This is a genomic window from Sphingobium sp. B11D3B (assembly GCF_025961735.1).
In the GTDB taxonomy this organism is placed as follows: domain Bacteria; phylum Pseudomonadota; class Alphaproteobacteria; order Sphingomonadales; family Sphingomonadaceae; genus Sphingobium.
Genome location: NZ_JAOQOF010000001.1, coordinates 2,853,141 through 3,082,934, shown reverse-complemented (window position 1 = coordinate 3,082,934; position 229,794 = coordinate 2,853,141). Strand labels below are relative to the sequence as shown.

Here is a 229,794-nt window from a genome sequence, read left to right as displayed (position 1 = left end):
CTCGATTTCCAGATTGACCGGCTGGCCCGGTGCGAGCTGGCCGAAGGTCGTCACCGACCAAGTGTGCGGAATGATGTTGAGGCCGAAGGTCGAACCCTCCGGACCGTCTTCCACGGAATTCACGGTCAGCGATACGCCATCGACCGTGATCGACCCCTTGGCCGCGACATAGGGGGCAAGATCGGCCGGAAGCCGCACGGTGACCCGGTGCGAATCACCTTCGGCTGTGATGTCTGCGACTTCGCCGATGCCATCGACATGACCCGTGACGATGTGCCCGCCCAGCTCGTCCCCGAGCTTGAGCGCGCGCTCCAGATTGAGCAACCGCCCTTCTGCCCAGGCGCCCTGCGCGGTGCGCGAGACGGTCTCGGCAGACAGATCGACCGCGAACCAGTCGGCGCCCTTGTCCACCACGGTGAGGCACACGCCGGAACAGGCGATGGAAGCGCCGATATCCACGCCCTCCATGTCGTAATGGCAGCCGATGACCAGACGCAGGTCGCCGCGCTGCTGCGCGCTCTGGATGGTGCCGATGTCGGTGATGATGCCGGTAAACATGCCTGCTGCTCTATGCGGGCCGCACGCGTTCGTAAACCTCCAGCCGGTCTGGCGCGAAATCGCGCGCGTCGACCAGCCGCCAGCGACCGTGGGCCTCGGCCAGACGATTGAGCCCGATGTCGCCCAGCGCCGCCTTGCCGCGCCCGATGAGGATCGGCGCGCGGTAGAGTAGAAGCCGTTCCACCAGATCGGCCGCGAGAAAGGCGCCAGCCGTTTGCGCGCCGCCCTCGACCATCAGATGATCGCCGGGAAGGCCCGCGATTTGAGCCGGCGTCTGGATCGCAAGCCAACCATCTGGCGCCGCACCGCTATGACTTAGGAGGACCCGTATGGGCGAGCGCGACTCCAGCCCCGGTAAGCGCACGTCCAGCCGGGGCTGATCCTGCATGAGCGTGCCGCGCCCAACCAGGATCAGCTCGTGTCGTGCCCGCTCCAGATGGGTATGCGCCCGCGCCGCCGGGCCGGTAATCCACTGGCTCGTCCCGTCTTCCAGCGCAATGCAGCCATCGAGCGAAGTGGCGAGCTTGAGCGTAACGTGAGGTCGCCCCGCCCGCTGGCGCTTGAAGAAGCCAGCCATCGCTTCGCGCGCTCCGGGCGCTAGTTCTGGCAGAGTATCGACGATCAGCCCCGCGTCCCGCAAGCGCGCGATGCCGCGACCGTTGGTCCGTGGATCGGGATCGCCTGCCGCCACGACGACGCGGCGCACGCCGGCCTCCACCAGCAGATCCGAACAGCAAGGGCCGCGCGCGGATTGGTGCGCGCAGGGCTCCAGGCTGACATAGGCCGTGCTGCCCCGCGCCGATGCCCCGGCCATGGCCAGTGCCATCGCCTCGGCATGGGGGCGGCCGCCGGGCTGCGTCCAGCCTCGCCCGACGACGCGGCCTGCGGCATCGAGCATTATGCATCCGACATTGGGATTGGGCGCGGTGCGACCGCGTGAGCGGTGGGACAAGGCGATGGCTGCCATCAGCCAGGCGCTGTCGCCAGGAAGAGTCAGGGCGTTGCCGTCGCGGTATTGCCCGCTACGCCACCTTCCTTGGCCAGAGCCGCAGCGAGCTTCTGCTGCAGCTCCTTTTCCTTCGCGTCGAACAGTTCTTCGCGCTCGCGCTTGGTGCGCGCGGCATCCTCGCGCCAGTCGATGCCGAGACTATCGGCGAGGCGCTGAAACTCGCCCTGCTTGCTCTCAAGCGCCACCCGATACCGTGCGAAATCCTCGATCTGGCGCTGGATGATCGCACTGTCCGGCCGGTTAGCTTCCCAATTCTCGATGTAGATGATCTGCCGTTCCTGCTCCGGCTTGCGCGAGTCGATCGCGAACCCCCAGAGCAGAACGCCAGTCAGCGTCACCGAGAGCGCAAGAATGCTCCAGCGGTGCGGGCGATCGGGTGCGAACATCTCGCGCAGATCGGACGCAGCACTCCGTGGAGAAACCGGGCGGGGAAAAATGGCCATGGCGCCTACATAGGGAGGCACCATGGCCTTGAAAAGCAGCGCGTCATCGTGACGCCCCGCTTAACGCTCCAGTTCGAAGCGCAAGGTGAGCACCTGCTCGGACGCGACCGGCACGCCATCCCGCGTCGCCGGGCGGAAGCGCCAGGCCCGCAGCGCGTGGCGCTGGGCCGCCTCGAAGAAGGCCGGATCGCTCGCACGCACCTGCTCGACCGCGGTCACCCGTCCACGCTCGTCGATGCTGACTCGCACCGTGACGCTGCCCTCGCGCCCTTCGCGCTGCATGGCGGGGGGATAAGGCGGGCGAAACCGGTCAGCAAACCGCGCATCGGGCTGAGCGGGGACGATGACTGGCGCAGCGGGCGGCGTGACGATGGTCTTGCCGGCATCCAGGTCAGGCAAAGGCGGGTAGGGCTTCGTCGTCAAATCGGTCATGGTGCCGAGGTTGATTTGCGGATCGACTCTCACCGGGTCGCGTGGCGTATCGAGCGGGCGAGTCGGCTGAGTCTCCACTTTCGCGTCCGGCTCCGGTGTGACGGGCGGCGGCAACGGAGCGGTCGGCACGAACCGCACATCAATGGGAGGGGTCGGTGCGGGCCTCAGATAATGTGTGGCCGGCAAGGCGATCAACAGCCCGATGAGCCCGCCATTAAAGACAATAGCCGCTGCCAGCGCGCCCGGTGACCGCCGGGTCGCATAGCCGCTCTGGGGTGCATAGGATGATTGAGACGACACAAGGGACATGACACCTCTCCTGATTTTATTTGTGATGTTATACTATCACTACAAAGAGGTCACGCGAAGCGGTTTTTATCGGGCGTCAGAGTGCGCATGGATCGGCCGGGAGTGGGCTCAGCGGCGCCGACGATCGCTCAGCTGCTGGCGGCAGCACGCAGTCGCGCGAGCGCGCGGTCCTGCCCGATCAGCGGCAGCAGCGCGGCCATGTCAGGGCCGTGATCCACGCCGGTCAGGGCGAGGCGCAACGGCAGAAACAGCGCCTTCCCCTTGCGCCCACTGCTCTGCTTGAGGGCGCTCGTCAGCGTGCGCCAGGGGTCGGCGGCGAAGTCGATATCCCCTGCCACCTCGGCAGCCTGGGCGAGGAAGGCGCGGTCTTCAGCATCAAGATCGGGCTGTGCGATGTCGCCGGCAAGCACCGCAACCCAATCCGCTGCCCCCGCCACCGTCTCGAGATTGGGTTGCACGACCGGCCACGCGGCAGCGTCGATTTGCGCCGGGAGGCGATCGGCGACCGCCTCATAGGGCAGCATGTGGACGATCTTGGCGTTGAGGCCGAGCAGCTCTTCATCCGAGAAGCGGGCGGGCGCTCGCCCGAAATGCGCGAAATCGAAGCGCTCGATCAGCGGGGCCATGTCGATGACCGGCTCCACCGGGTCGCTGGTGCCGAGCCGGGCCAGCAGCGCGCTGATGGTGATCGCCTCGACCCCCGCTTCCCGCAGATCGCCGACGCCGACCGCGCCGAGTCGCTTGGAGAGCTTGCCTTCCGCACCGGTGAGCAGGGCCATATGGGCAAACTGCGGCAGCGATGCGCCGAGGGCTACAAACATCTGCAACTGCGTCGCCGTGTTGGAGACATGATCCTCGCCACGCAACACATGGGTGACGCCCATGTCGATATCGTCGATCACCGAGGGCAGCATATAGAGCCAGCTCCCGTCCGCCCGGCGAATCACCGGGTCGGAGAGCAGTTTGGGGTCGAAATGCTGGTCGCCCCGGATCAGGTCGACCCATTCGATCGGCGCATCATGATCCAGCTTGAACCGCCAGTGCGGCTGCTCGCCGGCCGCCTGCTTCGCCGCAATCTCGTCCGCGCTTAGCGCCAGCGCCGCGCGATCATAGACCGGGGGCAGACCGCGCCCGAGCAGGATCTTGCGCCGCAAGTCCAGCTCCTGCGCCGACTCAAAGCAGGGATAGACCCGCCCGGCGGCCCGCAGCGCCGCAAACTTCTCCTCATAGAGGTCGAACCGCGCGGACTGGCGCACCTCACCGTCCATGGCGAGGCCGAGCCAGGCGAGATCGGCCCGGATGCCCTCGACAAAACGCTCCTCGCTGCGCGCGGTATCGGTGTCATCGATGCGAAGCAGGCACTGCCCGCCCATCTTGCGCGCCCACAGCCAGTTATGCAGCGCCGCGCGGATGTTGCCAACATGCAGATGGCCGGTCGGCGACGGCGCGAAACGGGTGATGACAGTCATGGTTCAGGCGGTCCGGAAAGCATTGGTGATGGGATAACGCCGGTCGCGACCGAAATTGCGGCCACCCAGTTTCACGCCCGGCGGCGCCTGACGACGCTTATATTCGGCCACGTAAAGCAGCCGCTCGATGCGGGCGACGGTCGCGCGATCGAAACCCATGGCAGCAAGCTGATCGACCGACTTTTCCTGTTCGACCAGGCCGTAGAGAATGGGGTCCAGCACCTCATAAGGCGGCAGGCTGTCCGAATCCTTCTGGTCCTCGCGCAATTCGGCGGTGGGCGGCTTGGTGATAACCCGTTCCGGCATTACCGGCCCGTCCGGCCCTAGGCCCGGCGCCGGCTTCTCCGCATTGCGCCAGCGCGAGAGATCGAACACGGTCGTTTTATAGGCATCCTTGAGCACTGAATAGCCGCCCGCCATGTCGCCATAAATGGTGGCATAGCCCACGCTCATTTCGCTCTTGTTGCCGGTGGTGAGCAGCATGTGGCCGAACTTGTTGGAGAGCGCCATCAGCGTCACGCCGCGGATGCGCGACTGGATGTTTTCCTCGGTCAGATCCGCGGTCCGCCCGGTGAACACATCCGCCAGCATGGCTTCGAACGCGCCGACGGCGGGAGAAATCGGGATGGTATCGAGCCGGCAGCCGAGCAACCGTGCGCATTCCGCCGCATCGTCCAGACTTTCCTGGCCGGTGAAGCGCGACGGCATCATCACGCACCAGACGCGATCCGCCCCCAGCGCATCCACCGCCACGGCAGCCGAAAGCGCGCTGTCGATCCCGCCGGAAAGGCCCAGCACGACGCCTGGGAAGCGGTTGCGGTTCACATAGTCGCGCAGACCCACGACCATCGCGTGATAAATATCCGCCGGGTGCGCATCGAGCGCGTGCACCTCGCCCGGCTTGCAGAACCACCGGCCATCGTCGCCTCGGTCCCACTGGGTGATGACCAGCGCTTCCTCCCAGTCCGGCAGCATATGGGCGATGTCGCCGTCCGCATTCAGCACGAAGGAAGCCCCGTCGAACACCAGCTCGTCCTGCCCGCCGACCCGGTTGAGATACAGGAGCGGCAAGCCCGTTTCGTTGACGCGCTCCATGCACACGCCCCGGACGCGAAAATCGTCCTTGGCCACCTCATAGGGGCTGCCGTTGATCGAGATGAGCAGCTCCGCGCCCTTTTCCGCCAGATGCCCGGTGACGAAGGGGAACCAGATGTCCTCGCAGATCGGCAGGCCCAGCTTCACGCCGCGAAACTCGACCGGATCGGGCAGCGGACCGGGGGCGAAGAGGCGCTTTTCATCGAAGGTGCCGTAGTTGGGCAGCTCGCGCTTCTGGCTGATCGCGACAACCTTGCCGCCATCGAGCAGCGCCGCGCAATTGAACAGCAGGCCGTTGTTGGCGATGACCGTGCCGACAAGCATCGCCGGGCCGCCATCCGCCGTCGCCTCGGCGAGCTGGTGCAGCGCCGTCTCGGCGCGCGCAGCCAGCGCCGGCTTGAGCACTAGATCCTCGGGCGGATAGCCGATGAGCTGCAACTCGGGATAGACGATCAGATCCGCGCCCTGCGCGCGCGCCTTTCCCCGGCAAGCCAGCATGGCCTCCGCATTACCCGTGATATCGCCCATGCTCTGGTTGAGCTGGGCCATGGCGATCCGGAGAGAGGCTGTCATAGCGCCGCTTTATGGGCGGGCGGGGGCGGGAGCAAGGGCGTCGCCGAGCAGGTGCGCTCGGGGCGAGGTGGAAGAGCGGTGCCGTTTGGACAGAATACGGAGCATCCGCTGTTTTGAGCGCCCCTCCGAAACCGGAATGTCCGGACACGACCAGTTGCGGACATTCGCTTAATGTCCTTTATTCGGGAGATGGACACACTTCCCGAACCACCGCCCTCATACGAGCAGGTCATAATTCAGAAGCTCGTAGCGTGCGGTCTTTCCGCGCGCGGCCTTGAGGTATCATACGAGGACGATCTACAGTCGTATGAGATCATCATCAGGGCTTCAGCGAATGTCGCGCCGGAAATGTTCGCGTGCATACGCGAGGCTTCGGCAGGTGAGATCGTAACGTTCGATGACCAAGAACTGAGGAACAGCTATTATGCTTTTGTGGAAGAAGCGTTAGACCCCGAAATGGTGGCAAGTGCAGAAGCAGAGCTTTCCAAGCTTGGCTTGCTCAAGGGGTTCCCCAGTCGCGCAGACTTCGTCAGCGATACTCTTTTCGTAGAAGCATTAGAAAAACACTGCGGTTTTCAGAGGGGAGAAGCATTCCATCCACTCGGCGATGCGTTTGCTATTCAACTTCCGCCCGGGATATTGTCCGATTTCCAAGAATTTAAGGATCGTTACTCTTGCCTGTTTGCCGCTATCAAGTTGGCGAGTGCAAGGGGAGAAGGAAAGTTTGGCTTCGTTGGGAACTCGCCTGCGCCCTAATCTGAATGACTAAGGGCAAAATCCGCTCCCCGTGCCATTCCTGTCAGCCAACGATGAAAAAGCCGCCTAATAATCGGTCCATTGTTCATCCGGAACCATGCCCCTCGGAGCGGCGTCCCGCCCTTTACCATCATCCCTTGTCCCCGAACCGTCACAAGCGCCTTTTCAGCGGCGCACCTGCTCGCTAGAGGGGCCGCGACAACCGCAGCCATGGGGACCCCGACATGAAGATCATCTCTGGCAACGGCAACATGCCGCTCGCCCAGGCGATTGCCGATTATGTGGAGCTCCCGCTCACCGATGCGAGCGTACGGCGTTTTGCGGACGAGGAAATCTTCGTCGAGATTCACGAGAATGTGCGCGGCGAGGACGTGTTCGTCGTGCAGTCGACCAGCTATCCGGCGAACGACAATCTCATGGAACTGCTGATCATGATCGATGCGCTCAAGCGCGCCTCGGCGCGGCGCATCACGGCGGTGGTTCCCTATTTCGGCTATGCCCGGCAGGACCGCAAGCCCGGCCCGCGCACGCCGATCTCGGCCAAGCTGGTGGCGAACCTCATCACCACCGCCGGCGCCAATCGCGTCCTTTCGGTCGACCTCCATGCCGGACAGATCCAGGGCTTCTTCGATATCCCGACCGACAATCTGTTCGGCGCGCCGGTGATGTCCGCAGACATTCAGGCCCGTTTCCCGAATGAGAATCTGATGGTCGTCTCGCCGGACGTCGGCGGCGTGGTCCGTGCTCGCGCGCTGGCCAAGCGGCTCGACAATGCCCCGCTCGCCATCGTCGACAAGCGCCGCGAGCGCGCCGGCGAATCGGAAGTGATGAACATCATCGGCGACGTGAAGGGCCGCTTCTGCATCCTGATCGACGACATCGTCGATTCGGCGGGCACGCTCTGCAACGCAGCCGCCGCGCTGAAGAATGCCGGCGCGACCGACGTCGTGGCTTATGTGACGCATGGCGTGCTCTCGGGCGGCGCAGTCGCGCGGGTGGAAGGCTCCGCCCTGCGCGAGCTGGTCATCACCGACTCGATTCTCGCCACGCCCTCCGTCGCGGCCTCGACCAAGATCCGGCAACTGCCGATTGCGCCGCTGCTCGGTGAAGCGATCCGCCGCATTGCCGACGAAAGCTCGGTCAGTTCGCTGTTCGACTGATCGGGCGCCGGGGCGGCTGCCCGCGGTTGCAGCTCAGAAACCGGCGTCGAGTCGGCGCAGCCGCATGGTGGCGCCGACAAAGCCCATCACGCAGATCATCAGCGACCAGCGCGCCGCCTCGGGCGCGGAACGCAGCAACAGCGCAAGGCCCAGCGCCGCGAGCAGAGCCACTATTGCGCCTGCGATCCTGCCAAACCCGAACATGATACGCCTTCCGCTCCCGCGATAGCCGATGACACGGATTCGCCCATGCGCCGAACAGCGGCTGACAATCCACGACATTGACGATGCCGACCGGCCCAAACCGGGGTGGCGCGTCGATTTTGGGAGAGACTGTGTCATCCAATCCACAGCCAAGGCGGCACGAACGGTCCGCCCAGCAAGGGATGCGCCCAGGTGGCGCCGAGCCAGAGGATGACGCCGCCGAGCACCGGAACGACGCCCGGCCACAGCGCGTGCCACTCCGCCTTGCCGGACAGGAGCGCGGCGAATGGCACAAAGCTCGTGCGCGCCTGCCACTGGCGCCATGGCGCACCCAGGAGCCGCGCCTTCTTCCGGTCCTGCCCCAGCGCACCCACACAGGCGAGCAGGGCGATGCCGCCACTCAGGATCAGCATCCGTCCGGATGGCCAGAGCGTGGCGTGAACCAGCGCCCAGAGAATGAAGCTCCACATCATCGGGTGGCGCGTTACGGCATAGACACCCCGGGCGCGCTCGGGCCCGGTCATCTGCCCGGTGGGATCGACCATCGCCGGATTGCCGATGAGCGAGCCGACCAGCATCACGCCGGCGAGCGCCATAACTAGCCCGCCGAGGTGCCACAGGCCGATGGGCGCCATCCACAGCAGCGGCGCTGCGGGCGCGGCCCGGAAAACAAGGATCGTCCAGCCCAGCGTGGCAAAGGCGGTGAGGGTATAGAGGCCAAGAAAGCCCCGCTCGGCCAGCCGCGCCACCAGAGGCGCACGAAGGGGATGGGACAGGAGAAGGTGCGTGCCGACGAAGCTCCCCATCGCCAAAGCCAGATGTATCAAAGCCTGCATGAGACGTACCTCCTGGACGCTGCCGCCTGTCCAGCTTCTACACCGAGTCTGACGGTGCTGAAACGCTGGCCTTGATGCCATCACGCTGCCAATAGGGCGCCATGACTCGCCCCGCCCTGCCCATATCGTCCGACGCACCCTTTGTGCTGCTCGATGATGCGCGGGCAGACGGATCGGGCAGCGCAATGCTATTCCGCGACCCGGTCGAGATCATCCGCGCCGATCGGCTGGTCGATGTGTTGCCTGCGCTGGCGCGGGTGGACGCTGCCGTCAAAACCGGCCTCCACGCCGCCGGCTACCTCTCTTATGCGGCGGGCCACGCCTTCGAGGCGCGGCTGAACGGCTATGCGCCGCGCGAGGGCGATGCCGGGCCCTTGCTCTGGTTCGGCTTGTTCGACGCGCCCCAGCTCATCGCGGCGGATGCCGTGGATGCGCTGTTGCCGGAGACGCCCGTCACGATCGGGCCGATCGAGCCGATGATCTCGCGCGCGGACTATGGCCGCGCCATCGGGGCGGTGCTGGACTATATCCGCGCCGGCGACATCTATCAGGCGAACCTGACCTTCCCCGCGCGCGTCGCCATCGATGGCGATCCCCTCGCCGCCTATCGCGTCATCCGGCCCCGCGCCGCCGCCGGCCATGGCGCCTTGCTGCGCCATGACGGCCGGCATCTCTTGTCTTTCTCGCCCGAGAGCTTCTTCACGCTGGCCGATGGTATGGTGACGACCCGGCCGATGAAGGGCACTGCGCGGCGCGATGCCGACCCGGCCCGCGATGCCGCCGCCGCGCGCGACCTCGCCAGCGACCCCAAGCAGCGCGCCGAAAATCTGATGATCGTTGACCTGTTGCGCAACGATATCTCGCGCGTCACGGAGCCAGGCAGCGTCGCCGTGCCCGCCCTCTTCCATGTCGAGCATTATCCCACCGTCCATCAAATGATCTCCGTCGTCGAGGGCCGGCTGCAACCGCAACTTGGCCCGGCGGACGTGCTGCGCGCCCTCTTCCCCTGCGGATCGATCACCGGCGCCCCCAAGCTGCGCGCCATGGAGATCATCCGCGAGGTCGAACGGTTCGGGCGCGGACTCTATACGGGCAGCATCGGCCATATTGCACCGGACGGTACCGCACGGTTCAATGTCGCCATCCGCACCATCGTGTTGGAGAAGGGCGCGGGGGCGGGCATCGTCGGGCTGGGCTCCGGCATCGTTGCGGACAGCCAGCCTGAGGCAGAATGGCAGGAATGCCTCGACAAGGGACGGTTTCTGGCCGTTGGGGAGAACGTGCTTTGATCGCAAAGGCCCATCATTTCGACCTCATCGAAACCATGGCCTTCGATCCCGAGATCGGCTTGCCCCTTCTCGATCTCCACATCCGGCGACTCGAACGCAGCGCGCACGAACTCGGCTTCATTCTCGACCGGCATGAGCTGCGCAACGAACTGCAGGCCGCGACATTCGGCTTCGTAGAGCCAAGGCGCGTGCGCATCCTGCTCGGCCGGATCGGCACGCTCAGCATCGAGGTTCGCGAAATGCCGCCCGTGCCGGAAGCACCCGCAGCGGTGAGCATCGCGCCTCGCCTGCTCGGCGGAGACGATATTCGCGTGCGGCACAAGACCACGGACCGGCGCCATTACGAGGTGCCCCTGCGGCAATCGGGCACGTTCGAAGTGCTGCTGACCGACGAGGCCGGCTATCTGACGGAGGGTTGCTTCACCAACCTGTTCGTCCAGCGGGGCGAAACCCTGCTGACGCCGCCCCTTGCACGCGGCCTGCTGCCGGGCGTGCTGCGCCAGAGCCTGATCGACCAGGGCAAGGCGCAGGAGGCCGACCTACGGCCCGAGGATCTGTCGGATGGCTTCCTGATCGGCAATGCCGCGCGCGGGCTGATGGCTGCGAGGCTGGTTGCACCGCACGGCTGAGGCGACTATGCACCGCGCCGTCCGGGAGTGTCCCGGGCGCCACGCGCATCATCCCTGACTGTCAGGAGCTTTCCCATGTCCCGGACTTCCGCCGCCCTCGGCCGTATTCAGCCCAGCGCCACGCTCGCGATGACCGACAAGGTCATTGCCCTCAAGCGGGAAGGCAAGGACATCATCGGCCTTTCCGCCGGCGAGCCGGACTTCGACACGCCCGATTTCGTAAAGGATGCCGCCATCGCCGCGATCCGCGGTGGCCAGACCAAATATACCAATGTCGACGGCACCGCCGAGCTGAAGGAAGCCATCGCCGCCAAGTTCAAGCGCGATAACGAGCTGTCCTACAAGACGAGCGAGATCAGCGTGAACTCGGGCGGCAAGCACACCCTGTTCAACGCGCTGGTCGCGACGGTGGAAGCCGGCGACGAGGTCATCATCCCGGCGCCTTACTGGGTGAGCTATCCCGACATCGTGAACTTTGCCGGCGGCACGCCGGTCATCATCGCGGCGGGCGCGGACCAGCTTTACAAGATCACCCCCGCCCAGCTCGACGCCGCGATCACGCCCAAGACGCGCTGGGTGCTGCTCAACTCGCCCTCCAACCCGACGGGCGCGGCCTATTCCGGCGAGGAGCTGATGGCGCTCGGTGAGGTGCTGCGCAAGCACCCGCATGTGCTGATCCTTACCGACGACATGTACGAGCATGTCTGGTACGCGCCAACGCCGTTCAAGACGATCGCGCAGGTCTGCCCGGATCTCTACGAGCGCACGCTGACCGTGAACGGCGTGTCCAAGGCTTATTCGATGACCGGCTGGCGCATCGGCTATGCCGGTGGTCCGCAGTGGATCATCAAGGCGATGGCCAAGCTGCAGTCGCAGTCGACCTCCAACCCCTGCTCGATCAGCCAGGCCGCGGCGACGGCCGCACTGAATGGCGACCAGAGCTTCCTCATCGAGCGCAACGAGGCCTTCCGCAAGCGGCGCGATCTGGTGGTGGCGATGCTGAACGACGCGCCGGGCCTCAACTGCCCGACGCCCGAAGGCGCCTTCTACGTCTATCCCGATGCCGCCGGCTGCATCGGCAAGACCACGCCCGAGGGCAAGACCATTGCCACGGACGAGGACCTCATCACCTATTTCCTCGAGAGCAAGGGCGTCGCAGCCGTCCACGGCGGCGCCTTCGGCCTCGCTCCGGCCTTCCGCGTAAGCTACGCGACCTCGGAAGAAATCCTGCGCAAGGCCTGCACACGCATCCAGGAAGCCTGCGCCGCGCTGAAGTGATAAGGACAGGCCGGTCTGAGCGGGAACGCTGGGCCGGCCTGCCTCCAGCGCCGCCTGATGGGCGCCATTGCCGGCGTCGGCAAGGATAACTCTTCGAGCAGCCCTCCGTTCGTTCTGAGTAGCTGCTGAGCCCGTCGAAGCAGCGTATCGAAGGACCGGCCCGTGCGCTGCGATGCTTCGATACGGCTCTTCGATATGCGCCTGCGGCGCTCCTCAGAGCCTACTCAGCACGAACGATGAAGATTGGCGAAGACCGCCTCGGCGTCATGATCGGAGCTTCACCAGGCGAAGAAATGCTCCCCGACGCAAGGCTCGTCCAACTAGTCTTTGTCGAACAGCGCCGCGAGCTGCTCCACCATCGCACCGCCCAGTTGCTCGGCATCCATGATCGTAACGGCGCGCTTGTAATAGCGGGTGACGTCGTGGCCGATGCCGATGGCGATCAGCTCGACCGGTGAGCGCCCTTCGATCCAGCCGATCACTTGCCGCAGGTGCCGCTCCAGATAGGTGCCGTTGTTCACCGACAGCGTCGAATCGTCCACCGGCGCGCCATCGGAAATCACCATGAGAATGCGCCGCTCTTCGGACCGGGCGAGCAGGCGATTGTGCGCCCAGAGCAGCGCCTCGCCGTCGATATTCTCCTTGAGTAGCCCCTCGCGCATCATCAGGCCGAGGCTGGCCTTGGCACGGCGCCAGGGCTCATCCGCCTTCTTGTAGATGATGTGGCGCAGATCGTTGAGACGACCGGGCCGCGGCGGGCGCCCGGCGGCCAGCCATTGTTCGCGACTCTGCCCGCCTTTCCAGGCGCGGGTGGTGAAGCCCAGCACTTCGGTCTTCACGCCGCAGCGCTCCAGCGTGCGGGCCATGATGTCCGCGCTGATCGCTGCGATGCCGATGGGGCGCCCCCGCATAGAGCCGCTATTGTCGATCAGCAGCGTCACCACCGTATCGCGGAAATCGGTGTCTCGCTCCATCTTGTAGGAGAGCGAGTGCGCGGGATTGACGACAACGCGCGCCAGCCGCGCGGCATCGAGCATGCCTTCCTCCTGGTCGAAATCCCAGCTGCGGTTCTGCTGGGCCTGCAGGCGCCGCTGCAGACGGTGCGCCAGCTTGGAGACCGCCCCCTGGAACGGGGCGAGCTGCTGGTCAAGAAAACCACGCAGGCGCACGAGTTCATCGGCGTCGCACAGGTCGAGCGCCGTCACCACCTCATCGAACTTCGTCGTATAGGCATGGTAGTCGAAATCCGGTGGCAGGTCCGAGAGGGGCCGATTGGGGCGCACGGGCATGGCGCCATCGTCATCCTGCGCGTCGCCATCGCCATCCTCGTCCGAGTCGCCGTCCTGCTCCTCGCGCTCTTCGGACATCTCCTCGCCCGGCTCGCCCTTATCCTCGCCGCGCGTGTCGGCGCGGGACTGGTCGTCCTCCTCGCCCTCGTCTTCTTCCTTGTCCTCGTCCTGCTGATCGGATTGCTCGTCCTGGTCCTCGTCATCCTCATCGGGCGATTCGGGCGGAACCTCCGCGCGCACCAGCTCGAGATGCTGGAGCATCGAGAGCACCTTGTCCTGAAAAGCCTGCTGATCGTCGAGGCACAAAGACAGGCCTTCAAAATCGTCAGCGGCCTTCTCGTCGATCCACTCGCGCAGAAATTCGATGCCCTTGAGCGATTCGGGCGGCGGCGCTTCCCCGGTCAGCTTCTCCCGAAGCAACAAGGCGACCGCACCCTGCACCGGCACTTCATCGGCCGATTGCGCGCGCGTGATCGGGTCGGAATGGGTGCGCATGTCCAGCGCGGCAGCGAGATTGGCGCGCATGCCGGCGTAGTTCTTGGAGCCCAGCGCCTCATAGCGGACCATCTCGACGGCATCATAGACGGCGCGCGCAGCGGGCTCGCTCGGCGCCCGCGCGGAATGGAGTCGCGCATCATGGTGGCGAAGCTTGAGCGCGAAGCTGTCTGCAAAGCCGCGCGCGAGCGCGACCTGATCCGCCGGCAGATTGCGCGTCGGCGTGGGCACCTTGATCTGCTTGCCGGCGAGGTGCGGTGCATCGGGCGTGAAGCCGAGCTCAACCTCGGCATCATGTGCGACAGCGCGCGAGGCGCCGGTGAGAACTTCCTTGAAGCGGTCGAGGGGGGAACGGTCAGCCATGATGTACAATGGGCTGGTCCAGTGCCCCGATCCTGTCAACCCTCCTGCCCTTTGGCAGAGCTGCCCATCTCAGCCCGTCAACCTTTGCGCGTGCAGCTGTGCCGCTGTGGAACAGCACCCAAATTATTAGGATTTCTTGGTTAAATCCATTTTCGAACGCGGCCTGCCTGCCTATCAGCGTCCCCAAGGGACGGTGCTGGAGCGGCCAGGCCGCGCAGCTTTTTGTGATAGGACGATTGCCCATGATCCGGACTGCCTGCCTTGCCGCGATGCTGACGAGCGGCGCACTCCTGCCGATCCAGAGCGTCAGCGCGGCGGTCAATCTCAATGCGCGCATCGCCCTGCTGACCAGCATTCTGCACACCGAGGCCAGCTTCTCGCAGCGCGATTTCAGCTTTGCGATCAACAGCGGCGGCAGCCAGCAGATGGTCTTCAAGGGCCTGGATGGCGTGCGCAACTTCAACAATTATGCCCAGCTCAACAATTGGCTCGGCCACTATGCGGATTCGCAAGGCGTTTTCGAGGGCGGCCAGTACAAATTCACCCACTCCGTGCTCGACAGCTATTTCACCAGCCCGGCACCTGCCACGCCGATGGCGACCGTGACTGAACCGACGCCAACCGTGTTCGAAGGCGCACCCTACAAGTTCACCCATTCGGTGCTGGGCAGCTATTTCGACGAGGCCGCGGAGCCGCAGGCAGCGTCGCACACGGAGACCGCCGGCCCGCTGATGCGCGCGATGATGGCGCCGCCGCCCGCCATTCCCGAGCCGGCGACCTGGGCCATGATGATTGCCGGCTTCGCGCTGGCCGGCGTCGCCCTGCGCTACCGGGTAACCCGCACGCGCATCGCCTGATCACCCATTCGCGAAGGCGGCCCGCGCTCGGGCCGCCTTGCCGCGTCAGGCGCTCTTGCCGACGACGCTTTCCGGCAGATCCTTGCCGAACACGCGCTGGTAATATTCCGCCACCAGCGCCCGCTCCGCCTCGTCGCATTTGTTGAGGAACGACAGGCGGAAGGCGAAACCGACATCCTTGAAGATGAGCGTGTTCTGCGCCCATGAGATCACCGTGCGCGGGCTCATCACGGTGGAAATATCCCCGTTGATGAAGCCCTGACGGGTCAGTTCGGCGACGCGGATCATCTTCGCGACTTCCTCGCGCCCGCCGGGATGATCATATTCGCCGGACTTGGCGAGCACGATCTGCGCCTCGGTCTCGGCCGGCAGATAGTTCAGCGTCACCACCAGATTCCAGCGGTCCATCTGGCCCTGGTTGATCTGCTGGGTGCCATGATAGAGGCCCGTGGTGTCACCCAGGCCGACCGTGTTGGCGGTGGCGAACATGCGGAACCAGGGGCTCGGACGAATCACCCGGTTCTGGTCGAGCAGGGTCATCTTGCCGTCCGCTTCCAACACGCGCTGGATGACGAACATCACGTCCGGCCGACCGGCGTCATATTCGTCAAACACCAGCGCTACAGGGCGCTGCAAGGCCCAGGGCAGCAGGCCTTCCTTGAACTCGGTGACTTGCTGACCGTCCTTGAGGACGATGGCGTCACGCCCGACGAGATCGATGCGGCTGATATGCGCATCGAGGTTGATGCGGATGCAGGGCCAGTTGAGCCGCGCCGCGATCTGCTCGATGTGAGTCGACTTGCCGGTGCCGTGATAGCCCTGCACCATCACCCGGCGATTATAGGCATAGCCGGCCAGGATCGCGAGCGTCGTGTCCGGGTCGAACACATAGGCGGGGTCCGTATCCGGCACGCGCTCGTCCGCTTCGGAAAAGGCGGGGATCTCCATGTCGATATCGACCCCGAACACCTCGCGCGCGCTCACGACGCGATCGGGCGCATCGAGCAGCACCTCGCTGCGCATGTCGGAATTGGTGTTGGGCAGATCGGTCATAGTCATCATCTTCCTGCGAGTCACACAGCCCCTAACCGATTGCCGCGCGCCCTGTCGATAGAAGGTGGGTTCCATCAGGCGGATCAGACCGCCCATTCCCCCGGATCGTGCTCCAGCCCGATCAGCGCGAGACCGTGCGCGATGGACGTCAGTTCTCCGCCGGTCGCGATCCGCTCGGCACCGAACCGGCGTTCGAATATGGCGCGAATCGCGGGGATGAGCGACGATCCGCCTGTGAGGAACACGCGGTCGATGGCGCCGGCGTCCAATGCGGCGTCTGCCAGGGCCTGACCGACCGTCTCCTCGATCCGCGCGACATCCGGCGCGATCCAGCGCTCGAACTGGGCGCGCGTCACATCGGCATCGATCACCAGATCATCGCTCTCGAAACGGAAATGCGCTTCATCCTCGCTCGACAGCGCACGCTTGAGTTGGCCGACTGCATCGTAGAGCGCATAGCCGAGCTCCCGCTCGATGATGGCGATCATCCGCCCGATGGCAGCGGGATCGACGGCAGCGCGCTGCAGCCGCGCCAGCTCTTCCATGGTCCGCCGGTTGCGCATCAGCGCGAGTCGGGACCAGTCGGCAAAGTCCGCGAAATGGCTCCGGGGAATTTCCAGAACCTTGTCGAAGGAGCGATAGCTGCCGCCCTTGCCGAGCATGGGAAGCACGAGATGATCGACGATGCGGTAATCGAACCGGTCGCCCGCGATGCCGATGCCGGCATGGCCGAGCGGCTCGCAGCGCCGCCCGTCGCCGGCGGGACGCATCCGCACGACGGAGAAATCGCTCGTGCCGCCGCCAAAGTCCGCGACCAGAACCGTCGCCGGCTCCGACAGGCGGCTGGCGAAGCTGAACGCCGCGCCGAGCGGTTCGTAGACATAATGGATGTCGGTGCCGAAGGTGCGGAACATGGCATCGTAGCGCGTGCGGGCCAGCGCCTCATCCGGTCGCGAGCCAGCATAGCGCACCGGTCGACCGACGATGATCCGTTCGGGCCGCTCATCCGGCCCGGAGCCCAGCGCGCCACCGGCATGGGCGACCATGCGCTCCAGAAAGGCCTCGCCCAACTGCTCGAAGGTCATGCGCTGGTCGAAGATGCTGGCATGATCGAACAGCGGGCTGGCGGCGACCGACTTGAACGACTGGATGAAGCGCGAGCCCTGCGGAAAATCCAGATATTCCGCGATGGCCCATGGCCCTGCCTCGCGGGCCAGCGCAGCCCGGCGATCCCCCTCTTCCCAGAAGCAGAGTGCGGACCGGAAGACGGCGCCTGTCGCCTTGTCGCCCGAGAACTCCAGCATATGCGACGTGCCGTCTTGGGCCATCGCGGCAACGCTGTTGGTGGTGCCGAAGTCGAAGCCCATCGCACGGGCCGGCGTGCCGGTCGCCATATCAATCACCTTCCTGAAGCGGGCCGGCGCCTATGGCAGCGCAGACCGGGCGCGGCAAGGTCCGTCAGGCGAAGGCCGGCGCCTTGCGGAGATGGGAATAGGCCGCGATCACGTCTTGCAGCGCTTTCTCATGCGCGCGGTCGCCGCCATTATGGTCCGGATGAAAGCGGCGGACCAACTCGGTATAGCGGGTGCGCAAGGCGCGCCGGTCGGCATCGGTCGAAAGGCCAAGCGTCTTGAGGGCAGACCGATCCGCGCCGGACAGCGGCTTGCCATCCTGCCGTTGCGCGGTTTCCGCCGCCCGCATCTTGAAGCGGGCGCCGATCGCATCGAGCGGATCGGAGAAATCGGCCCAGCGCGGCGGCGGCGTGCCACTCGCTGCGGCGGACGAAAAGGCCCGCGTCTCCCGCTCCCAGCCGCCATAAGGGCGCTGCGCCTGCGTGATCTCTTCCGGGCTCATGCCCTTGAAGTAATTATATTCGGTGTTGAACGCGCGGATGTGATCCAGGCAGAACCAGCGCCATCGCGGCGGACCATCGGGCGCGCCGCGCCGTTCCTCGGGCGGCGCGCGGAACTCGCCTGCTTCCATGCAGCCGGGATGCGAACAGCGGCGCGCCTCGCCTTCCACGCGGCCGTGAAAGCGCGTGTGGCGGCGCGATGCCCCCTGATTGAACCCCGACCCTGACACGACCGTCTCTTCCCTGTGGCTGCGTGAACCAAAACGCCTATATAGGGCGCATGGTTGACGCTTCGCTAGGCCCGGTCGGGCAAGAGATCGCACAGCGGCTGGAAAATGCCCTGTCCCCGCAACAGCTCGCCGTCATCAATGACAGCGCCAAGCATCGCGGCCATATGGGCGATGATGGCAGCGGCGAAAGCCACTTCACCGTGGAGATCGTCGCCGACTCCTTCACCGGCCAATCCCGCGTTGCGCGACAGCGCATGGTCAACGCGGCGCTCGCCGATCTGCTGCGTGAGAAGGTGCATGCCCTCGCCATTCGAGCCCGCGCGCCGGGTGAATGAGCAGGTGAGTGAGCGGGGCGTGACCCGTCGCGCGAAACGTCCGGCGGCCCGTCTGCTGGTCACCGATCCGCAAGGACGGCTGCTGCTCTTCCGCTTCACGCCCGATGATCGCCCGCCTTTTTGGGTGACGCCCGGCGGCGCGGTCGATCGGGGCGAAACCTTCGAGCAGGCCGCGCGGCGCGAACTGCGCGAGGAGACCGGGCTCGACCTCGAACCCGGTCCGCTCGTGGCGGTGCGCCATGTCACCTTCGTCACGCTCGAGGGCATTCCCGTCGATGCCGAGGAACGCTTTTACGCGGTCCCCGTCGCGGAGGCGCGAATCGATACGGCGGGTCACACCGATCTCGAGAAGGCCGTCATGCTCTCGCACCGCTGGTGGACGCCACAGGAGCTGGCGGCCCATGACGAGGCCTGGTATCCGGTCGATCTGCTGGACATCTGGCAGGAACTGCTCGCCAGCACCGTGCCGTCGTGACCGGCGAAACGCGGGCAGGGCTGCTGGAAGGCTGGCGCGCGCATCTCGCCGAAGGCCGGCGCCGCTCGCTTCACACCGTGCGCGCTTATGTCTCCACCGCCGAACGTCTGCTCGACTGGATGGCGGACATGGACGGCCGCCCGCCCACATCGGCGGCCATCACCAAGCTGACGACAAGCGATTTGCGCGCCTATCTGGCGGCGCGCCGGGCGGAAGGCATCGGCAACAGTTCGGCGGCGCGGGAGCTCTCGGCCCTGCGCGCCTTTCTGCGGTTCGTGGGCGGCGAGGGCGCCACGATTCCGGTAATGCGCGGGCCGCGCGTCAAGCCCGGCGTGCCGCGACCGATCAGCCCGGATGAAGCCGTCGCGCTTGCCGAGGACATTGCCGAAACCGCGCGAGACGGATGGATCGGCGCGCGCGACTGGGCCGTGCTGATGCTGCTCTACGGCGCGGGCCTGCGCATCAGCGAAGCCTTGGGACTGACGGGCGATGCCCTGCCCCTCGCTGAAACACTGCGGGTGCTGGGCAAGCGGGGCAAGACGCGGGTGGTGCCGCTGCTGCCGCAAGTCCGCAGCGCGATCGAGGAATATATCGCGCTCTGCCCCTATCCGACGGGCAAAGACGCGCCGCTGTTCCGGGGTTCGCGCGGCGGGCCCCTTTCCCCGGCGCTGATTCGCCGCGCCGTGCAGGGCGCGCGCGGGCGCCTTGGCCTGCACGATCGCACGACGCCGCATGCGCTGCGCCACAGCTTCGCCACCCATCTGCTCGGGCGCGGCGCGGACCTGCGCTCCCTGCAGGAACTGCTCGGTCATGCCAGCCTGTCCTCGACGCAAATCTACACGCAGGTCGATGCGGCGCATCTGCTCGATGTCTATCGCAACGCGCACCCGCGCGCGGAAGGATAAGACATGATTACGGCTGGTCGCGCGGCTCGCTCTTCCAAGTGAACAGCCGCCAGAGATAGCCGACGACCAGAAACGCCACCGCGATATTGGTGAGCGGGCCAAGATAATCATCGATGCGCTCGAACCGCACGCCAAGATAATAGCCGGCCCCGACCAAGACGACGTTCCAGATTAGCGCGCCACCGGTCGTCCAGATGACGAAGCGCCAGAACGGCATGGCGAACAGCCCGGCCGGGAGCGAGACGATCGTGCGGAACACCGGCATGAAGCGGAAGATGAACACGATCTTGTCGCCATGGCGCAGGAAGATCCGCTCCAGCCACTCGACCTCCCGCCACCGCAACGTTGCCCAGCGGCCATAGCGCTCGACCAAGGGCCGCAGTCGCGCATAGCCGAGGCAGAGCCCCAGATAATACCAGAACAGATTGCCGATGGTGGTGCCGATGGTCCCCGCTGCCAGCAGGGGCACCACATCCATCTTCCCCTGGCCGACGCGAATGCCGCCAATGCCCATGATCAACTCGGACGGAATGGGCGGAAACACATTTTCCAGCACCATCAGCAGGGCGATGCCCCAATATCCGCCGGCATCGATCAGATGAACGACCCAATCGCTCATCTGTCGTCACCCATCATCGGCTTATCAATCATCTGGTTGTTGCAGCAGCCTCAGGCCGCCCGCTCCGCCAGCCGGCGCTCGACCGCATCCCAGATCATGCCGCCGGTATCCGTGCCGTTGAAGGCATCGATAGCGACAATACCGGTCGGTGACGTCACATTGATTTCGGTCAGCCATTTGCCACCGATAACATCGATGCCGACGAACAGCAGGCTGCGCTTCTTGAGCTCCGGCCCCAGCGCGGCGCAGATCTCCTGCTCCTCCGCCGTCAGCTCGGTCTTGGCGGCGGTGCCGCCGGCGGCCAGGTTGGATCGGATCTCGCCCTTACCGGGAATACGATTGATCGCGCCGGCCACTTCGCCATCGACGAGCACGATCCGCTTGTCGCCCTGCGCCACGTCCTTGAGAAAAGCCTGCACCATGAAACTTTCGACCCACATCTCGCCGAAAAGTTCCACCAGAGCGGCGAGATTGGCGCCATCTGCGCCGATGCGAAAGACGGCCGAGCCGGCATTGCCGTACAGCGGCTTCACGACGATCTCGCCATGTTCGGCAAGGAAGTCGCGCGTTTCCTCTAGGCTGCGCGTGATCATCGTCGGCGGCATGAAGCGCGCGAAATCGAGCACGAAGAGCTTTTCCGGCGCGTTGCGCACGGCCACCGGATCGTTGACGACCAGCGTTTCGCCGGTGATCCGCTCCAGCAGATGCGTCGCGGTGATATAATTGAGGTCGAAGGGCGGGTCCTGCCGCATCCAGACCACATCGACATCGCGGCCAAGGTCCAGCTTGACCGCCTCGCCGAAGCGATAGTGATCGCCTGCAACCTTCTGCACCGTCACTTCGCGGGCCTGCGCATAGAGCCGTCCGCCGCGCCAGCTCAGATCATCCGTGCGATAATGGTAGAGCCGGTGCCCCCGCGCCTGAGCGGCGATCATGATGTGAAAGGTCGAATCGCCGGCAATGTTCAGCGACTCCATCGGGTCCATCTGCAGAGCGACCTTGAGCGACATCCGTTCTTACCTTCCACCGTTCGGGCTGCTTCAAGCCCTGTTCTTGTTCTGAACCGAGACGCTGACACGCGACGCAACCGGGACCGCAGGCGCTAGCCGCCGTGCCAGACATTTTCCAGATGGCGTGGCCGATGACCCGGCGCAAGCAGCATCACGTCGATGCGCATGTCGTCATCCGGCCCCAGCCAGTTATGGGCGACCGCTTCCGCCGCCGCCGCGACGCGCGCCAGCCGCCGCTCATCGATCGCTTCATCGAGCAGCGCCTCGCTGGCCCGCGTCTTCACCTCGACGAAGGCGACGATCTTGCCGCGCCGGGCGATCAGGTCGATTTCGCCGGCGCGGGTGCGCACCCGCCGCGCGAGGATCGTCCAGCCCTTGAGCCGCAACCACCAGCCCGCGATCCGCTCGCCCTGCCGGCCGCGCTTCTCGGCGGCGAGCCGCGCCGGCGTGGGCGGGCTGCCTTTCACTTTCCCTTGATTTCCATGGCGCGCGCGTAGAGCGCCTTGCGGTCCGCCCCCAATGCGCGGGCGACTTCGCCCGCCGCTTGCGAGACGGTCAGCCGCTCCAGCGCCTCGCGCAGCGCGACATCGATCTCGTCGGCTTCCGGCGCGGCGCGCTCTCCCGGCGGGCCGACCACCAGCACAATCTCGCCGCGCGGCTCCTTCTGCGCGCAGGCCCCCGAGAGCTCGGTCAGCGTGCCGCTCAATGTTTCCTCATAGGCCTTGCTGATCTCGCGGCAGAGCGCAGCCGGGCGATCGCCCAACACGGCCGCCATGTCCGCCAGCGATGCCGCGCAACGTGGCCCGCTCTCGTAGAAGACCAACGTCGCGCGCAGACCCGCCACCTCCGCCAGCGCATCGGTTCGCGCCTTGGTCTTGGGCGGCAAAAAGCCCATGAACAAAAAGCGGTCGCTGGGGAGGCCGGAGAGCGTGATCGCCGCAATGGCCGCGCAGGGGCCGGGCACCGTATTCACGGATCGGCCTGCCGCACGGGCGTCTCGCACCAGCTTGTATCCCGGATCGGAGATGAGCGGCGTCCCGGCGTCCGACAGCAGCGCCACCGCTTCGATCGCCATGCGCTCGACCAGACGGGCGCGAACCCGCTCATCGCTGTGGTCATGGTAGGGAATCATGGGCCGGTCGGACCCGGCATGGCGCAGCAATTTGGCGCTCACGCGGCTGTCCTCCACGGCCACCACGTCCGCACCTTGCAGCACGGCGGCAGCGCGGGGCGACAGGTCGGACAAGTTGCCGATCGGTCCCGCAACGATATATAGGCCAGGCTCAAGTGAAGCGGACATGAGGTGTGCCATGGCAGAGAGGAGCCTTGCGGGGCAAGTGAGGTTCGACATCGCGGCTGGAGGCACCCCGACGCCCCGCCGCATTCTGCAGGGCATTGTGCTGATCGGCGCCATGCTGCTGGCGGCCTGTACGCGCGTAGTGCCGCCCTCCGCGCCGCCTGCGCCGCCGCCCAAAACGCAGCAGCCGGACGTAACGCAGGGCCTGCCGACTGATACCGAGCGGCACCGCATCGCCCTGCTTGTGCCGATGAGCGGCGCGAATGCCGGCGTGGGGCGCTCGCTGGCCAATGCCACCACCATGGCGTTGCTGGATACCAAGACCGAGCGGCTGCGCGTCACCACCTATGATACCGGGCGCAACCCGGCCGAGGCCGCGCGCAAGGCCGTGGCGGAAGGCAACAAGCTCATCCTCGGCCCGCTGACGGCGGACGAGGTGCGCGCTGTCGCGCCGATCGCACGCGCAGCCAACATCCCGGTGCTGAGCTATTCCAATGACGAGAGCGTCGCCGGCAACGGCGTCTATCTGCTCGGCTACAGCCCGGAGCAATCGGTCTCGCGCGTCGTGCGCTTTGCGAGGGCGCGTGGCCTGAGCGATTTCGCGGCGCTTGTGCCGCGCGGCGTGTATGGGGAGCGGGCCGGCAAGGCGTTTCTCAGCGAGGTGAAAGCTGCCGGCGGCACGGTCGTGGCGATGGAGACATTCGATCGCTCGGCCAATTCGGTGCAATCAGCGGTCCAGCGCCTGTCGGCCAGTTCCAGCTATGATGCGCTGCTGATCGCCGATGTCGGTCGCATCGCGCTGCAGGCCGCGCCGCTGGTGCGCACCGCCGGCGCCAAGGACGCGCGCATTCTCGGCACCGAGCTATGGGCGACCGAATCCGGTCTTTCCGCCAGCACGGCGCTGCGCGGTGCCTGGTATGCGGGCGTCTCGGATGGTCTTTATCGCACGCTCGCGACCAAATATCGCTCGTCCTACGGCACGGCACCCTACCGCCTCGCGTCGCTCGGTTATGATTCGGTGCTGCTCACCGTGCGGATCGCGCAGGACTGGAAGCCCGGGAGCGCCTTCCCGGCGGCGCGGCTACGCGACGCCGAGGGCTTCGCCGGCATCGACGGCGCCTTCCGCTTCGGCAGGGACGGGATCGCCGAGCGCGCACTGGAAGTACAACAGGTCGGCGCCAGTGGATCGACCGTGGTTGATGCCGCGCCGAAGGGTTTTGGGCGGTAGATCGCGCCGTCCTTTGAGCCAAAGAAAAGGGCCGCTGCCTCCCGGGAGACAGCGGCCCTTCTTTTTGGACTGCCGTAGGACTCAGAGGATCGACTGACCCGTCTTCTCCCAGTCCGAAGCGAAAGCGGCGAGGCCCTTGTCGGTCAGCACATGGTTGACCAGCGACTTGATGACCGCTGGCGGCGCCGTAATCACGTCCGCACCGATCTTCGCGCATTCGAGCACATGGATGGGGTGACGCAGCGAAGCCGCGAGAATCTCGGTCTCGAAAGCGTAGTTGTCGTAGATCAGCCGGATGTCCTCGATCAGCCGCATGCCGTCGAAGCCATTGTCATCGTGCCGCCCGACGAAGGGCGAGATGAACGTCGCGCCGGCCTTGGCGGCGAGCAGGGCCTGATTGGCCGAGAAGCACAGCGTGACATTGACCTGGCAGCCATCCTGCGTGAGCGCCTTGCAGGTCTTCAAGCCATCGATGGTGAGCGGCACCTTTATGCAGACATTCTCGGCGATCTTCCGGAGCACAGCGGCTTCCTTCATCATCGTCTCATGATCGAGCGCCACGACCTCCGCCGAGACGGGGCCATCAACCAGCCCGCAAATCTCTTCCACCACTTCAAGGAACTTGCGGCCCGATTTGTGGATGAGGCTGGGATTGGTCGTCACGCCGTCCAGCAGGCCGGTGGCGGCAAGCTCGCGAATGTCGGCAGTGTCGGCGGTATCGACGAAGAATTTCATGGCCAGAGGTTCCCGGTTGTGGAGAGATTGGCGCCGCCTATAGCGCCGCACGCCGGCGGATGTAAGGCCTTGCCCGCCGCGCGCAGGCGTGAAGCCAGCGCGACGATGCCATTTCCTCCGAGCCAGACTGTCTCTAAGGCCGGGGCATGACCCGCGCCCGGATCATTCTGCTCAACGCCGCGCTCGGCCCGCTCGACTACCGGGTGCCGCATGGCATGAGCGTGGAGCCCGGGCAGATCGTCGTCGCCCCGCTGGGTCCGCGCCCGATGATCGGCGTGGTGTGGGAAGCGGACCGCTTTCCGGACGTCGCGCCGGTCGGCGACAATCGTCTGCGCCCCATTAGCGGCGTGCTGGACGCGCCGCCTTTGCCCGCCTCGCTACGCCGCCTCATCGAGTGGACGGCTGATTATTACCTTGCCCCGCCCGCTGCCGTGCTGCGCATGGCGCTCGCCTCCATGTCCGCGCTGGATGGCGAGAAGACGGTGGTGGAATATCGTCCCACCGGCGTCGTGCCGGACCGACTGACGCCGCAACGCGCACAAGCGCTGGAACGCATCGGCGAGCGGCAGGGGCTGGTGCGTGAACTGGCCGCCATTGGCGAAGTCAGCGACGCGGTGATTCGCGGGCTGGTAAAGCAGGGCGCGCTGGAGGCCGTGGAGGTCTCCACCAATCAGCCCTATCCCGATCCAGATCCCGACTTCGTGACCGTCACGCTCAGCGCCGACCAGCAGGCGGCGGCCGACAGGCTGACAGAGCATGTTCGCGCCCATGCCTTCCAGACCGTCCTGCTTGATGGCGTCACCGGATCGGGCAAGACGGAGGTGTATTTCGAGGCGCTGGCCGAGACTCTGCGGCAGGGCAAGCAGGCGCTGGTGCTGCTGCCCGAAATCGCCCTGACCGAGCCGTTTCTCGACCGGTTCACGGCCCGCTTTGGCTGTGAGCCGGTGCCCTGGCATTCCGGCCTCAAGCAATCCGACCGGCGTCGCGCCTGGCGGGCGATCTCGCGCGGCGAGGCGCAGGTGGTGGTGGGCGCGCGCTCGGCGCTGTTCCTGCCTTACCCAAAGCTCGGCCTCATCATCGTGGACGAGGCTCATGAGACCAGCTTCAAGCAGGAAGAAGGCGTGCGCTACCATGCGCGGGACGTCGCGGTGATGCGCGGCATGTTCGAGAGCTGCCCGATCATCCTCGCCTCGGCGACGCCGGCCATCGAGACCCGCCATCAGGTCGCTCTGGGCCGCTATGAAGAGATTGCCCTGCCCAGCCGGTTTGGCGGCGCGGAACTGCCGGAGATCATCGGCCTCGACCTGACGCGCGATCCACCCGACCGGGGGCGATGGCTCGCGCCGCCGCTGGTCAAGGCCATGGCGGAGACGCTGGAGCGCGGCGAGCAATCCTTACTGTTCCTCAACCGGCGCGGTTATGCACCTCTCACCCTATGCCGCCATTGCGGCCATCGCTTCCAGTGCCCGCACTGTACGGCGTGGATGGTCGAGCATCGCCTGACCCGGCGCCTCGCTTGCCATCATTGCGGCCACAGCATCCCCACGCCCGACGCCTGCCCGGAATGCAACGAGAGCGATGCGCTGGTCGCCTGCGGCCCCGGTGTCGAGCGTATCGCGGACGAGGTGAAGCTGCTCTTCCCGCAGGCGCGCACCGCCATCGTCACCTCCGACACCTTATGGTCTCCGGCTCGGGCGGCTGCCTTTGTGCGGGACGTGGCGGGCGGGGCCGTGGATATCATCATCGGCACGCAACTGGTCACCAAGGGCTACCACTTCCCCGAACTCACGCTGGTCGGCGTGGTCGATGCCGATCTCGGGCTGGATGGCGGCGACCTGCGTGCCGCTGAGCGCACCTATCAGCAGATCATGCAGGTCTCGGGACGCGCGGGGCGTGGCGAGAAGCCTGGACGGGTCTTCATCCAGACCCGCGCTGCGGAGGCGCCGGTGATCCGGGCCTTGCTCGATGGCGATGGCGCGCGCTTCTACGCGATGGAGACGGAAAGCCGGCGGATCGCCAACGCGCCGCCGTTTGGGCGCTTCGCGGCAATCATCGTCAGCGATACCGACGGAGCACTGGCCCGGGAGACGGCACAGCGAATCGGGAAGATTGCGCCCCATCAGGATGGTCTGGACGTTTATGGTCCGGCCGAAGCGCCACTGGCCGTGCTGCGCGGTCGACACCGGTTCCGATTGCTCGTCCACGCGCGGCGCGGGGTGGATCTGCAGGCCATCGTCCGCAAATGGCTGAGCCAGATCGATTGGAAGTCAACGACGCGGGTGAGCGTGGATATCGATCCCTACAGCTTCGTCTGATTTCGAACGGCGCTGTAATGAACAGCCGCTCCTCGTTACGAAGAGCGGCTGCATCTGAAGCTACCGACCGATGGAGATCAGGTCGTGCGCGGCTTTTGGGTCGGGCGGACGGTCGTCCCGCCGAAGCTATAAACCGTCTGACGCGCAGGGGCTTGCGGCTGGGTTGCGGGCGCTGCCGCGGTCTGGCGGTCCATCGTCGCCGGCGCAGCCTCAGGCAGAGCGCCTTGGCGCATCAGGAAGTTGGCGCGACGCAGACGGTTCTTGCGGGTAAGAAACGGGTTTTCCCGCGACGGCGCCGCCGCCACCTGTTGTTCCAGATCGCCCTCGCGGACGACAGTGGAGCGCTGCATGATCGGAGCAGAAGAATCAACCGGTGCACGGGGCGCTACGGCAGGTGCAGAGGCTGGATTCACGACCGTATCCTGCTTCGGCGTGACGACGGGTTCACGGATCACCTCCCGCTCCATCGCATCTGCCTCGATCTCACGGTCATAGGTTTTGCGGCGACGGAAGGCCATGAAGCCGGCCCCAAGCAGTACGAGCGCACCAGCACCGCCGATGATGATCGCAGTGTTATCGCTGGAAGCAGCCTCACCGGTGGTTTCAAGCGGCGCGGGTTGCGGTGTCTCATTGACCATCGGCGCCTCAGTCGCAGGGGCCTCAACCGCCTGAGGTTGGGCTTCAGCCTGCGCAACAGCATCGCTGGCGACTGGCTGCGGAGCCAGTTCACGCGCCGCAGTCGGACGCGTCGATATCGCGCGGGCACTGGATGTACGCTCTGCAGGTGCTGACGCGGTCTCCGCGGAAGCCGGAGCGGCCTGACGCGCCTGGGGAGGGCTTTCGGCAGTACGGGCGGTTGTGGCCTCCGGGGCAACAATGGGCGCAGCGGTTAAGGCGCTCGATGAAGGCGCTGCCGGGCTCTGCGTGACGATCGGAGCCACGGTCGTCAGCGGCGGCGCGGTTGTCGGGAGCGGGACCGCCGTAGGCGCACGCTGCGCATCCGGAATCACGATCTCACTACCAGCGGGATCGACCGCGGGTGAAGCGGTTCCGGCCTCCTGCGCCAGAGCCGAGGTGGAGCCAAGCGCCAAGACGGCGGCAATCGCGGTCAGCGCTGTACGAGGGGTTTCATGGTTATGTGTCATAGTGAGGAAAAAACCGCCGAACATGCCTGCTGGTTTCGCGTCCCCCGGCTGAATCCGGCCAGTTGTTAGGCAATGGCGACAAGTTGAACGCAAAATTTACTTGGCGGCCGGCGCGTAAGGTAATGAGTTTTCGTTGTTTTTTCGCCACTGATCTATTGGGGGCCGACTCTATCCTCATGTTCCCGCAGTAAAGTCCTACTTTTGCCGTTTTTCCTTCTCCAGCAGGACCGTCTTGCGATCCGTCCCATAGGCATAACCGCCCAATCCGCCATCGCTGCGAAGAACCCGGTGGCAGGGAATGAGCACCGCCAGCTTGTTATCGCCACAGGCCGACCCCGCCGCGCGGACGGCAGCCGGCTTGCCGACCGCTGCTGCGATCTGCGTGTAGGTGCGCGTTTCACCGATGGGGATCGCCCGCAAGGCCGCCCATACCGCCTGCTGGAATGCTGTGCCGGCGACATCGACCGGCAGATCCACCGCCCGTGAGGGATCATCCACCAAAGCCACGACCTGCGCCACCAATGCCGCAAAGTCGGTATCGCCAGCGACGATCGTCGCGCGCGGGAAATGCCGCCGCAGGTCGCTTTCCTCCTCATCGAAGCTGATCCGGCACAGGCCCTTGTTGGTCGCCGCAACGAGCATGTCGCCCAGAGACGTCGCCGTGACCGTGAAGCGAATCGTCACGTCCGCGCCGCCATTGCGCCAAGCGGACGGTGTCATGCCAAGTCGCGCCCGCGCATCGGCATAAGCGCGGCTGGGTGCTTCATAGCCGGCATCGTAGATCGCATCTGTGATTCTTTCAGTCTTGTGGAGCGCGCGCGTCAGCCGATTCGCCCGCAAACCGCGCCAGTAGGCCGCGGGCGAGACCCCCACGGCCCGCTTGAACAGGCGCTGGAAATGGTGGGGCGTGTAGCCGACGGCGCGTGCCAGCTCGGCCAGCGGCGGCATGACCTCACCAGCTTCCAGCAACGCCAGCGCTTGCGTGACGGCAGCGCGATCCGGCGCGACATCGTCCGGCCGGCAGCGCAGGCAGGGCCGATAACCCTCCGCTCGTGCCGCGCCGCCATCGGGCAGGATCGTGACATGCTCCGGCCGGGGGCGGCGTGCGGGGCAGCTCGGGCGACAATAGATGCCGGTCGTCTTGACCGCGACGACGAAACGCCCGTCCATGCGGCGGTCGCGCGCCGCGAAGGCCGCCCATGCCGTCTCTTCATCAATGGCCGGCGCGGTGGCGCGCATAACAACTTTCCTATCTCTTCCGCAATCGAGCGGAGGCTATCCGATGTAAGCGGGCCGGCCATGCTCACGCAAGGCGCGGGCTCAGCCGCGGGTCCTTGTCTCACCGGCAATGCGGGTAAGCTTCCCGTAAATTGCGTTCAAAGCGCGTGGACCGTGAAAACCTCTGTCGAGAGCTCGAAGGGCGCGTTAAAGGTTCCCCATGATCAAGCCTCGCACCGGACTGTTCGGTTCCTTCAAAGCGGTCCTCCACCTCGCCCTTGCGCTACTGCTGCCTCTTGCCCTGACGCCGGCACGGGCAGATGTGCAGGACATCGCCGCCGCCTCGCGCAGCGTCGTGCGGGTGGCGCTGGTGGCAACGGACGGCCAGAATGCCTATTTCGTCGGTCATGGCAGCGGCGTCATGATCGCGCCGGGCCGCGTGCTCACCAATGCCCATGTCGTCGAACTCGCCCGCAGCGAGTCCAACATCGTCATCGGCATCATCCCCTCCGAGGGCACGAACAGCTATGGCGGCCGCATCCTGGCCTATTCGCCGGGCAATGATCTGGCCTTGCTGGCCGTTGATGACGCGCCGTCGATTCCCATAGCGACCTTCCTGGCCGGCCCGGTGGAAGACGGCACGCGAGTGACCGCCATCGGCTATCCCGGCTCCGTCGATCGCGCGCAGGGCATGAGCATCGAGGATATCATCCGCCCGATGAGCGCCGTGCGCACCTCTGGCAATGTCTCGGCAGGGCGCGCCTCCCGCCAGTTCGACACCGTGCTGCACACCGCCCCACTGGCGGCGGGAAACAGTGGCGGGCCGCTGGTGGACGATTGCGGCCGCGTCATCGGCATCAACAGCTTTGGCTCGCTCTCGGACGGTAGCGATGCTGAATATGGCTTTGCGGTATCGACGCGCGAGATTGCGAGCTTTCTGCGGCAGGCCAATGTTCAGGTGCGCCGATCCAGCGAAACCTGCCGATCCATGGCGGAAATCGATGCCGCCCAGCAGGCCGCCGACGAGCGCGCCCGCGCCGAGGCGGCGCGACGGCAGAACGAAACCGCCCTGAAGGACCGCGAGCGCGCCATCGCCGCGCGCGAGCAGGCCCAGCAGCAGGTTATCGCCCGGCGGGAGAACATGATCGCCATCGCCGCGCTGCTTCTTGCCGCTGCCGCTCTCACCGGTGGTGCCGCGGTACTGGGCCAGTCGCGCGGCAACATCCGCCACGCCCGGCGCTTTGGCGGGGCGGCAGGCGTGCTGCTGCTGGCTGCAGTGCTGACCTTTGCGCTGCGCCCGAGTTTCAACAGCGCCGACGCACCGGCCGAGCCGCTGCCGGATGCCGGCAACGCAGTCGGTAACGACATGGACGGTGCGGCGTCGGCCGAAAGCGGTCGCTGGCTATGCCGGCTCGAACCGGGGCTGAGCCGGGTCACCGTCTCGGAAACGACGGACCTGAGCTTTACATGGACGCCGCAGGGGTGCCTCGACGGGCGCACCCAGTTCCAGAACGGCGCGACCGGTTGGTCCCGCGCCCTCGTGCCGGCTGACGAGGCCGCTGTTTCGGTGCGGCGCTTCGACCCCGCTATCGGCCGCTACCGCACCGATAACTATCTCGTGAGCGCACAGAGCGCCGCCGAGATGCGCGCGCTGCGGGACAAGATCGGCTGGTCCGGCTGCTCGAGCGACCCAGAGCGGCTCGCCAAGCTGATGCAGATTCAGGGCGAGATCGAGGCGCGGCTGCCATCCAGCCCGAACGAGCGCCTCGTCTATCACTGCGAGCGGCAGGTGCCGAAGACGGCGGGGCAAAGCACAGCGCCCTGAGGCCTGACGCCCTGCCCGCCACCATGGCGCCTCAGTGGCTGACGGACTGGATGCGCAGCCGCCGCCGCTTGCCGCTGCGATCCGGCCAGTTGATCGACTGACCCTCGCGCAGGCCGATCAGCGCCGCGCCGATCAGCGTGAGGATGGAGACGCGCCCGGCATTGATGTCTGCCTCGCCGGGATAGACGAGTTGGACAGACCGTTCGGCGCCGCTTTCTTCATCGATGAACGCCACCGTAGATTGCATCCTCACAACATCGGGGCCGATCTGGCTGGCGGTCTTCACTGTCGCGCGCCCGATTTCGTCGAGCAACAAGGCGCTGACCTCGGGAAACCGGTCTTCGGCGCCGAGCGCCAGTTCGGTCAGGCGATCGGCTTCGGTGTCGATCATATGGATGGCCGGCCTGCGGCCCGCCTGTGTGTTGGTCATGGAAGGATCTTTCAAGATGGAGGGCCAGCGCCACCTGTTGGGGGACGCTGGGCAAGATGCGCGAATTCACCCCGACAGTCGGGGCGAGACGCGCCGACTCCCGGGGCTATCGTCCCGTGAGGATCTGACCTCGATAAGATCGGTTGCCCGACGGGCAACGAGGCTGGCCAACATGCTCAGTCATGGCTGCAAGCTGTCATTGCCTGATCGGGAAGTCAATCGACGCGCCCCGGCGCGCCATCCTAGCGCCTGCGGAGCAGGCCCGCGCAGGCAGCGGCGTCCATGTCATCGCCCGTGCTGTTGCGTGCATCGACATGCGTCACAACCGGCTCCCGATTCGCGGCCGGGGGATAGAGATAGGCATCTAGCACGCACTGGCCGTTGGCGAACTGCAGCTTGCGCACTGCAGGATCGCGAATGTCCAGCCGAGGCTCCCCGAAGAGCCGTTGCAGGCCCCGCGCATCCGCCCCGACGATGCCGCCCGGCTGGGGCCGTTTGGCCGGCGCATAGCCGACCGCGGGCGCCTGGCCGCCAGTCTGCGGGACCAGCGACGCGCCGCAGCCGGAGAGAAGCAGAGCAAGCAGGGGAAAGCCAAAGCGCAAGAGCATCTGTTCAGATCTTCCGCCGCGCATGAAACATGTGTGCGGCCATAGCCACGCTCCAGATCGGCGCCAACAGGTTCACGACGGGTGGCAGCAATAGAAGCGCCGAAACGAAGCCGAGCTGCCAGCGCTGGCCCCGCGTGAATGCCCCCAAGCCCGGATGCCGCCCCTCGATGAGTTCGGCAAGGTCGCGGCCGAGCAGATAGGCATTGAGCACGAGGAACAGGATGGGCGCGCCAACGCCGGTGACCAGCAGCGCCACATAGAGCGGCAGCACCGCCAGATTCCAGCCGACCGCACGGCCGGCCGAACGCAAGGCGATCCGCATTCCGGTGGCGAAAGGCACGGCCGCCGCCTGCGCATGGCGTGTGGGATAGTCCGTCTGCTCGACCACCGCTACGATGCGATCCGCATAAAGTCCAACGATGGCAATCGCCACGGCGCGAAACAGCAACCAGCCGATGACCAGCGCGATCGCGACGGCGAGCGCTGCCCCGGCGAAACCGTCTGCATCCAGCCAGCCGGTCCGGGTCAGCAGCAGGCGCAGGCCGAACCAGACGCCCGCGCCGATAAGCGCAAAGATCGCCACGGTGGTGGCCAGACTCTGCCAGAGCACCGCGCGGATGCCGGGCAACAGGATTTGCGGAAGGGCGCGCAGCAACGCGGGAAACACCATGGAACAGGTTTTGCCCGAGCACGCGCGGCGGTCAAGCGGCCGGCGCTCCCCATGCGCTGCCCCACGCTGCTTGCCGGGGCGAGATCAGGCGGATAAGGACGGGCTTTCTCCCGCCCTGCCTCATCCTTCATGAAGGAATGCCTTTTGTCCGAAGCTGTTCTTGATGTTGTCGCCATCGGCAATGCCATTGTCGATGTGATTTCCCAGGAAAACGATGCCTTCATCGCCAGCCGCGCGCTCACCAAGGGCGGGATGCAGCTTATCGATGCCGAGCAGGCCGAGGCGCTCTATGCCGATATGGCGAGCGGCCTTGAGATCTCCGGTGGGTCGGCGGCCAATACCCTGGCCGGCATGGCCGCGCTGGGCGGCAAATGCGGCTTCATCGGCCAGGTCGCCGACGATCAGCTCGGCCGCATCTTCGCGCATGATATTCGCGCACTGGGCATCCGCTATGAAACCGAGGTGGCGAGCGACGGCCCGCCCACCGCGCGCTGCCTCATCATGGTGACGCCCGACGCTCAGCGCACGATGAACACCTTCCTCGGCGCATCCCAGTTCCTGCCCGCGGCCGCGCTCGATCTCGACATGATCCGCTCGGCCCGCATCCTCTATCTTGAGGGCTATCTGTGGGACCCCGAGCAGCCCCGCGCCGCCATGCGCGATGCCATCGCCGCCGCGCGCGAGGCGGGCCGCGAGGTGGCCTTCACGCTGTCCGACGCCTTCGTCATCGAGCGGCATCGCGAGGACTTCATCAGCCTGATCGACGGCGGGATGATCGACATCCTCTTCTCCAACGAAACCGAGATCTGCTCGCTGGCGCAAACGCAGGACTGCGAAGAGGCCATTGCGCGCTTTGCGGACAAGCTGCCGACGCTGATCGTCACTCGCAGCGAGAAGGGCGCCATCGCCATCCAGAACGGCACGCGCTATGAAGTGGCGGCAGCGCCCGTCGAGCGGGTGATCGACACGACCGGCGCGGGCGATCTCTTCGCCGCTGGCTTCCTGACCGGCCATGTGCGTGGGCAGGACCCGACGACCTGCCTCACACTCGGTGCCATCGCCGCTGCAGAGGTCATCTCGCATTATGGCGCGCGGCCCGAGGCCGATCTCAAGGAACTGGCCGGCACGCTGCTTGCCTGAGGCTTGGCAGGCGCCGGAACAACCCGGCGTTTATCCTGCGCGCACCAACAACCAGCACCGGATCGCGCTGGCAAGATTGGGCGGCTCGCTCTGTTGAATCCGCTCGGCATCGATGCGGGCGACCAGCGCACTGAGCGGCAGGTCCACTGCGCGAGCGCTGTTTTCCAGCGCTCGCCAGAAGACAGGCTCCAGGCTGATCGAGGTGGTATGGCCAGCAATGGTCATGCTGCGCTTGACCGGGCCGGCATAAAGCGGTGGCGTCTCTTCCACCGCCCGGCTCAATACATGTGCTGGCCGCCGTTGATCGACAGGGTCGATCCGGTCACGAACCCGGCATCCTCGCTGCACAGGAAGGCAACGCCCCGCGCGATCTCTTCCGCATGGCCCAGACGCCCGACGGGAATGCGGGCCACGATCTTCTCCAGCACCGCCGCCGGCACAGCGGCGACCATGTCGGTATCGATATAGCCCGGCGCGATGGCGTTGACGGTGACGCCATATTTGGCGCCTTCCTGAGCCAGCGCCTTGGTGAAGCCGTGGATGCCCGACTTGGCGGCTGCATAGTTCACCTGGCCATATTGGCCAGCCTGCCCATTGATCGAGCCGATGTTGACGATGCGGCCCCAGCCCCGCTCGCGCATGCCGGGGAAGGTGGCCTTGGCCATGTTGAAGCAGCCGCCGAGGTTGATGCGCATCACCTCGTTCCAGTCCTCAAAGCTCATCTTCATGAGCACGCCGTCGCGCGTGATGCCGGCATTGTTGACCACGACGTCGATCGGCCCGAGATCGGACGCGACCTGGGCGCAGCCATCCAGGCAGGCCTGATGATCGCCCACGTCCCACGCGTAGGAGCGAATGCCGGTCTTGTCCGTGAAGGCCTTGGCGCGCTCGCTATTGCCAGCATAGTTGGCAGCGACCTCAAACCCCTTTTCGCGCAGTGCCAGACTGATTGCTTCGCCGATACCGCGGGTTCCGCCGGTCACGATCGCTACTCTGCTCATTCAATGCCTCTCCTGCGCGTCATCAAGGGTTCGGTCAAATGCTGGACGGCCCTACCCAGCCGGCAAGTTCTCGCCCGAGAAGCTGCCGATACATGGCAATAGCGTCCGCCTGAGCGTTAAGACAGGGCAAAAAGGCGAAATGCTCGCCACCCGCGGCGACGAAGCTCTCCTTGCCGCGCAGGGCGATTTCCTCAAGCGTCTCCAGGCAGTCCGCCGAGAAGCCGGGCGTCATCACTGCGACCGAGCGCACGCCTTGGCCGGGCAGTCCCTCGAGCACAGTGTCCGTCGCCGGCTCCAGCCATTTGGCAGGGCCGAAGCGGGACTGGAAGGTGACGATGATCTCACGCCCCAGTGCCTCGCCGAGCAGGCGGGCCGTCTCCACGCATTGCGCATAATAAGGATCGCCCAACTCGCGGGTGCGCTTGGGCATGCCGTGGAAGCTCACCAGCAGGCGATCCGGGGCGAATGGCAGGGCCGCCAGCTGGCTTTGCGTGCGGGCGCGCAATGCCTCGATATAGGCGGGATCGTCGAAATAGGGCGGCAGGGTGCGGATGGCGGGCTGCCACCGCATCGCTTCCAGCGCCTGACCGACCGCATCCATCACGCTCGCGGTCGTGGCGCCGCAATATTGGGGATAGAGCGGGGCGATGAGAATGCGCTCGTGGCCGCTCTCTTTCAGCGCGGTCAGCCGGTCGGCAATGGATGGCGCGCCATAGCGCATCGCCCAGTCGACCGTGATCGCATCCCCCCAGATGACCCGCAGGCCCCGCGCCGTATCCCGCGTGTGCATCGCCAGCGGAGAGCCGTCATCCGTCCACACCTGCTGATAGGCATGCGCCGACTTGCGCGGGCGCACATTGAGCACGACACCGCGCAAGATCGGCTGCCAGACCGCTTGCGGAATCTCGACGACGCGCGGATCGGACAGGAACTCGCGCAGATAGCGCTTCACCGCTGCCGGCGTCGGCGCATCAGGGGTACCGAGATTGACGACCAGCACGGCCACCCGGCCCCCTTGAGCACCGATGGCGCTGCCCGTCACCTGCGATTCGTTCATCCATCCTCTCCCATGACCGGCAAGCGACGGTAGCGCCGCCCCGTGACCGTCGCCAGCGCACTGGCGAGCGCTGGCGCAACCGCCGGCACGCCGATTTCCCCAAGGCCGGACTGGGCCGCGCTGCTGTCGATGAATTCCACGCTCACCTCCCCCACATCCGCCATGCGTGGCAGGGCATAATCGCCAAGCTGCAGACCGGCTGGCAACGATCCGGCATAGGCCGGCGCCCCACCGAGCGCCATGGCGAGGCCGAAGATCAGCCCCCCTTCGATCTGCTGACGGGCGATCCCCGGATTGATCAGCTTCCCGCAATCGGCGACCGCGCAGATTTTCTTCACCGCGACCCGTCCCTGCGACAAGCCGGCCTCCACCAGCACCGCGATGTGGCCGCCAGCCATGCTGTGGCAGGCGATGCCCTGACCGCTGCCCGGCACGCCGCCCTGCCAATCGCCAAGGGCGGTGACGGCGGTGAGGCATTGCGCCAGACGGGGATTGTTGCCGAGCAACTGCATCCGGAAGGAAAGCGGCTCGACCTGCGAGACCACCGCCAGTTCGTCGATGAAGCTCTCGGAAAAGAAGCAGCCATAGCTGTCCGCATTGCCCCGCCAGCGACCGGTCGCCAGCGCGAGGTCGGCAGGGAAATGATCAACCGCGAAATTGGGAATCGCATAGGGCAGGTCCATACCGGAGACAGCCAGAGCGTCGGCCTTGTTTGCTGTGTCGGCCCGCGCCTCCTCCCGAGTGCGGCCATGCGCGATCCGTCGCCACTGCTGGGCCAGCGTGGCGGGTGCCGCAACCTTCGCGGACCAGCCCTCGATCAGACCGGTCGGCCCCAGCTTAACAACCATCCGCGCGCGGGCCGGCGGCCGCGGATAATCGCGGATGATGTCCTCCGCGCGTGACCACATGAGTTGCACCGGCGCATTGGCGGCGCGGGCGATGAGCGCTGCCTGGACTCCGGCATCGACCTCCATCTTCAGCCCGAAAGAGCCGCCCGCGAACAAGGGATAAATTGTCACGTCGCGGGCTGACACGCCCAGTGCCTTTGCCACGGCATCGCGGGCCAGTGTCGGGGCCTGCGTCGGCATCCACAGCTCCACGCCCTCCGGCCGTACGCGCGCCGTCGCCGCCATGGGTTCGAGCGCGAGATGCAGCGCTGGCGCCACATCGTAGACGGCGCTGACGACCTGCGCACCGGCAAAGACCGGCTCCAGATCACCCCGGCGGAAATAGCGCCCGCCTTGGCCGCTCTCGAACGCGGCTTCCAGCGCGGTATCGATGGCTGCGTCGTCCAGCTCCGGCCCATCGAGCCGGAACACGGGATCGAGCCGGCTCAACGCCTGATTCGCCGCCCACCAGGTGCGGCCGGTCACCGCGACCCAGCCTGCCTCCCGCACGATGTCAATCATGCCAGGCGCCGCGCGCGCCCCCGCCTCGTTGATCGATTCGAGCGCGACGGCGTTGACCGGCCCCTGCCGAATCGAGGCGTAGATCATGTCCGGCAACCGAATGTCGGCCGCGTAATTGGCCGAGCCGTCGATCTTCGCCGGCACATCCAACCGGGGTGCTTCGGTGCCGATCAAGGCATCCTCGCGCCCTTCTGGCCGGAAGGGCAGCGGATCGGGCGGCGTGAAAGCGGCGGCCTCTTCGGCCAGCGCGCCGATCCGCGCCTTGTTCGTCCCATCGCTGACAATCCCCGCGACAATGTCGCAGCTTTCCCAGCCGACGCCCCAGCGATCGGCCGCCGCCATGCAGAGCAGCACCCGCGCGGTTGCACCGGCCTCGCGCAACGTGTCGCGGAAATTGGCAACCGAGGTCGCCCCGCCCGTCAGGACCAGATTATACCGACGCGCATATTCCGCGATCGCCCGATCGCTCAGATCCCCGAACTGCTCGGTGACCGGCCCGGAGAACCATTGCCGCAGGAGCGTGGGATTGGCGTAAAGCGGTCCGGGCGGCGCGGGCTGGACCGCGACGGTGCGCCAGTCAGCGCCGAGCTCGTCCGCAACGAGTTGCGCAAACAGTGTGAAGACGCCCTGCCCAAGCTCCGCTTGCGGCACCATGACGATGACCTGCCCGTTCCGGTCGATCTTCAGGAACGCGCCGAACGCGGTCTCGCTCTCCGTCGCATCGGCGGTTTGCGCATAATCGCGCGGCCAGAGCCCCCAGGCCAGGGCCAGTCCGCCGCCTGCCGCAGCCCCGATCAGGAGCGTTCGGCGGTTGATGGATGAACGAAGCCCCTTGCCGGACTTCTCTACGCCGCCGCTGCTGCCCATCCTGTTGCGCGGCGTCCGCATCAACCGGCCGTGGCGCCCGACCCGTTTCGATCGAGCCAGCGGGCGACGCGCTCGGCAATGGCGCGGAACGGCTGGCCAGCCACGCCCTCATCCGCAGCGGGCGGCTTGCCCGCATCCGATGCGGTGCGGACTGCGATATCCAGCGGCACGCGCCCGAGGAACGGCAGACCCATTTGCGCGGCGCTCGCTTCCGCTCCGCCGGACCCAAACGGATCGGACACCTCACCGCAATGCGGGCAGACATAGCCCGCCATATTCTCCACCATGCCGATGACCGGCACCTTCGCCTGATCGAAGAAACTGACCGCGCGCGTCGCGTCGATCAGCGCCAGATCCTGCGGCGTGGAGATGATCACCGCCCCGGCCGGCTTGTAGCGCTGGATCATGGTAAGCTGCACGTCGCCTGTGCCCGGTGGCAAATCCACCACCAGAAGGTCGATGCCCTGCCAATCCGCATCCAGCAACTGCCCCAAGGCATTGCCGGCCATCGGCCCACGCCAGGCAATCGCCTGCCCCTTTTTGGCCAGATGCCCCATGGACAGCATCGGGATGCCATAGGCGTTCTGCACCGGAAACAGGCGGTTGCCTTCCGCCTTGGGTTTGGCATCCTCGCTGTCCAGCAGGCGGGGCAGAGAGGGGCCATAAATGTCCGCATCCACCATGCCGACACGCTTGCCGAGCGCCTTGAGGGCGACGGCGAGGTTCACCGAAAGCGTCGACTTGCCGACCCCGCCCTTGCCCGACCCCACCGCGATGATCGTAGGGCGCGCGGCGCGTTCCGCCGTCATCGCGACCCGGACATCCTCCAGACCGAATTCGCTGGTCCCCGCGGCAACGAGTTGCGCAGCAAGGGAATCACGCTGCTCTGCGTCCATTCCGCTCACATCCAGCACCAGGCTAAGGACATTGTCGCGCAGGCGAAGTCCCCCGGCGCGGCCCGCAGCCAAGCCTTCGATCCGGGCGGTCAGAGCGGGAGGAAGGGCGGACGCATCATCGATCGGAGAGTCAGTCATGCGGGCGCTCTAGAACATGCCGACTGTTTTGTGAATCGAAGAGCGCCCGAATACGCCCTCACTAAGGGGCAATTATCGCAGCACGGCCCTGTATTTCCGCAAAGACCGTCCCTATAACCACGGCATGAGTAAGGAATTGATGGAAAATCCCGGCCAGACTTTGCCAATGAGCGAAGGTGGTCCTTGGGGCACGCAGGGCGAGGAGCCGTCTTCCGGCAAAGGCAAGGAAGGTCCGCGCAACCCGTGGACCCCACCGCCCCGGGATGACCGGGGTAGCGCGGATTCGCGCGGTCCGAGCGCAATCGATGAACTGATGCGCCGCGCGCGGGACAGCTTCGGCGGCCAAGGCGGTACGCCGCGCAGCCCCGGCGGGCGCGCCATCTGGTTCTATGCCGCCATCGCCATCGTCGTGCTTTGGATCGCAACCACCAGCATTCACCGGATCGGCCCGCAAGAGCGCGGCATCGTCTCCATCCTGGGCAGCTACAGCCGCACCCTTGGCCCCGGCATCAACTGGTCGCTGCCGGCGCCGCTCGAAAATGTGACCATCCTCGACGTCGAAGAGATCCGCACCGTCGATCTCGGCTCGGCGGGCGATGAGTCAGAGAAGCTGGTGCTCACCGGGGACCAGAACATCATCAATCTGGGCTATTCTGTCCGCTGGAATATCCGCGACCCGCAGCAATATCTCTTCCAGATCGCCAATCCTGAGGAAACGATCACCGCCGTTTCCGAATCCGCCATGCGCGCAGTGGTGGCGACAGTCTCGCTGACCGACGCGCTCGGCGCCGGGCGGAATGCCATCGAGGCACAGGTGCAGGAGCGGATGCAGCAGATTCTCGACAGCTACGGCGCGGGCGTGCGCATTCAGGGCGTCGCCATCAAGCAGGCCGATCCGCCAGCTGCCGTGAACGATGCCTTCAAGGAAGTCAGCGCTGCGCAGCAGGCTGCCGAAACCTATCTCAATCAGGCCCGCGCTTATGCGCAGCAGCTCTCTGCCCGCTCACAGGGTGAGGCCGCCGCGTTCGACAAGGTGTATGAGGAGTATCGCCTTGCACCCGACGTGACGCGTCGCCGCATGTATTATGAAACCATGGAAAGTGTGCTCTCCGGCGTGAACAAGACCATTGTCGAAACCCCCGGTGTGACGCCCTATCTGCCGCTCCCAGCCCTTCGCCCCCGTGCGAATGTGAGCGTGGAGACGCCCGCACAGCCGCAAGCCCAGCAGCAGGGAGGCGCACAATGAACCTCTCCTTGCGCAACCCCATCCTGCTGGCCGTTCTGGCGACTGTCGGCCTGATCCTGCTGGCCAGCACCTTCTCGATCGTGCCGGAAACCAAGCAGGCCGTCGTGCTGCGCTTCGGCGAACCGGTCCGCATCTACAATGCCTACAAGCCCAATGAGGTGTTCGGGAACACCGGTGCCGGCCTCAAGGTCCGGCTGCCGTTCGTCGATCAGGTCGTGTGGATCGACAAGCGCGTGCAGTCGGTCGCCATGGAGCGCCAGCAGGTGCTCTCCACCGATCAGCTGCGCCTGCAGGTCGATGCCTTTGCACGCTACCGCATCGTCGACCCCCGGCGCATGTTCATCTCGGCCGGTAGCGAGACCCGGGTTGAGGACGCGCTGCGCCCGATCCTGGGTTCGGCCCTGCGTAACGAGCTGGGCCGCCGCCGCTTCGACCTGTTGCTCAGCCCGGAACGCAGCGAGGTGATGAACAACATCACCGCCAGCCTGAACCGGGTCGCGCGGCAATATGGCGCGGAGATCATCGACGTGCGGATTATGCGCGCAGACCTGCCCGACGGCACGCCGCTGCAGAGCGCGTTCCAGCGGATGCGCACCGCGCGCGAGCAGGAGGCGCTGACCATCCGCGCAGAGGGTGCCCGGCGCGCACAGCTGATCCGCGCCGATGCCGATGCCGCCGCAGCAAAGGTCTACGCCGCCAGCTTCGGCAAGGACGCGCAGTTCTACGATTTCTATCGCGCCATGCAGTCCTACCGGACGACCTTTGCCGAAACTGCGCCCGGCGAAACCAGCGCCGTCCTATCCACGGACAACGACTATCTCCGCCAGTTCCGGGGGCGCTAAGGCTGATTGAGGGCGCGGCGTCTTTACGTCGCGCCCTGACCATTCAATGCCCGTTCATCCGGGCGATTCCATGGCCGGTGGGTCACTCCCCGGCTCCGGGCCTTCCGTTCCGGAACACCCGGCGAAAGATGAAGAGAAGAGGAACATCTTCGTGCGCTACGCTTATGCTATTACCGCAGCCCTCCTCCTCGGCGGCACCGCCATTGCCCTGACATCCAATTCATCCACCGTCGTCGCGCAGACCGCGCAGAACGAGAATATGGCCGCAGCCGCGCCGCGCGGCGCGCCAATGAGCTTCGCCGACATGGCGCAGCGCCTGCAGCCGGCCGTGGTGAATATTTCCACCCGCCAGCGCGTGCAGGTGCAGAACCCGTTCGCAGGCACGCCGTTCGGCGCCCTGTTCGGCTCGGGCGACCAGCCGCAGACGCGCCAGGCGCAGTCGCTCGGCTCGGGCTTCATCATCTCGGCAGATGGTTATGTGGTCACGAACAACCATGTGATCGCGCCCGGTGCGCGGGGCGCGCGGGTCGACTCGATCACGGTCACCCTGCCCGACCGCACGGAATATGAGGCCAAGCTGATCGGCACCGATCCGCGCTCTGACCTTGCCGTGCTCAAGATCTCCACCACCAAGCCGCTGCCGTTCGTGAAGTTCGGCGATTCGACCCGTGCCCGCGTGGGTGACTGGGTGATCGCCATCGGCAATCCCTTCGGCATCGGCAGCACGGTCACCGCCGGGATCATCTCCGCGCTCCACCGCAATACCGGCGGCGGCGAGCGCTTCATCCAGACCGACGCTTCGATCAACCAGGGCAATAGCGGCGGCCCGATGTTCGACATGAACGGCAATGTGATCGGCATCAACAGCCAGATCCTCTCGCCCACCGGCGGCAATATCGGCATCGGCTTTGCGATCCCGGCCGAGCAGGCTGTCCCGATCATCGAGACGCTGCGCAAGGGCCAGACCATCACGCGCGGCTATCTCGGCATCCAGATCGGCCAGCTTTCCGAAGACATGGCCGATTCGCTTGGCCTGCCCCGCAACCGCGGCGAGTTTGTGCATGGCGTCGAGCCGGGCCGCGCTGCCGACAAGGCCGGCATCAAGGCTGGCGATGTCATCGTGAAGGTCAACGATCGCGAGGTGAATCCGGACGAGACGCTGTCCTACATCGTCGCCAATCTGCCGGTTGGCTCCAGCGTGCCGATCGAGCTGATCCGCAATGGCAAGCGCATGACCATTCGCGCGACGATCGAGGAGCGTCCGGCGGAAGAGGAACTGGCGAACTTCAGCCAGCCGGCCGAGGACGATTTCTCGGACCAGGATGCCCAGGCCACCAAGGAAGCCTCGCAGCAATTGCTTGGCATCGCCGTCCAGTCGTTGACGCCCGCCATCGCCCGCCAGCTCGGCGTGCCAGCGGATACGCGCGGCGTGGTGGTGACGGCTGTCGACCCCGCGACCGACGCCGGACAGAAGGGGCTGCGCCGTGGCTTCGTCATTACCACGGCCAATGGCCAGCCGGTCACCAGCGAGGCAGAACTGGGCAAGGCCGCGCAGGCCGCCAAGGATGCCGGCCGCAATGCCGTGCTGCTGCAGGTGGTCCGCCGCGGATCGCCGCCGGCGTTCGTGCCCATCCGCCTGCGCGGCATGTAAAAGCGGGCATCCCGACAGAGTGAAAGGGTGCGATGACCTCGCGCCCTTTTCTGTTTGTGCCGCTTTTCTTGCTCCCCTTGCCAAGCTACCTCTGGCCTGTGGTTGGAGAACGGGCATGAGCGACGACACGAGCATCTTCATTGGCCAAAGTCTCGACGGCGAACCGCAGCGTCTGGTCCTGCGTCGCGCCAACCGGCACGGCCTGATTGCCGGCGCGACCGGAACCGGCAAGACGGTGACACTGCAGGGGCTGGCCGAGAGCTTTTCGGCGCAGGGCGTTCCGGTCTTTCTTGCCGATGTGAAGGGCGACTTGTCCGGCATCGCCATGGCCGGCTCGCCGACGGCAAAGAACGCCGACAAGTTGATCGCCCGCGCGCAGGAAATCGGCTTGGCTGACTATGCCTTCTCGGACAATCCGGCGATCTTCTGGGATCTTTATGGCGAACAGGGCCATCCGGTCCGCGCCACCATTTCCGAAATGGGGCCGTTGCTGCTCGCCCGGCTGATGGGGTTGAATGAAACGCAGGAAGGCGTGCTGACCATCGCCTTTCGTTATGCGGACGACGAAGGGCTTCTGCTCCTCGATCTAGGCGATCTGCAGGCGATGCTGGCTTATTGCGCCGACAATGCCGACATGCTCACCAGCCGCTATGGCAATGTGACCAAGGCCAGCGTCGGCGCCATCCAGCGCCAGCTTTTGCAGCTCGAATCGCAGGGTGGCGACAAATTCTTCGGCGAGCCCGCGCTGGAGATCAGCGACCTGATCCGCACCGATGAAAAGGGGCGCGGGTTCATCAACATCCTCGCCGCCGACAAGCTGATGCGCAGCCCGAAGCTGTATGCGACCTTCCTGCTCTGGCTGCTGTCCGAGCTCTTCGAAACGCTGCCGGAAGTCGGCGACCCTGCAAAGCCCGTGCTCGTCTTCTTTTTCGATGAAGCGCATCTGCTTTTCGACGACGCCCCCAAGGCGCTGGTCGACAAGATCGAGCAGGTCGTGCGCCTGATCCGCTCCAAGGGCGTGGGCGTGTATTTCGTGACGCAGAACCCTATCGACGTGCCGGAGGATGTGGCGGGGCAACTCGGCAACCGAGTGCAACATGCCCTGCGCGCCTTCACGCCGCGTGAGCAGAAGGCGATCAAGGCCGCCGCCGAGACGTTCCGCGCCAATCCAGCTCTCAACGTCGAAACCGCGATCATCGAACTGCGCGTGGGCGAGGCGCTCGTTTCCCTGCTGCAGGAAGATGGCGCGCCCTCGATGGTCCAGCGGACGTTGATCGCGCCACCCCGCTCGCGGCTGGGCGTGCTGGACGCGAAGGAGCGCGCGATCATCCAGTCCATTTCGCCCTGCGACGGCAAATATGACGAGGCGATCAACCGCGAATCGGCCGAGGAAATCCTGCTGGCTCGCACGCAGGCCGCAGCCGCGGCCGCAGATGCAGCCAAGGCACAAGCCCAGGCGGACAAGGCCGCTGCACAGCAGGCCAGTCTGGAAGCCAAGCAGCGCGAAGCAGAAGCGCGCGCTCAGGCGCGGGAAGCTGCCAGGCCGAGCAATCTCGACCGCGCCATTCAGTCCGCGACGCGCTCGGCTGCCTCATCGGTGGGCCGGCAGGTCGCCAATGAGATCGGCAAGGCGATTCTCGGTGGATCGAGTCGCAAGAGCAGCGGCGGGCTGGTCGGGCGTCTCGTGCGCGGCGTGTTGGGCGGACTGCTCAAATAACGGTTCGCTCGGGCGCCCGCTTAGCCCCGGCCGCGATAGCCGGGGACATCCTGAACCGGGAGCCATACGCCATCCAGGGGCGGACCGGACTGCCAGAATACATCGATGGGAATGCCACCACGCGGATACCAATAGCCGCCGATGCGCAGCCAGAGCGGCTGCATTTCGGCCGTCAGCCGTTCACCGATGCCGACCGTGCAATCCTCGTGGAAACCGGCATGATTGCGGAAACTGCCGAGGAAGAGCTTGAGCGACTTGGATTCCACAATCGTCTCGCCCGGCACATAATCGATGACCAGATGCGCGAAATCGGGCTGGCCGGTGACGGGGCAAAGCGATGTGAACTCCGGCGCGGTGAAGCGCACCAGATAGGGCCGGCCCTTGCGGGGATTGGGCACATAATCGAGAACGGCCTCCTCCGGGCTTGCCGGAAGGCCGCTTGTCTGACCGAGATGCTTGAGTGTCATGCCACGCGCCTTAATATGATTCGTGGCCGGCGCGAACCCCTTGCGCCAACCATCCCACCTCAAGGATACGCTTCGCCATGGATATGCTGGTTTCTACCGATTGGCTCGCAAAGGCGCTCGGCGCGCCGGACCTCAAGGTCCTCGATGCCACGGCCTTCTTGCCGGGCACCCCGCGTGACCCCAAGGCGGAATATCTGGCGCAGCATATTCCCGGCGCTTTGTTCCTCGATCTCTCGACGCTCAACGACGCGAGCGATCCACGCCCCGCGATGGTGCCGACCAACGCCCAGTTCGCCGAGCGGATGGCGGCCCTCGGCATCGGGCAGGACGACCGCATCGTCATCTACGACAATAGTCCGCTGAGCAGCGCGGGCCGGGCGTGGTGGCTGCTACGCATCTTTGGCGCACGTCAGGTTGCTATTTTGGATGGCGGGTTGGCGCGCTGGACGGCAGAAGGCCGCCCGACCGAAGCAGGCGAGGCAGCCAGGTCGAACAACGGTGCCTTCACCGCCGCCTGCGACGACAGCGCGATTGCCAGCAAGGCCGATGTGCTCGCCAATTTGAAGAGTTGCGCCGCGCAAGTCGTGGATGCCCGCAGCGCCGACCGGTTTCGGGGTGACGCCGCCGAGCCACGCCCCGGCATGGCGGAAGGCCATATTCCAGGTTCCGCCAATCTGCCGTCGAACCTGTTGCTGGACGATCAGGGACGCTGGAAGCAGGGCGATGAGCTGCGCCAAGCCTTTGACGATGCAGGCGTCGACCTCGACAAGCCCCTGATCATGAGCTGTGGCAGTGGCGTCACCGCCTGCAATCTGCTGTTCGGCGCAGCACTGCTGGGCAAGGAGGATGTACGGATCTACGACGGGAGCTGGTCTGAATGGGGGGTCGATCCCGCGACACCCAAGGCGGTCGGTCCGGCATGAGCGGCACCAGCGACGACGGAAAGTCCAGAAAACCTCTTGGCCCGGGCACACGACTGGTCCAGGCCGGTCGCCGCCCGGAATGGACCGGGATGCCCGGGCAACCCGGCGGGATCGTCAACCCGCCTGTGTGGCGCGCTTCCACCATATTGTATGAGGATGTAGCGCATCTGCGCAGCGCCACGACCGCCGATCCGCACCGCCTCTATTATGGCCGGCGTGGCGCGCCCACGAGCTGGTCGCTAACTGAGGCCATCACCCAGTTGGAGCCGGAAGCGGCCGGCACGATGCTCTACCCCTCGGGCGTCGCCGCCATTGCCGGCGCCTTGCTCGCGGTGCTGAAGCCCGGCGACGAACTGCTGATGGTCGACAGCGTCTATGGCCCGACCCGTGCGATGTGCGATGGAATGCTGCGCGAGTTCGGCGTGCGGACGGTCTATTATGATCCGCTGATCGGCGCCGATATCGCTGCGCTTTGCACCGAGCATACCCGAGCCATCTTCCTCGAAAGCCCCGGCAGCCTGACCTTCGAGGTGCAGGATGTGCCCGCCATCGTCGCGGTGGCAAAGGCGCGCGGGATCGTCACGCTGATCGACAACACCTGGGCGACACCCTTGCTGCTGCCGGCCCTCGGCCTGGGGGTCGATGTGTCGATCCTCGCCTGCACAAAGTATCTTTGCGGCCATAGTGACGTCATGATGGGGTCGGTCACCGCGAATGCCGCGCTGTGGCCCGCCATCCACAAGCGCGGCCACATGCTCGGCCAGACCGTCAGTCCGGACGATGCCTGGCTGGTGCTGCGCGGCATGCGGACGCTGGCCGTACGCCTCAAGCATCAGGGCGAAAGCGCGCTGGCGCTGGCCCGCTGGTTGGAAGCGCGGCCCGAAGTTGCGCGCGTGCTGCACCCTGCTTTGGCATCCTGCCCCAGTCATGCAGCGTGGCGTCGCGATTTCGCCGGGAGCGCTGGCTTGTTTGCTTTCGAACTGGCGAGCAACGACGACTCGGCCCGCGCGGCCTTTATCGACGCGCTGACGCTGTTCGGCATCGGCTATAGCTGGGGCGGGTTCGAGAGCCTTGCCCTGCCGGTCGATCCCGCCAGCCTGCGCACGGCGCGACAGTGGGAGGCCAAGGGTTTGCTGGTGCGGATCAATGTCGGGCTGGAAGAGCCTGACGATCTCATTGCAGACCTCGAACAGGGGCTTCAGCGTTGGCAGCTTGCGATGGAGCACCACGCCGCTCCTTGAGTCGCCCGCCGCTTGCACTGCACCCTGGCTGACCGCCCATGGGGGCACTTCGCGCCTGAGCAAGTCTGACGAAACCTCCAGATGGGCCTGCTTCCCCTACGGTTTCGGTCAATAGCCAGCGTGGCGCGGCTGCAACACTTCATGAGTTCGCAACACATATGTGTAGTTTCTGTCTTGTGCGTCGCACAAGACAGAGGCATCAGGATCGCGGCTTGCCGGCAAGTCCGCTCAACCGCAACAAAATGCGGATCCAAAATGAAGCGATCGCCCGGCGCTGCAGGCAGGGACGATCGCATTTTTATCTCGTTAAGGGGAATCCCATGCGTAAGTCCATTCTGGGCCTCTCGGCCCTCGCTATTTTTGCCACTGCCACGCCTGCTCTCGCGCAGGACGATGACAGCGGCCTGACCGTTTCCGGCTCCGCCACCCTCGTGTCCGACTACCGCTTCCGCGGCTTCTCGCAGACGAATCAGAATGCTGCCATCCAGGCCGGCATTACCGTGACGCACGACAGCGGTTTCTACTTCGGCACCTGGGGCTCAAACGTCGACTTCCCCAATGTGGACGGCGCGGGCAATAACGTGACGGCTGAAGTCGACTTCTTCGCCGGTTACTCGACCGAGCTGACGCCGGGCGTCACGGTCGATGCTGGCCTGCTCTATTATGTCTACCCCAAGGATACGGTCACTGACGTGGCTCTGGACTTCTTCGAGCCCTATGTGACGCTCAAGACCACGCTCGGCCCGGTCGGCCTGGCAGTTACCGCCAACTATGCCTGGAAGCAGGATGCGCTCGGCAAGAACGATGCCTTCTACATCAAAGCTGCTCCGTCGCTTGCCATCCCTGGCACGCCCTTCACGGTTGACGGCAGCATCGGCTACGCGACGAGCGACAGCGCCCTCGGCGGCGATGACGGCGAAGTGTTCGACTGGTCGGCTGGCGTGAGCGCCAGCTGGAAGCAGCTGACCTTCGGCGTGCGCTATGTCGACACCGACGAGCCCGGCCAGCTTCGCGGCCGCGACGCAGCGGTCGTGTTCTCGGTCGGCGCAGCGTTCTGATCGAATAAAGTGCAGCCGTCACCGGGGGGAGACGGCTGAACAAAGGGGTCGCGACATCCGTCGCGGCCCCTTTTTGTTATGGACGACGATGGAGCGGCCGCGCTCATACAACCCGACCTCGACCCAGATCAGTCGGCCTTGGCCCTCCGAGCCGTAATGATACGAATGGCGGGCTCGAGCATCTGGCCCTTCATCACGCCGTCACCCTTCGTCGCGCTGCGCGGCGCATTCCAGATGCTGCGGATGACATCCATGCCATCGATCACCCGGCCGAAAGCGGCAAAACCCGGCTGATCCTGCATCGCGTCGAAGCCGCGCATGTCGCCCACGATGATGAAGAAATCGCCTGTCGCCGTCCCCGGCGCGCCTTGCGCCATGGAAATAACGCCTTCGATGTGGCTCAGCCCGGTTTTGCTGGTCGGCTCGTGCGGCACGGGCTTCAGGATGCGCTTTGGATCATTCTGCGTCCCGCCCTGGATGAATCCACCGGGCGTGCCATCCTCCCATTTGAAGGCACGATAGAAGAGCGTGCCATCGAGCCTCTTCCCATCGACATAGGCGAGGAAATTGGCCGCAGTCACCGGCGCCCGCTCCGTCTCGATCGCGAGGGTGACGGTGCCGGCGCTGGTCGTCAGGACGACCGGCACGGTCTCAAAGACCTGCGTCTCGACCACCTCCCGCGCCTTGGCAGCCTCCTCCTCTGCCTTGCGCTGGGCAGCGGCTGCCTCGGCAGCCCGCGCGGCGGCCTCGGCATGGTTGATCGCTTCCAGCTCGGCATCGATCTTCGCCTGAATCTCGGCTTCGGATCGCTGGGCGTGGGCCGGGGCAAGCGCCGTTGCCGAGAGGGTGGCCAGGGCGACGGGCATCGTCAGCCGGCGAAGGCGTGAGAGGATCATCATGACGCCATGCTAACCCGCGCTCTCCCCGCAAGACAAGGCAGCCCTTTCGCTTCACAGCCTGTCCCCGCAAGCCTATAGGCGGGAGCACCATGTCGTTCCTCAGCCTCGTCGCTCTCTTCATCCTCACCGTCGCGCTGATGGAGGGCTTTGCCTATGTGATGCACCGCTGGGTGATGCACGGCCCCGGCTGGTTTCTGCATGCCAGCCACCATCGGCCGCGAAAGGGCAATTGGGAGCTCAACGATCTCTATTTCGTGATCTTCGCCCTGCCCTCGATCCTGATGCTGCTCGGCGGCGTGCAAGGGGGCTGGGGCAACTGGGCGACCGCTGTCGGCGCGGGAATCGCCGCTTATGGCGCCATCTACCTCGGCTTCCACGACATCATCGTTCACCAGCGGGTAAAGCATCGTTACGTGGCCCGCTCGCCGTACATGAAGCGCATCGTGCAGGCGCATCGCCTGCATCATGTGGTGGAAACGCGCGAGGGCAATGTGAGCTTCGGCTTCCTGATCGCGCCGGCGCCGGAAGACCTCAAGCGACAACTCGCTGGCATGGATACAGGCCGCATCCGCGATGCCCGGGGCCGGTAGAAGGCTCTCGCCGCCAGGGCTGCTTTCCCTACCGAGGATATGGCTTGCAGCGCGGCCTGTCATTCTCCGGCCTTGGTGTTGCTGACGTCTTGCACTATGCAGCGCAAAACTGACGGGGAAAACACTTGACGCTTGCTGTCCTGGCCGCTGCTCAGCCCATCTATTTCCAGAATCTCGGGCTCGATCCGGTCGCCCTCGATCTCGGCTTCTTCGCGATCAAATGGTATAGTCTGGCCTATCTCGCCGGCATCCTGATCGGTTATTGGTATCTAACTGTGCTGCTCCGCCAGCCCGGCGCACCCATGGCACGGCGCCATGCCGACGATTTCATCTTCAATGCCACGCTCGGCATCATCGTGGGCGGACGGCTCGGCTATATTCTCTTCTATCAGCCGTCGATCCTTCAGAACCCCATCGACATCTTCAAGCTATGGGAAGGGGGCATGTCGCTGCATGGCGGCACGATCGGCGTGATCGCCGCGATCTGGTGGATGGCCCGGCGCGAGAAGCTCTCCTTCCTGCGGGTGGCGGACTATATCGCCTGCGTCGTGCCATTCGGGCTGTTCTTCGGCCGGCTCGCCAACTTCGTGAATGGCGAATTGTGGGGCAAGGTCACCACCGTGCCATGGGGCATCGTTTTCCCCGGCGGGGGCGACATGCCCCGGCATCCCAGCCAGCTTTATGAAGCGCTGCTGGAAGGGCCGCTGATGTTCGCGATCCTCGCCTTTTTCTTCTGGAAGACCAAGGCCCGCTACGAGCCCGGCAAGCTGTTTGGCATTGCCGCGCTCTGCTACGGCGCTGCCCGCTTCTTCGTCGAGTTCTACCGCGAGGCGGATTCCCAGTTGATGGAGTTCGCGGAACGCACCGGCCTGCATATGGGCCAGTGGCTGACCCTGCCGATGCTGGTGCTGGGCCTCTATCTGGTGGTGACCGCGAAGGGCCGCCGGACCCGCGTCGAGCCGATTGCCGGGCAGGACAGTGTCGCCTGACATCTGGCAGGGCCGCGACACTCTTTCGCTCCACGACTTTATGGCGGCAGCCAATGCCGCTTATTATGCCGGGCGCGATCCCTTGGGCGCGCGCGGGGACTTCATCACCGCGCCGGAGATTAGCCAGATGTTCGGCGAGTTGATCGGGCTTTGGGCGGCCGATCTGGCGTTGCGCGCGGGCGTCGGCCCTTCGGCCGCTTATGTCGAACTGGGACCGGGTCGCGGTACGCTCGCGGCCGACGCTCTGCGAGCAATGGGCCAAGCCAGGCTCGTACCGCCGGTCCATCTCGTCGAGACCAGCCCCACGCTGCGCGCACGCCAGCAGGCCGCAGTGCCAGGCGCGATCTGGCATGAGAGCGTGGCGACGCTGCCCGATGATCGCCCGCTCATCGTCATCGCCAACGAGTTTTTCGATGCGCTGCCGATCCGCCAATTCCAGCGCACCGGCGCGGGCTGGCGCGAGCGCTTCGTGCAGCGCGAGCCCGCCGCTTTCATCCTTGGCTGGGAAGATTGCGGCCAGCACATTCCTCTCCCGCTCAGCGACGCGCCGTTGGGGTCCATGGTCGAGCGCAATTTTGCGGCCGAAGCCATCGTCGCCGATATCGCACAGCGGCTCTGTCGACAGGGCGGTGCGCTGCTGACCATCGATTATGGCTATGAGGGACCGGCATCGGGCGATACGCTGCAAGCGATGAGCCAGCACCGCTTTGCCGATCCGCTCGATGCGCCGGGCACCCGTGACCTGACCGCCCATGTCGACTTCGGCATGATCGCCGCCGTGGGCCGGACGCACGGGCTGCGGCCACAGCCATGCATCGGGCAGGGCGCCCTGCTCACGGCGCTGGGCATCGATGCGCGCGCAGCCACGCTTACCCGCGCAAATCCTGCGCGTGCCGAGGATCTGCGCGCCGCGCGCGACCGGTTAGTTGAGCCCGATCAGATGGGTACTCTGTTCAAGGCCCTCGCCCTGCGTCACCCGGACTGGCCGGCATCGGCGGGGTTCGCATGAGCATCGAAGTGCTGCGCGCCGGCGCGCTGGGCGATGTACCCCACGGCTTTCTTGGGCGCACCGGCGGCGTTTCAACCGGCATTCACGCCGGGCTGAATGTCGGCTTGGGTTCGGATGACGAACGCGATGCCGTCCTGACAAATCGCGATCTGGCCCGTGACGCCGTGCTGCCGCAATCGACGCTGGTAACGCTTCATCAGGTCCACTCCGCCCGCGTCGTCATTGCGGACAACGCCTTTCCGCTCGACGCCCGACCGGAAGCCGATGCGCTGGTGACAGCGCGCCCCGGGCTGCTGCTGGGGATTCTCACTGCCGATTGCGTGCCGATCCTCTTTGCCGATCCCACCCATGGCGTGGTGGGGGCGGCTCATGCGGGATGGAAAGGCGCGCTCAACGGCGTGGCGGAAGCAACCATAGACGCCATGACGTCCTTGGGCGCAACGCGCGCCACCATCGCCTGCGCCATCGGCCCATGCATCGGCAAGGCGAGCTATGAGGTAAGCGCCGGTTTCGAGCGCTCGTTCCTGGAACGCGATCCCGATGACGAGCGCTTTTTCGCCGAGGGCCGCCCTGGCCATCTGCAGTTCGACATTGCCGGCTATGTTGGAGCGCGGCTGGCGCAGGCGGGCATCGGTACAGTCACGTTGCTCGACGAGGACACATACAGCCAGCCCGCGCGATTCTTCTCCTACCGTCGCGCCTGCCATGCCGGAGAGCCGGGCTATGGGCGGCAGATTTCGTTGATCGGACTGCCGGCTTAAACAACGCTGCCTTGTGTCGCGCCGCGCAACTTCACCAGTGAAGAACGGGCCAGCCCTCTTCCGCCGCCAGTGACGCCAAGGCGCGATGGGGATTGGCCGCATAGCCCTCGTCCGCAAAGCCCAACAGCGGCGCATCAGTGACATGATCGCTATAGGCGCGGACGTGCGCATCGGCCCGGGCAATCCCTTCGCGGGACATCCACGCCTCGATCATCCGCAACTTTGCGACGTCATAGCAGTTCTCACCTGCAATGCGTGCCCGGATGTAATCGACACCCTGGCTGAAATGATCGGTAGCAATCACATCATCAAAGCCCAGCCTCTTCGCAATCGGTTCCACATAAAGCCGGAAGGATGCCGAAGCGATCACCAGCCGGCAGCCGGAGGCGCGATCCTGCGCGATCTGGGCCAGCGCGCCAGCGCGGATGTTGCGCGCAATCACCTTGTCGGCATAGGCCTCCACGGCCGGGCGGATCCTCTCGCGATTGACCCGTCGCCCGATCAGCAGCGCCTGATTGAGTTCCTTCGCCCGGCCACGATTGACCAGCCGCAGCACGTAGCCGAGCATGACGATGCCCGCAAAAGGCAGGAAAATCAGCCGCCACGGCGCCAGCGAGAGAGCCATATGCGTGAGAAACGCCGCATAGGTGCCGCGCACGGTGATCGTGCGGTCCATGTCGTAGATCGCGATCCTCTGCACCGCTCAATGTCTCCCTGTACTCTCGGGCTGCGGCCCGCCAGATGGTCCAATTCGGCTTGCCGTGCAACGCAAACTGGCCCACTGTGGCTCAGATGACGCAATCTGCCGACCTCATCGAGAGCAACGATGCAACAGGCCGGACGGTTGCCTTCACCGGCAGCCTTGCGCTCGCCCAGATCGGCGATCTGCCCCATCGCACCGAGGCGATAGAGGGCGATGTCGCCCGGATCGACCTCACCCAGGTCACCCAGATCGACACAATCGGCGCGTGGATCGTCCACAGCCTCGCCAAACGCACGCAGGCGGAAATCACCGGCGCCAGTGACGACGCAATGCGCCTGCTCGACGTCGTCTCGCGCAACGATCAACCGCTGGAAACGCGCAATGTGCCGCCCCATCCGATCGTGCGCATTCTGGAGGAAGTGGGTGTTGCAACCCGGATGACCTTCAATACGATGATCGGCCTGCTCGGCTTTCTGGGCGCCGTCGTGATCACATCGTTCATGCTGCTGCGGCATCCCTCCCGCATCCGTCTCATCGCGGTCGTCCAGCGTATCGAGGTCGTCGGAATCTCGGCGCTCTTCATCATCGGGCTGATGAGCTTCCTCGTCGGCATCGTGATCGCGCAGCAAGGGTCGGTGCAGCTCGAGCAGTTCGGCATGGAAGTGCTGACCGTCAATCTCGTCGGGCGCCTGACCTTCCGCGAACTGGGCGTGCTGATGACGGCCATCATGGTCGCTGGCCGCTCGGGGTCGGCCTTTGCCGCGCAGATCGGCACGATGCAGCTCAATGAAGAAGTGGACGCGATGCGCACCATCGGCGTCTCGCCCATGGAAGCGCTGGTCATGCCGCGCATCATGGCCGCGGTCATCATGATGCCGCTGCTCGGCTTCTATGCCTCGGTCATGGCGGTGATCGGCGGTGCCTTCCTGTGCGCGGTCTCGCTCGATATTCCGCCCGTTACCTTCTTCCAGCGGCTGCGCGAAGTCGTGCCGCTGACCGACCTTTATATCGGCCTCATCAAGGCCCCGGTCTTTGGCCTGATCATCGCGATCGCCGGCTGCTTCCAGGGCCTGCAGGTGCGTGGCAATGCCGAGGAAGTCGGCCTACGCACCACGGCCGCTGTGGTGCAGGCGATCTTCATCGTCATCGTGCTCGATGCCATCTTCGCGGTGTTCTTCACCTGGCTGGGGTGGAAATGAGCGCTAGTGACGATCCCGTCATCTCCATCCGGGGACTGGTCAATCGCTTCGGCGACCAGACCGTGCATGACGGGCTGGACCTCGACGTGCGGCGCGGCGAGATTCTTGGCGTGGTGGGTGGATCGGGCACCGGCAAGTCGGTGCTGATGCGCTCGATCATCGGACTGCAAAGCCCTTATGCAGGCTCCATCGAGGTGTTCGGCGAACAGATGCTGGACCGCGACCCTGCTGACCCGGAATTGCTGGCAATCCGCAAGCGCTGGGGCATCCTGTTCCAGAACGGCGCGCTGTTCTCCACGCTGACGGTCTCCGAGAATGTGCAGGTGCCGCTGCGCGAATATTATCCCGATCTGCCGGTTCAGCTGCGCGAGGAAATCGCCGCCTACAAGATTCTGATGACCGGCCTTCCGGATAATGCGGGGCCGAAATTCCCCTCCGAGCTCTCCGGCGGGATGCGCAAGCGCGCCGGCCTCGCCCGCGCACTGGCCCTCGATCCCGCCTTGCTATTCCTCGATGAGCCGACTGCAGGGCTCGACCCCATCGGTGCTGCGGCGTTCGACGAGCAGACGCGGGCCTTGCAGGAGACGCTGGGCCTCACCGTGTTCCTAATCACGCACGATCTCGACACGCTCCACGCCATTTGCGACCGCGTTGCCGTGCTCGCCGATCAGAAGGTCATCGCGGTCGGAACGATCGACGAGTTGCTGGCGCTCGATCATCCCTGGATCCAGGAATATTTCAACGGGCCGCGCGGGCGCGTTGCCCATGGCCAGAGCGCCAAAATGAGAGGCGCGTGATGCACAATCGGCCGCAGACATGGACAGGGTGGAACCACGGCGCCATAAAGCCGTTGGGGGAAAGCAGGAAATAGATGGAAACACGATCCAACAATGTGTTCGTGGGCGCGGTCGTCCTGCTCCTGATGGCCTTGACGGTCGGGGCAGCCTTCTGGTTCTCACGCATCGGCGAATCTGATCGCAAGGAATATGACATTTTCTTCAAGCAGTCGGTGAGCGGCATCGCCCGTGGGTCGGCGGTCACATATGCCGGCGTGCCCTCGGGGCAGGTCCAGTCGATCGAGCTTTGGGAGCGCGACCCCCAGTTCGTGCGCGTGCGCATCGTCGTCAGCCGGACGACGCCTGTCCTGCAAGGCACGACCGCGACGATCAATGGGGTGGGCTTTACCGGCGTCTCGGAAATTCAGCTTGAGGGCGCAGTACGCGGCGCACCGCCGATCGTCTGTCCGGAGCACAATGCGCAATCGGTCTGCCCGGAAGGCGTGCCCGTCATCCCGACCAAACCCGGAGCGCTCGGCGAGCTGCTCAACAGCGCCCCGATGCTGCTGGAGCGGCTGACGACGCTCACCGAGCGCCTCACCGAGCTGCTGGATGATCGCAACCAGAAGCATATTGCCGGCATCCTGCAGAATCTCGATAAGCTGACCGGCGACATCGCCGCGCGTGGGCCGGAACTGGCTGATACCATTACACAAGCCAAGCTGACGCTCGAAAATGCCTCCAAGGCTGCCGAATCGCTCGCCCAGGCCGCGAACAACACCAATGCGCTGGTGAACGAAGAGGGTCGTCCCCTCATCCGCGACCTGCGCACGACGATCCGCAATGCCGGCGCCACTCTGGAAACGCTGGATGCGACGCTGAAGGAAGCACAGCCTGGCATGCGGACCTTCACCCGCGACACCATGCCGCAAATCGGCTTGCTGGTCCGCGATCTGCGTCAGGTCTCCCGTTCGCTTCAGGCTGTGACGGATACCGTTGAACAACAGGGTGCAGGCGCCTTGATCGGCTCGCCCAAATTGCCGGATTACAAGCCATGACCAACAGCAGAGCGAACGTGCAGACAGCCCCGGCGACCAGCGGAGCAGCGATGCGCAAGGCAGCGCGGGCGGCCCTGATCACGGGTCTGCTGATCTCGGCGGCCGGGTGCGTGAAGTTCGGTGCCGAGCCGCCCGACCGGCTGCTCGCCATTGCCAGCACGGCGACGGTGCCGGCCGGGGTATCGGCGTCCAGTGCCAGTGAATCCGCCCTGTTCATCGACGTGCCGAACGTGCCGAAGGCCCTCGCGACCCCGCGCGTGGCGGTGCGCGAGAACAGCACCAGCTTTGCCTATGTGAAGGATGCGATCTGGGTCGATACGCCGGCCCGGCAATTCCAGTCTCTCCTATCGGAGACGATCCGGTCGCGCAGCAATATCCTGGTGCTCGACCCCGGCCAGTATCTCGCCCGCGCCGGCTACATCCTCAATGGCGATCTGGTCGAATTCGGCATCGATGCGACGCGCCGGGAAGCGGTCGTCACGTTCGACGCGACCATGCTCTCGCCGGACGGCCTGACGGTGACGCGCCAGCGGTTCACCGCCTCCGCGCCGGTGAGCCGCATCGACGCAGATGGCGTCGCCCCGGCGATCAGCGCCGCCGCCAACGATGTCGCCAATGCCGTGGCGACCTGGGTCTCCAGCCGGACCTGACGTCCGGCCGCAGCCCTCTATCCCGCTCAGGCGAGGCTCTTCGTCGCCTGCTCCATCACGTCCCGCGAAAGGCCGGGTTCGGCGATGATCCGATCCAGCGCCGCGCGCATCGCGGCACCCCGCTGCGCATCGAACCGGCGCCAGCGACCAAGTGGCGGCACGAGCCGCGCGGCGGTCTGCGGATTGAGCTTGTCCAGCGCGATAATAGCCCCTGCCACCATCTCATAGCCCTTGCCGTCCGCCCGGTGGAACGCCCATTGGTTGGCGGCAAACGCACCGTAAAGCGCGCGGGCGCGGTTCGGATTGGCCAGGGTAAAGTCGGGGTGGCTGCTCAGCGCGGCGACATTATCGACCGTCTCCGGGTGGAAGGCCAAAGCCTGGGTCTGGAACCACTTGTCGATGACCAGCGCATTGCCCGCATAGCGGGCGTGGAACGCCGCCAGGGCCGCGTCCCGCTCCGCCGCCGTGCCATTGGCGAGAACAGCCAGCGCGGCCTGGCGCTCGGTCATATTATCCGCCTTCTCGAACTGGGCGAAGGCAAGCGCCGGGCCATCCGACGCGCCTGATGCGACCAGATAGCTCAACGCAACCCCGCGCAGCTTGCGGGCCGCGCGCGCGTCCGCCGAGAGTGAGAAGCCATTGCGCGCGCAATCGGCATGGAGCCTGCGCCAGTCCTGCTCCAGTTGCGCGCCGATCTCGTGCTGCAGCGCCTCACGCGCCGCATGGATGGCATCCGGATCAACGACCTGCATTTGATCGCCGAGATAGGCCTCGCTTGGCAGCTTCACCGCTTCGGCGATCAGCGCCCGGTCCAGCGTGTCGTCGCTGATCGTCCGGCGGATCGAGTCGATGATGACGCCGCTCTCCAGCGGTCCGCCCGCAATGTGGCTGAGCAGGCCATTGATCATGAGCTGCTGCAGCGCCTCATAGCGGCTGAACGCATCGTCATCGCGCGCGGCGAGAAAGGCCAGATCCTCGGCGCTCTGCTCGGCGTCCACGACGATCGGCGCAGAGAAGCTGCGATTGAGCGACAGCACCGGTGGCTGCGCGAAGCCGGTGCGCGTGATGACCGTGTCCGCCTGCGTCAGCACCTCCAACTCCTCGCCGGCATGGGCGCCCCTTTCCCGGTCGAACAGAGCGAACAGGAACGGGATGGCCATGGGCTGCTTCTCGCACTGACCCGGCGTCGGCGGCACGGTCTGCCGCAAGGTGAGCGTCACCGTGCCGCTCGTCGCATCATGCGCGGTCTCGACCGTCACGCGCGGCGTGCCGGCCTGGCTGTACCAGAGCCGGAACTGCGCGAGATCGATCCCGCCGCCATCTTCCATCGCGCGGACGAAATCCTCGCAGGTCGCCGCCTGCCCGTCATGCCGGTCGAAATAGAGATCGGAGCCCTTGCGGAACCGCTCCGGCCCCAGCAACCGGGCCATCATGCGGATCAGCTCGGCGCCCTTGTTATAGACGGTCGCCGTGTAGAAGTTGCTGATCTCCATATAGGATTCTGGCCGCACCGGATGGGCGAGCGGACCGCCATCCTCCTGGAACTGGGCCGCGCGCAGCACCCGAACATCCTCGATCCGTTTGACTGCCGCAGAGCCCATGTCGGCAGAGAATTCCTGATCGCGGTAGACGGTGAAGCCTTCCTTGAGGGAGAGCTGGAACCAGTCCCGGCAGGTCACCCGGTCGCCGGACCAGTTGTGGAAATATTCGTGCGCCACCACCGCTTCAATGGCGTCATAATCCGGGTCGGTCGCCGTTTCCGGGTCCGCCAGAATGTAGCGCGTGTTGAAGATGTTGAGGCCCTTATTCTCCATCGCGCCGAAGTTGAAGTCCGCCACCGCCACGATGTTGAACACGTCGAGATCATATTCGCGGCCATAGACGCGCTCGTCCCACGCCATCGAATCCTTAAGCGCCTTCATGGCATGGTCGGTGCGCGGCAGATCGCTTTCCGCCACCCAGATGCCGAGCTTCACCGGCCGGCCGCTCATGGTCGTGAAACTGTCCGCATTGCAGGCGAGATTGCCCGCGACCAGCGCGAACAGATAGCTCGGCTTGGGGAACGGATCGGTCCAGCGCGCCCAATGCCGCCCGCCCTCCAGATCGCCCGCCTCGACAGGATCGCCATTGGCGAGCAGCACGGGATAGGTCGCCTTGTCGGCGCGTAGGGTCACATCATAACGCGAGAGCACATCCGGCCGGTCCGGGAAGAAGGTGATACGACGGAAGCCCTCCGGCTCGCACTGGGTGCAGAGCAGGCCGCCAGAGGCGTAGAGCCCCATTAGCTGTGTATTCGCTGCAGGATTGATCTCGACCTCTGTCTCGACGACGTGGCTCTCGCCGGTCAGCGGGATCAGCAGGTCGCCGTCCTCGAGCTTCCAATCGGAGGGGGCGAGCGTGCGGCCGTCGACGGTGACCCGCAGCGGCGTCAGTCCGTCGCCATCCAGTCGCAGCGGCTGCGCATGGTTGCCGACGCGGGTGACCTCAAGCCGGGCCTTAACGCGGGTGGCGCGGGAATCGAGATCGAAGTCGAGGCTGATCTGCGGCACCTGCCAGAGCGGCGGGCGATAATCCTCGCGGCGGATGACAGGCGGGGTAGCGGCGGCTTGGGTGATCTGAATATCCATGCCCCAGTCCTATGCCCGCATCAGGCGGGGCACAAGCGGGGGAAGCCGCCAATGGCCAGAACTCCACCACCACGTTCCCGTTCGTGTCGAGCGAAGTCGAGACACGTTAGGACTGTCCTGGGTGTCTCGACTTCGCTCGACACGAACGGAGCAGAAGCAATCTATTTAGTCGCCACTCCGCCCGTTGTTCGGCCCGGGCGGCAAATCGAACGGGTCCTCCGCGCGCTCCATGGAGCGGTCGAGCAGATCCGCCTGCCGGTCCGGCTTTGCCTGGGTGGATGGCGTCATGAGCTGCTTGGGCGTCTCCCGCTCGGGCGCGGCGGCGGCCTTGGGCACTTGGCCCATGCCCTCCTTGGGGCGCAGATCCTTCACCGAGCCGCAGCCCGCAAGACCAGCCGCCACAATCAGCGCCAGAGCGGCGCGCGCGATCATCCCTTGGTTCATCGCCTTCATCGACCGGTCTCTCCATCCAGCGCAGCTTGCGCTTCGGCAATCCGCGCGCGCACCTGATCGGGTGCGGTGCCCCCGTAGCTCTTGCGGCTGGCGACGGAGGCATCCACCGTCAGCACCGCGTAGACGCGCTCGTCGATCCGCGCATCAATGGCCTTGAGCGTCTCGATCGGCAGCGCCGCGAGTTGCACGCCCGCCTCTTCCGCTGCCTTGACCGCACGCCCGGTGATGTGATGCGCCTCGCGAAACGGCACATTGCCTTCCCGCACCAGCCAGTCGGCAAGGTCGGTTGCGGTTGCGAAGCCGCTTTCGGCCAGCGCCCGCATCCGTTCGGTGCGGAAGGTCGTCGTCTCCACCATGCCGGTCATCGCGGTGATGGAGAGGCCGAGCAGATCATGCGCCTCGAACAAAGGCGGCTTATCGTCCTGCATATCCTTGGAATAAGCCAGCGGCAGGCCCTTCATGGTGACGCACAGCGACGTCATGCAGCCCATGATCCGCCCGGCATGGCCGCGCACCAGCTCGGCGGCATCGGGATTGCGCTTTTGCGGCATGATCGAGCTGCCGGTGGAATAGGCATCGGGCAGCGAAATGAAGCCGAAGGGCTGGCTCGCCCAGATCACGAACTCTTCCGCCAGCCGCGAGAGGTGCAGGCTGCACTGGGTGGCGGCCATGAGATAATCGAGCGCGAAATCCCGGTCGGAAACGCTGTCGAGGCTGTTGCGCGTCGGCCCGTCGAAGCCGAGCGCTTGCGCGGTCATATGCCGATCGGTCGGAAAGCCCGTGCCCGCCAGCGCCGCCGCACCGAGTGGCGAGAGATTGAGCCGCGCGCGCGCATCGGCAAAGCGCGAACGATCCCGCGCGATCATCTCATAATAGGCCATGAGGTGATGGCCGAGCGTCACCGGCTGGGCGCTCTGCAAATGGGTGAACCCGGGCATGACGCTCTGCGCATGCTCGCCCGCCCGACCGATCAGCGCGCGTTGCAGCGCCTTGAGGCTGGCATCGACCTCATCAATGGCATCGCGCACGAAGAGGCGGAAATCGGTCGCCACCTGATCGTTGCGCGAACGTGCGGTGTGCAGCCGCCCCGCCACCGGCCCGATCTTCTCGGCCAGCCGCGCCTCGGTGGCCATGTGAATGTCCTCAAGGTCGAGATCCTCGGGCAGATCACCGGCTTCATACTCGGCCTGGATCGCCTCCAGCCCGCCGATGATCGTCGCTGCCTCGTCCTGCGCAAGGATGCCTTGCGCGCCGAGCATCCGGGCGTGCGCGATGGAGCCGGCAATGTCCTGCCGCCACAAGCGCTTGTCGAACGGAAGCGAGGCATTTATCTCGCGCATGACGGCGGCCGGCCCGGCCGCGAAGCGACCGCCCCACATGCTGTTCGCGCCCTTGCTTGCGGAGTCTGCCATGCGCTCTATTTCTGCCCTTGCTATGCTGATCGGCCTCTCACTGGCCGCGAGCGGCTGCGATAGGCAATCCGCTCAAAACGCGCAAGGCGCCGGCAACGACGCCGCGGTCGGCAATGCCCTCTCCCCCGATGAAGTGAGCCCGGACGAAGCTGCACCGGGGAGCGCGGGCAAGACCTTCTCCCATGTCATCGACCGCAGCCACAAGGGCGAGGCGATGCCGGACAAGCCCTTCACCACCATCGACGGCAAGCCCGCGACGCTCAAGGCCATCGCGCAGGGCAAGCCGATGCTGGTCAATCTTTGGGCGACCTGGTGCGCGCCTTGCGTGGCCGAATTGCCTGCCCTCGACCGCGCCGCCAAGGCTGCGGAGGGCAAGGGCATTAAAGTGATCGCCGTTTCGCAGGACATGGAGCCGGATGGCGTCCCCACCTTCTGGTCGGCGCGCAAGCTCTCCACGCTGCAGACCTGGTTGGACCGGGAGAATGCGCTCGGCTTCCATTATGGCACCGGCACGCTGCCGACGACCATTCTGTACGATGGCGCGGGCAAGGAAGTCGCCCGCATCGTCGGTGCGCTGGAGTGGGATGAGGAAGATGGGCAGAAACTGATCGCCGAAATTGGCGGGTAAGCCCTCCCGACTCCCCTAGCCGGAGATCATCGCCCGCAAGCTTTCGATCCGGTCGGCCTCATGGGCGGGCTTGTCATTGCGGATGCGGCTGATGCGCGGGAAGCGCATGGCGAGGCCGGATTTGTGGCGCTTGCTCTCATGGATCGAATCGAACGCGACTTCGAAGACCAGGCTCTTATCCGTCTCCCGCACCGGTCCGAAGCGATGGAGGGTGTGGCGGCGGACATGAGAATCGAGCCACTTCAGCTCCTCGTCGGTAAAGCCGAAATAGGCCTTGCCGACAGGCAGCAGCTCGGCGCCGGCATCGGGATCGCCATCCCAACAACCGAAAGTGAAATCGCTGTAGAAGGAGGAGCGCTTGCCGCTGCCGCGCTGGGCATACATCAGCACGCAATCGGCGAGCAGGGGATCGCGCTTCCACTTGTACCACAGGCCCGTGCGGCGGCCGGCGACATAAGGGCTATCCCGCCGCTTGAGCATCACGCCCTCAATGGCATCATCGCGTGCGCGCTCGCGAATGGCGGCAAGATCGGCAAGGCTTGCAGCCTCGATCAGCGGCGAAATGTCGAAGCGGGTGGGGTCGAGCCGGGGGAGCAGCGCCTCCAGCACGGCGCGGCGCTGCTCCCAACTGAGCGCGCGGTGATCCTCGCCGTCGGAGAGCAAGACGTCGTAGAGGCGGACGAAGGCGGGAAAATCGGTGAGCATCGCCTTTGAGACGGTCTTGCGCCCCAGCCGCTGCTGCAAGGCGTTGAAGCTCGCCGCGCCGCCCTCTTCGCCGCCCTGATGGCTGCCCCGCACCAGCAGTTCGCCATCGAGCACGCCGGGCTCGCGAAATGCCGCCGCGATATCCGGGAAGCTGCCGGTGATGTCGTCCCCGGTGCGTGAGAAGAGCCGCGTGTCCCCGCCCGGCCCCGCGCCATCCGACTCCGGCACATGGACGATCTGCACGCGGATGCCGTCCCATTTCCACTCGGCGCCATAGTCGGCCATATCGAGCGTTTCGCGCGCGATGACATCATCCTCCAGCGGATGCGCCAGCATGAAGGGACGGAAGGTGGGGATATGGTCGACCCGCGGCGGAGGACCACCCTTGGCGGCCCAATCGAACAGCGCGCCATAAGGCGGCGTCTGGCCGTGCCAATATTCCTCGACATCGTCCACCGGCACATCGAACGCCTGCGCGAAGGCGACCTTGGCGAGCCGCGCCGAAATACCGATGCGCATCGCACCCGTCGCCATCTTGATGAGCGCATAGCGGCCATTCACATCGAGCCGATCCATGAGGTTTGCCAGCGCGGGCGCCACGGATTGGCGGGTCATGGCGGACAACGCCGCTACTGTTTCGCTCAGGCTTGGCGGATCGAGCGCAGCAGGGTTGTCCGGCCAGAGCAGACTCGCCGTCTCCGCCGTATCGCCGACAAAGTCCCGGCTGAGCTTGAACAGAACCGGGTCGACGCGATCCATCAGCAAGGCGCGGATCGTACCGGCCTTCACCGCCGGAAAATCGAGGCCGTCCGTCAACGCAGCCAGCGCCCAGCCCCGGTCAGGATCGGGCGTCTCGCGCAGATAGGCGGCGATCAGGGCGAGCTTGCCGTTGCGCGAGCGGGTGTAGACGAGCGCATCCAATAGGGCAGCGAAGGCCTCCATCAGTCGTCCTCATCCTCATAGCCGACAAGGGCGAGCGCGCGGGCACGGCGCTGATGGAGTTCGCACCAGCGCAGCAGTGCATCCTCCCGGCCATGGGTGATCCAGGTTTGCGCCGGATTCACCTCCGCAATCGTGGTCGTCAGTTCCGCCCAGTCGGCATGGTCGGAGATCACCAGGGGCAGCTCGACATTGCGCTGCCGCGCCCGCTGCCGCACCCGCATCCAGCCGCTTGCCATGGCCGTGACCGGATCAGGCAGGCGACGGCTCCAGCGATCGTTGAGGGCCGAAGGCGGGCAGAGGATGATCTGCCCGGCCAGCGCGCCCTTGGGCATGCCGGCGATCAATCGCAGCTCGCCAAGATCGACGCCGAGGTCTTCATACAACCGGCACATCCGCTCCAGCGCGCCGTGCAGATAGATCGGCTCGACATAACCTGCCTGGCGCAGCTCCGCGATGACGCGCTGCGCCTTGCCCAGGGCATAGGCCCCCACAAGGATGCAGCGCTCGGGATTGGCCTCGCGGGCCTTGAGCAGCTTGCCGATCTCCTCGCCAATGGGCGGGTGACGGAAGACCGGCAGGCCGAAGGTGGCTTCGGTGATGAAGACATCGCAGGGCGTGACCTCAAAGGGCGGACAGGTCGGATCGGCCCGGCGCTTGTAATCGCCAGTGACGATCACCCGCTCGCCGGCATGTTCAAACAGGATTTGCGCGGACCCGAGCACATGCCCAGCCGGCAGGAATGTCGCCTGCACGCTCCCCGGCAGGCTGATCGTCTCGCCATAGGCCACCGGTTGCGCGGCGCCGGGCGGACCGTACCGCAGGTCCATGATTGCCAGCGTCTCCGGCGTCGCGATGCAGCGGCCATGGCCGCCCCGGGCATGATCGGCATGGCCATGCGTGACGAGGGCTGTCTCCACCGGATCGGCCGGATCAACCCACGCCTTGGCCGGCACGACATGCAGCCCATGCGCCTCTGCGCGAATCCAGGAGAAGTCGGCCATGGCATCTAAATGGCGACCGGCACGTCCCGGTTCCAGCGCGGCTTTGCGATGTGCCCCAAAGGACCTATATCAGGGCCATGACAGAGGCTGCTCCCCAGACCACAGACGTGCGCTCCTTCCTGTATCGCGATGGGTCGCTCGACCCGGATAGCGCCCGTCGGCTCACCGCCGAGGCGCTTACGGGCTGCGAGGATGGCGAGCTTTACTTGCAATATGTCGCGACCGAGAGCTTCGGGTTCGATGATGGGCGGCTGAAGACAGCGGATTATTCCACTGATGCGGGCTTCGGCCTGCGCGGCGTCTCCGGCGAGATGACCGGCTTCGCGCACGCCAATGACATCAGCGAGCGGGCGATCCGCAAGGCGGCTCAGACGCTCCAGCTGCTCGACCCGGCGCGGCAGCCGATGACAACGGCGCCACAGCGCACCAACCGGCATCTTTATACCGACGCCAATCCGCTCGATCTCGTCCCCTTCGCGCAGAAGGTGGACCTGATGGCCAAGATCGACGCAGCAGCCCGGGGCCGCGATCCGCGCGTGGTGCAGGTCTCTGCGGTGCTGGCCGGCAGTTGGTCGGTCGTCGAAATCGTGCGGCCGGACGGCTTCGTGGCGACCGATGTGCGTCCCCTCGTCCGCCTCAACGTCTCGATCATCATGGAAGAGAATGGGCGGCGCGAAACCGGCTATTTTGGCATTGGCGGGCGCTATCTCTACGATTCCCTGTTCGAGGAGGCGACCTGGCAGCGCGCGATCGACGAGGCGCTTAAACAGGCGCAGGTCAACCTCCGCTCGGTGCCCGCCCCGGTGGGCGAGATGACCGTGCTGCTTGGTCCCGGCTGGCCGGGCGTGATGCTGCATGAGGCGGTCGGCCATGGCCTGGAGGGCGATTTCAACCGCAAGGGCACCAGTGCGTTCTCGGGCAAGATCGGCGAGCGCGTGGCGGCGCCGGGCGTGACGGTGGTCGACAATGGCGCGATGGACGCGCGACGCGGGTCGCTCAGCATCGACGATGAGGGCACCCCCACGCAGGAGAATGTGCTGATCGAAGACGGCATTCTGCGCGGCTACATGCAGGACCGGCTCAACGCGCGGCTGATGGGGGTGGCACCCACTGGCAACGGGCGGCGCGAAAGCTACGCCCACGCGCCGATGCCACGCATGACCAACACTTATGCGCGCGCGGGCAACGACGATCCCGCCGAGCTGCTCAGCCGCGTGAAGACCGGCATCTTCGCGCGCAGCTTTGGCGGTGGGCAGGTGGACATCGTCTCGGGCAAGTTTGTCTTCTCCTGCACCGAGGCGTACAAGGTGGAGAATGGCAGGATCGGCGACCCCATCAAGGGTGCAACGCTGATCGGCGATGGCCCCGCCGCGCTGCACCGCATCGTCGGCATCGGCAACGACCTCGCACTTGATGAAGGCATCGGCATGTGCGGCAAGGCGGGTCAGGGCGTGCCCGCGGGCGTGGGCCAGCCGACGCTGCTGCTCGAAGGGCTGACGGTCGGCGGCACCGGGGGCTGAGGCGCCAGTCGGAACGACCAGACGGCGCCCTCACACCCCGGTCAACAGCATGTCGAGCGCGTTCTTGATCCGGTATTCCTACTGCGCGAGGGAGCCGGCGCGCTGTTGAAGGTCGGAAAGCGGCACGGCCGTCAGAAGATGTGTGGCAAGGACATAAGCCGTGCTGTCAAATTCCACGACGGGATGAAGCCGCGATGCCGGCGAGGGCGCGTCTGTGCTGCGCACGAGCGGAACAACGACCCGCGTGGCGAAGTGCGATAGTGAGTCGGTTTGACAGTCGACGACGAGCGCGCCGCCCGCGACGCGATAGACATCGAACTACGCCATCAGAATTGGCGATATTTCGCCAGCGGCAGGCCGTGCTCCGCCACCCAGGCGTTCCACTCCTCAATGGCGCCGCGATTCTCCTCCTGCCAGCGCCGCTCGCGCTCTGCCTTCGCCGCCACGCGCAGGGCCGCTTCGCAGGTCTGGGAGAGATTGATCCCGGCATCCCGCGCGGCCTCCACCACGCCGGTATCGAGCGAGAGATTGACTGGCTTGCGCTTGCCGGACGCGATAGGATCAAGCTTCATATGCGCAAGCTATGCGCATGATCCATGCGCGTCAATGAGCGCATCCGACCAGCAAGACCTGAGGCCCCATGTCTGAATTCTTCACTGCCATTTCCGACAAGCAACGCAGCTTCATCAAGAAACAGCCGGTCTTCTTTGTCGCCACCGCTGCGGACGGCGCGCGGATCAACCTCAGTCCCAAGGGCATGGACAGCTTCCGCGTGCTGGGGCCCAATCTGGTCGGCTATCTGGATGTGGGCGGATCCGGCAACGAAACGCAGGCGCATCTTGCGGCGGATGGGCGCATCACCATCATGTTCTGCGCCTTCGATCAGCCGCCGCTGATCCTGCGGCTCTATGGGCGCGGCAAAGCCGTGCTGCCGCAGGATGACGAATGGGATTTCGCCTCGCGCCCCTTCACGATCCTTCCCGGCACAAGGCAGATCTTCATGATCGCGGTGGAGAGCGTGCAGGAGAGTTGCGGCTGGGGCGTGCCCTTCATGCGGCACGAGAAGGATCGCGACACGCTCTCTCGCTATCATGAGCAGAACGAAACGCCGGAACGGCTGGCGCGCATCTCTACCCGGACGCAAAGCATTGATGGCCTGCCGGTGCGCGTGCAGGACCATTTTCCCGAGCGCAGGCCGGCGCAGGTGCATGTCGATCCCGACTGGGTGCCGGCGGTGCTCAATCACTGGCTCAATGAGATCGGCCCGGAGGGTTGGTTCGATTCGAGCGAGGAAGAGGATGTGCGACTGACGCATCTCTTCCGTTCGCTCTGGGAAGCGCAGCGCGACAAGCCTGCCGATATGTTCGTGGCCGATGCCGACACGGCGCTGGCGGCGCTAATCCTGTTCGACCAGTTTCCGCGCAATATGTTTCGGGGCGAGGCTCGCGCCTTCGCGACCGATCCGCTCGCCCGCGAAATCGCCCGCACGGCATTGGAGCGGGGCTTCGACAAAGCATTCGTCGAGGGCGCCCGCGCCTTCTTCTACATGCCGTTCATGCACAGCGAGGATCTGACCGATCAGGACTTGTGCGTGGCGTTGTTCAGCGCGCCGGGCTTCGAGCACAATCTGAAATTCGCCAAGGCCCACCGCGAGATCATCGCTCGCTTCGGCCGCTTCCCGCATCGCAATGCCGCGCTCGGCCGCGAGACACGCCCAGAGGAGCAAGAGGCGGTGGCGGAGGGCAGCGACTGGTAACCCACCGCCGCTCGCAGCGGATCGTCAGTCCGGCAGGCGCCAAGTCAGGCGGACATCTGCATCGCCATTGGGCGCGATCAGCAGACGCTGGTCCGGAATTTGTTGGGCACGCAGAATCTCGCGCACCATCTCGGCGCGTGCGGCCTGCCCCGCAATGGTGATGCCCAATGGCACCCGCCGCGCCGCCCACACGGCCAGATCGAGATCGGCGGCGCCCTGCTGGGTCAATGCCTCGCCCGAAAAGCCGATGACCGGCAGGGGGGCGGGCGGTGGCGTCAGCACCAGCGTCCAGCCATCGAGGCCGGCGGATGCGCGCCGTTCCAGCTGGCGGTAGAGATCGAGCGACGCACCGGCCAGCGGCTCGGCTGCGGCCGTGGCCTGGCGCCGGCCGCGGTCCACCAGCACCGCATCACTGGACACGCCCGCGACGAGGGCCAGCCGGTCCACGGCCGTCGTCGCAAAGCGCTCAAGGCTCTGCGTGCGCTCGCGAGACTGGGCGGCGGCCACCTGAGCCGCCTCGCTATTGCCCGCCCCCACCTGAATCTGGTCGATGGTGACATCCAACTCCCGCTGCAGCGCATCGCGCAGGCTGGTCGCGGTGTCCCGCTCGGCATCCTTCGCATAAGTGGGCGTAAGCACGGTGGCGACGACCCGCATGGGCTGGCGATTGAAATCCGTTTCCAGATCGCTGATGCGTGCTGTCTGAGGGAACTGGCGCTGGATCACGTCCCGCACCTGGCGGGCGGCCAACGTCTCCCAGGCGATATGTCGCAAGGTGAGCGCCAGCGGCACCGAGAGCGCCGTCATGCAGACGACCATGACGATGCTTTGCAGCCGGGTATGGGCCGGCGTGAGGTGGGAGCCAAAGCCGTAGAGCCGGGCCATGAATGCGGCCGTGAGCGTGATCGTGACCGTGTTGGTCATGAATAGCAGGAAAGCACCACCCGCGATGGTCCAGTTCCATGTGGCGATGCCGAAGCCGACGGCGGCCAGCGGCGGCATGAGGGCGATGGCGATGGCGACGCCGACGACCGTCTCGCCCCGCCCGCGAATAAGCGCATAACCGCCCGCGAGTGCCGAGAAGAACGCGACAAGAAGGTCGAAGAGATTGGGCCGCGTGCGGGCCGCAATTTCCGTCGTCACGGTCTGCACCGGTGAAACCAGGACGAACAGCGCGGTGAACGCGATCGCAATCACCGCGCCGACCGCCAGCGCAAAGCCGGATGCGCGCATTTCCGCAAAGTCTAGCGTCGCGAGCGCAAAGCCCAGGCCGATGATCGGCATCATCAGCGGAGACAGCAACATAGCGCCGATGAGGACCGCACTGGACGGCAGCAGCAGCCCGAGAATGGCGATGCCGGCGGATATGACCGTCATGAAGACATAACGCGGCGACCAGCCGGATTCCTCGACGATCCTCCGCAGGATCGCGTCGTGATCCACCGTCGCAATCGAGCGTTCCCGCCAGCTGACCCAGAGGGGGTTGCGCGAAACCGCGTAGGTCTTGTTGGTCAAGCGATCGGCTCCTCTGGCACGTGCGTCATTCCATTGACGCCCTAGCAGGGAAAATCGCTGTGTTTCCAGTCCGCTGCCCATGCGGGCGAGCCGGGACCTTACAATCGCCGAAGCTCGGTGCCGTCCAGAATCGCTTCGCAACCCAGCGCCAGCGGGTCGTCGGCCTCGTCCAGCGCGGCGATGGTCACCCAGCCTTCCGCCCGGAGCGCCGCAGCCCGGGCACCATCATGGCCGATCGGCAAGAACGCCCGCTGCGCGGCGGTGGTGCCGAACCCGGCATCGATGAGCGGATCAGGATAGAGCGAGAAGCCCATGGCCGGCTCAGCCTTGCCGTCCGCGCCCGCCACCGCATAGCTGCCGCCCCGGCCGATCTCGCCGATGAAGCCCTCGGCAAAGACAGAAAAGCCGAACCAGCTCTGATATTCAAAGCCGTGGCGCTCGGTCGGATCCAGCGTCAGCGTGATGTCCCAGCCGATCGGCTTGGCAATCGCCCGCAGCGCCGCAATGAGGTTATCCAGCTTGCCTTTGGCTGGCCCCGCGTTGAAGGCCTGCAGCCGGTCCATGGCGGGGTGGAATGGCCCGGTCGCCTCGATGAGCGCCAGATAGGGCCGCGTTGCTTCGCCCAGCGCCGCCAGCGAGCCTGCATCCTTCGCGTCGAGACTGTCGCGGACCGCCTCAACGTCGCCTTGGGGAAGCGGCATCGGGCCGTCGGCCAGCATCGTCACGAGGTCGGGCAAGGTGAAGTCGATGGTGATGCCGCTGACACCGGCGCGCTGCAGCGCTTCGATGGCGACATTGACGATCTCGACTGCCGCCGCGACGCTGTCTGTGCCGATGATCTCGGCGCCGACCTGCATCCGCTCGCGCTCGGGCCGCAGCTGGTCGGCCCGCAACTTCATCACCGGCCCGCCATAGCACAGGCGCAGCGGACGCGGGGTCGCGGCCATGCGGGTGGCGGCGATACGGCCGATCTGGGCGGTCATGTCCGGCCGGATCGCCAGGCTGCGCTGGGAGAGCGGATCGACGGCGCGGAGCAGATCTTCGGCGCGGGCGGACTGCAAGCGGGCGACCAGCGTTTCCTCAAACTCGGCCAGGGCCGGCATCACGCGCCGATAGCCATGCGATGCAACGGTATCGAGCACTTCGCGCACAAGGCGGGCGGAGGCCTCCGCCTTGGGCGGCAGACGATCGGCAAGCCCTTCGGGCAGCAATCCGGGAGCGATGGCTTCAGTCATGGCGCGGCATTTAGCCGATTCCGCTCGCCAAGCGAGGATAAATTACAAGCGTGACCGGCCCGACGTGATGACACGCCGGGCCGGGCCGTGATTTAGAACTTGAGCGGGCAGACCCGGTGCACGTTCGGCAGGGCGCAGATCTTATCGACCAGCGTCTGCGGCACGGTCTCGTCGACCGAGAGCAGCAGGATCGCCTCGCCACCGGCCTCGCGACGGCCGAGGTGGAAGGTGCCGATGTTGATCTTGGCCTCGCCAAGAATGCCACCCACGCCACCGATGAAGCCCGGCGCATCGACATTGGCGATGTAGAGCATGGTGCCATCGAGATCGGCCTCGACCTTGATGCCGAACAGCTCGACCAGACGCGGCGCGCCGTTGCCGAACAGCGTGCCGGCCACCGAGCGCTCGCCCTGCGAGGTCTTCACGGAGACGCGGATCAGGGTGCTGTAGTCGCCCTCGCGCTCGGTCTTGATCTCGCGCACCTCGATGCCGCGCTCGCGGGCGAGGAAGGGCGCGTTGACCATGTTCACCGTGTCCGTCTGCGTGCGCAGGAAGCCGGCGAGAACGGCCGAGACGATCGGCTTCTGATTGAGCTCGGCCGCCGCACCCTCGCTGTGGATCGAGATCCGGGGGATGACGTCGCGCGAAAGCTGGCCGACCAGGCTGCCCAGCTTCTCGGCCAGCGCCATATAGGGCTTGAGCTTGGGCGCTTCCTCAGCCGACAGGCTCGGCATGTTGAGCGCGTTGGTGACGCCGCCGCTCAGCAGATAGTCGCTGAGCTGCTCGGCGACCTGCAGCGCCACGTTCACCTGCGCTTCGCTGGTGGACGCACCGAGGTGCGGGGTCGAGATGAAGTTGGGCGTGCCGAACAGCGGGCTGTCCGTCGCCGGCTCGGTCTGGAACACGTCCAGCGCCGCGCCGCCGATGTGGCCGCTGTCGAGACCGGCCTTCAGCGCCGCCTCGTCGATCAGGCCGCCGCGCGCACAGTTGATGATGCGCACGCCCTTCTTGGTCTTCGCCAGATTCTCGGCCGAGAGGATGTTGCGGGTCTGGTCGGTCAGCGGCGTGTGCAGCGTGATGAAATCCGCCTTGGCCAGCAGGGTATCGAGATCCGCCTTCTCCACGCCCATTTCGATGGCGCGCTCAGGCGTCAGGAACGGGTCGAAGGCAACGACCTTCATCTTGAGGCCCAGCGCGCGGCTGGCGACGATGGAGCCGATATTGCCGGCACCGATCAGACCAAGCGTCTTGCCGGTGACCTCGACACCCATGAAGCGGTTCTTCTCCCACTTGCCGGCCTGCGTCGAGGCATCGGCCTCCGGGAGCTGGCGCGCGAGGGCGAACATGAGGGCGATGGCGTGTTCGGCGGTGGTGATCGAGTTGCCGAAGGGCGTGTTCATCACCACGATGCCCTTGGCCGAGGCGTAGGGAATATCGACATTGTCGACGCCGATGCCGGCGCGGCCGATGACCTTAAGATTGGTCGCGGCGTCGATGATTTCCTTGGTCACCTTGGTGGCCGAGCGGATCGCCAGACCATCATATTTGCCGATGATTTCCTTGAGTTGATCGGGCTTCAGTCCGGTGATCTCGTCCACCTCGCACCCGCGCTCGCGGAAAATCTGCGCGGCCTGCGGGTCCATCTTGTCGGAAATGAGAACTTTGGGCTTGGTCATTTTACTGTCCTTCAAAGAGAGACAGTGCCCCTGCGAAAGCAGGGGCCCAGGGCGGGATGGCAATGCTGCTGGGCCCTGGGCTCCTGCTTTCACAGGAGCACCGGAAAGCGGGGGTCAGGCGGCAGTCGCGCTCAGCGCGGCCTTGGTCTCGGCATAGGCCCAGTCGAGCCAGGGGCCGAGCGCCTCGATGTCCGCGGTGTCGACCGTGGCGCCGCACCAGATGCGCAGGCCAGCCGGGGCGTCGCGATAGCCCGCCACGTCATAGGCGGCATCCGCCTTCTCAAGCAGCGAGGCCATCTTCTTGATGAAGTCGGCATCGGCGCCCTCGACGGTGAGGCATACGCTGGTGATCGAGCGGGTCGCCGGATCGGCAGCGAGATGCCCGAGCCAGTCGCGCGATTCCACAATGGCATTGAGCGCATCGGCATTGGCCTGCGCGCGGGCGATGAGGGCCTTGGCGCCACCGATGGTCTTGGACCATTCGAGCGCGAAGATCGCATCTTCGACCGCCAGCATGGACGGCGTGTTGATCGTCTCGCCCTTGAACACGCCCTCAGCGAGCTTGCCCTTGGACATCAGGCGGAACACCTTGGGCAGCGGCCAGCTCGGCGTGTACTGCTCAAGCCGCTCGACAGCGCGCGGGCCGAGGATCAGCACGCCATGGCCGCCCTCACCGCCCAGCACCTTCTGCCAGGAGAAGGTCGCCACGTCGATCTTGTCCCAAGGCAGGTCGTAGGCGAACACGGCGCTGGTCGCGTCCGCGAAGGAGAGGCCCTCGCGGTCGTCGGCGATCCAGTCGCCGTTGGGAACGCGCACGCCCGAAGTGGTGCCATTCCAGGTGAAGAGCACGTCATTCGACCAGTCGACCGCATTCAGATCGGGGATCTGGCCATAATCGGCGCGCAGAACCGTCGGATCGAGCTTGAGCTGCTTGGCGGCATCGGTGACCCAACCTTCACCGAAGCTCTCCCAAGCGAGCGTCGTAACCGGGCGAGCGCCCAGCATCGTCCACATTGCCATCTCGAAGGCGCCAGTGTCGGAGCCGGGCACGATGCCGATGCGGTGCGTCTCGGGCAGGTTCAACAGCTCGCGCATCAGGGCGATGCAATAAGCGAGGCGATCCTTGCCGAGCTTTGAGCGGTGGGAGCGTCCGAGCACTTGCGTGGCCAGCTTCGCCGGATCATAGCCGGGCGGCTTGGCGCAGGGGCCGGACGAGAAATGGGGGCGGGCCGGCGTGGTCGCCGGCTTCGTAACGTCAGTCATGGTATGCGTCTCCTTGCAGAGAGCACGCGCGGCGTTGGGACCGCGTGGCCCGCCGGCGGCCATAGAGATTTGCAGACGGGTGTCAATGTAAGATCGGGCTAAGATCGGGACCGGCGTGCCTCGCCCGGGCTGAACGGAGCTTGGGCGGACATGCGCCAGACCGCGCGCGGCGGTCGAGGCATCCCCTTGCACCGTCTAGGTTTTGTTCAGCTGCGATGCGTGATAAACGGCGCCATGATCCATTGGGCGTCATCGGTCGGATTGAGGGCGGGAATGCGCAGGCTGGTCGGCCTGCTGCTGGTCACCAGTCTTGCCGCCTGCGCCGACCGCCCCAGCCCGCGCACGGGTGTAAGGGCGCCGGGCGCCGCAGCGCCCGCACAACGCACAATGCCGAACAGCGAGAGCTATCGCATGTGCGCGGCGCGCCTCTTGACCGCGAAGGTCCGGTTCGAGCCGCTGCCCAATCAGGATCGCGGCGGCGGCTGCACGACAATCGACACCATCCGCCTGCTGGAGATCGGCACGCCGGTGGCGAATCTGGGGCCGATGACCTGCCCCCTCGCCGCCAATTTCGCGGCCTGGGTGCAATATGCGGTGCGCCCCGCCGCGCGACTCTATCTGCGCAGCGAAGTGGTGCGCGTCGAGACCTTCGGCACTTATGCCTGTCGCGATGTCCGTGGCACGGGCGGGACTATCGCCGGCAAGCGCAGCGAACATGCCCACGCCAATGCCGTGGACATTTCCGCCTTCGTGCTGGCCGACGGGCGCCGAATCAGCCTGGTGAACGATTGGCAGGGCGAGAGCACCCATGCTCAGTTCCTGCGGGTCCTCCACCAGAGCGCGTGCAAGCGATTCCGCACCGTGCTCGGCCCGGACTATAACAGCGCCCACCGCGACCATTTCCATTTCGACATGGGCGGGCGGGGCAGTTTTTGCCGTTGAACCCGCCGGTTTTCTTCTCCACCGAAATCGTCTAGCGCCACTGGATGACAGACCAGCCTACAGTGCGCGAAAGCAAGTTTCGCCGTGCCCGCGAAGAAGCCGTCGATGCCAAGCGGATCATCCCCACCCCGCAGACGGAAAGCAAATCCTACAAGCTGGCCTTCCAGGACAACGAGTTTCTGCTGCGGGAAGACCTGCGGCCGGTCCGCTTCCAGCTCGAGTTGATGAAGCCGGAGCTGTTGCTCGATGAAGCAAAGATCGCCTCGACCTTCGTCTTCTATGGCTCGGCGCGCATTCCTGAGCCAGAGGCCACGCAGGCGCTGATCGACGCCGCGCCCGACGAGCGCGCCCGGAAAGTCGCCGAGCGTCTCGCCGAGAAGGCGCGTTATTATGAGGAAGCCCGCAAGCTGGCGCGAATCGCGGCGCAATGTCCGCCGAACGAGGCTGGCTGCCATCACTTCGTCGTATGTTCGGGCGGCGGCCCCTCGATCATGGAGGCGGCCAATCGGGGCGCGGCTGACGTCGGCGCGCAAACCATCGGACTCAACATCGTGCTGCCCCACGAGCAGGCGCCCAACCCCTATGTGACGCCGGATCTATCCTTCCAGTTCCACTATTTCGCGCTGCGCAAGATGCACTTCACGCTGCGCGCCCGCGCGCTGGCAGTGTTTCCCGGCGGTTTCGGAACGTTCGACGAATTTTTCGAGCTGCTCACCCTGGTGCAGACCGGCAAGATGAAGCGCATCCCCATCCTGCTGTTCGGCAAGGACTTCTGGACGCGCGTCGTGAATTTCGAGGCTTTGGCCGAGGAAGGCGTAATCAGCCCGCGCGATCTCGATCTGATCAGCTGGGTCGAAACGGCAGAAGAAGGCTGGGCCGTGGTCGAGAGCTTTTATGCGGATAGCCAGCCGGGCTGCTGAGGTCATCGCCCGTCCGCTCGCTGATAACAGCGGGCCCGATAACAAAAGCGGCGCGGGTTGCCCCGCGCCTGCTTGAATATTTGGCCGAACCCAAGCCGGGCTCTGGCTAACGAGATTATTCGTGCGGCGTCGCAGCGTTGGCGGCAGCGCCCTCAGTGCCCGCTTCCGCCGCATTGCCTGCAGCGGCTGCATTGTCGGCACCGCCCTCTGCCGCAGCGGCCTCGGCCGGTGCATCAGCGGCCGGGAGAGGCAGGTTCGAGCCCTGCGTGTTCAGATAGGCGATCAAATTGGCGCGATCTTCAGGCTTGCTGAGACCGGCGAAGCTCATCTTGGTGCCGTTGGCGAAGGAGCGCGGCGAGGTCAGCCAGTGATCCAGCTGCTCGAAGGTCCAATTGCCGCCCACCTTCTTGAGCGCATCCGAGAAAGCGAAGCCGCCACGGCCATGGCCGATCGGATCGCCAACAATGGCCCAGAGGTTGGGGCCGATGCCATTGGCGCCGCCCTGATTGACCGTGTGGCAGGCCACGCACTTGGCGAAGACCTTCTCACCGGCCGCCACGTCCGCCGAGGCGAGCAGCGTGTTCAGCGAAGGACCGGACGCACCGCCCTCACCTTCCGCCTCAACGCCCTCGATCGCGTAGCCCATCGGCTCGGGACGCTCGGCGTGAAACAGCTTGCTGCTCACAATGCCGCTGCCAAGCGCAATGATGCCGCCAAACAGTGCCCAGCCTGCAATGGTATTGAAACGATCGCTCATGCGCCCTCAATCTCCAGAAATCTACCCGACGCGCGACCTCCTCAATCGCGGCGCTGCCGGTGCCCGTCGGCGCTCCCCTTAATCACTGCATTGCGCGGGTGCAAGCCTGTCGGAAGCCCTACATCGCGACACATACGTGGGCGCCTTGCGCGGCAAGGCCCAAAGCCCTAAGCGCAGCGGCCATCATGGACACTTACCCACTCCCCGCGCAGCGCCTTGTCGCCGAGATGACGTACGCCGCCGCGCGCGCGCCTGAGCGTGCGATCAGCTTTCAGGGCGCGCCGGGCGCCAATTCGCATCTGGCGGTGATGGATTTTGCGCCGGACGGCCTGCCCCTGCCCTGCTTCAGCTTCGAAGACGCGCTGGATGCCGTGCGCGATGGCCGTGCCGACCGCGCGATGATTCCCATCGAGAATTCGCTGCACGGGAGGGTTGCGGACATGCACTTCCTGCTGCCCGAATCCGGCCTGTCGATCATCGACGAATATTTCCTCCCCATCCACCACAGCCTGATGAGCGCCGACGATACGCCGCCGGTCAGCGCACTCAGTCATGTGCAGGCGCTGGGGCAGTGCCGGAAATATCTGCGCAGCCGTGGCATCCGCCCGATCGTCTATGCCGACACCGCCGGCGCGGCCGCGCTGGTCGCCGAGGTCCGCGAGCCCGGCGCAGCGGCGATTGCGCCCTCGCTCGCCGCGCGACTCTATGGTCTCACGATCCATGATGAGAAGATCGAGGACAGCAGCGACAACATGACGCGCTTCGTCGTGCTGGGCCGCGATGCGATCATGCCCTCGCGCGACGGGCCGGTGATGACGAGCTTCCTCTTCGAGGTGAAAAACATCCCCGCCGCGCTCTATAAGGCAATGGGCGGCTTTGCGACCAACGGGGTCAATATGAGCAAGCTGGAGAGCTATCAGCGCGGCGCCAGCTTCTCGGCGACGGAATTCTACGCCGATATCGAGGGGATGCCCGGCGATCCCGCTGTCGACCGCGCTTTGGAGGAACTCGCGTTCCACAGCAAATGGGTCCGTCTGCTGGGCAGTTATCCGCAGGGCCGCTCCCGCTCGATCTGACGTCGCTGGGCCTCGAAGCCCTATCTACATGATAACTGCGAACGGTCTGTGCGTACTTTTTAAGCACTGCCCACACGTGCCGCCTCAATTTGAGGCAACCGCCTCAGCGAGGCCCGACTGCCGACCGCTTTAACGCCTCGTTTATGATTTGGCACAGCTCTTGCTTGGCATTCCCCTGCAACCAATGGGGGCGCAAGAGATGAAACTCATTATGGCAATCATCAAGCCGTTCAAGCTGGACGAGGTGCGTGAAGCTCTCTCTGCGCTGGGCGTGGCTGGCATGACAGTAAGTGAAGTGAAGGGTTTTGGCCGCCAGAAGGGCCAGACCGAAATCTACCGCGGTGCGGAATATTCCACCAACATGGTCCCGAAGATCAAGGTCGAGGTCGTCTGTGACGATGCCCTCGCGCCGCGTGTTGTGGAAGCCGTGCAGCAGGCCGCCAACAGCGGCGCCATCGGCGATGGCAAGATCTTCGTCCTCGACGTGGGGCAGGCCATCCGCATCCGCACCGGCGAAACCGGCGAAACCGCGCTGTAAGTTAAAGGGGGTAACGCATGACACCTTTCAAGACATTCTGCGGCGCGGCGGGGGCTCTGGGCCTTTCGCTCTTCGCCGCCTTGCCCGCATGGGCGCAGGAAGCCGCAGCGGAAGCCGCGCCTGCCGTTCCCAATCCGGGTAACAACGCATGGATGATGACGTCCACCGTCCTCGTTCTCCTCATGATCCTGCCCGGCCTCGCCCTGTTCTACGGCGGCCTGACGCGCTCCAAGAACATGATCGCCACCATGACGCAGATCGGCGCCGTTGCGGCGCTCGCGATGCTCATCTGGGTGATGTACGGCTACGGCCTCGCCTTCGGTCCTGAAGGCAATCAGTTCATCAGCTGGGGCAAGTTCTTCCTTGCTGGCATCACGCCGGATTCGACCGCCGCGACCTTCACGTCTGAAGTGATCTCGGAATATGTGTTCGTCAGCTTCCAGATGACCTTCGCCGCGATCACCATCGCCCTCGTGCTTGGCGGCATCGTCGAGCGCATGAAGTTCTCGGCCATCATGGTCTTTGCCATCGTGTGGCTGACCATCGTCTACTTCCCGGTCGCCCACATGGTCTGGGAAGCGCGCGGCGTGTTCTTCGCCATGGGTGCTCTGGACTTCGCCGGCGGTACGGTGGTGCACATCAATGCGGGCGTTTCCGCACTGGTCGCCGCCCTCATCCTCGGCAAGCGCAAGGGCTTCCCCAGCGAGCCGATGCCCCCGCACAGCCTGACGCTGACCATGGTCGGCACCGGCCTGCTGTGGGTCGGCTGGTTCGGCTTCAACGCCGGTTCGGCGCTTGAGGCCAATGGCTCTGCGGCTCTCGCCATGATCAACACCTTCGTCGCCACCGCCTCGGCCGGTCTCTTCTGGATGCTCACCGAGCGCGTGATGGGCCACAAGGGTTCGGCACTCGGCTTCTGCTCGGGCATCATCGCCGGCCTCGTCGCCGTGACACCCGCTGCGGGCAACTCCGGTCCGTTCGGTGCCATCGTTCTCGGTGCCGTTGCCTCCATCGTCTGCTACTTCTTCGTCGCGAAGGTGAAGCCGGCTCTGGGTTATGACGACTCACTGGACGCCTTCGGCATCCACGGCGTGGGCGGCATCATCGGCGCCATCGGCACCGCAGTGGTCTACTCGCCCTCGCTCGGCGGCCCTGGTGGCGCCGACTATGCGATGGGCGGCCAGCTGGTCACGCAGATCACGGCCGTGCTTGCCACGATCGTCATCGCCACCGTCGGCACCATCATCGCCATGTTCATCGCCAAGGCCCTCACCGGCCTGCGGGTGAGCACCGAAGTCGAGCAGGAAGGCCTCGACCTCGGCGAGCACGGCGAGCGCGCTTACAACTGATCCGAATTCGGCGGGGGGCGAAAGGTCCCCGCCGTCCGTTGTTCCTCCTGCGAACATCCCTGGGCCGGCGTGAAAGCGCCGGCCTTTTTTTGATCGAACGGTCCACAAGCTGACGATCGCCTTGCCGACAAGGCGGCAATTTCATTTCGCGCCTAACCGTCCTATTCCTCGTCCCACGCAAGACGCCCGATGAGGAGACTGCACGATGCCGATTGAACTGATCATTTTGGCTTGGGGCTGCCTGCTTGCCCTCGTTCACATCTTCGCTGCCGTGCGGGCGAAGACCGCGCAATATGGCACCGCCTGGAACGTCGGCGCGCGCGATCAGTCACTGCCCGAGCCCAGACCGCTCGTCGGGCGGCTGGCGCGGGCGCAGGCAAATTATTTCGAGACCTTTCCGATCGTCGCCATCGCCATCCTCATCGATGCGCAGCTTGGCCTGTTCGATCGATGGACGGCCATCGGCGCCGCGCTCTGGCTCGGCGCGCGCATCGTCTATCTGCCGCTTTATGCTGCAGGGGTTCCGGTGGTGCGGACGATGGTGTTCGGCATCAGCATGATCGGCGTGCTGATGCTGCTCTGGCCGGCGCTGCGCCTCGCGTTCTGAACAGGAGCGCTGGCGGGGTCAGTCACCCCTTCTGGCTGGCCAGTGCGTGCATCATCTCGCGAATCGGCGAGAGATCATAGCCCGCCGCCGCCGCCTGCTCGGCCAGGACATGGGGCGAGTCGCCGGCCCGTGCCCTTGCCAAAGCCCAAAGCAGCGTGCTGCGGGTGCCGGAGCGGCAATAACAGAGCGCCTTGCCCTCGCCATTCTTCGCGAGTGCCTCATCCAGCGCATCGAGCTGCCAGGGCGCAAAGCCGCTATGCGAGACGGGAATGGCGACATAATCGAGCCCCGCCGCCCGCGCCGCCGCCTCGATCGTGTCGCCGGAGGTCTGGTCCGCCGATTCACCTTCGGGTCGGTTGTTCACGATGAGCGAGACGCCCATCGCCGCAGCCTGCGCCACGACATCCGCATCGATCTGCGGGGCGACGAATAGGGATGGGGTCAGTTGCCGCAACATGGCGCGTCTCCGATAAGGGCCTTGCCCGTCCCTAGGCCCGGCAGTCCCCTGCGCGCAAGAGAGGGGTTGCCGGTACGGATTAGCGAAGCGGTCAAAGCGGCTTCTGGTAGATCACATAGCTGCGGTTGATGCGGCTCTCGATCGCCTCGGCAATGGCTTTCATGCCCTGATTATCATCGAGGATCCAGCCGATCTCCCCACGCGTCGCGCCATAATGGGTGATGGCATCGCGGCGGATATATTCGATCATCATGAAGGCCAGCTGGCTCGCCATGCGCGAGGATTGGAGCCGCTGGACCACGCCCATCAGCGGCACCCGCATGGTGCGGACCTTGGGCTTACGCAGCCACCAGAGCAGCTTTGCCCAGCCGAAGGGGAAGAGCGTGCCGTTGAGGCGGGCGAGCGCTTCGTTCATGTCAGGCAGCGTCATCATGAAGGCCACCGGCTCGCCATCCAGCTCGGCAATGCGAATCAGGTCCTCGAACACCAGCGGCTTGAGCGCCTTGCCGAAATGCGCGACCTCATGGTCGGTAATCGGCACAAAGCCCCAGTTGCGCCCCCAGGCATCGTTGAGAATATGCAGGATGATCGCTGCATCCCGGTCGAACTCGCTCTTATCCACATGGCGAATGCGAATGCGCTCGTTGCGCTCGCCGGACTGAACGATCCGCTGGATCAGCGGCGGAAATTCCTGCGTGATGTCGAGCTCATAAGTATCGAGCTGCTTGGCAGGGGCATAGCCGGCCGATTCGATCCACGCGCGATATTCCGGCCGGTTGTGGCCCATCATCACCGTCGGGGAATGGTCGAAGCCCTTTACGAGAAGGCCTGGCTCCTCCCAGATGGAGAGCGAGATCGGGCCGAGCACCCGGGTCATCCCCCGCTCGCGCAGCCAGCCTTCCGCCGTCGCGATCAGCGCGTGCGCGGTTGCTTCATCCATGGCTTCGAACATGCCGAAATTGCCTGTCCCCGGCCCCATGCCCTGCTCGGCAGGCATGGAAATGGCGAGATGATCGATATGCGCGCTGATGCGCCCGACGGCCTTGCCGCCGCGCCGCGCGAGGAAATATTGATGCTCGGCATGTTCGTGAAACGGGTTCTTGCCCGGTGTCAGCAGGCCGCGCACTTCGCTCTTCAGCGGCGGCACCCAATGGGGATCATCGGCATAAATGGTCCATGCCAAATCGATGAACGCCGCCATGTCGGCCTTGCCGGAGACGGGAGTGATCACTAAATCGGCTGATGTCACGGCGATACCCCTGTCCCGCGCTTCGACGATGAAGCGCTGCTGAGAGGGCACAGCACTGCGGAACTGGCGGCGGATTTGTCAAGCCGCGCGCCGTGGCGGCAGAACAAAATCACATTGCTGCCATGATCTGTGCTCATTCGACCGATAGGACCCCTTTGCATGACCGCAATCGACCAGAGACTGGACGCCGCGCCGTCCGCGCCAGCCGGCAAGGCCCCCGCCGCAGCGGGCCCTGCGCTGGCAACCACGCCCGATGACATGGCGATGCTCCGCGCCGCCGTGGATTTGACGCGCGATCTGGCGACCGCGCGGCCGGGCATTTACTGGCCTGATTTTCTGGCTTCCGCGCTGGTCGGCTATGCTGCCATGGCGCTGGCGATGCTGGCCTCGCAAGGCTGGGTGGTGGCCCTCGCTGGCTTGATTTCCGCTCTCGCACTGTATCGGGCGACGAGTTTCATCCACGAACTGACGCATATCCGGGCAGGTGCGCTGCCGGGCTTTCGTTTCACGTGGAACCTGCTGATCGGTATTCCCTTGCTGTTCCCCTCCTTCCTCTATGAAGGCGTGCATACCCAGCATCATGCCAAGACGCGCTATGGCACCATCGATGACCCGGAATATCTGCCGCTTGCGCTGATGAAGCCGTGGAGCCTGCCGCTGTTCATCCTCGTGGCTGCTCTAGCCCCGGTGGCGTTCATCGTCCGCTTCGGCGTGCTGGCACCGCTCAGCCTCGTCGTCCCGCCGCTCCGCCGGTTCATCGTGGAGCGCTACTCGGCCCTCTCCATCAATCCCGATTATCGGCGCCGGGCGCCGGAGGGTGACTTTGCGCGGATGTGGGCCTGGCAGGAAGCCGGGACCAGCCTCTGGTCGATGGCGCTCATCGCCAGCGTTCCGCTGCTCGGCTGGCGTCCGCTGCTCACCTATCTTGCGATCCTCTCGGTGGCGATGGTCGCCAATCAGCTCCGCACGCTGGTCGCCCATCTCTGGGAGAATGAAGGCGAGACGATGACGGTGACCGGCCAGTTCCTCGATTCCGTCAATGTGCCGCCACCCGCGCCACTGGCCGCGCTCTGGGCACCGGTCGGTCTGCGCTATCACGCGCTTCACCATTTGCTGCCGAGCATGCCCTATCATGCGCTGGGCGAGGCCCATCGCCGGATCGCGCAGCATCTGGGCGCGGGGTCGACCTATGATCGGGCCAACTATCCCGGCATGGTCCCACTGGTCGTTCGGATCGCGCGGAGCACGATGGTCGCGCGATAGGCACGCGGGGGAAAATCACGCTCCCGAGCGGCGTATTTTCCCCATCGCCTTCCCACGGCGAACCTGCCATTTGGGCTTCATGCCCACGATCGCGCTGCTGCTCGCCTCCAACATCCTGATGACCACGGCCTGGTACTGGCATCTCAAGGGCGGCATGAGCAAACCGCTCGCCTTGGTCATCCTGATCAGCTGGGGCATCGCCTTTTTTGAATATTGCTTTGCGGTGCCGGCCAATCGCATCGGCTATGCCAGCGGCTGGAGCGCCGGCCAGCTCAAGATCACGCAGGAAGTCATCGCGCTAACCGTTTTCGGCGTCTTCATGGTCACCTTTCTGGGTGAACCGCTCCACTGGCGCCATTTCGGTGCCCTGGCCTGCCTCATCGGCGCGGTGGCGTTCCTCTTCTGGGGCAAGGCCTGACGCTGGCAGCAGCGAGGCGCGCGTCAGAAATCGTAGACCAGCGTCGCGCGCGTAATCGTATCCGTCATCTCCGAGCCTGCGGGCGGCGACGTCTCATGGCGCACCGCATAAGAGAGGCGCGCGGAGAGCGAACCGTTGAGCTTGCCGGTGAGGCCAGTGGTGTTCGCATAGCTGCTATTGCCGGAGCTCCACACCGCCTGGGCATTGTTCTTGAGCTCGAAGGCGCGTGAAATCTGCCAGCGCAGATCGGCGGCGGCCAGCGTGTTGAGTTCAGTCGTATCGGGCTCGTCGATCCCGACGGTGTGCCGCCAAGCCGGCCCGCCCTTGATGTCCAGACTGAAATCGGCCTGCCGCACCAGCCGCACACCGACGCCGCCTGAGGCCGTGGTGCGGTCCGAAAAGCCCTGGAACCGGTCTTTCTCGTAGGTCGCAAGCCCATAAGCGTAGATCGCGTCGTTCAGGGTGAAGTTGGGCTCATAACTCGCCAGCCACTGGTTGCGCGTCGTGACGCCATCGCTGCGCTGATAGTCGACATTGGCGCGGAACTTGTGCAACCAGTCGATCCCGCGCCGTTCGAGCGAGAGGCCCGCGCTGATGCCGGAGCTTTCGGTATTGCCGGTGGTGATAAAGCCGCCCAGTTCGCCACTGCCTGACCAGGCGTGAAAGAAGCTCGCCTGCCTCAGCCGGGCTTCCCGCTCGGCATCAATGGCGGCCTTGTGCGCCTGAATCTTCTCGTCGATCTCCGCGGCATTGTCGGGATGCGTCTGCTTGGCAAAGCGCGCGACGGTGGCGAGCGCCCCGGCATCCCCGCTTGCGATGGCGGCATCCAGCATGGCCTTGACCGATGGCGGCAGTTCGGCCGCTGCGGGTGCAGCCACAACGCCGCTCGCGATCATCGCCATTGCGCCAAGCCTGAGGGCCGACTTCATGCCCAACTCCTTCTAAAACGACAGGACGGCCATCCCGCACGGGGACCGCTGTCCGACCTCACTCGCCTCGTTCGAGCCGCCGACTGGCGCGAAGATGCGCATGGGTGATGGCGACGGCAAGTGCATCCGCTGCATCAGGACCGACCACGCTCGTTCCCGGCAGCAACCGCATCACCATGGCGTGGATCTGATCCTTGCTCGCATTGCCCACGCCCACAATGGCTTTTTTGACGAGCCGGGCTGCATATTCGCCGACCGGTATGCCGGTGCGCGCGGCGCCGAGCAAAATAACACCCCGCGCCTGCCCCAGCTTGAGGGTCGATTGCGGGTTGGTGTTGATGAACACCTCTTCGACCGCCGCTTCCGCCGGCCGATGTTCCGCGATCAGTGCCGCCAGCGCCGCATCGAGCGCCACCAGCCGGGCGGGCAAGGCATCGCTCGCTGCCGTGCGGATCTGGCCATTGGCAATATGAGACAGGCGATTGCCCTGCGCACGGATCAGGCCCCAGCCCGTGGTGCCAAGGCCGGGGTCGAGACCCAGAATGATCATGACCGCAAGATGCGGGCGATCACCCCAGCTTTTCCATCACGTCGTCGGGAACCTCGTAATTGCCCCAGACGGTCTGAACGTCATCGTCATCATCCAACGCGTCGACGAGCTTGAGCAGCGTGCCGGCATTGCTCTCGTCCAGTTCCACAGTGGTCTGCGGCTTCCACGCGAGGTTGGCGCTCGCTGCGGCGCCGAGCTTGTCCTCCAGCGCCTTGGCGACCTCGTGCAGGGCATCCATGGCCGTCCAGATCTCGTGTTCATCGTCGTTCGACGATACATCGTCCGCGCCCGCTTCAAGCGCAGCTTCGAAGATGGCGTCCGGATCGCCGACGGAGGCCGGATAGGTGATCAGGCCCATCCGATCGAACCCGTGGCTCACCGCGCCGGACGCGCCCAGATTGCCCCCATTTTTGGAGAAAGCCGTGCGGACGTTGGTCGCGGTGCGATTGCGGTTGTCGGTCAGCGCTTCGACGATGATCGCCACGCCACCCGGGCCATAGCCCTCATAGCGCACTTCCTCGTAATTCTCCGCGTCGCCCTTGCTCGCCTTGTCGATCGCGCGCTGGATGTTGTCCTTGGGCATGGACTGCGCCTTGGCCGCGTTGATCGCCAGCCGCAGACGCGGATTCATGTCCGGGTCCGGCGCGCCCATCTTGGCCGCGACGGTGATCTCGCGCGAGAGCTTGGAGAACATGGCCGAGCGCTTCTTGTCCTGCGCGCCCTTGCGGTGCATGATGTTCTTGAATTTGCTATGGCCTGCCACGGCCGGCTCCTTCGATTACGTGATCCGGATTTTTCTTGGGGGCCTCCTATCGCGGCAAGTCCAATCAGGCAACGGGCGCGAGGGCAGGAGGCAAAATGAGCGCCATCGTCCTATCACGAAGATGCGCCAGCACGACGCATAGGCTCGTGCCCGTCCTGACTCTCGCGATGGAGGTGGAATGTTGACCCGAAGGGATGCCATCGGTCTGGGCGTCGCGGCCTTGGCGACCCCTGCTCTCGGCGGAGAGACGGGGCGCGCTCAGACGCTCGACGGCAACCAGCCTCTCGTATTCGCTCACCGCGGCGCGAGCGCCCTGCGGCCCGAGCATACGCTGGAATCTTATGGCCGGGCCATTGCGGACGGCGCGGATCTCATCGAGCCGGACCTGGTGATGACGCGCGACGGCGTGCTCGTTGCGCGACATGAAAACGAGGTCGGCGGCACCACCGATGTGGCAAAGCGCCCAGAATTTGCAGACCGCCGGACCACAAAGCAGATCGATGGCGAGGCGGTCACCGGCTGGTTCACCGAGGATTTTTCGCTGGCGGAACTCAAGACCCTGCGTGCCGTCGAGCGATTGGGTGCGATCCGCCCGGAAAGCCAAAGCTACGACGGCCGGTTCCCCATCCCGACGCTGGACGAGATCATCGCCTTCGTCGCGGTTCAGGCGGGCACGCGAGGCAAGGCGATCGGCCTGATTCCGGAAATCAAGCATTCCACCTACTTCGCCAGCATCGGCCTGCCGCTTGAAGACGCCCTGCTCAGTGCGCTGGCCGGCCACGATTATACGCGCCGCTGCCCGATCGTGATTCAGTCCTTCGAAACCACCAATCTGCGCGCCATTCGGCAGAAAATCGGTCGGCCGACGAACATCCAGCTGCTCCAGTTGTTCGAGACCTTCGACCGCCAGCCCGCCGACGCCGCCCTCGACGGACTGAAGACAACCTATGGCGACATGGCATCCCCAGCCGGGCTCGCCGCCATTGCCGATTATGCCGACGCCATCGGCCCCTCCTCGCGCTCGGTCATGCCGCTGGACGCCGAAGGCCGCCTCGCCAAGCCGGCCCGCCTTGTCGCCGATGCTCATGCCGCGGGGCTGCGCGTCTACCTCTATACCTTCCGGCCCGAGAACCGCTTCTTGCCCGGCGAGCTGCGCGGTCCCGGTGGCGAGAATGCCCGGCATGAGGCTGGCTCGGTGGCAGAGATCCGGCGCTACCTGTCGCTTGGGGTGGATGGCTTCTTCACCGATGACCCGGCTCTGGGGCGCCTCGCCGTGGATGGAGCCTGATCGGCGCTGGCCTCCCGGCCGTGGCCGCGCTATCCCGCTTCGCATGGCTTCCCGCAATCATCTCTATCTCGTCGATGGCTCGAGTTACATCTTTCGCGCCTATCACCAGCTTCCACCGCTCACCAACCGCCATGGCACGCCCGCCGGCGCGGTATATGGCTATACGGCGATGCTCTGGAAACTCGCCGACGCGCTGGACAAGGAGGAGGGGCCGACCCATCTCGCGGTGATCCTGGACAAGGGCTCGCACACTTTCCGCAATGATCTTTACGATCAGTACAAGGCCCATCGCCCCCCGCCGCCGGAAGACCTGATCCCCCAGTTTCCGCTGATCCGCGAGGCGACCCGCGCCTTTTCGCTGCCCTGCATCGAGGAAGCGGGATTCGAGGCCGACGATATCATCGCCACCTACACCTGCCAGGCGGTGGCGCAGGGCTGGGACGTGACGATCGTCTCCTCCGACAAGGATCTGGCCCAGCTCATCCAGCCGGGCGTGGACATGCTCGACACCATGAAGAACGAGCGCCGCGGCCCCGATTATGTGCAGGACAAGTTCGGCGTCGCACCCGAGCAGCTGCGCGATGTGCTGGCCCTGATGGGCGACAGCGTCGACAATGTCCCCGGCGTGCCCGGCGTCGGCGCGAAGACCGCTGCGAAGCTCATCGGGGAATATGGCGACCTGGATGCGGTGCTCGCCGCAGCGCCGGACATGAAGCCATCCAAGCTCAAGGAGCGGCTGATCGAGCATGCCGAGCTCGCCCGCCTCTCGCGCGAACTGGTGACGCTCCACTGCGAAGTGCCGCTGCCGCACGCGCTTGATGATCTCAAGCTGGATGGCATCCCCGCCGAGCCGCTGCGCGCCTTTCTTGAGGATCAGGGCTTCAAGGCGCTGCTGGCCCGCATGGCCAGCCATGCGCCGGGCCGGCAAACGGCGGATCCCGTTGCCGAGGCGGTCGTGGACGCCGCGCTGGACCCGACGACGCCGGATTTCATCCCCCTGCCCCCGATCAACTGCGAGAGCTACGAAACGGTGACGACGCTGGAGCGGCTGGATGCGTGGATCGCGCAGTCCTACGCCAGCGGCATCATCGCCATCGACACGGAGACGGATTCCCTCGATAGCATGGCTGCCAATCTGGTCGGCATCTGCCTCGCCACCGCCCCCGGCACGGCCTGTTATATCCCTCTGGGCCACCGCAGCGGCGACGACATGTTCGCCGAAGCGCCGCCGCAGATTCCCATGGCGGACGCCATCGCCCGCCTTCGCCCGTTGTTTGCCGATGCGAGCGTGCTGAAGATCGGCCACAACATCAAATATGATCTCAACGTGCTGGCCCGTCACGGGCTGTCCGTCGCGCCCTTCGACGACACGCTGGTGATGAGCTTCGATCTCGATGCCGGGCAGTCCCTTGCCGGCCACGGCATGGATGAGGTTGCGCACGCGGTGCTTGAGCATACGTGCATCAGCTTCAAGGACGTCACCGGTACGGGTAAGAAAGCGATCAGCTTTGCGCAGGTGCCGCTCGATGCCGCCACACGCTATGGCGGTGAGGATGCGGACGTGACCTGGCGGCTGTGGACGCGATTCAAGCCCCGCCTCGCCCAAGAAGGCGCGACCCGGGTCTATGAGCTGGTGGATCGCCCGCTCATTCCGGTGGTCGCCGGCATGGAGCGCAGCGGCATCAAGGTGGACCGGGATCATCTCTCCCGGCTCTCCGGCCGGTTCGCGCAGGAAATGGCGCGGCTGGAAGAAGAGATTCACGCTGAGGCCGGGCAGCCCTTTGCCATCGGATCGACCCAACAGCTGGGCGGGATTCTGTTCGAGAAAATGGGTCTTAAGGGCGGCAAGAAGGGCAAGTCCGGCGCTTATTCCACGGATGTGACCGTGCTCGAGCGGATGAAGGCGGATGGCGTCAAGATCGCCGGCCTGGTGCTGGACTGGCGCCAGCTTTCCAAGCTCAAATCGACGTACACCGACGCCCTGCAGGCCCAGATCAACCGCAATACCGGTCGCGTCCACACCAGCTACTCGCTGACCGGCGCGCAGACCGGCCGCCTCTCCTCCACCGACCCGAACCTACAGAACATCCCGATCCGCACCGAAACCGGTCGCCAGATTCGCGATGCCTTCATTGCCGAACAGGGCAATGTGATCCTGGCTGCGGACTATAGCCAGATCGAGCTCCGCCTCGCGGCGCACATGGCAGATGTGCCGCAGTTGCGGGACGCCTTCCTGCGCGGCGAGGATATTCATGCCGCGACCGCCCAGGAGCTGTTCGGCGAGATGAACCGCGAGACGCGTGCGCGGGCCAAGACGATAAACTTCGCTATTCTCTATGGCATCTCTCGCTGGGGGTTGGCGGCCCGTCTGGAGATCGACGCGGACGAAGCGCAGGCCATGATCAGCCGCTATTTCGACCGCTTCCCCGGCATCTCGGCCTATATCAATGAGACGCTTGAGAAGGTGCGTTCCACGGGGCACACGACCACGCTGTTCGGCCGCAAGACCTGGTTCAACCAGATCAAGTCGCCGGTGCAGCACGTCCGCCAGGGGGCGGAGCGCGCCGCGATCAACGCCCCTATTCAGGGGACCAGCGCAGACATCATCAAGCGCGCAATGGTGCGCATGGGTCCGGCTCTTCGGGATGCCGGACTGGACCGGGTGAAGATGCTGCTGCAGGTCCATGACGAGCTGGTGTTCGAACTGCCGGAAGACGATGTGGCGGCGGCCACGCCGATCATCCGGTCTGTCATGGCCAGCGCCGCAGAGCCGCTGGTGACCCTCACCGTGCCGCTTGGCGTGGAAATTGGCACCGGATCGAGCTGGGGGGCTGCCCATTAGGGGCAGCCATATGCGGAAATCGACCTGATGCCCCACATGCTGATCTTTGGACTGGGTTACACCGCCACACGGCTCGCCGAGGCGCTCCGATCGCGCGGTTGGACAGTCGAGGCGACCGGGCGTGCCGGCACGATCGCATTCGATGACGACGCGGCGGTCACGAACGCCATGCGCCGGGCGACCCACATCCTGTCCTCTGTTCCTCCGACAGACGAAGGCGATCCAGTGCTGCAGCGCTATGGTGCCTTGCTGGAAGAAGCGCCTGCCGGTTGGATCGGCTATCTGTCCTCGACCGGAGTCTACGGGGATACCGGCGGCGCATGGGTGGATGAAAGCGCACCCGTCGGCCAAGGCCGGCGCAATGCACGCGCCGCTGCCGATCTAGCGTGGCAGGAGCTTGGCGCACGCGTTCGGGCGTTTCGGTTGCCCGGCATTTACGGCCCGGGGCGCAGCGCTCTGGACCGGATTTGCGAAGGCCGGGTCCGCAGAATCGATCTGCCAGACCAGATATTCAGCCGAGTCCACGTGGAAGATATTGTCTTTGGCGTACTGGCAGGCATGGCTGGGCCTTCCGGCATCTATAATCTCGCCGACGACATGCCCTGTTCTCAGAATGACGTCATCGCGTTCGGCTGTGCCCTCCTCGGCCTTCCTGTCCCGCCCATGCAATCTTTGGAAGATGCGGGCCTGTCTCCGGCCGCACGGGCTTTCTATAGCGAGAACCGGCGTGTCGCGAATGGCAAGGCGAAACGCCTGCTCGGCTGGGAGCCGCGGTTTCCAGATTATCGCAGGGGTCTCGCCGCCTGTCTGGGAGCAGAAGGGATAAACGGCCAGCCTCCCCTGTGATGCGTGGGCGCTGCGCAGGCTTTGCGGGATCGCGCAGTCCAGCTATGCGGAATGCATGACACAGACAGCACCGCGCAGCATCACCATAGGGCAGATGCGCATCGCAAATGACCGCCCTCTCGCCTTGATCGCCGGGCCATGCGCGATGGAATCGCGGGCGCATGCGCTGGAGACGGCGCAGGCCCTTGTCGAGATGACCAGCGCGCTTGGAATGCCGCTCATCTACAAGAGCAGCTTCGACAAGGCGAACCGCACCTCCGTGGATGCGCAGCGCGGCATCGGCCTAGCCCAAGCGCTGGATGTGTTTGCAGAGGTGAAAGCGCAGTTCGGCTGCCCGGTGATCACTGATGTGCATGATGCGGCGCAATGCGCGCCAGTCGCTGAGGTGGTGGATGTCCTCCAGATTCCGGCCTTCCTCTGCCGCCAGACCGATCTCTTGCTGGCTGCTGCCGCAACAGGCCGCGTCGTCAACGTCAAGAAGGGCCAGTTTCTGGCCCCTTGGGACATGGCGAATGTCGTCCGCAAACTGCGCAGCGCCGGAAACGATCAGGTCATGCTGACCGAACGCGGCGCGAGCTTTGGCTATAACACTTTGGTCAGCGACATGCGGGCGCTCCCGCTTCTGGCGGAGACGGGCTGCCCGGTCGTTTTCGACGCCACCCACAGTGTCCAGCAACCGGGCGGACGGGGAGAAAGCTCAGGCGGCGAACGACGCTTCGTGCCCGTGCTGGCGCGCGCTGCGGTTGCAATCGGCGTCGCGGCCATATTCATCGAAACGCATGAAGACCCTGACCGCGCGCCGAGCGACGGCCCGAACATGGTGCCGTTGCGCGACCTGCCAGCGCTTCTGCGCGACCTTCAGGCTTTCGACGCGCTGGCCAAGCGGCGCTGACGCCCGAAGGAAGCGATTAGAAACCGCCGCCGGTCAGCTTCTGGCAGATCATGTCCAGCTGTTCGAGGCTGGAATATTGCAGGGTCAGCGTGCCTTTCCCGCCCTCATGATTGATGCCGACGCGCAGGCCGAGCAGATCCGACAGATGCTGTTCCATGGCGATCAGATCGGGATCACGTCCATAATCAGCTCGTGCCTCAGCACGCGGCGCCGATTTTCCTTCACGTGCCAAGCGAACCAAACGCTCTGTTTCGCGAACAGACAGGCCCTTGGAGGCGACATCTTTCGCCAGTTCCGCGCAATCGGCGGAGCCGATAAGGGCGCGCCCGTGACCCATGGACAGGGCCCCGGTCATCACCAACTCCTGGACAGGCTCCGGCAGATCGAGCAGCCTGATCAGGTTTGCAATATGGCTGCGGGATTTGCCGACGATCCGGGCCAAGGCGTCCTGGGTATGGTGAAACTGATTGATCAGGCGCTGATAGGCCTGCGCCTCCTCGATAGGGTTCAGCTCCTCTCGCTGGATGTTCTCAACCAGCGCAATCTCGAGCGTTTCTGCCTCGGTGAAATCGCGGACGATTGCCGGAATCTGGTGAAGCTGCGCCTTCTGCGCAGCGCGCCAGCGCCGCTCACCCGCGACGATCTGATAGCGATCATTCCCAAGCGGACGGACGACGATCGGCTGGATGATTCCCCGCTCACGGATGCTGTCTGCGAGTTCAGAGAGGGCACCTTCGTCGAAATGTCGCCGCGGCTGATCGGGATGCGGCGACACGCGGACAATTTCAAGGAAGCGTACTGCCTTGGGCCTGTCCGTATCGCCTGCCGTACCGCTATCAGCCCCAGCCCGGCCTTCTTCCGACACAGAGAGATCGCGTTCAACTTCGCCCAGCAAGGCAGAAAGACCGCGCCCCAAACGGCGCGGCTTGCCGGGTACATCTGCGTCGCTCATGCCGCTATGGTCTCCTTGGGAAGCTTCTCGATCAGTTCGCGCGCGAGCGCCATATAGGCTTCCGATCCGGCGCAGCGCATGTCGTAGATAAGGGCGGGCAACCCATGGCTGGGGGCCTCTGAGAGGCGCACGTTGCGCGGGATGACCGTCTTGAACACGAGGTCGCCGAGACAGGCACGCACGTCGTCTGCGACCTGATCGGTCAGCCGATTTCGGCGATCGTACATCGTGAGCGCCACACCGAGGATCGAGAGGTCCGGATTGAACCGCGCCCGAATGCGCTCGAAGGTCTGCAGCAGCTGCGACAGGCCCTCAAGGGCAAAGAACTCGCATTGCAGCGGCACAAGGATCGATTGCACCGCGACCATGGCATTGACCGTTAGCAACCCGAGCGACGGCGGGCAGTCGATCAGGCAGACTTCCCAACGACCGGCTTCCGCATTGTTCAGAGCGTTGGCGAGACGGTGAGTTCGTTGCTCGACATCGATTAGTTCGATCTCCGCCCCTGAGAGATCCTGCGTGGCGGGAATGAGGTCCAAGCCTGGTACGACCGTCCGAATGACCGCATCGTCAAGCTCACAGTCCCCCATCAGAAGATCGTAGCTGGACCGCGCGCGATCCTTCGTCGTGACCCCCATCCCCGTGGAGGCATTGCCCTGCGGATCAAGATCGATCAGCAGAGTACGGTGACCAGTGGCAGCCAAGCCAGTAGCGAGATTGATCGCCGTGGTGGTTTTGCCAACGCCGCCTTTCTGGTTCGCGATTGCAATGCTGATCATGACTGTCCTTTTGGCCTCGCCGACGTTGCTATCGCCCTGCGCCTCTTGCCATTCCGTCTCGAACTGACCGGCTTTTTATCGGTCGCTCTAACCGGGAAACTTTTTTTCAGCTGGCGGACTGTTAGAATGGCGCTTTCGGCGTCCGTGACGCTTTGTTCCACGTGAAACACAGCTTGCCAGTGCGGCCGGACAATTTCCAGTTCCTTCTCACTGCTCCGGCCCTTGGGGAGCAGCCAGATGGTGTTTTCGTCCGCCAAATGATGCGCTGTGGTCAGCAGTCGATCCAAAGGCGCATAAGCACGGGCGCTGATAATGGCAGCGGGCCGATCAAATCGGGCCGATTCCACCCTGGATTGAACGACCTCCACGTGATCGAGGCCGAGAGACTCGGCACAGCGTTTGAGGAAAGCGACTCGTAACGGACGGACCTCTACGAGACGAATCGGCGCCGCGCGCAAGCAGCCGATAACTAGGCCCGGAAACCCAGCGCCGGTTCCGAGGTCCAGCCACAGTCCATCGGCGGGCGTTTGAGCGGATACTGCATGAGTTAGCAACTGGGCGGAGTCTACAACATGCCGCGCCCAAATGGATGCCTTGGTCCCAACAGAAATGAGATTCTGCCGGTCGGCCTCTTCCAGTACGAGGTCCACAAAAGTCCGCAGCCTATCCCCGGTTGGATCATCCCACCAGCCTTGATCGGAGAGCCACGCTTGCGCCTCTTCCTCCGTCATCCGGCGCGGCCCGTCCGCGCTGCGACGAGCAGCGCGGCCAAAGCTGCCGGCGTAATTCCCCTGATCCGGGCGGCACCACCAAGCGTCTCGGGGCGCGCAAGGGTCAACCGTTCGACCATCTCTGTGCTCAAACCGCCGACCGCAGAAAAATCGAGCTCGGCGGGCAGCGCGATGGCATCATTGGCGCGGAGGGCCCTCACTTCCGCGTCCTGCCTTTCGACGTAAGGCGCATAGATCGCATCCTGCAGAAGCTCCTCAACAAGGCCGTCTTCTCCCGTTTCGAGGGCCGGCGCATATTTGGCAAGGTGCCCGCGCGTCACTGCCGGGAAACGAGCCCACTCAGCGAGGGATCTGCGGACGCCGTCGTCGCGAACATCTGCCCCTGCCGCGCGTAAATCAGTGCCGGACACCAGCTTCTCCAACACGACAGCGAGTGCCACGCGTGCTTCTTCTCGCTGGTGCCACCAGGTCGTTCGGGCTGCGCTGGCCAAGCCAAGTCGAACGGCCGTCGGCGTCAGGCGCGTTGCAGCGTTGTCTGCCCGCAGTCGCAGCCGGAATTCGGCGCGCGCGGTCAGCATTCGGTAGGGTTCGGTGATCCCCTGCAGGCAGAGATCGTCGATAAGAACGCCAATATAGCTTTCCGCCCGGTCAAGCAGCAACGGCTCAAGACCAAGCGCACGAGCGGCAGCGTTCGCACCAGCGACAAGGCCCTGTGCCGCCGCCTCCTCATAGCCGGTGGTGCCGTTAATCTGACCGGCCAGAAAGAGCGAAGGCATGGCGCGGAGCGAAAGGGTCCGATCCAGAGCGCGCGGGTCGATATGGTCATACTCGACCGCGTATCCTGGCACGGCGACCTCGACTTGCTCCAGCCCGTCCATGGATCGGAGAAATGCAATCTGCACGTCCGTCGGCAGGGACGAACTCAGGCCATTGGGATAGACAAGATGATCATCCAGACCCTCGGGCTCGAGGAAGACCTGATGGCCCTCCCGGTCTCCGAAGCGGACAATCTTGTCCTCGATTGAGGGACAATAGCGTGGTCCCCGCCCCTCAATATCGCCCGAGAACAAGGGTGAAAGGCCGAGGTTATCCCGGATGATGCGATGGGTCTCGGCGTTGGTCCGGGTGATGGCGCAGCGAAGTTGCGGCAGCTGTTCGCTATCACCGAAGCCTAGATAGGACATCGACCAAGCGTCGAGGTCTGACGGCTGCTCCGCCAAACGGACCCAATCTATGGTGCGTCCATCCAGACGGGCCGGTGTGCCCGTCTTGAGGCGGCCCATTGGTAGATCGAGGTCTCGCAACTGCTGAGCCAAGGCACTCGCGGCATGCTCACCGATCCGCCCACCGACAACTCGCTCCGCGCCCCTGAACATCAGGCCGCCCAGAAATGTTCCGGTCGTGAGGACAACGGCCTGTCCGCCCAGCTTCTGTCCATCCGCGAGCACAACCCCGCTCAAAGCCCCGGCAGGACCGACATCCAATGCCGCCACTTCACCGCCAATGACCGAGAGGCCCGGTTGCGCCGCGATCATACTCTGAATGGCTGCGCGGTACTTCCGGCGGTCGGCCTGGACACGCGGGCCGCGAACAGCGGCGCCCTTGCTGGCATTGAGCATTCGGCGATGGATCGCGGCGCTGTCTGCGGCGCGCGCCATCAACCCATCCAATGCATCCACTTCACGTACGAGGTGGCCCTTGCCCAACCCGCCGATGGAAGGATTGCAGGACATTTCCCCGATGCGGATCGGATCGGCCGTTACCAGAGCGACACGCGCGCCTCGGCGCGCGGCAGCGGCCGCAGCTTCCGTGCCGGCATGGCCACCGCCGACAACGATGACATCGAACATGACTTGCGCATGCTTGCTCATGTCCCAGCCCCTAGCGGCCACATCAAAGAGCGTCAAAGCATTGCGGGGCCGGCCGATGTTCCACGTGGAACAAACACCCCCTATTTGCCGATGCAGAAGCCGCGAAACACCTCGTCCAGCACAAGCTCAGTCGTGGTGCGTCCGGTCAATTCATCCAGAGCGGCCAGCGCCTGCCGAAGATTTTCTGCAACCAGGATTTCGTCGGACTCACCAGCGCAGGCGTCCGCAGCGTCAACCGCTCGCTTTATGACGGCTCGTTGCCGCTGTGACAGCGCATAGTCGCCGGGCGCCGGCAGCATGCTGCCGGCCAGCGCACACAGTTCCTCAATGAGAGAATCAATCCCCTCACCTGTCACGCTCGACACGTGCAGGCTCGATGCCTCGCGATCTGCGAGAGTAAGATCGGCTTTCGGTGCGACCTGCACCAATTCCCCTCGACCTGGGGGCGCCTGTTCAGGCCGCCCTAGCCACAGCACGATGTCGGCCTCGGCCAAAAGGGCTTCCGCTCGGCCGATGCCGATCTGCTCGATCTCGTCACCGGCTTCGCGCAGTCCCGCCGAGTCAGACAACACGAATGCGATGCCATTGAGGGCGACTGACGCCTCGATCACATCGCGGGTCGTTCCCGCATGAGGGGAGACAATCGCAGCATCGCGTCCAACAAGCTGGTTGAACAGGGACGACTTGCCAGCATTGGGCGGACCGCCGATGGCGACGCGAATACCATCGCGTAATCGGTCCGCGGAGGGACGCTGCAGTTCCTTACGCATGTCTGCGCTGATCTCAATCACTGCGGCTGTGATGCGCGCGAGGTCCGCGCCCGATACGTCCCCTTCATCGGAAAAATCGAGCTGAGCCTCGATCTGTGCGGCGAGCAGTCGAAGGTCGGTCGTCCAGGATTCGATCTTGCGGGAGAACGCTCCACCCATCATCGCCATGGCAGCGCGCCGTTGCAGCGCCGTCTCTGCCGCGATCAAATCGCCTAAGCCTTCGATCCCGGCGAGATCCATCTTGCCGCTCAGAAAGGCGCGCCGGGTAAACTCGCCCGCCTCTGCCCGCCGAAAGCCCGGCATAGCAGCCAGAACGGCTTCCAACGCCCGCACCACCGCATGGGAGCCATGGCATTGGAATTCGGCCATGTCTTCGCCGGTCTCTGTATTTGGCCCGGGAAAGCAAATCAGCAAACCTTCATCGAGCAAGTCGCCATTCGCCGGATCGAAAAATCGCCGCAACGTCGCTTGCCGAGCCGCTGGTGCGTCCCGGCCAGTTATGGCGCGAGCAGCTTCAAGAGCAAGAGGCCCAGATACCCGGATGATCGCAATTGCCGCGGGCAGCTGCCCGCTGGAGAGCGCAAAAATCGTATCCCGATCCGTCATCGAGCGTCAAACCACGTGAAAACTCAGCCGTCATTCTTGGATTTTGCAGGAGAGCCAGCGCCCGCCGCGCCCATACCGATATCCATGAGGCTGGAAAACAATTTCATGCCTGCATCACCCAGCGGCGACATGCTGCGGAACATCCGCTCCATCTGCTCAAGGTTGGTCTGGCCGCTCATCGTATCGAGCACCGCCTGAATATAAAGATCATGGATCGGCTTCAGATCAGGCAGACCGAGAAACGACCGTGCCTCTTCCGGGGTGCACTCAACATCGACCTTGAACTTCATGATGGCAGGGCTCCGCGCGAGATAGGGTGGGCATGACATGCCGCATCGGGGCTCATTTCGCTAGCAAATTGCCCTCGGCCGGCGATTATCACCCCGCACTGGTCAGCCAGAAACAAGGAAACCGGCAGCGCTCCTTTGCTGAGCGCTGCCGGTTCCTGTTTAGCAATTTGCCTCTCGGCTTAGGCGAAGAGCTGGAGCAGCCCGATATCCTTGTCGGTGATGCCGGTGTAGATCATCGTCGCGGCCACATAGAGAATGACCAGCAAGCCGATCCAGGCAATCCAACGATAGCGCTCGATATATTTCGCGATGATATTCGCAGCGATGCCCATCAGAGCGACCGCGAAGACCAGGCCGATCATCAAAATGCCGGGGTGCTCGCGGGCTGCACCGGCCACCGCCAGCACATTGTCGAGGCTCATGGAGACGTCTGCCACCGCCACAGCCCAAGCCGCGCCGATGAAGCTCTTCGCGGGACGAAGCCCGGAATGCTCGTCACCCTCGACCTCAGGCGAGCCGGCATTGTGTCCTGCCCCCTGCACGATCTCGCGGTACATCTTCCAGGATACCCACAGGAGCAGGATGCCGCCGGCAAAAATCAGCCCGATGATCTGCATGAGCTGCGTGACCACGAGCGCAAAGGCGATGCGCAGCACCAGCGCGGCAATGATACCGATGAAGATGACCATCCGGCGCTGATGCGCCGGCAATCCCGCTGCCAGCGCGCCGATGACGATGGCATTGTCCCCGGCCAGGACGACGTCGATCAACAGAACTTTGACGAACGCGGACCAGGCGCTGATATCGCCCGAGAACAGCGTGGAGACGTCCGAGACGATATGGGACCAGATTTCAGCCATGGCAGCGCGTAACCCCTGTTGAAATGCGTTACTGGTTCATCGTGGCGAAGAAGTCTTCGTTGGTCTTGGAATCCTTCATCTTGTCGAGCAGGAATTCCATCGCGTCGATCGTGCCCATCTGCATGAGAATACGACGCAGCACCCACATCTTGGAGAGCTTGTCCTTCTCGACCAGCAGCTCTTCCTTACGGGTGCCGGATTTGCCGACATCCAGCGCCGGGAAGATGCGCTTGTCCGAGACCTTGCGATCCAGGACGATTTCCGAGTTACCGGTGCCCTTGAACTCCTCGAAGATCACTTCATCCATGCGGCTACCCGTATCGATGAGCGCCGTGGCGATGATCGACAACGAGCCACCCTCCTCGATGTTCCGCGCCGCGCCGAAAAAGCGCTTCGGGCGCTGCAGGGCGTTGGCATCGACACCGCCGGTCAGCACCTTGCCGGAGCTCGGCACGACGGTGTTATAGGCTCGGCCAAGGCGCGTGATGGAATCGAGCAGGATGACGACATCCTTCTTGTGCTCGACAAGGCGCTTGGCCTTCTCGATCACCATCTCGGCGACCTGGACGTGGCGCGTCGCGGGCTCATCGAAGGTGGAGGAAACCACCTCGCCCTTCACGCTGCGCTGCATGTCCGTGACTTCCTCCGGTCGCTCGTCGATGAGCAGCACCAGCAGGAAGACCTCGGGATGATTGTCGGTGATCGCCTTGGCGATGTTCTGCAGCAGAACGGTCTTGCCGGTCCGCGGCGGCGCCACGATGAGCGCGCGCTGGCCCTTGCCCTGCGGCGCGATGATGTCGATGACGCGGGCCGACTTGTCCTTGATCGTGGGATCGAGCGTGTCGAGCCGCAGCTTCTCGTCGGGATAAAGCGGTGTCAGATTGTCGAAATTGACGCGGTGACGGACCACATCGGGATCGTCGAAATTGACCGAGACGAGCTTGGTCAGCGCGAAATAGCGCTCGCCATCCTTGGGTGCGCGGATCTCGCCTTCCACCGTGTCACCGGTGCGCAGGCCGAATTTGCGGACCTGATTGGGCGAGACATAGATGTCATCCGGGCCGGCCAGATAGTTCGCCTCAGGGCTGCGCAGGAAGCCGAAGCCATCGGCCAGCACCTCGATGGTGCCCAGACCCATGATCTGCTCGCCATTTTCCGCCTGCTCCTTCAGGATGGCGAACATGAGGTCCTGCTTGCGCAGCGTCGAGGCACCTTCAACGCCGAGTTCCTCGGCCATGGCGACCAGCTCGGCCGGGGCTTTGCGCTTCAAATCTTTAAGATGCATGGATTGGGTCCGACGGCGGGAGTGAAAATAAAGGGAATGTGACTGTGCCGGAATGCCTGGAGAGGGCAATCAGGCGCATAGGTCAGCGCCTGTAAAGGGAACGCCCCGAATTACGCACTGGCCGATTCCAAGTCAAGCGCAGAGCGATGGCGCCCTACCGCTCAGAAACGCACGGCTCAGAACGGGCGGACGATCACCAGAATGACGATCAGCGTCACGAGCAGCGCCGGCACCTCGTTGATCATGCGCAGGCGCTTTTCCGGCCAGGGACGCAAGCCGCGAGCGAGCTTCTTGGAATAGCCGACGATCCAGCCGTGAAAGCCCGACAGGATGATCACCAGCAGCAGCTTGGCATGGAACCAGCCCTCGCTCCAGGCCCCGGTCTGAAAGGCCAGCAGCAGGCCCAGCACCCAGACCAGTATGATCGAGGGGTTCATGATGATGCGCTTCATTCGCGTCTCACGCTCGATCCACGCCTGATCCTCGGCCGAGCCGGGCTCGGTCTGATGATGGTAGATGAAGTAGCGCGGGATCATAAATAGGCTGGCCATCAGGAAGATGACGAAGATCACATGTGCGGCAAGAACCCACGGATAAGCAGCGCCAAGAAAGCCGATGCCGGGCAGGATGGACATGGAGACTGAACCTCTTCGTCGTGCTTCAACAACCGCGCGCGATCGCCAAGCCTTCTAGGCCAGCCGACCAGGAATTGAAACGGGGTGCGAGGCGCTGGCTTGCGTTTTCCAAGAGCCGCCGATCACCCGCGAACGCGCGCCACCAGTTGCTCGACATGGGCAATCGGCGTGTCTGGCAAGATGCCATGACCCAGGTTGAAGATGTGCGGCCGGCCGGACAGAGCCTCGAGAATGGCGTCCACCCCCCGATCCAGCGTCTCCCCGCCGGCGATCAGCGCCAGCGGATCGAGATTGCCTTGCAGCGGCAGATGGGCGGGCAATTCACGCGCCGCCCAGGCCGGATCGAGCGTCTCATCGAGACCCAGCGCATCGACGCCGGTTTCCTGGGCATAGTCGACGAGTTTGGCCCCTGCCCCCTTTGGAAAGCCGATGATCGGCGTATCGGGATGGCGCAGCTTCAAGGCTTTGACGATGCGCGCGTTGGGCGCGATCACCCATTGGCGGAACTGTGCCGGGCTAAGCGAACCGGCCCAGCTATCGAAAAGCTGCACGGCATCTACGCCGGCCGCGATCTGGGCCGAGAGATAATCGACCGTCGTTTCGATAATGGCATCGATGATCGCGCCGAACTTCGCCGGCTGCTGATAGGCCATGCGACGGGCGGCCGCGTGATCCTTGCTGCCCTGCCCGGCCACCATATAGGTCGCCACCGTCCAGGGACTGCCGGCAAAGCCCAGAAACGTCGTTTGCGGGGCCAGCGCGGCCTTCACGCGCCGGACCGTGTCGATCACCGGCGCCAGCCGCTGCGGGGCCGGAACGAGGCTCGCAAGCTCGCCCTCGACCAGCGGCGGGGCAAGGCGCGGTCCTTCCCCGGTCTCAAACCAGAGATTCTGACCCAGAGCATGGGGGACCACCAGAATATCGGAAAACAGGATCGCGCCATCGAACCCGAAGCGCCGAATGGGCTGCAAGGTGACTTCGGCCGCGGACTCACTGTCATAGCAAAGATCGAGGAAACCGCCCTTCTCGGCACGCAAAGCCCGATATTCCGGCAGATATCGCCCGGCCTGACGCATCAGCCAGAGGGGCGGACGCGCCGGGACAGCGCCGCGCAGGACGCTCAGCAGCGGTGCCGTCACACCGGGATCGATCACGGACGAGTCATGCACAGACCAATATCCTATTTATATAAAAGAGAAGGTTGTTGGATTCTGTTGGGGAGTGGACAACGGGCATTATTCGCTCATCACCCTTTTGCCAACAGCTTGACCTGAAGGGATCCATGAAGGTGCGACGAGTCACCAGGCTCATCCCCATGATTCACAGCCTGTGGGCAAGCCGATGGGCCTGTGGATAGATGATCGGGTTCCGACAGGGTGAGTGCGCATGAAATGAGGAGGGGCGGTTATCCACAGTTCTGTCCCTTGTGTTATCCCGCAATGTTCCACATGAACGGTGGATATGGACCGCCTGAACCTGCATCTGCTTTCGGATTCCACCGGCGAAACGCTCGAGCATATCGGAAAGGCGGCGCTCGCCCAGTTCGAAAATGTCGAGACGATCCGCCATTTCTGGCCGATGGTGCGCTCCGAGCAGCATCTCGAGCGCATCTTGGAAGAAGTGGCGCGCAATCCGGGCATGGTGCTGTTCACCCTGGCCAACCCCACCTTGCGTCGCCGGCTGGAAAATGGCTGCCGGGCCATCGGCATTCCCTATGTCGCGCCGCTCGATCCGGTGACGGATGCGATGTCCAATTTGCTGGGCCAAGAAATGCGCAATCGTCCTGGCCGCAAGCATGTCCTCGACGAGGCCTATTTCGCGCGAATTGACGCCATCCAGTTCACCATCGCCCATGATGATGGGGTCGGCTGGGAGAATTGGGAAGAAGCGGATATCGTCCTTGCCGGCGTCTCCCGCACGTCAAAGACGCCGACGAGCATTTATCTCGCCAATCGCGGCTACAAGACCGCCAATATCCCGCTGGTGTTGGAATCCCCGCCCCCGCCAAGCCTGTTCAAATTGCGGCATCCGATGGTCGTCGGCCTGACTGCCGGCGCCGAGCGGCTGGTGCAGGTGCGGCGCAATCGGCTGCTCTCGCTCAATCAGGCGCCGGAAACCGCCTATGTCGATCTCGAACGCGTGAATGGCGAGGTGGCGCACGCCCGCCGCATGTTTGCCGATCAGGGTTGGCCGGTGATCGATGTGACGCGCCGGTCCATCGAAGAAACCGCCGCAGCCATCGTCAACCTGTATCAGGAACGGCTGAAAAGCAGCGGCGGCTTGCCGGGGCTTGGACCAGTATGAGCACGCCCCCTCTCCTGCTCGCCTCGCAGAGCGAGAGTCGCCGGCGTTTGCTCGCAGACGCTGCCGTGCCGTTTGAGACGGTTCCAGCCGGCGTCGACGAGGATGCGATCAAGGCCAGCCTGGTTGCCGAGGGCCTGAACGCCCGCGATCTGGCCGATGCGCTGGCGGAATGGAAATGCCGTCGCCCGTCGATGCGACATCCGGACGCGTTTGTCTTGGGCTGCGACCAGACGCTGGAACTGGATGACGGCAGCCTGATCGACAAGGTGGAGACCCGGGAGGCCGCGGCCGATCTGCTCGCGCGGATAAGTGGACGGGCGCACAAGCTCCATAGCGCGGCCGTGATCGCGCAGGGCGGTCAGGCGCAATGGCGCCAGATCGAGAGCGTCACGCTCCAGATGCGCCCGCTCAGCGCGGCTTTCATCGACCATTATCTGGACCTCGACTGGGAGCAGTGCCGCTGGTGCGTCGGCTGCTATCGGATCGAGGGGCCGGGCGCGCAGCTTTTCTCGCGCATTTCCGGCAGCCTCTTTGCCGTGCAGGGCCTGCCCCTGCTTCCTTTGCTCGACTATTTGCGCGTGCGCTCTATCTTGCCGGCATGAGTCAGGGAAAACCATATGCCGAAGTGATCGGCGACCCCATCGCGCACAGCAAGTCGCCGGTCATCCACAATTTCTGGCTGGAAGAGCTCGGTATCGATGCGGAGTATCGCAAGACCCGCGTCGCGCCGGAGAACCTGGCCGGCTATTTCCTCAGGCGCCGGGCCGATCCGGACTGGCTGGGCTGCAATATCACCATTCCGCACAAGATCGCGGCGCTGGATTATGTCGATGATCCCGGCGGGGTGCGCGATCGCATCGGCGCCATCAACACGGTGGCCTGCGAAACCGGCGGGCCGCTGATCGGCACAAACACCGACGCGGGCGGATTTTTGCAGCCCTTGCTGGCACGCGGCTGGAGCGGCACCAGCGCGATTCTCGCCGGCACCGGCGGTGCGGCGCAGGCAATCGGGTTCGCCTTGAGATCCGTGGGTGTGACCGACCTGACGATCGTCGCGCGTGATGCCGCCAAGGGGCAGGCTTTGCTGGACCGGCTGGGTCTGGCCGGCCGGGTGCAGGGCTTCGATGCGGCACTGCCGGCAGCTGATCTGCTGGCCAATTCCACCTCGCTTGGCATGGTCGGGCAGCCGGCATGGACGCCCGATCTGTCAAAGTTGCCGGATAAGGCAATGGTCTACGACATCGTCTATGCCCCGCTGGAAACACCGCTGCTGGCGCAAGCGCGCAAGCGCGACCTCATGTGCATCGATGGGCTGGAGATGCTGATCGGCCAGGCTGCGCTGGCCTTTGATATCTTCTTCGATGCCCAGCCGCCGCGCGAATTGGATGCGCAGTTGCGTGATCGCCTGCTCGTGCCTGCCTGATTGCCGCTTGTCGGGTCTGCGCGTGTCCCATCGTCCATTCCGCATCGGACTGACCGGATCGATCGGCATGGGCAAATCGACCGCAGCCGCGATGTTCCGCGCGGCGGGGGTGCCGGTATTCGATGCCGATGCAGCGGTCCATCGGTTGCAGGGGCCGGGCGGTGCCTTGCTCGGCGCGATCGAAGCGCGCTTTCCCGGCACTACCAGCGCTGCTGGCGTCGATCGCCGGATGCTTGGTGCCCGGGTGATCGGTCAGCCGGAGGAAATGCGGGCGTTGGAGCGGATCGTGCATCCCGCCGTTGCTGGCGCCCGCGCAGCGTTTCTGCGCCGTCACCGCAGCCGGCCGATGGTGGTTCTCGATATCCCGCTGCTGTTTGAAACGCACGGTGAGCGGCGGGTGGACATGGTGGTCGTGGTTTCCGCCGCGCCTTTTCTGCAGCGGCGGCGCGTCCTTCGCCGGCCCGGTATGACGGCAAAGCGGTTTGCCGCCATCAAGGCCAGTCAGGTTCCCGATCATGTCAAGCGACACCGCTCCGATCTGGTGCTGGATACAGCCGAACCAAAGTGGCGGATGAGAGCGCGGATTTTTCGTCTCGTTGCTTGCCTTCGCACGGCGCTGGTCCGATAATGCCTCCCCAACGAGTGAAATGCCACGATGCGTGAAATCGTCTTCGATACTGAAACCACCGGCTTCGATCCGCTCAGCGGTGACCGTCTTGTCGAAATCGGCTGTGTCGAGCTGATCAATCGCATCCCGACCGGCGAGACCTACCACGCCTATTTCAATCCCCAGCGCGATATGCCGGCTTCGGCCGAAGCGGTTCACGGGCTGTCCGCGCGCTTTCTCTCCGACAAGCCTTTGTTCGGCAGCAAGGCCGCAGAGTTGCTCGAGTTTCTCGGCGATTCCATGCTGGTCGCGCACAATGCGCGGTTCGATTTCGGCTTTCTCAACGCCGAGCTGGAGCGGTGCGGCCATCCCACCGTCGACATGGGGCGGATGATCGACAGCCTGACGATTGCGCGGACCCTTCACCCCGGTGCCAAGCACAGTCTTGATGCCCTGTGCAGTCGCTACGGGATCGACCGCAGCCACCGCATCAAGCATGGCGCGTTGCTGGACGCGGAATTGCTCGCGCAGCTGTATATAGAGCTGACCGGCGGGCGTCAGATCGGCCTCACCTTGATGGCGGAAGAACAGATCACCGTCACCGTAACGACCACACAATCCATGGCCATTCCGGCTGCCCGCCCGTTCCGCCCGGCCCGTCTGTTTTCGCCGAGCCCGCAGGAACTGGCGCGTCATGCCGCGTTTCTGGAAAAGATCGATCACCCTTTGTGGCTCGATCGCCCGGCCTGAGGATTATCCTCACCGGGCGGCGCGCCACGTTCATAGACCATCAGGTCCAACAAGAAGGAGAAATCAGATGGAAATCCGCGTATCGGGTCATCAGGTCGACACCGGCGAGGCGCTTCAGGCGCATGTTGCCGAGCGGATGCAGGCGATCGCCGACAAGTATTTCTCGCGCACCATCTCCTCCAGCGTGACGTTCAGCAACGCGCCTCATGGCGCCTTTCGCTGCGACATCGTCTGCCATGTGATGGCAGGGCTGATCCTCAAGGGCGCGGGCGAGGCCCATGATGCCCATGTCTGCTTCGATCAGGCCGCGGAACGCATCGAAAAGCAGCTGCGCCGGTACATGCGGCGGCTGAAGGATCGCCACAGCCAGGCGCTCGCCGCCGAAGCGCAGCGTGACGCGCCGGGCATCGACGATGCCAATTATGTGGTCTTCCAATCCAGCGAAGCGGAAGAGGAAGTGGATGTCGACGCACCGGTGGTGATCGCGGAGATGCGCGTGGATATTCCGCGCGCCAGCGTATCCGATGCGGTGATGATGCTCGATCTGCGCAATACCAATGCGCTCATGTTCCTCAACAGCAGCACGGCCACCTTCAACATGGTCTATCGTCGCACTGACGGGACCATCGGCTGGGTGGAGCCGCCGCGCGCCTGAATGCACACGAGGGCTGCGCGCGATGCGCAGCCCTCTCCCTCCCCCTCCCCCTCCCCTTCCCCCCCGTCCCCGGCAACCGGTTGACCCGAATGGCCTTTGCGCCTATCAGCCGGCCAAGTTTTCTCCAGGCGGCCATGATGGGTGGACTTCACCCCGGCGCAGAAATCCCCAGGTCGGCCGCAGGACACGGGTTGAACATGGATAATTTCAGCGACTTGCTCGCGGCGAACGCTGTTTCGTCCGCGGTGGCCCTTCCTAACAAGAAACAGCTTTTCCTGAAGCTGGGTCAGTTGGCGGCCGATGCCTATGGGCTCGATGCTGCCGAGGTTGTCGAGCGCATCACCGAGCGGGAACGGCTTGGCTCGACGGGCTTTGGTGGCGGAATCGCGATTCCCCACGCCAAGCTGGAAGGCCTTGAGAGCGTCCATGGCGCCGTGGTGCTGCTGGCCGAGCCCATCCCTTTCGATGCGATCGACGATGTGCCGGTGGATGTCGTATTCATGCTGCTCTCTCCGCAGGATAGCGGCGCCGAGCATCTCAAGACCCTGGCCCGCGTCTCGCGCCTGCTGCGCAACGAGCGCCATCTTGCGCGCATTCGTGGCGTCGGCTCGGACGCCGCGCTCTATGCCCTGCTCGCCGGCGGCGAGTCGCGTGACGCAGCCTGACGGCACGCCGCCCTCCGGCGAGGCCGCGCATTTCCGGGCGCTCGAACGGCTCTATGCCTCGGCGCCGATCAACGGATTATTCCCCTCAAGGCTGGATATCTCGGCCCCTGGCGAGGCGCGCATCGTCATCGACGTGACGCCGGACTATTTCCATGCCGCAGGCGCTACCCATGGCACGCTGTATTTCAAGATGCTGGACGATGCGGCTTTTTATGCCGCCAACAGCCTCGTCACGGATCGCTTCCTCCTCACCACCGCATTCAACCTGCTGTTCACCCGCCCGCTCAAGGCTGGGCCGATCGTGGCGGAAGGGAAATGGCTGAGCGGCAAGCGGCGCGTTTTTGTCGCCGAGGCGCGCCTTGTCGATGCCGAGGGTGAGGAAGTCGGTCGCGGTACTGGCACGTTCATGCGCTCCACCATCCCGCTGGTTGGCCTGCCGGGTTATGTGCGCCCGGAAGCAGGAGACCAGTGACCGCGCGTCTGACGAGTCAGATCCTCATCGGGGTTCTGTTGCGCCGTGTCCAAGCGCAGGGGGGGCATGGCACCGTGCTTCACAAAGGGGAGCCGTTGAGTGGAACCATCGTCGTGCAGGCAGTGGATCGCGGCCGGACAATCGGGCTTTTTGAGCGTGTTACGTCCCTTGACGGGACTCTTTCGCTCACCCCCTGCGGGCCTCGGGATTTAACCCAAGACTCTGAAATATCACAATATATAGATAGAAGAACCCGGGTGGACCCCGATATCTGGTTCGTGGAACTGGATGTCGCAGACGGGGAACGGCTCGCCGCCGAGATACTGTGCACGAGTTGACAGTTCCCGGCTGAGCGGCCAAAGGCCCCACCAACTCGCGCAGGTTGTGTGTGGCCGTCATGGGGACAGGTCATCGCAAACACGCAGACGGGGGGCGGACCGGAGCGCTGAGCGTCGCACGATAGATGCGACCTGCATTCCGATCTCCGACCCACCGCACAGTACTGAGAATGAATGCCCAATCGTGTCGTGGTCGCCATCGTGGCGACCGTTGGACTTCTCTCGTCCACAATCGCTCTGGCTGCTGCTCCTGAGGGAACAGCCCGCCAAGGTTTCTCGACCATGCTCGAGGTTCCCGCCGTCGTCGCTGCAAGCCTGACGACCCCCGCAACGGTTGAACCCGATGCCGAGACGGCTCCGAACGAAGCCGCTTCTGCCGACTCTGTCGATTCGCTGGCCGAATTGGTCCAGCAGGCCAATGTCGAAGAGATTTCCGACGCTGATGCGAAATGTCTCGCCACCACCATTTATTATGAAGCGCGCAGCGAGAGCCTGACCGGCCAGCTCGCCGTTGCCAATGTCGTGCTCGAGCGGGCGCGGTCCGGGCGTTTCCCCACCAGCCTGTGCGGCGTCGTCACGCAGCCGGGTCAGTTCAGTTTCGTCCGTCAGGGCCAGCTGCCCACGCCGACCCATGCCGGTCAGTGGCGCACCGCGCGCGCCATCGCCCAGATCGCGCTGGACGGAAGCTGGGACAATCCGGTGGAAGGCGCCCTGTTCTTCCATTCCGCGCGCGTGTCGCCGAACTGGAAGCATGATCGCCTCACGCGCATTGGCGGTCATATCTTCTACCGCTGAGCCAACCAATCAATCACAAGCCGGGCCGGGTCAGCAGAGCGCTGGGCCGGCCCGTCTCGTTTGAGCTTGGCTTGCAGTTGTTCCCATTGTGTTCTAATCCCGCCACATGGCCTCACATCCTGAACCTGCGCCTGAACCTGTGATCGCCTGCGATCCTGCATTGACCGATGGAACGGCGCTGGCCGTCACGCGCGGAGTGCTGCGTCTCTTTGCGCGCCACGATATTTTCGGCATTTCCGAAGTGCCGCTCCCCAATGGTCGGCGGCTGGACATTATGGCCGTGGATGCCCGCGGCCAGATCATTGCCGTCGAAATCAAATGCAGCCGTGCCGACCTGCTCGGGGACGGCAAATGGCCGGACTATTTCGATTATTGCGATCGCTACTTCTGGGCCGTGCCTGCCGGCTTTGATCTGACCCTGTTCGAGTCCGAGGCGCTGTGGCCAGGGCGCACGGGACTCATCGTGGCCGACCAATATGATGCCGAAATCCTCCGCCCCGCACCCAGCGAGCCTCTGGCGCCCGCGCGGCGCAAAGTCGAAGTGCAGCGGTTTGCGCGGCGGGCAGCGCGCCGGCTGACCCAGATCACCGATCCGGACGGCCAGTTGCTGTGGAGCAATGACGCCTGAGACTGGGCGCCTGCTTCTTGGATCGGCGTTCCGTGCCATCCGCGATGGACTTGGCATGGCCGGCAAAACGGCTAAGGTTGGCGCATAACAGTCTTTGGAGAAGTGCGTGAGCCAGCCCCTCTACCCTGTGCCTGCGAATTGGCGCGAGCGCGCCTATGTGACCGGTGACGATTATTCACGCCTGTATGCGCAATCGATTGCAGAACCGGAGAGCTTCTGGCGCAAGGAGGCGGCGCGGCTCGACTGGATCAAGGACTTCACCCAGGTCAAGGACGCCAGCTTCCATGAAGCCGATTTTGGCATCAAATGGTTTGCGGACGGCACGCTCAACATCGCGGCCAATTGCCTCGACCGGCATCTGGCGGAGCGTGGCGATGTCCCGGCGATCCTCTGGGCTGGTGACAATCCCGATGAGAGCCGCACGATCACCTATCGCGAATTGCACGGGGAAGTTTGCCGCTTTGCAAATGTGCTGAAGGCGCAGGGCGTCCGCAAGGGCGACCGGGTCACCATCTACATGCCGATGATCCCGGAAGCGGCGATGGCGATGCTCGCCTGTGCCCGCATCGGCGCCATCCACTCGGTGGTGTTCGGTGGCTTCTCGCCCGACAGTCTCGCGGGGCGCATCACCGATTGCGATTCCTCGGTGGTGATCACGGCCGACGAGGGCGTGCGCGGGGGCAAGACCATCCCGCTCAAGGCCAATGTGGATGAAGCGCTGGACGACTGCACCTGCGTGGAATCCGTGATTGTGGTGCGCCGGACCGGCAATGCCGTTACGATGACAGACGGCCGCGATCATTGGTATGACGTGCTGCGCGACAGCGTCTCGGACGATTGCCCGGCCGAGGAAATCGGCGCCGAGGATCCGCTGTTCATCCTCTACACCTCCGGCTCCACCGGCAAGCCCAAGGGCGTGCTGCACACCAGCGCAGGCTATCTGCTCTGGGCGGCGATGACGCATCATTATGTGTTCGATTACCGCCCCGGCGATATCTATTGGTGCGCCGCCGATATCGGCTGGGTCACCGGCCACAGCTATATCGTCTACGGCCCGCTCGCCAACGGCGCGACGACGGTGATGTTCGAGGGCGTGCCGCATTATCCCGATTTCAGCCGGTTCTGGCAGGTGGTCGATCAGTTCAACGTGAGCACCTTCTATGCCGCGCCGACCGCGATCCGCGCCTTGATGCGCGAGGGCGATGCCTGGGTGGAAAAGACCAGCCGCAAGAGCCTGCGCATCCTCGGTTCAGTCGGGGAGCCGATCAACCCCGAGGCGTGGGACTGGTATCACCGCGTCGTCGGCGACGGGCGCTGCCCGATCATGGACACCTGGTGGCAGACCGAAACCGGCGGCCACATGATCACGCCCCTTCCCGGCGCGATCGACCTCAAGCCCGGCAGTGCCACCAAGCCGTTCTTCGGCGTGGTGCCGCAGATCGTCGATACCGAAGGCAAGATCCTCGAAGGCCCGTGCGAGGGCAATCTGGTGATCGCCGAGAGTTGGCCGGGCCAGATGCGCACCGTCTGGGGCGATCATGAGCGCTTCTTCCAGACCTATTTCAGCACCTATCCCGGTAAATATTTCACCGGCGATGGCTGCCGGCGCGATGAGGATGGCTATTACTGGATCACCGGCCGGGTCGATGACGTCATCAACGTCTCGGGCCATCGCATGGGCACGGCCGAGATCGAATCGGCGCTCGTAGCGCACGCCAAGGTGGCCGAAGCGGCCGTGGTAGGCATGCCGCACGACATCAAGGGACAGGGCATCTACGCCTATGTCACGCTGAACGCCGGCATCGAGGGCGATGATGACCTGCGCAAGGCGCTGGTCCAGTGGGTGCGCCATGAGATCGGCCCGATCGCCACGCCCGATGCGATCCAGTTCGCCCCTGCCCTGCCTAAGACCCGCTCGGGCAAGATCATGCGCCGGATTCTTCGCAAGATTGCCGAGGACGCGGTGGATCAGCTTGGCGACACCTCCACGCTGGCAGACCCGGCCGTGGTGGATCATCTCGTCGCCAACCGGCAGCGCCCGGCGCGCTGAGGTACCGAGCGGCGTGGATTAATGGAATATTAGGCAAGATCCTTCACTCCCGGAGTCGACCTGTTCGGTTCCGGGGGACCTGCCTGAATGTCGAATTCCGCCCATTCCGTTGATGTGGCCATCATTGGTGCTGGCCCAGCCGGGCTGACCGCCGCCTATCTGCTGACCAAGGCGGGGCTGCGCGTGACGGTGATCGAGAAGGATTCCGCGCAGGTCGGGGGCATCAGCCGCACCGTCGAGCATGAGGGGTTCCGCTTCGATATCGGCGGGCACCGCTTCTTCTCGAAGTCGCAGGAGGTGGTCGATCTGTGGAACGAGATCCTGCCCCATGATTTCATCGAGCGGCCACGAATGAGCCGCATCTATTATCAAGGCCGCTTCTACAGCTATCCGCTGCGCGCCTTCGAGGCGCTGCGCAATCTCGGCATCATCCGCTCGACCCTTTGCATGCTGAGCTATGCCAAGGCCAAGATCGCGCCGATCAAGCCGGTGCGCAGCTTCGAGGATTGGGTGGTCAACCAGTTCGGTCGCAAGCTCTATTCCATCTTCTTCAAGACCTACACCGAGAAGGTGTGGGGCATGCCGTGCGATACCATGTCCGCCGACTGGGCGGCGCAGCGCATCAAGGGCCTGAGCCTAGGCAAGGCGGTGCTGGATGGCCTCAAGCGCAGCCTTGGCCTTAACAAAAAGCCAAATAACGGTATGGGCGCCAAGACTCTGCTCGAGAACTTCCGCTACCCGCGCCTCGGGCCGGGGATGATGTGGGATGCCGCGCGCGACCGCGTGGTCGAAGGCGGCAATCATGTGCTGATGGGCCACGCCCTCAAGCAGATTCACCGCGATCAGGTGACAGGCCGGTGGCGCGTTACGGCCTCAAAAGCTGACGGCGAGACGGTGACGATCAATGCCGCCCATGTGATCAGCTCCGCGCCGATGCGGGAGCTAGCCGGGCGTATCCATCCCGTCCCGGCCACGCTCGGCAATGCGCTGGCGCTCAACTATCGCGATTTTCTGACGGTCGCGCTGATGATCCGCTCCGAAGACCTGTTTCCAGACAATTGGATCTACATTCACGATCCGCGCGTGAAGGTGGGTCGGGTGCAAAATTTCCGCAGCTGGTCACCCGAAATGGTGCCCGATCCCGATATCGCCTGCGTGGGCCTCGAATATTTCTGCTTCGAGGGCGACGGGCTCTGGTCATCCAGCGATCACGAACTGATCGCGCTGGCGACCGACGAGATGGTGCTGATGGGCCTCATCCGCGCGGATCAGGTGGTCGGCGGCGCTGTGGTGCGTCAGGAGAAAGCCTATCCCGTCTATGACGAGGCTTATGCGGCGAATGTCGCGGCCATTCGCGCCGAGCTGGAAGACAAATATCCCACGCTTCACCTGATCGGGCGGAACGGGATGCATCGCTACAACAATCAGGATCACGCGATGATGACGGCCATGCTGACCGTGCGCAACATCATCGCCGGCAAGCGGGTGTTCGATATTTGGGGCGTCAACGAGGATGCCGAATATCATGAAGCGGGCCATGAGGGCGCCCTGAGCGCGGGAGAGCGTGCGGCGCTGGAGAGCGAGCGGGCCGTGCCGACCGGGCGCCGCATGGTGGCATGATCGGGTGATGGGCGCATTTCTGGCCAGGCTGCTCGGCCACACCTATCTGCGTTATGGTCTTGCCAGCCTCGTCGCGCTGGCTGGCGACGTGGGGCTGTTCATGGCTGGCCTGCACCTCGGCATGGCCCCTGCCGCTGCGGCGGCTTTTGGCTATGTGGCCGGCATCCTCATGCACTGGCTGATCTCCTCGCGCCTGGTCTTCGCGCAAGGCGTCGCTGCGACCGGCGCGGATCGCGTTCGTCAGAAGGCGCTGTTCGTGGGGTCTGCGCTGATCGGTCTGGCGCTGACGACCGGCATCGTCGCGCTTGGCGCGATGCTCGGGGTGATGCCCCTGCTCGCCAAAGCGCTGGCGGTCGCTGTCAGTTTCCAGGCGACCTATATGCTGCGCAAGGCGATCGTTTTCGCATGATCGCCGGGGGTGCTTCGGGCCAGCGCTTCGGGCACGCTGAGCCCTTTTACCGCTACGTGCCGCTCATCTGGCTCTTCGCCATGGCCCTTCTCGCCATACCCAATTGGACCGACACGAGGGCGGGTTCGCTCGGCGATCCGGACAATTACATGCGCATGGTCCAGGTGCGCGACTGGCTGAATGGCCAGGCGTGGAGTGACGTCACGCAATATCGCATGAACCTGCCGGCCGGTGGTGACCTGCACTGGTCCCGGCTGGTGGACCTGCCGATCGCTTTGGTGATCGTGCTGCTTCGGCCCCTTGTCGGCCAGCCCATGGCCGAAGTCGTCGCATTGGTGGCGGTGCCGGCCCTGCTCTGTCTCGCCCTGATGCTCGTCATGGGCCGGCTGCTCCGGGATATAGCCGGCCGGGAAGTCGCATTGCTGATGCTCGCCCTGCTGCCTGCGTGCCTCATGGTCGGGCTGCAGTTTGCGCCGATGCGGGTCGATCATCATGGCTGGCAGTTGCTGATGGCGGCCTGCGCCCTGCTGGCGTGGACCCGGCCCGGCCGCTGGCCTGCGGTCGGATGCGCGTTGGCTTGTGCGGTCTGGATGCATGTATCCATTGAGGGCCTGCCTTATGTGGCGCTGTTCGCCGGCCTCTATGCGCTGGCGTTTGTGCGCACCGGCGACCGGCGCATCCATCTGTTCATGGCGACGCTGATTGGCGCGAGCCTGTTGCTGATTCTCGGCACGCGCGGCGCTGGCCTGCTTGTGGAGAGCCATTGCGACGCGATCTCCGCGCCCTACATCGCCGCGCTGTTCATTGCGGGCGCAATGCTCTTCCTGATCGACAGCCTGCTTCGTCCCGCCAATCCAGCGTCGCGCCTCGTCCCGCTCATTGTCGCCGGAGCCAGCGCCGCCGCTGCGGTCGCGCTGATCGCGCCCGCTTGTCTGGCGGGGCCATTTGCCGGGCTAGACCCTCTGGTGCGCGATTACTGGTATTATAGCGTCCGCGAGGGCCTGCCCTTCTGGCGACAGGGCGGCGCGTTCGCGACCTTGATGATTCTGGCCCCTCTCCCCGGCGTCATCGCCGCCATGTGGCGAGCCTGGGTTTGTCGCAGGTCGTCCGATGCGATGATGTGGCTGGGCTTGGCGTTGGCGGCCGCCTTTGCCTGGCTGCTCGGCATGACCGTGATGCGGGCGACAGCGGTGGCAGAGCTTTATGCCCTGCCCGGCATGGCCGCCGCCATTATGCTGCTCGCCGGCCAGCGCCATCGTTTTCGGCCGCGAATCGGCTGGAGCCTCACGATGGCGGGCACCCTCCTCCTCTCGACGGCACTCCCGGCCTATGGGCTCGGCCAGATGCTGTTCCCGCCGGATAAAGGCAGCACCGATGCGCGGACGGATGGCGACTGCCCGACCGCCATCGCCAGCCCCAAGTTCAAGTCTCTGGGATCCGGCCAGATCTTCGCGCCGATCGATATGGGGCCGTTGATTCTCTATCGCACCGATCTCTCGATCGTCGCAGCGGGCTATCATCGGAACAGTGCCGCGATGGCGACGGTCATTCGCGCCTTCACGGCCAAGCCGGACGAGGCGCGCGCGATCGTCCTGGCGACTCCCGCCCAATATCTGCTGCTCTGCCCGACCGCACCGGAAGCGCGCAATTATCTCAAGGCCGCGCCTCACGGCCTTGCTGCCAGTCTGACGGATGGACAGGTGCCGCCTTGGCTGGTCTCCGATGACCGCCTGCAGCAGCCGGGCGCGCGTTTGTACCGCATTTTGCACTGACGCCACGCCTTCCGGCGCATCCGTGCCCGGCCTGTCCCTCCCGACTTGCATCGCAGGGCGACCCCTGCTAACCGCCCCCCCGTGTCAAGGGGGGTGCAGCCGTACCTCCCCTTTTCTGGCGCGATTCAATTCGGACAAGAGGCAAGGCGCGCGTGGAGCATTCCAGCGGTATTCAGGCTAGCTTGGCGGGGCGTTATGCGCTCGCGCTTTTTGAGCTGGCGCGGGACAAGGGGGCGCTCGATTCGGTGGCCGCAAGCCTTGAGACTCTCAAGGCCGCGCTGGCCGAATCGAACGATCTCAAGGCGTTGACGCAGAGCCCGCTGGTCGGCCGCGACAATGCCGCCAAGGCGATCAAGGCCGTGGCGCAGAGCCTCGGGCTCGATTCGCTGACGGAGCGGACGCTGGGCGTGCTGGCGCAGAATCGCCGCCTCTCGCAGATTCCTGCCGTGATTCGGGCATTCTCCACGCTGCTCTCTGCCCATCGTGGCGAGACGCGTGCAGAAGTGACCTCCGCCTTCCCGCTGACCCAGGACCAGCAGAACGCGCTGGCCAGGCAGCTCAAGGCGCGCACGGGCCGCGACATGGCTCTTGATCTTACCGTCGATCCCGAAATCATGGGTGGCCTCGTCGTCAAGATGGGCAGCCAGATGATCGACAGCTCGCTCCGTACCCGACTGAACAAGCTCGCCCAGGCGATGCGCGGCTAACGCGCCAAAGAATCCGATGAAAGGCTGAACATGGATATCAACGCCGCAGAAATCTCCAAGGTCATCAAGGACCAGATCGCCAACTTCGGCGCCGAAGCGGAAGTCAGCGAAGTCGGCACCGTGCTCAGCGTCGGTGACGGCATCGCGCGCATCCACGGCCTCGACAAGGTTCAGGCCGGTGAGATGGTCGAGTTCTCCAACGGCGTGCAGGGCATGGCTCTCAACCTGGAAGCCGACAATGTCGGCGTCGTGATCTTCGGCTCGGACGCCGAGATCAAGGAAGGCGACGTCGTCAAGCGGACCGGCACCATCGTGGACGTTCCGGTCGGCAAGGGTCTGCTCGGCCGCGTGGTCGACGGCCTCGGCAACCCCATTGACGGCAAGGGCCCGATCCAGTCGGACCTGCGTTCGCGCGTCGAGGTGAAGGCGCCGGGCATCATTCCCCGCAAGTCGGTGCATGAGCCGGTGCAGACCGGCCTCAAGGCCATTGACGCGCTGGTGCCGATCGGCCGTGGTCAGCGCGAGCTGATCATTGGTGACCGTCAGACCGGCAAGACCGCTGTCGCGATCGATACCTTCATTAACCAGAAGGGCCCGAACGCCGGCACCGACGAGAGCAAGAAGCTCTACTGCATCTATGTCGCCGTCGGCCAGAAGCGCTCGACCGTTGCGCAGATCGTCCGTCAGCTCGAAGAGAATGGCGCAATGGAATATTCCATCGTCATTGCCGCGACTGCTTCCGAGCCGGCGCCGCTGCAGTTCCTCGCGCCCTATACCGGCGCCGCGATGGGCGAGTATTTCCGCGACAATGGCATGCACGCCGTGATCGTGTTCGACGACCTTTCCAAGCAGGCCGTCGCCTATCGCCAGATGTCGCTGCTGCTGCGTCGTCCTCCGGGCCGCGAAGCCTATCCGGGCGACGTCTTCTATCTGCACAGCCGTCTGCTCGAGCGTGCCGCCAAGATGAACGACGCCAATGGCGCCGGTTCGCTCACCGCGCTGCCGATCATCGAGACGCAGGCCGGCGACGTGTCCGCCTACATTCCGACCAACGTGATTTCGATCACCGACGGTCAGATCTTCCTCGAAACGAACCTGTTCTATCAGGGCATCCGTCCTGCCATTAACGTGGGTCTCTCGGTGTCTCGCGTGGGTTCGGCGGCGCAGACCAAGGCGATGAAGAAGGTGTCCGGCTCGATCAAGCTGGAGCTGGCCCAGTATCGCGAAATGGCAGCGTTCGCCCAGTTCGGCTCGGACCTCGACGCCTCGACGCAGAAGCTGCTGAACCGCGGTGCGCGCCTGACGGAGCTGCTCAAGCAGCCGCAGTTCTCGCCGCTGCCCTTCGAGGAGCAGACCGTGTCGATCTTCGCCGGCACCAATGGCTATCTCGATGGCATCGCGACCAGCGACGTCACCCGCTACGAGGCGGCGATGCTGGCCCATATGCGCGCCCACCATGCCGATATCCTGGCCGCGATTCGCGACAGCCGTGACCTCGGCGACGACGTGAAGGCCAAGGTCAAGGACGTGCTGGACGCGTTCGGCAAGACGTTCGCCTGAGATGGTTCGCATCCCCATCGGCCTAGCCGGTGGGGACCTGATGCCGGCATGACCGGCACGACGATGAAAAAGGTAGGTTGAGCCAGTGGCTTCGCTCAAGGAACTCAAGGGTCGGATCGCCTCGGTCAAGTCGACCCAGAAGATCACCAAGGCCAAGCAGATGGTCGCTGCGGCCAAGCTGCGCAAGGCGCAGGCGGCGGCCGAAGCCGGGCGCCCCTATGCCCAGCGGCTCGAGAAGGTCGTTGCCAGTCTTGCTGGCAAGGTGACCGGCGACAGCGCACCGCGCCTGCTTGCTGGCACGGGTAAGGACGACGTGCATCTGCTCGTTGTGGCCAATGGCGACAAGGGTCTGGCGGGTGCTTTCAACGCCAACATCGTCAAGGCGGCGGTCGCCAAGGCGCGCGTGCTGATCGCGCAGGGCAAGACGGTGAAGTTCTACCTCATCGGCCGCAAAGGTCGCGCGGTGATCGCGCGTACCTTCCCCGGTCTCATCGCCGGTCAGTTCGATACGACGGACGTGCGCACGCCCGGTTTCGACGAGGCCCAGGCCGTGGCGCAGGACATCTCCGAGCGCTTCTTCGCCGGCGAGTTCGACGTGGCCCATCTCTTCTATGCCGCGTTCCGCTCGCCGCTGGTGCAGACGCCGACCGAGCAGCAGATCATTCCGGTCGCTGTGCCGGCGGACGCGCCTGCCTCTTCGGGCGCCGCAGTCGAATATGAGCCGGATGAGGAAGCGATTCTCGCGGATCTTCTGCCGCGCAACATCACCATCCAGATCTTCAAGGCGTTGCTGGAGAATATGGCCAGTGAGCAGGGCGCATCGATGACCGCAATGGACAATGCGACGCGCAACGCCGGCGATCTCATCAATCGTCTGACGATCGAGTATAACCGCAGCCGTCAGGCCGCGATCACCACCGAGCTGGTGGAAATCATTTCGGGCGCAGAAGCGCTTTAACGGACAAGCAGGCAAGGAAGCAGAGACATGGCAGCCACCAACAATGTCGGCAAGATCAGCCAGGTGATCGGCGCCGTCGTCGACGTGATCTTCGAGGATCGGCTCCCGGCGATTCTCTCGGCGCTCGAGACGGACAATAACGGCCAGCGGCTGGTGCTCGAAGTGGCGCAGCATCTGGGCGAGAACACCGTGCGCACGATTGCCATGGACGCCACCGACGGTCTGACCCGCGGTCAGGACGTGGTCGACACCGGCGCGCAGATCTCGGTGCCGGTCGGCCCGATGACGCTCGGCCGCATTCTCAACGTGATTGGCGAGCCGATCGACGAGCGTGGCCCGGTGAATGCCGCGACCACCGCGCCGATCCACGCCAAGGCTCCGGAGTTCGTCGACCAGTCGACCGAGACCAGCATTCTGGCGACGGGCATCAAGGTCATCGATCTGCTCGCGCCTTATGCCAAGGGCGGCAAGATCGGCTTGTTCGGCGGTGCCGGCGTGGGCAAGACCGTGCTCATTCAGGAGCTGATCAACAACATCGCGAAGGGCCATGGCGGCACCTCGGTGTTCGCTGGCGTTGGCGAGCGGACTCGTGAGGGCAACGATCTCTATCACGAGTTCCTGGATGCCGGCGTTATCGCCAAGGATGCCGACGGCAACCCGACGCCGGAAGGCTCCAAGGTGGCGCTGGTGTTCGGCCAGATGAACGAGCCCCCGGGCGCCCGTGCGCGCGTCGCGCTCTCGGGCCTGACGATCGCCGAATATTTCCGCGACCAGGAAGGGCAGGACGTGCTCTTCTTCGTCGACAACATCTTCCGCTTCACGCAGGCCGGCTCGGAAGTGTCCGCTCTGCTCGGACGTATTCCTTCGGCCGTGGGCTATCAGCCGACGCTCGCGACCGACATGGGCGCGCTGCAGGAGCGCATCACCTCCACGAACAAGGGTTCGATCACCTCGGTGCAGGCCATTTACGTGCCGGCAGACGACTTGACCGACCCGGCGCCGGCCACCAGCTTCGCGCACCTTGACGCCACCACCGTGCTCAACCGCGCGATCTCGGAGCTGGGCATCTACCCGGCCGTCGACCCGCTCGACTCGACCAGCCGTGTGCTGACCGCCGCCGTCGTGGGCCAGGAGCATTATGACACGGCCCGCCGCGTTCAGGAGACGCTGCAGAAGTACAAGTCGCTGCAGGACATCATCGCGATTCTGGGCATGGACGAGCTGTCCGAAGAGGATAAGCTGACCGTCGCCCGTGCTCGCAAGATTCAGCGCTTCCTCTCGCAGCCCTTCCACGTCGCCGAGGTGTTCACCGGCATTCCGGGCAAGTTCGTCCAGATCGAAGACACGGTGAAGAGCTTCAAGGCCGTGGTCGATGGTGAATACGACCATCTGCCCGAGGCCGCCTTCTACATGGTTGGCGGCATCGACGAAGCCATCGAGAAGGGCAAGAAGCTGGCGGCCGAAGCAGCCTGATCTGACGGCTTGAAGCGCCTTTCGCTTATGGCGGGAGGCGTCGGCGCCCTTTCGCGGGGCGTAATCGAAACAGGGTCGGCGCCGGGCATGTTCCGCCGGCGCGACCATTCCACCCTTTACCCCTCCGACGTGAGGGGGGAGAGACGACCATGGCACTGCACTTCGAACTCGTGACCCCTGAGAAGCTTGTCCTCTCGCAGGACGTCCACATGGTCGTCGTGCCCGGCACCGAGGGCGAATTCGGCGTGCTGGAAGGCCACGCGCCCTTCATGTCCACCGTCAAGGACGGCGCCCTCAAGGTCTACGACCGCGACGGCGCTGAGCCACGCGTGATCATGGTCGAAGGGGGCTTTGCGGAAGTGAGCGAAGCTGGCCTGACGGTGCTTGCTGAGAAGGCTGGCTGAGGGCCGAGGAGCCTTCGGAAAATAGCCTTTATAGAATCTCAACGCCTGGCCTTTATGTGCGGCTCCAGATTGGAAGGGGCAGCAGATGGTTGGCGAACACGCGATCGAGATAGGGTCAGTCGCTCTATCGGTAGTCGTACCCTGCTACAATGAGGAAGGCGGAATAGAGGAGCTGGTCCGGCGGGTGGCGGTTGTCTGCGAGGCCGCGTTTGAGACTAGCTATGAGATCATCCTAGTTAACGACGGATCGACCGACGCCACGTGGTCACAAATCATGAAAGCGGTCAATGCGGGACGGGGTGTCACCGGTGTGAATTTGGCGCGAAACCACGGCCATCAACTTGCGCTAACAGCCGGGTTACACCAGAGTCGAGGTGAGTTGATCTTCATTCTGGACGCAGACCTACAGGATCCGCCTGAACTCCTCCCAGATATGCTCAAACGGATAAGGGATGGTTATGATGTCGTCTACGGCCAGCGGGTGGCGCGTCATGGTGAGGGCGTATTCAAAAGGGCAACGGCCAGCATTTTCTACCGTTTGATGGGTAAAATCGTTGAAGTTGACATCCCGGCCGACACTGGCGATTTCCGGTTGATGACACGGCGGGTACTTGCCCACCTCAATGCAATGCCAGAACGCTATAGGTTTGTTCGCGGAATGGTGAGCTGGCTTGGCTACAATCAATGTGCGCTCCCATATGAACGTGACCCGCGATTCGCTGGGTCTACCCACTACCCCCTGCGAAAGATGATTGCGTTTGCCCTTGACGCTGCGACGAGCTTCTCCGTGTTGCCCCTCCGTTTTGCTTCGTACTTGGGCCTGTTATTTGCTCTCGCCGGCGTGCTTGCGCTCGGCTGGGTGGGTTATGCTTATGTTGTGTCAGGAACGGTCGCGGGCTGGACAAGTCTCGCCGCTCTGATCCTCGTGCTCGGAAGCATTCAGCTCCTTATTTTAGGAGTGTTCGGAGAATATCTGGGCAGAATGTACATGGAAACCAAGCGCCGTCCCCTCTTTCTTATCAAAGAGATAGTCGCTTTGCCGGTGCAGTCGGCTAATCCGGTGCACAATCTTGACCAAGGTTTGCGGGCCCGCCTCTCGGACGTAGCATGAGTGAACTCCTTTCGTCCGCTGCTCGGTTTGGAACCGTGGGCGCCGTTAACACTGCGCTCAGTCTCCTGATTATCGCGGCTATGCTCGCGGCAGGTTATAGCGACCTGACAGCGAACGTCGTGGGTTATGCAGGCGGCCTTTCATTCTCGTTTTTTGCTAACCGTGTTTGGACGTTTCGTCGGACGGGGGAAGCTGCGCTGCAGGAGGGGCTTCGCTTCCTATTCGCGTTCGCAGTCGCATACAGCACGAACGTCTGCGTTCTACTATCCCTGCGCGCGGCTGGCCAGTATAATGGTATTATGCTGCAAATACCTGGCATGGTGTTATACACGACGGTATTTTTCATCATGTCACGCTTTTACGTATTCCGCGAAAAATTTGATTTCTCGGCAGTAAAATATACGATGCGCTCTTGGTGGCCGGAAATCACCATTTTCTTTGCAGGTGCCATAACTGCAATTGTCCTCACAACAATTCCCCTGACCCATGACGTTGTGTGGCAGATCTGGATCGCCCGGCGAATTATCCAAGGGGCGGTGCTTTACAAGGATATCTGGGAGCTAAATCCCCCGATTTGGTTCTGGTCTGCCATCCCCATCGTACAGTTCGCAGATATAATTGGCGTTGCCCCACGCTACCTGCTCGTGGCCACCGTTATTGCTATGGGAACGGCATCTGCGCTTGCGATCGGTGCTCTCGGCGACTTCGGAACCGCCGCGCGACGCTGTGCGGTAATGCTTTTTTGCTACTGGTTCATGGTCGCGTTGCCGCTGTTCGATTTCGGACAACGCGAGCAACTCGCTTTGATCTGCGCGCTGCCCTATGCTGCTCTGATATCTAGGCGACGGTCGGGGCACGAAGTTGTGCCATGTTTGGCGGTCGCTATTGGGTTGGCGGCCTCCTACGGCTTCGCGTTAAAGCACTATTTCCTGGCTATTCCAGTTCTTTTGGAGGCTTGGCTCTTCCTTTCATTGCGCCGCCGGTGGTCACCCGTGCGACCCGAAACGGCAGTGCTAGCGGTCATGGCAGGGCTCTACGCTGCGGCGGTCATAGTGCTGGCGCCTGACTTCCTGACGCGCATGGTGCCAATGGTACGGGCTGCCTATCACGGCTACGAAGTTCCATTCTTGCTAATGATAGATGAGCCTGCGCAAATCGTGTGGCTGATCGGTGGGCTGGCTTTCGTGATGAACAGAAGGCTTGTCGACCCCGATAAACCAATAGACACAGCATTTGCTCTCGTTGCCATAGGATTCGGTTTTGCCTATTTCGCACAACTCAAAGGATGGCAGTATCATGCTCTGCCGGTTACTGGCGCTTTGCTTGCTGCAGTAGCCGTTCGCATTACGTCTCAAGGCATTCGGGCAGTCCCTCGTTATCCACTCGGCGCGGCTGTTATCGGGTTTGCTGTCTATATCGGGATTGCGCAGGGGCCTTATCAAAACTGGTTGGAACGAGAGACGGGCGCGCTGCTTGGCAGTGTTCCAAAAGGACAACCAGTGGCGGTTTTGGCCGCCGACCCAATGTTCCAATGGCCTGCAATTGAGCGGCTAGGGTTGGAGTGGCCGCTTCACCTCTATTCTTATTGGATGCTCCCTGCGATCGGGAATGTCGCGGTACATCCGTCTGATCCTGGGCTGATCCGTTCTTTGGCCGCCACGATATTGCTTCAAACCGATCGCGATTTGCGCTGTCGTCCGCCAGCGTTAATCCTCGTCGAGCGAATGGAACACAGCTACGGGGTTCCCAGACGGTACTTCAACGTCCAGTCCTTCTTTGCATCTGACCAATCCATCGCCGCCTTTCTCAGGGCTCATTATCGAGAGGAGGCAGGCACCCGCCTGTTTGCTGCTTACCGTCGGATAGGCGAAGTGCCTCGGCGATGTTCCGACTTTAATCTTTCGCAACCTATGGCGGCTAAGTGGTTGCGGTGATTCTACGCAATTCTGTGGTTCGATGATGAACGCATTTGGACGAAAGAACGGTTTGGGCGGCAAGCCATCCTTCGGGGTGGCGCGGCCGATGCATGGACCGGGAGCAGCCCCGACAAGTCCATCTCCAGCAGCGGAGCCTATTGCCCCCGATCTTCCGGCCAACCCCACCCCCGATCGTCACGCCGATGCGCTCGGGCGCCTCAATGAGCGGATGAATTCCGAGCATGCGCAGACCGATCATTCGCAGGGGTTCGAGGCCAACGTCCATCGCATTAAGGAGCAGGTGCTGCCGCGCTTGCTGGAGCGGGTGGACCCGGAGGCGGCCGCGACGCTGACCAAGGATGAGCTGGCCGAGGAATTCCGGCCGATCATCATGGAGGTGCTGGCGCAGCTCAAGCTCACGCTCAACCGGCGCGAGCAGTTTGCACTGGAGAAGGTGCTGGTTGATGAGCTGCTCGGGTTCGGGCCGCTCGAGGAGTTGCTGGCCGACCCGGATATCAGCGACATCATGGTCAACGGCCCGGCCCAGACCTACATCGAGAAGAAGGGCAAGCTGCAGCTCGCGCAGATTCATTTCCGCGATGAGGAGCATCTGTTCCAGATCGCCCAGCGCATCGTGAATCAGGTCGGCCGCCGGGTCGATCAGACCACGCCGCTGGCGGACGCCCGCCTGCCGGACGGTAGCCGCGTCAACGTGATCGTACCGCCGCTCTCGTTGCGCGGCACGGCGATCTCGATTCGTAAGTTCGCCGCCAAGCCGATCACGCTGGACATCATGGCGCGGGGCGACTCGATGTCCGACAAGATGGCAACGGCGCTCAAGATCGCCGGGGCCTGCCGGTTCAACATCGTGATTTCGGGCGGCACCGGCTCGGGCAAGACGACGATGCTGAATGCCCTCTCCAAGATGATCGATCCGGGCGAGCGCGTGATCACCATCGAGGACGCGGCGGAACTGCGTCTTCAGCAGCCGCACTGGCTGCCGCTCGAAACCCGGCCGCCGAACCTGGAAGGGCAGGGGGCGATCACCATCGGCGATCTCGTCAAGAACGCCCTGCGTATGCGCCCGGACCGCATCATTCTGGGCGAAATTCGTGGCGCGGAGTGTTTCGATCTGCTCGCAGCCATGAACACCGGCCATGATGGCTCCATGTGTACGCTCCACTCCAACAGCCCGCGCGAGTGCCTCGGCCGTATGGAGAACATGATCCTGATGGGCGACATCAAGATCCCCAAGGAAGCCATTTCAAAGCAGATCGCCGATTCGGTGGACCTGATCGTGCAGGTGAAGCGCCTGCGCGATGGCTCACGGCGGGTGACCAACGTCACCGAGGTGATCGGCATGGAGGGCGACGTGATCGTCACCCAGGAGCTGTTCAAGTTCGAATATCTGGATGAAGATGCGGACGGGCGGATCATCGGCGAATATCGCTCGATGGGCCTGCGTCCCTATACGCTGGAGAAGGCGCGCGGCTTCGGCTTCGACCAGGCGTTGCTCGAAGCCTGCCTCTAAGGGCAGCGCGTTCGTCCGTCATTGGGTTGCGCTCCGTCCGGGCTTGCGACATCTTGCCGCATAACGCCCCCTCACGGAGAGACACGCCATGCCTTTCAGGACATCCCTCATGCTCGCCGGTGCGTTTCTGCTCGCTGGCGGTGCCGTCGCCACCGCTCCGGTACTGGCGGCTACCGAGGCAGCCGTCGCCATCAAGCCGGACATCGCCGCAGCCGTGGCTGCGCCGACCCGCACAGCCAGCAATGTTGCACGCGACACATATCGCCACCCGGCCGAAACGCTGAGCTTCTTCGGCGTGAGCGGCAATCAGACAGTCGTCGAATATTTCCCCTCCGGTGGCTGGTATCTCGAGATTCTCGCTCCTTTGGCGGCCAAGGGTGGCGGCACCTATTATGGCGTCCAGCCCGGCGGGCAGGGGCGCCAGTCCACAGAGAAGCTGATCGCATCCAATTCCGCGCTCTATGGCGGGGTGAAGCTGGTCGAGCTGACCGAGGTGCCAGATGGCGCGGCGGATACTGTGCTCACCTTCCGCAATGTCCACAATATGGTCATGCGCGGCAATGGTGGCGAGATTTTCGGCCAGTTCTTCCGGATGCTCAAGCCCGGTGGCGTGCTGGGCGTGGTCGATCATCGCCTGCCCGAAGACCGCGACACCGCGGCCGAGAAGACGAGCGGCTATCTGAAAGTCTCGACGGTCCGCAAGTTGGCTGAAGATGCCGGCTTCGTTCTGGAGGCAAGTTCCGACGTGAACGCCAATCCGCGCGACACGGCCGATTGGGCCACCGGCGTCTGGACGCTGCCGCCGACCCTGCGCAATGGCGCGGTCGATCGGGACAAATATCTGGCGGTGGGCGAAAGCGACCGCATGACGTTGCGGTTCCGCAAGCCCGGCTAAGCGGCACGGCCCCGCGCTTTTACGCGGGGGCGGGCGGGTTGCCGTCCGATTGCGGCTGTGCGGCGATCTGGCGTAACGCCTGCTCATAGGCCTCGGCGGGCTGCGCGCCGGAGATCAGGTAGCGACCGTCGATGATCGCTGCCGGCACGCCTGTCACGCCGCGGGTCTGCCAGAGATATTCGGCTTGGCGCACATCATTGGCATATTGGTCCGAGCCGAGAACCGCGCTTGCTGAATCCCGGTCCAGCCCGGCTGGCTCGGCGGCGTCGAGGAGCACGTCAGCGGTCGCGATATTCTCGTTGCGGCTGTGATAAGCCTCGAACAAGGCTCGCGCAAGGGCCGGCTGCCGGCCTTGCAGCCCTGCCCAATGCATCAGGCGATGGGCATTGAAGCTGTTGTAGACGCGCGTCTCCAGCGAGGTCTTCATGTCGAAGCCCAAAGCGGCGGCGCGATCGCTCACCACGGCGCGGCGCTGGAGGATCTCGTCGGGCGTTGATCCATAAGCCTGCGCAAGATGATCGACGACAGTGCGTCCCTCCGGTGCCATATCTGGGCTGAGCTCGAACGGTTGGAAATGCAGATCGACATCCACGTCACCCGCCAGGCGACCGATCGCCTCTTCAAGCCCGAGCAGGCCCAACACGCACCAGGGGCAGGCAATGTCGGATACGAAGTCTATTCTGAGGGTGGGGGTCATGGTCTCTCCTGATCGCGACGAGTGTAGCGGAGGGGAGGGGGAGCACAACCCCGGCGAGGGCGGTCTACCGCCGCCGCCCGGACATGATGAAGGGGCGACAGACTATCGTCCATCGCCCCTCCATATGGATTGTCGACCGGGTCAGCGTGCCCGGCGATCTGCGTCTCAGGCCGCCAGCTTGCGCAGCACGTAGGGCAGGATGCCGCCGTTGAGGAAGTAATCCAGCTCGTTCACCGTATCGATGCGGCACAGCGCCTCGAAGGTGAAGCTGGTGCCGTCCGCGCGACGCGCTTCCACCGTCACGGTCTGGCGCGGCTTAAGGCCGGCGACGTTGCGGATGGTGAAGCTCTCGTCGCCCGTGAGGCCCAGCGTCTCGCGGTTCGTGCCCTCGGGGAATTGCAGCGGCAGTACGCCCATGCCGACGAGGTTGGAGCGGTGGATACGCTCGAAGCTCTCGGCCACGACCGCACGCACGCCGAGCAGGCGCGTACCCTTGGCCGCCCAGTCGCGCGAGGAGCCGGTGCCATATTCCTTGCCGGCGATGACGACGAGCGGCGTGCCGTCGGCCTCATGCTTCATGGCTGCGTCATAGATCGGCATTACTTCGCCGGCATAGCTGGTCATGCCGCCTTCCACGCCGTCCAGCATCAGGTTCTTGATGCGGATGTTGGCGAAGGTGCCGCGCATCATCACTTCATGATGGCCGCGACGCGAGCCGTAGCTGTTGAAGTCGGCAGGGGCGACCTGCCGTTCCTGCAGCCACTGGCCGGCCGGGCTGGCCGCCTTGATCGAGCCGGCCGGAGAGATGTGGTCGGTGGTGATCGAATCGCCGAAGATGGCGAGCGGCTTGGCGTCGATGATGTCTGCGACCGGCGCGGGCGTCATCTCCATGCCCTCGAAATAGGGCGGGTTGGCGACATAGGTGCTGCCGGCGCGCCACGCATAGGTGTCCGAGCCGGTCACGTCGATCGCCTGCCAGCGCTCATCACCGGTGAAGACGGCGGCATAGCGGCTCTGGAACATGTCGCGGGTGAGCGCGCCTTCCATTACCGAGCGGACTTCCTCGTTCGAGGGCCAGATGTCCTTGAGATAGACATCCGTGCCATCGCTGCCCTGGCCGATCGGCGTCTCGACGAAATCGGTCGTGACCGTGCCCTTGAGCGCATAGGCAACCACGAGGGGCGGGGAGGCGAGGAAGTTGGCGCGCACATCCGGGCTCACGCGCCCTTCGAAGTTGCGGTTGCCCGAAAGGACCGAGGCGGCGACGATGTCGTTGCCGTTGATCGCCTTGCTGATCGGATCGGCGAGCGGGCCGCTGTTGCCGATGCAGGTCGTGCAGCCATAACCGACGAGATTGAAGCCGACGGCGTCCAGATAGGTCTGGAGGCCCGCCTTCTCGAGATAATCGGTGACCACCTGCGAGCCGGGGGCGAGGCTGGTCTTCACCCACGGCTTGGGCTTGAGGCCCTTTTCGGTGGCCTTCTTGGCGACCAGACCGGCGGCGACGAGGACGCTCGGGTTGGAGGTGTTGGTGCAGCTGGTGATCGCGGCGATCACAACGTCGCCGTCACCAATGTCATGCGCCGCGCCCTCGACGGGCACGCGCACGGCGGCATCCTTCTTGTAGACCTTGGCGAGGTCGGCGTTGAAGACCTCGTCCACCTGCGTAAGGATCACCTTGTCCTGCGGGCGCTTGGGGCCGGCGAGGCTGGGCACGACCGAGCCCATGTCCAGCTCCAGCGTGTCGGTGAAGATGGGGTCGGCAGCTTCGGGGTCGAGCCAGAAGCCCTGCACCTTGGCATAGGCCTCGACCAGCGCGATCTGGTCTTCGTCACGGCCGGTGAGGCGCATGTAATCGAGCGTCTTGCCGTCGATCGGGAAGAAGCCGCAGGTCGCGCCATATTCCGGCGCCATGTTGGCGATGGTCGCACGGTCGGCGAGGCTGAGCGCCGAAACGCCGGGGCCATAGAACTCCACGAAGCGGCCCACGACGCCCTTGGCGCGCAGCATCTGCGTAACCGTGAGCACGAGGTCGGTGGCGGTGATGCCCTCGGCCAACGTGCCGGTCAGCTTGAAGCCAACGACCTCAGGGATGAGCATGGAAACCGGCTGGCCGAGCATCGCCGCTTCGGCCTCGATGCCGCCGACGCCCCAGCCGAGCACGCCAAGGCCGTTGATCATCGTCGTGTGGCTGTCTGTGCCGACGCAGGTGTCCGGATAGGCGACTGTTTCGCCATTGGCGTCGACCGAGGTCCACACGGCCTGCGCGACATGCTCCAGATTGACTTGGTGGCAGATGCCGGTGCCGGGAGGAACGACCTTGAAGTTGTCGAGGCTCTTGGAGCCCCATTTCAGGAAGTCATAGCGCTCGGCATTGCGCTGATATTCCAGCGCGACATTGTCCTCGAACGCCTTGGGCGTGCCGAACTCGTCGACCATCACCGAGTGATCGATGACGAGGTGGACGGGCACCTGCGGGTTGATCTTGCTGGCGTCCGCGCCGAGCGCGTTCATCGCGTCGCGCATCGCGGCGAGGTCGACCACGCAGGGCACGCCGGTGAAATCCTGCATCAGCACGCGCGCGGGGCGATACTGGATCTCGTTGCTGGAGGCCGTGGGGTTCTTGAGCCAGTCGATGACCGCCTGCGCATCGTTGGTGGTGACGGTGACGCCATCCTCGAAGCGGAGCATGTTCTCCAGCAGCACCTTCATCGAGAAGGGGAGGCGCGAGCAATCGCCGAGCTTCGCGGCGGCCTTCGCCAGCGAGTAATAGCCATAGCGCTTGCCACCGACATCCAGCGTGTCGCGCGTGCCAAGCGTATCCTGTCCGATCGCGGTCATCAGCGGGTCTCCTCGAAAAATATCAGTGGCTGGCACTCCGCATGGTTCTAGCCGTTCAGTGCGGTCGCAGCGCAGGGTGTTTTGATCGGTTGGGCCATAACGGTTCAATGCGACCTGTCAACGGGAGCGCGAGTGCGGGCCGGGGCAATTAAGGCGCGGACATAGCACCCCGATTGGATGAGGATGGGACTGGATTGGTGGCGGGGAAGCCAATTCATCCAAAATGGAACAAAACTGGTTCAAAAGGTTAATCGAATGGCGCATATTGGTGCCAGATCAAGCAATTGAGGCTCCAAATGTTAACAGGCTTCGATGACAACCCGCGTTATGATGCAAGCTTTGCGCCCCGGCTCGACCAGATGCTGTGCGAAGCGTTGGAGCAGCCCACGGTCCTGGTGGGAGGGGATCGCCCGGCAGGTGACTTTTTGGCGCGGGCTGCAGAGCGCGCGGGACTGCAATGCATCGGGTCGACAAGCCTGACAGCCCTTCTTTGGTCGGCGGTCTCGACCGTGCCCGACCTGCTGCTGCTCGATCTAAGGGGTGAGGAGGCCCACGACTGGCTGGAGCATCCGTTGGTGCCACAAGTCATGCTGAAGGGGCGCCGGGTCTGTGTGCTCGTCGATCTGGCTTCCCTCGAGCGCGCTTTTGCGCTTCTCGAAGGCGTCGAGGCCGAGGTCTTGTGCGATCCCAGCCTTGCGGACATCGTCACGATGCTCGTCTCAGCCGGGCTGCGCCCAATGACGTCCGGACCTGCGACGATGCGCGATATCGCCGGGGATGGGGAGGGCGTTCGGCTGGAGAGACTGAGCGAGGAAGTCCGCCGGCTCGCCCAGACGCTCGAGCGACTGTCCGGCAGCGCCAAGCCTGCCTCGTCGCTAGCGGGTTCGACATCGCAAAGCGGACAGGCGCTTTCCCCGCCGCCCTCCACGCAAAAGCCTCAGGCCGCAGCGGTCCCAGCCCAGCCGGCCATGGCGGAGCGGTCGCCGATCGAAAGCCGCGCCAGTGCCGCGGAGATCCGCGCCCTCATCCGGGCACGGCGGCTCCGCGACGAGTTTCTGCCCGCGGACCTGTTCGCCGATCCCGCCTGGGACATGCTGTTGGACCTGCTGGCGGCCCGCCTTGCCGGCCAGCGCGTTTCGGTTTCGAGCCTCTGCATCGCCGCTGCCGTTCCGCCGACGACGGCGCTGCGCTGGATCACGCAGCTGACCGAGCGCAAAATCCTGGTCCGCCTTGCCGACCCCACCGACGGGCGGCGGGTATTCATCGACCTGACCGACGAGACGGCGGAGGCGGCCCTGCAATGGGTCGACAAGGTGCGCCGCAGGGGCGGGCTTCTGGCGCCGTAGCGTTGAAGCACAGCTTGACCCGCCCCCATAGCGACCGATAAGGGGCGCCTGTGACGGACGAACCGTCACGATGCTGCTGGGGCGATTAGCTCAGTTGGTAGAGCGTCTCGTTTACACCGAGAATGTCGGCGGTTCGAGCCCGTCATCGCCCACCAGCATCCTGTCCGGTTGTCGAGACCAGTTAAGGCTGCCTCAAAACGGGTCTAACGCTGCCTCACGTCGGCTGCTCGGACAATCTGGACTGTCCGCTTATGGCGCTGATCAGGCGAAAGCGGACGTTCGAGAGGCATCAAGAGCAATGACGGCCTTCGACCAAACCTGGTCGTTCAGATCCGGCGTAACGGACGTCTGCTCCAAGCAATAGCAGTCGTTCGGGCCTCTTCATTCCGACGGGCAGGACGCGCAAACATATCACGTCAATGAGGTGCCAGTTCCCCTGCCCAGCGCCTTATTACCATTGGCCGAGACACCGACACAGTGCTGACCGATGCTTCTGATGCACGCTCAACATGAGGGGTTGGCCGCCTTTGCGCTCTTTGGAGACAGTGAGATCTGACCTCTGGCGGAGATAGCGTAGGTGCAGGAAAGGTGCGAGCCCATTTTGGAGGATGAGCGCGTCGCGCTGCGCAACCGCGCCTGGCACCGTTATTTCGCTAGGCGCGTGCCCGTAGGTGAGGTGAAAGATCTGATGCAGGACGTGCTCGCCAGCACAACCGTCAGAAAAGCCCTCAGATCGAGAAGTTGCAGGGCGCTCATTCGCAGGCCAATAGTTGCTTTCGTCTACTATGAGGTGCTGCTAGGACGAACGGATATAAGCGCCGGAAAACAAAATTTTTGCAGTCTGCGCGGGGGGATGGACGAATGAGGGGGAGCCACAGCGCGGTAGCGCGACCTGAGGAATGGCATTGCCGCAGGATTGCTATCTCGCAGTTAACCCGCAACCAGCGCACTTTTCTAATCGCTTTTGCCCTTCCCGCTTTGGCTGCCTGCTCGGAAAAAGCGCCACCGCCGCCGCCTACACCGCAAGTCATTATCGCAAAACCCTTCAGCCGCAATGTGGCCGATTGGGTCGATTATGCAGGACGTTTTGAAGCGGTGGACGCCATCGATGTGCGTCCGCGAGTCTCTGGCTTGCTGCAATCGGTCCACTTCAAGGACGGGCAGTCCGTCACGCGCGGACAATTGCTCTTCACACTCGATCAACGGCCCTTCGCCGCAAGACTGGCGCAAGCCCGCGCCGGCGTCGCCCGTGCGCAAGCGGCGCTCGCCAGAACCTCGGCTGATTATAAGCGCGCGACGGCCCTGATCGGCGATGGCTTCATCAGCCAGTCCCTGGTCGATACCCGCCTTGCTGATTGGGAGCAGGCGGCCGCTGAGCTGGCCAACGCCCGCGCCGTCGCTCAGGCCGCATCGCTGGATCTCTCGTTCACGCGCATCACGGCGCCAGCAAGCGGGCGGGCATCCTATCGCAGGCTTGCAGCAGGCAATCTGGTCTCGGCCGAGCAGACCTTGCTCACCACCATCATGACACAGAACCCCATGCGCTTTGTGTTCGATGCGCCGGAGCGTGCTTTCCTTCAATTCCGCCGGGCTCGTGAGAGTGGCGCTGTCGTGCGGATCCGCCTTGAGGATGAAACCGAGTTCAATTGGGCCGGTCAGATCGAGATGCTGGACAATGCGCTCGATCGAAGCTCCGGCACCATCCGCGGACAAGCGCTCGTACAGAACCCCACCGGCTTGCTCACGCCCGGCATGTTTGGAAGGATGCGCTGGACTTTGGGCGCGCCTACCCCTGCACTGCTTGTTCCAGAGAAGGCGATCATTGTCGATCAGACCCGTCCGACCGTATTCGTCGTCGGCAAGGATGGTCTGATTGCCCAGCGCATTGTGGAGCTGGGCAATATAGCGGACGGCCTGCGGGTGATCCGCAGCGGCCTCGCGCCCGGCGAGCAGGTCGTCATCGCCGGCATGCAGCGCGCGCGAGTGGGGCAGAAGGTCGTCGCCAAGCTAGGCAAGATCGAACCTGAGCGGCCCGCACCGGGAGCGACCAAGTGAGCGCCGCCAACGCGCGTATGAGCTTCTCGCATTTCTTCATCGCGCGACCCATCTTTGCTTGCGCCTTGTCGCTGTTCATTCTGCTCGTCGGCATCATTAGCTATTGGCGCTTGCCGGTCGACCAATATCCAAAAATCTCGCCGCCGGTGGTCAGCGTCACCGCGGTCTATCCCGGCGCCTCTGCCGAGGTTATGGCGGACACCGTTGCAGCCCCACTGGAGCAACAGATCAATGGCGTGGACAACACGCTGTATGTGAGTTCGACCGCGATTGCGGATGGCCGCGTGACGATCAACATCAGCTTCCAGATCGGCACCGATCCTGATTTGGCGCAGGTGCAGGTGCAGAACCGCGTGCAGACCGCGCTGCCCCAGCTGCCGCAGGAAGTGCAAAATCTCGGCGTGACGGTGCGCAAGGCGCAGAACGACACACTGATGATCGTCCACATGCTGTCGACTTCACCCAGTATCGATCGCGAATATCTCGCCAACTACGCAACCATGCAGGTACGCGAACGGCTGCTCCGCCTGCCCGGCGTGGGCGATGTCGGAACATTCGCTTCACGTGATTATGCCATGCGCATCTGGATCGACCCGGACAAGGCAGCCGCGCGCGACCTGACCGTGCAAGAGATATTGGCGGCGCTGCGCGGCAACAATATCCAGCTTGCGGCGGGAACGGTTGGCGGCGCGCAAATGAGCCAGAATCCCGGCCCTACCCAATATAATCTGAATGTTCAGAGCAAGCTCAACCAGCCCAAAGAGTTCGAGCAAATCATTGTCAAACGCGATGCGCAAGGGCGCGTCACCCGCATCGGCGACATTGCGCGGGTGGAGCTGGGCGCACAGACCTATTCGATCAACGCCTATCTCGATCAGGGAGAAGCCTATCCCCTAAGTGTTTCGCAGGCATCGGGCGGCAATGCACTCCAGACGGCCACCGCCGTTCGCGAGACGATGAAGGAACTCGCCAAGAGTTTCCCGCCCGGCGTTTCCTACCGGATCGTATTCAACCCCAGCCAATATATCAGCGATTCCGTGAACAAGTTACGCGACACGATGGTCGAGGCGGTCATTCTCGTTGTGATCGTCGTCATATTGTTCCTGCAAAGCTGGCGCACCGCCATCATCCCGTTGTTGGCCATACCCATCTCGCTAGTCGGCACCTTCGCTGTCATGGCGGCGGCGGGCTTCTCGCTCAACAACCTCTCGCTGTTCGGGCTGGTTCTTTCCATCGGAATCGTGGTGGATGATGCCATCGTCGTGGTGGAAAATGCCGAGCGCCATATTCGCGCAGGCGTTTCCCCGCGCGAGGCGGCGTATCGGACTATGAATGAGGTGGGTGGCGCGCTCATCGGCATCGCGCTGGTGCTGGTGGCCGTGTTCGTGCCGACCGCCTTCATGGGTGGCGTCACGGGGCAATTCTACAAGCAGTTCGCACTGACGGTGACCGCCGCAACCGTCATCTCGCTCATCGTGTCGCTTACCCTCTCGCCCGCCCTGTGCGCGCTGCTACTGCGCCAGCATGACAGTGTCCCGCCGCGCACCGCCATCATGCGTTGGCTGCACCGGAGCGGCGAGCGCTTTACGATGATGTTTGACCGCTTCGGTCAAAGCTATGGCAGGCTCACACGGCGCTTGCTGCGTATGATGGGCCTCGTCTTCATCCTTTATATCGGCTTGCTGTTGCTCACCGGTTGGCGGCTCTATGACACGCCGCGCGGTTTCGTGCCTCAGCAGGATCAGAGCCTCGCCGTCGTCGCGATCAATCTGCCGACCGGCGCCAGCCTCGCACGCACCGATGCCGTCGTGCGGCAGGCCATCGATGTCATGCTGGAGACACCGGGCGTTCAGGCAGCCTCCGTCTATGCGGGCGTGGATGCGATGGGCATGTCCGTCCAGTCCAGCGCCGGACAGCTTTATGCCATCATGGAGCCGTTCAGCGAGCGGTTGCCCAAGGGACTGACCGCGGACGTCATCGTCGCCGACCTGCGCAAGCGCTTCTCGAGCATGACCGAGGCGGACATTCGTCTCATCATGCCGCCACCGGTGCGCGGCCTTGGCACGGCGGGCGGCTTCCGCCTCATGGTGGAGGACCGTGGCGGGCACGGCTACGCGGCGCTCGATGCTGTGACACGCGATCTCGCCGCGGCGGCCGCTGAAGAGCCCGCCATTTCCCAGAGCTTCACTAATTTCAATATGCGCAGCCCGCGCATCGCGGTGGAGGTGGACCGCGATAAGGCCGAGATGCTCGGTGTGGAAAGCCAGGATGTTTATGCCGCGCTCCAGACCTACATGGCGGGCTCCTACGTCAACAACATTACCCTGCTTGGCCATAGCTTCCAGGTGATTGCGCAAGCGGACCCGGCCTATCGGGAGAATGCGGACCTGCTGGGGCAGATAAAAACGCGCTCGGCGTCCGGCACGATGGTCCCGCTCGACGCGGTCGCTAAGCTCACGCCCTCGACCGGGCCGTATCGCGTTCAGCGCTACAATCTCTATCCATCGGCCGATATTCAGGGCGAGGCAGCGCCGGGCTATTCCTCCGGCGAGGCGATGGAAGCGATGGAACGGATCGCCGCTCAGCGCCTCCCCGCGGGCTTTGGCTTCGAGTGGACGGACTTGGCCTATCAGCAGCGTGTTGCGGGAGGCAGCGGTGAACTTGCCTTCGGGCTGGCGATCATCTTCGTGTTCATCGCGCTGGCGGCATTTTATGAGAGCCTGACGCTGCCGCTCGCGATCATCATGATCATACCGCTCTGCCTGCTCTCCGCCATTCTGGGCGTGAACCTGCGAGGCGAGGACAATAATATTCTCACGCAGATCGGCATGGTGGTGCTGATTGGCCTTGCGGCGAAAAACGCAATTCTGATCGTGGAATTTGCACGCCAGGCCGAGGATGAGGGCCTGTCCTGCCGGGAAGCCGCGATCATCGCCGCGCGCATCCGCCTGCGTCCGATCCTCATGACCTCTTTCGCATTCATCGCCGGCGTGGTCCCCCTCGCTTTTGCCACAGGCGCCGGTGCGGAATTGCGCCAAGCGCTGGGAACAGCCGTCTTCTACGGGATGATCGGCCTGACCCTGCTCGGCCTCATCTTTGCGCCAATCTTCTATGTGGCCTGCAGGATGCTCGGCGACCGGGTTTCAGGCACAATGGAGCGTCCACGCACAAGACGCGATCCAGATGTGTCTGACACTGCTGTTGAGAAGATCTCGCAGGAGTGAGCCCTTTCCCCGACTGAGGCCACTAGCAACTCGACTTCACCTCACCTGCGGATATGGCCACGACCTTGGAATGCTCAAGCCACCTAGGCGCCTGCCAACCGTCTACTGATGGCTCGGTTTTCCTGAGGAGGCATTCCGGTAACTGAGGCCCGTTTTTGTGGGGTGAACCCAATGTAAACCTTGAGAATTGCGCGAGGTGTTAAATGGGGGGCTGATGCTGGTAAGGTGTGGTCAAGCCCTAATTTCAGGGCGAAGTCTGCAGACACCCGGATGCCCGCTCCGTCCATCTAAGCGCGAAAAGCCGCTTTTGGGACACGAGCTTGCCGAAACCCTCTGCACCCTCTGTCAAACCAGCGACGCCGCCTGAAATGGGCTCCTCTTCGCAGTGACCGACCCGCGTCGGCCGTCCACCCGGCGTGTACTCGCTGCCGCAAGAGGCCCCGGATTAGTCGAGCCAACTATACTGCACCACATCGAACTCCTCGGACCGGTCCGGCTTTAGGTTTAAATTTTCAAGGCGTAGTGATACCGACGTTCGAACTCTCACCATTTTAAAGATGCTAAAAGCTATCAATTTGATCGCCTCGCTGGGGCGAGATTGGCGGAGGTGAAGATCACCTCCGCAAGGGTGCATCACCCGCCGAAGTGGAACCGCGCGCCGACCTTAAACGCCCGGCCAACCGGATCGAAAAGGATCTGATTGGTGCCACCGGACGACCCCGGCAACGACGGCGGATCACGATCGAACACGTTGTTTACCGTGGCGAACAGCTGGAACGTCCTGCCAATGCCAGCGTCGACATTCACGCGCGCCGTGAGGTCGAGATAGAAGCGCGCCGGCACCCGATTGTTATCCACGCTGTTGGGCAAGGTGATCGAGTAGCCGTCCTGATCGGGTCCGATGAAGTTCGTCCAGTAGATGCCGGAAGGGATGTAGCGGCCGTGTCCCGTCAGCTGGACCTTGCCGGCCGTCAGCGTGACAACGCCATCCAGCACATAATCCGGCACGCCAGGGATCGTGCCGGTGCGCACGCCGGTCTGCCCCGCGCGATCCACCGCGCCGAGTGAGTCGACGGTGGTGAGCTCCTGCGTCACATTGGCAATGAGCTGCGCGTTGAGATCGCCCCAACCGCCGAGCGGTTGACGATATTGCAGCTCGATGTCGAAGCCGCTGGTTTTCAACGCATTCGAGTTGAGGATGACGTCCCTCACCTGGAGGATCTGATTGTTCGCATCCCGCGTGATCTGGTTGCAGAAGGTCGTGGCACCCTCCGCGCACCGGTTGACCAGCGTCTGTGCGCCAAGCGCCCCGATTGCCCCGGCAACCTTGATATTATAATAGTCGACAGACAATTTCATGCGCTGCAACGCGCCACCGCGAGGCGTAATAACCACGCCGCCCGTCCAGCTGTCCGCCGTCTCGACCGAAAGATCGGGATTGGAGCCGGTAAGGACGAACGGATTGGTTTGCAGGCCATTGTTCAGCGGATCAGAAAGACCGATTGAGCGCTGCGTCTGCGGCCCGAACAGTTCGAAGATGTTGGGCGCGCGAATGTCTCGCGAGCGCGTGCCCCGCAGGCGCAGGCCATCGATCGGCTCATAGACGAATCCAGCCTTCCAGGTCGTCACCGCGCCCGTCGTGCTGTAGTCCGTGCGCCGGATCGCGCCATTGAGGTCCAGCGCGGACCCGAGCGCGCTATCCCGAAGAACAGGCACCGCGATTTCGCCGAACACTTCCTTGACCGTGACGGCACCGCTCAACGCGGACCCGTTCAATGCATAAAAGCCGTTCGCTGCTGAAACCGGATCAGCCGCGCCGTCCACCTTGTCACGGCGATATTCCCCGCCCACCGCGACGCTCACCGGGCCTGCAGGCAAATCAAACAGTTCGCCGCGCACGTCGAGTCCAACGACATGCTGGTCGTTCACGGTGCGCTGGAAGCCATCGTCGGTGACATACGCAGCGGCGGCTGCACTATACTGGCCCTCGCCAAAGGGATTGAAAGCAACGCAAGCGGGATCGTCGTTTGTCGTGCTTGCATCTGCGTTCACGCGGCAAACGGCGTTTCCACCGGACTGAACCGCATCAACCGCCCGGCCCAGCTTGGCAAGATTGACGAGGTTCGTCGCGCGCTGGGTGAAGTTGGTGCGGCCATATTGATAAAAGCCATTCAGAGTCCATCGATCGCTCAGTCGCGCTTCGAGACCCAGCACCCCACGATAGGTTTCGGTTGTGGACGTCGCGACACCCGGGCCCAGATCGAAGGACGCTTTGCCCAGAATGAACGAGGCTACGCCATTGGCGTCCATCGCTGCCTGGACAGACTGCGGAATAAAGGGGTTATCGCGCTTGATGCGACCCAGACCAGACGCGTTGAAATCGCGGAAAATGGCACCTTCGACCGTGCCCTTGACTCGCCCATAGGAGACATCGGCGCTCAGCGTCACATCGTCGCTCAGATCTGCGGTCAAGGCACCGTAAGTGGACACATGCTCCAGCGGCACTTTAAGGCGCAAGCTCGACACAAAGGCGTTGCGCCCCTGCCCCTCGCCACCAAGCATGAACAGCGGCCCGACAAGCGTGCCATACTGGAAGCGCCCGGGCGTGCCATCTGCCAGGAATTTCGTACCACGCAAGGGATCGCTCGCGGTTGTGCCGATCACCACACCGGCCGCATTGTACGACCGGTTGATAAGCCCGCCAGGCGACATGGTGGAGGTGTTGACGCCCGGCACGATAAGATTGGCAGGCTGGCCACCGGCACCCGGCGTATTGCCGAGGATCAAGGTCTGGCTATTGCACCAGTTGCGCGTAGTGCAGTCGCCCAGACCCTCAAGCTTCTCGTATTCAACGGCCGCGATCACGTGAACCCGCTCGCCCAGGCTCATGCCGCCGGAGAGGCTGGCGAACAGATTGCCATCGTCGCCACGCTGCGACACGCCGGCAGAAAATTCTCCGTCGAGCCCGGTTTTCCGGCGATCAAGGATGAAGTTCACCACGCCGGCAACCGCATCAGACCCATAGGCCGCCGATGCGCCGCCCGTGACCACGTCCACCGTCTTCAGCAGGGACGACGGAATCAGGTTGGTGTCGACCGATCCTTGAACCGTGCTGGGCACGAAGCGCTTGCCGTCCACCAGGACGAGGGTACGCTGGGGTTCAAGACCACGCAGGTCGAGCAACCGGGCGCCGATGTATCCGCCAAGATTGGCCTGTGCCGCCGGCCCGCTCGAGGCGCGAAAACTCGGCAACTGATTGAGCGCTTCACCGACATTGTTGATGCCGAGGGCTTCGAGGCGCTCGGAGCCGATGCTGGTTACAGGCGTGGGAGCGTTGAAGCCGCCGCCAAGGCGCGTACCGGTGACCACGATGGCCTGCTCCGGCGCACCAGCGGATGAGCCTTCAGCTTCGTCCTGAGCACTGGCCGGTTGAGCGGCCGTCATCGCGATCAAGCTCATGATCGCCAGCACGCTCGCGCCTGCGCGCACATGGATGGTCGTTCGCATCTTCCAGATCTCCTGTCCCTCGAGCTTCTCGGTCGGCTCTCGATGCCTTTGTGTATCAGGGTACATAAAAAGTCAAAACGATTGAGCCGGGTCGTGAGGCGATCCACGGGCACCTTTTACAGAAGGTGGCCGACCGCTAATTGGAGGTTGCCCTTTCCGGGGCATAGAGAGGCAAGGAAACGGAATGGCGCCTGAAAAATTCGATCGTTCCGATCCATCGGACGGCCAGCCCTCGCATCATCGCGGCTATTCTTCGGGAGATTCGCGTGATGAGATGGAGTTCGAACTGACCCGCTTATTGTCGCTGGCAGCACGGCGCTGGGGGACATATGTCGAAAGCCGGATGATGCCGACAACAGGGCAGTCGCGCTCGCGGTGGCAAACCTTGTTCGTGCTCAGCGTCGCCCCGCCCCCGGTCACGACATCTGACCTTTCGGCACGCCTCGCCATTCAGTGGCCGCCGCTAATCAGGACGCTGAACTCCCTTGAGGAGGACGGCCTCATCCGGCGCATCGATAACCCCAACGACAAGAGATCCCGCTACATCGAGATCACGCCGGCCGGACTCGATGTTGTCGCGCAGGTGCAGCCCGCACTCTCCCGGTTTCGAGGGAAAGCCTTCGCCGGCCTCACCATGGAAGAAATGGATGTCGCCAGCCACATTCTGGAGAAGATTATTCAGGGCGTATCGGACGCGCAAAGCGAGCCCTGATCCAAGCTGACTGGAGCGACGCCTCCTGCGCCAAAACGTCGGCCAGCGCGGCATTGATGGGGATGACAGCCTTGGCTAGTGCGTAAAACGGGTTCGGCAGTCCCCGAGGAACAAGCTGATTACTTCGACCTGATTCAACTCATACATTATTCTAAGGGAGATCAATAAGTCGTGACATTGCTTATGCACGAAGGGGCGGGATTAGGGCCTCCACTTTAATTGTGCTTGCCACTCTGCCCCGCCGTCAAGAACCTTGAGAAGCTGCATGCAAACCAACGCGGTGGGCGCTGGCCACCAAAACAGGCGCATCAATCTTCTATTCAACCATCGATAAGGGTCGATGGGTTGCAACATTATCGCCAAAGCAGCTATCAGTTCCACGGCATTGATCGCTTTGTTGATCGCTTCAATCAGGCGCGATACCTCAACTTCCGTATAGCCAAAATGATCAAGCAAGGCAGGCGCGGCCGCATTATTTCGCTTCGCGAACCCAGCGGGTTCCGTCAACCGCAGGCATCAGTGGATCGATCAGGAGTAGCGCGCAGTCATCGGACTGATCTTCCATCATTCAGGCACCTTTGCGCTTGCCGACTTAAGCCTCTCAAAAGCCCATCCCTTCCAGCAGCGCGGCAAACAGTAGCCGGTATATCGAAGGGCCCCGTCACCCTTTGGATGGCACCGACGAGGCCGCCGCCAGATTAGGCGGCTGTCGAGATTCCATCCCATTTGCACGTGTTCATTCCCACATAGGAAGAGCCATGCTAGGCGCTAGTCCATGAAAAACTGCCCGCCCAACGGAACTGTTTCAGAGCAACGCATAAGGCAGGAACCCGCGATATACCCGGACTCCCGAGAAGTCGAACGGATGATGGCCATATTGGAGCAGCAGTGGAGCACAGCCGGGGCGTGGAACATCCCTTACCTCGTGCTGCTGGTCGCCAAGCTGGTGGATCGCATCACGGCTCATCATGTCAAGCAAATGGCAAGCCTGTCCTTGGCCGAGTGGCGAGCCATGGCCCAGATCGTGGAGCTTCAGCCCTGCAATGCCACCCAAATTGCGCAACGTTCTCTGGTTGACCCGGCCGAGGTTAGTCGCGCCCTTCGGTCGCTTGAAAAACGTGGCTTCGTCCAGCGCTACCGCAATCCGAAGAACCTCAAGAGCCGCGTTGTCATGCTGACCGCCGAAGGTGAACGCGTACGGTCCGCCATTCGCGGTGAACGCGACGAATTCTATGAACAGTGGATGGAGAATCTTTCGTCTGCGGACCTGACGACCATGGATGCGGGGCTCCGCTCGATCGCCAAGAAAATCGTCGCGATCGCCCCCCATGTCGTAGAGGGCTAGCCGCGCGTTCGGGTCGGGCTATCGCCAGACTGGGCGACAGCCCGGCCAGCCTGCCTCATTTCGGGTTCCACCGTGCAGCGGCTGTCAGAAACTCCATCGTCTCGGCCATCACTGGAACGGCATCCGGCCCCACCGGGCCGTGGCTGAGTTTTACGACCACCGTCTTATGTTCCGGATCGACATAGATGAACTGGCCCTCTCCACCGATGGCTGAAAAGGCCTGCGTGCCCGGTTGGGTCCACCAGAAGTAGCCATAGCCCAGGCCCTCACCCGTATCGACAGTGATGCTCTGGCGGAGCGTTCGCACATAGTCGGCAGGAATCAGCTGCTTTCCGTTGAGCGAGCCTTCGTTCAACATGAGCTGTCCGATCCGCCCGTAGTCCCTCAACCGCGCGTTGAACCCGCCCGCTGTGAATTCGCGACCCACGCCAGCAGGTCCATCGATGACATAGAAGCCATCAGCCTCCATGCCGCCGGGCTTCCACAGGCGCTCGCTGAGATAGCGACTAACCGGCATCCCGACCGCGCGCTCGACCACCAGCCCGACAAGCGCTGCATCCATGCTGTTGTAAACGAAATGGGTCCCCGGCTTGTGGGCAGGCTTGGTCAGCGCCGCTGCATCCGTGTAACGTGCGTTTTCCTGAACCCACGACGCCACATGGGCATCGTAAGCCAGGTTGCCGGGCGTCATGAAGTTATCGACCCAATCCACGCCCGACCGCATCTCCAGAAGATCGCGCACGGTCGTTCCTTCATATCCGGATCCCTTCAATTCCGGGATGTAGGTGATGATCGGTGTGGTCAGCGATGCGATTTTTCCCTCACGCAGCGCGAGGCCGACCATGATCGCGTTGAAGGATTTCGCAACCGAGTAGGAATTGAAGAGCGTCGCTTCGCTGGATTGATTGTAGTATCCTTCGTAGACTATCTCACCGTTCTTCATGATCAGCAATGCGTCGGTCTGCGTCCGCTCGACGATATCTGATGCATTCCGGCGCTGTTTGTTGAACTCGTAGGTGAAGTCGAGCGGGCGCTGCCGCTGACGCAACGCGAGGACGTTCGGGCTGGCGCCGACCGGCGCGGTGTTGAACATCTCGGCCAGCGTGCGGTTCGCGAGCATCCGAAGCGGCGGATCGAACATTTGCATACGATAGGTCTTCACCTCTTCGGAGGGTTGGGCGAATGTAGCTGTGCCGCCCAGAGCAATGCCGAAACCGCTCGCCACCAGTATCGCAACCATGACCCTGCGCCCCACATTCACGTTCATTCGCGCTCTCCCTTTGCGGCTTATCAACAGATTCGAGGTGGCACTCGTCACAATGCCTGTCCGATACGAAGCTGATCCAGCAGCCGGCGTGCTTCACCGTCCGGATCATCCGCGATGCGGCATTCGCGATCGAAGAGCATCGTGGCTCTGCGCGTCCGCTCATAGGCCGGCCATTCGAGGGTCGGGGTGCTCGGCGCACCGCTTCGTGCGAAGGCGACCCAAGCCGAACTCAATCGCTCGGACAATGCCTCTGCATCCTCGCCGCCCCCGTTGACGCCAGATCCTTCCTGCACATTGCGGAAGACCAAGGGCACTTCGAGACCATGCGGAGCCTTCATCTGCCCGTTGAAACCCGGCGTCTGCCAATCGACCCGGTACATGAAGACAGGCGCAGCCCGCGCAGCGTTCCGTCGTTGCGCTATTCTGATCGAGTTGATCCGCGTCGGGATGTCGGCCGTCATGATCGCATAGAGGTCCCACGGGGACATCGCAGGATAGATGTCGCGGTATCCTGCTATGACAGCGGTCGGATCCTTGCCAACATAACCGGCCAGTCGCGTCGGAAGGTCCTCGAAGCGCATATGATGCGCCTGCGGATTGCCGCTCAGGGTGACCGCCGCCATTTCCTGCCGTGCGCTGCCAATCATCAGCGGCACGTGCGCGGAGAGTGCCAGCACCGAGGGCTCCAGCGGCTGTCCCGCGATGACCTGACCATCCACGACCGGCGAGAAGCGGGACGGAAAGCCCCAAAGCTGGCTCGGCGGTTGCGCGATCACAGCGCGATACGCCGAAAGCAGCCTGTCGACGGGCAGCGCCTGTAGCGCGGCCGTGTCGCCGGGCCCGACAGCGAGCGCGGCACAAAGCCGGTGCGTCACATCCTCGCCTTGCTCTGCGGTAAGCAGGGCTGGCGTTTGCCCGCTCTGGACGATGGCCTTGTGGAAGAGGCCGCGTGCCTGCGGCATTGCCATGAGAGCCGACACTTTCTGGCCCCCCCCCGAATAGCCGAAGATCGTCACGTTCTTCGGATCGCCGCCAAAGCGACTGATGTTGCTTTGTATCCACTGAAGAACCAGGAGGATGTCGAGCATACCGGCATTGCCGGAGCCTTCGAAGCCAGCGGCATCGACAGACGTAAACCCCAGGACGTTCAGCCGATGGTTGCAACTCACGACCACCACGTCACCGAAGCGCGAGAGCCTTTCACCATCGTGGACGGCGGTCGATGCGGAGCCTGACCAGAAGCCGCCGCCATGCAGCCACAACATGACCGGTCGACCGGCGTCGTCGTTTACAGACGGTGTCCAGACATTGAGAACCAGACAGTCCTCGCTCTCGTAGGTCTGCAGACCCACATCACCTTCAGCCAGCGCATAAGGGTTGTCGGCGAAGCTGCGATCGGTGGTCGAATCGCCTTGCGGGGCGGTGGCGCCCCAACCCAATGCGTTGAGCACGCCATGCCATGCCCGCGGAGTTTCCGGCGGGCGAAAACGGTTTCGGCCCGCCGTCGAGGCACCGTAGGGAACCCCGCGAAAGCTGTGGATCCCCTCTGACAGAAAGCCGCGGATGGCGCCATGAGTAGTCTCCACGACCGGCCCGAAGGAACGCTGCGCGCCTTTTCCCCACGCTGTTCCGGCCAAGAGCAGCGTCCCTGCCACCGAGGAGGCACTTCCCTTCAAGAAGGTCCGGCGCCCTACCGAGCCTGCTGCCGACTGCTGATGTTCAATGCCAGGCATGGCCTCTCCTCGTGCCGTGTTAAGAGTTGTTTTTCGACCCTGCTGAACCTCCTCAGCGCGCAGCGGAGCCAGCCGGAACTTTCTGCGCGCCCGACCGGCTCCCCCTGATGGTGGATATAAGCCCGTTTTCCAGCGTGTAATAAACCGTCCCTTCGGTGATGATCATGTCGCCTCTTTTGAGATTACCGGACGGCATTGCCACGCCATCCCTGAGGGCGACGAGCCGCGTGCTGAGCTCGGCCGCCATCAGCCCCTGCCGATTGTCCACCACCACCACATGGGGCGTCACCTCCTCGCTGACCTGCAAGCGAATGTTCTTGTAGAAGTCGACGATCGCCTGGCGCCCCTTCAACACCCCGAACATCGGCGCGTGATGGAAGACAACATCATTGGCATAGAATTGAGCAAAGCGCTCATCCCCCGCATTGAAGAGCCGGAGATACTCTTCGAATCTCTGCCGAGTCATCTCGTGAGGCGCGGCCTCCTGCGCCAATGTGGCCCCAGGGCTCATCACAGCGATCAGGCCGATCGCCAAAAGTGCTATAAGTTTCATAACCTGCCTCCCACGTCTTCGCGCACAGCGCCGATCCTGCTCAGTATTTCAAGCGAACGCCGGCAAGGAACGTCCGGCCGATCTGGTCAAACAAAATGCCGTTCGTGGCGGAAGAGGCACCAGGCGCAATCGGCGGATCCCGGTCGAAAAGGTTGTTCACCACAGCGTAGACCTCAATGGACCCGCGCTCGAAAGCAGGAATCGTCTGGGAAATGGACAGATTGGTATACAGGCGTGACGAGACGCTGTTATCGTTATTGCTATTGTTCCGGGCAGGCGGTCCACTGATGGCTTCCTGATAACCGGCTTCATCCGGACCCACCTGCAGGACATCGTAACGCCCTTTGCCGATGTAGCGGTTCTGCACCGTAATGCTCGTGCCGCCAGCACTCTTCCAGGTGAGATAAGATGTCGCCTGGAAATGCGGGACGCCCGGCCCCGCCCCGAAGTTGGAATTACCAGTCTGCCCAGCAAGATCGACACTGGTTCCGGTTGCATTGTAGAACGTCACCAGCCGGTCGACATAGGTCGCAAGGCCACGGAAGCTCAGCGACCCACTGCCGATCTGACGGCGATAGTTGAGCTCGAAATCCACACCTCGCGTCGAGAGGCCATTGAGGTTCGCCTGCGTGTCCGTGATCAGCGTGATGGCACCCGCACCGTTTCGCGTCACGCGCCCGCAATCGGACGCGGAACCTGCCTGGCAAAGCTGCAGGATATTCGTCGCGCCAGTTGAGGTGATTACATCGGTCACCTTGATGTCGTAATAATCGACTGACAAAGTCAGCGTGTCAGCGCTGTTCCGAAGCGGCGTGATGACCACGCCGACGGTGGTCGTGTTAGCGGTTTCGGGCCGCAGGCTCTGATTGCCGCCGGTCAGCAGGGGGACGAGCACCTGCGCGTTGGTCTGGGGATCCACAACGGAGACCTGCCCACTTACAAGCGGTGAGAAAAGTTCCGAGATGTTGGGAGCTCGGATATCCTGAGAGCGAGTGACGCGAAAGCGCAAGAAGTCAGACGGCTCCCAGACGCCGCCGACTTTCCATGTTGTGACTGCGCCCGACGTGGAATAATCGGTACGCCTGACAGCCCCATTGAGCGCAAAGGACTTTGCGAACGGGACATCGGCGAGCAGCGGCGCATTGACCTCGAAATACCCCTCGGTCACGTCGAACGCGCCAGAGATATTGGCAGCATTAAAGGTGTAGAAGCCATTGGCCTGCGAGATCGGATCGGCGACCGTCACGAGTGAATCCCGGCGATACTCTGCACCGGCGGCCACGGCGAGGGGGCCACCGGGAAGAGGCGCGAGTTCGCCACTGATGTTGGCGCTGACGACGTCCTGCTTGATCTTGGTATCCAGCGCCGCAGTGCCGGTAACGAAGGTCGCAGCACCGGGCGTGAAATTACCTATACCGAGTGGGTTGAATGGCTGACACCCATTGCTTTGATCCCGGCAGACAATGGCGCCGCCAGGCCCTTCGATCGCGTCGATGGCTTGGCGTAGACGAGCGGGTATCAGATTATTCGACAGACGCTGTGCATAGTCTGTCCGACCTTGCTGATAATAAGCCTCATAGTGCCACTGCGCTCCCAATTCGCCGGTCACGCCGGCCACTGCCCGCAAAGTGGATGTTTTGGAGCTGCCGAGCGCATTCCCGAGATCATTCATGGCCTTGCCGACCGAGATCGTGCCGGTTGGGCCAATGGCATTGCGGATCACCTCCGGCACGAAGGGGTTTTCGCCTGTCAGCACAAGACCGCCCCCGGTGAAGCGGCTGAAGCGACCCTGCGCGCCGACATTCTTCCCTAGCACGGACCCGTACGAGACGTTCACGAAGGGCTTGAAGGCCGGGCTAACCTCAAAATCGGTATATCCGTAGAGACTGTAGCGCTCGTAAGCCGGCACCATGACCGGGCCGCGAAAGAAGGCATTTTCACCCTTGCCCGTGCCCCCTGACTGGAAGAAGCCGCGATACTGGCCCGGGACGAACGGAACCAACGACCCGCCATCGGCACTGAACTGCTGGTCTGCAAAGGGACCGCCATCGATAAGCCCTGGCCCGGTAAGAAATCCCGTTCGACAGTTGTCCACAATCAAATTGGCGGGCTGGGAAGGATCTACGAAATTCCCCAACTGACAGGTTTCACGACGCGACCATTGGCGCGAATAGTAGTCACCCTGCCCCTTGTTCTTCTCATATTCTCCCGCAAGGACGATGTGTCCCCGGCCGCTAGCAAAGCCTGTGCCGCCTGCCAGAGAGGCCTGCACCGTTCCGTTATCTCCCTGTTGTGCAACACCTGATTGCGTTTGGGCGCGCAGTCCCTCGAGGCGGGTGTCCGTTACAAGGTTGATCACGCCTGCCACGGCATCCGAGCCATAGGCGGCAGAAGCGCCACCCGTCACGATGTCGGAACGATTGACAATGGCGCTCGGGATCAGCGCCATATCCACTGTGCCATTTGCCGTGCTGGGCGCAAAGCGACGCCCATCCACCAAGATCAAGGTTCGCTCTGCTCCTAGGCCGCGGAGATTTGCAATCCGCGAACCGATATTTTGGGGGCTTAGGGCGACCGTCTGCCCAGGAGCTGCACTGTTGAGTAGCGATGGCAATTGCAACAGTGCGTCACCGACGTTCGCGATACCGAGCGACCTCGTCGTCGAGGAATCAAGTATAGTCGTCGGGGATGGCAAGCTTGCACCGGAGACTGCTTGAATGCGCGAACCGGTGACGATGATGTCCTGCATCGGCGGCGCGCCGTCTTCAACGGTTTGGGCATGTAAGAGCGGAAGGGGCACCGCCGTCAGCGCGAGCCATGTTGCAGCATAGGTCGCTGCGAATAACCTGCGCCGACGCGCCGGATAGCCACCATCCTTCATGACATCCTCCCTGTTTCCGATGCGCCATTTTGGCTGCACCACCGAGACCGCTAATGAGCCCCTCACTCGACCCATCACCTCTTGGCGATCTCAAGACCTACCCGTGTCTTTTGAGTTGTCAATATCTTTATTGATTTTTCAAGTTTACTGAGCCATGCTGCTCATAACATAAAAGCATAGGGAGGAAGCTATGATGAAGAATCGCCTGCGTAAGGTGGCTCAGGTTGCGTCGTTCGGGCTGCTCGCCGCAGGGTCAGCCTTGAGCGGACAGGCAGCTTACGCCCAGGATAAGCCCGCCGTTCCCACTTCCTGCGAACCGGATTCGCGAGCCACGCCAGCGATCCGCGAACTGCGCCGCACCTTCATCGACGCTAAGATCAACGCGCTGACGTTCCACAGCATCGATTCCATCTTCAACACGGTGCCGGTCAAGGCGGGCGGACAGGCCGTCCCGCTTAGAAGCAGTCAGCACCCGCTTGATTTCGCGTATAAATACAAGGGAGAGCTGGTCCCCGCGCAAGATGCTCTGGAAAGGACGTTCACGAATGCGCTCATCATTCTCAAGGACGGTAAGATCGTCCACGAGACCTATCGCAATTTCACAGGGTTGCAGACACGGTTCCTCTCCATGTCGACAGCGAAATCCATCACGTCGATCCTGGTGGGCGCGGCGCTGGCCGATGGACACATCAAATCCGTCGATGAGCAAATCGTCGCTTATGTGCCGGAACTCAAAAACACCGCCTTCGATGGCGCCACGATTCGTGACCTCCTCCTCATGCGGTCGGGCGCGGACCGGGAGGATAATTATCAGCCGGATAGCGCGAGTGATGCAGCCCGCCTGCGTGAAGAGATCATGGTACTCAACTGTCGCCGCAGCGTCGACGAGGCGCTCCTCGCAAAGCGCGCCGATAAACCTGGCAAAACCTTCCGTTATTCAACTTTGAACACGAACATTCTTGGTTGGGTTCTGGAGAACGCGACCGGCAAGCCGATCAACGAATATATGAGCGAGCGCCTCTGGAGGCCCCTGGGCGCTGAGGCCGACGGATTCTTCCTAACCGATGGGCCGCCCTCCCGCGGGCGAGCCACGAATGGAATGGGCTTCAATGCCGTGGCTCGTGACTATGCTCGGCTGGGGCAGATGATGCTGGACGAAGGACGGGTTGGCAGCCGCCAGATCATTCCAGCCGACTGGGTCCGGGCGTCAACTATTCCGACCTATCCTGAACCTGTGGCTCAGGGACAGGATCAGGGCTATCAGTACCAGTGGTGGACCCTCGTAAACTCAAACGCCTATATGGCGATCGGCCTGCAAGGGCAGTTCATATACGTTGATCCGGACACGCGCACAGTCGTTGTAAAACTTAGCTATTTCCCGATTTCCAACAATGAGGCTTATCGGGAAAGCGAAGCCTTTTTTCGAGCGATATCGAGTTGGAACCCCTGAAAGTGAGAAAGAGTCCGCAGAGTTCGGTGGTGTAATGGCGGCACGCCGCGCTAGGTTTGGGATGCCTAGCCCTCTCCCGAGGCTCTGAATGGCAAGGCAACTTCCTCGGCGGCCGCCATGCGCAATCCCGCGGGGGAACCATTAGGCCGAGACGCGTCGTCCTTCAGTGACCTTGGGCTGCCTTAGCCATGATCATGCAGCTCGAAGGAGCGGAGGCCAGACCAAAGTAAGTGGTGATCGACCTCAAGCCGCCTTCCTGAAGTAAGGCAGGTTCCAGGAAGCGTAGAGGGGTCTATGATGGCGGGTATGAAAGCATAAGCTGCCTCTAAACACAGCTCATGCGAATGACAGCTTTGTCCCAACCCCGGTTGCCGTATTAACCGTTAACCAAACGGCAGCTTTTGGTCACCGCCATTGCGCGGTGGAATTTATTGAGAGTCAATCGCAATTGTGCCACAGGCTTCTGGTGAGCGCCCAGAGCGATCAGGTGTATAATACAAGAGGCTCTACAGGTTGTCGCAGGACCGTGCAGCGTTAGATGTCTACCGGTCGCATCATGCGTCGCTGGTCGATTATGCGCGCGTCATCACCGGGAACGAGAGCAGGGCGGAAGACGTGGTGCAGGACGCCTGGCTGCGGTTCCGCAATGCTTGCAACGCCGCCGCTGTGCGTGAGCCGCTGCATTATCTCTACCGGATCGTTCGGAATCTGGCGGTGGATGATAATCGTCGTGCCGCCCAGGAAGCGTCCCGCTGCTCGGGGGACATTGAGGTGATTACTCACACTGTCGCCAGCGAGGCGCCGTCGCCCGAAGATGTCGCGATCGCACGTAGCGAATTGGACGTTGTTCGCAAGGCGCTCGGCGAACTGCCGGAGCGAACGCGGATCGCTGTGGAGATGCACCGATTTGGCGGGCATACCCTTGCCGAAATCGCTGGCGCCCTCGGAATTTCAGTTGGGCTCGCCCACACGCTCGTCGCGGATGGAATCAAGCATTGCCATCATCGCCGCAACCGCAGCAAATAGCGGCATGGGGCTTATTCTGAAAATCCGGGGCTGCAGATCGGTCTTTGGAATATGGGCGACAGTCCTTCCTTCCGGCGGCCGGCAACATGGCGTGCGCAATTGCGGCTTGTGGCGGGCCGGGACTGCATCCTGCCGGTGATGGACGACGCCGAGCGCATCCTCGACGAAGCCACCAATTGGTTGCTGGCCCTGAACGAAAGGCCCAATGACAGGTCGGTCCAAGCACGTTTCCGGCAGTGGTTCATGGCCGACAGCCGGCATGGCGAGGTTTGGGACAGCCTCAACCATAGCTACGATCTCATCGGACAGACGCAGCCGCAAATGCTCCCCCGGAGTGCGGAAAGGCGCGTCCCCGGCGCCGACCGCCCTTGGCGCCGCAAGCGCAAGCAGAGCAGGCGCGATGCTGCCAGTACACGGCATGCCGTTCGCTCGATCCGCAAAGGGCCTATATTTACTGCTGCTGCCTGCATCGCGGTGGCCCTCTGGTTCTCCCCCGACATCATTCTGGCGGCGCAGGCCGATCATCGTACGGGGATAGGCCAATTAAGCATCGTAAGGCTGGAGGATGGCTCGACCGCGAAACTCGGGCCGCGATCCGCGATCCGGGTCAGCTATGTGAGCGGGGAGCGAAAGGTCGATTTACTGGCAGGCGAGGCCTTGTTCGATGTGATGCCAGACAAATCCCGGCCCTTCCGGGTCCATGCCGATGATGCGACTGTGACGGTCCTGGGGACTGGTTTCGATGTCCGCCGCTCGCCATCAGGGACCGAAATAGGCGTGCAACATGGGCGCGTGCGGGTCGATCCGGTGGCGCGTGCGGCAAGTGGCGTGGTTCTTTCCGCCGGCGATGTCGTGGTGGTTGGTGAGGATGGCGCCACGGTGAGGGATCATGTCGCGCCGCAACTGGTCGCATCCTGGGCATTGCGGGAGGTGAATGCCCGAGATCGAGCAATATCCTATGTGATCGACGATATCCGGCCCTGGTATCGCGGCAAGATCATACTGACCAGCAAGGCGCTCGGAAACCGCCGGATCAATGGCATCTACGATCCGGGCGACCCTTCCAAGGCGATCCGCTCTATGGTCCTGCCCTTGGGCGGCTCCGTCACGCAGATCACGCCATGGCTTATCGTGGTCCACGAATAATGACGTAAATTCAACGGTATGATCTTGATCTCGGGAAATATCAAAAAAATCTGAAAAACGCCTGCCTTCGCAGAGTCCTTGTCATGAGGGCGCGCGGATGCGAATCATTATCAAATTGATCGCCGACCAGCCCAATCTGAAATATCTCAGGGGTAGCGGAATGCGATTGATGAAGAGGCAGTGGAATGGACAGCGCGGCTCGATGGGCGTCGCGTTGTTGCTGGCGACCGCGTCGGGTGTCGCGCCATGGGCATCGGCGCCCGTCATGGCGCAGACCTCGGCCGCTGCCCGCCCTTTCGATATTGCTGCTCAGTCACTTCCCGATGCGCTGATCCTGTTCGGCCGTCAGGCCGGAATCGAGGTGACGGCCCAGAGCCTCCACACACGAGGCCGGGCCACTCAGGGTGTGAAAGGGGCGTTCGCGCCCGCCGATGCACTCTCGCAACTTCTGGCTGGAACAGGGCTCACGTTCCGCTGGCAATCCGCTCGCGCGGTGATCGTTGAACCGGCGCTGCAAGCCGCAGAGGACGCCATTCAACTCGGCCCAGTGCGCGTAGAGGGCAATGGCGGCTCTGGTGCGGTGGCTCTCCCCCCGCCGATCGCCACGAGCGATCTGGGGGCAACGGAAGGCACGGGAAGCTATCGCTCGCCAGTGACGACCACAGCGCTGCGTATACCGCTGACCCTGCGCGAAACGCCGCAAAGTGTCACGGTCATTACGCGCGAGCGGATCGTCGATCAGAATATTACGGAAATCGCCCAGGCGTTGGTGCAGACGGTCGGCATCAGCTATAATCTCGGCGGTTCTCCGGATTCCGACCAGAGCGCGGTTTATTCACGCGGTTTCGAAGTCAATAACTGGCAGGTCGATGGAATCGGGCGGCCGACGGCCTACGGGTTCGGGGATGGCTATGCAGACATGGCCATCTATGATCGCGTGGAAGTAATCCGCGGTGCGTCCGGCTTGCTCAACGGCACGGGCAACCCCTCCGCCACCGTCAATCTGGTTCGCAAGCGTGCGCCGGCTGACTGGCAGCTGCTGCTGGAGGGGCAGGGCGGCAGCTGGGATTATGTGCGCGGTCAGGCCGATATCGGCGGCCCGCTGGATGAGCATGGGCGTGTCCGCGCGCGTTTGGTCGCGGCCTATCAGGATGGCGGCCTGAGCATTGATCGCGCCACATCTCATCGGAGCATCTTCTACGGCACGGTGGAAGCCGACGTGACCGAGACGACGCTGCTGCGTGCAGGCATCGATTATCTCAGTCGCAGTGCAGACAATGCCAACATGGCCGGCGTCCCGATCGTCACGACGGACGGCACGCCCACAGCATTTTCCTGGTCGCGCAACACCGTGACGGACTGGACGCGCTATGATCGCGATTCCCTCAGCACCTTCGTTTCCATCGAGCAGGAGGTCGGGGACTGGTCGCTCCGCGCCGATCTCGACTGGACGCGCAAGACCTATGACATGGTGTTCGGCTATGCCCTGCGGGACGCGCTGAATCCGGATGGCACTGGCGTCGGCATCTGGCCGGGTCGCTGGGCCGACGATCAGCGGATGACCAGCCTTGTCGGCACAACATCCGGGCCGCTGCGGATCTTCAGCGATGATGACCTGCTGATGGTCGGTGCGAGCCACTATAAGACGAAGGAAGGCGGCGACGACTACCAGATCTGGTCGTTTGACGGTTATGATCCGTCGATTCCCGATTACTACACCTGGCAGGGCGATCTGCCTGAACCGAACTGGCCTTATCTGGGGCGGTTCGGAAATGATGAAAAGCAGACGGCTGCTTTCGCCACGCTACGGATAAAGCCGCTGCCGATTCTCTCGGTCATTGCGGGCGCCCGGTTGACCGACTGGCGGCGCGAGACCTGGAACATGCGGACCGGCGAAGCGCGCACCAGCAGTTCGACATCGGTGACGGGCGAGTTCACGCCTTATGCCGGGGTGATCGTGGACGTGACATCCGGCCTTTCCCTCTATGCCAGCTACACCAGCATTTTCTCTCCCCAATCCTATCGCGACATCAACGGCGATTATCTCGCCCCGCTGACGGGCAAGAATTACGAGATCGGCGCGAAGGCCGACCTGATGGAGGGGCGTCTGGCCCTGTCAGGAGCGTGGTTCAATATCCGGCAATCGAATTTTGCGGTCTACGTTCCCAACCTTGTTGGGCCGACCGGCGATTATGTCTATGAAGCGGTCGACGGCACACGCTCGGAAGGGTTTGAGCTGGAGGTGACGGGCGAGCCGCTGCCGGGCTGGAAACTGGCTGGCGGGTTCAATCATGTCACGGTCAAGGATCGCGATGGCGCGCCGCTGAACACGCAGGTCCCGCTTGACAGCCTGCGTCTGCTGACCAGCTATGATTTGACGGGCGCCGGGGTGCCCGGCCTCACCCTCGGCGGCAATGTGCTGTGGAACAGCCGCACCTATGCCGACGTCAGCTACGTGGCCGATGGCCTGACCATCGCCGAGCAGAAGGCTTATGCGGTGGTTGACGCCTTCGCCCGCTATGCGTTGACGCCCAATATCTCATTGTCCGTCAATGCCAATAACCTGCTGGACAAGCGCTATTATTCCACCGTCGCCTATTTCGCGACCTTCGGAGAAGCGCGCCGCATCGTCGGCACCCTGCGCGCGAAGTTCTGAGGCTGATGTGACCGGACACGCGCTGTGAAGGGATCGTTTCGTCAGTCCATGGCATGGCTGCACACCTGGGCGGGATTGCTGCCCGGATGGCTGCTGTTCGTGGTGTTCCTGTTCGGCACCATCGCCTTCTTCCAGATCGAGATCGATGGCTGGATGCATCCGGAAGTGAGGCGCGCGCCGGTCACCGCACAGGCGCTCGACCGTGCAGATGCGATCCTGCGCGCGCGAGCATCGGGTGCGGATAGCTGGAGCCTGTCGCTGCCGAGCGGGCGAAGCAACGAGGCTCTGGCGCTGTCATGGACCCCGAAGGGCGGGAACTGGAAGGACCGGATCGAAGTGAAGCTCGATCCCGCGACGGGCCGGGAGGTCGCGGTTCGGGAGAGCGGAGGCGGCTTCTTCCTCTACCGGCTGCACTTCGACCTTCATTACATGCCGGTGATGTGGGCCCGCTATCTCGTCTGCATCGCCGCGCTCTCAATGCTTGTCGCGATCCTGTCAGGGGTCGTCACCCATAAGAAGATCTTCGCCGACTTCTTCACCTTGCGGTTCGGCAAGGGGCAGCGCAGCTGGCTCGACACGCATAATGTGACGGCGGTCCTGGCGCTGCCGTTCCATCTCATGATCACCTACACGGGCCTGGTCACGTTGCTGTTCATGCTCATGCCATGGGGCGCCACTGCCGCATTTGGCAGCATGGACGCCTATTATGAAAAGGCGTTTCCACCGTCGCCGGTGGCAGTTTCCGCTGCTCCCTCATCCGACCCCGCACCGCAGCCCGTGCCGATGCGTGAGATCATCGCGCGAGCCGAGACGAACTGGGGCGGCCAAAAGGCGAATTACGTCAGCATTCAAAATCCCGGTACGCGCGACATGGCCGTAAGCATCTGGCCGGGGCAGGAGGCGCTGGGCGGCAAGCGGCAGGCCGTGTATCTCGATGGCGCCACCGGCGAAATACTGGGCACTGATGGCGAACCGGGCAGTGCACGCGCCACGCAACAGGTCATGATTGACCTCCATACGGGCCGCTTTTCCGGCACGACGCTGCGCTGGCTCTACTTCTTCTCAGGCGTGGCGGGCACGATCATGGTTGCCAGCGGCCTCGTGCTCTGGACAGTCAAGCGCCGGTCGAAGCTGCCCGATCCATCACGGCCGTATGTCGGCTTCGCTCTGGTCGAGCGGCTGAACATCGGGGTGATCGCCGGATCATGCGCGGGAACAGCGGTGTACTTCCTCGCCAACCGGTTGCTGCCCGTCGAACTGCAGCATCGTGCGGATTGGGAAATCAACTGCCTGTTTATTGCCTGGGGCGCGGTGTTCACCTGGAGCATCGCTCGCCCGCTCAGGCAGGCATGGGTGGAGGCGCTGGCGGCCTGCGCGGGCCTCTACGCTCTGGTGCCGGTCGCAAACGCGCTCATGACCCCGCGTGGCCTTGTCCCCAGCCTGATCGGCGGGGACTGGATATTCGCCGGATTTGATCTCGCCATGCTCGTAACCGCCGCAGCCTGTGGTTTCACGGCGTGGAAACTGGCGACCCGCAAAGCCAAGCCCGTGCCCCGCCGCAAAACACCAAAGCTGGAGGCCGTGGCGGCATGATCCACGTCCTTATTCTTTTTACCGCGCTGGGAGGCTTTGCTGCCCTGCTGCTGGCCATGACGCGGCACCAGCAGGACTGGCTTCGGCGCAAGCTCCCGCCGGGCCGCAGCCGTGCTTTGCGTCTGGCCGGCTTCCTGCTGCTGGCGCTGGCATTCGGCGCGGCCGGTCTCGGCTTTGGCTGGGGTTATGGCGCGGTCGTCTGGTTCGGATGGATAACGCTCGCGGCCGGAGGGATTGTCGCCGCCAACGTCAATCGGGACCGCATTGTGCGCAGGGTGCGACCCTGATGCCCCCGCTTTTTCACCGCCATATTCAGGAGATAACCATGTTCAAGACAGCGTTTGCGATCGCCTTACTCGCCGGTGCGGCGGCCAGCACTTCCGCGCATGAGATCTGGATCGAACGGGATGGCGCCACGGCACGCGTCCATGTCGGAGATGCTGCGGGCGAGCGCGACAGGGGGGAGGAGATCGCCAAGCTCGTCGCGACCTCACGCCTGTTCGAAACGCAACCGGATCAGCCAATCAGCGTCACGGCGCAGCCCGATCATTTGGCTGCCAATGTCGGCGCCGCCGGGGATCTGCGCTATTATAACGATCAGGTCTGGGAGCCATGGAAGACCGACGAGGGCGATTATCAGGCGGCAGCCTTCCAGGCGAAAGCAGGGCGTGAGAGCACGCGGGCGGTTCATGCGTTTGAACTGGTGCCGGTTGCCGCCGGGAGCGACAGCTTCATTCTGACCTTCCAGGGGCATCCGATGGCCGACACGGGCATCACCGTTATCAATCCCGATCTTTGGGAAAAGACGTTCAAGACGGATGGGACAGGGCGGTTGACCGTGCCGGTCACCGCGAAAGGGCGTTACATCCTTGTCGCACGCCACACGGCCCCGGCCGACGTCGAGATTGCCGGGCAGCGCGTCGCGAGCCTTCAGCACATTGCGTCGCTGAGTTTCATCGCACGCTGATGGCGCGCCCGATTGCCTTGAGCAAGCAGACCCGCGATCGCTGGTCTTTGCTGGCGCGCAGCCTCGCCGGAACGTTGGGGGCCTATGGCCTGGCCTCGCTCGTGACGGCGGCGCTGTCCCTGCTGCTGAGCCAAGCGGGCGTGGATCCCGTCGAGGCAGTCACGGCGGCCACGCTGCTGAGCTTTGCCATTTTCGCCTTCGCAGCGATGGCGGCGTTCCATGCTCGTAGCGCCACCCGCGCATGGATGTGGTTCCTCGCCGCGTCCATTCCTGCGGGTGTGGCCCTGCTGCTTTTACTGCCCGGTCTGAGAGGATGAAGGCCATCATGTTCGATATGTCGGACGATGATGAACCGGCAACGCAGATGTCCCGACCGGGCGTGCCTGCCGTCCATGATAGTGAGCTCTGGCGGCCCGCTACACGCTACGCCGACCAACCCATGAGCCTGCAAAGCCGGCTGTTTGGCATGGGAGGCACGGCAATGGTCGCGCTGCTCATCGTCGCCGGGGCGCTGTTTACCTGGACGACCTATCAGGCCATTCAAAAGCCTGCGAGCATGAACACTTTCGACGTTGCGCCTCCTGCTGCCCCGCCAGAGCCCGTGCGCGAAATCCCACCCGCGCCTGAAGAGGCGGAAGCCAAGGATATGCCGGACGTTGAGCGCGCCAAGGTTGAGCCTGCCGAAATTCCGGTGCCGAGCCTCAATCCCTTGCCGGTGCCCGCTGTAAAGCCTGCGCCCGATCCGGGGCCGCTCGCAAGGGACAGGACGGCGCCGGAAACCCAGCCTGCCCCGCCGGCACCGCAGGTTTCCAATGCCGAACCGACGTGGCAAGGCCTCGTGCTGGGCGCGCTCAACAAGGTGAAGCGCTATCCTCGCGAGGCTGCTTTACGGCGCCAGCAGGGCGTGCCCTATATCCGCTTCGTCATGAACCGGGAGGGAGCCGTCCTTTCCGTCCGCCTCGAACGGTCTTCAGGCGTCCGGGCGCTGGATAATGAGGCGCTCGCTTTGCCGAAGCGCGCCGCTCCCTTGCCCAAGCCACCGAAGGAGGTGGCGGGCGACACGCTTGAACTGGTCGTTCCAGTTGAGTTTTTCATGCGATGACTATGATGACAGCGCTGTTCGCCAGCCTCGCGGCGATGGCGGGGGTAGGAGAAGATCGCCCGCAGCAGGGCGCTGCCTCGGCGGAAGGCTCTACGCCGCTCTCCAGTGCCGATCCTACCTATCCCGCCGAATTCTATGCAGATTTCCAGCCCCAGACCGCGTTGGAGATGCTGGAGCGGACGCCCGGCTTCTCGATCTCTGATGGCGGCGGTGTGCGTGGCTTCGGCGGGGCGGCGGGCAACGTCTTGATCGACGGTCAGCGTTCGACGGTGAAGGCCGGCGGCATCAGCGAGGTGCTGCGCCGTATTCCTTCAACGCAAGTGGAACGGATCGTGCTGTTGCGTGGATCCGATGCCGCCGAAGCGCAGGGGCAAACGCTGGTCGCCAATGTCATCCTGAAAGCCGATGCCCGTGGCGCCGGAACAGCGACAGTAACGCTTGCGCGCACGGCCGATGGCGGCCTCTCGCCCACGGCAAAGGCCAGCTATGCCAGAGCCATCGGCCCATGGCAGACCAGCGTGGAACTCATGGCGGGCGAAGCGCGCTATCCCTCCAAGGCGCAATTCTACAACTATAATGCGGCAGGCGAGCCGACGCTGGGGCGGCTGCAGGATTCCCTAGGCAAGGCACCGGAATATGGGATCGCGGCATCCGCATCCAGCCCGATGGGTGGGGGGACGTTGACGCTCAATCTCCGTCTCAATCACGACATATATAGCTCTATCACCAATGTCGGGCTCTTTTCCGGAGCGACAGCGCGCCCGCCTTATGCCGAGCGTTTCATCGCATATCGCGAGGAAAGCACCAGCGGCGAACTGGGGCTCGACTGGACGCGCGGGCTGGGCGCCGGCTGGATGGCCAAGCTGGTCGGGCTGGGCCAGATCGCGACGGAAGGGGTCGACGAGGATTATCAGGAGCCGGGCTATCGCGGACTTTCGGCGCGGCGGCAAAAGCCGTTGGAGCTGATCGGCCGCGTCACCCTGTCACGCGAGGGCAAACACGCCCTCCGCCCGGAAGTGGGGATGGAAGTCGTCTATAATCGCCTGCTCAGCAATCTGAATTACACGGAGGATACCAGCTTCGGCATGAGGCCGGTCGCCCTCAGCAACGCAAATACCCGCGTCTCCGAGCAGCGCGGCGAGGCTTTCGTCAATGTCAGCGCGAGACTGACATCGCGCATCGATCTGGAGGCCGGGGGCGCAGTCGAGCTGTCGCGCCTCAAGGTAGCTGGCGACAGCGATCACGTGCAGAGCCTCTCCTACTTCAAGCCCTCTGCGGCGCTGGTCTGGTCGCCGCGAGATAGTACGCAGCTCCGGCTTGCGGTGCTCCGCACAGTCGACCAGCTCGATTTCGGAGACTTTGCCGCCTCGGTGGACCAGGCTGACGGGCGGCCGCTGGGCGGCAATTCGAGCTTGCGTCCGGCACGGCTGACGCGGACCTTCCTGCGCCTCGACCACCGTTGGGGCAGGGGCGCGGCGCTCGCGCTCGAGGCCTATCACCAGTCTCACAAGGGCCTGCTTGGCTATCTTGTGCTCGACACAGGCGATGAGGCACTGGGCACCATCGGCGATGCGCGGCAATGGGGCCTCACCGGCGACGCGACGTTGCCGTTGCATAGGCTGCTCGATGGCGCACGGATCGCAGTCTCAGCGACGCTGCGGGCCTCCCGCTTTCGCGATCCCCTGACCGGCGTTGTCCGGCCGATGGACGATCTACCCTCGACCAGCCTCGAAGCCGAATTCCGTCATGATCTGCCACGCTTGCGGTCGTCTTGGGGTTTCAGTTACGAGGCTGCGCAGGAAGCGGAGATTTTCTACACCGGCGAGCGCCTGGTCTGGCGGGAGAGGCCAGTGTGGAATATGTTCTTCGAGACGACGGCCCTGCCGGGATTCAAGACGATCTTGCGCGCCAGCGCGGTCACGGGCGATGACAGCGATCGCTTGCGGAGCTTCTATACCCCCAACCGGTCCGGCGCCTATTTCGGGCAAGAACGTCGTACGCAGACCCAGGGTGCAACTGTCGCGCTGACCCTCTCCCGGTCCCTGTGAGGAACGCCCCAAGCCTGCATGTTCAAAATCAAGTGATCAATGATGTCTGCCCGACCGTCGTAACTCAGCCCGCATCAAATCGGACACGCGCATGCTGGATCTTTAGCTGGTTGGCATTCGCCTACAGCGTGAGCGCCATGACCGGTTCGAGCAACGACCGCCCGAAATCCGTCAATTCATAATCCACCTGAGGCGGGATCGTGGGGGACAGGGTACGTTTCACCAGTCCATCGCGTTCCAGCCTGCGCAGCGTGATCGTCAGCATGCGCTACGAGATAACGTCGGCACGGTGCCGCATTTCGTTGAAGCGCACGGGCCCGTCCCTGAGCGACGCGATGATGTAGAGCCTCCACTTGTCCCCGACGAGATCGAGGATCTCCCGCACAATTCGGCAATCGTCTCCGTGGCCGGGGGTAAGAAAATTCTTGTCACCAGGTGTCATGAGAGTGCCTTCCAGGCGGTCCTTCCCGGAATGCGCGCGCGCCGTCGCGGACACTTCGTCAATATCATCTCGATGAGAGGCTTTATCACCATGCCCGGGATCACCTCTAATGGGCGCGCACTTGCGCCGGAGCCTCCTCCGAGGCGCTGGAAAGGAGCGGGCCGGGTGAGGCATTCCGGTGGCGAACTCATCACGAAAATCGTTGAACAGCGGGTAAACGAGTCTTTAGTCAGTCTTCAATTGTTTCTGATAATGGACAAATCCCGACCGTTCACCGACCCAGTCGTAAAGGCGCATCGCGGTGCTGTTGGTCTGGTGCGTGTGCCAGTACACCCGCGAACATCCGGATTGCGCGGCCAGTGTGTAGAGCGCGCTGATCAGCTTGCCGCCCACGCCCTGCCCCCTGGCCGACGGGTCCACGAACAGGTCTTCCAGATAGAGATAGTCGCCACGCGTCCATGTGGAGCGATGCTGGACGTGGTTGGCGAAACCGACCGCGTTCCCGCCTTGCCGCGCGAGGATGCAGCCCATCGGCTCGTTGGCATCGAGAAGGCGCTGCCAGCTCAGTTCGGTGACGGCATCGGAAACATCGGCTTTGTAGAAGATCAGATATTGCGCCCAAAGCCCCAGCCAGGCCTCCTTATCAGCTTCGGTGATGGGATTGAGTATAACGTCGCTCGTAATTTCCATGTCTGACCTCCCTGGAGCAGCTGTGTCCGGGGCGATGCATAGAGAGGGTTCGGCCCATCTAGGAGGGCCAGATTGGAATTTCACCCTAGGCCGGTACTGGTCGGGCGAGACGCGACGAGCAGGCGCGCGGCCTCAGACATTTCTTGCTCATCGAGGCTGGCAAACCCCACCCGCAGCGCCTCAGGCGGCGTTGCGAGGTCAAGCGTGAACCGGGCGCCCGGCGATATGCCGAGGCCGAGCTTTAGCGCACGGTCGCTCCACTGCTGCGCGCTCAGCCCCTCTCGCATCTTCAGCCAGATCGCGAGGCCACCCGCAGGCACATCGAAATCGACGATGTCGGACAGGTGCTCCTTCAGCAAGGTCACGAACAGGTCGCGCCGCGCCTGATACACCCGGCGCGCCTTTCGGGCATGGCGGCGGACATCGCCCTGCGCGATCAGCGATGCAAACGCCTGCTCCAGCGGCAGGTCGCCTTGCCGGTCGATCGCTTCACGCACGGTCGCCATGCGCGTGAGCGTCGCGGGAGAGGCAACCACATAACCCAGCCGCAGCGCCGGAGCCATCAGCTTCGAGAGCGATCCCAGATAGACGATCGGCTGATCGTCGGACGCTCGCGCCGCCATCGGCAGGATGGGGCGACCATCGAAGCGGTACTCATTGTCATAATCATCCTCGAGCACGGTCAGGCCGTGGCGACGCGCCAGGTCGAGAAGGCGGAGGCGGCGGCCGGCGCCCAGCGTGACAGTGGTGGGATATTGATGATGTGGCGTGACATAGACCGCCGTCAGCCGCGGGGTCTCCACCGCGATCTGTTCCAGCCGATCCAGATCGATGCCGCCGCCATCCACCGGCACGCCGATGACATTGGCCCCGGCAGCGCGAAAAGCAGCCCACGCCAGCGGATAGCCCGGTTCCTCCACCGCGATGACGTCCCCCGACATGATCAGTGCTGCTGCGGACAGGAACAACCCCATCTGGCTGCCCCGCGTGACCATGACCTCGCTGGCAGGAGCCGCCAGACCGCGCTCATGCGCCAAATATTCGGACAGCACCGATCTCAGTCGCGGCGCGCCATAAGGGTCGCCATGGACCATCTCCGTCAGCGTGGCGGAAGAAGAAAGGGCTGTCCGGAAGGCCCGCGCCAGTTCCGCATGGGGCATCAGCCGAGCGTCCGGTGCGCCGTCGGTCATGTGCAGGACGGGCGGAGTCGCCGAGACGACCGACGGCGCGACAAGTGCGGAGGCGCGCATCGCGGTCGCCGCGCTTTCCGGCAGGTCCGTCGCGACGAATGTGCCGCGCGATGGCCGCGCTTCCAGCCACCCCTGCATCGTCAGTTCATGATAGGCGGCATCGACGGTATTGCGGTTGAGCTTGAGGCTGCGCGCCAGCGCGCGCGTACCCGGCAGGGGATCGCCGGGCTTCAACCGGCCCCGCTCGATCTCGGTGATGATCGACTGCGCCAGATCGAGAAAGATCGGCCCAAGCCGCGCCGTCGGCAAATCGATCTGCAAGCTTCCGCGCGTCTTCAAACCGGCCCACTCATATTAAGAAAACTGGCCCATCCTAAATGGGCCGGAACAGCCTAGCGCTGCCCGCGAACGACCGCAACAACGCGCGACATGCGGATGGCGATGTCCTCGTCGGTATCGCCACCGCGCCATCGCATTTTTCGCTCCAGAGGTTTTTTAAAGATGACAATCGACCCGGAACTGCACGCTGCCATGTCGAGCGAGGCGCGGCGCCAGCATGAGCATATCGAGCTCATTGCGTCGGAGAATATGGTCAGCGCGGCCGTGCGCGCCGCGCAGGGCTCGATCCTCACTAACAAATATGCCGAGGGTTATCCCGGCCGCCGCTATTATGGCGGCTGTCATGCCGTCGATCAGGTGGAGCGGCTCGCGATCAAACGCGCCTGCCGCCTGTTCGGAGCTCGGTTCGCGAACGTGCAGCCGCATTCCGGGGTGAATGCGAATGTCGCGGTCTTCTGCGCACTGCTCACGCCCGGCGACAGCATCATGGGCTTGGATCTTGCCTGCGGCGGGCATCTCACACACGGTTCGCCGGTCAGCATGTCCGGACGGTGGTTCAAGCCGGTGCCTTATCTGGTGCGCCGCGACGACGAGCGGATCGACTATGACGATATGGCGCGTCGCGCCCGCGAGGCGCGGCCAAAGCTTATCTTCGCGGGCGGCTCGGCCTATCCGCGCGAGATCGATTTCGCCCGGATGCGCGCCATCGCCGATGAGGTCGGAGCCTGGCTGGTTGCCGATGTCGCCCATTATGCGGGGCTGATCGCGACCGGCCTTTATCCCAATCCGGTGCCACATGTGCACATCGTGACGTCAACCACGCACAAGACGCTACGCGGTCCGCGTGGCGGCCTGATCCTCACCGATGAGGAGACGCTGGCCAAGAAGATCGACAAGGCGATATTCCCCGGAACCCAGGGTGGCCCGCTGATGCATGTAATCGCCGGTAAAGCCGCCGCGTTCCACGAGGCGCTGCAACCGGAATTCCGCATCTACAGCAAAGCCGTCGTGACGAACGCTCAGGCGCTGGCGGACGTGCTTGTCGCCGGCGGCCTGCGCGTGGTGACGGGCGGCACGGACTGCCATCTGGTGCTGGTCGATCTCCAGCCGTTCGGCATCACCGGCAAGGACGCCGCCGACGCGCTCGAGACGTTCGGCATCACTGCCAACAAGAATGCGGTGCCATTCGATCCGCTGCCACCGACGGTCACCTCCGGCCTGCGACTGGGATCGCCCGCGGCCACTTCGCGCGGCTTCGACGAGGCGGCGTTTCGCGAGACCGGCGCGCTGATCCTCGGTATTTTGAATGGCCTTCGTAACGGGCAGTCAGAGCGTGCCGATATCACGCGCCGGGTGAATGCGCTCGTCTCCGCCTTCCCGATTGCGGAGCCAACCCTGGTTTAAGGAGTATCTCATGACGCGGATCGATTATGAGAGAGTCTCACCGGGTGGCTACAAGGCGCTGGGCGGCGTCTATGGCTATCTACTACAATGCGGGATCGACCCGGTTCTGATGGAGATGACTTATTTGCGTGTCTCCCAGATCAATGGCTGTGCTTATTGCATCGATCTGCACAGCCGCGACCTGATGAAGAACGGCATCCCGCCTGAAAAGCTGGCGCTCGTCCCGGTCTGGCGCGAGGCGGGCGCATTGTTCGACGAACGCGAGCGCGCGGCGCTTCGCTGGGCGGAAGCCGTCACGCAGGTTGCCGAGACGCACATCCCGGATGAAGAATTCGCAGCAGTCCGCGTGATTTTCAGCGAGAAGGAGGTGGTGGACCTCACCATCGCCATGGGTCTGATGAATGCATATAACCGCATGGCCATTGGCTTTCGCCGTCCGATTGCGGACGCCTCGGCTGCAAGAGCACGCGCTTGAACGATTTCACCCCGCCAGCGCCGGTGGCCCTGCAAGATCAGGTTGTCGAATGCCTGCGCAATCCCGGCTTCGTCAGGCTCGAAGCAGCGGCAATGCTGCGCTTGCTTGGGGCGGAGGCGCGCGCGCATTGGGACAGTTTCGGCACGTTGTGGAGCGACCTTGGCCAGGACCGGTTCATGGCCGACGGCGGACGCTATCGCGGGCGGCGCTATGCGGCCTTCAGCCATGGCGATGGCGGTCTCGCCCGCAAGCCCCACCAGCCGCACTTCCAGAGCCGGGATTATAACCCACTCAATGGCGGTGTGCAGCGCTGGTTCGATCCGGTTCTGGCCGAAACCGAAGCACATCCTGTCACCTCGGCATTACTGGCGCTTTGTGTGACTCTCTTCGCGGCTGCCGACACCGGACCGTCCAACCCACGCTGGGACATCGAATTCCATCAGTTTCGCATCGAGACGACGCCCGATCATGTCGGCCGACCAACGCCGGAATGGCTCCACCGTGACGGCGTCGATTGGGTTTTCGTCATGCTGCTCTGCCGGCAAAATGTGCGCGATGGTTGGACCATGATCGGAGCGCCGGACGGGACAGGGCTTGGCAGCTTCCTGCTGAGCAATCCCGGCGACGCGGTGCTGCTCGACGATCACCGCATCTTGCATGGCGTGACGGAGATACATGCCATCGATCCCACACTTCCGGCCTATCGCGACGTCCTCGTGGTGACATTCACCCGCGAGTAACGCCGGCGAGCGCCCTTGCAGTCAGGATAGCTTTTTGCAGGAGCTGAAAGATATTGGCTTCATCTTCATGCAGCCGACCCCCTTTTATAATGCGAGATTGGTAATGATCATTGGCTGCTCGTCTAGGGCGAGAGACTATTGAAGAAGCCATCGGAGCTCTACGATTTGGAAAGCGGCTAGGTCCCACCTTTTGCAGCCAGGTGTCATGGCCGCAGCTGTCGCTTAGACCACATAATGTTTATGCTGGTCGACAGGCGTCCGCTTGCCTCGTGCTAATGTTCCTATTATGTTCGCGCATGTTCGGTTGCGGATCAACCCAATCTGGCTAAGGTGCGCGTGATGGCGGGGACTACTCCGGAATATTCGCAAAAACGCTCGGGCGCTTATTTCACGCCCGATGATGTATGCGCGGCACTCGTCGCTTGGGCCTGCCGCAAGCCGAGCGACCGCATGATCGATCCCTCGTGCGGCGATGGCCGATTCCTCGCGCTTCACCGCAACAGCGTTGGGATAGAGCAGAATCCGGCCTCGGCCCATGCCGCGATCAAACGCGCGCCAGGCGCGCTGATCCACGAAGGCGATTTCTTCACCTGGGCGACCGAGACCCATGAGCGCTTCGAAAGCGCGGCCGGAAACCCGCCCTTCATCCGCTACCAGCATTTCAAGGGCGAGACGCGGCGACGCGCGCTCGACCTTTGCCTTGATTTGGGGGCCATTTTTAGCGGCCTGTCCTCGTCTTGGGCGCCGTTTATCGTAGCTACCGCCGGGCTGTTGAAGCACGGCGGTCGGATGGCCTTCGTGGTGCCGGCCGAGATCGGCCACGCGCCCTATGCGGCCCCATTACTAGACTATCTGGTCCAGTCGTTCGCCAAGGTGCAGATCGTCGCAGTGCGCGACAAGCTGTTCCCGGCGCTGTCGGAAGATTGCTGGCTGCTCTACGCAGAAGGTTTTGGCAGCGCGGCCAGCGCGATTGACATGACGGTCGTCGACAGGTTCGTACCGACGCGGATACCGCCCAAGCCGACGCTGCGGGTCGACCTCGAAGATTGGCGCGGGGTTTGGAACCGGCGGCTCCGCCCCTATCTGCTTCCGGCGTCTGCGCGGGCGCTTTATGCCGCAACATTGGGCCGCCCTGACACGCACCGGCTCGCCGACTTCGCGAGCGTCGGAATCGGCTACGTTAGCGGCGACAATCAGTTCTTCCATCTGCGGCCCTCGGAAGCCAAGAAGCTGCGCATTCCCGCCGGCCTTCTACTGCCGTCGATCCGAAACGGCCGAGCGATGCCCGCTGCGCAAGTCACTAAGGCGACCGTCGCCGACTGGGCACGCAACGATGACCCGGTGCTGCTGCTCCGGCTCGCCCGCGACATCGAGCTGCCCAAGTCAGTCTGGGACTATCTCGATTCTGCCCCCGGCCGCGAAGCCCGGCTCGGGTATAAATGCCGCAATCGCGCGCCTTGGTATGTCGTGCCTGATGTGCAGATCCCCGATTATGTGATGAGCTACATGTCGGGACGCGGCGCTAATCTGGTTCGGAACTTGGCCGGCGTCTCTTGCACCAACAGCGTCCATGCGATCCGGGTGCGCGACAAGGCGCTTGCCGCTAAGCTGATGCCAGGCTGGTCCTCGCCGTTCGTGCGGCTGAGCTGCGAGCTTGAGGGTCACGCACTTGGCGGCGGCATGCTAAAGCTCGAACCCCGCGAGGCGGGGCGGATCGCTTTCCCGGCCACGGCGACTAGACCGAAGGCTGAAACCGAGGCACTCGAGGATGCGGTTAAGGTCATGCAGCGCTGGCGGCATTATGCCGATTGATCCCTTGTGCTCTGCCATATTCCCGCACTTCGCGGCCTGCCGATCCTCCACGCGCGCCTACTAATCGTGGCGGTTGAACCCTCATCGAAGGCCAAGGCCTGGGTACTGTTCGACCATATCGTGGCGGACGCAGCGCCAAATGGCCTGCCGACCAATCCCTGGATGATAGGCGCCGATGGGCAGCTCCGCTTCGAGCCGGATTATGCAACGCTGGAGCGCTTGCTCGGCGTGCCGCTGCATCTAAAGGCAAGCACGACCTCCGGCGTGCCGGCGCTCGCGCTTGATGTGTGGTTGAGCTACGAGCTGCGCCGCGCAGGCTTCCTCGCCGATCAGGTCTGGCCGCGCCCGGTCCACCCGCGCATCCTGCCGGCGGCCGCCGCCAATCTGATTAAGTCGCTGCCGGGCACACTGCGCAATCAGGTCGCGGACCGTGTCGCCAAGATGAGCTCGATCCCGGGCGTGACGGCGTCGTCGGCGAATATCCTCGGCAAGAATTACCTCAAGCAGGTCGATGTTATTATGACCGATTGGGTCACGGGCCCTGAATTGCTTATCTCAACCAAGCGGATGGATTCCTCATATGGGAAGAACGCGCCCAACAGGATCGAAGAATCCTATGGCGACGCCAAGAACCTGCGGCTCCGCCATCCGCTTGCGGCGCTGGGCTTCGCGTTCGGATTGCGCTCGGACATCCTCCAGAAGGAGCCTAAGACCGCCGAATGGCTGTTCGATCTCCTCGCCAAGCTCGGGCAGGAGGACGATGCCTATCACGCCACCTGTCTGGTGATGATGGAGTATGCCGACGAGGAAGCGGTCGCCGACACCGCAACGGAACAGCCCGCTGGCATTCTCGAACCCGGGCTCGAGGCCGAACCTAGCTTGGAGGAGGTTGCTCCCGTACTCCCAGAGGCCAGCGCTGCCGAGATAATCGCTGGGCTTCCGAAAGTAACGATTCTAACCGATCAGATCCCGGCGATCCTCTCGCCCGGCCGTTTCCTGACCATGATAGTGACGCGAGTGCTGGCAGCTACGCCGGTCAACATGCACGAGGAAGCGCGAGCACGCCGTACGTCAGCCGTCGCTGAACGCATTGCTGGCGGTCCGCTTACAGGTACCCATGGGCGTGTACTGCCAGAAGCGGACATCCACGATGGTTGATATGACCGACCAGCTCTGGTTGGCAGCTGCCGGGCGATCGTGGGACATCTCTGCCGTCGGTTCGCCATAGTAAGTAGCGGGTATTGCTAGAAGCCGACGTTCCCGCAGTTTCTAACCTAGCAACCTACAAGAATCGGCTCTTGTAATCGCCTAGATCTCGATGGTTGGTAGTCGCGAAATTAAGCCGTTAGCGGGACCAACAAATGTCGACGATTACTATGCCCAAGAACGGACGACTGATCGCCAGTGTTCGTGGGGCTTGGTAGTACGAGCTGCGCCTATGAGGCTGTGCAGAAGGAGAGATTCTAAATCGGCGAGCGCCTGTTATGAGCGGGAACGTCGTCCGCAGACCTAAGCGCACCTTTACACCGGCCCTCTCCCGGTCTTCTGAAAGGCGCTCGAAGACTGGATGTTCTGAATCCAATGATCAATGGTGCCCACCCGACCGGATCTGGTTGACATCAATCTGGCGGCCTGCGCCCCAGCAGCAGAGACTGGCGATCAAGGCGGCCAATGCTGCAGAGAGCATCGCGAAGCGGATCGCTTCATCCCCAAGGGCGGGCGTAAGAATGTCGCTCAATCCTCCGGATATGAGGGGTCCCAGGCCCTGGCCGATCATGTTCGAGACAAAGAGGAAGAACGCGATGGCGACCGATCGCATGCGAGGCTGCGCGGTCGCCAGCAGTAGAGCGAAGAGCGGCCCGATCGTAGAAATCACCAGCATCGTCTCCAGAGCAAGGCCGAGCTTCCACATGGTCGGACCGCCGAAAAGCAACAGCAGCTGTGCAGGCGCGATGAGCAGCATACCGAGGGTCGGCACGCCATAGAGCCAGCGCCGGTCGCGCTTGCCGAGCACCATGGTCAGCCAGCCACCAGCCAATCCGCCGACAATGCCTCCTGGCCCTCGCAAAAACCCCATGAAGGTACCAATTTCGCCTTGGTTGAGATGGTGCACCCGCGAGAGGAAGGTGGGAACCCAAGTGTGCGTGATCGCCATGTTCATGCTGACGAGCGTTCCAGCAGCAATGCCAAGCACGAAGCCGCGTGAATGAAGAAGATAAGCCAGGGCCTGCCGCAGATTGACTGGCTCCGCGACCTTCTGCTCTCCAAGATCGGCAATGCGCGCAGGCTCTCTGACGGTGAAGAAGAAAAGGATGGCAAGCAGGATGCCAGGCAGACCGGCCGCGATGAAAGCGTAGCGCCACCCATAGTCCTGACTGACCCAGCCGAGCACAGGAAAGGCCACGAGAATACCGAGCGACGTCGCCATGGAGAGGAAGCCCAGAGCGAGGGGGCGTTGCTCCGCTGTAAACAGGTCCGCGATGATCGAGTTCGATGGCGCGACGCTCGTTGCTTCCCCAGCGCCGAGGAGAAAACGGGAGATGCCCATCTGCCATATGTTTTGAACGAACCCGTGGAGGACCGTCATTACGCTCCAGAACGCGAGGCCCACCGCGATGATATTTCTGCGGTTGGACCGGTCCGCGAAAGAGGCGATCGGTAGTGCCGCAGTGGCGTAGAACAGCGCGAAGGCGAAGCCGGAAAGCAGACCGATCACGGTATCCGACAGATGCAGATCCTGCTTAATGAGCGGGACAAGCAGCCCGAACAGGTTCCGGTCCACGGTGTTGAACGCGTAGATCAATGTCAACAGCGCCACAGTATAGGCCGTTCGCGCTGTCCAGCCTGGCGGCGTTGCGGCGTTATCAGCAGATCTCAGGTCACTCACGACAACCCCTCCATTTTGAAGGGGTCGGTATTCCTTCCCCCCTTTAGCTTTTCTTTTCAGACGCTGGGGCAAGCAGCGACGACAGCTGCCCCAGCGCGGCACGATAGCGGGCCTGGAAATCGTCGGAGTAGACATCCTCGCCGGTAGCCACATAGACGGACTGCGGGAAGGACATCGGGTAGATCGACAGCGCCACGCAGAACAGAAAAAGCATCTGCGGATCGATGCCCTGTGCAAAATTGCCCTCAGCTTGCAGTTGCCGAAGCGTTTCGATACGCTCTTCGACGACCCTCCGCCGGTCCTGGAATGTGCTCAGCCCGTCTTCATTGGCGCCATTCTCCAGTGCTTCCCATTCCAAGAGCCGGACGCGGTGACGATCCGCCGCGTATCCGGCGAAGTAGCTGTCGAGGAGTTCGGACAGGTTGCTGGGCTGCTGTGCCAGCATCTGCCGCCTTTCCTTGAAGATTTCGGCCAGAACCGCCTCAAGCAGCCCCTTCTTGTTGCCAAAAAAGTGATAAACCATCCGGACATTGACGTCCGCGATCTTGATGATCCGGTCGATGCGGGCACCCGAAAAGCCGTTGGCGGAAAACTCCTCCAGAGCCGCCAGTAAAATCCGTTGGCGAGTACCGAGCTCACCTGCCCGTTCCTTCCGGCGCGTCATGCCGATCATTCTCCGCTTTGGGATGGCTATACGGATGCGCCATATCGGGATCCGGTAGCTCCAAAGCATCGATTTCTAGCAGCAGCTTGTCCATCGCTGCAAGAATGGCGTCTTCGGCCTCATAGGCGAACGCGTCCCGCAGCTGCGGTTCGACTGCACGGCCTCGCGTTTCCGGGTCTTCAAGATACCAGTCGACCGTGCGCTGAATGGCCGGAACGACCGGCACCTGGTCGTGCGGCAGCCGGTCATTCATCTTCGCGAGATCGAGGACATGATGGCCGGTGGTGAGCGGAAAACGGGCATAGGGCCATGCAGGCCTGGCCATGTCCGCCGGCACAGACGCGAACCCCACCTCGCGTCCCATCGCCTTCGCGATCTGTTCGATCCATTTGCGATGCGTCAGCGGTTCGCGGTCGGCGCAGTTGAACGCATGGCCGGCAGCCTGGGCGCGGTTGCGCACCGCCGCCATCACGATGCGCGCAGCATTCTCAACATAGAGCACGCTCTGCAGCAGAAAACCGCCCTCGGGCACGATGATGCGCGTCCGGCCATCCAGAATGCGACGGATGATGCTCCATTCCGCGGCACCCGGCTGGCGCGGGCCGTAAACCCTTGGATAGCGCAGAATTGTGGCATCGAACGCGCCATGCTGATGGGCCCAGCGCAGCAGCGTGTCGGTTTCCACAACCCGATGTCCGAATTTGCCGACCGGATCGAGCGGGACATGCTCGGGCATGGGCGCGCCCTCGCTCAGATAATGGACCGTCCAGTCGCGCGCCTCGCCGGTTTCCGATGTCGGGCGCACTGTCGCGGCGGGATCGATCCAGCCCGGATAGAACATGCCGCCGATCGCGATGAGATGCTCGACATGACCGCTCAGGGCTTCAGCGACGAGACGAAGACGACCATATTGCGCGATTGCCACGTCGAAATGCCGACCACGCATCACATCCTTGAGCGGGTCGAGATAATGGGGGTCGGCTATGATCCGCTCCACAGGACCGGCATAGTCGACCGGGTGCCTGCCTGTATTCAGAACGGCAACCTCATAGCCCTCGGCCAGAAGCGCGTTGACCACAAGCGGCCCGGTCGGGCCGCCGCCACCGATCAGCAAGGCGGAATGCGCGCTCATGCCTCTTTCCTCCTAAAGCGATCGTCTATGTCGCCCCACTGTCGAATGCCGAGCAGATCGGTCAGTTCGCCGAAGTTCATGGTGCCTTCCGGGAGGTGCAGCGTGCCGGAGCGCAGGTCTTCGAGTGCATCGCTCATGCTTTTGACGACGCGCAGCAGCAGAGTTCCTGGATAGACGATGATCGAAAAGCCCATCGCCTTGAGTTCGTCGGGCGGAAGGATAGGCGTGCGGCCTGCCTCGGCCATGTTGGCAAACTGGATGTGCTCGATTTCGCCACCGATGCGCCGTAGCTCCTCCACGGACTGAGGGGCCTCCACGATCACTGCATCGGCGCCAATTTTCTTGAAGCGTTTGGCCCGGGCGATCGCATCGTCCAGCCCTGTCACCGAGCGCGCATCAGTGCGGCCGACAATGAAGAAATCGGGATTTTTGCGGGCGGCCAGCGCTGCTTCCAGCTTGGCAGAGGCAGTCTCGAGGTCGACCACACTCTTGCCGTCCATATGGCCGCAACGCTTGGGGTTGGTTTGATCTTCCAGCACCAGTCCGGCGACGCCCATGGCTTCATAGGTCTGAACGGTGCGGGTCACGTTCTTAACGTCGCCATAGCCGTCGTCGCCATCGACGATGACGGGGAGGGCGGACCCCATCATGATGTCCCGAACGCCGGCGGCGAATTCGCCAAAGCTGAGCAGGCCGATATCGGGAATCGCGTGCCGCATGGCCGCCAAAGCGAAGCCGCCCACACTGTAGCAGGGAAAGCCGGCCCGCTCGATTAGCCGCGCCGACAGCGCATCATGGGCGATCGGCACAATGAGTGGGTTTTCCTGCGCGAGCAGGGCCTTAATCGATGGTCCCTTCATCCTGCATTCACCTCGAAATCATCGGCGCCGATCTGGCGGGGACCAAAATATGCCCAGGGACGTGCGCTCCGATCGCAGTTCTGGAAGGAGATGATATCGTTCCTGAAGCGCAGAGTCGCACTGATCGGATCAAGCGCGTCGATCATCGCCTGGCGATAGATGTCCGGTACGCGGAAAGTGAGAAGCTTGCCGGCGGAGGTGGTCACCGTTTGCGCGGGCAGGTCCACAACCAGCTTTCCGTGACCTTGGCTGGCCTCCACCTCATCGCAGATTGCGTCAACTTCATCTTCGGGCAACACGACGGGGAGCAGCCCGTTCTTCAGGGCATTGGAATAGAAGATATTGCCGAAGCTGGGCGCGATGACGCAGCGAAACCCATAATCTCGCAGCGCCCACGCCGCGACCTCGCGTGAACTACCGCAGGCAAAGTTGTGGCCCGCCAGCAGGATCTCAGCCTCGCGAAACTGTGGCTTGTTCAGCACGAAATCGGGGTCTTCGCTGCCATCTTCGCGATGGCGCCAGTTGTAGAACAGCCCCTCGCCAAATCCCCCTTTGGCCACTTTCAGCAGTTGCGTGCCGGGGATGATCGCATCGGTATCGACATTGAGCCGTCGCAAAGGTGCCGCGACGGCCTCAAGACGGACGAACGCCTTTCTGCTCACTTGATACTCCTCGGATCTGTGATCCGGCCCGCCACTGCGGAGGCGGCCACCATGGCCGGGCTCCCCAGATGCGAGCGGACATTGCGTCCCTGCCGGTTCTCGAAATTTCTGTTCGTGGATGAAAGCACCCGGGCATGTTCGGGGAAGGCTTCGCCTCCCGCGCCGCCACTCATGCAGAGGGAGCAGCCGGGTTCGCGCCATTGGAAGCCCGCCTCGGTGAAGATGCGGTCTATGCCTTCGGCTTCAGCCCGGCGCTTTGTTTCGCCCGAACCCGGCGAGCAGATCGCCATCAAGCCCGGAGCCACCTTGCGCCCTCGCAGAATATTGGCAGCCTCACGCAGATCGTTCAGGCGGCTGTTGGTGCAGGAACCGATGAAGACGGCATCGAGCGGAAGGCCCGCAACTCTCTGGCCCGGACTGACGCCCATATAACTGATCGCGCGCTGCCTCGATTGCCTCTCCCGAGAGGTCGACGCCACGGATGGATCCGGAATTGCATCATCGATGCCCATGACATGTTCCGGGCTAGTGCCCCACGTCACTTGCGGGCTGAGGCGCCCGCAGTCGACCACAACCTCGCGATCAAACCGGGCATCCTTGTCCGAAGACAGGGTAGGCCAGTATCTGACCGCGGCGTCCCACTCGGCGCCCTTGGGTGCGTAAGGCTTGCCTTTCAGAAAGGCGAAGGTGCGTTCGTCGGGAGCGACAAATCCGGCGCGGGCCGACAGTTCGATCGACATATTGCAGATCGTCAGCCGCTCCTCGATGCTGAGCGCTTCGATAGCCTCGCCGGCATATTCGATGGCGTACCCATTTCCCCCGTCGGCGGATATCTGCCCGATGAGCGCAAGGATCATGTCCTTCGCCGTGACCCCGTCAGGTCGCTCGCCCTCAAAAAGCACACGCATGGACAGAGGCTTGGTCTGGACGAGGCAGCCGGTCGCCATGACATGTTCGATGTCGGTCGTGCCAATGCCCCACGCCATTGCACCGATACCGCCGATGGTGCTCGTGTGGCTGTCGCAGCACACGAAGATCGACCCAGGCAGCGCGATGCCCTGCTCTGGTGCCATGACATGGACGATGCCCTGTTCGGGATCATCGATATCGAAGAACCCCACACCAGCCTGCTTGGCTCCGACGCGCAGCTGCCGAATGAAGTCTGCTCCGTTGGGGATGAGGGTCTCGTCACCCCGGCCAGGATAGGTGTCGAGCAGGTGGTCGACCGTCGCAAATGTGAGTTCCGGCGACAGGATCGGCCGATTGGCATCCTTGAGGCTACGGAATGCGATGGCCGCCAATTCATGCAGAAAGGCGCGGTCGACGTGCACAAGATAGGTGTTGTCGCCAAAGTCCCGGACGACGTGGTCGTCCCAGATCTTGTCGAGCATGTTGCGGGGCGTGCTCATTTGCTGTCAGCCTCCCGGCCAAGCCATTCCTTGAACACCTCTTCGCGATCCGCATTGACGGGGCGTCCCGCAAAACGGATGGTTGCTGGAGCATCCTTCAGCCGCGCAAAGACATTTGGCAATGTGACGGACCCCATCTCCGGGTCCGGCACGTCGACGAAGACCTCCCTCGACTGGAAATGGGCATCGTCCAGAATGTCCTGCATTCCGTAAACCGGTCCCACGGGAGCGCCTGTCTCGTACAAACGATCAAGGGCCTCCGCGCGCGTAAGAGTGGCCGCCCACGCCTGGATAGCCTGATCGACGGCATCCGCGTTCTTCATGCGCTCCGCATTGGTGCGGAAACGCGGATCGTCCATGAGTTCGGGTCGCCCCATCGCGCGGAAGATATTGGCAGCGGTCAACTGGGTCGCGCCGGAGAGAGCGAGCCACTTGCCGTCCTTGCACAGATAAGCACCGCGGGGCGACGCGAACTCCAGCCTGTTGCCGACCCGTTGCGGTTCATCCTTGAAGACGCAGTAATCTACGAACTGCGGACCAAAATAGCTGAACAATGGCTCGATGAGGCTGACATCGATCGTCTCGCCTTTTCCGGTCACGTCTCGCCGGTGGAGTGCCGCCAGCGCGGCGATCGTGGCTGCCATGGCTGCGGCCGTATCGGCAAGCGCGATGGGCGCCAAGGTGGGCGGCCCCTCGGGCCACCCGTTCAGATTGGTGAAGCCGGCCATTGACTCGGCGACGGTGCCAAAGCCCGACCGATGGGCGTACGGGCCCGTCTGACCAAAACCACTGATCTGGACGAGGACGAGACGTTCATTCACTTCCCGCAGCCGCTCGGGCCCCAGACCCCATTTCTCCAGCGTGCCGGGTCGAAAATTCTCGATGACGATGTCTGCCTGCGCGACGAGATCGAGAACGAGTTGCCGTCCTTCTTCCGTCTTGAAATCGACGGAGATCGAGCGTTTGTTGCGGCCGATATATTTCCAAATCAGACTGACGCCATCAACGTGGCGACCGGTTGCGCGAGACGGGTCACCTGCAGGCCGCTCGACCTTGACCACATCGGCACCGAGGTCACCCATATAGCAGCCAACAAGCGGGCCGGCGATCAGGACGCCCAAATCAAGCACCTTCACATCCTTGAGGGGGCCTTGTCGTGGGGGGAGGGCGGTCGTCATGCGCCTTCATTCCACGGCAGATCACCCGGCAATGTTCCCAGCGGCAGGCGCGGTGCCCCCGCGAGGAAGCGCACCTTGCGTGTCTGGAACAACCAGCGCCCGTCCCGCGGAACAAACCGGCATTCCTCGGCGGCGTAACCAAGCAGTTCCGTGCTGTAGCGGCCAATCCCCCGACCGGATGGGTTCTTCACCAAATCCATGAGCGCGATCACAACACGGCATTCGGCCGCTTCTTGACTGACGGCATGGAAGCGAAAGTTGCTGGGCGTGTGCAGCGTGCGGCGGCCAGGGTAGCTGAAGCGAACCTTCATCATCCGATCGTACAAAGCCTGCCGACCAATTCTCGGCTGATCGAGGCCCGCATCGTAAAAGACCAGGTCTTCGACATGAAGAGCGGCAGCTTCCTCGACCTTCCCTTCATCCATCAAGTCACAGAAGGTGATGAACGTATCCTCACAGGCTTTGATAACCGCCAATTCGTCACCGGTTCGCACGCGCCCGGTGACATGTTCGCTCAACTCAAACATCATTCTCTCCAAAGGACAGTCATAAGTATAAAGTTACTTATGAAATAATGCAGTTACTGTCCGTTCCGTAGTATTTTGCATCTCGTCCCGACCGCCGCGCTCCATCGGGGAGCAGGGCGCCAAAACCGCTCCGACGTTGCTCAGATCGATTTTGCAAACGAGATACTGACGATGCGGCCAAGAGCACTGGCCGACGAAGGGTCATATCCAAACCCCGCATCAACGAACGGAGGCTCCCGATCGAACAGGTTTCGAACGTTTACGCCCAGCCGCGTCCCGCGCAGAAACTCTCCGCTTTCTGGCGCGAAGGTGTAACTGAGATCGAAGTCCACGGTCGTGTAACTCGAGACCTCCTGCACCAGGGCGCTGGTTAGATTTCTATAACTGCCGAGATAGTTCACCGACGCTTGGGCAGACAAACCGCCTCCAGTCCAGCCAGCCAGCGCACGGGCGCGGAATTTCTGCGGGAACCCGTAGGTGTTGGTGCGGCTAACGAGCGCGCCGGTGCCGGTCGCGTTCGAATAGCCAAAAAATAAAGTGCCCGTCGCACCTAGATTGAACTCTCCGCCGCCCATGCCGAAGACATAATGCGCTTCCATATCAAGGCCGTTGGCCTTGGTGATGCCCAGATTGTTCTTACGTGCGTCAACAATGCCGTCCGCCAGCGCAAAATTGACCTGTCCCGGGATCGCGTACTGGCTGTTCGTCAGCCAGGCCACGGCTTGTTGATAGCGGGGGCCGCCATCGTTGAAGAACACGATGTCGTTGAAGTTTGCTGGCTCTGTCAGCACTTGGGGAACGATCGTAAACACGTCCACCACCTGATTTTCGTATCTGATGTCGAAATAGGTCGCGCTCAGCCGGAGGCCGGGCACTGCAACCGGCGTGAAATCGAAGCCGGCCGACCACGTCTCGGCGGTCTCCGGCCGCAGGCTGGAATTCCCTGCCGCCAGCACCACCATGTTGAGCGGAACGGGATTGCCGCCAATGGTGTAGTTGCCCAGCCGAATGCCCGCGCCACTAGAATTCGGGTTGATATCGGCAAGTCCGGGTGCGCGAAATGAAGTGCCATAACTGCCCCGGAGCTTCAGGCCATCGATGGGTGCCCAGGTGAGGCCGATCTTGGGATTGGTCGTTGTTCCGAAATCACTATAATCTTCGTGACGAAGCGCCACGAGCAGATCCAACTGTTGAAAACCGCCAATGGCATTTCCCGGGCCGAACAGGGGAACATAAATTTCGCCGAACACAGCCTTCGAATCACGGCCGATGTCGCTCGGGCTGCTGATAGGAGCAAGTGCCGATCCAAAGGTGAACACGCCATAGGATCGCTCGTCGCGATACTCAGCGCCGATGGCCATGCGGACGTCGCCTCCGGGCAGCGCAAACAAGGGGCCATTCCCTTCGATGCTCACGGTTCTCAGGCGATTGGTGATCTGCGGGTTAAACAGGTCCAGATAGAAGCGGGAGATTTTCTCACGACTGTTGCTGTTTGGGAGGAATGGATTGATGGCAACCGTAGGATCTGAACTTGCAAGCAGCGCACTCAGTGCGGCGGTGTTGATGCCTGGCGAACGGTTGTCCTCGTCCGACCCTTCCGCGTAGGAGCCGGTCAACTGGACCTCCCAGCGACCCAGTTCTGCCTTAAAGCCGCCCAGAAGCTGGAACAGCTCGGATTCTCCGCGTGTCATGCGGGGCCCCATGACGTCCATGAAGTTGGTGTTGACCGCAATGGTCGTCCCGGGTGGCACATTGGTAGGATAGAAGGCATTGGTTGCCGGTACGATCAGGTTCGTCGCAACAGACTGGCCAGGGACCGGCCCGGAATAGACGCGCTGCGAATAAATGCCTTGGGCAAAGATGCTGAGGCCGGCGACTAGGTCTTGTGAGAAGTAGCCATAGGCACTTTTCCGTTCCTGCTCCGGGATCAGAAAGGCACTTTTCTCCACGTCGCAGCGATTAAACGTGCCCGGTTGCAGGGTCGCGAAATTTATAGCCCCGCTGCCCTGATTGGGGACACCGTAGGTCGTACCGTTTGCCGAGATCGTGGCGGGCGCGCATGAGATGGAACGACCGTCGGCACCACCGCTGCCGCGGCGGTCGGACGAGACATAGTCTCGCGAAGACGCAAGCAGCACATCGTTTCTCGTCCATTCCCCAGCGAGAACGAAATTACCCGAACCCCAGTCGGTGCCGCCGATGGCGCCAATCTGATATTCTTTATAGTTGTCAGCAAAGCCAACCCGTGTCCGGAATTCGGCTCCGACGAAATTTTTTCGTGGAATGAGGTTGATGACCCCGGCGATCGCATCCGAACCATAAATTGCCGACGCCCCGTCTGCGATCACTTCGAGGCGCTCGATCGCGATAGAGGGAATGAAAGAAGGATCGACGAAATTGCTCTGGGTGCCGGCCATCGGCAGGCGGTTGCCGTCAAGCACAGTCAACGTGGCGGCTGAGCCAAGTCCGCGAAGGTTCGGGCCTGTCGCGCGGATGATGTTGCTGCTGGCACCGGCGCCAGTCGCACCTTCGGCATTAATGCTGAGGGACGTCACTTGCGGTACCTGACGCAGTACGTCCGAAACGGTCGTGGCGCCTGACCGGGCTACGGCTTCCTTGCTTACACCGATCAGATTGGAGCCGACAGGAGCCACCCCACGAATGCGGCTGCCTGTCACGATGATTGCCTCATCTGCCGTGTTCGGTGTCGCGGCGCTTGCCTCGTTCTGGGCCTGCGCCCCTTGCGATGGCAGGCAGAGTAGGGCGATGCCGGCGAGGAGGGGCAGCTTACGGCTGGAGACGAACGAAGCTCGGTCTTTTTTCTTCATGATATCTCTCCCTTTTTGCTTATTGTCATCTTGGACTGGCAAGCAGCGGTTCAGGGTTTGGACGCCCCAATGTGCCGCTCCAGAATGTTCATCGTGGGGATGTCCGGTCTGGCGATGGGGCGGCTCGGCATTCCGAGTTCCATCACCAATTCGGGCGCTTCCTGATAAGTTGGCCAATTCGGCAAGCCGGGACCGTTCGGATTTCCTGATCGGGCGAAATTCACCCAATATGATGTGAGTTGGTCGGCCAGGGTTCGGTCCGCAGTGGTCCAGGGCCAGTCCCGCTTGTCGAGATTATCGAAGACATAAGGGATCTCTGCTCCATGCCACGCAAGTGGCGGAGCAGCCTGCGGACCGCCTGGATAGTCCTGCGGAGGGATGGGCGGGCGATGGGTGAAGCGGTACGAGTAGACGTGCGAACGGCCGGTCGCAGATTGCGCCCGTGCCCAACGGTCCATAGTAAAATCACCAAGCGCAATTGTACTGAGGCGCCGCGCTGCTGCTCGCGCCTGCGGATCATTTTTTGCCGGATGCAACCGAAGCAGGGCGTCCGCATCGGCACCATATTGCGCGACCAGTTCTGATCGATAGCGCTCAAGCGTCATCGACGGATCCTCGCCGGCCTCCTCCGCATTGGAGCCGATGAGCATAGCCACATCATTCTGCCTGCCGGCCTGGTAGATCGCGGCCTGTTGGCCAGGAACGACCCAACCGTCGTTGATGGGCTGAAAGGTGCCAGACATCGTCCCTGCAGCTTCGACAAGCTTTTCGGCATCAAGCGCGCGCAGAGCTACGGCGGTATCGGCCCCGAGCGTTCGTCCGAATGCCAAGCCTTTTGCCTCCGCTCCCTTGATGGGCTCTGGGGCAAGCAGGCCGAAACCCGCACCGGTCTCACCAATCAGACGATGGAACTTGCCCGTAGCCAACGGCGAGACGGCAAGATAACTCGTCGACATGGAGCCCGCCGACTGGCCAAAAATTGTGATGCGATCCGGATCTCCGCCAAAAGACGCGATGTTGCGCCGGACCCAGTCCAGGGCAGCGATCTGATCGAGCAGCCCGTAGTTCCCCGAAACACGCTGAGGCGATTCTGCCGACAGCGCTGGATGGGCAAAAAACCCCAATGCACCCACCCGATATGCAATGCTTACGAGGATGACGCCGCGCCGCGCGAGCGCTTCTCCATCGAAGTCGGGCATAGCTGTACTGCCTAAACGGTAGCCGCCGCCGTAGATCCACACCATCACTGGCAGGCGCTCATCGGCCGACCGCGCACCTGTCCAGATATTGAGATAGAGGCAGTCCTCGCTAAGCGGAGGACGCACAGGTGACTTACCCCATTGCGCAGCAGGCGCGCGAATCTGGGGGCAGTCTGGTCCAAAGCGATCGGCCTTGCGTACGCCCTGCCATCGGACGACCGGCTGTGGGGGCTTCCATCGCAATCCGCCCATGGGCGGCGCCGCAAACGGAACGCCTTTGAAAATCTGGATTTTGCCGTCGGTCGAGGAGGTTCCCGTAACGATGCCCCCATCCACGGCCACAGGTTCAATGATCTGCGCGGCCGCAGGACATGCGGCGACAGCGGCCAAAAGCATGGCCCTCGCCAATAGTGGCAATTTTCCTCTCCTCATCAACCATTTGCGACCAACGGTACTGGGATTTCTCCCGAAACCCTCGGTCGCGTCCGTTTTGCCGGATCATCGTGAAAGTATGTACTTACTTATTTTAGGGTTTGGAGATTGGCAAGGGGTTTTTGATGAATCGACGAATTTTTGGAAAGGATCGTAAGTTCAACGACTAATGGCGACGTTGGCAGGGCGTGCGTCACTGCCGTCCGGGTCGAAAGCGAACCATAGATCCTTGGATGTCATGCGCCGGCCTCCTCCTGAGGCGGGCAGAGGGGGAGATGCCGCCGAGCTAACCACTTTCGGCAAGGTCCATTCAATCGGTCTGGGGGTGTTTGCTTCGGATCGTCCAGTCGGGATCTTGGCACAGGCGACAATCCGGGCCACGAAAAGTATGAGCCGCTTGGTCGTCTCCCCGGAGGCGCCAGTTGAGCCAGTCTACAGCCACGCGGGCAGCAGCGCCGCCATTGGGCTCATCAAAGGTTCCGTCGTGGCCGCGGTCGATGTTCAGCAGGGCGACGGGAACATGGTGAATGCGATCATAGTCATCTAATGCACTTTCATAGGCGACGTCACGCGCCCCGCCGATTACATAAAGAATGGAACCTTGCAGCGCGCCAAGCGCCGTCTTGCGGACGGGTAAATTGACAAGTCTCTCTGGCCCATCCGAGAAAATGCCGGAATTATGCATGATTACGGTACGGATGCGCGGATCCGAGCTGACATCGATCGCCTGTAAACCCCCGCAACTATAGCCGGACGCGGCAATCTGCTGTGGATCGAGGCGCCCATAATATGGGCTGGTCGGACGCATATTCTCGGCAAGCAACCACTCCAGACCGACTCTCAGGTCACCGCTGACCGTCGGCACGAGTGTAGGGGGCAACGTCGATGCCGGCATTTTCTCGGATCCCGGCCCGCTGTAGATACGACCCGGAGCGATTACGACATAACCGTGTGACGCGATTTCCAGCAGATGCAAACGCGCGCTGGCTCCATCCGCGCTGCAACTGCCATTTCCCCACAGAACGATGCCGAGGGACTTCGTTCCGGCGCCGGCCAGATTGGCGGGACGGTACACAACATGATTGGGCAGGGCAGGATCGATCTCTTTGAGGGCGGGATAGGGCCCTGTCCCTCTTGTGTCGGGCCCTGCCTTATTGTTCGTCCCTGCCAGCGGCGTTTGCGCCGCTGCTGGGGCCGGCTGCTGACCGTGCACAAGGCAAGCTATGCCAAGCAATCCACTTATCCAACCAAGCGTCGCGCCTCTCATTTAATGACCTCTCCCGATTCTTTATTTAGATTACAATCGATTACACATGGCAGAGAGTATTAGAAGCGCGAAATGGGTGGTGCCAGGCGCTGGTGGCGGATACGTCGCTGTCAGGCGCCCGTGTTGGTCGAGAGTTCGATGCTATCATCGTGGCTCGCGGTAAGCCCCTCATGATCGTCAGCGATAACGGCACTGAGCTTACGAGCCTGGCGATCCTGCGATGGACCTAGGATCGCCGCATCGAGTGGCATTACATCGCGCCAGGGAAGCTGCAGCAACACGGCTATGTGGAGAGCTTTAATGGTCACTTACGCGACGAGTGCCTGAACGAGACGCTGTTCGCATCTCTCAGCCATGCCCGATCGGCGCTGAGGAACTGGCGTAACGATTACAACTATGTGCGACCGCATGTCGGGATAGGTGGGCTAACGCCCGCCGATGCTGTCAGGCGGCTTTTGCAACCTTACCCGGACGGGCACCATGACAACCCCGGACTCTACTCATGAGTGGAAGAACTTTAGGGAGCACGTCACGAGGTCCATAACCACCTCGGCGCTTCCTGAAACCTGCCTTACTTTCAGGAAGGCGGCTCGAGGTTGAGCACCACTTCGGGAAGTGGATCAGTAAACATTGTAAGGTCTGATCTCGCCGCAGGCGTGTGATTAGCCATCCGCGCAAGGGGGTCTGGGATCAGGGCCCCTCGCACCGACTGTCTCATCGGATAACATTTTCCCCGGTGTGATCCTGCAAGCGCGGGGGTGGAAGGATGAGAGACAGCGGGCTAAACCCTAACGTCATGATGTCCTTCAAAAGCCTCTTCACAACCGGCGTGGTTTTCGCAGTTATGGGCTGTAGCCCAAGCGCGCGTCTGGAAACGGGTCATTCCGGCGATGCCCCCCTTCCTGCAGGCATTGTCGTCGTGACGGATGCCAGCGTTCCACCGCATTTCACAGCCACTGTTATCGAGAGTCTGAATGCGCAGGGCTTCCCCCTCGCGGAGCGGCCGGCCTACCGGCTGCAACTGTCAGTTTCGCAGATGCGCGGAAGGACTGGCCTATTCGCGCCCGATGAGCTGGAGGAGGCAGGGCGCAAGTGGATCATGAAGCCGGCACGCGCGCGATCTGCGACCACCGTTCGCGCAACTATGCGCCTGACGGACGCAATGACGGGACGTGAGTTATTCCGCGCCTATGCTAATGAGCGCTCAAGGGCCGAGGCGGCGGACCTGAGCAAGGGCCTGGCCGACGCCCTGGTCATCCAGCTTCAACAGCCTTTGTCTGATCTTGGACCTGCGCGGTCGGCAGAAGCAGAGTGAAGGTCGTACCCTTGCCAAATTCACTGTCGCAACGGATTTCTCCCCCGTGCCGTACCATCACGGTGTGAACAAAGCTGAGCCCCAGTCCGACTCCCTCGACTGATGGCCCAACGCCGATCGGCCCGCGATGAAAACGCTCGAAAATCCTTTGTCGATGCTCCTGAGCGAGACCGGGACCGCGGTCAGAAATTGCACATCGCGCCCAGAAGGCGCCATCCGCGCCGATTTCCCGCGATAGGTTGCAACTGACTGCAGACCGCTCGGGGCTGAATTTCACGGCATTGCCGATCACATTCACCAGAGCCCGCGTGATGAGCGAGCGCTCGCCGATGACGAGCAGCCGCTCCTTCTCACCAAGGGTAGTTATGCTGATCTGCTTGGCTTTGGATTGCGGCCAAAGATCATCGATGGCATCCATCAGCATGTCGCTGAGATCGATTTCCTCGAGCACATAATCGAGGTTCTCGGCGCGCGCGAGCTGCACGAACCCATCGGCAAGGCCCAGCGTGCGCTCCGCATAATGACGAATCCTTGCCGAGGCCTCAGGCTTGATCTCAAGCGGGTCCGATGTCTCCAAGACCGCCAGAATAGACGCCTGAGGCGAGCGCATATCATGCGTGAGCAGGTGTACGATATCCTCGCGCTGTCGCTGCGCTGCCTTGGCCTCGCTGATGTCCATGAAGCGGATGATCCAGCCAATCCGTTCACCTTGCAGGGATGCTTGCTCGGCCATCTTAATGGAGAAGCAGCGCCCGTCCTCCAGAGAGGCTTCGATATTCGTCGGTGCATCGGGGCCGGAAGGGAAGGAGATGGACAGCGGCCTTCCCCCTAGTTGAAAACGGGCAAGCAACCGGCCGGCGACAAGTCCCTGAATCACCGGCGGCTCTGAAAACAGTTGCTTGGCGGCGGCATTGCCGAGCACGATTTCGCCATCGACACTGGTGATCAATGTAGCGTCGGGAAGCTGATCGAGCGCCGCAGTGACGAAATGGCGCATTTCGCGATGCCTGGCGATGGTCGATCGCAAAAGCGATATGGTCGAGCCGACGGCGCCGGCTTGCGCAGTTGGCTGCGCGATGTTCGGCAGCAGCGGTGGCTCCTGTTCGAAACGGAGCAATTCTGCCTTCATGAAGCGTTGCGCGACGGCCAGTTGTCGCCATCCCCATAGCGGATAGGCGACGAGTAATCCCGCAAGCGCGGCGCCAGGGGGCAGCCAGACCCGCAGAAAGGAGAGTGAGGCTGCAGAGATGGCAAGTATCACCAGCGCAGACAGCGCGAAGCTGACCACGGCGGGGATGCGAGGCAGAGGGCCAAGCGCAATCATCAAGCCCAGCAGGGGTAGCAGGGAGAATGCCAGCGTGGCAGCGCTGCCCGCCTGCCGGATCATGCGGTTGCCGATCAATCCGTGAAGTAGATTTGCTTCCACTTCCAGCCCACTCATCACGCCACCGACAGGCACCGGATAATGGCTGGCGAGGCCGGGCGCGGTTGCCCCCACGAGGATGATCTTGTCGTGTAACAACTCCGCGGGCACTTCTCCCGCGAAGACCGATCCGGCAGAAACGGTTGGCCAGTAGCCAGGCCGTCTCGCAAAGGGAATGAGGCGCGGCCCAGAGGCTGTCGCCGTGCCGGGAGCGACCTGCTCCCGTACGAGGTCCATCAGCTGTCGCAAGCCGTGGTCACTATCCAGCGTGACAGGGGCTGAACGCACGAAGCCATCGGCATCTGTTTGCAGGTTCGTGAAACCGACGTCGCTTACCGCTTCGCGCAGCGGGGGGATCGGAAGCGTGACATCGAAGGCGGCTCCGCCAGACCCTGGTGCCATCAGCGACACGGGCAGGAAGATTGGATGCGCTTTGGCAAGAGCTGCACCGAGCTGCCGATCCTTGCTCTTATCCCCATCCTCGGTGAACAGGACATCATAAGCGATTGCACGCGGCTTGGCGCGAGCTAGGCTTTCTACAAGGTCCGCATGGATATCGCGGCGCCACGGCCAGCGGCCGATCCGGCGGAGACTCTCCTCGTCAATCTCGACGAGCACAATCGGATCGACGACCTTCGGGCGATCGAGCCGAAGCAAATGATCATAGACGAGATTGTCGAGCCGGATCATCGTGCGGTCGAGCGTCAGGCCTGCGACCATAAGGCTCGTCAAGACCAAGATGACCCACCATTGCGCCCGCAGCCCGAGGCCGCCTCCGCGCATCATCGGACATACTCGACCGTCAGCTCACGATCGGCGGACCATTTGTCGAATTGCCTGCCCTCGACCAATTCGCTCGTCATGACACGCCAGCGATAGCGGCCTTTGGCGAGATCCGTGACAATGAAAGAGGTTCCCGTCAGGCCGATCTCATCCACCGTCGGCACTGCCTCGTCTTCGCGCCAAAGCTGGAAACGATAATGTGCGCTGGGCACATCGGGCGCGCGCCAGCGGAAGAGATACTGCCGGTAACGACCGACCTTGCTTTGCTCCAGACTTGTGTTGATGCGGTTCAGTCGTCGCTCAAAGGCATATGTCGCGGGTTTGCCCTCAAGCTGATTGTCGTCGATGGCCGTCAGCCGCACGAAGTAACTGCCGTTGGGCAGCGAGGCCAAGCGAGCTTCCGGCGTCGTCGAAAATGCTTCATCCAGTACTTCGAGGAAGTCGGCGTCTCTGCCGATCTGCACATGGTAGCGTGTGGCACCAGTGACCGGCGTGACGGCGAAGACCAGATCGTCATCGCTTTGTGCCTGATCGGCACGGAGCAGAGCGGGCGGCGCAAGGAGGGGAAGGGGGTTGCCGAGCCAATTTGCCATACCGAACCCTGCCATGACCAACTGCTCGTCTCTGCCGGGGCTGAGAAAGGCAACCTTGCCTTCCAGCACCTCGCCCGTCGCGCGTTGGGCGGCAGCGTCGTAGCTCACGCGGAACTGTGTGCCGCGCACCGACGTAGTCGACGTTGGCGCGACGAAACGAAAGTCGCTCAAAGAATCGGTCATGGGTGACACGGTCGCATTTGCGCGCCCCTGTTCGATCGCAAAGAGCCGCTCGAGATGGTTGCCCAGCACCGTTCGCCGCAACAGGCGCACGCGCACAGCCGAATTGGAAGGTAGGGCCACCGCGCTGTCGTCAGGCAGCGTCAGCGTCACAAAGGATCGCTCGCCGGTTCTTATGAGATCCCCTTCTCGCACGATCATGCCCACCGCCGCAGGTCGCGCCGCGATCCTCACCTCTCCGCGATAGCTCTGAACCACGGCCGGTATCGGTTCCCGCTTTAGCAGCCGGCGGGGGATACGAAGCTCCATGCCCGTGGGCACACGGCGTGGATCGGCGATCCGATTCAGTTGCTGAACGGCTTTATAGTCGCCGGGCTGGATGAAATAGCGCAGGGCCAGGGTGTAAAGGTTTTCACCCTGCGCGACCGAATAGCGAACAACGGGCTCTGTTGATGCGTTCGCTCCACTTAGGGCGACACTCAAAGCCAGCGACAAGGTCGCAGCCCAAAGGAGGGCCTCCTTATGCGTCCAGCGATTCAAGGCGATAACCATAAGCATAGATGGGGACCAGCTTGAAGCCATTGTCGGGCCGGAGATTGAGCTTGGTTCGAACATTAGAGATGTGCGCATCGAGGGTTCGCGTCGGTAAATCCGGATTTCGGCCCCAGAGCAGTTCGAAAATATAGGCACGCGATAGGGCACGGTGGAGATTGCGAAACAGCATGAGCGCCAGCGCAAATTCCTTGCCAGTCAGGCTGATCGTCTGCCCTAACAATTCGACCGTCTCTGCCCGCGTGTCGAACCGATAAGGGCCGTAGTTTTCCAAGCCTGGTGCCGGCGCAGGATAGACGCGGCGGGCTAGCGCATCCACCCGCGCTCTCAGCACGGCAGGGGTCACGGGCTTGATGACATAATCGTCAGCGCCTGCCGACAATCCGGCGACGATATCCTCCTCGGCCGAACGACTGGTCAACATTATCGACGGTGGGGGGACTTCGATGTTGGTCCTGATCCACTGCAATACTTCATATCCTGAAACGCCTGGCACGTTCCAGTCCATGATGAGCAAGTCATATGTCTCGCGGTGCAAAGACCGGAACAGGAGCTGGCCTTCCGCGAACAATTCACAATGGTGGCCGGCCTGTGTCAGGGCTTTTTCGACAAAGCCCGCCAAGGCCAGATCATCTTCCAGTATCGCTATCCGCACATGAAGTCCTTCTCCGTTTGCTTACGGATCGCTTTGTTCCCTAGCAGCGGCGGCGAAAAATGGCAGTGTAGCAAAGCTGAGCTTTGCAATGTTTTACCCATGCGTTTCTCAGAGCAAGGCCGCTTGAGACGCGACGAGAGACCCGTCTCTATTTTGCATTCCTTGACATGACAGGCAGCCGGTCGCGCCGTTAATGCGCGCACAGTCGCCCGTCGCGGAGGAAATGGCATGCGCGCAGCCGTCAAAACCGGTGTTGATGACCGCCTCGGCAGCAACCCTCCGGGGTCTGGGGGAGGTTCACTGATCCAATTTCCCTCGCAGGGGAACAGGCAGATGATCGAAAGAGTGTTCGATGCAAGTCCACTCGCCCTTTGTATCCTGGATCCGACCTTGCGTATCATCATGGCCAATCAGGCCGCCAGGGACATTCTCAAAGCCAAACGAGCGGACATGTCCAAGGCGTCCGTCCTTGATATTCTTCCCGCAGCAGCAGGCCTGCTTCAAAATTGTCTCGATCTGGCAAGGAAGGGGAGTGGGCTTCCGGATCGGCGGGTTACTTGGCAGGCTGCCCAATATCATCTGTCCTTCGGCGTGACGCGAGACGTTGGCGGCAATGTCACTGAGTTGTTCGTCGCGGCGCTGGATGTCACGCGACGGGCGCGAATCGAGCGACAGTCGAGGGATGCCCGGCGCCGCCTCGTCGCGACCAGCCGGCGCGATCATCTCACGGGCCTGCTCAACCGCCGTGGCTTCGATGCGGTACTCCATCGCGAGGTGCGCCGAGCCCGGCGGGATGGGACAGCACTGTCTCTGGTGTCGATCGATATCGACTGGTTCAAGGCTTATAATGACACGCTGGGCCATCCTGAAGGCGACAGATGCCTGCGGCTTGTCGCGTGCGCGCTTCTTGCCTCATCGCCGCGCGCGGCAGATTCAGCAAGTCGTTTTGGGGGCGAGGAGTTCATTCTCATTCTACCAAATACCGATCTTCAGGGCGCTTTGGCCGTTGCGGAGAAATGCCGTCTCGCGTTGGACGGCCTCGATATTCCTCATCCAGGAAGCCCAAAAGGGCGCGTGACGGTAAGCATCGGCGTATGTACCAGCCCTGCAAATTGGGAGTTACGCGACGATGCGGCGGCGCTAATGGAAAAGGCCGATCGCACCTTATATCAGGCTAAGCATCGGGGTCGCGATCGCATCGAAGTGGCTGAGGCTCACTGATTGCCCGGGATGGTGCGCCGTCACCGCGATTGCTGCCCTTCCTCCGGCGCAATCCCACCCCACACGCAGCGCGCACCCACGTGATGGCGGCGCTTCTCGGCCTTATGCTTCCCCCGAGGCGTTGCCGCATAGCAGACACCGATGAACTTGCCTTGCGAGCACGGCGTCATAGTTGCGCTGTTTCTGCGGCGATCCGGCAAGTTCGCCAGCCATGCCGGCGAACAGGGCAGGCTCAAGTTCGGCGACATACCAGGCGATCCAGGTGAGATAGTCTCCCCGGCGGGCATCGGCCGGCGCGGGCGCAAGCTCTGCCTGCGGGAAGGTATCAAGCAGGTAGAGCACGATCGCAACCGATTCCGCGAGCAACCTGCCGTCGTGGACGACCGCCGGCACGCGCTTGTCGGGATGGGGATTGGCGGGGTCTCCATTCCCTTCGCCGGTCATGGGCCGGAAGATCGAGACCGGGCGGATCTCGTAGGAAACACCAAGCTCCTCCAATAGTCAGATCATGCGGGACGAACGCGACTGGGGCGCGTGGAACAGGGTAAGTCACCCGCCCAACGGCAGTGTTCGCCAAAAGCGGAAGTCAGCCCTTGAGACGTCGGATGACCGCTAAGTTGGACAGTCTGGACTATCCGTTTCGTCTCTGGGGCGGGCGGTGACAGCCTTTCGTCCGGGGCATCGCCGAAAGCGACAAAATAGGCGATCCGAGCCTTTTTGCTTTCCGGCCCAAGCATGGATGCCGACGCGGCGGTCCCTTTACGGCACCGGCGGTCGGGCCTTTGCAGAAGTCGTTCTCGTCTGCACTCTTTAAATTGACCAGTGCTAATTTGGTTCGAGCTCTCGCTACTATTCTGGTGGCGAACTTGCCAGTAGAACGAACTAGGTGAGCGAGGATGGTCAAAATTTCATGTTGGAGACAGCTGCTACTGCTGGGAAGGTAGGGGCCCTTGTCGGTCGACCGGCAATCGCTCTCGTCCGGCGACAGCTAAACCGCCGCGGGGCCGAAATTCCGTCGGCAGCGACGCCGGCAAGCGTTGAGCCCGAGCTGAGAGAAGCGCTCTCAGTTTTGCGCCGAAAGGGCGAAACGCCCTTCGGCGGGCCGTGGGCGTGGATCAAGGCTTTTCTGTCGGACCGACCGATCGTTTTTGACGACGACCAGGCGCAGGACTGGCTCACGCGGGACGACGTGCAGACACTGCTTGTCGAGGCTACCATCGCCTTGGTCGCCAACCTCGATCTGACGAGATACGAGGCAGAGGCCAAACGACTTTACGGCATATCTTCCGAAGAGGCGAGTTGGTACGGTGCACCCCTCTTCGACTATGCCGTCGCCTTCATGGCGATGTCGCTTAAGGGACAAGCCAGTTTCGATACCCGGTTGACGTTGGCGACCGATAATACGCGCGCCGCAGCGGTCGACGAGAAGCTGTCCGAGATCGCAGCCGACATCAAGGATCTCAAACAGGCGAACACGCTCATCGGAGAGATGTCTGCCGCGAAGCAGGTCCCGGTGGAACTCATCGATGGCTTCATCGAGAGGGAGGTCAATCGACGTGAAGCGCTGCGAGCGATTGTCGATCCAAAAATCCAGCAGTCGGCCCTGGACCTCGGAGCCAGGGCCTTTGACGGCGATCTGAGCGCGGCATCACCGCCCGTAAAGATCCAGCTCTATTGCTACGTGGCGGCCATATTGGCCCGCGAACCGAACCCAGCGCCCGACGAGGCCGAGCTATGGCTATCTCGCGCGCGTGACGTAGGCGCAAATGATCTGGCCTCTGATATGGCGCGGATCGCGCTGGCGCGGAGCGACCATGGCGAAGCGCTCCGTCTCCTTGCTGGAAGGGAGGATCCGCTCGGAATCTCCCTCACGCTCGAAGCGATTAACCGGCGGGACGGCACAGCCGAAGCGCTGGACTATTTTGAGAAGTTCCAACGGCCGGATCAGGTCACGGGCTTCTTCATCTCCACCCTTGCGCACTGGCTCGCGAGCGAGCGGAGCATCGCGGTCGGCGAGGCGCTACTCGCGGAGGCGAGCGAGGCGCAACTGACCGAGAACCGGACGTTGCGTTTCGTGCGCATGCGGATGCGGCTGGCGCTTTGCTCCCCCATGAAGATTCAGGCCGAGATGGTGCGCAATCACGCGATGCTGCCGCCGATCACCCAGTTGCGCAACGATAGCGAGGGGCTGAGGCTGCGGGAACAGGCTCTGGTCGATGCAGAGCAATTGAGCAGTGACCTAAAGGGTTCGGCTCCAGACGACTTCTTCCGGCTGATCGAGATCACGCGCCTCTTTCTCGCGCTCCTTTCGCCTCATCCAGACATTGTGGCCCGGGCAAAAGCCGAGCTCACCGAACGGCTGACGGACCCATCCAGCAGGGCGATTTATGCGCCTCTTGCCATGCCGTTTGGGATCGAGTTCGACCGTCAGGCGCTCGAGCGCCAGCTGGATCAGGCCGAACGGCTCAACGGCTGGGACGATGCTGAATTGCGCGCGGCGCTCGATATGGCAGTCCATGCTGACGACCCGGACCGGATCGTGAAGCTGGTCGAGAAATATCGGGATCGCCTGATCATCCTTGCCGGGCCGGCCCAGGCGATCGGGATATTGGTCGAAGCCCTTGTCGAGGCGGGACGGCCGGACGAAGCCCGCGCCAAGCTTGCCGGAGGAGCGGATCAGCTATCGGAGGAGGAACGACGTTTCCTGGCCGATCTGATCGAGACTGACCGGACACAATCGGCCGCCGACGTCCATCTCGCCCGCTTTCAGGCGAGTGACAGCGACCAGGATCTCTTGCTGCTGGTTTCAGAGCTACACACTCATCGTGACAGGCGGCTGGCCGATTATGCCCACAAACTCTGGTCACGCAGAAACCGGCTCGACGACGCACTGATCACTTGCAACGGTTTTGCGCTGGCGGGGCGCTTTATCGAACTCCGCGATTTCCTGGCGGAACTGGGCGACTCCGTTGAACTCGACCCCGGCCTGCGGGCCCACAAGGCATGGATTCTTTTCCGCGAAGGTCGACTGAAAGACGCCGCCGCCCTCACGTCGGAGCTGCGGGCGAATTCGCCGGACAATTCGAGCCTTCGTCAGCTCGAGATCAACATAGCCATTGAGGGGGGGGGAATGGCACGGCCTGGGCGATCTCTTCAGGCAGGATCTTGAGCGCGCCGAGCATCGCAGCGCGCGACAATTAATGCAGGCGGCAGCCCTTGCGACGACAGTGAAGCATCCGGACGGCAAGGCTTTGCTCATCGCGGCCGTCGCGAAGGACGAGAATGATGCGCGTGTCCTGGCTTCCGCATTCGGCCTTTCGATCCGCCGCGGCGAGGATGGTGAGGAGCCAGCGATCAGCTGGTTCAAGCGCGCTGTAGAACTCTCCGACGAGACGGGCCCCTTCATCGCCCAGGAACCGCGAAAGTTCATTGAGTATCATCAGGAGGCCGTAGAGCGGTCCGACCGGCTTGATGCCATGTTGAGGTCAGGTGAGGTCACGATGTCGATGGCGGCCGGCCCGCTTGGAACGACGCTCACAGCGATGATCCTACGCCATGCCGCAACGAATATCGACCAGCCTGACGCGCGTAAGCGTGTCTACCTGCCGATCTATGCCGGAAGCCGGATTTTCGGTCATCTCGGCGCCGCGACCCGGATTGCCATCGAGCCAACCGCCCTTCTGGTCCTTCATCTCCTCGATGCGCTCGAACCCGTGTTCGAAGCCTTCGACACGGTTGTCCTCCCGGCCGGCACGCTGCCGTCTCTTCTCGAAGATCTCATGGGCAATGACCATGGGCAGCCTTCGCGCGCCGTACGTGCAACGAAGGTTCTCGACCTAGTGAAACGCCGCAAACTGATCGTCATCGAACGCAGCGATGGGGACAGCGACAAGGTAGAAGCACTTCAGGCGCTCGCGCAGGCGGAAAATGGACGAATTGTTCATATCCCGCCTCTTTATGAACCGGGCTCGTTCAACGAGATAATCAGGGATGCCGCGCCATTTGCGGCACATCTCGCCAGCATCGCCGCTGTGGTGGACGCGCTGCGGGCGCGCGGCGAGATCAGTGCCGCTGAGGCAGCGAACGCCGAGAGGTTCCCAGACGTCCGTCAGCGGTGGGCCGATGAAGCGGCGATAGACCTCGACCGCCCTTTGATTCTCGATCCGGTCGCCCTGCACTTTCTTGTTGATGCGGGGCTTGTCGAGCCGCTGACGCGCCTGAACGTCAGGCTGCTGGTGCTGCCGGACGTGGCCACGCGAGCAGAAGCTGAACTTCAGGAGCGGGAGACGGTCAACATGCTGCAGGCACAGGTCGAGCGTTTCAGGGAGACGTTGAGTGCCGCCCTTCGCTCCGGCAAGGCGGTGGTCGGCTCGGCCCTGTACAGCCCGCGCTCACCCGGTGTCTCGGAAAGCGACGAAGAACTCGACGGCGAAGATGACGTAGGCGAGGAGAACGAGCCGCTGTCGGCTATTTTGCAAGACAGCTGCGAAGTTGATGCTCTCATAGCCGATGACCGCTTCATCAACCAGCACGGCCTGTTCACAGACAATAGCGGCCGGCAAGCCAGCGTCGCGACCAGCATCGACCTTCTGATCACGCTCAAGGAGCGCGGCCTTTGGACCGAAGCCGCCCTGCTGGCTGCCTTGCAGAAGATACGCGCTGCCGGAATCGGGCTCGCGCCCATCTCCGCAGACGAGATCGTCGCTGCCGTAGAAAGCGGGGACTGGCAGTCCGGGCCGCCACGGGCAATCCGCATCATCAGGGACAGCCTCGTACTACCCTTCCTGCGCCGGGCAATCCTTTACCCGCTCGAGAGGCCCTGGGTGGAAAGAGCGGTTTTCCAGCTTTGCCTCGCCATCAAGGAGTGTTTCCGCAAGCTGCAACCTGAAGCAGCCGCGCGGGCGGCAGAGTTTCTGCATGGTGCCATTCCGGACCTTTTGGCCCTGAACCCGAACGAGCCCGCAAATGCCGATCATCTTCTGTGGGGGCGCGGCATCCAGACCAATGCACTTGGCCTGCTCGCCATGCCTCTCAACATGACGTCGGCGCAGCTCAATGCTTATCATGCATGGTTCGATCAGTCGATTCTCGAACGTCTGAAAGGGAAGGATGCCGATCTTGTCAATGACATCGTCGCGCGCCTCAAGGAGATCATCCTCAAGCATCGCGAACAGATGGGGGAGTCAGGCGAGCTCCCGACACTTCCTCCCGAGGAGCTGACGCGCTGGCTGACAGCGCATCTGCCGGTGATTTTCCGCACCCGTCTGCTTGGCGATGATGAGTTTCGTCTCATGATCGATCGCCGGCGCGCGGTCTCGGTCGGCGGGTTTCGAGTTCCGCAGGACGCACTGAGCGACTTCCTGCGTGAAGTCTTGAGCGGTGAGGATGCGGTCCTTCGCGATGCCGCGGGAGAGCAAGTCGCCGTGGGCGGCATCGTCCGTGAAGATCATAGCATCTCGATCGACCTTGAAGAGGGCCGGTTGGTCTTCACCCAGGCCGGACTCTTCTCCGCAGATCCCGACATTCGCTCGCGAAGCTTCATCTCGGTGCTCGAAGGGTATAGCATCGCTCCGTCCCGCGAGCGCTACTGGCGCGGCATTGTCGATTCAGGGCCGTTCGACAGCGCGACTTTCGTGGCATTCACAAGCGAGGTCCAGAACAGCGTAGAGCATTTCTGCGAGAAGAAGATCGAAGAGATGGCCGGTCCGGATTTCGAGATCCACGATCTCGTCCGGCTGCCCGAGACCTATTTCCTGAATTTCGCCGAGAGTCTTGCCGATGCTCCGTCGTTGAAGGAAGGCCTCCAAGTATTGGCAGATGATCGCCGCACCGGCGCGAGCGTCGAGGCCACGGCGGTCGCCAGCGCGCCGCTCGCCGTAATCCCGGGGTTCGACCTTGAGGCGTTCACCGGGCCGCTCGGGCCGGAGGATGCGGCCGGTCTGGCGCTGCGTCTGCTCGAAAAAGGCGATCCCTTCAGCATCCTGGCCGGGTTCGGGCTTGTCGCGAAACATGTCGGGCATCCGGCCTGCCGGGCAATTGGCGATCGGATCCTTGACGAAATGTGGAGCGAAGCGGGCACAGCTCGCGATCTTGCGCATGACTTCTGCGTCGGTGCCATGCTCGTGACGACTGACACCGGTTTTGACGGTACGCTCAGAAACTGGCCGGTCTTCGGCCGGCGCGCGGCAATTCTTGCCCATGCTGGCGCGATCTGCCGTGTCTTAAGGCACTTTGAGATCCAGCGACCGGCCCTTCTCAATCAGGTCACCGAATGGATCGGCTCGCAATATGATATCGTGGTTCAACGGGAGGCCGCGCATGTGCCCGGATTGCCCTCGCCAACTATCATTCCACTCGCGGTCGAGGCTCAACTTCTGGTGAGGTTCGACCAGGTCATCGACTCAATACCGCTCGAGCTGAGGCCGGCACCATGGCTCGAAATACTTCGCGCGCGCGTGGCGAGATTCGATGGGCCGCTCGCAGGATTTCTGTATCTCCCTGGTCCGCTGGATGCCTTTGGGAACATGCCTCCCACCCTGCCAGTCCCAGCCGAAGAAGATGTCGCGGTCGTTCTCGAATTTCTCGGCGAAGAGCCGTCGGAAGGGACACCGGAACTGCTCCTGCGCCTCGCCATGTTCTATGCCGCGCCGGACAGCGAGACCGCTCAGACCATCGGGGATGCCGCGCTTGCACAGGCGAAACGGGCCGAGATTCCGTTGCGCGACCAATATCACGGGATCCTCCTGCAACTGGCGCAAAGCTGGGCAATGCCCGGACTGGCGGAAGCTTTGGCCGATCTCATCCCGGTTGAAAACTGTGGCGGTGCCGGCCTTGTCCATCAGGCGCTGATGATCTCCTCGGCCTATCATGACGAGCAGGAGCAAATTGAGGCGCTACAGCGGCAGTTGATGCGTGCCGGTCAGTTGGCTGCAATTGGCCTGAAGTCCCGTCAGGTCACGCGCAGTATTCAGGCACTTCTTAACGCCGATCCTAGCCTCGTCCCTCATCTGCAAGCCGCGCTGCGGGCTTCAACTCTGGGGCTTTAGGAGATCGTGGCACTATCTGGGTCTTCATCCAGATTGAGGCGCATTCGGGCTGCGCCACCCTACCTCTAAATGACCTAGATCGGTGGCGCGTCCGCCGGACACACAAAAACATGCCAACGACCGGTATCGGCGTGAGCAGACATTCAAGTGCCCCTTTGCGACATGTCGTGAGGTCGTGAGTTGGTCGGCACGAGCCTCACCGTGCTGCATGGGCATGCGTTCTTCATCTGGCCAACCCGGCCACTGGAGAACGAACATGGAGATGCCAAAAACAGAAACCACCGCCACCAAACGCCAAGTCTGGAATGCTGGAAGAACCGTTGGCGCAAAACGTGCGCTGAAGCCAAAGCAAATCTGGGAAATCCGATTCTATCTCAACCAGCGCCGCCGCCTGCGGGATCGGGCGCTGTTCGACCTGGCGATCGATAGCAAGCTTCGCGGTTGCGACCTGGTCCAGATGAAGATCGGCGACATCGTTAGTGGCGGACAGATCCGAACGCGCGCAATCGTAATGCAGCAGAAAACCGGACGGCCTGTCCAATTCGAGTTACTGGCCGACGCTCGGACGAGCCTGCTGGCTTGGCTGGATCGGCGCGGTGGGACGGTGGACGATTATGTTTTCCCCAGCAGGGTTGACCATAATGGGCATCTCAGCACCCGCCAATATGCGCGGCTTGTCGACGAATGGGTTGCAGGTGTTGGTCTCATGCGAAGCGAGTATGGCACGCACTCGCTTCGCCGAACGAAGGCATCGATAATATATAGAGCTACCGGCAACCTTCGCGCCGTTCAGATCCTGCTCGGCCATAGCAAGATTGAAAATACGGTCCGCTATCTCGGAATCGACGTGGAGGATGCTCTTGCCCTCGCCGAGAACACGGAGATCTAAACCCGATGGCGCCCGTTTCCGGTGGAGAGCCGGACACGGGCGCTTGCGACATTCCTGCCGATCGCCGGCGCCAATGGGAATGTCCTGCTACGCCAAGACCGGTCATTCATAGATCGCCGTAAGCCCCCGCCGCACTGTACGGGGCCTGCGGACGATCGCGAACGGCGCCTTTCAGAAGCGCTGCTTGAGATAGCGGATGCTTCGGACGGCAAACAGATGTGTCAGCCTTGCGCAGTTCTTTCATCCGTTAAGAGTTCCGCCGGGCCGGACGAGCATCCTGACACTTTCACGAATGCGCGCTTCGATTTCGGTGGCAGACACCGTCTCCCCGGCCATCACACGATACTGCAACCCGGTGGCGAGCATGTCGCAGAACAGAGCGCCACATAGATGGGGGTCTGCCACTCTTATCTCTCCCGACGCGGCGCGACTTTCCAGCAGGCGGGCGACAATCGCGTAGGCATTTGCCGGCCCCTGACGCACGAAAACATCGATGAATTCGGGAAAGCGGTGCGATTCTCCGATTACCAGTCTTTGCAAGGCGATAACCTTGGGGGACATTAGAAATGGTACGAAGGTCCGCCCGAAATTCGTCAGAGCAGCCTCAAGCGTTTCCCCTTCGGTTGGCAGATCACGCAGCGGCTTCAATACCTCCTGGCAGACATGATCGATGACCTGCCGGAACAACCCGACCTTATCCCCAAAGCGCTGATACAAATCCCGTTTGGAGCCACCTGCGCGGGCGATCACGGCATCCACCGACACGCCGGTAAAGCTGTGATTGAGGAAGAGGTCGGTCGCCGCCTGAAGCAGCGCGTCTCCCCTCGCGTCGGATAAGCTTCCAAGATCATCTGCCATGCCGCGTCATACGCCATGGTACTTGCCATTACCAGATTTTGATCTAGACGGTAATGATCATTACCAATGAGGTTGAACTATGCCTACAGTCCTCCAAACCATCCTCTCTCACCCTCTGATGACGGTCCTGGCACGCCTCGTTATGGCATCGTTCTTTTTGCTTGCCGGTCTGTTTGGCGTTTTCAATTTCGGGGCAGTGACGGCGGAAATGCAGGCGGTCGCCCTTCCTTCGCCGGAGCTTTTCGCGGTAGCGACGATCACGACCCAGCTCGTGGGTTCTTTCCTGCTGATAACCGACGTCAGAGGCCTGGGCTGGTTGGGCGCCGCTATGCTGGGGGTGTTCACCTTGCTTTGCATTCCCGTCGCCCACGCCTTCTGGCTGCACGACGAGCCGCGCCGGACCCTGGATTTCCAGATCGCGCTCGAACATATTGCATTGACCGGCGGTCTGCTGCTGGCTGCCATCATGTCTGCACGTAGACAGGCCTGACCGCGCGGGCTGCGCGCAATATACTGCGTGATTAAGCGTGACTTGCGTGGGCGTCGGATCGCCCAGAGCTGGATCGTTGCAACGCCTCGATTGCCTCATCCACATCGCTCATGAGATAAACTACTTATGAAGGGCGATCCCGAACAATTATTCCTGCCCCAGGAATCCCCTCGTCCTGTCAACGCGGTTGGTATGGAACTGGTGACCTGCGGTTGGGAGCAGGAGGCGCATTCCCATCGCAAGGCGCAGCTCGTGCTCGCGGTGCGTGGGCTCGTGACCTGCCAGGCTGAGCGGGGGCGGTGGATCGTGCCGTCCGGTTGCGCGCTCTGGCTTCCCGGCGACGTGCAGCACAGCATTCGCGGTGTCGGAGAAATGGAGCTTTATTGCCTCTTCATTGCCCCCGAACTGGCCGACGAGCTCCCCCGCCATTGCTGCACCATGCGCATATCGTCCTTACTGAAAGAGCTGATTATTGCGGTCAGCCACCTGCCTGCCTTGTACGACGTGGACGGGACTGCCGCGCCGATGATCCAGACGATGCTCAACGAACTGGCGGTCGCGCCCATCGAGCATCTCCACCTGCCCATGCCGCGCGACTCAAGGCTCCAGCGAATATTCGACGGACTGCGCGCTGATTCTTCGGATCGCTCCACTGCCGCAACCTGGGCGGTAAAAATCGGGATGAGTGAACGCAGCCTCCACCGCCACATCCTCGATGAAACAGGGATGACGTTCCTGCGCTGGCGGCAGCAATACCAGATCCTTCTCGCGCTGGAATGGTTGGCAAATGGCGTCGCGGTTCAGACCGTGGCGATGGACCTTGGCTACGACAGCGCCAGCGCATTCATCACGATGTTCAAAAAGGCACTGGGTCAGCCACCCGGCAAATATCTTGCGATGCGTAATCTGACTACGTGACGCACGATTGGCAGAATCGATAAATATTATGCCGCAATCTCGCAATCGTATCTAAAAGAAATCGCCTAGCATACCGGCCAGCCCGCATCCGTTACGCTCCACGCATTGCCGGGCGTGATGCCGAAGGGCCATGTCGAGAGCATCGCACCTGCGACCGGCGTCTCAGTCAGCACAATTCACACCCGATCTTGTAGGAAACCATCATGGCAAAGCTCTTCACGCCCTACACGCTGAAAGACGTCACGCTTCGCAACCGCATCGCGGTCCCGCCGATGTGCCAGTATAGCGCCATCGACGGGATCATAACCGATTGGCATGTGCCCCATTATGCCGGAATGGCGCGGGGTGGTGCAGGCCTTGTGATCGTCGAGGCAACCGCCGTGTCACCGGAGGGTCGCATCACCTGGGGCGACACCGGCTTGTGGAACGACGAGCAGGTCGACGGCATGGCGCAGATTGCCCGCGCCATCAAATCGGCAGGCGCCGTCCCGGGCATCCAGATCGGCCATGCCGGTCGCAAGGCGAGCGCCAACAAGCCATGGGAGGGAGACGACCATATTGCGGACGATGCACCGCATGGCTGGCCGACCCTTTCACCCTCTGCGGTTCCCTTCGGCGGCAATTTGGGGAAGATGCCTAAAGAGATGACCATCGCGGACATCGAGCGTGTGCGGCAGGATTTCGTCAACGCCGCCGCGCGCGCTCGCGACGCCGGGTTCGAGTGGCTAGAACTGCACTTTGCGCATGGATATCTGGGGCAGAGCTTCTTCTCTATCCATGCCAATACCCGCACCGATCAATATGGTGGCGATGCGATCGGTCGTGGGCACTTCCTCGTCGAGACGTTGCGCGCCGTGAGGGAGGTTTGGCCAGAACGTCTGCCCTTGACCGCGCGCTTCGGAGTCATCGAATTTGATGGTCGAGACGAGGAGACGTTGGTCGAGGCCATCGATCTGGCGAATATATTCCGACAGGCAGGCCTTGATTTCATGAGTGTCGGTATCGGCTTCTCCACACCGGACAATAATGTTCCGTGGGGGCCTGCCTTCATGGCGCCGATTGCCGAGCGCGTTCGGCGTGAGGCAGGTCTTCCGGTAGGCACTGCCTATGGCATGGACATTCCGGCCGATGCCGAGAAGGCGATTGCGACCGGAGAGTTGGATATAGCAATGATGGCTCGCGCGCACCTCGCCAATCCGCATTATCCTTTCCGTGTCGCGCGCGAGATGAAGCTGCCAAAATCTTCCGGCGTGCTCCCGGAGCAATATGATTCCTGGCTGGCGCGCTATCCTTATCCCGGCCCAGATGACGTTAACGCCTCATGAGTCACCCCTACCCCTTTTTCATGGGACCGAGGTTTGCGACGCTGGTGCTACGGTTGTCGCGAGCCTCCATCCTTCAGGGCACCCCAGGACAACTTCACCCATGCGCACGCAATCCAATATCGGAGAGACCATGTCTGCGCCCCCTTCTTCGTCTGCGCCTCATTCTTCATGCCATGCCAACCCCCTGATATTGGCCGCATCGCTGCCAAGGTCCTTGCCGGATGCCCGCATCCGGTACAGCGATGTCAGTCCGGTGCAGTTCGCAGACCTTCGCCTGCCTCACACCATGCCGCCGCCCGGCGGTTTCCCCGTCGTCATCTTCATCCATGGGGGTGGATGGCTCGCAGACTGGACCAAGGATTATTCTACGCTATTTGTGGAAGCGCTAACCAACACAGGTGTCGCCACTTGGGACGTCGAATTTCGCCGCATGGGTCACGTCGGCGGTGGCTATCCTGATGTGTTTCACGACGTAGCGCTTGCCGCCGATCACTTGCGCGAGGTTATGCGCACTTACCCACTGGACTTAAGCCGGGTCATCGCGGTCGGTCATTCTACCGGAGGGCATCTGGCATTGTGGCTTGCCGGCAGGCGCAACCTCGATCCCGCGGGTCCGCTTTATGCCGTCGACCCTCTGCCCCTTCACGGCGTTGTTTCCATCGGTGGCGTGAATGATCTGGAACAGGCGTTAAAGCTCGGTAACCGCACCGATATTCTGAGGATGCTCGGCCTTGCGAACCCTGAGGACGCCGCCGCGCTTTTCACGGAAACATCGCCTGTCCATCTGCTCCCCCTGGGCATTCCCCAGACCCTCGTGATTGGCGAACTCGAAGAGCCTTGGCGGATTGAGATGACCCTCGGCTATGCGCAGGTAGCGGAAAAGTCAGGTGACAGGGTCCGCGTGGTGAAGCCGGAAGATGCCAATCATTTTGATGTGATCGACCCTCATGCGCCAGTTTTTGCGATGATAGCGTCAGAGATCGCCATGCTCGCACATGGCATTTCTGGAGATTGATTGAAGCTGGGTCGCTCAGGTTTGTAGCGTGACCCCATTATCGTGCTGGCCACCCTCCTAGAAGATCGCGCGTTCGCGCATCCCGCCTTCTTGGTTGCCACAAGGCGGGAGGAGTGTTGGTTCAACGCTGCCGACGCTACCGTAGTGTCATAGCGTCGATGTAGTACCCATCATCATCGGCGTGGTTCGGATGAACAATCGACTGCTTTCAGCTAGATCGACCGACCTATCGAAGGTCAGCTATCAAGGCAGCAAATGCCCGGATGAGCAGACATATTCCAATGGCAGGTTTCGATGTGGTAGGACATTCAAGCGCGTCCTGCTGAATGGCGTGATCTGGTCGCCAGCGGCCACCGTTTAGTGACAAACGGAACCGCTGCTTACAAGAAATTTGACGTTTCGAACCCTTCATTGGGCAAGAGAGCAGATAAGATATCAGACTGGTTCTTCGGCATCCTTCCATTCATGCATCGCCCGGATGAGCTCGACAGTGGGGTACTCGCGGATGTCTTCCTCGGATGATCCAGCAGCGGTCTCGCGCTCCCAGTACCACTCTTGGAAGGCCAGATATTTCCCCTGGATTAGCGCCGATCCTACAGGCTGCGCACCAGCCTGCGCGATCAGCCAGGTGCGAACGTGGCGGACCGCCTTTTCGTGATCACCGTTGTGAGCATGGATGTCCCAGCCTGCGATGTCGGAAAGCGCCCGCTGGTAATCATAGCGGGTGTGTTCAAGGATGAGGATCCGCTTGTCCGACAGCGGGGGCGGTCCAAACCTGCGACACGCATGGTCAAGGCCAAGTTCGAAAGGCATGTTCATGCGCGCGTACTCATCCTGTGCCACAGACTTGCATCGGCTAAGGTCGTGGATGCCGTACTTTGATCCCCGGACGAGGTCGACAATGCGATCGAGCCGCGCCTCGCCGTTGTCGGCGTTCTCTGGCGCCAGCCTCGGGAAAAACTCCATATAGACGATACAGAACGCTACCGCCTGCAGGATCGGTGCGAAATCTTCATCGAAGGGGCAGTTGACGAAAACCGAGCGGTCGAAGGGTGGCGGCAAGATCAGCCCCTCGGCGGATGCGGGTCGTTTCCGTAGGAGTTTCGCTCTCTGATCCGACCATCACGACCGTGGATGTAGATCTCGGTTTTCTGGTTCTGCGCGATCTTGGTGGCGGCTGCGATAGCATCTGCCTGCGTGGCGTGAACGCTAGTCGCTCTCGAAGCGCCTGCCTTCTTCACGGCCCATCCGCCCGAAGAGTTCCGAACCACATGCTGACCCTGCTTTGCCATCGTATCTGACCTCCGACGCTTAAATAGCAGCACGATAGAACGGTTGCTAGGTCTGGGAGAAAACCAGTGCTTCCAAAATTTCGTTTCGTCCGAATGAACCCGCCAGCGTGATGGTAGCTTGCGCATCGCCGAAAGGTCAGGAGGCCGCTAACCTCGCTGCTGCAAGATCGATGCTGGCTTGAAATCCTTGGCGCTCAAGCATGTGGAGGAGGTTGGCGCCGTTCATCAGCGTGATCGGCTTGCCGGTGGCAAACTTGTAGGCGTCAGGGCCGTAGTCCGCCGTGGACACAAGGATGCCGCGCGATGCGCCCTCATTCATGATAGTGCCGTACAGATCCCGCACCGCCGACACGCCAACGGTTCTGGTGTAGCGCTTGGCCTGGATGACGATCTTGCCGCCGGTGATCGGATCGGGGTCGAACGCGATGGCATCGACCCCTCCGTCGCTGCTCGACTGTGTGACCTTCACCTCGCCGCCGCGCGAGGCGAACTCCTTTTCGAAAACCTCGCGGACGAGGTGTTCGAAGTCTTCCCACGAGATCGCAGCCAGGTTAGTGCCCGGATCGAGTGCAGCGCCGACTTCCCGCGCCTCGATGAACCGGCGGTCCTCTGTGTCGAGTTCCATGACCGGGGCGATGGGTGCGAGGGAAGCCAGTGATGCTGCCGAGACGCCCTTCAGCGATTTGAAGCATGCCTTGGGATCGACGCGGTTAAGATCGATGGCGCAGAAGGATTCTCGATCGACAAGCAGCGACATTAGGCAGCTACGCTTCTGCTGACCGCTCGCCGGGTCGACGAATTCGACAAAGCCGTTGAAAAGGATTGCATCGATGTTCCCGGCCTCATCAGCCTCGAACAGCTCATGGATCGTGCGCAGGCAGACCTGATAGGCGACAGATTCGAAGTTGGCCTTCCTGTCGCGATCGGAGATGAAGTTCTCCTTCAGCTCTCCCGTCGCCTTCACGAATTTCACCGCCTTCGTCGATGGCAGGACATCGATTGATGGCAGATCATAGGCGAGCTTCATGAGCTTGCGGACACGATCATACTGCAAGAGGTAGGATTTCTCGAAGAGGCCATCATAGTCCGATCGCTCCAGCACAAGCGAGGCATGCTCGATGACGGCTTCCTCTTCTCCGCTCGCAACCTCGGCCGCGAGCTGATCGACGAGGGCATGCGACGCTGCCTGCTCAGCCTTGAAGGCATCTTCCTTGGCTTTGTGTTCATCCCAGAAAGCCTTGCGACGTTCTTCCCATTGGGCAACCGCGTGAGCCAGAGCAACTTTTCGTCGGTCTTCTACCTCCTTCCATTGCTGTATTGCCGCCGCGTGAATCGCCTCGGCTTCAGCAAGAATGCCCGCTTTCTTGCCGAGGATAACCTGAAAGAAACCGACCTTCGGTTCGACATATTTCGGCTGGGGGGCCGGACTGCTCGCCGGCTTGGGCTCCGGGAAGTCCTTGGGATATTGGTATGCAGACCGATCCTTGAGAGTTTCCCAGTCGATTCTGTCATCGACGAGCGTCGCATGCGTGAGGATGCGGGTCAGCGATGCCAGTCTGAGCGCTGCCTCTGTTGTCATCTCGTCGGCAGCAGCTTGGCCGGAGAGCAAGGACTGGCGCTTAAGGTAGCCTGTATATTTTTCATCCCAGCTAGCGATCAACGCGTCGAGCTTGCTCTGCAGAATGAAGATTTCAGGCGCGCTGACCTCCTTGTGAAGGTTGAGCTTCTTGTGCCGCACGTCGATGTAGTACCGCAGGATCCGGTCTCCGCGCGCATTCCATTTCGTTTGCAGTGATCCCACCGCGATGTTTTCGAGATTGGTCGAATGGATCGTGACGTGTGCCACAGCCGCCCCCTTCCATGCCTGAATAGACAGACTTCTACAAAAAGCCGGATGTCGCGTTCAGATCAAGTGCGATGATCCTAGTTGGTTAGCTTAACACATGCCCGCCTGCTTCGCGGTAGGCAAATGGCCGGTTCCGGCACGAGCGGTCGTTCTTAGACCGGTCACTGAATGACCTGACCTGGTCGGCAGTCGCCGATGCCACAAGCCATCGTAGCGGCGTCAACCGCCAACGAAGTGGTCGCTCAGACCGACGAATGGGCATCCTGACAGCGGTCATTCATTCATCAAATTACGTCCCTTCACAGAGCGTCGGAAAATCACTCGCTCTGGTAATTATTCCAGGCATAGCATCACGCATTGCGCAGCCGATCATCGCAAAACTACCGATGATCATCGCCCAGGATGCTGGCTCCGCCAGAAAAGGCAGGTCGCAGCTGGCGCAATCTCAACACGACTGTCCGGTCGACATGCAGCAGGGTCGAACCAAGCTTGGAGGCGCACATCGCCGTCAGCGCCCTGCTGAGGCCCGGGTCGCAAGGGCATCAACAGGGCACGCGCGATTGACCGCGGCCGTCCAAAATCAGACCCTTCCCCACAAAGGCCTTCCAACAGACGTGAAAGCCACAAATGCAGCTCTAGGCGATGTGTAAGGAAGATTATGGTCGATCCGCATCCCCCTGAACCGGGGGTTCAGACCAAGCCGCGCTTCGCTGCTTCAAGGGCGGCTTCTGCCCGCGTGTTGACGTCGAGCTTGCGATAGACTGACTTGATATAGCCAGCGGTCGTCTGCGCGCTGATCCCCAGGGAGGCGGCCGCCTCGGCAACCTTCAGGCCTCGTCCAATTAACCGGAGCACGTCCATTTCGCGTGGCGTCAGCAGGACGGCAGAGTCCACCGCAAAGAAACCGGCATTTTTGCGGAAATGCTCCAATATCCTGCGCGAGATGCTCGGGGTCATTGCGACTTCACCGCGCTCCATACCCCGCAAGCGCGCCTCGATGATTTCGCTTTCCTCATCCTTGAGCAGATAGCCTGTTGCTCCCGCCGCGAGAGCCGCGAGGATATGAGCATCGTCATCGTACAAGGTAGATACGATGATACGAGCATCCGGAAGCTTCAGGCGGAGCTGGCGGATGAGATCGACGCCTGAGCCATCTGGCAAGCCGAGATCGATAAGGCCAAGAAATGACCCGTCGGGCTGCTGCTGCGCCAACCAGTCATAGCCGGCACGCAGCGTTGCGCAGCCGATGATCTGCGCATTCGGATAGACGCGGCGTACCAAGGCGTGAAGCCAGTCCCGCGTCGGCGCCAGATCTTCCACGATGAGAATGGAGTCCATCGCTACGCTCATGACATCATCGGCTCCGCATTGATGCCCCCTGTTCCGGGGGGAGCATGTCGAGCGGGACACGCATGGCAATCTGCGTCCCTTGCTGAGAGCTAAGAGTGACAGTGCCGCCGACCTCGCCGACCCGCTTGCGCATGTTGAAAAAGCCTCGCCCCTCCTCGCAGGATGCTGGAAGGCCAATGCCATCATCAATAAACTCTATACTAAGCGTAGGGTGCCCATCCCAGAGCGCGACTGCGATGGCGACCTCAACCTTCCCGGCATTCGCGTGGCGGATCACATTCGTAACTGCTTCCCGCAAGGTCGCTTCCACAGCGCGGAAGACGGAATAGCGCACATAATGATCGGTCGTGATTGCCAGCATGGGCCATATGAGCGTGATGCCAGCGGCCTCGAGACGATCGCCCGCATCAACCCGGCAAGTCGCGACGACATCGGAGAGATAGCGCCGTCCGCCTCGCAGGCCCGCAAGGAGTTGACGCATTTCCTTGATGGCGCCTCGCACATCGCTGCGCGCATCGTCCAACGATCCTCGATGAAGGCTTGTTACCAATCGGCCACCCACATCATCGTGTAGATCACGCGCGATCCGCTCGCGTTCCTCATACATTCCCCGGTCATAGGCTTGGCGCGCTGCGTCTGTTTGCTGGCAAAGGTGAGAAAGGGTGTTCACCAGCTCGGCATCGCCGCTGTGGAAAAGGCTTCGGCCATGATTGGCGGCATATAATCGCAGCGCGGGGCCAAAAGGTGGCGCCCCGATCAGCAATGACACACCCGCATTTTCGAGTGTCGCCTGACCAACATGATCCGATGGACCGACCGAGAGCGGACGGAACCAGTTTTCCAGCGCCTGCTGCCAGCGCTCGAACCGCTCCGCCTCCGTCGCACCAAGGGCAATTTCACCACTTTGCGCGAGCAGCGCTGCGCCATCCCGCCTCGAACGAGCAAAGAAGCTCTCAAGCAGCTTCTGCCGCATCACAATCCAGATTGCAGCGCCCACGACCATCGCAACCGTTGTCGCCGTATCTGGCGCGAGACTGGTGGCGAGCAGCAAGATGACATCGACCGCGACGATCAGGAACAGGGATAGGGCGGATGCAAACAGACGCCAGGCCCAGCGATCCAGATCGAACATCCATCCTCGCGTTACCCCTATGGCAATCGCTACAAAGGGCGGTAGCATCAACACAAACGCGAGCGGATCTGCCCACTCTGCCGATGCGCCGAGCAATGGGGGCATGTAAGTCATCAGCAAAAACAGGCTAAGGCTGATCACGGTGGCGCTGCCAACAAGCCGCAACGCGGCGCGGCCGAGTGGGTGGCTGCGGGAGCGGCGCCATTGCAAAACGACCAGTGCAACGATGATCAGGAAATCGGCGCTGATGACGAGCGACACGTCATCATAAGTCAAGCGACCGCTCTGAGCGAAAACGGCCATGAGAGGGGCAACAGCTGCCAGTGCAGTGATGCTAACCAGACGCAACGGCCGAGTTGCGAGCGGCTTTGGAAACCAGGTGAAATAGGCAACAAGCGCCAAGCCGAAAGCATGGGCGCCCATCCAGTTGATCGTCACGAGCAGCCGCCATAAGGCGCCGCCTACGATCATCTCTCCATTTTCCAGCACGGCGAACGGGAGCGCGGCGAAGCACAGAGCGAAACCTGCAGCGGCAATAGCGCGGGCGGAGGGATCGTGCGGCCGCAGCACCAAAACCCACAATGCGATGAGCGCGCCCAGCATTCCCGAAGCAGCCGCAATCCAGAATGGCAATCCGAGTGGGTTCAGCTGGCGCTGGCGTACAAGTTCGACATCGTGACCGTTGCTATCGCGAAGAATGAACTGCAGATCGCCCGATTGCGCCATCGCTGCGAGACTGTCCTGCTTGGCGATCGCCTCGGGCGTGATCAAACGCTCGGTGCGGCGAACGGCGTCGTCGTAGCCAAGTGGCGCGATGCTGGAACCCGTGCTCGGATCTGTGATCCTGACAACCCGCAACGGCGCCGCGAGGGGTTGGGGTGATCCCTCGATCACGGCGACAAGAAGCGGTCCATCGGGTTCCGATTGGAAGGTCATCGCATAACTCGGGAGCGACCGCGCGAGCTGGCCGCTCACAATGAGCAGGATAGCCAGCGTGGCCAAACCGACAATAAAAGCAACGGCAGGCCGACCTATCACAAGCGCAAATCCCCTGCTTGATGTTCGCGACGCGTTCTTGAAATCAAGCTTCGCCGTTACAGCAAGCACTCAAATGTAGAACCGTATTTGTTCTCGCAGTTGCCATGTTTGATTGAGCAACTGTCCCATTTGGGAGCGGACCTGAATTCATTTAAGCAAAGCTCATCCATCAACCCTTGCCCCAACCGGTTGCTAAGGCAGTTCCGCCTCGCAAGATGCGCAACATTCCATGAGACGCACACGGGGGGCACCCCCGGATCAGGGGGTTTTTGCGCGCCTGCACTCAACCCTCGGAGCGGGCATCCAATTTAAGGGGTTTATATGTTGCGCGCTGCTTGTCTGGCTTGAACCGCGCCGGGTTCGTCGGAGGCCATTTGGTTTAAGTTACGCAGCAATGGGTTGGTCGTCCAGCATGGCGTAGTAGCGTTCTTCGGGTTAAGCTGGCGAGATATTGCCGATGAGCTCGAGCAGACGCCTGTTGTTGAACCCGTCGACCCATTCAAGCGTGGCATATCCCACGGCTTCGAGCGATCGCCATGGTCCTCGCAGATGGATCACCTCGGCCCTGTAAAGGCGATTGAACCCGCTTGTTAACAGACATCGAACAGAGCAAAGCCCGCCGGATTGCTCCTGCGGGCCTCACGGATACGCTGAGTAAAGTCTCAGGCGAAGCGCACGCTTGATTTGCGTCGGCGGTCGCGCATGGAGAAACCAATGGCACCAAATCCAACGAGCATCATCGCCCAGCTTGCAGGCTCTGGAACTGCTGCTACCGCCGACGATGGGGTTCCAAAGACTGCGGTGACGTTAGCCTGCTTTCCATTCAACCAACTATAATTGACGTTGGTCGCCGGAGCATTGTCTGGACTGAACCAGATACTACCAGTGAGCTGTTCGTTGTTGGGCGCGGTGGGCGTGGCGCCCAGAGCGAGATAATAAGAAGAATCCGCCTCTGGCGCACCGAAGGATGTAATAAAAGCGGCGTAGCGATAACCTGTCGCCAGATTGAGATTGATATTCTCGAACGTATGCGTGTAAAGCTCGAGAAGACCCTGATTTCTTTCGTACACCACATTTGCGATTGCAGAACTGTATAGCTCAGGGCCTACAGTACGACCATTTATTTGATCGAACGCGAACACCACGAAGCGCAAACCGTTATTAGTATTGCTGCTGGTAGTGAATGACCATGACAACAGTGCATCGCCCGGAGCAACGAACGTTTGTCCCACGGTTTTCGCAGCGTCAGCACCCCATCCGATTGAGACCGTCTGATAAGCGCTCTGATACACGGTCGTCGTCGCAAAGGCCGGATTTACCGTCAAAAGCCCACCGATCGCTGCAGCAGCCATTTTAACTCTACTAATTTTCCCCACGTTACTCTCCCAAAAAAAACATCCTTCCGCGACAACTTGGTTTGTCAACGAAATCAAAAGCGGTCAGGCGCAGCGCGCTGACCTTGGCACTCTGAAGCGATGGGCGCCATGAACCGCGCTGCATTCATGGAGCAGCCAAGTCAGCGTTCACTTCCGTGGCTCAGCTTCTGAAAGCTGGGGTTGCTCCAGGAAGCAATTCATACGTTGTGGGCATTGAACGGGTAAATTGGCGGCATCTCCACAACTCCGCCGCTCGGCTAAAGATCTGGGTCGCAATGATCTTCAGCCAGCTACTCCGAACAACACAGCAAAATTAAGATTACGGATCCATTTTCCCACGCGGTTTTTCTTCTCTTTTTAGATGGGTAAAGCCTCTGCTGCAGGCTCGAAACCCCCTGTTAAGGGGGGCAGACGATGGAAAACGCGCATCGTGTTGCAATCTGGTCCATCTGGCGTTCACGCGCCGTTAGGTTGTGGTTTCCACAACCGAAGACCTGCTAAGCCGAAGATCCGCCAACATTGCCGCCCGATCGTTGGCTCGGGAATAGCGACAATGTCCCAGTTAATGGCATAATCCGCCATATGAATGGATGGCCGCTTTCAGGATGTAAAGGGGAGGAGCGGAACGTCTGAAATTGGGGCGGCTTTGCCTGGGCGCTAAGAATTGCTCTAGCGGCGGGTTTTGGCGTGAGCGGTCACCCTGCTGGGAAATGGGAACGACTGACTCTGGTCGAAGGCGGCCACTGGAATCGCCGCATTTGAACGTCTGGTTCGCTTTATCTGCACCTATTAGGCCGTGAACCCATTAAGCAGGCGATCTGCTAATTCGGGTTTTTCCATTGATCGATGAGACGGCCAACACGGCTTGCGTGCTTTGCCAAAGGGGTGTCCGATACACCGTCAAAGTCCATGGCCCTCAGGATACCCCATCCCGGGGGAGTGTCTTCCCCCAGTTCAAGTTTGGCGCGGAAACTAACAAACCAGTCCGCCCATCGCTGTTTCAGCGCCGGTTGCCAACCACCGGCAAGCTCGTCCGTGCTCGGAGGCAGTTGTAACTCATCCATCAGATTGGTGAGTTGCGTCTTGAGAGGTTCAGGCAGCATCGAGCGATCCACTGTGATGGAGTAACATACCTATATCCCGGCCTGAAATCCTCAGCCTTTTCTTTTTCTGAGGTTTCTGATTCAGCATCGGCATGAGCCGATATGATCTGACCGACTTCGAGTGGCGCATGATCGAGCCCTTGCTGCCCAACAAATCCCGAGGCGTCCCGCGTGTTGACGACCGCCGCGTCCTAAACGGTATCTTCTGGGCGCTGCGATCCGGCGCTCCGTGGCGCGATCTTCCCGAGCGCTATGGTCCGCGCACCACCTGCTACAACCGCTTCGTGCGATGGCGAAAAGCAGGTGTGTGGGATCGGATGATGGATGCCATCACTGCCGCCTATGATGGTGACATCCAGATGATCGACAGCACTTCCATTCGGGCGCACCAACAGGCTGCGACGGCAAAAAGGGGGATCGAGATCATTGTCTCGGTCGCTCCAGAGGCGGGCTCACGACCAAAATCCACGCGGTCGTCGATGCGCAAGGGCTCCCGATCCGGCTCGGCCTGACCGCTGGGCAGGCGCATGATGGCCAAGTCGCAGACGATCTGCTCAACCACCTTGGACCGCATATGATCGTGCTCGCTGACAAAGCCTACGATGCTGATCGCATCCGCGCGCTCATCGAGGAGCAGGGCGCTACGCCCAATATCCCGCCCAAATCCAATCGAAAGTGGAAGCCTTGCTTCAGCAAGCGGCTCTATCGTGAGCGCAATCTGATCGAGCGCTTCTTCTCCAAACTCAAGCACTTCCGGCGCGTCGCCACTCGCTACGACAAGTTAGCGGAAAACTTCCTTGCCATGGTACAGCTCGCTTCAATGCGCCTATGGCTCCGCGCTAATGAGTCTACGACCTAGCAGACAGTCCAGAACGTCCCAAACCTTGCCGATGAACTTCGTAAACGCTAAACTAAACGGCGTAAATCATTGATATTTAACATAATTCTTATTATCGCACTTTTTGTCCGGCGAGCTATGCGAGCGCCTTACGTCCCAATTTTGCGCCTTCGCTATTCCTGCGACCGAAATGTCGGACGATCCGGAAAGTCCGCTTTTGGCTTCACCAAATCAAATAGCGGAAGTTCGTCAAGGATAACCGCACAAGACGTTCCAGTTCCCGCGACTATGGTGAGCCGACGCCGGAAAATGTGCGCGTTTCGACGGCGAAGGCCGCCAAAACGCTGCCGACCATCATCGTCGTAACATCCCATGCACGTGCCAGATCACGGAACCGCGAGGAAAGAGGGCATTGCTCGAGCGAACGACGGGCTCTTCACCACGAGCCCGATCATTGAAGAGTGCCCGCACCCGGCCGACCAGCGCACGCCGGATCGGTGCGGTGGACAGAAGTCGAATATCCGCCATAGACTGATCCAACGCCGGAGATCGCCTTCGTCCTTTGAACACTATTGCTCGCCGGCTAATACTTGCAAGAAACATTCATGCAGCGGCTCAAGACTTTTGCGCAAGGCTTTGGTGAGAGTTTAAGTCCAAAGCGACGAGACGAAATTGGGGCGCATGTATCGGGGGCATGCAGGGGATGACGTACGCAATCAGGGGCGGCTTCAAGGCGTTGCTATTGACTTGGGCCGCCATACTATTTGTCTGGCGCGTCCTAGCGGCCTATGACCATGTGCGCCGGGGCGATCCCGATCTCCTCCTCGCTTTTCCCCTCGCCGTCATTTTCCCTGCGCTGCTGGTCCTGTTGCTGTCGCTTATGCCGGCCGCCCGGTCGCGCGAAGGTGTATTGATGCGGATCGGGACGATGGTGCAGCTATGCCTCATCGTCATGTTGCCGCCGGTCGCGCTCTATCTCGCGCTCGGTCTCCCCGTCGTCTTCCTTGTCGTGGAACTTTTCGAAACCCGCGTGCCTGCGGCCATTCGCGATCCGCTCGTCAGGATGGCGGTCAGATGATCGACGTGGATCTGCCTGCGCCAATGATGTGGGCGTTGCGATGGCTGCTTTTCCTCGGCCCGGTCGGCGCCGTGCTCGTCATGGCCCACGCCAATCGAACGGACCAACGCAAGATCGTCGGCGGACTCTTCTCGTTCCTTTATGGCTTTGCGATGATCTTCGTCACGCACCAGCTTGCGCTGGACCTGGGCTGGTGGCGCTACGGCGGCAAGGTTTTGATGGTCATGGGCATGCCGGCCGACATCTGGATCGGCGGGGCGCTATTGTTCGGTCCCGTGATGTATTTCGCCTTCCCCACCGTCAAACCGCTGTTCCTGGTCCTGCCTATCATCATCGGATTGCACGGGACGATCTTCTCGTCGCTGAGCCCGCTGGTCGAGGCGGGGCCATATTGGTTTCCGGGCGTGATTCTGGTGTTCCTCGTGGCGCATATTCCAGCCATCTATCTGGCCCGTTGGACAGCACGAGAAGAAAATCTGCCGGGCCGCGCTGCCCTGCTGGCGGTGGGATACGGCTTCCTCGCCTTTCTTGTCCTGCCGTCGCTGATCATGCATGCGATGGGAGGGAGTTGGGACATTGTGGACCGGCCGGCATCGCTGATCGCGCTCTGCCTCCCGCTGCTGGGGCTTTGCTTTGTCGTCGGTCTGTCGGCAGTGCAAATGTTCGTGCTGCACGGCGAAGGCACGCCCATTCCGCTCGATAAGACCAAGCGGCTCGTGCGGACCGGGTTGTTTGCCTATGTCATCAACCCGATGCAGATTTCGACTGCGCTGGCGTGGATCGTCATGGGCCTCGCACTGGGCAATATCTGGGTCGCGTCCGCTTCAGTGATGGCATGGGTGTTCGTCGCCGGCATGGTGCGCTGGCATCATCGCAACGACCTGCTCGTCCGCTTTCCGGAGGGATGGCCGATCTACCGCGCCAATGTGCCGGAATGGTGGCCTAGATGGCGGCCTTGGATCCCCAAACCCGCCACGCTGCGCTACGATCCCGAGGACCCCCGGCAGATGCGCCTGGTGCGTTGGCTGGAAAAGCGGCAGGCTCAGGGACTGCAATTCCGGCCGGAAGCGGGTAGTCCATTCCGCTACACCGAACCAGACGAAACCGTGGGGTTCGATGGTTCGGCGGCAGTCGCCAAAGCCGTCAATCACATCCATTTTCTGTGGGCGCTGACAGGCGCTGCGATGCTGCTCCCGATCCTGGCAATGCGCTATATGGCGACGTCGCGCGAAAAGCTGGCGTCCGTGGAGCTCGCGGACCATGGCTGATTCAGTCAGGCATCCCCGGACCCTCACCCTCGGCCTAGGCTTTCTGCTGCGGATCAAACGGGATCAGCTGGCCTTCTACGACCATATGAAGAGCAGCTACGGCGACGCCGTGCCGCTTAGGCTGGGGCCTTATCGATCATGGCTGCTGTTCCACCCCGATCATGTCGAGCAGGTGCTGACCAAGCAGTGGCAATGCTTCGTCCGGTTCGAGAAACTGACCAGAGTCGTCGCTCAGTGGACCGGCGACAACATGCTGCTCGCCGAAGGCGACGCCTGGCGGGAACGACGGCGCAAAGTGTTGCCTGCGTTCCAGACGCGACGTCTCCCCGCCTATTGCGCCAAGGCGGTCGAACACGCCAGGCTGCTCTGCGACCGACTCGCCAAACAGGCCGATAAGGACGGACTCGTCCGCATTGACACCGACGCCATCATGGCCCGGCTGACGCTGGACATTGCTTCTAGCACCTTCTTTGCCAGTGCGCCGCCCGTCAATGGCGAAGAGGTCGAGCGGGCAATCCAGATCTTGTCCGACACCGCATTCCGGGAATCGACGTCACCGTTCACCCTTCCCGAATGGCTTCCCCTCGCCGCCAAGCGCCGCAAGCGCTGGGCCATGCAGGTGATGGACGAGCTGGTCGGCGATCTCGTCGATGCCCGCCTCCGACAGGATGACGAGGATCATGGCGATCTGCTCTCAATGCTCATCGAGCAGCATGAAGGTGATCGGCAGGCTGTCCGCAACGACGCGATGAGCCTGTTGATCGCCGGCCATGAAACGTCCGGCGCATTGCTCAGCTGGATATTCCACTGCCTCGCGCGTTCTCCGGATTGGCTGGAGTCGCTGACATCGGAACTCGCCGCCGCGCTCAACGGACGAAAGCCGGTCGCCGATGACCTCGCGTCTTTGCCGATCCTACGCGCGGTGGTCGAGGAAGTGCTTCGGCTCTATCCGCCGGCGTATTCGCTGTTCCTGCGCCGGGCGGTGCAGGATGTCGCCATGGATGGCTTCACCATTCGCAAAGGCGATCTCGTCCAGATCACGCCTTATGCTTTGCACCGAGATCAGCGCTGGTTCGCTGAGCCGACACGGTTCGATCCAACGCGTTTCCTGAAAGAGGCGTCTTGGCCGCGTTATGCCTATCTGCCGTTCGGCAACGGTCCGCGCGTCTGCATCGGCCAGAGCTTCGGGATGATGGAGGCCTGCCTCGTTACCGCGACACTTCTGCAGCGCTGGGTGCCGTCGGAGACCCATGGGATCGTCACGCCCGCACCCAAATTCTCGCTTCGTCCCAGCGGCGGCCTACAGATGACGTGGCGCGCGGCCAAGCAGAGCTCGGGCGCAGAATGAGAAGTTCAAGGTCGGTCGATGAACCGGTGCCGCATCGCTTCCGGCGGTACGAAGCAGCGGTCGACTTTTCCGAACCAGCGATAGCGATTGCGTGCGACTAGAACATAGACATAGTCGCGAACCGGTCGTGGCACGATGCGCAGGGCGCGCAACCAGCTATAGGGCGGTTTCAGATGGCGCAACAAAGCCAGCCCGGCATCCGATCGGGTCAAGCCGAGGCCGTCATCGACCACGAGATACGTCCGTTGCAACTCCGCCTCATTTAGACCGTAGCGGGCGGCAACTGCCAGTCCATGCGGTGACCAGGCGCTCACAAACATGATGCCCTGATCCCGCTCATGAGCAAGGATGAAGTGCACCCACTTGCTGCACAGGACGCAGTCGGTGTCGAATATGATGGTCGTGACGGCCACGCAGGCCATCTACACCGCCGCATCGCCCCGGGCCAGCGAGCGCGTATTCAGGCCTGCACCGAGGAAGTTTCCGGATGATTCACCTGAACCCGAATGCGTTCGATGAACAAATGTCAGGTTTCAGGCATAGCGGAACAGGTGTCAGATGTCCGATTGCAGGGGCGGGTGCCGCCGGACTGGCTGATGAGACCCGAATAACTGGTTTTGTCGGCAGCAGACGTTCGCGTCGGCGGGTCTGAACGACCGACACTGGTCGGCAGCCGCCCCAAGAGCGGTCGTTCCGAGGATCAGATCGCGCCATCGAAACTTGCCGTTCGTTCACAGTGACGTTGCGGGCATGATCGGCAAACATTGGGACATTCCCGAATGTCTCCTTTGGAGCGCAGATCGAGATAGGCGGACGTTCCCGGGATCAGACCGAACGAAAACCTTGCGACCGCAAGGCCTTCATCTTTGCCGTTCCGCGCGCTGATAACCAATTTCATAAGCAGTCATCTTTGACCGGAGAACTAGCGGGCCGGTAATTTCTTACGCAGGCCCGGCTACTATCGGAACCCCTTGATTCGAGGCGATGATACGATCATGAACCAACCCCGCTCGAACGAGATTGGGACGCAATTCGGTCAAGGCTTCATACAGCGATGACGCGAGCTGGGCGACGCCCGACATGTCGGTCTCATGCGTACCTTCCAACTCGTAAGCGTAGCGGTGCTTAACGAATAGATCCGCATATCCCGGCAAGTCCTCGGATAGCGTCCGATGATAGCGTTGCTGATAACGGGCAGCGACCGTCGCCTGTGTATCGGATGTGAGGCGACCGTAGAGATCACTGTGATCGTGGCCGTGGAGATCCTTGCCAGCCTTGCCTTCAATGGTGAGCAGCGCCTTGAGGTAAATCTCGACGGCGAACGCAAGCAATACGAGGGCCGGCGGGAACAGAAAGGTCTGGCCGTCTCCCCGCAATTCGAGGCAACGCAAAGCGCATTCGTGATAGTTCCGGCCGTGATCAAACATCCGGTCCGTCATCGGCACAGGACCGCGCTCACGCACGCGGGCTTCCATCCACTCTCGTATGTGGTCAGGAATTCCCGAACGGCCGAGGGTCATGAGGGCACCATCATCGCAGCGGAGGCTACACTTGGTTCCGAGCAGGGCGACAGCAAAAAATTGGTAGCGTTGGTTGGCTGCGGAGCACGCGCTATGCTCGTGGCATGAACGTCGCCGATCAGCTGCCCAGCATATTCCAGGCCAATATCGATCGCCTCTATCGCCGGGTGATCGTCGTGACGCTGGATCAGCTTCCGGCACACAACCCGCCTGTGGTGGGGGAAACGAGCAGCATGGACGAATTCTTGGCCCGATGCGCCGCCCAGGTTGACAACCACACGGCCAATGAAGCTGCCAAGGCGTTTGCGCTAACCCTGGACGGCTTGTTCGAGCGCCAGTTGTGCCGTTGGGCTCATGCTCATGGCGAGCAAGCCGGCAGCATGGAGACGGCGCTTCCCGCTTGTGTGCGGATTGGTGGCCTCGATCTGGCGGCAACGGGTATGGCAGATGACCTCAAGGAGTTGCATCTGGTCGCCAATGTGGTCCGTCATGGCGAAGGTCGGTCATGCAAGGAACTGCAGGCGATTGCGCCACTGCTTTGGGACAGCACGTCGCTCGACTATTACGATCTGGCGCCCGCACCGACGCCGGCAAGCGAAATGCTCCGGATTCGGGCGGGCGATATCCTGCGCTACGCGCGCGGGAGTGGACGGTTCTGGGGCCATTTAGACCCGTTGCCCATGGCGGTGCTCGATCCACCTTATTAGTCGCGGATTGCAGAACGGCGGTTGGCAGGGCGGCGAGCTTCATTGCTCCGTCGAACGCCTCCAAATCCCAGCCTGCTGAGATACGCGCTGGCCCCGCCGATAGGCATTGGCTACTTGCGATGCCTTGAGGGACCGTCAGAGCCTACTGGACAAGCGGTAACGTATATGTTACTGATCGGATCGTTTGGATGATCGTTCAAGAGTATATTCGGGAGGATGGTTCAAATCCGTTCGGGTCCTGGTTTGGCGATCTCGATCCGCAAGCGGCGGCGAAAGTCGCCACGGCGACATTGCGATTGGAGATGGGCAATACCTCGAACGTCAAATGGATCGGCGGCGGGCTGGGCGAGTATCGGATCGATTGGGGACCAGGCTATCGCCTCTACCTCGCTCAGGACGGTGATACCCTCATCATTCTGCTCGTAGGTGGAACGAAGAAGCGGCAACAGGCCGATATCGACCGGGCCGGCGCGCTACTGGCAGAATACAAGGCCCGAAAGGCGGCTGCGAAGCCACCGGGCAGGAGATGACGACATGGAACTGACCCGCGATTTCAAGGAGACGGTGAAGGAGCGCGCGGCGCGTGACCCTGCCTTCGCCAAGGCCATGCTCGATGAAGCGGCGACGCTGTTTCTCAATGGCGAGCCCCATACTGCGCGCCTCATCTTGCGGGATCTTGTGAACGCTTCGGTGGGCTTCGAGACGCTTGCCGTCGAAACCAATAAGCCCAGCAAGAGCCTTCATCGGATGCTCTCCGAAAAAGGCAATCCGAGCATGGATAACCTCGCCGCGATCTTTGGTGCCGTCCGCAAACGGCTCGGCGTCGATATCCAGGCTCACGCGGTCGAAGCGGCATGAATATCGCCGCTTCAACGTGTTCCCATTATGTTCCAGATGGTATAAAGGCCGCGCGACGGGCAATCGGCGCACGAATCCAGGCCCGGACTGTGCAGCGAGAACGGCATGGCTGAAACGCAGATTGAATGGACGGACGCCACTTGGAATCCAGTCGCCGGCTGCTCGATCATCAGCGCCGGATGCACGAACTGCTACGCCATGGAGATGGCGAAGCGGCTCGAAGCGATGCGGATGGAAAAATATGCCGGACTGACCCGGCGAAGCGGCAAGCGCACCATCTGGAGCGGCGTCGTCCGGGAAGATCAGGCGTCGCTCGCCATTCCCCTGCGCTGGAAAAAATCGCGCAAGATATTCGTCAATTCAATGAGCGACCTGTTCCACGAACAGGTGAGCGATGCCTTCATCCTTGAGGTGTGGCGGGTCATGCGCGAGACTCCGCACCACAATTACCAGATTCTCACCAAACGCCCCGAGCGCATGGCATCCATCGTCTCGACCCAAATCCAGGATATCCTGCCCAATGTATGGTTGGGCACTAGCGTCGAAGATGCTGATGTTGTGAGCAGGATCGATCATCTTCGAACGGTGCCAGCAGCCATTCGCTTCCTGTCGTTCGAACCATTGATCGGTCCCGTCGGAGATGTCGATCTGTCCGATATCCATTGGGCCATCGTGGGCGGCGAGAGCGGCCGATCGGCCCGGCCGATCCGGGAGGAGTGGATCGACCAGATCCATCACCAGTGCACAGAATACGAAACTGCTTTTTTCTTCAAGCAATGGGGAACGTGGGGCAAAGACAACAAACGCCGGTCGAAGAAGGCCAACGGCAGAGAATATCGCGGACAAACCTGGGATGAGATGCCGTCCGCCTTTGCGAGTGCCATGTGATCACAAGGGGAACGGCGTTGCTAAGGGGGCACGATGGCGGAAAAGCCGTATGAGTGGGCTGATGGTGCGACGCTGGAAGATCATTCGCGGCGCAAGCACAAGATACTTCGGGAGTATTTCTCCGAGTATCTGACTGTCCGCTGCCAGCTCCCCAAACAGGAACGGTTCCGGTTAGCGATCGTCGACGGGTTTGCCGGTGGCGGCCGCTATCAGTGCGGCACCGCCGGCTCGCCTCTGATCTTCGTTGAGGAACTGAAGCGGGCGATCGAGACGGTTAACGTCCAGCGCGCTGCGCAAGGCTTGGGGCTGATCGAGATCGAATGCCTACTGATCCTGAACGATCATAATCGAGACGCGATCGAGGCGCTCAAGGCGAACATCGCGCCTCTGCAGGCGGAGATCGTGGAGAATGTCCCCAAACTGCATCTGCGTATTGCGTACATGACCGAAGCGTTCGAGGTCGTTTATCCGCAGATGAAGGCGCTGCTCGACCAAGGTCGCTATCGCAACGTCCTCTTCAACCTCGACCAGTGCGGTCACAGCCATGTTCAGCGCCAGACGCTGCTCGACATCATGCGATCCTATCATTCGGTCGAGATATTCTACACCTTCGCGATCGAGGCCCTGGTGTCTTTCCTGCAGAAGTCTGACCCGGTCCAGCTAGCAGCCCAGCTTCGGCCCTTCGATATCGATGCCACCAATCTGGGCACGCTCAATGGCGCGATGAGCAAGAGCAATTGGCTCGGCGCAGCTGAGCGATTGGTGTTCGAAACCTTCCGGACCTGCGCGCCTTTCGTCAGCCCGTTCTCGATCAATAATCCCGATGGGTGGCGATATTGGCTGATCCACTTCGGCAATTTCTACCGCGCTCGTCAGGTCTATAACAACATCCTGCACGGGAACAGCAGTGCCCAGGCGCATTTCGGCCGCTCGGGGCTCAACATGCTGAGCTACGACCCGAGGCACGAAGACGGGTCGCTATATCTCTTCGATCTCTCCGGCCGCGAGGCGGCGAAGACGCAGCTTCTGACAGACATCCCCAAGCTGATTTCTGGGTCCGGTGACGTCATTGGCGTGGGCGACTTTTACGAGAGCATCTACAACACGACGCCGGCGCATACGGATGACGTGCACAGCGCGATTATCGAGAATCCCGATGTCGAGGTCATAACGCCCGCTGGCGGTGAGCGGCGCAAGGCGAACACCATCGCCATCGGCGATATGCTCAAGCTCAAGCCGCAGACGAGTTTCTATCCGATGTTCCTCAGAGAGCCGCGGAAATGAGGGCGACTCCATGACAAGCATCATCGCCCGCACTGTCCGGCCCGTCCATTTCGAGGATTTTGGCGGGCAGGATTTTGAGCGTCTGGTCTTCGCCTATCATCTGCGCGCAGGTTGGAGCGATCTCGCATGGCATGGCCAGACCGGCAGTGACCTCGGTCGCGACATTGTCGGGATCGAACATTTCGAAGACTGGCAACCTCGCAGCACCGTGATCCAGTGCGTCAACCGCGCGAGCCTCACCGAAGCGAAGGCCACACGTGACATGGAAAAGGCGTGCCGCGCTCCGAGCGGCGTGCCGGACGCCTTCAAATTTGTTTGTCGGGGCGCCGTTTCCAGCGATCAGCGCGATCGTGTAAAATCAGCCGGTCGTAAGCTCGGCATCCAGATCGTCGATGTCTGGTCAGGGGTGGAGTTCGAAGAAGCGCTCCGGCTGCGTGCGGAATTTCTGCTTCAGCGTTTCGTCGAGGGTGTCGTTTTCCCAGACGCCGAGAGCGAGCTGCGCCGGTTCGTCGATGACTTTCCCGACTTGTCCGATGAGGACACCCTGCGGATCATGGCCGCAGTGTTCGAGCGGCCAGCCTTCCGAACGCCCTTCCAGGCTGAAAGCTCTCTACCCGCCTTTCAGCAGGCGATCGAGGATACGATCGGCGCGCTCAATACCGGGATCTGGCGAACACGGGACGGAACGGAAATTCGCCGATTGCCGTCGCTGCACACCCTGCGAGATGCCGGAACGCGGGCAAAAATGACGAAAGTCGTGCGCGAGCTCGACGAGATTCGCCGAGTCTTCAAACACCACCTTGCCGATCAGAGCATTCGGCACTGTTCCTGCGACGATCCAAACTGCCCTGTTTTCATGGTCGATCATAGCGCCGCCCGCGCCTTGGACGAGGCCCGCACCAAGGCATTGAGGACATTCCGGCGAGCCTGGCCGTCCTTCGATGTTTCGGTCGCATGACGACCTGGACCGATCGGGATCTCCTGCGGCTCGACGCTGAGTTCGCCCAAGCCGGCGTTGCCATGCATGCGCGCCCCATGCGTGCCGCGATGGCGATCCGTTCCAACACGTCCGTTGCCGCCATTCTAATGAGAGCGCCGAGGGACAAAGTAATGGTGGCTGAGAGTTGCTGGTTCGCGCCCGCCGGCGCGATGTCCGTCCCGACAAGCGCCGCCGCTTCAGACCGTGTTAGGATCCCTTCAGAGACAAGCGGTCCAACGATTTTGGATAAGGTCGGTACGTCGCTATCCTGATCCGCGTCGAGTTCCACCGCCTGCTCTGCGGGCACCAGCCAGTCCACGACGTCGATCAGGCCGGCATCGATGCAACCGATCGCTTTTTGGAGAGCATCGGCTTCTTCGTGATCACACCCGGAAACCGTAAGCCGCATTTGTAGCAAGACAGAGGGGAGATGCGACGAGATGGTAAGCCCATTGGGATGCGCTTCCAACTTGTCGAGAAGGCCGGCGCGATAGGCTTCCAGAAGGCCCGAAATGTCGAGATGAATGTGCCAGTCGTTCCAAGATCCAGCGAAAGTGAGATCGAGCGGCCGGGCGCCATGCCGGATCAGACGTGGCTCCAGGATGCCGGGATGGTCGACGCCGTTTAGGCCGAGATGGAGCCGTAACAGGGTTGGCTCATCCCCGCGGGCATAGAGATGGCTGGGTATCGCTCCGGAGCGATAAAGCGCGCCGATCCGCTCGCCATCTTCGACCAAATTCTGGATGAATGTCTTTGCCTCGTCGATATCGAACGTGACAATTCTGGGATCGCCCGCGGCCGCCCGCTCGATGATCTTGGGCATGAGCCGATGACCTTCTTCGCCCAGACCGAGGTCAATGGATTGACCGAAGGCGGCATAGACCTGATCCTCCTCAATGCCGCTGGCCAGAGCGGATCGCAGGAGATCTCGGGCAAGATCGGGTGCATCACGTCGGAGGACCTGAGACCATTGTAAAGCCCCTGTGGAGGTCAGTGCACCCTCGCTCAGTGCACGGCGTATGAGGGGGACGCTCTGGCTGATGCTGCCAAGCCGTGCTCGGATCTGTGCTTCAAAGAGCTGATCGACGAGCCCGCCATCGGCCGCCAAGCGCGCTGCCGTTTGCAACGCGCCGCGCAAATCACCAGCGCGTGCAAGCGCTTCGGCCTTGAGCGTTTGAAGATCGGCGGGCAGAGCGTTGCCGAATGCGCGAGCATGGGTATCGAGGAGGATGAGCGCCTCCTTGTGATCACCACAATTCAGAGCCGCGTAGATCGCCAAGCGGATGGCGTTTGCCGTCCCGAAGGCGATCAACCGATCGCGGTGACGATTGAGGATCGCGAAACGGCCCTCGCTGGCTGCCAGTTCGGCGATGCTGAGTGCAAAGGGCTTTGGCGGATCGCTTGCCAGGCTCTCTGAGAGCAAGGCCTCGGCGTCATCCCAATCACCATCGTCCTGTGCCTTCCGGACGGCTTCGGATGCTTGGTCCTCCCCCTCTCCCCGGAAGCGGGTAATGTAGAATGTGGCCTCCGCGGCGCTGGCTTCACCCTGGCTCGCCAAATTTTGTTCGAGGAAATCTGCCGCGCCAAGTGGATCGCCGGCTTGCGCGAGCAGCATGGCGAGAACCTTGACCGTTGGTATGTCGGCGCCGTGCTCATAGGCTGATCGCAGAGCCATTCGGCTCGCCTCCAGATCAATCTCGTAGCCGCGCATAAGAGACCAGGCGACAACCATCGGCTCGCCCGGCTGCTCACCCAAAATCTCCCTGGCCAGATCCCCGGCTTCACGATGCCGTCCGCGAGTGTTAGAAAGGATTGCCAGCCGCCATTGCCGATCATCCCGCGTGACGAGCGAAGCGGGTATTGCGTCGAGCTGCTGCAGGGCCGCTGCGAGATGGCCCTGAGCGTCTTCATCCGTGAGGACAAGATCGCCATCGATCGGATTGGGCACCAAAAGCCAGGTTGAATCCAGGATGGGGGACAGGGCGAGCGCATATCGAACTGTCGCTCCGTTCCGCAGCAATGCGAGCCATGGGCCTGCCAAGGCTTCTGCTTTTTGGATCAGAGCAAGCGCTTCAAGCCGTTGATTGGCTCCAAGCCGTTCCAAAGCCAGCAACCGCAATGTTTCAGGGTCGTTGGGAGCCTCCTCGTCCAACGCAAGAAGGATTTCGCGCGCTTCAGTTGCTGCCCCTGTTGAGAGAAACATGGCAGCAAGCAGTTGTCGGCCCGAAATCGATGTCGGGTCACCCAGGACGGCAATACCTGCCTCTGCGCCGTCGCGCTCGGCCGCAATCCGCGCTATCAAGCGGGGTTCGTCGGGCGCATGGCAAGCGTCGGCAAGATCGCTCTTGGTCTGAGCTGTGTGGATATCGTCTTCGGAGAGCGCCAGCGACCCTTCGAGCCTGAGGATCATGGCCTGCGCTTGCGGGGTTAGCTGCGACCAACGATCGGATGCATGCATCTCGTCGGCAAAGCGTCTGACGGCACTATAATCGCCCTGGCGAAGATCGCTCAGGGCAGCTTCGACACGCTTCGAGACCTCGCCCGATAAAAGGGCCTGAAGCTCCGCTAGCTGAACGACGGCGCCGGAACTGAGCATTGAGGGGCTGCTGGAGACCGGGCCCGCTGGCATGGTCGCCGGGCCGCAGATGGAATTGGCCCAATGCTCTTTGAGATAGCCGGCGGTCAGGAGGCGGTGGGGTCGCAACTTCCGAACAAGTTGGGCTGGCCCCCAAACCTCGTATCGCACCCCAAGCTGCGCGAACCGCTCCACCTCCAGGTCGATTTGATCCTGAATATCAATCTTGGCGAGGTTGGTGGCGGAAGTGGCGAGGACGAACCGACGGACATTCCGTTTGGACCAACGGTCGTCCCAATGGTCGAGCATCTCAGTCGACCATTTGGCGATATTGGCGGCCGTCGCGCTCTGATAGCGTTTACACGAACCGATCTCGATCCCTGAGCCATCGGCGCGTCTCGCAATGACATCAACGCCATAATCCGTCTGCGGCCCAGGTGTTCCATGAAGTTCACTATAAGAAATCCCGTCTTCTTCCTGAAAAAGGTCGACGATGAGACGTTCAAAGCGCGGCCAATCCAATTGATGGAAAGGTGGTGGGTCAGAATCGTGAATGGGGGCTGGCGGTTCAGAGATTGTCACTTCGTGAGAATAGCATCACCGCCATTCTGTTCAACATACGTTCTTATTTTCTTGCCGTGTAAATGAAGACGACCGGGGCCGTTGTGTGGGGCCTCACGCGCAACCTTTCAGGCTTGGCATCGCCATGATCCTTAGAGTCCACCTTAAATAATATACCGTATCATTCTAATCGCTGTGCATGGGCGTCGATAGGTCGACTAGCAGGACGCAGCGGAGCTGGTCGACACGCAACTGAAATGGAAATGATGGGTCATATCCCGCCTTCCGTGCTCGGTCGGCCCGGCGGCGAATGCACTTGCAACTGACGCAAATTATCGCCATCAAATATTTTCGTAGATTGTTGTAATTAAATAGTTTTATTTAATGACTTGTTTTCGAGGCGCGGTTGTCCGGCAGACATCTATTATTGAGGCGCCGTTATCTGACACGGACTCCCCGAAATAAAATTGCCTCTGGCGGTTTTCCGCCATTTTTCTGAGGCGGCCTTTTCTGGTCTCAACACCGGTGATCACACGGACGCGCCAAACCGCCCGCTGTTGAAATCATTGATCGCGGCGTGGATTTCCGCTTCGCTGTTCATCACGAAGGGCCCGTAGCCGACAATCGGTTCGTCGATCGGTTCACCGGTGAGGACGAGCAGGCTCGACTCACCTGCGGCCTGGATTTGAACATCCTTGCCATCTTGGCTCAGCAGCAGAACCTCGGCCTCATCAAGCGGCTGGGTGCCATTGATTGTGAGGCGGCCGCTCAGCGCGACGATCAGGGCAATGTGTCCCTCCGGCAGATCGAGCGTCGTGTCCGCGCCTGCGTTCAGCCGCACATCCCACACGTTGATTGGCGTGAAGGTGCGCGCCGGCCCCTGAGTGTCGCCAAGTACGCCCGCGATGATGCGTGCGGTACCCGTATCAGCACCGAGGTCGAGGGTGGGGATGTCTTCGGCCGAAATCGCCTGATAACCCGCCGGCCCCATCTTGTCCTTGCCGGGCAGGTTCACCCATAGCTGGACGATCCGGAATGGACCACCGGCGCGCGCGAAGGCTGGAGAATGGAACTCCTCGTGCAAAATGCCGCCCGCGGCCGTCATCCACTGCACGTCGCCAGGGCCGATGATGCCGCCATTGCCCGTGGAATCGCGATGCTCCACTTCGCCATCGTACACGATGGTGACCGTCTCGAATCCACGATGGGGATGCTGTCCTACGCCCCGTCGCGCCTGCGTCGGTTCGAACGCGTGCGGCCCAGCATAATCGAGCAGCAGGAACGGGCTGATCTGTTGCCCAAGGTCATGATAGGAAAAGAGCGAGCGAACCGGGAAGCCATCGCCGACCCAATGACCATGATTGTTGCCGAAACGGCCGAGAACTGCCTTGCGCACAAACGATCTCCGCAGGCGGGCACGGGCCAGCCTTTCCCTATTCAGATAGGGTGAGGGCCTCAGGAAATGAAGGACGGACGGCGCAGTTGCTCGTCCGGCGCTCGCCCGAGACCGCTCAGCGCGGCGGCAGTGGGGGCCGCATGGCGTTGCGGCGCGGGCGGGTGAAGAGGCGTCCGCGCTCGGCCAGCAGGATGAAGACGAGCGCGACCAGACCGGTGGCCATGAAGCCTTCCGCCAACGGCTGGGTGGTGCCGTCGAACCTTTGTCCGGTCGCCGCCCCGATCAGCGTGGCAATCGCCATGCGCGCAAAGCTCTGGAAGCTGGCGGCCGATCCGGCGATGTGACCGAAGGGCTCCATGGCGATCGAGCCGAAGTTCGATCCGGTAAAGCCGACCATGCCCATGTTGAGCGCGATCAGCACCATGAACAGCAGCAGCGGCTCGGGATGCATCTGGCTGGCCAGCAGCTGAGCAATGCTGACGGCGATGAAGAAGATGAGCGCGAGGTGCGAAACCCTGCGCGCACCGAAGCGCTCGACGATGCGGCTGTTCGAGAAGTTCGCCACCGCCATCGACCCTGCCACGCAGGCGAAGGCGAGCGGGAAGAAGGCCCCGGCATCGAACACGTCGAAGAAAATCTGCTGCGCGCTATTCAGGAAACCGAACATGCCGCCCATCATGATCCCCGCGCCGAGCATATAGCCCAGGCCCTGACGATCCTTGACGACCGCCGCCCAGTTGCGGGCGATGACCGGCAGGGAAATGCGCTGGCGCTGGTCTTCATCCAGCGTCTCCGGCAGCCGGCGCCATGTCCACACCAGCACGATGCTGGCGTAAGCCGCCAAGACGAGGAAGATCTCGCGCCAGGATGCCACGGTCAGCACCAGTTGACCCACGGAGGGAGCGATGACCGGCACCAGCATGAAGATGATGAAGATCACGCTCATCAGCCGCGCCATGGTGTCGCCCGAGTAGCGATCGCGGATCACGGACACGGCGAGCACGCCCAGGCCCGCGGCAAAGAAGCCGTGCACCGCGCGCATCGTGAGCAGCATCTCGTAGGTCGGCGCCAGCGCGCTGGCGAGGCCGCCGAGCGCCGAAAAGGTAATGCTGAGCAGCAGCATCGGCCTGCGCCCGAACCGGTCCGCCAGCGGGCCGGCGACCAGCGATCCGACGGCATTGGCCAGCATATAGGCCGTGATCATATATTGCAGCGAATTGGGATCGGCCACGTTCAGGGATGCGCGAATCGCGGGGAAGGCCGGCAGCATCGCATCGATGGCGAGCGCATTGAGCGCCATGATCGACGCCATCAGGCCGACAAATTCACGTTCGTTCATGGGAAAGGGCTTGGCCGCAGCAGTCATCTCGTCGTTTCGCTGTTCTGTTCGTGGCACGCCCTATGCACCGCCTGCTGCGATCTGGCCACCCCGTTGTTGCACTGCAACATAATTCGGAAGGATGGTGTGGCGCCCATCAGGCATGCAGCAGGAAGACGGCGTGTTCGGCGAACAGATTGGCATTGGCCGATCCGGTCGTGCGACCATGGTTGAGGAACCATTGGGCATCGATGGTCCAGCCTCGCTCACGCACCAGCGCCCGAAAATCGTCGATGGTGAGGTGGTGGATGTTGGGCGTGTCGTACCAGCGCTCGGGCAACAGCGGCGTCACCGGCATCCGCCCGCCCCACATCAGCGAGAGGCGCCCGCGCCAGTGCGCGAAATTCGGGAAGGACACGAACGCCTGTTTGCCGATGCGCAGCAGTTGCTCGATCACCTTGTCAGGCCGCCGCGTGGTCTGGAGCGTCTGACTGAGGATCGCGAAATCGAAGCTCTTGTCGGGATAATAGCCCAGGTCGGTGTCGGCATCACCCTGGACGACCGGCAGACCGCGTCCGACGGCCGCGGCGACATTGGCCGGATCGATCTCCAGCCCGCGCACATCCGCGTGTGCTCCGTCGCGCATCGCCGCCATGAGGGCGCCATCGCCGCACCCCACGTCCAGCACCCGAGAGCCCGTGGTGACGTGGCGCGCGATCAGCGCAAGATCCGGACGCAGGCCGTCAGTCATGCGGCGAAGTCTCTTCGCCATTCAGCAGCGTGTCGAAGGCGGGGTCGAGCCGTTCCATATAGCGGTCCGGCCTTCGCGGACTGCGGAATCCGAGCGGGGCATAGACGCCATGCGCATCGAGCGTGGTGAGGCCGATACGCCGGATGCCCTGGAAATCAGGATGATTGAGAAACCACTGGACCATGCGGCGTGCCAGTCCAGCCCCGCGCGCGGCTTCATCGATCCACACGTCGCTCAGCCAGGCAAATGTGGCATGGTCGGTGATCATGCGGGCGAAGCCGACTTGGGTGCCGTTGCGATAGGCGCCGAGGCAGTGCGATCCGTCAATGGCCCGGTCCACCAGCGCGCGGGCGATGCCGGGCGACCAATAGCTCGAGGCTAGCCAGCCATGAATGCGTGCGCGGTCCAGCCGGGCCGGATCGTCGCTCAATGTGATGTCATGGGGCATCCCGGTCACGCGCCGCCTCTCAGGAAGCCGTCGAGCACGCGATTCATCTCCGGCGCATCGAGCAGGAAGCTGTCATGCCCGAAGGGGCTCGAAAGCTCGACGAAGGTTGCGGCCCGACCGGCGGCATGGAGCGCGTGGACGATGTTGCGCGACTCTGTCGTCGGGTAGAGCCAGTCGGTATCGAAGCTGATGATGCAGAACCGCGCCTGCGTCCGCGCGAACGCATTGGCCAGGCTGCCGCCATGATCCTCCGCCAGATCGAAATAATCCGTCGCCCGCGTGATGTAGAGATAGCTGTTGGCGTCGAACCGCTCGACGAAGCTGATGCCCTGGTGGCGCAAATAGCTCTCAACCTGGAAGTCCGCATCGAAGCCGAAGGTCTTCGCCTCCCGCGCCTGCAGCTTGCGGCCGAACTTTTCGGTCAGCCCGGCTTCGGAGAGATAGGTGATGTGCGCGGCCATGCGTGCCACCGCCAAGCCCGCAGCCGGGGGCTCGCCGCTCGCATAATAGTCGCCGCCGCGCCAGCGCGGGTCGGCCATGATCGCTTGGCGCCCGACCTCGTGAAAGGCGATGTTTTGCGCGCTGTGACGGGCGGTGGTGGCAATCGCCAGCACGGCGCGCACGCGCTCGGGATAGAGGGTCGGCCACGCCAGCGCCTGCATCCCGCCCATCGAGCCGCCGACCACGGCGGCAAGCTGGGCCACGCCCAGATGATCGAGCAGCATCGCCTGTGCGCGGACCATGTCGGCGATGGTGATGACGGGAAAGCGCATCGCAAAAGGCGCACCGGTGGCAGGATCGATGCTGGCCGGGCCGGAAGAGCCGAGGCAACTGCCCAACACATTGGCGCAAATGATGAAATGCCGCTCGGGGTCAATGGGCTTGCCGGCCCCCACGGCGCGCGTCCACCAGCCGGGCTTGCCGGTCACCGGATGTTCCGACGCCACGAACTGATCGCCGGTCAGCGCATGGCAGATCAGCACGGCATTGCTGCCCTGCGCGTTCAGCGTGCCATAAGTTTCGTAAGCGATCTCGACGGGCGTCAGGCTAGCGCCGCTATCGAGCCGGAGCGGCCCTGCCAGCCGGATGGACCGCCGCAGGCCGAAGCGCTGGTCTGTGGAAGCGATGGCACTCTCCATGGACATGATCCAGCGCTTGAGCCGAAGAGCGGATATTGTCAATCGGGCCGGCCGGCCGGGGCTGTCGAGCGCATCATCGCGGAGCTTTGGGCGAATCGCACAGGCCTTTGCCAATTGCGCGCAGCGGGGCTAAAGCGCCACGCCATGACAGACGATCTTCAAAAGCCCGCCGCACCCGTCGCCAAAGACTGGATCATGGCCATCGCGCCTTATGTTCCGGGCAAGTCGAAGGCGGATGATGGCCGCGAGGTCGTGAAGCTTTCGTCCAATGAAAATCCCTTCGGCACAGCCGAGCCGGTGCGCGCGGCATTCCGTTCCGCTGCCGACTGCCTGGAGCGCTATCCCGACTCCGCTGCGGTTGAGCTGCGCGAAGCGATTGCGCAGCGGCACGGGCTTGACCCGGCCCGGATCATCTACGGCACCGGGTCGGATGAAGTGCTGCACATGGCTGCCGGCACCTTCGCGGGCGCGGGCGATGAGATCATTTTCATGCGCTATGGCTTCTCCGTCTACCCCATCGCGACGCGTCGCGTCGGCGCAGTGCCCGTCGAGGTCGCGGACAAGGATTATGCGACGGATGTCGATGCCATCCTGGCCCATGTCACGGATCGCACCCGGCTGGTGTTCCTC

At 62.9% G+C, this 229,794-nt stretch carries 205 protein-coding genes, 1 tRNA gene and 3 pseudogenes (2 of these 209 running past the window's edge); 109 read left to right on the top strand and 100 right to left on the bottom strand.

What is annotated here, in order from left to right; translation table 11 throughout:
* The 6 genes from M2333_RS14275 to M2333_RS14250 form a co-directional block, all read right to left on the bottom strand.
* Positions 1–558, bottom strand: partial view of a riboflavin synthase gene (locus tag M2333_RS14275; protein WP_264612213.1) — the 5' portion only. It extends 51 nt beyond the left edge of the window; the window shows 558 of its 609 coding nt (coding positions 1–558); its start codon is at positions 556–558; the stop codon falls past the left edge of the window.
* A 10-nt stretch (positions 559–568) separates the two neighbouring features.
* Positions 569–1,525, bottom strand: coding sequence for a bifunctional diaminohydroxyphosphoribosylaminopyrimidine deaminase/5-amino-6-(5-phosphoribosylamino)uracil reductase RibD (gene ribD, locus M2333_RS14270; RefSeq protein WP_264612212.1), 957 nt, complete (start codon positions 1,523–1,525; stop codon positions 569–571).
* 26 nt (positions 1,526–1,551) lie between these two features.
* Positions 1,552–2,010 carry an OmpH family outer membrane protein gene (locus M2333_RS14265; protein ID WP_181561153.1) on the bottom strand — a complete coding sequence of 153 codons (459 nt, stop codon included), beginning with the start codon at positions 2,008–2,010 and terminating at the stop codon, positions 1,552–1,554.
* A 60-nt stretch (positions 2,011–2,070) separates the two neighbouring features.
* Entirely contained in the window at positions 2,071–2,751 is a 681-nt protein-coding gene (locus tag M2333_RS14260; RefSeq protein ID WP_264612211.1) for an energy transducer TonB, read from the bottom strand.
* 128 nt (positions 2,752–2,879) lie between these two features.
* Entirely contained in the window at positions 2,880–4,220 is a 1,341-nt protein-coding gene (gltX, locus tag M2333_RS14255) for a glutamate--tRNA ligase (RefSeq protein WP_264612210.1), read from the bottom strand.
* A gap of 3 nt (positions 4,221–4,223) precedes the next feature.
* Positions 4,224–5,888 (bottom strand): NAD+ synthase, encoded by a 1,665-nt coding sequence (locus tag M2333_RS14250; RefSeq protein ID WP_264612209.1) that lies wholly within the window; start codon positions 5,886–5,888, stop codon positions 4,224–4,226.
* Between the two features lie 189 nt (positions 5,889–6,077).
* Here M2333_RS14250 and M2333_RS14245 point away from each other — a divergent pair, with 189 nt between their 5' ends.
* Together M2333_RS14245 and M2333_RS14240 are read left to right on the top strand one after the other, a co-directional pair.
* Positions 6,078–6,644 carry a hypothetical protein gene (locus M2333_RS14245; protein WP_264612208.1) on the top strand — a complete coding sequence of 189 codons (567 nt, stop codon included), beginning with the start codon at positions 6,078–6,080 and terminating at the stop codon, positions 6,642–6,644.
* A gap of 224 nt (positions 6,645–6,868) precedes the next feature.
* Positions 6,869–7,804 carry a ribose-phosphate pyrophosphokinase gene (locus M2333_RS14240; protein WP_181561149.1) on the top strand — a complete coding sequence of 312 codons (936 nt, stop codon included), beginning with the start codon at positions 6,869–6,871 and terminating at the stop codon, positions 7,802–7,804.
* Positions 7,805–7,837: 33 nt separating this feature from the next.
* Here the strand turns inward: M2333_RS14240 and M2333_RS14235 are convergent, their stop codons facing one another.
* Together M2333_RS14235 and M2333_RS14230 are read right to left on the bottom strand one after the other, a co-directional pair.
* On the bottom strand, positions 7,838–8,008 hold the full coding sequence (locus M2333_RS14235) for a hypothetical protein (protein WP_264571705.1): 171 nt from the start codon (positions 8,006–8,008) through the stop codon (positions 7,838–7,840).
* A 134-nt stretch (positions 8,009–8,142) separates the two neighbouring features.
* Entirely contained in the window at positions 8,143–8,844 is a 702-nt protein-coding gene (locus M2333_RS14230) for an NnrU family protein (RefSeq protein ID WP_264612207.1), read from the bottom strand.
* A gap of 101 nt (positions 8,845–8,945) precedes the next feature.
* On the opposite strand from M2333_RS14230, the gene M2333_RS14225 reads away from it, so the two are divergent.
* From M2333_RS14225 to M2333_RS14215, 3 genes are all read left to right on the top strand, one after another.
* Entirely contained in the window at positions 8,946–10,133 is a 1,188-nt protein-coding gene (locus M2333_RS14225) for an aminodeoxychorismate synthase component I (protein ID WP_264612206.1), read from the top strand.
* Between the two features lie 35 nt (positions 10,134–10,168).
* Positions 10,169–10,762 carry an aminotransferase class IV gene (locus M2333_RS14220; protein ID WP_264612635.1) on the top strand — a complete coding sequence of 198 codons (594 nt, stop codon included), beginning with the start codon at positions 10,169–10,171 and terminating at the stop codon, positions 10,760–10,762.
* 75 nt (positions 10,763–10,837) lie between these two features.
* Entirely contained in the window at positions 10,838–12,040 is a 1,203-nt protein-coding gene (locus M2333_RS14215; protein WP_181561146.1) for a pyridoxal phosphate-dependent aminotransferase, read from the top strand.
* 320 nt (positions 12,041–12,360) lie between these two features.
* On the opposite strand, the gene cobT is transcribed toward M2333_RS14215, so the two are convergent.
* Positions 12,361–14,187 carry a cobaltochelatase subunit CobT gene (gene cobT / locus M2333_RS14210; RefSeq protein WP_264612205.1) on the bottom strand — a complete coding sequence of 609 codons (1,827 nt, stop codon included), beginning with the start codon at positions 14,185–14,187 and terminating at the stop codon, positions 12,361–12,363.
* A 242-nt stretch (positions 14,188–14,429) separates the two neighbouring features.
* On the opposite strand from cobT, the gene M2333_RS14205 reads away from it, so the two are divergent.
* Entirely contained in the window at positions 14,430–15,044 is a 615-nt protein-coding gene (locus M2333_RS14205; RefSeq protein WP_264573952.1) for a PEPxxWA-CTERM sorting domain-containing protein, read from the top strand.
* A 45-nt stretch (positions 15,045–15,089) separates the two neighbouring features.
* On the opposite strand, the gene cobS is transcribed toward M2333_RS14205, so the two are convergent.
* From cobS to M2333_RS14190, 3 genes are all read right to left on the bottom strand, one after another.
* Positions 15,090–16,097: a cobaltochelatase subunit CobS gene (gene cobS / locus M2333_RS14200; protein WP_264571700.1), complete on the bottom strand. Its 1,008-nt coding sequence runs from the start codon at positions 16,095–16,097 to the stop codon at positions 15,090–15,092.
* Between the two features lie 83 nt (positions 16,098–16,180).
* Entirely contained in the window at positions 16,181–17,491 is a 1,311-nt protein-coding gene (locus M2333_RS14195) for an Hsp70 family protein (RefSeq protein WP_264612204.1), read from the bottom strand.
* A 64-nt stretch (positions 17,492–17,555) separates the two neighbouring features.
* Positions 17,556–18,179 carry a J domain-containing protein gene (locus tag M2333_RS14190; protein ID WP_413716502.1) on the bottom strand — a complete coding sequence of 208 codons (624 nt, stop codon included), beginning with the start codon at positions 18,177–18,179 and terminating at the stop codon, positions 17,556–17,558.
* 50 nt (positions 18,180–18,229) lie between these two features.
* Between M2333_RS14190 and M2333_RS14185 the strand changes: the two genes are divergently transcribed.
* The 3 genes from M2333_RS14185 to M2333_RS14175 are packed head-to-tail and all read left to right on the top strand — an operon-like array spanning position 18,230 to position 19,894.
* Positions 18,230–18,514, top strand: coding sequence for a BolA family protein (locus M2333_RS14185; RefSeq protein ID WP_181561141.1), 285 nt, complete (start codon positions 18,230–18,232; stop codon positions 18,512–18,514).
* Complete coding sequence (locus tag M2333_RS14180) at positions 18,477–18,989, top strand: NUDIX hydrolase (protein WP_264612203.1); 513 nt, start codon at positions 18,477–18,479, stop codon at positions 18,987–18,989. Before M2333_RS14185 ends, M2333_RS14180 begins: the two co-directional genes overlap by 38 nt.
* On the top strand, positions 18,986–19,894 hold the full coding sequence (locus tag M2333_RS14175; protein WP_264612202.1) for a tyrosine recombinase XerC: 909 nt from the start codon (positions 18,986–18,988) through the stop codon (positions 19,892–19,894). Before M2333_RS14180 ends, M2333_RS14175 begins: the two co-directional genes overlap by 4 nt.
* 7 nt (positions 19,895–19,901) lie before the next feature.
* Here M2333_RS14175 and M2333_RS14170 read toward each other — a convergent pair whose 3' ends face one another.
* The 4 genes from M2333_RS14170 to rsmI all read right to left on the bottom strand — a co-directional run bounded on the left by M2333_RS14170 (position 19,902) and on the right by rsmI (position 22,823).
* A complete protein-coding gene (locus tag M2333_RS14170; protein WP_264612201.1) occupies positions 19,902–20,513 on the bottom strand; it encodes a DedA family protein in 612 nt (203 codons plus the stop codon).
* Positions 20,514–20,563: 50 nt separating this feature from the next.
* Positions 20,564–21,523: a glutathione synthase gene (gshB, locus tag M2333_RS14165; protein WP_264612200.1), complete on the bottom strand. Its 960-nt coding sequence runs from the start codon at positions 21,521–21,523 to the stop codon at positions 20,564–20,566.
* 92 nt (positions 21,524–21,615) lie between these two features.
* Entirely contained in the window at positions 21,616–21,990 is a 375-nt protein-coding gene (locus M2333_RS14160; protein WP_264571693.1) for a YraN family protein, read from the bottom strand.
* The gene (gene rsmI, locus M2333_RS14155; protein WP_264612199.1) at positions 21,987–22,823 is read right to left on the bottom strand and encodes a 16S rRNA (cytidine(1402)-2'-O)-methyltransferase; all 837 of its coding nucleotides are present in this window, start codon (positions 22,821–22,823) and stop codon (positions 21,987–21,989) included. Before rsmI ends, M2333_RS14160 begins: the two co-directional genes overlap by 4 nt.
* A gap of 10 nt (positions 22,824–22,833) precedes the next feature.
* Here rsmI and M2333_RS14150 point away from each other — a divergent pair, with 10 nt between their 5' ends.
* A complete protein-coding gene (locus tag M2333_RS14150; protein WP_413716025.1) occupies positions 22,834–24,048 on the top strand; it encodes a penicillin-binding protein activator in 1,215 nt (404 codons plus the stop codon).
* Positions 24,049–24,129: 81 nt separating this feature from the next.
* Here M2333_RS14150 and fsa read toward each other — a convergent pair whose 3' ends face one another.
* Entirely contained in the window at positions 24,130–24,783 is a 654-nt protein-coding gene (gene fsa / locus M2333_RS14145) for a fructose-6-phosphate aldolase (RefSeq protein WP_181561134.1), read from the bottom strand.
* Between the two features lie 146 nt (positions 24,784–24,929).
* Here fsa and M2333_RS14140 point away from each other — a divergent pair, with 146 nt between their 5' ends.
* The gene (locus tag M2333_RS14140) at positions 24,930–27,098 is read left to right on the top strand and encodes a primosomal protein N' (protein WP_264612198.1); all 2,169 of its coding nucleotides are present in this window, start codon (positions 24,930–24,932) and stop codon (positions 27,096–27,098) included.
* A gap of 77 nt (positions 27,099–27,175) precedes the next feature.
* Here the strand turns inward: M2333_RS14140 and M2333_RS14135 are convergent, their stop codons facing one another.
* Together M2333_RS14135 and ada are read right to left on the bottom strand one after the other, a co-directional pair.
* Positions 27,176–28,267, bottom strand: coding sequence for an LPXTG cell wall anchor domain-containing protein (locus tag M2333_RS14135; RefSeq protein WP_264612197.1), 1,092 nt, complete (start codon positions 28,265–28,267; stop codon positions 27,176–27,178).
* A gap of 171 nt (positions 28,268–28,438) precedes the next feature.
* Positions 28,439–29,482, bottom strand: coding sequence for a bifunctional DNA-binding transcriptional regulator/O6-methylguanine-DNA methyltransferase Ada (gene ada / locus M2333_RS14130; RefSeq protein WP_264612196.1), 1,044 nt, complete (start codon positions 29,480–29,482; stop codon positions 28,439–28,441).
* Positions 29,483–29,681: 199 nt separating this feature from the next.
* Here ada and M2333_RS14125 point away from each other — a divergent pair, with 199 nt between their 5' ends.
* Positions 29,682–31,286, top strand: a complete 1,605-nt coding sequence (locus M2333_RS14125; protein ID WP_264612195.1) for a S1C family serine protease — start codon at positions 29,682–29,684, stop codon at positions 31,284–31,286.
* A gap of 31 nt (positions 31,287–31,317) precedes the next feature.
* Here the strand turns inward: M2333_RS14125 and rnk are convergent, their stop codons facing one another.
* From rnk to M2333_RS14110, 3 genes are all read right to left on the bottom strand, one after another.
* Positions 31,318–31,716 (bottom strand): nucleoside diphosphate kinase regulator, encoded by a 399-nt coding sequence (gene rnk / locus M2333_RS14120; protein WP_264583835.1) that lies wholly within the window; start codon positions 31,714–31,716, stop codon positions 31,318–31,320.
* 242 nt (positions 31,717–31,958) lie between these two features.
* Positions 31,959–32,324: a hypothetical protein gene (locus M2333_RS14115; RefSeq protein ID WP_264604582.1), complete on the bottom strand. Its 366-nt coding sequence runs from the start codon at positions 32,322–32,324 to the stop codon at positions 31,959–31,961.
* 4 nt (positions 32,325–32,328) lie between these two features.
* Positions 32,329–32,994, bottom strand: a complete 666-nt coding sequence (locus M2333_RS14110; RefSeq protein WP_264612194.1) for an EI24 domain-containing protein — start codon at positions 32,992–32,994, stop codon at positions 32,329–32,331.
* Between the two features lie 129 nt (positions 32,995–33,123).
* On the opposite strand from M2333_RS14110, the gene M2333_RS14105 reads away from it, so the two are divergent.
* Positions 33,124–34,134: an adenosine kinase gene (locus tag M2333_RS14105; protein WP_413716501.1), complete on the top strand. Its 1,011-nt coding sequence runs from the start codon at positions 33,124–33,126 to the stop codon at positions 34,132–34,134.
* A gap of 30 nt (positions 34,135–34,164) precedes the next feature.
* On the opposite strand, the gene M2333_RS14100 is transcribed toward M2333_RS14105, so the two are convergent.
* The 5 genes from M2333_RS14100 to M2333_RS14080 are packed head-to-tail and all read right to left on the bottom strand — an operon-like array spanning position 34,165 to position 39,502.
* Positions 34,165–34,404, bottom strand: coding sequence for a ribbon-helix-helix domain-containing protein (locus M2333_RS14100; protein WP_264583839.1), 240 nt, complete (start codon positions 34,402–34,404; stop codon positions 34,165–34,167).
* 8 nt (positions 34,405–34,412) lie between these two features.
* A complete protein-coding gene (phbB, locus tag M2333_RS14095) occupies positions 34,413–35,135 on the bottom strand; it encodes an acetoacetyl-CoA reductase (protein ID WP_181561125.1) in 723 nt (240 codons plus the stop codon).
* A 34-nt stretch (positions 35,136–35,169) separates the two neighbouring features.
* Positions 35,170–36,192 carry a ferrochelatase gene (hemH, locus tag M2333_RS14090; RefSeq protein ID WP_264612192.1) on the bottom strand — a complete coding sequence of 341 codons (1,023 nt, stop codon included), beginning with the start codon at positions 36,190–36,192 and terminating at the stop codon, positions 35,170–35,172.
* Positions 36,189–38,468, bottom strand: a complete 2,280-nt coding sequence (locus tag M2333_RS14085; protein WP_264612633.1) for a xanthine dehydrogenase family protein molybdopterin-binding subunit — start codon at positions 38,466–38,468, stop codon at positions 36,189–36,191. Before M2333_RS14085 ends, hemH begins: the two co-directional genes overlap by 4 nt.
* Before the next feature lie 20 nt (positions 38,469–38,488).
* Positions 38,489–39,502, bottom strand: coding sequence for an Mrp/NBP35 family ATP-binding protein (locus M2333_RS14080; RefSeq protein WP_181561124.1), 1,014 nt, complete (start codon positions 39,500–39,502; stop codon positions 38,489–38,491).
* 124 nt (positions 39,503–39,626) lie between these two features.
* Here M2333_RS14080 and hflK point away from each other — a divergent pair, with 124 nt between their 5' ends.
* The 4 genes from hflK (at position 39,627) to M2333_RS14060 (ending at position 44,958) form a co-directional block, all read left to right on the top strand.
* Complete coding sequence (gene hflK, locus M2333_RS14075; RefSeq protein ID WP_264583843.1) at positions 39,627–40,748, top strand: FtsH protease activity modulator HflK; 1,122 nt, start codon at positions 39,627–39,629, stop codon at positions 40,746–40,748.
* On the top strand, positions 40,745–41,590 hold the full coding sequence (gene hflC, locus M2333_RS14070; RefSeq protein WP_264571680.1) for a protease modulator HflC: 846 nt from the start codon (positions 40,745–40,747) through the stop codon (positions 41,588–41,590). The genes hflK and hflC overlap by 4 nt, the downstream gene beginning before the upstream one ends.
* A 151-nt stretch (positions 41,591–41,741) precedes the next feature.
* Positions 41,742–43,241: a DegQ family serine endoprotease gene (locus M2333_RS14065; protein WP_264571679.1), complete on the top strand. Its 1,500-nt coding sequence runs from the start codon at positions 41,742–41,744 to the stop codon at positions 43,239–43,241.
* A 115-nt stretch (positions 43,242–43,356) separates the two neighbouring features.
* Positions 43,357–44,958, top strand: coding sequence for a DUF853 domain-containing protein (locus tag M2333_RS14060; RefSeq protein WP_264612191.1), 1,602 nt, complete (start codon positions 43,357–43,359; stop codon positions 44,956–44,958).
* 20 nt (positions 44,959–44,978) lie between these two features.
* Here M2333_RS14060 and queF read toward each other — a convergent pair whose 3' ends face one another.
* Positions 44,979–45,425: a preQ(1) synthase gene (queF, locus tag M2333_RS14055; RefSeq protein WP_181561119.1), complete on the bottom strand. Its 447-nt coding sequence runs from the start codon at positions 45,423–45,425 to the stop codon at positions 44,979–44,981.
* Positions 45,426–45,502: 77 nt separating this feature from the next.
* Here queF and sseA point away from each other — a divergent pair, with 77 nt between their 5' ends.
* The 3 genes from sseA (at position 45,503) to M2333_RS14040 (ending at position 48,647) form a co-directional block, all read left to right on the top strand.
* Positions 45,503–46,348: a 3-mercaptopyruvate sulfurtransferase gene (gene sseA, locus M2333_RS14050; RefSeq protein WP_264612190.1), complete on the top strand. Its 846-nt coding sequence runs from the start codon at positions 45,503–45,505 to the stop codon at positions 46,346–46,348.
* Positions 46,345–47,589 carry a cystathionine beta-lyase gene (gene metC / locus M2333_RS14045; RefSeq protein ID WP_264612189.1) on the top strand — a complete coding sequence of 415 codons (1,245 nt, stop codon included), beginning with the start codon at positions 46,345–46,347 and terminating at the stop codon, positions 47,587–47,589. The genes sseA and metC overlap by 4 nt, the downstream gene beginning before the upstream one ends.
* A 320-nt stretch (positions 47,590–47,909) precedes the next feature.
* The gene (locus tag M2333_RS14040) at positions 47,910–48,647 is read left to right on the top strand and encodes a TorF family putative porin (RefSeq protein WP_264583848.1); all 738 of its coding nucleotides are present in this window, start codon (positions 47,910–47,912) and stop codon (positions 48,645–48,647) included.
* Positions 48,648–48,775: 128 nt separating this feature from the next.
* Here M2333_RS14040 and M2333_RS14035 read toward each other — a convergent pair whose 3' ends face one another.
* On the bottom strand, positions 48,776–49,321 hold the full coding sequence (locus tag M2333_RS14035; protein ID WP_264612632.1) for a peptidylprolyl isomerase: 546 nt from the start codon (positions 49,319–49,321) through the stop codon (positions 48,776–48,778).
* Between the two features lie 314 nt (positions 49,322–49,635).
* On the opposite strand from M2333_RS14035, the gene M2333_RS14030 reads away from it, so the two are divergent.
* The 4 genes from M2333_RS14030 to pgeF all read left to right on the top strand — a co-directional run bounded on the left by M2333_RS14030 (position 49,636) and on the right by pgeF (position 52,895).
* The gene (locus tag M2333_RS14030; protein WP_264612188.1) at positions 49,636–50,136 is read left to right on the top strand and encodes a sterol desaturase family protein; all 501 of its coding nucleotides are present in this window, start codon (positions 49,636–49,638) and stop codon (positions 50,134–50,136) included.
* A gap of 125 nt (positions 50,137–50,261) precedes the next feature.
* A complete protein-coding gene (lgt, locus tag M2333_RS14025; protein ID WP_181561114.1) occupies positions 50,262–51,125 on the top strand; it encodes a prolipoprotein diacylglyceryl transferase in 864 nt (287 codons plus the stop codon).
* Positions 51,115–52,134, top strand: a complete 1,020-nt coding sequence (locus tag M2333_RS14020; RefSeq protein ID WP_264612187.1) for a class I SAM-dependent methyltransferase — start codon at positions 51,115–51,117, stop codon at positions 52,132–52,134. Before lgt ends, M2333_RS14020 begins: the two co-directional genes overlap by 11 nt.
* Positions 52,131–52,895: a peptidoglycan editing factor PgeF gene (gene pgeF, locus M2333_RS14015; protein ID WP_264612186.1), complete on the top strand. Its 765-nt coding sequence runs from the start codon at positions 52,131–52,133 to the stop codon at positions 52,893–52,895. Before M2333_RS14020 ends, pgeF begins: the two co-directional genes overlap by 4 nt.
* A gap of 31 nt (positions 52,896–52,926) precedes the next feature.
* Here the strand turns inward: pgeF and M2333_RS14010 are convergent, their stop codons facing one another.
* Positions 52,927–53,571: an HAD family hydrolase gene (locus M2333_RS14010; RefSeq protein ID WP_264612631.1), complete on the bottom strand. Its 645-nt coding sequence runs from the start codon at positions 53,569–53,571 to the stop codon at positions 52,927–52,929.
* Positions 53,572–53,687: 116 nt separating this feature from the next.
* Here M2333_RS14010 and M2333_RS14005 point away from each other — a divergent pair, with 116 nt between their 5' ends.
* The 4 genes from M2333_RS14005 to M2333_RS13990 all read left to right on the top strand — a co-directional run bounded on the left by M2333_RS14005 (position 53,688) and on the right by M2333_RS13990 (position 57,281).
* Positions 53,688–54,797, top strand: coding sequence for an MlaE family ABC transporter permease (locus M2333_RS14005; protein ID WP_264612185.1), 1,110 nt, complete (start codon positions 53,688–53,690; stop codon positions 54,795–54,797).
* The gene (locus M2333_RS14000; RefSeq protein ID WP_264571668.1) at positions 54,794–55,594 is read left to right on the top strand and encodes an ABC transporter ATP-binding protein; all 801 of its coding nucleotides are present in this window, start codon (positions 54,794–54,796) and stop codon (positions 55,592–55,594) included. Before M2333_RS14005 ends, M2333_RS14000 begins: the two co-directional genes overlap by 4 nt.
* A 74-nt stretch (positions 55,595–55,668) precedes the next feature.
* Positions 55,669–56,631: an MlaD family protein gene (locus tag M2333_RS13995; protein WP_264612184.1), complete on the top strand. Its 963-nt coding sequence runs from the start codon at positions 55,669–55,671 to the stop codon at positions 56,629–56,631.
* On the top strand, positions 56,628–57,281 hold the full coding sequence (locus M2333_RS13990; RefSeq protein WP_264612183.1) for an ABC-type transport auxiliary lipoprotein family protein: 654 nt from the start codon (positions 56,628–56,630) through the stop codon (positions 57,279–57,281). Before M2333_RS13995 ends, M2333_RS13990 begins: the two co-directional genes overlap by 4 nt.
* Before the next feature lie 26 nt (positions 57,282–57,307).
* On the opposite strand, the gene pepN is transcribed toward M2333_RS13990, so the two are convergent.
* From pepN to argH, 3 genes are all read right to left on the bottom strand, one after another.
* Positions 57,308–59,908: an aminopeptidase N gene (pepN, locus tag M2333_RS13985; RefSeq protein ID WP_264612182.1), complete on the bottom strand. Its 2,601-nt coding sequence runs from the start codon at positions 59,906–59,908 to the stop codon at positions 57,308–57,310.
* A gap of 165 nt (positions 59,909–60,073) precedes the next feature.
* Entirely contained in the window at positions 60,074–60,361 is a 288-nt protein-coding gene (locus M2333_RS13980; protein WP_264583856.1) for a hypothetical protein, read from the bottom strand.
* Positions 60,358–61,740, bottom strand: coding sequence for an argininosuccinate lyase (gene argH, locus M2333_RS13975; RefSeq protein ID WP_181561578.1), 1,383 nt, complete (start codon positions 61,738–61,740; stop codon positions 60,358–60,360). Before argH ends, M2333_RS13980 begins: the two co-directional genes overlap by 4 nt.
* Before the next feature lie 31 nt (positions 61,741–61,771).
* Here argH and M2333_RS13970 point away from each other — a divergent pair, with 31 nt between their 5' ends.
* A complete protein-coding gene (locus M2333_RS13970) occupies positions 61,772–62,401 on the top strand; it encodes a TlpA family protein disulfide reductase (RefSeq protein WP_264612181.1) in 630 nt (209 codons plus the stop codon).
* Between the two features lie 15 nt (positions 62,402–62,416).
* Here the strand turns inward: M2333_RS13970 and M2333_RS13965 are convergent, their stop codons facing one another.
* Both M2333_RS13965 and M2333_RS13960 read right to left on the bottom strand, forming a co-directional pair.
* Positions 62,417–64,048 (bottom strand): cisplatin damage response ATP-dependent DNA ligase, encoded by a 1,632-nt coding sequence (locus M2333_RS13965; RefSeq protein WP_264612180.1) that lies wholly within the window; start codon positions 64,046–64,048, stop codon positions 62,417–62,419.
* Entirely contained in the window at positions 64,048–65,049 is a 1,002-nt protein-coding gene (locus M2333_RS13960) for a ligase-associated DNA damage response exonuclease (protein WP_264612179.1), read from the bottom strand. The genes M2333_RS13965 and M2333_RS13960 overlap by 1 nt, the downstream gene beginning before the upstream one ends.
* 77 nt (positions 65,050–65,126) lie before the next feature.
* Here M2333_RS13960 and tldD point away from each other — a divergent pair, with 77 nt between their 5' ends.
* Positions 65,127–66,569: a metalloprotease TldD gene (gene tldD, locus M2333_RS13955; RefSeq protein ID WP_264612178.1), complete on the top strand. Its 1,443-nt coding sequence runs from the start codon at positions 65,127–65,129 to the stop codon at positions 66,567–66,569.
* Between the two features lie 78 nt (positions 66,570–66,647).
* Here the strand turns inward: tldD and M2333_RS17015 are convergent.
* A pseudogene (locus M2333_RS17015) lies at positions 66,648–66,875 on the bottom strand (CcdB family protein); the annotation flags it as partial.
* A 20-nt stretch (positions 66,876–66,895) separates the two neighbouring features.
* Positions 66,896–67,141 (bottom strand): type II toxin-antitoxin system CcdA family antitoxin, encoded by a 246-nt coding sequence (locus M2333_RS13950; RefSeq protein WP_264612177.1) that lies wholly within the window; start codon positions 67,139–67,141, stop codon positions 66,896–66,898.
* Positions 67,142–67,209: 68 nt separating this feature from the next.
* On the opposite strand from M2333_RS13950, the gene M2333_RS16940 reads away from it, so the two are divergent.
* Positions 67,210–68,325 (top strand): DUF924 family protein, encoded by a 1,116-nt coding sequence (locus tag M2333_RS16940; protein WP_319801310.1) that lies wholly within the window; start codon positions 67,210–67,212, stop codon positions 68,323–68,325.
* 24 nt (positions 68,326–68,349) lie between these two features.
* Here the strand turns inward: M2333_RS16940 and M2333_RS13935 are convergent, their stop codons facing one another.
* From M2333_RS13935 to M2333_RS13920, 4 genes are all read right to left on the bottom strand, one after another.
* A complete protein-coding gene (locus tag M2333_RS13935; protein ID WP_264612176.1) occupies positions 68,350–69,840 on the bottom strand; it encodes a DUF389 domain-containing protein in 1,491 nt (496 codons plus the stop codon).
* A 98-nt stretch (positions 69,841–69,938) separates the two neighbouring features.
* Entirely contained in the window at positions 69,939–71,075 is a 1,137-nt protein-coding gene (locus M2333_RS13930) for an ATP phosphoribosyltransferase regulatory subunit (RefSeq protein ID WP_264612175.1), read from the bottom strand.
* Between the two features lie 92 nt (positions 71,076–71,167).
* On the bottom strand, positions 71,168–72,751 hold the full coding sequence (gene serA, locus M2333_RS13925) for a phosphoglycerate dehydrogenase (protein ID WP_264612174.1): 1,584 nt from the start codon (positions 72,749–72,751) through the stop codon (positions 71,168–71,170).
* Between the two features lie 114 nt (positions 72,752–72,865).
* The gene (locus tag M2333_RS13920; protein ID WP_264612173.1) at positions 72,866–74,014 is read right to left on the bottom strand and encodes a phosphoserine transaminase; all 1,149 of its coding nucleotides are present in this window, start codon (positions 74,012–74,014) and stop codon (positions 72,866–72,868) included.
* 273 nt (positions 74,015–74,287) lie between these two features.
* Here M2333_RS13920 and M2333_RS13915 point away from each other — a divergent pair, with 273 nt between their 5' ends.
* Both M2333_RS13915 and M2333_RS13910 read left to right on the top strand, forming a co-directional pair.
* The gene (locus M2333_RS13915) at positions 74,288–74,956 is read left to right on the top strand and encodes an extensin family protein (protein ID WP_264612172.1); all 669 of its coding nucleotides are present in this window, start codon (positions 74,288–74,290) and stop codon (positions 74,954–74,956) included.
* Between the two features lie 44 nt (positions 74,957–75,000).
* On the top strand, positions 75,001–75,876 hold the full coding sequence (locus tag M2333_RS13910) for an LOG family protein (protein ID WP_264612171.1): 876 nt from the start codon (positions 75,001–75,003) through the stop codon (positions 75,874–75,876).
* Between the two features lie 115 nt (positions 75,877–75,991).
* Here M2333_RS13910 and M2333_RS13905 read toward each other — a convergent pair whose 3' ends face one another.
* Positions 75,992–76,633 (bottom strand): c-type cytochrome, encoded by a 642-nt coding sequence (locus M2333_RS13905; RefSeq protein WP_264577720.1) that lies wholly within the window; start codon positions 76,631–76,633, stop codon positions 75,992–75,994.
* Between the two features lie 185 nt (positions 76,634–76,818).
* Here M2333_RS13905 and M2333_RS13900 point away from each other — a divergent pair, with 185 nt between their 5' ends.
* The 4 genes from M2333_RS13900 to M2333_RS13885 all read left to right on the top strand — a co-directional run bounded on the left by M2333_RS13900 (position 76,819) and on the right by M2333_RS13885 (position 80,203).
* On the top strand, positions 76,819–77,709 hold the full coding sequence (locus tag M2333_RS13900; protein WP_264612170.1) for a prephenate dehydratase: 891 nt from the start codon (positions 76,819–76,821) through the stop codon (positions 77,707–77,709).
* Positions 77,710–77,908: 199 nt separating this feature from the next.
* Positions 77,909–78,247 (top strand): P-II family nitrogen regulator, encoded by a 339-nt coding sequence (locus M2333_RS13895; protein WP_181561093.1) that lies wholly within the window; start codon positions 77,909–77,911, stop codon positions 78,245–78,247.
* A 17-nt stretch (positions 78,248–78,264) separates the two neighbouring features.
* Positions 78,265–79,596, top strand: coding sequence for an ammonium transporter (locus tag M2333_RS13890; RefSeq protein WP_264612169.1), 1,332 nt, complete (start codon positions 78,265–78,267; stop codon positions 79,594–79,596).
* A gap of 205 nt (positions 79,597–79,801) precedes the next feature.
* Positions 79,802–80,203 (top strand): MAPEG family protein, encoded by a 402-nt coding sequence (locus M2333_RS13885; protein WP_264583869.1) that lies wholly within the window; start codon positions 79,802–79,804, stop codon positions 80,201–80,203.
* A gap of 22 nt (positions 80,204–80,225) precedes the next feature.
* On the opposite strand, the gene M2333_RS13880 is transcribed toward M2333_RS13885, so the two are convergent.
* Positions 80,226–80,660, bottom strand: a complete 435-nt coding sequence (locus tag M2333_RS13880) for a TIGR01244 family sulfur transferase (RefSeq protein WP_264612168.1) — start codon at positions 80,658–80,660, stop codon at positions 80,226–80,228.
* Between the two features lie 91 nt (positions 80,661–80,751).
* A complete protein-coding gene (locus M2333_RS13875; RefSeq protein WP_413716530.1) occupies positions 80,752–81,861 on the bottom strand; it encodes an N-acetyltransferase in 1,110 nt (369 codons plus the stop codon).
* Positions 81,862–82,068: 207 nt separating this feature from the next.
* Between M2333_RS13875 and M2333_RS13870 the strand changes: the two genes are divergently transcribed.
* Together M2333_RS13870 and M2333_RS13865 are read left to right on the top strand one after the other, a co-directional pair.
* On the top strand, positions 82,069–83,172 hold the full coding sequence (locus M2333_RS13870; RefSeq protein WP_413716500.1) for a fatty acid desaturase family protein: 1,104 nt from the start codon (positions 82,069–82,071) through the stop codon (positions 83,170–83,172).
* A gap of 79 nt (positions 83,173–83,251) precedes the next feature.
* On the top strand, positions 83,252–83,590 hold the full coding sequence (locus M2333_RS13865) for a DMT family protein (protein ID WP_264577726.1): 339 nt from the start codon (positions 83,252–83,254) through the stop codon (positions 83,588–83,590).
* A gap of 23 nt (positions 83,591–83,613) precedes the next feature.
* On the opposite strand, the gene M2333_RS13860 is transcribed toward M2333_RS13865, so the two are convergent.
* From M2333_RS13860 to M2333_RS13850, 3 genes are read right to left on the bottom strand one after another with little or no spacing between them, the layout of a single operon-like run.
* Positions 83,614–84,519, bottom strand: a complete 906-nt coding sequence (locus M2333_RS13860) for a YdiY family protein (protein WP_264612166.1) — start codon at positions 84,517–84,519, stop codon at positions 83,614–83,616.
* A 58-nt stretch (positions 84,520–84,577) separates the two neighbouring features.
* Entirely contained in the window at positions 84,578–85,069 is a 492-nt protein-coding gene (gene ruvC / locus M2333_RS13855; protein WP_181561085.1) for a crossover junction endodeoxyribonuclease RuvC, read from the bottom strand.
* Between the two features lie 19 nt (positions 85,070–85,088).
* Positions 85,089–85,832 carry a YebC/PmpR family DNA-binding transcriptional regulator gene (locus M2333_RS13850; protein ID WP_181561084.1) on the bottom strand — a complete coding sequence of 248 codons (744 nt, stop codon included), beginning with the start codon at positions 85,830–85,832 and terminating at the stop codon, positions 85,089–85,091.
* Between the two features lie 178 nt (positions 85,833–86,010).
* Between M2333_RS13850 and M2333_RS13845 the strand changes: the two genes are divergently transcribed.
* Genes M2333_RS13845 through kdsA form a run of 4 tightly spaced genes read left to right on the top strand, consistent with a single transcriptional unit; the run spans position 86,011 to position 91,700 of the window.
* On the top strand, positions 86,011–87,120 hold the full coding sequence (locus M2333_RS13845) for a glycerophosphodiester phosphodiesterase family protein (protein ID WP_264612165.1): 1,110 nt from the start codon (positions 86,011–86,013) through the stop codon (positions 87,118–87,120).
* 43 nt (positions 87,121–87,163) lie between these two features.
* Positions 87,164–89,962, top strand: a complete 2,799-nt coding sequence (gene polA / locus M2333_RS13840) for a DNA polymerase I (RefSeq protein ID WP_264612164.1) — start codon at positions 87,164–87,166, stop codon at positions 89,960–89,962.
* A gap of 27 nt (positions 89,963–89,989) precedes the next feature.
* A complete protein-coding gene (locus M2333_RS13835; RefSeq protein WP_264612163.1) occupies positions 89,990–90,808 on the top strand; it encodes an SDR family NAD(P)-dependent oxidoreductase in 819 nt (272 codons plus the stop codon).
* Between the two features lie 55 nt (positions 90,809–90,863).
* Positions 90,864–91,700, top strand: a complete 837-nt coding sequence (gene kdsA / locus M2333_RS13830) for a 3-deoxy-8-phosphooctulonate synthase (protein WP_264612162.1) — start codon at positions 90,864–90,866, stop codon at positions 91,698–91,700.
* 16 nt (positions 91,701–91,716) lie between these two features.
* Here kdsA and M2333_RS13825 read toward each other — a convergent pair whose 3' ends face one another.
* The 10 genes from M2333_RS13825 to hemE form a co-directional block, all read right to left on the bottom strand.
* On the bottom strand, positions 91,717–92,652 hold the full coding sequence (locus M2333_RS13825) for a ParB/RepB/Spo0J family partition protein (protein WP_264612161.1): 936 nt from the start codon (positions 92,650–92,652) through the stop codon (positions 91,717–91,719).
* The gene (locus M2333_RS13820) at positions 92,649–93,431 is read right to left on the bottom strand and encodes a ParA family protein (RefSeq protein ID WP_264612160.1); all 783 of its coding nucleotides are present in this window, start codon (positions 93,429–93,431) and stop codon (positions 92,649–92,651) included. Before M2333_RS13820 ends, M2333_RS13825 begins: the two co-directional genes overlap by 4 nt.
* Positions 93,428–94,162, bottom strand: a complete 735-nt coding sequence (gene rsmG, locus M2333_RS13815; protein ID WP_264612159.1) for a 16S rRNA (guanine(527)-N(7))-methyltransferase RsmG — start codon at positions 94,160–94,162, stop codon at positions 93,428–93,430. Before rsmG ends, M2333_RS13820 begins: the two co-directional genes overlap by 4 nt.
* The gene (mnmG, locus tag M2333_RS13810; RefSeq protein ID WP_264612158.1) at positions 94,159–96,033 is read right to left on the bottom strand and encodes a tRNA uridine-5-carboxymethylaminomethyl(34) synthesis enzyme MnmG; all 1,875 of its coding nucleotides are present in this window, start codon (positions 96,031–96,033) and stop codon (positions 94,159–94,161) included. Before mnmG ends, rsmG begins: the two co-directional genes overlap by 4 nt.
* Positions 96,034–96,113: 80 nt before the next feature.
* Entirely contained in the window at positions 96,114–97,409 is a 1,296-nt protein-coding gene (gene mnmE / locus M2333_RS13805; RefSeq protein WP_264612157.1) for a tRNA uridine-5-carboxymethylaminomethyl(34) synthesis GTPase MnmE, read from the bottom strand.
* 23 nt (positions 97,410–97,432) lie between these two features.
* Positions 97,433–97,699, bottom strand: coding sequence for a DUF6489 family protein (locus tag M2333_RS13800; protein WP_264571637.1), 267 nt, complete (start codon positions 97,697–97,699; stop codon positions 97,433–97,435).
* Between the two features lie 179 nt (positions 97,700–97,878).
* Positions 97,879–98,559 carry a YjbE family putative metal transport protein gene (locus tag M2333_RS13795; RefSeq protein ID WP_181561075.1) on the bottom strand — a complete coding sequence of 227 codons (681 nt, stop codon included), beginning with the start codon at positions 98,557–98,559 and terminating at the stop codon, positions 97,879–97,881.
* Between the two features lie 28 nt (positions 98,560–98,587).
* Positions 98,588–99,844, bottom strand: coding sequence for a transcription termination factor Rho (rho, locus tag M2333_RS13790; RefSeq protein ID WP_181561074.1), 1,257 nt, complete (start codon positions 99,842–99,844; stop codon positions 98,588–98,590).
* Between the two features lie 176 nt (positions 99,845–100,020).
* Complete coding sequence (locus tag M2333_RS13785) at positions 100,021–100,461, bottom strand: CopD family protein (protein WP_181561573.1); 441 nt, start codon at positions 100,459–100,461, stop codon at positions 100,021–100,023.
* A 140-nt stretch (positions 100,462–100,601) separates the two neighbouring features.
* Positions 100,602–101,648: a uroporphyrinogen decarboxylase gene (hemE, locus tag M2333_RS13780; RefSeq protein WP_413716499.1), complete on the bottom strand. Its 1,047-nt coding sequence runs from the start codon at positions 101,646–101,648 to the stop codon at positions 100,602–100,604.
* A 292-nt stretch (positions 101,649–101,940) separates the two neighbouring features.
* On the opposite strand from hemE, the gene M2333_RS13775 reads away from it, so the two are divergent.
* The 24 genes from M2333_RS13775 to M2333_RS13660 all read left to right on the top strand — a co-directional run bounded on the left by M2333_RS13775 (position 101,941) and on the right by M2333_RS13660 (position 125,522).
* Positions 101,941–102,783: a pyruvate, water dikinase regulatory protein gene (locus tag M2333_RS13775; RefSeq protein ID WP_264612156.1), complete on the top strand. Its 843-nt coding sequence runs from the start codon at positions 101,941–101,943 to the stop codon at positions 102,781–102,783.
* Complete coding sequence (locus tag M2333_RS13770) at positions 102,780–103,385, top strand: Maf family protein (RefSeq protein ID WP_264612155.1); 606 nt, start codon at positions 102,780–102,782, stop codon at positions 103,383–103,385. The genes M2333_RS13775 and M2333_RS13770 overlap by 4 nt, the downstream gene beginning before the upstream one ends.
* Positions 103,382–104,206, top strand: a complete 825-nt coding sequence (locus M2333_RS13765; protein ID WP_264612154.1) for a shikimate dehydrogenase family protein — start codon at positions 103,382–103,384, stop codon at positions 104,204–104,206. Before M2333_RS13770 ends, M2333_RS13765 begins: the two co-directional genes overlap by 4 nt.
* A gap of 67 nt (positions 104,207–104,273) precedes the next feature.
* Positions 104,274–104,834: a dephospho-CoA kinase gene (coaE, locus tag M2333_RS13760; RefSeq protein ID WP_413716529.1), complete on the top strand. Its 561-nt coding sequence runs from the start codon at positions 104,274–104,276 to the stop codon at positions 104,832–104,834.
* A gap of 27 nt (positions 104,835–104,861) precedes the next feature.
* Positions 104,862–105,563, top strand: a complete 702-nt coding sequence (gene dnaQ, locus M2333_RS13755) for a DNA polymerase III subunit epsilon (protein WP_264574008.1) — start codon at positions 104,862–104,864, stop codon at positions 105,561–105,563.
* A 67-nt stretch (positions 105,564–105,630) separates the two neighbouring features.
* Positions 105,631–106,218, top strand: a complete 588-nt coding sequence (hpf, locus tag M2333_RS13750) for a ribosome hibernation-promoting factor, HPF/YfiA family (protein ID WP_181561069.1) — start codon at positions 105,631–105,633, stop codon at positions 106,216–106,218.
* Between the two features lie 197 nt (positions 106,219–106,415).
* On the top strand, positions 106,416–106,883 hold the full coding sequence (locus tag M2333_RS13745; RefSeq protein ID WP_181561068.1) for a PTS sugar transporter subunit IIA: 468 nt from the start codon (positions 106,416–106,418) through the stop codon (positions 106,881–106,883).
* Positions 106,843–107,355 carry a PaaI family thioesterase gene (locus M2333_RS13740; protein WP_264612152.1) on the top strand — a complete coding sequence of 171 codons (513 nt, stop codon included), beginning with the start codon at positions 106,843–106,845 and terminating at the stop codon, positions 107,353–107,355. The genes M2333_RS13745 and M2333_RS13740 overlap by 41 nt, the downstream gene beginning before the upstream one ends.
* Positions 107,352–107,693: a DUF1491 family protein gene (locus tag M2333_RS13735; RefSeq protein WP_264577027.1), complete on the top strand. Its 342-nt coding sequence runs from the start codon at positions 107,352–107,354 to the stop codon at positions 107,691–107,693. Before M2333_RS13740 ends, M2333_RS13735 begins: the two co-directional genes overlap by 4 nt.
* 174 nt (positions 107,694–107,867) lie before the next feature.
* Positions 107,868–108,488 carry a cell wall hydrolase gene (locus M2333_RS13730; protein ID WP_181561065.1) on the top strand — a complete coding sequence of 207 codons (621 nt, stop codon included), beginning with the start codon at positions 107,868–107,870 and terminating at the stop codon, positions 108,486–108,488.
* Positions 108,489–108,594: 106 nt separating this feature from the next.
* Complete coding sequence (locus M2333_RS13725) at positions 108,595–109,116, top strand: MmcB family DNA repair protein (RefSeq protein ID WP_264612151.1); 522 nt, start codon at positions 108,595–108,597, stop codon at positions 109,114–109,116.
* A gap of 106 nt (positions 109,117–109,222) precedes the next feature.
* Positions 109,223–111,166, top strand: coding sequence for an acetate--CoA ligase (acs, locus tag M2333_RS13720; RefSeq protein WP_264612150.1), 1,944 nt, complete (start codon positions 109,223–109,225; stop codon positions 111,164–111,166).
* 87 nt (positions 111,167–111,253) lie between these two features.
* Positions 111,254–112,786 (top strand): NAD(P)/FAD-dependent oxidoreductase, encoded by a 1,533-nt coding sequence (locus M2333_RS13715; protein ID WP_264612149.1) that lies wholly within the window; start codon positions 111,254–111,256, stop codon positions 112,784–112,786.
* 7 nt (positions 112,787–112,793) lie between these two features.
* Positions 112,794–113,195, top strand: a complete 402-nt coding sequence (locus M2333_RS13710; protein WP_264612148.1) for a GtrA family protein — start codon at positions 112,794–112,796, stop codon at positions 113,193–113,195.
* A complete protein-coding gene (locus tag M2333_RS13705; RefSeq protein WP_264612147.1) occupies positions 113,192–114,967 on the top strand; it encodes a hypothetical protein in 1,776 nt (591 codons plus the stop codon). The genes M2333_RS13710 and M2333_RS13705 overlap by 4 nt, the downstream gene beginning before the upstream one ends.
* Positions 114,968–115,119: 152 nt before the next feature.
* Positions 115,120–115,674, top strand: coding sequence for a F0F1 ATP synthase subunit delta (locus M2333_RS13700; RefSeq protein WP_264577021.1), 555 nt, complete (start codon positions 115,120–115,122; stop codon positions 115,672–115,674).
* A gap of 30 nt (positions 115,675–115,704) precedes the next feature.
* Positions 115,705–117,234: a F0F1 ATP synthase subunit alpha gene (atpA, locus tag M2333_RS13695; protein WP_181561058.1), complete on the top strand. Its 1,530-nt coding sequence runs from the start codon at positions 115,705–115,707 to the stop codon at positions 117,232–117,234.
* An 85-nt stretch (positions 117,235–117,319) separates the two neighbouring features.
* A complete protein-coding gene (locus M2333_RS13690; protein WP_181561057.1) occupies positions 117,320–118,192 on the top strand; it encodes a F0F1 ATP synthase subunit gamma in 873 nt (290 codons plus the stop codon).
* A gap of 27 nt (positions 118,193–118,219) precedes the next feature.
* Positions 118,220–119,665 carry a F0F1 ATP synthase subunit beta gene (gene atpD / locus M2333_RS13685; protein WP_181561056.1) on the top strand — a complete coding sequence of 482 codons (1,446 nt, stop codon included), beginning with the start codon at positions 118,220–118,222 and terminating at the stop codon, positions 119,663–119,665.
* 149 nt (positions 119,666–119,814) lie between these two features.
* Entirely contained in the window at positions 119,815–120,069 is a 255-nt protein-coding gene (locus M2333_RS13680; RefSeq protein WP_181561055.1) for an ATP synthase F1 subunit epsilon, read from the top strand.
* 85 nt (positions 120,070–120,154) lie between these two features.
* A complete protein-coding gene (locus M2333_RS13675) occupies positions 120,155–121,180 on the top strand; it encodes a glycosyltransferase (protein ID WP_264612146.1) in 1,026 nt (341 codons plus the stop codon).
* A complete protein-coding gene (locus M2333_RS13670; RefSeq protein ID WP_264612145.1) occupies positions 121,177–123,114 on the top strand; it encodes a GtrA family protein in 1,938 nt (645 codons plus the stop codon). Before M2333_RS13675 ends, M2333_RS13670 begins: the two co-directional genes overlap by 4 nt.
* A gap of 25 nt (positions 123,115–123,139) precedes the next feature.
* Entirely contained in the window at positions 123,140–124,627 is a 1,488-nt protein-coding gene (locus tag M2333_RS13665; protein ID WP_181561570.1) for a CpaF family protein, read from the top strand.
* Between the two features lie 88 nt (positions 124,628–124,715).
* Complete coding sequence (locus M2333_RS13660; protein WP_264612144.1) at positions 124,716–125,522, top strand: class I SAM-dependent methyltransferase; 807 nt, start codon at positions 124,716–124,718, stop codon at positions 125,520–125,522.
* Positions 125,523–125,541: 19 nt separating this feature from the next.
* Here the strand turns inward: M2333_RS13660 and M2333_RS13655 are convergent, their stop codons facing one another.
* Positions 125,542–126,219 (bottom strand): DsbA family oxidoreductase, encoded by a 678-nt coding sequence (locus tag M2333_RS13655; protein WP_264612143.1) that lies wholly within the window; start codon positions 126,217–126,219, stop codon positions 125,542–125,544.
* Between the two features lie 165 nt (positions 126,220–126,384).
* Positions 126,385–129,060, bottom strand: coding sequence for an aconitate hydratase AcnA (gene acnA / locus M2333_RS13650; protein WP_264612142.1), 2,676 nt, complete (start codon positions 129,058–129,060; stop codon positions 126,385–126,387).
* A gap of 296 nt (positions 129,061–129,356) precedes the next feature.
* Between acnA and M2333_RS13645 the strand changes: the two genes are divergently transcribed.
* From M2333_RS13645 to M2333_RS13630, 4 genes are all read left to right on the top strand, one after another.
* On the top strand, positions 129,357–130,406 hold the full coding sequence (locus M2333_RS13645) for a MarR family transcriptional regulator (protein ID WP_264612141.1): 1,050 nt from the start codon (positions 129,357–129,359) through the stop codon (positions 130,404–130,406).
* Positions 130,407–130,485: 79 nt separating this feature from the next.
* A tRNA-Val gene (locus M2333_RS13640) sits at positions 130,486–130,561 on the top strand.
* Between the two features lie 706 nt (positions 130,562–131,267).
* Positions 131,268–132,461, top strand: a complete 1,194-nt coding sequence (locus M2333_RS13635; protein ID WP_264612140.1) for an efflux RND transporter periplasmic adaptor subunit — start codon at positions 131,268–131,270, stop codon at positions 132,459–132,461.
* Positions 132,458–135,685 (top strand): efflux RND transporter permease subunit, encoded by a 3,228-nt coding sequence (locus M2333_RS13630; protein WP_264612139.1) that lies wholly within the window; start codon positions 132,458–132,460, stop codon positions 135,683–135,685. The genes M2333_RS13635 and M2333_RS13630 overlap by 4 nt, the downstream gene beginning before the upstream one ends.
* Before the next feature lie 633 nt (positions 135,686–136,318).
* Here the strand turns inward: M2333_RS13630 and M2333_RS13625 are convergent.
* Positions 136,319–139,192, bottom strand: coding sequence for a TonB-dependent receptor domain-containing protein (locus tag M2333_RS13625; RefSeq protein ID WP_264612138.1), 2,874 nt, complete (start codon positions 139,190–139,192; stop codon positions 136,319–136,321).
* Positions 139,193–139,376: 184 nt separating this feature from the next.
* Between M2333_RS13625 and M2333_RS13620 the strand changes: the two genes are divergently transcribed.
* Positions 139,377–139,904, top strand: coding sequence for a MarR family winged helix-turn-helix transcriptional regulator (locus M2333_RS13620; RefSeq protein WP_264612137.1), 528 nt, complete (start codon positions 139,377–139,379; stop codon positions 139,902–139,904).
* A 201-nt stretch (positions 139,905–140,105) separates the two neighbouring features.
* Here M2333_RS13620 and M2333_RS13615 read toward each other — a convergent pair whose 3' ends face one another.
* Positions 140,106–140,360, bottom strand: a complete 255-nt coding sequence (locus M2333_RS13615; RefSeq protein ID WP_264612136.1) for a hypothetical protein — start codon at positions 140,358–140,360, stop codon at positions 140,106–140,108.
* Positions 140,361–140,769: 409 nt separating this feature from the next.
* On the opposite strand from M2333_RS13615, the gene M2333_RS13610 reads away from it, so the two are divergent.
* Positions 140,770–141,249: a MarR family winged helix-turn-helix transcriptional regulator gene (locus M2333_RS13610; RefSeq protein WP_264612135.1), complete on the top strand. Its 480-nt coding sequence runs from the start codon at positions 140,770–140,772 to the stop codon at positions 141,247–141,249.
* Between the two features lie 55 nt (positions 141,250–141,304).
* On the opposite strand, the gene M2333_RS13605 is transcribed toward M2333_RS13610, so the two are convergent.
* Genes M2333_RS13605 through M2333_RS13590 form a run of 4 tightly spaced genes read right to left on the bottom strand, consistent with a single transcriptional unit; the run spans position 141,305 to position 147,683 of the window.
* On the bottom strand, positions 141,305–142,516 hold the full coding sequence (locus tag M2333_RS13605; RefSeq protein WP_264612134.1) for a serine hydrolase domain-containing protein: 1,212 nt from the start codon (positions 142,514–142,516) through the stop codon (positions 141,305–141,307).
* 47 nt (positions 142,517–142,563) lie between these two features.
* Positions 142,564–144,249: a carboxylesterase/lipase family protein gene (locus M2333_RS13600; protein WP_264612133.1), complete on the bottom strand. Its 1,686-nt coding sequence runs from the start codon at positions 144,247–144,249 to the stop codon at positions 142,564–142,566.
* A 52-nt stretch (positions 144,250–144,301) separates the two neighbouring features.
* The gene (locus M2333_RS13595) at positions 144,302–144,802 is read right to left on the bottom strand and encodes a nuclear transport factor 2 family protein (RefSeq protein WP_264612132.1); all 501 of its coding nucleotides are present in this window, start codon (positions 144,800–144,802) and stop codon (positions 144,302–144,304) included.
* Positions 144,803–144,842: 40 nt separating this feature from the next.
* Positions 144,843–147,683: a TonB-dependent receptor domain-containing protein gene (locus tag M2333_RS13590; RefSeq protein ID WP_264612131.1), complete on the bottom strand. Its 2,841-nt coding sequence runs from the start codon at positions 147,681–147,683 to the stop codon at positions 144,843–144,845.
* 190 nt (positions 147,684–147,873) lie between these two features.
* On the opposite strand from M2333_RS13590, the gene M2333_RS13585 reads away from it, so the two are divergent.
* The 10 genes from M2333_RS13585 (at position 147,874) to M2333_RS13540 (ending at position 159,671) form a co-directional block, all read left to right on the top strand.
* Entirely contained in the window at positions 147,874–149,133 is a 1,260-nt protein-coding gene (locus tag M2333_RS13585) for a serine hydrolase domain-containing protein (protein WP_264612130.1), read from the top strand.
* Positions 149,134–149,646: 513 nt separating this feature from the next.
* A complete protein-coding gene (locus M2333_RS13580; RefSeq protein WP_264612129.1) occupies positions 149,647–150,159 on the top strand; it encodes a sigma-70 family RNA polymerase sigma factor in 513 nt (170 codons plus the stop codon).
* 51 nt (positions 150,160–150,210) lie between these two features.
* The gene (locus tag M2333_RS13575; RefSeq protein ID WP_264612128.1) at positions 150,211–151,305 is read left to right on the top strand and encodes a FecR family protein; all 1,095 of its coding nucleotides are present in this window, start codon (positions 150,211–150,213) and stop codon (positions 151,303–151,305) included.
* A gap of 169 nt (positions 151,306–151,474) precedes the next feature.
* Positions 151,475–153,961, top strand: a complete 2,487-nt coding sequence (locus M2333_RS13570) for a TonB-dependent siderophore receptor (RefSeq protein ID WP_264612127.1) — start codon at positions 151,475–151,477, stop codon at positions 153,959–153,961.
* A gap of 48 nt (positions 153,962–154,009) precedes the next feature.
* Complete coding sequence (locus M2333_RS13565; protein ID WP_264612126.1) at positions 154,010–155,554, top strand: PepSY-associated TM helix domain-containing protein; 1,545 nt, start codon at positions 154,010–154,012, stop codon at positions 155,552–155,554.
* The gene (locus M2333_RS13560) at positions 155,551–155,841 is read left to right on the top strand and encodes a DUF3325 domain-containing protein (RefSeq protein WP_264612125.1); all 291 of its coding nucleotides are present in this window, start codon (positions 155,551–155,553) and stop codon (positions 155,839–155,841) included. The genes M2333_RS13565 and M2333_RS13560 overlap by 4 nt, the downstream gene beginning before the upstream one ends.
* A 38-nt stretch (positions 155,842–155,879) precedes the next feature.
* A complete protein-coding gene (locus M2333_RS13555; RefSeq protein ID WP_264612124.1) occupies positions 155,880–156,521 on the top strand; it encodes a DUF4198 domain-containing protein in 642 nt (213 codons plus the stop codon).
* A 17-nt stretch (positions 156,522–156,538) separates the two neighbouring features.
* The gene (locus tag M2333_RS13550; RefSeq protein WP_264612123.1) at positions 156,539–156,838 is read left to right on the top strand and encodes a hypothetical protein; all 300 of its coding nucleotides are present in this window, start codon (positions 156,539–156,541) and stop codon (positions 156,836–156,838) included.
* A complete protein-coding gene (locus M2333_RS13545; RefSeq protein WP_264612122.1) occupies positions 156,835–157,623 on the top strand; it encodes an energy transducer TonB in 789 nt (262 codons plus the stop codon). The genes M2333_RS13550 and M2333_RS13545 overlap by 4 nt, the downstream gene beginning before the upstream one ends.
* On the top strand, positions 157,620–159,671 hold the full coding sequence (locus M2333_RS13540) for a TonB-dependent receptor (RefSeq protein WP_264612121.1): 2,052 nt from the start codon (positions 157,620–157,622) through the stop codon (positions 159,669–159,671). Before M2333_RS13545 ends, M2333_RS13540 begins: the two co-directional genes overlap by 4 nt.
* Positions 159,672–159,792: 121 nt before the next feature.
* Here M2333_RS13540 and M2333_RS13535 read toward each other — a convergent pair whose 3' ends face one another.
* The 3 genes from M2333_RS13535 to M2333_RS13525 all read right to left on the bottom strand — a co-directional run bounded on the left by M2333_RS13535 (position 159,793) and on the right by M2333_RS13525 (position 162,314).
* The gene (locus M2333_RS13535; protein ID WP_264612120.1) at positions 159,793–159,936 is read right to left on the bottom strand and encodes a winged helix-turn-helix transcriptional regulator; all 144 of its coding nucleotides are present in this window, start codon (positions 159,934–159,936) and stop codon (positions 159,793–159,795) included.
* A 402-nt stretch (positions 159,937–160,338) separates the two neighbouring features.
* The gene (locus M2333_RS13530; protein ID WP_264612119.1) at positions 160,339–160,803 is read right to left on the bottom strand and encodes a GNAT family N-acetyltransferase; all 465 of its coding nucleotides are present in this window, start codon (positions 160,801–160,803) and stop codon (positions 160,339–160,341) included.
* Between the two features lie 80 nt (positions 160,804–160,883).
* A complete protein-coding gene (locus M2333_RS13525) occupies positions 160,884–162,314 on the bottom strand; it encodes a PLP-dependent aminotransferase family protein (RefSeq protein WP_264612118.1) in 1,431 nt (476 codons plus the stop codon).
* Positions 162,315–162,422: 108 nt separating this feature from the next.
* Between M2333_RS13525 and glyA the strand changes: the two genes are divergently transcribed.
* The 5 genes from glyA to M2333_RS13500 all read left to right on the top strand — a co-directional run bounded on the left by glyA (position 162,423) and on the right by M2333_RS13500 (position 167,921).
* Positions 162,423–163,736, top strand: a complete 1,314-nt coding sequence (gene glyA / locus M2333_RS13520; RefSeq protein ID WP_413716498.1) for a serine hydroxymethyltransferase — start codon at positions 162,423–162,425, stop codon at positions 163,734–163,736.
* Between the two features lie 10 nt (positions 163,737–163,746).
* Positions 163,747–164,211 carry a carboxymuconolactone decarboxylase family protein gene (locus tag M2333_RS13515; protein ID WP_264612116.1) on the top strand — a complete coding sequence of 155 codons (465 nt, stop codon included), beginning with the start codon at positions 163,747–163,749 and terminating at the stop codon, positions 164,209–164,211.
* A complete protein-coding gene (locus M2333_RS13510; RefSeq protein WP_413716497.1) occupies positions 164,208–164,951 on the top strand; it encodes a 2OG-Fe dioxygenase family protein in 744 nt (247 codons plus the stop codon). The genes M2333_RS13515 and M2333_RS13510 overlap by 4 nt, the downstream gene beginning before the upstream one ends.
* A gap of 339 nt (positions 164,952–165,290) precedes the next feature.
* Positions 165,291–166,763: an N-6 DNA methylase gene (locus M2333_RS13505; RefSeq protein ID WP_264612115.1), complete on the top strand. Its 1,473-nt coding sequence runs from the start codon at positions 165,291–165,293 to the stop codon at positions 166,761–166,763.
* A 6-nt stretch (positions 166,764–166,769) separates the two neighbouring features.
* The gene (locus M2333_RS13500) at positions 166,770–167,921 is read left to right on the top strand and encodes a hypothetical protein (protein WP_264612114.1); all 1,152 of its coding nucleotides are present in this window, start codon (positions 166,770–166,772) and stop codon (positions 167,919–167,921) included.
* A 427-nt stretch (positions 167,922–168,348) separates the two neighbouring features.
* On the opposite strand, the gene M2333_RS13495 is transcribed toward M2333_RS13500, so the two are convergent.
* The 11 genes from M2333_RS13495 to M2333_RS13445 form a co-directional block, all read right to left on the bottom strand.
* Positions 168,349–169,650 carry a spinster family MFS transporter gene (locus tag M2333_RS13495; protein WP_264612113.1) on the bottom strand — a complete coding sequence of 434 codons (1,302 nt, stop codon included), beginning with the start codon at positions 169,648–169,650 and terminating at the stop codon, positions 168,349–168,351.
* A 43-nt stretch (positions 169,651–169,693) separates the two neighbouring features.
* Positions 169,694–170,323 (bottom strand): TetR/AcrR family transcriptional regulator, encoded by a 630-nt coding sequence (locus M2333_RS13490; RefSeq protein ID WP_264612112.1) that lies wholly within the window; start codon positions 170,321–170,323, stop codon positions 169,694–169,696.
* Entirely contained in the window at positions 170,286–171,446 is a 1,161-nt protein-coding gene (locus tag M2333_RS13485) for an NAD-dependent epimerase/dehydratase family protein (RefSeq protein WP_264612111.1), read from the bottom strand. The genes M2333_RS13490 and M2333_RS13485 overlap by 38 nt, the downstream gene beginning before the upstream one ends.
* Positions 171,443–172,306, bottom strand: a complete 864-nt coding sequence (locus tag M2333_RS13480; protein WP_264612110.1) for an isocitrate lyase/PEP mutase family protein — start codon at positions 172,304–172,306, stop codon at positions 171,443–171,445. Before M2333_RS13480 ends, M2333_RS13485 begins: the two co-directional genes overlap by 4 nt.
* Positions 172,303–172,968 (bottom strand): 3-isopropylmalate dehydratase small subunit, encoded by a 666-nt coding sequence (gene leuD, locus M2333_RS13475; RefSeq protein ID WP_264612109.1) that lies wholly within the window; start codon positions 172,966–172,968, stop codon positions 172,303–172,305. Before leuD ends, M2333_RS13480 begins: the two co-directional genes overlap by 4 nt.
* Positions 172,965–174,377: a 3-isopropylmalate dehydratase large subunit gene (gene leuC, locus M2333_RS13470; protein ID WP_264612108.1), complete on the bottom strand. Its 1,413-nt coding sequence runs from the start codon at positions 174,375–174,377 to the stop codon at positions 172,965–172,967. Before leuC ends, leuD begins: the two co-directional genes overlap by 4 nt.
* Entirely contained in the window at positions 174,374–175,555 is a 1,182-nt protein-coding gene (locus M2333_RS13465) for a CaiB/BaiF CoA transferase family protein (RefSeq protein WP_264612107.1), read from the bottom strand. Before M2333_RS13465 ends, leuC begins: the two co-directional genes overlap by 4 nt.
* Positions 175,552–176,082 (bottom strand): nuclear transport factor 2 family protein, encoded by a 531-nt coding sequence (locus M2333_RS13460; protein WP_264612106.1) that lies wholly within the window; start codon positions 176,080–176,082, stop codon positions 175,552–175,554. Before M2333_RS13460 ends, M2333_RS13465 begins: the two co-directional genes overlap by 4 nt.
* 140 nt (positions 176,083–176,222) lie before the next feature.
* Positions 176,223–178,910: a TonB-dependent receptor domain-containing protein gene (locus M2333_RS13455; protein WP_264612105.1), complete on the bottom strand. Its 2,688-nt coding sequence runs from the start codon at positions 178,908–178,910 to the stop codon at positions 176,223–176,225.
* 50 nt (positions 178,911–178,960) lie between these two features.
* Complete coding sequence (locus M2333_RS13450) at positions 178,961–180,505, bottom strand: carboxylesterase/lipase family protein (RefSeq protein WP_264612104.1); 1,545 nt, start codon at positions 180,503–180,505, stop codon at positions 178,961–178,963.
* A 346-nt stretch (positions 180,506–180,851) separates the two neighbouring features.
* Positions 180,852–181,808 carry a hypothetical protein gene (locus tag M2333_RS13445; RefSeq protein ID WP_264612103.1) on the bottom strand — a complete coding sequence of 319 codons (957 nt, stop codon included), beginning with the start codon at positions 181,806–181,808 and terminating at the stop codon, positions 180,852–180,854.
* A gap of 80 nt (positions 181,809–181,888) precedes the next feature.
* Here M2333_RS13445 and M2333_RS13440 point away from each other — a divergent pair.
* Positions 181,889–182,314: pseudogene (locus tag M2333_RS13440) on the top strand (integrase core domain-containing protein); the annotation flags it as partial.
* 260 nt (positions 182,315–182,574) lie between these two features.
* Positions 182,575–183,123, top strand: coding sequence for a hypothetical protein (locus M2333_RS13435; protein WP_264612102.1), 549 nt, complete (start codon positions 182,575–182,577; stop codon positions 183,121–183,123).
* On the opposite strand, the gene M2333_RS13430 is transcribed toward M2333_RS13435, so the two are convergent.
* From M2333_RS13430 to M2333_RS13420, 3 genes are all read right to left on the bottom strand, one after another.
* Complete coding sequence (locus M2333_RS13430) at positions 183,062–185,266, bottom strand: CHASE2 and HATPase_c domain-containing protein (protein ID WP_264612101.1); 2,205 nt, start codon at positions 185,264–185,266, stop codon at positions 183,062–183,064. The genes M2333_RS13435 and M2333_RS13430 overlap by 62 nt on opposite strands.
* A gap of 62 nt (positions 185,267–185,328) precedes the next feature.
* Entirely contained in the window at positions 185,329–186,654 is a 1,326-nt protein-coding gene (locus M2333_RS13425; protein WP_264612100.1) for a FecR domain-containing protein, read from the bottom strand.
* Positions 186,623–187,309: a response regulator transcription factor gene (locus tag M2333_RS13420; protein ID WP_264612099.1), complete on the bottom strand. Its 687-nt coding sequence runs from the start codon at positions 187,307–187,309 to the stop codon at positions 186,623–186,625. The genes M2333_RS13425 and M2333_RS13420 overlap by 32 nt, the downstream gene beginning before the upstream one ends.
* A gap of 228 nt (positions 187,310–187,537) precedes the next feature.
* Here M2333_RS13420 and M2333_RS13415 point away from each other — a divergent pair, with 228 nt between their 5' ends.
* The gene (locus M2333_RS13415) at positions 187,538–188,530 is read left to right on the top strand and encodes a GGDEF domain-containing protein (protein ID WP_264612098.1); all 993 of its coding nucleotides are present in this window, start codon (positions 187,538–187,540) and stop codon (positions 188,528–188,530) included.
* A 102-nt stretch (positions 188,531–188,632) separates the two neighbouring features.
* Here M2333_RS13415 and M2333_RS13410 read toward each other — a convergent pair whose 3' ends face one another.
* Entirely contained in the window at positions 188,633–189,028 is a 396-nt protein-coding gene (locus M2333_RS13410) for a glutathione S-transferase family protein (RefSeq protein ID WP_264612097.1), read from the bottom strand.
* A gap of 388 nt (positions 189,029–189,416) precedes the next feature.
* Between M2333_RS13410 and M2333_RS13405 the strand changes: the two genes are divergently transcribed.
* The 3 genes from M2333_RS13405 to M2333_RS13395 all read left to right on the top strand — a co-directional run bounded on the left by M2333_RS13405 (position 189,417) and on the right by M2333_RS13395 (position 196,465).
* Positions 189,417–191,699: a hypothetical protein gene (locus M2333_RS13405; protein ID WP_264612096.1), complete on the top strand. Its 2,283-nt coding sequence runs from the start codon at positions 189,417–189,419 to the stop codon at positions 191,697–191,699.
* 31 nt (positions 191,700–191,730) lie between these two features.
* Positions 191,731–195,576, top strand: a complete 3,846-nt coding sequence (locus M2333_RS13400) for a hypothetical protein (protein WP_264612095.1) — start codon at positions 191,731–191,733, stop codon at positions 195,574–195,576.
* 256 nt (positions 195,577–195,832) lie between these two features.
* The gene (locus tag M2333_RS13395) at positions 195,833–196,465 is read left to right on the top strand and encodes a tyrosine-type recombinase/integrase (protein ID WP_264612094.1); all 633 of its coding nucleotides are present in this window, start codon (positions 195,833–195,835) and stop codon (positions 196,463–196,465) included.
* Positions 196,466–196,705: 240 nt separating this feature from the next.
* On the opposite strand, the gene M2333_RS13390 is transcribed toward M2333_RS13395, so the two are convergent.
* On the bottom strand, positions 196,706–197,323 hold the full coding sequence (locus tag M2333_RS13390) for a TetR/AcrR family transcriptional regulator (protein WP_264612093.1): 618 nt from the start codon (positions 197,321–197,323) through the stop codon (positions 196,706–196,708).
* A 118-nt stretch (positions 197,324–197,441) separates the two neighbouring features.
* Here M2333_RS13390 and M2333_RS13385 point away from each other — a divergent pair, with 118 nt between their 5' ends.
* The 4 genes from M2333_RS13385 to M2333_RS13370 all read left to right on the top strand — a co-directional run bounded on the left by M2333_RS13385 (position 197,442) and on the right by M2333_RS13370 (position 201,071).
* The gene (locus tag M2333_RS13385; protein WP_264612092.1) at positions 197,442–197,813 is read left to right on the top strand and encodes a DoxX family protein; all 372 of its coding nucleotides are present in this window, start codon (positions 197,442–197,444) and stop codon (positions 197,811–197,813) included.
* A 126-nt stretch (positions 197,814–197,939) separates the two neighbouring features.
* Complete coding sequence (locus M2333_RS13380; protein ID WP_264612091.1) at positions 197,940–198,731, top strand: AraC family transcriptional regulator; 792 nt, start codon at positions 197,940–197,942, stop codon at positions 198,729–198,731.
* Positions 198,732–198,934: 203 nt separating this feature from the next.
* The gene (locus M2333_RS13375; protein WP_264612090.1) at positions 198,935–200,056 is read left to right on the top strand and encodes an NADH:flavin oxidoreductase/NADH oxidase; all 1,122 of its coding nucleotides are present in this window, start codon (positions 198,935–198,937) and stop codon (positions 200,054–200,056) included.
* Between the two features lie 100 nt (positions 200,057–200,156).
* Entirely contained in the window at positions 200,157–201,071 is a 915-nt protein-coding gene (locus M2333_RS13370) for an alpha/beta hydrolase family protein (RefSeq protein WP_264612089.1), read from the top strand.
* Between the two features lie 435 nt (positions 201,072–201,506).
* Here the strand turns inward: M2333_RS13370 and M2333_RS13365 are convergent, their stop codons facing one another.
* From M2333_RS13365 to M2333_RS13330, 8 genes and pseudogenes are all read right to left on the bottom strand, one after another.
* Positions 201,507–202,133 (bottom strand): hypothetical protein, encoded by a 627-nt coding sequence (locus M2333_RS13365; protein WP_264612088.1) that lies wholly within the window; start codon positions 202,131–202,133, stop codon positions 201,507–201,509.
* 2 nt (positions 202,134–202,135) lie between these two features.
* The gene (locus M2333_RS13360; protein WP_264612087.1) at positions 202,136–202,363 is read right to left on the bottom strand and encodes a DUF2188 domain-containing protein; all 228 of its coding nucleotides are present in this window, start codon (positions 202,361–202,363) and stop codon (positions 202,136–202,138) included.
* A gap of 136 nt (positions 202,364–202,499) precedes the next feature.
* Positions 202,500–204,209, bottom strand: coding sequence for a restriction endonuclease (locus tag M2333_RS13355; RefSeq protein WP_264612086.1), 1,710 nt, complete (start codon positions 204,207–204,209; stop codon positions 202,500–202,502).
* Between the two features lie 690 nt (positions 204,210–204,899).
* Positions 204,900–205,547 (bottom strand): response regulator, encoded by a 648-nt coding sequence (locus M2333_RS13350; protein WP_264612085.1) that lies wholly within the window; start codon positions 205,545–205,547, stop codon positions 204,900–204,902.
* A 16-nt stretch (positions 205,548–205,563) separates the two neighbouring features.
* On the bottom strand, positions 205,564–207,798 hold the full coding sequence (locus tag M2333_RS13345) for an ATP-binding protein (RefSeq protein WP_264612084.1): 2,235 nt from the start codon (positions 207,796–207,798) through the stop codon (positions 205,564–205,566).
* Between the two features lie 366 nt (positions 207,799–208,164).
* Positions 208,165–208,308: pseudogene (locus M2333_RS13340) on the bottom strand (IS3 family transposase); the annotation flags it as partial.
* Between the two features lie 83 nt (positions 208,309–208,391).
* Complete coding sequence (locus M2333_RS13335; RefSeq protein ID WP_264612083.1) at positions 208,392–209,081, bottom strand: PEPxxWA-CTERM sorting domain-containing protein; 690 nt, start codon at positions 209,079–209,081, stop codon at positions 208,392–208,394.
* An 845-nt stretch (positions 209,082–209,926) separates the two neighbouring features.
* Positions 209,927–210,208, bottom strand: coding sequence for a hypothetical protein (locus tag M2333_RS13330; RefSeq protein ID WP_264612082.1), 282 nt, complete (start codon positions 210,206–210,208; stop codon positions 209,927–209,929).
* A 92-nt stretch (positions 210,209–210,300) separates the two neighbouring features.
* On the opposite strand from M2333_RS13330, the gene M2333_RS13325 reads away from it, so the two are divergent.
* The 4 genes from M2333_RS13325 (at position 210,301) to M2333_RS13305 (ending at position 214,740) form a co-directional block, all read left to right on the top strand.
* Positions 210,301–211,067 (top strand): IS5 family transposase gene (locus tag M2333_RS13325; RefSeq protein ID WP_264612081.1). Its coding sequence is split into 2 segments (ribosomal slippage): positions 210,301–210,613 and positions 210,613–211,067, totalling 768 coding nucleotides; the frame shifts between segments, so codons are not numbered across the junction.
* Between the two features lie 673 nt (positions 211,068–211,740).
* On the top strand, positions 211,741–212,124 hold the full coding sequence (locus M2333_RS13315) for a hypothetical protein (RefSeq protein ID WP_264612080.1): 384 nt from the start codon (positions 211,741–211,743) through the stop codon (positions 212,122–212,124).
* Positions 212,121–213,392, top strand: coding sequence for a methyltransferase family protein (locus M2333_RS13310; protein WP_264612079.1), 1,272 nt, complete (start codon positions 212,121–212,123; stop codon positions 213,390–213,392). The genes M2333_RS13315 and M2333_RS13310 overlap by 4 nt, the downstream gene beginning before the upstream one ends.
* Positions 213,385–214,740 (top strand): cytochrome P450, encoded by a 1,356-nt coding sequence (locus tag M2333_RS13305; protein WP_264612078.1) that lies wholly within the window; start codon positions 213,385–213,387, stop codon positions 214,738–214,740. The genes M2333_RS13310 and M2333_RS13305 overlap by 8 nt, the downstream gene beginning before the upstream one ends.
* A gap of 5 nt (positions 214,741–214,745) precedes the next feature.
* Here M2333_RS13305 and M2333_RS13300 read toward each other — a convergent pair whose 3' ends face one another.
* Together M2333_RS13300 and M2333_RS13295 are read right to left on the bottom strand one after the other, a co-directional pair.
* Positions 214,746–215,153, bottom strand: coding sequence for a thiol-disulfide oxidoreductase DCC family protein (locus tag M2333_RS13300; RefSeq protein WP_264612077.1), 408 nt, complete (start codon positions 215,151–215,153; stop codon positions 214,746–214,748).
* A 528-nt stretch (positions 215,154–215,681) separates the two neighbouring features.
* On the bottom strand, positions 215,682–216,260 hold the full coding sequence (locus M2333_RS13295; protein ID WP_264612076.1) for a hypothetical protein: 579 nt from the start codon (positions 216,258–216,260) through the stop codon (positions 215,682–215,684).
* Between the two features lie 104 nt (positions 216,261–216,364).
* On the opposite strand from M2333_RS13295, the gene M2333_RS13290 reads away from it, so the two are divergent.
* The 6 genes from M2333_RS13290 (at position 216,365) to M2333_RS13265 (ending at position 220,955) form a co-directional block, all read left to right on the top strand.
* Positions 216,365–216,967 carry a hypothetical protein gene (locus tag M2333_RS13290; protein WP_264612075.1) on the top strand — a complete coding sequence of 201 codons (603 nt, stop codon included), beginning with the start codon at positions 216,365–216,367 and terminating at the stop codon, positions 216,965–216,967.
* Positions 216,968–217,155: 188 nt separating this feature from the next.
* The gene (locus tag M2333_RS13285; RefSeq protein ID WP_264612074.1) at positions 217,156–217,497 is read left to right on the top strand and encodes a type II toxin-antitoxin system RelE/ParE family toxin; all 342 of its coding nucleotides are present in this window, start codon (positions 217,156–217,158) and stop codon (positions 217,495–217,497) included.
* A gap of 4 nt (positions 217,498–217,501) precedes the next feature.
* Entirely contained in the window at positions 217,502–217,825 is a 324-nt protein-coding gene (locus tag M2333_RS13280; RefSeq protein ID WP_264612073.1) for a DNA-binding protein, read from the top strand.
* Between the two features lie 105 nt (positions 217,826–217,930).
* A complete protein-coding gene (locus tag M2333_RS13275; RefSeq protein WP_264612072.1) occupies positions 217,931–218,713 on the top strand; it encodes a phage Gp37/Gp68 family protein in 783 nt (260 codons plus the stop codon).
* Positions 218,714–218,746: 33 nt separating this feature from the next.
* Complete coding sequence (locus M2333_RS13270) at positions 218,747–219,997, top strand: three-Cys-motif partner protein TcmP (protein ID WP_264612071.1); 1,251 nt, start codon at positions 218,747–218,749, stop codon at positions 219,995–219,997.
* 10 nt (positions 219,998–220,007) lie between these two features.
* Positions 220,008–220,955 carry a hypothetical protein gene (locus tag M2333_RS13265; protein WP_264612070.1) on the top strand — a complete coding sequence of 316 codons (948 nt, stop codon included), beginning with the start codon at positions 220,008–220,010 and terminating at the stop codon, positions 220,953–220,955.
* On the opposite strand, the gene M2333_RS13260 is transcribed toward M2333_RS13265, so the two are convergent.
* The 6 genes from M2333_RS13260 to metX all read right to left on the bottom strand — a co-directional run bounded on the left by M2333_RS13260 (position 220,852) and on the right by metX (position 229,170).
* Positions 220,852–224,073, bottom strand: a complete 3,222-nt coding sequence (locus tag M2333_RS13260; protein ID WP_264612069.1) for a restriction endonuclease — start codon at positions 224,071–224,073, stop codon at positions 220,852–220,854. The genes M2333_RS13265 and M2333_RS13260 overlap by 104 nt on opposite strands.
* A 568-nt stretch (positions 224,074–224,641) precedes the next feature.
* Positions 224,642–225,508: a pirin family protein gene (locus tag M2333_RS13255; protein WP_264612068.1), complete on the bottom strand. Its 867-nt coding sequence runs from the start codon at positions 225,506–225,508 to the stop codon at positions 224,642–224,644.
* Between the two features lie 115 nt (positions 225,509–225,623).
* Positions 225,624–226,847, bottom strand: a complete 1,224-nt coding sequence (locus M2333_RS13250) for a multidrug effflux MFS transporter (RefSeq protein ID WP_264576970.1) — start codon at positions 226,845–226,847, stop codon at positions 225,624–225,626.
* Between the two features lie 136 nt (positions 226,848–226,983).
* A complete protein-coding gene (gene metW, locus M2333_RS13245; RefSeq protein ID WP_181561002.1) occupies positions 226,984–227,577 on the bottom strand; it encodes a methionine biosynthesis protein MetW in 594 nt (197 codons plus the stop codon).
* The gene (locus M2333_RS13240; RefSeq protein WP_264612626.1) at positions 227,570–228,025 is read right to left on the bottom strand and encodes a GNAT family N-acetyltransferase; all 456 of its coding nucleotides are present in this window, start codon (positions 228,023–228,025) and stop codon (positions 227,570–227,572) included. The genes metW and M2333_RS13240 overlap by 8 nt, the downstream gene beginning before the upstream one ends.
* 5 nt (positions 228,026–228,030) lie before the next feature.
* Entirely contained in the window at positions 228,031–229,170 is a 1,140-nt protein-coding gene (metX, locus tag M2333_RS13235) for a homoserine O-acetyltransferase MetX (RefSeq protein ID WP_264612067.1), read from the bottom strand.
* A gap of 138 nt (positions 229,171–229,308) precedes the next feature.
* Between metX and hisC the strand changes: the two genes are divergently transcribed.
* Positions 229,309–229,794: the 5' end (the start) of a histidinol-phosphate transaminase gene (gene hisC / locus M2333_RS13230; RefSeq protein ID WP_264612066.1), read on the top strand. Its footprint extends 630 nt past the window's final position; the window shows 486 of its 1,116 coding nt (coding positions 1–486); its start codon is at positions 229,309–229,311; its stop codon lies beyond the right edge, outside the window.

Bases quoted from the DNA above. Each gene is read 5' to 3' on its own strand.
- M2333_RS13270 (WP_264612071.1), top strand. From the start codon at position 218,747: ATGGCGGAAAAGCCGTATGAGTGGGCTGATGGTGCGACGCTGGAAGAT.
- M2333_RS13285 (WP_264612074.1), top strand. From the start codon at position 217,156: ATGATCGTTCAAGAGTATATTCGGGAGGATGGTTCAAATCCGTTCGGG.
- M2333_RS13865 (WP_264577726.1), top strand. From the start codon at position 83,252: ATGCCCACGATCGCGCTGCTGCTCGCCTCCAACATCCTGATGACCACG.
- M2333_RS14180 (WP_264612203.1), top strand. From the start codon at position 18,477: ATGCCCTCGCCATTCGAGCCCGCGCGCCGGGTGAATGAGCAGGTGAGT.
- M2333_RS13915 (WP_264612172.1), top strand. From the start codon at position 74,288: ATGCGCAGGCTGGTCGGCCTGCTGCTGGTCACCAGTCTTGCCGCCTGC.
- hemH (WP_264612192.1), bottom strand. From the start codon at position 36,192: ATGAACGAATCGCAGGTGACGGGCAGCGCCATCGGTGCTCAAGGGGGC.
- queF (WP_181561119.1), bottom strand. From the start codon at position 45,425: ATGACACTCAAGCATCTCGGTCAGACAAGCGGCCTTCCGGCAAGCCCG.
- M2333_RS13570 (WP_264612127.1), top strand. From the start codon at position 151,475: ATGAAGAGGCAGTGGAATGGACAGCGCGGCTCGATGGGCGTCGCGTTG.
- M2333_RS13350 (WP_264612085.1), bottom strand. From the start codon at position 205,547: ATGGACTCCATTCTCATCGTGGAAGATCTGGCGCCGACGCGGGACTGG.
- rnk (WP_264583835.1), bottom strand. From the start codon at position 31,716: ATGACCAACACACAGGCGGGCCGCAGGCCGGCCATCCATATGATCGAC.
- metC (WP_264612189.1), top strand. From the start codon at position 46,345: ATGAGCGGCACCAGCGACGACGGAAAGTCCAGAAAACCTCTTGGCCCG.
- M2333_RS13835 (WP_264612163.1), top strand. From the start codon at position 89,990: ATGCCCCACATGCTGATCTTTGGACTGGGTTACACCGCCACACGGCTC.
- M2333_RS13425 (WP_264612100.1), bottom strand. From the start codon at position 186,654: ATGGTTATCGCCTTGAATCGCTGGACGCATAAGGAGGCCCTCCTTTGG.
- ada (WP_264612196.1), bottom strand. From the start codon at position 29,482: ATGCGCGCCACCGCGCCGGCCATTGATGAAGAGACGGCATGGGCGGCC.
- M2333_RS13725 (WP_264612151.1), top strand. From the start codon at position 108,595: ATGGCCTCACATCCTGAACCTGCGCCTGAACCTGTGATCGCCTGCGAT.
- M2333_RS13590 (WP_264612131.1), bottom strand. From the start codon at position 147,683: ATGAAGGATGGTGGCTATCCGGCGCGTCGGCGCAGGTTATTCGCAGCG.
- fsa (WP_181561134.1), bottom strand. From the start codon at position 24,783: ATGAAATTCTTCGTCGATACCGCCGACACTGCCGACATTCGCGAGCTT.
- rsmG (WP_264612159.1), bottom strand. From the start codon at position 94,162: ATGACGGAGGAAGAGGCGCAAGCGTGGCTCTCCGATCAAGGCTGGTGG.
- hpf (WP_181561069.1), top strand. From the start codon at position 105,631: ATGGAAATCCGCGTATCGGGTCATCAGGTCGACACCGGCGAGGCGCTT.
- M2333_RS13375 (WP_264612090.1), top strand. From the start codon at position 198,935: ATGGCAAAGCTCTTCACGCCCTACACGCTGAAAGACGTCACGCTTCGC.
- ribD (WP_264612212.1), bottom strand. From the start codon at position 1,525: ATGGCAGCCATCGCCTTGTCCCACCGCTCACGCGGTCGCACCGCGCCC.
- mnmG (WP_264612158.1), bottom strand. From the start codon at position 96,033: ATGAGCAAGCATGCGCAAGTCATGTTCGATGTCATCGTTGTCGGCGGT.
- M2333_RS13930 (WP_264612175.1), bottom strand. From the start codon at position 71,075: ATGACTGAAGCCATCGCTCCCGGATTGCTGCCCGAAGGGCTTGCCGAT.
- hflK (WP_264583843.1), top strand. From the start codon at position 39,627: ATGAGTAAGGAATTGATGGAAAATCCCGGCCAGACTTTGCCAATGAGC.
- M2333_RS13455 (WP_264612105.1), bottom strand. From the start codon at position 178,910: ATGAAGAAAAAAGACCGAGCTTCGTTCGTCTCCAGCCGTAAGCTGCCC.
- serA (WP_264612174.1), bottom strand. From the start codon at position 72,751: ATGACCAAGCCCAAAGTTCTCATTTCCGACAAGATGGACCCGCAGGCC.
- M2333_RS14230 (WP_264612207.1), bottom strand. From the start codon at position 8,844: ATGCAGGCTTTGATACATCTGGCTTTGGCGATGGGGAGCTTCGTCGGC.
- atpA (WP_181561058.1), top strand. From the start codon at position 115,705: ATGGATATCAACGCCGCAGAAATCTCCAAGGTCATCAAGGACCAGATC.
- M2333_RS13950 (WP_264612177.1), bottom strand. From the start codon at position 67,141: ATGAAGCTTGATCCTATCGCGTCCGGCAAGCGCAAGCCAGTCAATCTC.
- M2333_RS14060 (WP_264612191.1), top strand. From the start codon at position 43,357: ATGAGCGACGACACGAGCATCTTCATTGGCCAAAGTCTCGACGGCGAA.
- tldD (WP_264612178.1), top strand. From the start codon at position 65,127: ATGACAGAGGCTGCTCCCCAGACCACAGACGTGCGCTCCTTCCTGTAT.
- M2333_RS13795 (WP_181561075.1), bottom strand. From the start codon at position 98,559: ATGGCTGAAATCTGGTCCCATATCGTCTCGGACGTCTCCACGCTGTTC.
- M2333_RS13400 (WP_264612095.1), top strand. From the start codon at position 191,731: ATGCAGGCGGCAGCCCTTGCGACGACAGTGAAGCATCCGGACGGCAAG.
- M2333_RS13605 (WP_264612134.1), bottom strand. From the start codon at position 142,516: ATGAACGTGAATGTGGGGCGCAGGGTCATGGTTGCGATACTGGTGGCG.
- M2333_RS13665 (WP_181561570.1), top strand. From the start codon at position 123,140: ATGAACGCATTTGGACGAAAGAACGGTTTGGGCGGCAAGCCATCCTTC.
- M2333_RS13710 (WP_264612148.1), top strand. From the start codon at position 112,794: ATGGGCGCATTTCTGGCCAGGCTGCTCGGCCACACCTATCTGCGTTAT.
- M2333_RS13395 (WP_264612094.1), top strand. From the start codon at position 195,833: ATGGAGATGCCAAAAACAGAAACCACCGCCACCAAACGCCAAGTCTGG.
- M2333_RS13490 (WP_264612112.1), bottom strand. From the start codon at position 170,323: ATGATCGGCATGACGCGCCGGAAGGAACGGGCAGGTGAGCTCGGTACT.
- M2333_RS13295 (WP_264612076.1), bottom strand. From the start codon at position 216,260: ATGACCCTCGGCCGTTCGGGAATTCCTGACCACATACGAGAGTGGATG.
- M2333_RS13565 (WP_264612126.1), top strand. From the start codon at position 154,010: ATGGCATGGCTGCACACCTGGGCGGGATTGCTGCCCGGATGGCTGCTG.
- M2333_RS13860 (WP_264612166.1), bottom strand. From the start codon at position 84,519: ATGAAGTCGGCCCTCAGGCTTGGCGCAATGGCGATGATCGCGAGCGGC.
- M2333_RS14135 (WP_264612197.1), bottom strand. From the start codon at position 28,267: ATGTTCGGCGGTTTTTTCCTCACTATGACACATAACCATGAAACCCCT.
- M2333_RS14250 (WP_264612209.1), bottom strand. From the start codon at position 5,888: ATGACAGCCTCTCTCCGGATCGCCATGGCCCAGCTCAACCAGAGCATG.
- metW (WP_181561002.1), bottom strand. From the start codon at position 227,577: ATGACTGACGGCCTGCGTCCGGATCTTGCGCTGATCGCGCGCCACGTC.
- M2333_RS13485 (WP_264612111.1), bottom strand. From the start codon at position 171,446: ATGAGCGCGCATTCCGCCTTGCTGATCGGTGGCGGCGGCCCGACCGGG.
- M2333_RS13330 (WP_264612082.1), bottom strand. From the start codon at position 210,208: ATGCTGCCTGAACCTCTCAAGACGCAACTCACCAATCTGATGGATGAG.
- M2333_RS13290 (WP_264612075.1), top strand. From the start codon at position 216,365: ATGAACGTCGCCGATCAGCTGCCCAGCATATTCCAGGCCAATATCGAT.
- M2333_RS13885 (WP_264583869.1), top strand. From the start codon at position 79,802: ATGCCGATTGAACTGATCATTTTGGCTTGGGGCTGCCTGCTTGCCCTC.
- M2333_RS14030 (WP_264612188.1), top strand. From the start codon at position 49,636: ATGTCGTTCCTCAGCCTCGTCGCTCTCTTCATCCTCACCGTCGCGCTG.
- M2333_RS13460 (WP_264612106.1), bottom strand. From the start codon at position 176,082: ATGTTTGAGTTGAGCGAACATGTCACCGGGCGCGTGCGAACCGGTGAC.
- M2333_RS13905 (WP_264577720.1), bottom strand. From the start codon at position 76,633: ATGAGCGATCGTTTCAATACCATTGCAGGCTGGGCACTGTTTGGCGGC.
- M2333_RS13335 (WP_264612083.1), bottom strand. From the start codon at position 209,081: ATGGCTGCTGCAGCGATCGGTGGGCTTTTGACGGTAAATCCGGCCTTT.
- M2333_RS14215 (WP_181561146.1), top strand. From the start codon at position 10,838: ATGTCCCGGACTTCCGCCGCCCTCGGCCGTATTCAGCCCAGCGCCACG.
- mnmE (WP_264612157.1), bottom strand. From the start codon at position 97,409: ATGACGGATCGGGATACGATTTTTGCGCTCTCCAGCGGGCAGCTGCCC.
- M2333_RS13730 (WP_181561065.1), top strand. From the start codon at position 107,868: ATGCCCAATCGTGTCGTGGTCGCCATCGTGGCGACCGTTGGACTTCTC.
- acnA (WP_264612142.1), bottom strand. From the start codon at position 129,060: ATGACCGCGATCGGACAGGATACGCTTGGCACGCGCGACACGCTGGAT.
- M2333_RS13675 (WP_264612146.1), top strand. From the start codon at position 120,155: ATGGTTGGCGAACACGCGATCGAGATAGGGTCAGTCGCTCTATCGGTA.
- M2333_RS13310 (WP_264612079.1), top strand. From the start codon at position 212,121: ATGATCGACGTGGATCTGCCTGCGCCAATGATGTGGGCGTTGCGATGG.
- M2333_RS13900 (WP_264612170.1), top strand. From the start codon at position 76,819: ATGGACACTTACCCACTCCCCGCGCAGCGCCTTGTCGCCGAGATGACG.
- dnaQ (WP_264574008.1), top strand. From the start codon at position 104,862: ATGCGTGAAATCGTCTTCGATACTGAAACCACCGGCTTCGATCCGCTC.
- hflC (WP_264571680.1), top strand. From the start codon at position 40,745: ATGAACCTCTCCTTGCGCAACCCCATCCTGCTGGCCGTTCTGGCGACT.
- M2333_RS13360 (WP_264612087.1), bottom strand. From the start codon at position 202,363: ATGGCAAAGCAGGGTCAGCATGTGGTTCGGAACTCTTCGGGCGGATGG.
- kdsA (WP_264612162.1), top strand. From the start codon at position 90,864: ATGACACAGACAGCACCGCGCAGCATCACCATAGGGCAGATGCGCATC.
- M2333_RS14125 (WP_264612195.1), top strand. From the start codon at position 29,682: ATGATCAAGCCTCGCACCGGACTGTTCGGTTCCTTCAAAGCGGTCCTC.
- M2333_RS13970 (WP_264612181.1), top strand. From the start codon at position 61,772: ATGCGCTCTATTTCTGCCCTTGCTATGCTGATCGGCCTCTCACTGGCC.
- M2333_RS13745 (WP_181561068.1), top strand. From the start codon at position 106,416: ATGGATAATTTCAGCGACTTGCTCGCGGCGAACGCTGTTTCGTCCGCG.
- M2333_RS13240 (WP_264612626.1), bottom strand. From the start codon at position 228,025: ATGCCCCATGACATCACATTGAGCGACGATCCGGCCCGGCTGGACCGC.
- M2333_RS13890 (WP_264612169.1), top strand. From the start codon at position 78,265: ATGACACCTTTCAAGACATTCTGCGGCGCGGCGGGGGCTCTGGGCCTT.
- M2333_RS13450 (WP_264612104.1), bottom strand. From the start codon at position 180,505: ATGCTTTTGGCCGCTGTCGCCGCATGTCCTGCGGCCGCGCAGATCATT.
- ruvC (WP_181561085.1), bottom strand. From the start codon at position 85,069: ATGATCATTCTGGGTCTCGACCCCGGCCTTGGCACCACGGGCTGGGGC.
- atpD (WP_181561056.1), top strand. From the start codon at position 118,220: ATGGCAGCCACCAACAATGTCGGCAAGATCAGCCAGGTGATCGGCGCC.
- M2333_RS13920 (WP_264612173.1), bottom strand. From the start codon at position 74,014: ATGACTGACGTTACGAAGCCGGCGACCACGCCGGCCCGCCCCCATTTC.
- M2333_RS13540 (WP_264612121.1), top strand. From the start codon at position 157,620: ATGACTATGATGACAGCGCTGTTCGCCAGCCTCGCGGCGATGGCGGGG.
- M2333_RS13265 (WP_264612070.1), top strand. From the start codon at position 220,008: ATGACAAGCATCATCGCCCGCACTGTCCGGCCCGTCCATTTCGAGGAT.
- M2333_RS14220 (WP_264612635.1), top strand. From the start codon at position 10,169: ATGGCCTTCGATCCCGAGATCGGCTTGCCCCTTCTCGATCTCCACATC.
- M2333_RS14140 (WP_264612198.1), top strand. From the start codon at position 24,930: ATGACCCGCGCCCGGATCATTCTGCTCAACGCCGCGCTCGGCCCGCTC.
- M2333_RS13385 (WP_264612092.1), top strand. From the start codon at position 197,442: ATGACGGTCCTGGCACGCCTCGTTATGGCATCGTTCTTTTTGCTTGCC.
- argH (WP_181561578.1), bottom strand. From the start codon at position 61,740: ATGTGGGGCGGTCGCTTCGCGGCCGGGCCGGCCGCCGTCATGCGCGAG.
- M2333_RS14205 (WP_264573952.1), top strand. From the start codon at position 14,430: ATGATCCGGACTGCCTGCCTTGCCGCGATGCTGACGAGCGGCGCACTC.
- M2333_RS13660 (WP_264612144.1), top strand. From the start codon at position 124,716: ATGCCTTTCAGGACATCCCTCATGCTCGCCGGTGCGTTTCTGCTCGCT.
- M2333_RS13635 (WP_264612140.1), top strand. From the start codon at position 131,268: ATGAGGGGGAGCCACAGCGCGGTAGCGCGACCTGAGGAATGGCATTGC.
- rsmI (WP_264612199.1), bottom strand. From the start codon at position 22,823: ATGTCCGCTTCACTTGAGCCTGGCCTATATATCGTTGCGGGACCGATC.
- M2333_RS13560 (WP_264612125.1), top strand. From the start codon at position 155,551: ATGATCCACGTCCTTATTCTTTTTACCGCGCTGGGAGGCTTTGCTGCC.
- glyA (WP_413716498.1), top strand. From the start codon at position 162,423: ATGCGGATGGCGATGTCCTCGTCGGTATCGCCACCGCGCCATCGCATT.
- M2333_RS13775 (WP_264612156.1), top strand. From the start codon at position 101,941: ATGGACCGCCTGAACCTGCATCTGCTTTCGGATTCCACCGGCGAAACG.
- M2333_RS14235 (WP_264571705.1), bottom strand. From the start codon at position 8,008: ATGTTCGGGTTTGGCAGGATCGCAGGCGCAATAGTGGCTCTGCTCGCG.
- M2333_RS13825 (WP_264612161.1), bottom strand. From the start codon at position 92,652: ATGAGCGACGCAGATGTACCCGGCAAGCCGCGCCGTTTGGGGCGCGGT.
- M2333_RS14185 (WP_181561141.1), top strand. From the start codon at position 18,230: ATGGTTGACGCTTCGCTAGGCCCGGTCGGGCAAGAGATCGCACAGCGG.
- M2333_RS13845 (WP_264612165.1), top strand. From the start codon at position 86,011: ATGTTGACCCGAAGGGATGCCATCGGTCTGGGCGTCGCGGCCTTGGCG.
- M2333_RS14010 (WP_264612631.1), bottom strand. From the start codon at position 53,571: ATGGACCGCACGATCACCGTGCGCGGCACCTATGCGGCGTTTCTCACG.
- M2333_RS13575 (WP_264612128.1), top strand. From the start codon at position 150,211: ATGGGCGACAGTCCTTCCTTCCGGCGGCCGGCAACATGGCGTGCGCAA.
- M2333_RS14040 (WP_264583848.1), top strand. From the start codon at position 47,910: ATGCGTAAGTCCATTCTGGGCCTCTCGGCCCTCGCTATTTTTGCCACT.
- coaE (WP_413716529.1), top strand. From the start codon at position 104,274: ATGGGCAAATCGACCGCAGCCGCGATGTTCCGCGCGGCGGGGGTGCCG.
- M2333_RS13895 (WP_181561093.1), top strand. From the start codon at position 77,909: ATGAAACTCATTATGGCAATCATCAAGCCGTTCAAGCTGGACGAGGTG.
- M2333_RS13380 (WP_264612091.1), top strand. From the start codon at position 197,940: ATGAAGGGCGATCCCGAACAATTATTCCTGCCCCAGGAATCCCCTCGT.
- M2333_RS13465 (WP_264612107.1), bottom strand. From the start codon at position 175,555: ATGACGACCGCCCTCCCCCCACGACAAGGCCCCCTCAAGGATGTGAAG.
- M2333_RS13435 (WP_264612102.1), top strand. From the start codon at position 182,575: ATGAGAGACAGCGGGCTAAACCCTAACGTCATGATGTCCTTCAAAAGC.
- M2333_RS14110 (WP_264612194.1), bottom strand. From the start codon at position 32,994: ATGGTGTTTCCCGCGTTGCTGCGCGCCCTTCCGCAAATCCTGTTGCCC.
- M2333_RS13515 (WP_264612116.1), top strand. From the start codon at position 163,747: ATGACGCGGATCGATTATGAGAGAGTCTCACCGGGTGGCTACAAGGCG.
- M2333_RS13655 (WP_264612143.1), bottom strand. From the start codon at position 126,219: ATGACCCCCACCCTCAGAATAGACTTCGTATCCGACATTGCCTGCCCC.
- M2333_RS13305 (WP_264612078.1), top strand. From the start codon at position 213,385: ATGGCTGATTCAGTCAGGCATCCCCGGACCCTCACCCTCGGCCTAGGC.
- M2333_RS13645 (WP_264612141.1), top strand. From the start codon at position 129,357: ATGTTAACAGGCTTCGATGACAACCCGCGTTATGATGCAAGCTTTGCG.
- M2333_RS13370 (WP_264612089.1), top strand. From the start codon at position 200,157: ATGCGCACGCAATCCAATATCGGAGAGACCATGTCTGCGCCCCCTTCT.
- pepN (WP_264612182.1), bottom strand. From the start codon at position 59,908: ATGGATATTCAGATCACCCAAGCCGCCGCTACCCCGCCTGTCATCCGC.
- M2333_RS13530 (WP_264612119.1), bottom strand. From the start codon at position 160,803: ATGGAAATTACGAGCGACGTTATACTCAATCCCATCACCGAAGCTGAT.
- M2333_RS14150 (WP_413716025.1), top strand. From the start codon at position 22,834: ATGGCAGAGAGGAGCCTTGCGGGGCAAGTGAGGTTCGACATCGCGGCT.
- M2333_RS14080 (WP_181561124.1), bottom strand. From the start codon at position 39,502: ATGACTGACTCTCCGATCGATGATGCGTCCGCCCTTCCTCCCGCTCTG.
- M2333_RS13960 (WP_264612179.1), bottom strand. From the start codon at position 65,049: ATGGCCGACTTCTCCTGGATTCGCGCAGAGGCGCATGGGCTGCATGTC.
- M2333_RS13390 (WP_264612093.1), bottom strand. From the start codon at position 197,323: ATGGCAGATGATCTTGGAAGCTTATCCGACGCGAGGGGAGACGCGCTG.
- M2333_RS13740 (WP_264612152.1), top strand. From the start codon at position 106,843: ATGCCCTGCTCGCCGGCGGCGAGTCGCGTGACGCAGCCTGACGGCACG.
- gshB (WP_264612200.1), bottom strand. From the start codon at position 21,523: ATGTCGCTCAAGGTCGCTCTGCAGATGGACCCGATGGAGTCGCTGAAC.
- M2333_RS13765 (WP_264612154.1), top strand. From the start codon at position 103,382: ATGAGTCAGGGAAAACCATATGCCGAAGTGATCGGCGACCCCATCGCG.
- M2333_RS13980 (WP_264583856.1), bottom strand. From the start codon at position 60,361: ATGAAGGCGATGAACCAAGGGATGATCGCGCGCGCCGCTCTGGCGCTG.
- M2333_RS13250 (WP_264576970.1), bottom strand. From the start codon at position 226,847: ATGAACGAACGTGAATTTGTCGGCCTGATGGCGTCGATCATGGCGCTC.
- M2333_RS13585 (WP_264612130.1), top strand. From the start codon at position 147,874: ATGATGAAGAATCGCCTGCGTAAGGTGGCTCAGGTTGCGTCGTTCGGG.
- M2333_RS13315 (WP_264612080.1), top strand. From the start codon at position 211,741: ATGCAGGGGATGACGTACGCAATCAGGGGCGGCTTCAAGGCGTTGCTA.
- M2333_RS13995 (WP_264612184.1), top strand. From the start codon at position 55,669: ATGGAAACACGATCCAACAATGTGTTCGTGGGCGCGGTCGTCCTGCTC.
- M2333_RS14005 (WP_264612185.1), top strand. From the start codon at position 53,688: ATGACGCAATCTGCCGACCTCATCGAGAGCAACGATGCAACAGGCCGG.
- M2333_RS13880 (WP_264612168.1), bottom strand. From the start codon at position 80,660: ATGTTGCGGCAACTGACCCCATCCCTATTCGTCGCCCCGCAGATCGAT.
- M2333_RS13990 (WP_264612183.1), top strand. From the start codon at position 56,628: ATGACCAACAGCAGAGCGAACGTGCAGACAGCCCCGGCGACCAGCGGA.
- M2333_RS13875 (WP_413716530.1), bottom strand. From the start codon at position 81,861: ATGGCGGCGTTCATCGATTTGGCATGGACCATTTATGCCGATGATCCC.
- M2333_RS14265 (WP_181561153.1), bottom strand. From the start codon at position 2,010: ATGGCCATTTTTCCCCGCCCGGTTTCTCCACGGAGTGCTGCGTCCGAT.
- polA (WP_264612164.1), top strand. From the start codon at position 87,164: ATGGCTTCCCGCAATCATCTCTATCTCGTCGATGGCTCGAGTTACATC.
- M2333_RS13430 (WP_264612101.1), bottom strand. From the start codon at position 185,266: ATGGTCGCAGGCCTGACGCTCGACCGCACGATGATCCGGCTCGACAAT.
- pgeF (WP_264612186.1), top strand. From the start codon at position 52,131: ATGAGCATCGAAGTGCTGCGCGCCGGCGCGCTGGGCGATGTACCCCAC.
- M2333_RS13535 (WP_264612120.1), bottom strand. From the start codon at position 159,936: ATGCTGACGATCACGCTGCGCAGGCTGGAACGCGATGGACTGGTGAAA.
- M2333_RS14085 (WP_264612633.1), bottom strand. From the start codon at position 38,468: ATGGGCAGCAGCGGCGGCGTAGAGAAGTCCGGCAAGGGGCTTCGTTCA.
- M2333_RS13555 (WP_264612124.1), top strand. From the start codon at position 155,880: ATGTTCAAGACAGCGTTTGCGATCGCCTTACTCGCCGGTGCGGCGGCC.
- M2333_RS14115 (WP_264604582.1), bottom strand. From the start codon at position 32,324: ATGCTCTTGCGCTTTGGCTTTCCCCTGCTTGCTCTGCTTCTCTCCGGC.
- M2333_RS14240 (WP_181561149.1), top strand. From the start codon at position 6,869: ATGAAGATCATCTCTGGCAACGGCAACATGCCGCTCGCCCAGGCGATT.
- rho (WP_181561074.1), bottom strand. From the start codon at position 99,844: ATGCATCTTAAAGATTTGAAGCGCAAAGCCCCGGCCGAGCTGGTCGCC.
- M2333_RS14225 (WP_264612206.1), top strand. From the start codon at position 8,946: ATGACTCGCCCCGCCCTGCCCATATCGTCCGACGCACCCTTTGTGCTG.
- M2333_RS13910 (WP_264612171.1), top strand. From the start codon at position 75,001: ATGACAGACCAGCCTACAGTGCGCGAAAGCAAGTTTCGCCGTGCCCGC.
- M2333_RS14105 (WP_413716501.1), top strand. From the start codon at position 33,124: ATGAAGGAATGCCTTTTGTCCGAAGCTGTTCTTGATGTTGTCGCCATC.
- M2333_RS13280 (WP_264612073.1), top strand. From the start codon at position 217,502: ATGGAACTGACCCGCGATTTCAAGGAGACGGTGAAGGAGCGCGCGGCG.
- M2333_RS16940 (WP_319801310.1), top strand. From the start codon at position 67,210: ATGTCTGAATTCTTCACTGCCATTTCCGACAAGCAACGCAGCTTCATC.
- leuC (WP_264612108.1), bottom strand. From the start codon at position 174,377: ATGAGCACGCCCCGCAACATGCTCGACAAGATCTGGGACGACCACGTC.
- M2333_RS13715 (WP_264612149.1), top strand. From the start codon at position 111,254: ATGTCGAATTCCGCCCATTCCGTTGATGTGGCCATCATTGGTGCTGGC.
- M2333_RS13625 (WP_264612138.1), bottom strand. From the start codon at position 139,192: ATGCGAACGACCATCCATGTGCGCGCAGGCGCGAGCGTGCTGGCGATC.
- M2333_RS13275 (WP_264612072.1), top strand. From the start codon at position 217,931: ATGGCTGAAACGCAGATTGAATGGACGGACGCCACTTGGAATCCAGTC.
- M2333_RS13705 (WP_264612147.1), top strand. From the start codon at position 113,192: ATGATCGCCGGGGGTGCTTCGGGCCAGCGCTTCGGGCACGCTGAGCCC.
- phbB (WP_181561125.1), bottom strand. From the start codon at position 35,135: ATGAGCAGAGTAGCGATCGTGACCGGCGGAACCCGCGGTATCGGCGAA.
- M2333_RS13545 (WP_264612122.1), top strand. From the start codon at position 156,835: ATGAAGGCCATCATGTTCGATATGTCGGACGATGATGAACCGGCAACG.
- M2333_RS13965 (WP_264612180.1), bottom strand. From the start codon at position 64,048: ATGGAGGCCTTCGCTGCCCTATTGGATGCGCTCGTCTACACCCGCTCG.
- M2333_RS13610 (WP_264612135.1), top strand. From the start codon at position 140,770: ATGATGGCCATATTGGAGCAGCAGTGGAGCACAGCCGGGGCGTGGAAC.
- M2333_RS13600 (WP_264612133.1), bottom strand. From the start codon at position 144,249: ATGCCTGGCATTGAACATCAGCAGTCGGCAGCAGGCTCGGTAGGGCGC.
- sseA (WP_264612190.1), top strand. From the start codon at position 45,503: ATGGATATGCTGGTTTCTACCGATTGGCTCGCAAAGGCGCTCGGCGCG.
- M2333_RS13670 (WP_264612145.1), top strand. From the start codon at position 121,177: ATGAGTGAACTCCTTTCGTCCGCTGCTCGGTTTGGAACCGTGGGCGCC.
- M2333_RS13595 (WP_264612132.1), bottom strand. From the start codon at position 144,802: ATGAAACTTATAGCACTTTTGGCGATCGGCCTGATCGCTGTGATGAGC.
- gltX (WP_264612210.1), bottom strand. From the start codon at position 4,220: ATGACTGTCATCACCCGTTTCGCGCCGTCGCCGACCGGCCATCTGCAT.
- M2333_RS13870 (WP_413716500.1), top strand. From the start codon at position 82,069: ATGACCGCAATCGACCAGAGACTGGACGCCGCGCCGTCCGCGCCAGCC.
- M2333_RS13770 (WP_264612155.1), top strand. From the start codon at position 102,780: ATGAGCACGCCCCCTCTCCTGCTCGCCTCGCAGAGCGAGAGTCGCCGG.
- cobS (WP_264571700.1), bottom strand. From the start codon at position 16,097: ATGACCGATCTGCCCAACACCAATTCCGACATGCGCAGCGAGGTGCTG.
- M2333_RS13820 (WP_264612160.1), bottom strand. From the start codon at position 93,431: ATGATCAGCATTGCAATCGCGAACCAGAAAGGCGGCGTTGGCAAAACC.
- M2333_RS13620 (WP_264612137.1), top strand. From the start codon at position 139,377: ATGGCGCCTGAAAAATTCGATCGTTCCGATCCATCGGACGGCCAGCCC.
- M2333_RS14245 (WP_264612208.1), top strand. From the start codon at position 6,078: ATGGACACACTTCCCGAACCACCGCCCTCATACGAGCAGGTCATAATT.
- M2333_RS14000 (WP_264571668.1), top strand. From the start codon at position 54,794: ATGAGCGCTAGTGACGATCCCGTCATCTCCATCCGGGGACTGGTCAAT.
- M2333_RS13680 (WP_181561055.1), top strand. From the start codon at position 119,815: ATGGCACTGCACTTCGAACTCGTGACCCCTGAGAAGCTTGTCCTCTCG.
- M2333_RS13800 (WP_264571637.1), bottom strand. From the start codon at position 97,699: ATGAAGTTCAAGGTCGATGTTGAGTGCACCCCGGAAGAGGCACGGTCG.
- cobT (WP_264612205.1), bottom strand. From the start codon at position 14,187: ATGGCTGACCGTTCCCCCCTCGACCGCTTCAAGGAAGTTCTCACCGGC.
- M2333_RS13480 (WP_264612110.1), bottom strand. From the start codon at position 172,306: ATGAAGGGACCATCGATTAAGGCCCTGCTCGCGCAGGAAAACCCACTC.
- M2333_RS14195 (WP_264612204.1), bottom strand. From the start codon at position 17,491: ATGGCGACCGGCACGCCGGCCCGTGCGATGGGCTTCGACTTCGGCACC.
- M2333_RS13445 (WP_264612103.1), bottom strand. From the start codon at position 181,808: ATGAGAGGCGCGACGCTTGGTTGGATAAGTGGATTGCTTGGCATAGCT.
- M2333_RS13505 (WP_264612115.1), top strand. From the start codon at position 165,291: ATGGCGGGGACTACTCCGGAATATTCGCAAAAACGCTCGGGCGCTTAT.
- M2333_RS13415 (WP_264612098.1), top strand. From the start codon at position 187,538: ATGCGCGCAGCCGTCAAAACCGGTGTTGATGACCGCCTCGGCAGCAAC.
- M2333_RS14170 (WP_264612201.1), bottom strand. From the start codon at position 20,513: ATGAGCGATTGGGTCGTTCATCTGATCGATGCCGGCGGATATTGGGGC.
- M2333_RS14260 (WP_264612211.1), bottom strand. From the start codon at position 2,751: ATGTCCCTTGTGTCGTCTCAATCATCCTATGCACCCCAGAGCGGCTAT.
- metX (WP_264612067.1), bottom strand. From the start codon at position 229,170: ATGTCCATGGAGAGTGCCATCGCTTCCACAGACCAGCGCTTCGGCCTG.